A 179,230-nucleotide genomic window follows, 5' to 3' on the forward strand; every position below is an offset into this window, starting at 1 on the left:
GGGCGTGCCTGCCCCGTCGCGCCCCCCCCGGGGGTCGGGGTGGTGCCCCCCCCCCCGGGCCGCGGGCGCCGCACGCGGACGCGGGGCACCGGCAGTGCGCCGGACGCGATGCCGTGAGTCGTGTCACCGCCCCGTCGCACAGAACATGTCACCACCCCGCCGCACAAGAGGCGAACCGGGCCCCCTCCGGTAAGGATGAGGGAGTGACTGGCCCCGGATACGGGGCAGGCGAGCGATGACCGCGTAAACCCGAGAAGGGACGCACACCGTGGCACGACCCAGGATTCTTGTTGTCGGCGCCGGCTTCGCGGGGGTGGAGTGCGTGCGCCGGCTGGAGCGCAGTCTCGCGCCCGGCGAGGCGGACATCGCGCTCGTCACCCCGTTCTCGTACCAGCTCTACCTGCCGCTGCTCCCGCAGGTCGCCTCCGGGGTGCTCACCCCCCAGTCGGTCGCCGTCTCCCTGCGGCGCAGTCGACGCCACCGCACCCGGATCGTGCCGGGCGGGGCGATCGGAGTGGACACGAAGGCGAAGGTCTGCGTGGTCCGCAAGATCACGGACGAGATCGTGAACGAGCCGTACGACTACATCGTGCTGGCCGCGGGCAGCGTCACCAGGACCTTCGACATCCCTGGGCTCGTCGAGAACGCCCGGGGCATGAAGACCCTGGCCGAGGCCGCCTACATCCGGGACCACGTCATCTCCCAGCTCGATCTGGCCGACGCCAGTCACGACGAGGAGGAGCGGGCGTCGCGGCTGCAGTTCGTGGTGGTGGGCGGCGGGTACGCCGGTACGGAGACGGCCGCGTGTCTGCAGCTGCTCACCAGCAACGCCGTCAAGCACTACCCCAGGCTGGACCCCAAGCTGATCAAGTGGCACCTGATCGACATCGCGCCCAAGCTCATGCCCGAGCTCGGTGACAAGCTCGGTCTCAGCGCCCTCGAGATCCTGCGCAAGCGCGGCATCGAGGTCTCGCTGGGCGTCTCCGTGGCGGAGGCGGGCCCGGACAAGGTGACCTTCACGGACGGCCGGGTACTGCCCTGCCGCACGCTGATCTGGACCGCGGGTGTCGCGGCGAGTCCGCTCGTCGCCACCCTCGACGCGGAAACGGTGCGCGGCCGGCTCGCCGTGACACCGGAGATGAGCCTTCCGGGCAGCGACGGGGTGTTCGCGCTCGGCGACGCGGCGGCGGTTCCGGACCTGGCCAAGGGGGACGGGGCGATCTGCCCGCCCACCGCTCAGCACGCGATGCGCCAGGGCCGCAAGCTGGCGGACAACATCATCGCGTCGCTGCGCGGCCGTCCACTGCAGCCGTACGTCCACAAGGACCTCGGCCTGGTCGTGGACCTCGGCGGCCGGGACGCCGTCTCCAAGCCGCTCGGGATCGAGCTGAGGGGCATGCCCGCGCAGGCGGCGGCGCGCGGCTACCACTGGGCGGCGCTGCGGACGAATGTCGCCAAGACCCGGGTCATGACCAACTGGCTGCTCAACGCGGTCGCCGGTGACGATTTCGTGCGCACGGGCTTCCAGGCCCGTAAGCAGGCCACCCTGCGCGACTTCGAGTACACCGACGCCTACCTCACGCCGGAGGAGATCCGCGCGCACACCGCCGGTGCCTCGGCCGACGGCTGAGCCGGCCGTCCCGGCCCCCTCCCCCGGCCTCCGCCGTGCGGGCGGGGGGCCGGCGTCGTTTCCGGCGCAGGGCCGTGCCGGGTGTCAGGTCCGGTGCGAGAGGACCGTGTCGACCGTGTCGGCGTCCCGGGCCCGCTTGTCCTCCCGGTAGCGCAGGACACGGGCGAACCGCAGCGTGACACCCGCCGGGTAGCGGGTGGAGCTCTGGAGCCCGTCGTAGGCGATCTCGACGACGAGTTCCGGGCGCACCGTCACCACGTGTCCGTCGTCGGCGGTGGCCAGCTCCCGGAGGCGTTCGGTCTGCCACAGGAGCATGGTGTCCGTGAGTCCCTTGAAGGTCTTGCCCAGCATCGCGAAGGTGCCGTCCTCCCGGCGTGCCCCCAGGTGCAGGTTGGAGAGCTTCCCGGTGCGTCGGCCGTGTCCCCATTCGGCGGCCAGCACCACGAGGTCCAGGGTGTGCACGGGCTTCACCTTCAGCCAGGAGGCACCCCGGCGGCCCGCACCGTACGCCGCGGTGACGCCCTTGACCACGACGCCCTCGTGCCCTCGGGCCAGCGTTTCCTCGGAGAACGCCACCGCGGCTTCGCGCTGCGACTCGTCCGAGGGGTCGTCCACGGCGAGGCGCCGTACCCGCATCGCTTCGGGCACCAGCTCGGCAAGCTCCTGATGGCGTTCGGAGAAGGGGAGGTCGAGGAGGTCACGGCCGTCCACGGACAGCACGTCGAAGAACACGGGGACCACCGGGACGGCGTCCGCCGCGGTGGCGACGTCGCGCCGGGACCCGACCCGGCCGGCCGTCTCCTGGAACGGCCGGGGCCTCCCGTCGTCGCCGAGCGCGATCACCTCGCCGTCGAGGATGAACCGGCCGGCGGGAAAGCCGGCCACGGCCGTGGCGAGTTCGGGCAGCCGGTCGGTGATGTCGTCGAGGGTGCGGGTGTGGACGCGCACCTGCGGCCCGTCCCGGTGCACCTGGACGCGGATGCCGTCCAGCTTCTCCTCGACGACGCAGGGCCCGAGCCGGTCGATCGCCTCGGTGACCGAGCGGGCGGTGTGGGCCAGCATGGGCTGGACCGGCCGGCCGACGGTGAGCCGGAAGGCCGCGAGGGCCCCGGGGCCCTCCGCGAGCAGCGTACGGGCGACAGGGGCCGCCGATCCGGCGAGCATGACGGCGCGGCGTACCTCCGCGCGGGGCGCTCCGGCCGCGTCGGCCAGGGCGTCGACGGCGAGGGCGTCGAGTGCCCCCTGGCGCACCTCCCCCGTGAGCAGTCCACGCAGGAAGTACTGTTCGTCCGCCGTGGCGGCGCCGAGCAGCCGCATCAGGCGCTCCTTGCGGGCGGACTGCGAGCCTGGGCCGGTCAGCGCGCCGATCGCCGTCAGCTCCGCGTCCGTCTCCGCCACCGTCAGCGTGGGCGCCTCGGCGGGCGTCACCGCGTGGCGCAGAGCGCTCCAACCGATCCCGAGCCGCCCCTGGGGGAGGCGGCCGGCGAGGTAGGGGATGACGACCGGGACATCGGCGGGCGCCGCGTCCCGGAAGAGCCCGGCGAGCAGGGCGGTCTTCCGGGTCCGGGCCGACGTCGCGGCGACCTCCAGGGACACGTGGGCGAGCCGGGCGAGCAACATGCAGTCATGGTGCTACGGCCACGGGCCCGCCGCCCCCCGGAACGGCCCGGGACGGTCAGATGATGTTGAGGGCGGCGGCGCCGCCCACTCCGCCGAGGACCATGAAGGCGGGCATCAGCACCTTCATCTCGACCCAGCTGCCCGCCCGGAAGCGCATGAACTTCGGCGGGCCGAGCGGGTACCACCGCTTGCGGCCCAACGGTATGGGCCAAAGGATCGGACAGCCGGAGACCGTGAGGGCGTCGCCGATGTCGTGGACGAGGGCTCCGAGGACGATGGGCAGCCCGAGCCACATGTACTCCTGGCCGGGGGCGGTGAACAGCCAGTCGGACCCGTTCCCCGACTGGTCCAGGACGCCTGCCAGGATCCACGCGCTGGTCGCGCCGAGCAGCCAGACCAGGACGTCGCTGGAGACGCGGGCCGCACGCCACAGCAGTCCCTCGACGGCGAGGACGAGGTGGACGAAGAGGATGGCCAGCACCGCCCACCGGCCGCCGGTGATCGCCGCCACGGAGCAGCCCGCACCGATCAGTACGGCCCACAGCCATGTGTGGGTGAGAGTGCGGTGGCCTCCGGTCCTGCGCGGGTCCCCGGCTCCCTTGGTCGCCTTGTAGACGGCGTAGGAGAGCTTGTCGACTATTTCGCAGAGGCCTTTGGAGACGGGGCCGAAGGCACGCGAGATCGTGGCCGACTTGTGGTCGAGGTCCGGGGCGAGCGCGGCCCCCGCGGTAATCAGGGCCCCCACGACGAGGACGGGCCAGGGCATCGCGTGACCCGCCGCGGCGGCCGCGGCACCCACCCCCAGCCAGGCCGCTGCCCCTGACAGTGAGTGTGCCGGTCCCATCATGGCTGTTCCCGCCCCCATCGTGATTCGGCCGTGTGTCAGGCCGGGCCGCCATGACCTGTGTGCGGCGGCCGAGTTGAGTGGGCAGCGTATCGTCCGTGATCTTCGCCGGGTCCTCCGGTTCCCTCATACGGGCAGGAGAGAGGCAAGATGGGGGCGTGACCCTTATCGATCAGCTCCCCCCGACCGCCGACCCGGACGCCCTCTTCGAGTCCTTCTCGTCATGGACCGAATCCCAGGGCATCACCCTCTATCCGGCTCAGGAGGAGGCGCTGATCGAGGTGGTCTCCGGGGCGAACGTGATCCTTTCCACCCCCACGGGCTCCGGCAAGAGCCTGGTCGCGGCGGGTGCGCACTTCACCGCACTGGCCCAGGACAAGGTCACGTTCTACACCGCGCCGATCAAGGCGCTGGTCTCGGAGAAGTTCTTCGACCTGTGCAAGCTCTTCGGCACGGAGAACGTCGGCATGCTGACCGGCGACGCCTCGGTCAACGCCGACGCCCCGGTCATCTGCTGCACCGCCGAGGTGCTGGCCTCGATCGCGCTGCGTGACGGCAGGTACGCCGACATCGGCCAGGTCGTGATGGACGAGTTCCACTTCTACGCGGAGCAGGACCGCGGCTGGGCCTGGCAGATCCCGATCCTGGAACTGCCGCAGGCCCAGTTCGTGCTGATGTCGGCGACGCTCGGCGACGTCGCGATGTTCGAGAAGGACCTGACGCGCCGCACCGGCCGTCCCACGTCCGTGGTGCGCTCCGCGACCCGGCCGGTGCCGCTGAGTTACGAGTACCGGCTGACGCCGATCACGGAGACGCTCACCGAGCTCCTGGACACCCGGCAGTCGCCCGTCTACATCGTGCACTTCACGCAGGCCGCGGCGGTGGAACGCGCGCAGTCGCTGATGAGCATCAACATGTGCACGAAGGAGGAGAAGGAGAAGATCGCCGATCTGATCGGCAGCTTCCGCTTCACCACCAAGTTCGGCCAGAACCTCTCCCGCTACGTACGGCACGGGATCGGGGTGCATCACGCGGGCATGCTCCCCAAGTACCGCCGGCTCGTGGAGAAGCTCGCACAGGCGGGCCTGCTGAAGGTCATCTGCGGGACGGACACGCTGGGCGTCGGCGTCAACGTGCCCATCCGGACCGTGCTGTTCACCGCCCTCACCAAGTACGACGGCACCCGCGTGCGCACGCTGCGCGCCCGCGAGTTCCACCAGATCGCGGGCCGCGCGGGCCGCGCCGGGTTCGACACAGCGGGCTTCGTCGTCGCGCAGGCCCCCGAGCACGTCATCGAGAACGAGAAGGCCGTCAAGAAGGCGGGCGACGACCCCAAGAAGAAGCGCAAGGTGGTCCGCAAGAAGGCCCCCGAGGGTTTCGTCGCCTGGTCGGAGACCACCTTCGACAAGCTGATCCAGTCCGATCCCGAGCCGCTGACCTCCCGCTTCCGGGTCACGCACACGATGCTGCTCTCGGTGATCGCGCGCCCGGGCAACGCTTTCGAGGCGATGCGGCATCTGCTCGAGGACAACCACGAGCCGCGCCGTGCCCAGCTGCGGCACATCCGCCGGGCCATCGCGATCTACCGCTCGCTGCTCGACGGCGGTGTCGTGGAGCAGCTCGACACGCCCGACGCGGAGGGCCGGATCGTGCGGCTCACCGTCGACCTCCAGCAGAACTTCGCGCTCAACCAGCCGCTGTCCACCTTCGCGCTGGCCACCTTCGACCTGCTGGACGCCGAATCGCCGTCCTACGCCCTGGACATGGTCTCCGTCGTCGAGTCGACGCTCGACGACCCGCGGCAGATCCTGGCCGCCCAGCAGAACAAGGCGCGGGGGGAGGCCGTCGGGCAGATGAAGGCGGACGGCGTCGAGTACGAGGAGCGGATGGAACGGCTCCAGGAGGTCACGTACCCGAAGCCGCTGAGCGAACTGCTCTGGCATGCCTACGACGTGTACCGCACGAGCCATCCGTGGGTGGGCGACCACCCGGTGTCGCCGAAGTCCGTGATCCGGGACATGTACGAACGGGCCATGACCTTTACCGAGTTCACCTCGAACTACGAGCTGGCCCGCACCGAGGGCATCGTCCTGCGGTATCTGGCGAGCGCCTACAAGGCACTTGAGCACACCATTCCCGACGACCTGAAGTCCGAGGACCTGGAGGATCTGATCGCCTGGCTCGGCGAGATGGTGCGTCAGGTGGACTCCAGCCTCCTGGACGAGTGGGAGCAGCTGGCCAACCCGGATGTGGAGACGGCCGAGCAGGCCCAGGAGCGGGCCGACGAGGTCAAGCCGGTCACGGCCAATGCCCGCGCCTTCCGGGTGCTGGTACGCAACGCGATGTTCCGCCGGGTGGAGCTGGCCGCTCTGGACCGGGTCCGCGACCTGGGCGAGCTGGACGCCGACGCGGGCTGGGACGAGGACGCGTGGGGCGAGGCCATGGACGACTACTGGGACGCGCACGAGGAGCTGGGCACGGGCCCGGACGCGCGCGGCCCGAAGCTGCTGAAGATCGACGAGGACCCCGAGCACGGTCTCTGGCGGGTGTGGCAGGCCTTCGCCGACCCGGCCGGCGACCACGACTGGGGAATTCGTGCGGAGGTCGATCTCGCGGCCTCCGACGAGGAGGGCCGGGCAGTCGTCCGGGTCACGGCCGTGGGCCAGCTGTGACGGTGTGCCGGCTCGAGGAGTGGAGAAGAACCGCATGACGACGAACCCCGCCGAGCGCCTGGTCGACCTGCTCGACCTGGAGCGGATCGAGGTCAACATCTTCCGTGGCCGCAGCCCCGAGGAGTCCCTGCAACGGGTATTCGGCGGTCAGGTGGCGGGCCAGGCACTGGTAGCGGCCGGCCGCACCACGGACGGGGACCGTCCGGTGCACTCGCTGCACGCCTACTTCCTGCGTCCGGGACGCCCGGGAGTCCCGATCGTGTACGACGTGGAGCGGGTGCGGGACGGCCGGTCCTTCACCACGCGCCGGGTCACGGCCGTGCAGCAGGGCCGGACGATCTTCAATCTGACGGCGTCCTTCCACCGCCCGGAGGAGGCCGGATTCGAGCACCAGTTGCCGCCGGCCCGTGTCGTGCCCGATCCGGACGACCTGCCGACGGTGGCCGACGAGGTGCGCGAGCACCTGGGCGGCCTGCCGGAGGCGCTGGAGCGGATGGCGCGCCGCCAGCCCTTCGACATCCGCTACGTCGACCGGCTGCGCTGGACGCAGGAGGAGATCAAGGACGCGGACCCGCGCAGCGCGGTGTGGATGCGCGCGGTCGGCCCTCTGGGCGACGACCCGCTCGTGCACACCTGCGCGCTGACGTACGCGAGCGACATGACCCTGCTGGACGCGGTACGGATCCCCGTCGAGCCGCTGTGGGGGCCGCGGGGCTTCGACATGGCGTCCCTGGACCACGCCATGTGGTTCCACCGGCCGTTCCGGGCGGACGAGTGGTTCCTGTACGACCAGGAGTCGCCGATCGCCACGGGCGGCCGCGGGCTGGCCCGGGGGCGGATCTACGACCGCCAGGGGCAGTTGCTGGTGTCCGTGGTCCAGGAGGGACTCTTCCGGCGCCTCGGCGGGGCGTAGCGCGCCGCCGCTGATCAGATGCCGGGCAGCGGGTCCTGGTCCACGTCGTGCCGGCGGGTCCGGATGTCCGGGCCCGCCGGGTGCAGCTTGGCGTCACAGGCGGGACCGAGCCCGGTGCGGCGCGACTCCGCACCGGTCAGGGGCCGTCCGCACAGGGCGCACCGCACCGGGCGGCGTGCCTCGCTGCGGCCGGCTTCCGGCTGCGGTCCGGGGAAGAGTCCGGGAAGGGGCTCGGGAGATTCCACGTACCGATCCTCTCAAGCCCGTACGACACACCACGAGGGCGAGCGGTGAGGATGGTGCTCCGCTGGAGTTCAGGTCGAAGGGCGACGCGGTGCATCTGCACGTGCCCGGGTACGACCTGCGGCTGGGCATGGCCCTGGTGGCTCTCCTGCGGACCATCGACAGCCCGCTGCTCGGCACGGAGTGGGACGACAGCGAGCAGTGACGTTCGGTCCCGCTGCCGGTCGAGTGCCCCGTCGCGGACCCGGACGGCTGCGATGAGGGACAGGTGCGTGAACGCCTGGGAAGCGGTGCCCAGTTGCACGACGGATCCCAGCTCTCCTGCGAAGAACCCGGCGCTGTCGCGCAGGTGGGCGTCCTCACCCCGAAACGGGCGCGCCCGCCTGCAGGTCGCCCGCCGGACCGTGCGCCCCTGTGGGAGGGTATCGGTCCATGACCGTCCAATCTCCTCCATACCCTCGCGAAAGCCACTGTCCTGGTAGCGTCTCCCGTCCGCTCCCCCGGCATCGCGGGGGTGGCGCGTGGACTTGATCCATGTCCGCGCCGTCAGCCCGCCGGACCTGACCGAGCGGGTCGAGGAGTTCCTCGCCGACGACCCGTACGTCCTGAACCTGACCGTGCGGCGGGGCGACGCCCGTAACCCCGACGGCGACTCCGTCGCGTGCGACATGCCGGCGGGGGCCGCGAACGAGGTGCTGCGCGGCCTGCGGGATCTCCGGCTCGACCTCCGCGGGTCCCTCGTCGTCGAGCAGGTCGACATGGCGTTCCCGGGGCCTGCCTCGGAGGCCGCGACCCGACGGCTCGGGGCGCTCGCCGGCGCGCCGGTGTGGGAGCAGGTGGAGGCTCGCATCCGGTCAGGGGGGAGGTACCCCCCGAGCTTCTACCTGTACCTGGTCATCGCGGGCCTGATCGGCTCGGTAGGCATCGTCACCAACTCCCAGATCCTCATCGTCGGAGCGATGGTCGTCGGCCCTGAGTACGGGGCGATCGTGGCCGTGGCCCTCGGGCTCGACAGAGGGGACCGCGGCATGGTCCACACCGGACTGTCGGCCCTCTGGAGGGGCTTTCTGCTGACGGTCGCGGTCACCTTCCTCTTCAGTCTGCTCATCCGCGGCTTCGGTCTGCAGTCGGATGCGTTCGACCGGGGGCTGCGGCCCGTCTCCAACCTGATCAACACCCCCAACTTCTTCTCCTTCGCCGTCGCGGCCCTGGCCGGTGTCGTCGGCATCGTGTCCCTCACGGAGGCCCGCACCAGCGCCCTGCTCGGGGTCTTCATCTCGGTGACGACCATCCCGGCGGCCGCGGCCCTCAGCGTCTCGACGGCCTTCGGCAGCTGGTCCGAGGCATGGGGCTCGCTCATCCAGCTCCTGGTCAACATCGCCGTGCTGATCGTGGTGGGTGCTCTCGCGCTGAGGTCCCAGCGGGCGATCTGGCGGCGCGTGGGCCGCAGACAGGCGGTTCGGAGCCGCGGACAGACCTGAGGTCCATGGCCACACCCTCGCCCTCGCCGGGAGAGGGGTACGTGACCAGGCCGAGCGGCCGGAACGGGGCCGGGCCGGGATGATGGGAGGCAGGGGTCGCCCGCACGCCTCGCACGCAGTCAGGAGGGCCGCCATGCCCCAGGAACGCACCTCGCCGCTCCGCGCCGTACCGGGTGCGACGCCCCAGGAGCGGGCCGCTCTCGGCAAAGAGGCCCGCCGACGGACCCCCAGGTCCAGCCACGACGCCTACGAGCCCCGCGCCGGCCGCCCCGATCCGCTGGCCCTCCTGGAGGCCCAGTCCGCGACCAGGGTGCGGGAGCTCGTTCCGATCCGGTACGGGCGGATGACGGAGTCACCGTTCCGCTTCTACCGCGGCGCCGCGGCGATCATGGCGTCCGACCTGTCCGGGACGCCTGACTCCGGGATCAGGGCCCAGCTGTGCGGCGACGCCCACCTGTTGAACTTCAGACTGCTCGCCTCGCCCGAGCGCCACCTGCTCTTCGACATCAACGACTTCGACGAGACGCTGCCGGGGCCCTGGGAATGGGACGTCAAGCGGCTGGCGGCGAGCCTCGTGACAGCCGGCCGCGCGAACGGTTTCTCGGACAAGGAGCGGGCCCGCGTCGTCCGGGCCACCGTGCGGTCGTACCGCGAGTCGATGATCGGGTTCGCGGACATGCGCAATCTCGAAGTCTGGTACACGAAGGTTGACGAGGACCGTCTCAGGGCCATGGCCGCCGGCAAGCTGGCGGCCGTGGGCCGTAAGCGTGTCGCCAGTGCGACGGCGAAGGCCCGTACCCGGGACAGCCTGCAGGCGTTCGCCGAACTCACCGAGGTGACCGACGGGCGGCTCCGCATCGCCCCGGACCCGCCTCTGATCGTTCCGCTCTCGGACCTGCTGCCCGACGAGGAACAGCGCGCGACCGGGAAACAGTTCCGAAAGCTCATCCGGGGTTACGCCCGCAGCCTCCCGTCCGACCGGCGCTCCCTGCTCGCGGACTTCCGGCCCGTGGACATGGCGCGAAAGGTCGTGGGCGTGGGGAGCGTCGGAACCCGCTGCTGGATCCTCCTCCTCCTGGGCCGGGACGGTGAGGATCCGCTCTTCCTCCAGGCCAAGGAGGCGGACACCTCGGTCCTGGCGTCCTACGCGGGGGAAAGTGCGTACCGGAACCAGGGCGAGCGCGTGGTTGCGGGCCAGCGGCTGATGCAGGCCGCGAGCGACATCTTCCTGGGCTGGGAACGGGTGGACGGGTTCGACGGAAAGCGCCGGGACTTCTACGTGCGGCAGCTGCGCGACTGGAAGGGCATCGCCGAACCCGAGCTGATGGTGCCGCGCGGCATGACAGCGTTCGGGGAGCTGTGCGGGACGACGCTGGCCCGGGCGCACGCACGGTCCGGCGACCGCATCGCCATCGCGGCCTATCTCGGCCACGGCGACGTGTTCGACCGGGCTCTGGCGACGTTCGCCGAGCGGTACGCCGACCAGAACGAGAGGGACCACCGGGCGCTCGTGGACGCGGTCGCCGCGGGCCGGCTCCCGGCAGCCGGGGAGGGCGAAGGGCAGAAGGATCGGATTCGCCACTCGCACACAGCGGGTACTCATCGGACATAACTGGACATCGTGGTATCACCGTGTGGACCCCGGCGGCCGACAGGCGCCCCGGCGGGACCCGACACGAGGAGACCATGACCATGGCGGCCGAACCGGCCGGAGCACCCGGCGCCGGGACCCCCGATCCGCTCTCGGTCATCCGCACCCGCGGGTACGCGGTACTTCTGGTCATGGTGGCGGCCCTCGGTGTCCCCATTTCCGCCGTGGCGTTCGGTTTCCTGGCGCTCGTCCACGAACTGCAGGACCTGACCTACACGAATCTCCCGCACGCGCTGGGCTTCGGCAGGACGCCGTCGTGGTGGCCGTTGCCGCTGCTCGCCGTGGCGGGCCTGCTGACCGCCCTGGTGATCCGCCACCTCCCGGGAACCGCCGGACACAAGCCTGCCGAGGGCTTCGTGAACACGGGGGCGCCGACAGCCGCGCAGTTGCCCGGCGTCGCGCTCGCCGCCCTGGCATCCCTCGGGCTCGGCGCGGTCCTCGGCCCCGAAGCCCCCCTCATCGCCCTCGGCGGCGGCCTGGCGGTGTACGCGGCGCGTCTGCTCAAGCCGGGCATCGCCCCGGACGCGAGTGCCATGGTGGCGGCGGCGGGGAGCTTCGCCGCCGTCAGCACCCTGCTGGGCTCTCCGCTCTTGGGCGCCTTCCTGCTGATGGAGGCGTCCGGTCTCGCCGGGATGATGCTCGGTGTCGCACTGGTTCCCGGGCTGCTGGCCTCGGGTATCGGATCGCTCATCTTCATCGGCCTGGGGTCGTGGACAGGCCTGGGGACGTACTCCCTGGCCCTCCCTCACGTGCCGCACACGCCCCAGCCCACCGTCGCCGAGTTCGGCTGGGCCATCGCCCTGGGAGCCGCCGCGGCCCTCGCGGGCACCGGCGTCAAGAGGCTCGCCCTGGCTTTGCAGGAGCAGGTCGAGCAGCGGCGGGTGACCGCGACCGTGATGGTGGGCCTCACCGTCGGCGTCCTCGCACTGCTCTACGCCGAGAGCACGGGCAGGAACGCGTCCGAGGTGCTGTACTCCGGCCAGGACGCCCTCGGCGGTCTGCTCGCCGAGGACGCCACGTACACGGTCGCCACGCTCATCGTGCTGATCGCCTGCAAGGCACTCGCCTATGCGGCGTCGTTGAGCGCCTTCCGGGGTGGCCCCATCTTCCCGTCGATGTTCCTGGGAGCGGCGGGCGGGCTGGCGCTCTCGCACCTGCCCGGTCTGAACGCCACCTCCGGTTTCGCGATGGGTATCGGAGCCATGTGCGTCGCCATGCTCAGACTGCCGATGACCTCGGTGCTGCTGGCCACGCTGCTCCTGGGGTCCGAGGGCATCACCGTCATGCCGCTCGTGATCGTCTCCGTGGTGGTCTCCTACGTCCTGGTGCTCAGGCTCGAGCGTCCTTCTGCGGCGAGCACAGCGCCCAGATGACGAAGATGTTGATCGCGATCAGGACGATGGACCAGAACGGGTAGTACGGGAGCCACAGGAAGTTGGCCACGACCAGGAGCCCCGCCAGCAGGACACCGACGGCTCGTGCCCACAGAGCCCCGGTGAAGAGCGCGCAGCCCGCCAGAACGACGACGATCCCGAGGATGAGGTGCACCCAGCCCCAGCCCGTCAGGCTGAACTTGAAGACGTAGTCGCTCGTGGTGACGAACAGGTCGTCCTTGGCTATGGCGGCGATGCCCTCGAGAACGGCCATGGCACCACCGAAGATCATCATGACCGCCGCGAAGACGATCCAGCCGGACGGAGCGGCCCTGCGCCCTGGGGCGGCGTCGTGACCCGTTCGCGTCCCACTCACACTTCCAGCCATCTCGGCCTCCCTGATTTTGCAGCCGATGCGGCATACACATGCCGGCATTGCGGCTTATGCGCTCTTTATCAGACTGGCACGCCCTCCCCCGGTCGGCATTCGGACCGCCCCGGGCCGTCCGGCTACGGGCGTATGGTCCGCACATACCGTGCCGGGAGCCCGGCGGGCCGGGCCGCCCGACGCTCGACGCAGAGACGGCCGGGCTCCGCGCCCGGGCCGCCGATGGAGGGCGGAGGCCCGGACCGGGCCGCCGTTCCCGGTACGGCCGCGCGGCAGCGGGTGTGGCGGCGAGCTGTCCGGATTCGTGCGCCGGCCCCGACGCACCGATGAACGCCCTGCCCCGACTGTGAAAGGACCTGCTACATGACCGAGATCGTCCCGGTGTCCGGCCCCGAACTGGTCACGTACGCCGATGAGCTCGCCGCTCTGCTCGTCGAGAGCGTGGAGGGCGGGGCCTCGGTGGGATTCCTGGCCCCGCTGGACCGGACCTCGGCCGCCACCTGGTGGCGGGAGCGGGCGGCCGCCGTGGAGGCGGGCAGCCAGCAGGTCTGGATCGCGCGGGACGACGAGCGGGTGGCCGGCACGATCGGCCTGGTGAAGGCGGCCCTGCCCAACGCCCGGCACCGCGCGGAGGTGGCCAAGCTGGTCGTCAGGCCCTCGGCGCGCGGACGGGGGATCGGGCGGGCGCTGCTGACCGCGCTGGAACGGTCGGCGGCCGCCGAGGGGCTGACCCTCCTGGTCCTGGACACCGAGACGGGGAGCGACGCCGAGCACCTCTACCTCGCGGCGGGCTGGAACCCGTGCGGCTCCGTCCCGGACTACGCGGCGGACCCGTACGGCACGCTCAGGGCGACCACGTTCTACTACAAGGCGCTCGGCCGCCGGAACGCCTCCGCGCAGGGGGCGTCACAATGAAGGCGACGCCACGCCACCGAGGAGATATCCCATGACACTGCACGACATCCCGCTCCGCACTCTGACCGGCGAACCGACCACGCTGGGAGCCTACGAGGGCTCGGCGGTCCTACTGGTGAACGTCGCTTCCAAGTGCGGGCTCACCCCGCAGTACGCCGGCCTGGAGCGGCTGCAGAAGGAGTACGGGGAGCGCGGTTTCACCGTTCTCGGGGTGCCCTGCAACCAGTTCGCGGGTCAGGAGCCGGGTACGGCGGAGGAGATCCAAACGTTCTGCTCGACGACGTACGGGGTCAGCTTCCCGCTGCTCGAGAAGATCGACGTCAACGGCGAGGACCGGCACCCGCTGTACACGGAGCTGACGAAGCTCGGCGACGCGGAGGGCGCGGCCGGTGACGTCCAGTGGAACTTCGAGAAGTTCCTGATCTCCCCGGCCGGTGAGCCCGTCGCCCGGATCCGCCCCCGCACCGAACCGGAGGCGCCCGAGGTCCTGGCGGCCATCGAGGCGAACCTGCCGCAGAAGTAGGCGGACGGCAAGGCGGGGCGGGGCAGGGCCGTGTCCGGCCCCGCCCCGCCTTGCCGCGACCGGGTCGGGCACCGCCTAGCGGATCGGCATCCCCGACAGGGTCCGGGCGATCACCAGGCGCTGGATCTCGCTCGTACCCTCGAAGATGGTGTAGATCGCGGCGTCCCGGTGCATGCGCTCGACGGGGTACTCACGGGTGAAGCCGTTGCCACCGAGGATCTGCACCGCCTGCGCGGTGACCGTCTTGGCGGTCTCGCTCGCGTAGAGCTTCGACATCGAGCCCTCGGCCGCCGTGAACGGCTTGCCCGCGCTCGCCATCCAGGAGGCACGCCAGACGAGCAGCCGCGCCGCGTCGATCTGCGTACGCATGTCGGCCAGCTGGAAGGCGACGCCCTGGTTGTCGATGATCGGGCGGCCGAACTGGGTCCGGGTCTTCGCGTAGTCGAGCGCGACCTCGTAGGCGGCGCGGGCCGTACCGACCGCCATGGCGCCGACGGCGGGGCGGGACGCCTCGAAGGTCGCCATCGCCGCGTTCTTGACCCTCCCCCAGCCTCCGGCCGGGGGGACCCCCATCTCACTCCGTTCGCCATCCGTCCTGGCACGCTCACGGGCCCGGGCGAGGCGCTCGTCGAGCTTCTCCTTGCCGCCGAGCAGGCAGTGGCCGGGGATGCGGACGTCCTCGAGGACGACCTCGGCCGTGTGCGAGGCGCGGATGCCGTGCTTCTTGAACTTCTGCCCCTGCGAGAGGCCGGGGGTGGCAGGCGGGACGATGAAGGAGGCGTGCCCCTTCGAACCGAGCTCCGGGTCGACGACGGCGACGACGACGTGGACGTTGGCGATACCGCCGTTCGTCGCCCAGGTCTTGGTGCCGTTGAGCACCCATTCGTCCTTGGCCTCGTCGTACACCGCGCGGGTACGCATCGAGGCCACGTCCGAGCCCGCGTCCGGCTCCGAGGAGCAGAAGGCGGCGACCTTCACGTCGGCGGCGTCCCCGTACATCTGGGGGATCCAGGTACCGATCTGCTCCTCGGTGCCGTTGGCGAGGACGCCGACGGCGGCCAGACCCGTGCCGACGATCGAGAGGGCGATACCGGCGTCACCCCAGAAGAGCTCCTCCATGGCCATGGGGATGCCGAGGCCCGTAGGGTCGAAGAACTGCTGGGCATAGAAGTCGAGGGAGTAGATGCCCACCTTGGCCGCTTCCTGGATGACGGGCCAGGGCGTTTCCTCACGCTCGTCCCACTCCGAAGCGGCCGGCCGGATCACATCGGCGGCGAAACCGTGCAGCCAGTCACGGACCTGCTTCTGGTCGTCGTTGAGCTCGAGCGTGAACTCGGCCATGATTCCCTCCATGCACTTCCGGATCCATCTGTTACCAGCGGTAACACCAGTGTGTTACCAGCAAGTAGCTTCTGTCAACCGGTCAGCTGCGGATCCATGGGTGGCAGACCAGGGTGTTACGTTGCCCGGGCGTGACGAGATCGCTGGACAGCCGGGCGGGGCGGGAGAAACGACATGGAGACCACACGAGGGGCGGAACGGCAGCGCACGGCGGCCGAACGCCGTCGACGGGAGCTGCTCGAAGCCGCGGACCGAGTGGTGCTCAGGGACGGCCCGCAGGCGTCGATGAACGCCATCGCCGCGGAGGCCGGGATCACCAAACCCATCCTCTACCGGCACTTCGGCGACAAGGGTGGCCTCTACCGCGCGCTCGGCAAGCGCCACACCGACGCGCTGCTGAGCGCCCTGCGGGCCGCGCTCGACGCCCCGTCCGAGCGGCGCGAGCGGGTCGAGGCGACCCTGGACACCTACCTCGCGGCGATCGAGGCCCGCCCGCAGGTCTACCGCTTCCTGATGCACCCGTCCGACGACGCGGCCCCCTCCCCCGAGCAGGGCTTCGACGTCGGCCGGCATTCGGCCCCGCTGCTGCGCCGCCTGGGCGAGGAGCTGGGCAAGGTGATCGTCGAACGGGTCGATCTCGGACCGGAGAGCGAGCAGATGGCCCGCATCTGGGGCCACGGCATCGTCGGCATGATGCACGCGGCCGGGGACTGGTGGCTGGGCGACCGGCCGTGCTCGCGCGAACAGCTGGTACGCAGCCTCGCCGACCTGCTGTGGGGCAGGCTGGCGGAGGCCGGCGACCTGCCCGGCGGCAAGGGGTTCTGAGCGGCCGCCCGGGACTCGGTCCTCGGCGTCCGGGGGTTCCGGGGCCGTTGTCAGCCTGACACCGCCGTACGGCCCCACGGCGAGCGCCGCACGGCGCGCAGCGCCCTGGCGCGGCGCAGCCCCGTGAGCCGGTCGGTGTAGACCCTGCCGTCGAGATGGTCGCACTCGTGCTGCAGGCAGCGGGCGAACCAGCCGGTGCCGGTGATCCGCACCGGCTCGCCGGTGACCGTCCGGCCCTCCACCACGGCGTGGTCGAAACGCGGGGTGCCGGCTTCGAGCCCGGGAAGGGACAGACAGCCCTCCGGTCCGCGTACGGTGATCCCGTGCGCCTCGACGAGTACGGGATTGACGAGATGGCCCAGGTGCCGGACCTCGTCGTCGTCGGGACAGTCGTAGACGAACACCTTGAGCGGCACGCCGATCTGGTTCGCGGCGAGCCCCACACCGTTCGCGGCGTACATGGTGGCGAACATGTCCTCGACCAGCCGGGCGAGCGACGGCCCGAAGTCGGTGACGTCGTCGCACGGGCGGTGGAGCGCCGGGGCACCGAACAGGCTCATGGCACGAACGCGTCCGGAACTGCCGGGGATCGGGCGGTTTCGCATGGGGAGAAGCGTACGTTCCACGTGACCTCCACGTTCCCCGTGGTGCCGAGGTGCGGTCGTCGCGCCGGACATCGATAGGCTGGGCGCGGACTTACGCAAGGAGGATCTAGGACGATGGCAGGCAACACGGAGCCGTTGTCGCCGCGGGCCAAGCTCGCCGTGACGGCGGGCAAAGCCGCGGCGGCGGTGTCGCGCGCTGCGGGGCGCGGCAGCGGATCGGTGATCGGCGGCCGGGTGGCGCTCAAGCTCGACCCCGACCTGCTCGGGCGGCTGGCGCAGCACCTGGACGTGATCCTCGTGTCCGCGACGAACGGCAAGACGACGACCACCCGGCTGATCGCGGAGGCGCTGACGGCCGCGGGACCCGTCGTGTCGAACGCGCTCGGGGCCAACATGCCGGCGGGGATCACCTCCGCCCTGGCAGGCGGCTCGGACGCGCGGTACGGCGTGATCGAGGTCGACGAGAAGTACCTCGCGGGTGTGGCACGCGACACGACGCCGAAGGTGATCGCGCTGCTCAACCTCTCCCGCGACCAGTTGGACCGCGCGGCGGAGACCCGGATGCTGGCGGAGAAGTGGCGTGAGGGCCTCTCGGGCTCCAAGGCCGTGATCGTGGCCAACGCCGACGACCCGCTCATCGTCTGGGCCGCTTCCTCCTCGCCCAACGTGGTGTGGGTCGCGGCGGGGCAGGCGTGGAAGGACGACGCCTGGTCCTGCCCGTCCTGCGGCGGTGTGATGCAGCGCCCCGGTGACGACTGGTTCTGCGGCGAGTGCGGTTTCCGCCGCCCCGCCCCGAGCTGGGCGCTGAACGGTGACTACGTCCTGGACCCGCACGGTTCCGCGTGGCCGATCCACCTCCAGCTGCCGGGCCGGGCCAACAAGGCCAACGCCACGAGCTCGGCCGCCGTGGCGGCCGTCTTCGGTGTGCCGCCGCAGGTCGCCCTGGAGCGCATGTACCAGGTGCAGGCCGTGGCGGGCCGCTACGACGTCGTCACCTTCCTCGGCCGTGAACTCCGGCTCCTGCTGGCGAAGAACCCGGCGGGCTGGCTCGAGACGTTCTCCCTGATCGACCCGCCGCCCACCCCGGTCATCCTCTCGGTGAACGCGCGCGGCGCCGACGGCACGGACACCTCCTGGCTGTGGGACGTCGACTACACCCAGCTCTACGGCCACCCGATCTTCGTGCTCGGTGACCGCAAGCTGGACCTCGCGGTCCGTCTCGAAGTGGCCGGGCTGGACTTCCGCGTCTGCGAGACCCTGGACGAGGCCGTCCAGATGGCCCCGCCCGGGCGCATCGAGGTCATCGCCAACTACACCGCCTTCCAGGATCTGCGCCGTCGTGTCGGCAACTGACCCCCGCGCGGGCAACCCCCGGAGAGGACGAAGCATGAGCAACAACAGCCTGCGGCTGGTGTGGGTCTACCCCGACCTCCTCAGCACCTACGGCGACCAGGGCAACGCCCTGGTGGTGGAGCGCCGGGCGCGTCAGCGCGGTCTCGACGTGTCGCGCGTGGACGTGCGCAGTGACCAGCCCATCCCGACGTCGGGCGACATCTATCTGATCGGCGGCGGTGAGGACCGGCCGCAGCGGCTCGCCTCGGAGCGGCTGCGGCGGGACGGCGGACTGAACAGGGCCGCGTCGAACGGCGCGATCATCTTCTCCGTCTGCGCGGGTTACCAGATCCTCGGCCACGAGTTCATCAACGACCTCGGCGAGCGCGAGCCCGGTCTCGGGCTGCTCGACGTCGTCTCGACCCGGGGTGAGGGTGCCCGGTGCGTCGGCGACGTGCTCGGGGACATCGACCCGAATCTGGGTCTGCCCCCGCTGACGGGGTTCGAGAACCACCAGGGCATCACCCACCTCGGTCCGGCGGCGCGCCCCTTCGCCCGGGTACGGCTCGGCCGGGGCAACGGCACGGGTGACGGCACGGAGGGCGCGTACAACGACACCGTGTTCGGCACCTACATGCACGGGCCGGTCCTGGCACGGAACCCGCTGATCGCGGACCTCCTGCTGAAGCTGGCGCTCGACGTGAACGCGCTGCCGCCGAGCGACGACCGCTGGTACGAGGCGCTGCGCGCCGAGCGGATCGCCGCGGCGACCCAGCCGGCCTGACGCAGTTCCCACGTGGACCGGCCCCTCCCCGGAGGGGCCGGTCCACACGTGTGTGGCCGGGGTGTACATCCGGTGGACGTCCAGCAGTCGGACAGTGGGTTCGGTCCGGACACCCCGCGCCGGTAGGGTGGCGGGGATCCAACCGGACGACGTGGTCCGGCGTCGGCCCACGTTGCAAAGGTTTCCCGGGCAATGCGAATTGGTGTGCTCACCTCCGGCGGCGACTGCCCCGGCCTCAACGCCGTCATCCGTTCCGTCGTGCACCGCGCGGTGGTCGACCACGGCGACGAGGTCATCGGCTTCCACGACGGGTGGAAGGGCCTCCTCGAGTGCGACTACCGCAAGCTCGACCTCGACGCGGTCGGCGGCATCCTCGCCCGCGGCGGCACGATCCTCGGCTCCTCCCGCGTGCAGCCCGCGCATCTGCGTGACGGCGTGGAGCGGGCGAAGGGCCATGTCGCGGACCTGGGCCTGGACGCGATCATCCCGATCGGCGGCGAAGGCACGCTGAAGGCCGCCAATCTCCTCTCCGAGGCGGGCCTTCCCATCGTCGGTGTGCCCAAGACCATCGACAACGACATCGCGTCCACCGACGTGACCTTCGGTTTCGACACGGCCGTCGGAGTGGCCACCGAGGCTCTGGACCGGCTGAAGACGACGGCCGAGTCGCACCAGCGCGTGCTGATCGTCGAGGTCATGGGGCGGCACACCGGCTGGATCGCACTGCACTCGGGCATGGCGGCCGGCGCGCACGCCATCGTCGTACCGGAGCGGCCCTTCGACATCGACGAGCTGACGGAACTGGTCGGCCGGCGCTTCTCGGACGGCAAGAAGTTCGCGATCGTGGTCGTGGCGGAGGGCGCGAAGCCCCGGGAGGGCTCCATGGAGTTCAGCCAGGGCAAGAAGGACATCTACGGCCACGAGCGCTTCGCCGGCATGGCGACGCGGCTCTCCGGTGAGCTGGAGCAGCGCCTCGGCAAGGAGGCCCGCCCGGTGATCCTCGGCCACGTGCAGCGCGGCGGCACCCCCACCGCCTACGACCGTGTCCTCGCCACCCGCTTCGGCTGGCACGCGGTGGAGGCCGCTCACCGCGGTGAGTTCGGCATGATGACGGCGCTGCGCGGCACCGACATCACGATGGTCCCGCTGGCGGCGGCCGTGGAGACCCTGAAGACGGTCCCCGCCGAGCGTTACGCCGAGGCTCAGGTCGTGCTCTGACCGTCCCGACGCCCCGTGAACCGCCCCCGGCCGCATCCGCGGCCGGGGGCGGTTCTAGTCTGGACCGGACAACCGGCACGAAACGGGGACGTCCCCAGCGGGAGTGAACAGATGGATCACAGCGGGCACGGCACGAACATGGATCTGCCGCCGTTCACGCTGGGACGTGGGCTGGAGTTCTCCGCGGACCCCTTCTTCCTGATCGGCTGCCTCGTCGCACTCGCCCTGTACGGCTACGGGGTCGTGCGACTGCGTCGCCGGGGCGACGGCTGGCCGGTGAACCGGACGGTGTTCTTCGTCATCGGCGTGCTGTCCATCGCCCTGGTGATGTGCACGGGACTCAACGACTACGGCATGGTCATGTTCAGCGTGCACATGGTGCAGCACATGGTGATCAGCATGGTGTCGCCGATCCTGCTGCTGCTCGGCGCCCCGGTGACGCTGGCGCTGCGGGCGCTGCCGGTGGCGGGGCGGGGCCGCACGGGTCCGCGCGAGCTGCTGCTCAAGCTGCTGCACAGCCGCTACATGAAGATCATCACGCATCCCGTGTTCACGATCCCGCTCTTCATCGCGAGCCTGTACGGGCTCTACTTCACTCCGCTGTTCGACTTCCTGATGGGGTCGAAGACGGGGCACATCGCGATGATGGTGCACTTCCTGGCGGTCGGCCTGGTGTTCTTCTGGCCGATCATGGGCGTCGACCCCGGCCCGCACCGGCCCGGTTACGTGATGCGGATGCTGGAGCTCTTCGCGGGCATGCCGTTCCACGCGTTCTTCGGGATCGCGCTGATGATGGCGAGCCAGCCGATGGTGAAGGCGTACGAGAACCCTCCGGCCTCGCTCGGCCTCGACGCCCTGTCCGACCAGTCCGCGGCCGGCGGCATCGCCTGGGCGTTCAGCGAGATCCCGTCCGTGCTGGTACTGATCGCGCTGGTCTTCCAGTGGTACCGCTCCGAGCAGCGGACGGCCAAGCGCTCCGACCGTGCCGCCGACCGGGACGGTGACCAGGAACTGAAGGCGTACAACGCCTATCTCGCCTCATTGCAGGCGCGCGGACGGTAGCGGTGGGCACGTCTGAGGGGTGACCATGGCTTCAACGGCCGTGCGGCCGGGTGAGGAGCGTGTGCTCATGCCTGGATCCACGAAGACCATGGGAGTGCTCACCGTCGGCGCGCTGGTCGCGGTGACGGCGTACACGGTGGCCCTGGGGAGCAATGGCTGGCTCTGGTTCGGCTGGGTGGTCCTCGGCCTCGCCACTCTGGGGATGCTCGCCACCCGCGACACCTGAGGCACGAGCCCCGGCAGGACGTTCCGGACGGTTCCCCACCGCGGGCGGGGCCGTCCGTCCGCCGCGGTGCGGGGACGCCCCCTCGGTGGCACCCTGAGGGCATTGTGTGGCGGACCACGGGCCGCGGGCCGTGTCCGTCGCGCTCCATCGTCGGCGGAAGAGGGTGCTGCGCATGGACAGGTCAGGATTGGTCGAGGCGATCGGGCGGAAGACCGCGGACGGTGGCGAACTGCCGGCCGAGCAGATCGGCCGGGTCGTCGACGCCGTGTTCGGCACGGTCGCGGAGGCAGGCGCCATCGCCGAGGCGCTCAAGGCGGGCAGGACGGTCACGCTGGTGGGCTTCGGCAGCTTCCACACCGTCGGCGGCGAGGCCGCGCTGCGGCCGGGCAAGGCCCTCAACGAGTTCGTGCACGACCAGGCCGGCTGATCCGGGTACCGGGCCGATGGCTGTCATGACGCTTCGCGCCGAAGGGCGCGCGTCGGCCGAGGACGTGTGGCTGCGTTACGTCACCCCGGCGCGCTGGCCGTCGTGGTCGCCGCAGATCAGGGCGGTGCGCGTCGACGATGACCGGATCGTGCCGGGCACCCGGGGTGAGATCGTCTCCCTGTTCGGTGTCACGGCGGCCTTCGCCGTCGAGTCCGTGGACGAGGAACGGTGGCGGTGGACGTGGCGGGTTCGCGTCGGACCGGTGCGTATGCGCCTGTTCCACGAGGTCCTGCGCCGGCCGGGCGGATCGGCCACGACGCTCCGGATCGAGGGGCCCGCCGTCGCTCTCGCCGCCTACGCGGGACCGGCACGGTGGGCACTGGGGCGCCTGGTGCGGGGGTGACGGCCCGGGGACGACCGGGGACGGGGGCCACGTGAGAGCCGACGCGTCTGCTGTGCCGCGCCCGTCGACAGGTCACGCAGCTCCGCGTCCGCCCAGTAGTTCACGGGCGCGAGACCGCCGCGGCCGCTCCGGTCGGGGATACGGCCGACGTGCTTCACGGTGCGCACCGCGATCACCTGCCCGGTGATGCGCGGCTGATGGCCGCCGAGCCGGGCTCTCCAGGCGGGCCTCCCTGTTGTGGACGTCGACCGGATCGCGCTTGGCACAGGCCGAGGATGAGGTTGCCGTGGCCGGCCCGGCTGATCGCCCTGGGCGCCCTCTGCGGCTTCGACCTGCCCCTGGGCCCGGGTGCGGACATCCACCGGAACCGACCGCGAGAGGGAGAAGCGCGGGAGGGGCAGGATGCTGAAGGGGCTTCCGGGGCAGGGCTCTTCCATGGCCCGTTGCCGGGCCTCGGCGATCCCGGTTCCGTGCGACTTCCCGGTAGCAAGCGAATCAGGGCTACGATCGATCACCGCGGAGGGACGCCGGGGTTCGTACGGACCATCGACTGATGGCCCATCAGCTGAGGCGACGAGAAGCGGGTACCCGTTCCGGAGGGGCCGGGCCGCGGCGGGCGGCGCCATGGAGCCGGCCAAGAGCAACAACACCATGCGTGACCTGGCAGAACGCGGCGACCGGACCGGTCCGGAAGACTCACCGGCCCGGTCCGGAAGACGAGGAGAGAAGCTGTGTTCTATTACGTCCTGAAGCATGTCGTGCTGGGCCCCTTGCTGCGGCTGACGTTCCGGCCACGCATCGAGGGACTGGAGCACATTCCGGACGACGGCGCGGCCATCGTCGCCGGGAACCACCTCTCCTTCTCCGACCACTTCCTGATGCCCGCGATCCTCAAGCGCCGCATCACGTTTCTCGCCAAGGCCGAGTACTTCACCGGCCCCGGCATCAAGGGCAAGCTGACCGCCGCGTTCTTCCACAGCATCGGTCAGATTCCGGTGGACCGGTCCGGCAAGGAAGCAGGACAGGCGGCGATCCGTGAAGGGCTGGGGGTGCTGAGCAAGGGAGAACTGCTGGGCATCTATCCGGAAGGCACCCGCTCGCACGACGGGCGGCTGTACAAGGGCAAGGTCGGGGTCGCGGTGATGGCCATCAGGGCAGGGGTCCCGGTCATCCCCTGTGCGATGGTCGGCACCTTCGAGATCCAGCCGCCCGGGCAGAAGATGCCGAAGGTGAAGCGGGTCACGATCCGGTTCGGGGAGCCGCTCGACTTCTCCCGATACGCCGGCCTGGAGGACCAGAAGGCGGCGATCCGGGCGGTGACGGACGAGATCATGTACGCCATCCTGAACCTCTCCGGCCAGGAGTACGTCGACGAGTACGCGGTCAAGGCCAAGGCCGCGCAGGCCGAGGAGTCCAGGAAGTACCCGCGCCGCTCGCGCTGAGCGGGGAATTCGCTGCCGGCAGATCTCCCTGTTCCGGTGGCCGGGGCGGCCGTAGCGTTTCCCGCATGAGCAGAGGACGGGCTTTCGTGCTGGGCGCGACGGGACAGATCGGGCGGGCCGCGGTGAGGGCTCTGGCCGCGGACGGCTGGGAGGTGACCGCGGCCTCGCGCGAGGGCGGCCGGGATGCCACCTGGAGCGACGGCGTCCGTCCCCTCGCACTCGACCGCGAGGCGGAGGGCGCTCTGGCGGCCGCGCTGGGAGACGGCTGCGACGTGCTCGTCGACATGGTCGCCTTCGGCCGGGATCACGCCGCGCAGCTGACGGGGGCGGCGGGCCGGGCCGGGTCCGCGGTCGTCGTCTCCAGCGGCGCGGTGTACGAGGACGAGCGGGGCCGCGGTTTCGACACACAGGGCGAGCCGGACGGCTTCCCCCGGTATCCGGTGCCGATCCCGGAGACGCAGCGCACGGTGGCGCCCGGGGACTCGACGTACGGGACACGGAAGGTCGCTCTGGAACAGGAACTGCTCGCGGCAGGGGACGCCTTGCCGGTGACTCTGCTGCGGGCGGGCGCGGTGCACGGGGAACACTGCCGCACACCGCGCGAGCTGTACTTCGTCAAGCGCCTTCTGGACGGGCGCAGGCGACGGGTCCTCGCGTACGACGGGGCGAGCCGCTTCCATCCGGTTCATGTGTCCAACGTCGCCGAACTCATACGGCTCGCCGCTCTGCGACCGGGCTCCCGGGTGCTCAACGCGGGCGACCCACAGGCTCCGACCGTCGCGGAGATCGGCGCGGCGGTCGACGCCGTGTTCGGTCTGGAGACCGAGACGGTGCTGGTCTCCGGCGCACCGCCGGAACGCGGTGTGGGTGAGACTCCGTGGAGCGGCGCGCATCCTGTCGTCTACGACATGTCCGCTGCCGAACAGGAGTTGGGCTACCGGCCGGTGACGGACTATGAGCGGTCGTTGCCGCGGACCGTCGAATGGCTCGTCGCACAGCTCGACGGACGTGACTGGAGGGAGGTCTTCCCGAAGATGGTGCGCGGCTACGGCGAAAAGCTCTTCGACTACGCGGCGGAGGACGCCTGGCTGGATCGGTTCGACCGGAGGGCGTGAGCGCGCCGTCCCGCTCGGGAGGGGGTGAACGGGCGGCCGCCGTACGTCATCGGCCGCCCGCTCACGTCAGGGGGTCACGGCTTCGGCGTGGCGTGCGGGGTGCACGTCACATCGTGCCGGTCGGTCCTCCCCGTGAGCAGGTAGGTGTCCACCCGCTCGTTGACGCAGGGGTTGACCAGGCCGGTGACACCGTGCGAGCCGGCGCCCTTCTCGGTGATGAGACGGGAGCCCTTGAAGCGCTTGTGCAGTTCGACGGCGCCTTCGTACGGGGTGGCGGCGTCGCGCGTGGACTGAACGATGAGCACCGGAGGCAGACCCTTGCCGGTGCGGACGTCCAGCGGAGTCTGCTGCTTGGACGACCAAGTCGCACAGGGCAGGTTCATCCAGGCGTTGGCCCAGGTCATGAACGGGTACTCCTGGTGCAGCCGGGTGTTGTCGCGGTCCCACTTCTTCCAGCTGGTCGGCCACTTGGCGTCCGCGCACTCGACCGCTGTGTACACGGCGTTGCCGTTCTCCGAGCTGATGTTGCCCGCGGTGTCCGACAGGTCGGGTGCCGCGGCGTCGATCAGCGCCTGGGTGTCGCCGCCCAGATAGGCGCTCCAGATCCGGGCGGTGGGCGCCCATGCGGAGTCGTAGTACGGGGCGCTCTGGAAGAAGCCGATGAGCTCCGCGGGACCTACGACGCCGCCGATCGGGTCCTTCTTGGCAGCGGCCCGCAGCGTCAGCCACGCCTGCTCGACCTTCTCGGGCGTGTCACCGATGTGGTAGGCCGCGTCGTTCTCGGCCACCCATGCCTTCCAGTCGTTCCAGCGCGTCTGGAAGGCGATGTCCTGGTTGAGGTTGGCCTCGTACCAGATGTTGTCCTTCGCCGGGTCGACCACGCTGTCGACGACCATGCGGCGCACGTGCGACGGGAAGAGCGTGCCGTAGACCGCGCCCAGATAGGTGCCGTAGGAGACGCCCAGGAAGTTCAGCTTCTTCTCACCGAGCGCGGCACGGATGACGTCCAGGTCGCGGGCGGTGTTGGGCGTGGTCATGTGCGGCAGCATGGTGCCGCTGCGCTCGGCGCAGCCGTCGGCGTACTCGGCTGCGAGCTTGCGCTGGGCCCGCTTGTCGGCCTCGCTGTCCGGCACCGGATCGGCCTTCGGGGCCTTCACGAACTCCTGCGGATCGATGCAGGAGATCGGCGCCGAGTGGCCGACACCGCGGGGGTCGAAGCCGACGAAGTCGTATGCCTTCGCCGTCTTCGCCCAGATCGGGTTCTTCGTGACGATGCGCTTCGGGAACGCCATACCGGAGCCGCCGGGGCCTCCGGGGTTGTAGACGAGCGCGCCTTGGCGCTCGTCCTTGGTGCCCGTGCTGACGTGCCGGTCGACCGCGAGCTTGATCTGCTTGCCGTCCGGCTTGGCGTAGTCGAGCGGAACGCTCACCCAGCCGCACTGGATGGGTGCGGCGATCGCCCAGTCGGCGGGACAGTCCGTCCAGTCGATCCCGGCCTTCGCGGCACGGGCCGCGGCGATCTGGGCGCCGCGGGCCTCCTGGCCGTCGTGGTGCCGACTGTCGGCACCGGCGGCCGGTGCGGCTATCGCCCCCGCTATGAGCGTGCCCGCGATCAGAGTGCCGGCCGAACCGAGCATCGCTGTGCGTCTCAAGTGGAACCTCCCCCTGCGTGATGCGCCGCCGGTGGCGGCGCGTTCGTCTCTGTGTCCAGGAGGATCCTTTCGTCTGTGAGGTTGCTGAGAACAGGGCGTAGGCATGTTTCTTTACCGAACCAATAACCGGTGCTCACTGTCCCGCTCAGCGAACTCAGCCTCCGCTCGGGACCTTTGATCCCTTCTGAAGGTCCTCCAGCGCTTCGTCCAGCACCGCGCGCAGCAGGCGTGCGTCGGCGGCGACCGCGGTGACCAGGACCGCGGGGCCCACGAGCGGAGTGAGCGCGGCGGTGGGGCCGAGGAGCCGCGGCAGGGGAGGCCGGTCGTCGAATGCGGGGTCGACGACGAGCAGCTGCCCGACGGCCCGGTGACCGCCCAGGACGGCCGCGCCGTCCCATCCCCCGGGGGTACCCGGCCCGTACGCCAGGTGCTGGTCGAGCAGTGGCCGTCCGGATCTTCGGACCGTGAGGCGTGTCGAGAGCCGCCCGGTGCGTTCGCCGTGACGGCCCAGCACCTGTTCCTCGCGGAGTACGAGGCGCGCGCTTCCGGCGAGTTCGGCCCGGGTGGTCATGTCGAGCGCGCTGTCGCGGGCGGAGACGAGCTGTTCGGGGAGCCAGCGGAGTTCCGCCCGCTCCCCCACCCTCAGCCGCACGTCGTAGGAGGCCGGGCCGGCGTCCGGGCCCGCTCCGGGAAGCGCCACGGTGGCGGCTGCGGAGTCCACGGTCACCCGGGCGCCGTCCTCGGCGCGGACCTCGATGGCGAGTCGGTCGCCGCCGAGTGGCGCGCTCATGGCCCCGACCACGGTGACGCGCGCGTACGCGGGTTCCGGCGATCTGGTCCGGCGTACGGCGAGCGGTCCGTCGCTCTCCAGCACCGGAAGTGCCGTGCCGCCCCGTCCGTCGGCGACGGCCGTGATCCGGGCGGTGGCCGAGACGCTCACGCGGCCCAGTCCGCGAGCCGCTCCCGCACCCAGTCGGCGATGGGTGCGACACCGTCGGCACCGGTGAGGGAGGTGAACACCACGGGGAGCCGGCCGCGCTGCTCGGCGGCGTCGCGGGCCATCCGGTCCAGGTCGGAGCCGACGTACGGGGCGAGGTCGGTCTTGTTGATGACGAGCAGGTCGGCGGTGGTGACACCCGGGCCGCCCTTGCGCGGGATGTCGTCGCCGCCCGCGACGTCGATCACGAAGACCTGGGCGTCGACGAGCCCCTTGGAGAAGGTGGCGGTCAGGTTGTCGCCGCCCGATTCGACGAGGATCAGATCGAGGGGGCCCACCGAGTCCTCCAGGTCCTCGACCGCTTCGAGGTTGGCGGAGATGTCGTCGCGAATGGCGGTGTGCGGGCACGCGCCGGTCTCGACGGCCTGGATGCGCTCGGGCGGCAGGACCGCGTTGCGGAGCAGGAACGCGGCGTCCTCGCGGGTGTAGATGTCGTTGGTGACGACGGCGATGGAGACGCGGTCGCGCAGGGCGCGGCAGAGGGCGGCGACGGTGGCCGTCTTGCCGGAGCCGACCGGGCCGCCGAGGCCGATGCGCAGCGCGCGACGGGTGCCGTCGGGGCGTGCGGCGTCGGCGCTGACGGCGGCGGGGCCGTGGTGTGCGTGGTCGAGATGCATGGGTGCGGCTCCTGGTGATGACGGGCGGGGTGCGTTTCGGGGGTTCAGGACGCGAACAGGCGGACCGGCCAGGCCGCGTGGGCCTCGGCCGAGATGTCGAGCAGCGGTGCGGAGGCGGCGGGCAGGGCGTCGATGCCGTGCCGTGCGGCTTCGGCGGCCTGTTCGGCCACCTGGTCGAGGGCGGGGGCGAGCCGGGCGAGGACCGCGGTCGCCTCGAAGGGGTCCAGGGACAGCAGGCGGACCACCGCGGTGGCCGGGCCGCTGACCGTTTCGTAGGCGATGCAGTGGGCGGCGTCGGAGGGCCCCAGGCCCGCGGAGCGTGCTGTGAGTCCGAGGACCACGGGCTGGTGGGCGCCGCGTGGCCGGGCCTGGGCGAGGGCGGCGAGTTCGGGGCTCGGCCAGGTGGCTCGCGCCGCCCTCATCAGCTGTCGGCCCAGCTTGCGGGCGACGCTCCGCAGGGCGGGCGAGGGTGTCCGGGCGTCGGCTGCCTCGTCGAGGGCGAGAGGGTCCAGGCCGTGGGCCGCCGCGGCGGCGAGGGCCGCGGAGGTGAGCCCCGTGGTGTGGAGCCGTCCCAGGCAGAAGGCGGCCAGGTCCTCGGCGTTCTGGATGCGTCCCGCCTTGACGGCCGGCTCGGCGCCTCCGGAGTGGGCGTGGCCGCCGGCGGGAAACCGGCCGTCGGCGAGGACGAGCAGGGCTGCGCGTGTCGTCATGAAGTGCCGTCCTGCCCTCAGAAGAGGAAGTAGCGCTGGGCCATCGGCAGTTCGGTGGCGGGGGCGGGTTCGACCGGGTCACCGTCGATGGTGACGGCGAAGCTGTCGGGATCGACGGTGACCCGGGGCAGGGCGTCGTTCTCCCGCATGTCGGCCTTCGTGACGCCTCGGGTACTGGTGATCGCCACGAACTCCTTGCCGAGGCCCAGGCGCTCGGGAAGCCCGGCCTCGACGGCGGCCGAGGAGACGAAGTTGAAGGAGTTGGCCGCGGGGGCCCGGCCCACCGCACCGAACATCGGGCGGGGCAGGACCGGCTGCGGGGTGGGGATCGAGGCGTTGGCGTCGCCCATCTGCGCGTACGCGATCTGGCCGGCCTTGATCACCAGCTGCGGCTTGACGCCGAAGAACGCCGGATCCCAGAGCACGAGGTCGGCGAGCTTGCCGGGCTCCACGGAGCCGATCTCCCGGTCCAGGCCCTGGGCGACCGCGGGGTTGATGGTGTATTTGGCGACATAGCGACGCACCCGGTGATTGTCGGCGGAACCGTCACCCGGCAGGGTGCCGCGTCGCCGCTTCATCACGTGGGCGGTCTGCCAGGTGCGCAGGATCACCTCGCCGATGCGGCCCATCGCCTGGGAGTCCGAGGAGATGATCGAGATGGCTCCGAGGTCGTGGAGGATGTCCTCGGCAGCGATGGTCGAGGGCCGGATGCGGGACTCGGCGAAGGCCAGGTCCTCCGGCACCGTGGGATTGAGGTGGTGACACACCATCAGCATGTCGAGGTGCTCCTCGATCGTGTTGACGGTGTGCGGCCGGGTCGGATTGGTCGAGCTGGGAAGGACGTACGGCTCCGAGACGACGCTGATGATGTCGGGAGCGTGCCCGCCGCCCGCACCTTCGGTGTGGTAGGCGTGGATCGAGCGCCCCGCGACGGCCGCCAGCGTGTCGGCGACGAAGCCGGCCTCGTTGAGTGTGTCCGTGTGGATGGCCAGCTGGGCGCCTGTCTCCTCGCACACCCCGAGGCAGGCGTCGATGACGGCGGGGGTCGCGCCCCAGTCCTCATGGATCTTGAACCCGAGGGCCCCGGACCGCAGTTGGGAGTGCATGGCCTCGCGGGACATCGTGTTGCCCTTGCCGAGCAGACCGATGTTGACCGGGTAGCCCTCCAGCGCCGCGAACATCCGGGCCAGATGCCACGGGCCCGGGGTGATCGTCGTGGCTTTGGTGCCTTCGGCCGGGCCCGTACCACCGCCGACGAGTGTGGTGATCCCGGAGGAGAGGGCCTGGTCGACGAGGGTCGGTGAGATGAAGTGGACGTGCGCGTCGATGGCGCCTGCCGTGACGAACCTGCCGTTGCCCGCGATGATCTCGGTCTCGGGGCCGATGACCAGCTCCGGGTGGACGCCGTCCATCGTGTCCGGGTTCCCGGCCTTGCCGAGCCCGGTGATCCGGCCGTCGCGGATGCCAATGTCGGCCTTGACGATGCCCCAGTGGTCGATGACGACGGCGCCGGTGATGACGGTGTCGGGGGCACCTTCCGCACGAGTGGTCCGCGCCTGGCCCATCGATTCGCGGATCACCTTGCCGCCGCCGAACACGGCCTCGTCACCGGCCCGTCCGGGACCGCCGGAGCGGTCCTCCTCGATCTCCACGACGAGGTCGGTGTCGGCGAGCCGGATGCGGTCGCCGGTGGTGGGCCCGTACAGGTCGGCATACGCGGGGCGGCTGAGCTCAGGCATCGAGGGAACCTCCGGTGTCGCCGCGCAGCCCGGGGACGATGCGCAGGCCTGCGAGCGGGACGAGTTCGACGTCGACGGGGATGCCGGGCTCGAAGCGCACGGCGGTTCCGGCGGCGATGTTCAGCCTGAGCCCGTGGGCGGCGCGGCGGTCGAAGTCCAGGCCGGTGTTGGCCTCGGCGAAGTGGTAGTGCGAGCCGACCTGGACGGGTCGGTCCGCGGCGTTGAGGACGGTGAGACGGGTGACGGGGCGCCCCTCGTTGAGCGGCACCGGGTCCTGCGCGTACAAAATCTCTCCGGGGGTCATCGGCCGCTCCCCGTCAGACGATCGGTTCGTGGACGGTGACCAGCTTGGTGCCGTCCGGGAAGGTGGCCTCGACCTGGACGTCGTGGATCATCTCCGGAATGCCGTCCATGACGTCGTCGCGGGTGAGGACTTTCCTGCCGGAGGCCATCAGTTCGGCCACGGTCCGACCGTCGCGGGCGCCCTCGAGGAGGTGGGAGGTGATCAGCGCGATCGCCTCGGGGTGATTCAGCCGCAGTCCACGCGCCCTGCGCTTCTCTGCGACATCGGCAGCCACATGGATGAGCAGGCGTTCCTGTTCGTGCGGAGTCAGTTGCACGCTTCCACCCTCTTCGTCTTCCGCCCGGTACCTGCCCCGGGCGCAGCGGGACCCTATCCCGCCCTCAACACTCTGTTGAACGCCGACGAGGATTCCGCGACCAGGTATTGCACGTTAGGGCGGAAGTTTTTCCGGCGCGTTAACTGATCTTTTGCGTATCGATGGACATCAGTCCGCGCAGCCCGTTCTCCAGGACGTGGGGCTCGGCTCCGCCGAACAGCGCCTCCTGCGCGAGGAATCCCTGCGCGGTGGCGATCAGGGTGCGGGCGACATCGTCGGCCGGCACATCGGAGTGCATGAGCCCCGCCGTCCGGTAGGCCTCCACCAGCTTCGCCCAGGCCACCCGCATGCCGGCGTAACCGTCCTCGAGCGTCGCCGCCAGCCGGTCGTCACGCATCGTCTCGGCCCACACCTGGACGATGAGCGCGGCGCACGTGCGGCGCTCCATCCCGTACACCTGACCCTCGAAGACTCCGCGGAGCACTCTGCCCAGCAACACGTCGGGGGTGGGCGGCGGGGTGAGCTCGGCCGCCTCCGCGAACGCCCGGCGGATGCTGAGGAAGGCGTCGTCGGCGATGGCCGCGATCAGATCCTCCTTGCCCGCGAAGTAGCGGTAGACGGCGCCCGCGGACAGCCCCACCTCCTTCAGCACGTCCTGCATCGATGTGCCGTGGAAACCGTTGCGGGCGAAGCAGCGCGCGGCACCGGCGAGGATCTGCCGACGGCGGGCATCGAGGTGTTCCTGGGATACGCGTGCCATGACCGCAATCTAAAACGAACGTTCCTTCTTGACAAGTCACTACACCGGCGGGACAGTGACCGAGCACGTAAAACGAACGATCCTTCTCTTTGAATCGAGGCAGTCGTCATGCCTGCTGCGCCGAACCGCCGCGCGGTCGCGGTCATCCTCCTCGTCCCTCTGATCGTGACGATCAGCCTCTGGGCCTTCTCGTGGCCCGCTGCCCGGATCGCCCCGCGCGACCTGCCCGTGGGCATCGCGGGTACCGCACCCGCGGCCGATCAGCTGCAGAAGCGGTTCGAACAGCGCGAAGGCGCCTTCGAGATCCACCGCTACGACGACTCGGCCGCTGCGCGCGAGGCGATCGAGGACCGGGTCGTATACGGCGCCTTCGTGGTCACCGAGAGGGGGCCGCAGCTGCTCACCGCGTCGGCGGCGAGTCCTGTCGTCGCCCAGCTGCTGACCGAGGCGGCCAAGGGCGCGGCGCCCGCAGGGACCGTGCTGCCCGTCACCGACGTCGTCGCGGCACCGGCGTCGGATCCGCGTGGCGCCGCCCTCGGCGCGAGCATCCTGCCGCTGGCTCTCGCCGGTGTCGCTGCCGGAGCGATGGTGACTGTGATGAAGCTGCGGGGCACCAGGGCGGCCTTGACTCTCGTCGGCGCATCCGGGCTCGTGGGCGTCGCCGCCACAGCGGTCGCGCACAGCTGGCTGGGTGTGGTCACGGGTGACTGGTTGACCGACGCAGGCGTCATCGGCCTCACCGTGCTGGCCATAGCCTCCGCCGTAGGAGGACTCGCGGCGCTGCTCGGCACCAGGGGCATCGGCGTAGGCGCGCTGCTGATGGTCCTGCTCGGCAATTCCTTCTCGGGTGTCACGAGCGCACCCGAAATGCTCCCCGAACCGGTCGGCGCGATCGGCCAGTGGCTCCCGCCGGGCGCGGGCGGCTCGTTGCTGAGGTCGGTCGCCTTCTTCGACGGTGCCGCTGCGGGCACGGCCGCGCTGACCTTGACGGCGTGGGCGGCACTGGGCCTGGCCGCCGTGGTGATCGGCGGCCGCCGGAAGCCGGTCGCGGCTGACACCGCCGAGGCCCCTGGTCACCGTCGCGAACCAGCGCTCACGGGCTGAGCCGGCGGCCCAGCCCGGTGCGGGCGGGCCGGTTGCGGGGAAACCTCGCGGTCGGCACGTCCTGTCAGGGCCGCACCTCCTCCATCGACGTCCGCCGCGCACCCCCGCAGCGCAAGGGCCGCACGACGGCACGGGTGTCGGCACGCGTCGGCCTGGTCGCGGGTGAGCCGAGCAAACACTCACGGTCCGCCCGCCGGCCCGCGGCTGAACTCGCCCCCGCGGACCGGCGGGACGCGGACCTGTGGCCGGCGGCTACGCCGCTTCCCTCACCCGGACCGGCGGAGGCTGCACCGCACCCGAAGACAGCACGGATACGGGGTTGCGGCACCTTCCCTGCCGGAACTACCCACCGCCGGGCCGCGACTGCCTGATCGAGCCGACCGGATCGGCTCGCGGACGCAGAATGTCGGCTCCGCGCCGACGAGCGGGCGGGCGAAGTCAGGTCCCCACAGCCGAAACGCGTCGCTGATCAGGTTGCGCGACACGACCGCGGGACCGTCACGACGATCCCGCCTCAGGAACGGTGTCAGTGGTCCCGCTCCTCGTGACCGCGGTGCTCCGCGGCGATGCCGAAGCGGTGCCGTTCGCCCGGAGCGGACGACACCGAGCGGAACGAGGAAACCGATCTGATCACCTGCTCCTCGGCAGCCGCCTCTTTCGCCTCGGTCCCCTCGGCCGCTTCGGCCTCGAGTCGTTGCAGGTCAGCGGCGGAAACCAAAGCGACCAGTGGCTTTCCGTGCCGCGTCACCACCACACGTTCACCCCCGTAGACGACACGGTTGATCAGTTCGGCGAGCTCCGCCCGGGCTTGCGTCACCGGAATCTCGTAGGCCATGACCTCATTCTAACCTCCTGTACGTCCTGTACATTTTTGACGTACTCCGATTGCGCGCAGCCCGAGGTCCGAGGAGAGGCATCAACATGTTCCGTCCCGCCGCCCGCTACGTTCTGCCCGAGTTCACCGAGCGCACCGCCTACGGGTCGCGAAGCATGGATCCCTACTCGAAGTTGATGTCCGAGCGGATCGTCCTCCTCGGCACACCCGTCGACGACACCGCGGCCACCGACGTGATCGCGCAGTTCATGCACCTGGAGCACGCGGCCCCCGACCGGCCCATCTGCCTCTACATCAACTCGCCCGGTGGCTCCTTCAACGCCATGACGGCGATCTACGACACCATGTGCTACCTCGCCTGCGAGGTGGAGACCTTCTGTCTCGGTCAGGCGGGTTCCGGCGCGGCGGTACTGCTCGCGGCCGGCGCACCCGGGCGCCGACATGCCCTGCCGGGCGCGCGGGTAGTCATCCAGCAACCCGCTCTCGACGAGCCGGTGCAGGGCCGGCCTTCCGATCTCGAGATCCAGGCCCGTGAGTTGATGCGCGAGCGCGAGCTGCTCACGGCCATGCTGGCCCGCCACACGGGTCGTTCCGCGGGCCGGATCAGTGCCGACATCGAACGGGACACCATCCTCGACGCCCCGGCCGCGCTGGCGTTCGGGCTGGTGGACCACGTAGTGGAGAACCGCACGCAGTCCCAGCCGCCGCATCCCGCGAGGTGAACGCCCGATGCTCCCACCCCAGTTCCCGCCGCTTCCCGCGCTGACGCGCGCCGAGGCCGAGTTCATCGACTGCTACCTGGAAGTGATCGACCAGCTCGGCCGCATCAACCCGGCACGCGGCAGTGACACGTACGGAGCGCTCCGGGCCGCTCAGGCTCTCGCCTCCCGGGCCACCGCCCTTCGCGACTCACTCGCGTTGATGCACGAACGGGGTGAATCGCAGATCCACGCGGGCACTCTGGCCAGGGCGCTGCGGCTGCTGGACGGGGAGCGCCGAGCAGGGCGGGTCTCCGTACCTCCCCCGCCGTCGAGTTGAGCTCCTGCACGCCCGACCCGCCTGCGGTGTCGGCTTTGCGGCGCCGTCCTACGACACGCCCGACCGGCCGACGAGTTTCACTCGCTCGATCGGCGTAGGTGATCCCCCGCACGAGGGACCAGCCAACTTGCGCACCAAGCACGGACGCTGAGCGGAATGGTTCGTTCCGCCGCTGGTCCACGGCTGGTCCGGTGTGGCCGTGGCGGCTCCGGGCCGACCGCGTCCACCCGATCGGATCAGCCGTGACGACTCTCACATATCGCCACTTCAGCCAGGAAATCCGGCAGTGCGTGCGTAAAGATCCCTGGGACGACAAGCCCCCGCCACCGCGGCGGGGCGGTCCGGGCGGACGCCGAGTCCTGCCGCCGTCCGGATGCCTGGTCGACAGGAGTGGATCGGCAGGAGTGGAGGACCCGAGCACAACGGGCCGGCCGGAGTTCCGGACGGCCCTCGGGGTGAAGCCGCATCACGCGGCCGGGCAACTTCGCCAGCCCGAACCCGACAGGTCATCCTTCACAGGCGGCTGACGAAGGGTTGCGCATGACTGCGCAGGTTCATGTCCCGTCTCTGTTCGCCCGGGTCGGTACGGCCTCGGTCCTGACATTCGCCGTGGGCACCACCATGCTGGCCCCAGGTCTCGTGAACGACGCCGAGGCCGCCGCCCATTCGACGAAGGCACTCAAGATCGCCGCCTCGAAGAAGGGTGCGCCTTACAGATGGGGCGCCACGGGCCCCAACCGGTTCGACTGCTCCGGGCTCACGCTCTACTCGTTCAAGAAGGCCGGCAAGAAACTTCCTCGAACGGCGCAGCAGCAGTACAACAAGACCCGCCATATCTCCAGGTCGCAGCGGAAACGCGGCGACCTGGTCTTTTTCCATGCGGGCCGCGGTGTGTACCACGTCGGGATCTACGCAGGCAGCGGGAAGATCTGGCACTCGCCGAAGGCCGGCGCCGTGGTCCGGCTGGAGAAGATCTGGTCCGGCAACGTCTGGTACGGGAGGGTGCGCTGACACGCCTTTCGCCCTGGTTCAGTGCAGCAGGGGCCCCGTCACCAGTACGAGCCCCAACGCGGTGAGTGCCGTGCCGCTGCCGCCCTCGATCACCCGGGCGGTACGCGGCCGGCGCAGCCACCGGCCCAGCCGGTCCACCAGCAGGGCCACCGCCGGGAACCAGACGAGCGCGAGCAGGACGATCACCGAGGCGAGCAGCAACGTCCTGGGCAGCGGTGGCCGGCCGTCGGGGACGAACTGCGGCAGCAGGCTGAGGAAGAGCACGGGCGCTTTCGGGTTGAGCGCGTTCGTCAGGAAGCCCTGGCGCAACGAGCGCCCCGGCCCCGACGGCGTCGCCATTAGCTCGGCCCCCTCCCCGGCATCCGCTCCGGTGGCAGCCCGCCGCCTCATCGCACGCAGACCGCTGAGGCCGAGGTAGAGGACGTACGCGCCGCCGAGCAACTGGACGGTGCGGAAGAGGACGGGCATCGTCACGAGCACGGCGGCGAGTCCGGCGGCGGCCAGCGCGGTGTGCACCAGCAGGCCGCCGGCCACTCCCACCGCGGTGGCCAGCCCGGACGTCCGGGATGCGAGCGCGTTGCGTACGACCACCGTGAAGTCGGCGCCCGGCAGAGCGACCATTCCCGCCGCCACGGCGACGAAAGCGAGCAGTTGTGCGTCCATGGATCCACCATGGACGCTCCATGCCTTTAGCATGTACTTGCAATGTCCTGGGTCTGCCAAAAGGAACGCTTAATGTACGACCCTACGCGGCTGGCTGCCCTGGTGGCGGTGTCCGAGGCCGGCTCGATCACCCGGGCGGCAGCGCGGCTGGGTTACACCGCGCCCGCGCTCTCGCAACAGCTCGCGAAGCTCGAGCGGGAGGCGGGAGCCGCCCTCCTCGTCCGTCACCACCGCGGAGCGCGGCTGACGGCCGCAGGTGAGCTGCTGGCGGGGCGCGCCAGACGCGTGCTGGACGAGATGGACCAGGCACGGCACGAGCTGGCCCGGCTCACAGGGTTGTCGGGCGGCCGTCTGCGGGTCGGCACATTCGTGACGGCCGGGGTCCATCTGCTGCCGCCGGTGCTCACCGCGTTCCGTCGCGCGCACCCCGACGTGGAGCTGGCCGTCACGGACTACGAGCCGCCCGCCGGGGTCGCCGCGGTGGCGGCGGGCGACGTCGACCTGGCGCTCACCCACGCGTACGAACCCGCCGCCGCCGATCCCCTGCCTGCGGGACTCTCGGACGAACCGCTGCTGGTCGAGGAGCTGGTACTGGTCACCGCGCGCGGCCAGATGCTGTCCGACGGCAGCGGCCCCCTCCCCGTGGCCGAACTCGCGGGCCGTCCGCTGATCAGCAGTGCGCCCGAGCATCCGCCGCGGCGCGGGGTGGAGCGTGCGCTGGCCGAGGCCGGGGCCACCCCTGCCGTGGTGTGCGAGTCACCCGGCTACGCCCTGGTGTGCGCTCTGGTCAGTGCCGGCCTAGGGGTGGCAGTGGTACCGGAGATGGTCGCCGCGATGTCCCCCGCGCCCCTCGCCGTCCGGCGCCTGGAACCCGCCGCGTTCCGCAGGACGATCTCCGTGGTGCACCGGGGGGACGGGAACACCGCGGCGGCGACGACACTGATGGCGCTGTTGCGGAGTGGCTTCGGCCGGGTCTCCGGCGCTTAGGAGCTGCGCGCCCGGCCCCGCTCGCGCGGCTCGGCGTCAGGCCGGCGCGGGAACCTGCCAGGGCAGGGCGATCGACACGGTCTTGCCCCCGTCCGGGGTGGGGCTGACGCTCAGGCGGCCGCCGCGCTCCCTCGCCAGGGCCCGGATGATCACCAGCCCGCGGCCGTTGTCCTGCCGGACTGCGGCGGGAAGCCGTTGGGGCCGGCGGGGGTGACTGTCCGTCACCCCGAGGTAGAACTCCGCATCCCGGTCGAGCCGGAGGTCCACGGTGAAGGTGGGCGACTGCCCGAAGGTGTGCTGGACGGCGTTCGTGGCGAGTTCGGAGACGATCAGCCGGATGGCGTCGGCGGTGTCGCCGTCCTCGGCCAGGCCCCATTCCGTGAGCACCCGGGCCACGTATCTGCGGGCCGCGGAGACCGAGGCCGGATCGCTCGCCAGAGTGACGGTTGCTTCCTGCTGGTCTGCCATGGCGACGCGTCCCTTTCCCACCTGACCGGCCCGCGGCCGGCCTGGATCGTGCTTCGCGCCAGACTGCCACCGATGCCGCCCTCCGTGACGGCGATCCGCCAAGATATGCATATATCTGTCGCCCATTGCGGTGAACCGCGCCACCTGAGCCGTGTCCGGGCGCCCCACAGGCCCCTTTCCGGGCCGGACCCCCGCGCGGGTCCGAGCCGCAGCACGGGGATGAACAACTGCGTGGAAACCGCGCCACTCGGCCGTGACCGGCTCGCCGTACGCGACTCCAAGGACGCGGACCTTCCGCCTCTGCGCTTCTCGGCCACGGCCTGGACGTCCTTCGTCGCCGGACTGGGCGGCGGCCCCGTCAGCTGACGGGCCGGGGCGCCGTCGCGAGGACAGTGTCCACGGCCTTCTCGATCTGACTTTGCGTCAGGTCGGCCCGGGCGGTCAGCCTCAGCCTGGAGATCCCGTCAGGAACCGACGGCGGCCGGAAACACCCCACCACGAGACCCGCCGAGCGGCAGTCGGCCGCCCAGCGGACCGCCGACTCCGCCGAGGGGGCGCGGACCGACACGACGGCGGCGTCGGGGTACACGGCGGTGAGTCCGGCCGCCGACAGCCTGCGGTGCAGTTCGACAGCGACGGCCACGGCCCTCGACGCGCGTTCGGGTTCGCGGCGCAGCAGGCGAAGCGCCCCCAGAGCCGCCCCGACAGCCGCGGGCGCGAGGCCGGTGTCGAAGATGAACGTACGGGCCGTGTTGACCAGATGCCGGATGACCGGGGCGGGCCCGAGCACCGCTCCTCCCTGGCTCCCGAGCGACTTCGAAAGGGTGAGCGTGGCCACGACCCCTTCACCGCCGGCGAGTCCTGCGGCCGCGAGTGCGCCGCGCCCGCCTTCACCGAGGACGCCCAGTCCGTGCGCGTCGTCCACGACGAGGGCGGCGCCCGCGTCGCGGCAGACGTCGGCGAGCCCGGCCAGCGGGGCCGCGTCGCCGTCCACCGAGAAGACGGAGTCGGTCACGGCCAGTGCCCGTCCACGGTGCGCCTGGAGGGCCTTGCGAAAGGCGTCGGGATCAGCGTGCGGCACGACGGTGACATCGGCCCGGGAGAGCCGGCAGCCGTCGACGATCGAGGCGTGGTTGCCCGCGTCGGAGACGATCAGCGAGTCGCGCCCGGTGAGCGCCGTGAGTGCGGCGAGGTTGGCCGCGTAGCCGGAGGAGAACACCAGGGCGGCCTCGAATCCGCAGAAGGCGGCGAGTTCGCGCTCGAGCTCGGCGTGCAGCGCGGTGGATCCCGTGACGAGCCGCGATCCGGTGGCGCCCGCGCCCCACGTCCGTACCGCCTCGGCCGCGGCGGCGGTGACCTCGGGGTTACGGCTCAGACCCAGGTAGTCGTTGCTCGCGAGGTCCAGCAGTTCCGTCTCGGCGGCCCGGGGGCGCAGCGTCCGGACGAGTCCGGCGTCGGCACGGCGCCGGGCCTCGTCGTCGGTCCAGTCGAACGGGGCGTAGGACATGGGCGGGTCCCTTTTTGTAGGCAGCTCACAGACCCTAACCGGGTGCGCAACAGGCCAGGGTGTGGCAATGCACACAGCATCGGACGCCTCTATTGTCCGGTTCCTCCTTGGCCGATGGCGGTGCTGTGCGTCAGGATCAACGCCATGGACCTGCTGAACACGCTGGTGGAAAAGGGGCTGCGGCGCGAACTGCCGACCCGTGACGAAGCGCTCGCCGTGCTGGCGACCTCCGACGACGAACTGCTCGACGTGGTGGCCGCGGCCGGAAAGGTGCGCCGCCAGTGGTTCGGCCGGCGCGTCAAGCTGAACTATCTGGTGAATCTGAAGTCAGGGCTCTGCCCCGAGGACTGCTCGTACTGCTCGCAGCGGCTCGGCTCCAAGGCCGAGATCCTCAAGTACACGTGGCTGAAACCGGACGAGGCGAAGAAGGCCGCATCCGCGGGGGTGGCGGGCGGCGCCAAGCGGGTGTGTCTCGTGGCCAGCGGCCGGGGGCCCACCGACCGTGATGTCGACCGGGTGTCGCAGACGATCGAGGCGATCAAGGAGCAGCACGAGGACGTCGAGGTGTGTGCCTGTCTCGGTCTGCTCTCCGAGGGCCAGGCCGACCGTCTGCGGTCTGCGGGCGCGGACGCGTACAACCACAACCTGAACACCTCCGAAGGTACGTACGGGGACATCACGACCACCCACACGTACGCCGACAGGGTGGACACCGTGCAGCAGGCCCAGGCTGCCGGACTTTCGGCGTGCTCCGGTCTGATCGCCGGGATGGGCGAGACCGACGCCGATCTGGTGGACGTCGTCTTCTCGCTGCGTGAGCTCGATCCCGACTCCGTGCCGGTGAACTTCCTGATCCCCATGGAGGGGACCCCGCTGGCGAAGGACTGGCACCTCACTCCGCAGCGCTGCCTGCGCATCCTGGCGATGGTCAGGTTCGTGTGCCCGGACGTCGAGGTGCGGCTCGCGGGCGGCCGCGAGGTCCATCTGCGTTCGATGCAGCCGCTCGCCCTGAATCTGGTCAACTCCATCTTCCTGGGCGACTACCTGACGAGCGAGGGCCAGTCCGGACAGACCGACCTCGACATGATCGCGGACGCCGGCTTCGAGGTGGAGGGAGCGGCGACGACGACACTCCCCGAGCACCGGGCGCCTGCCGGAGACGGCTGCGGTTCGCACGAGGGCGGTTGCGCTCCGTGCGGCGGCTCGGCCGGGACCGATCCGGAGCCCTCCGAGGCCCTTGCGGCCCGCACGGACCTGGTGTCGGTCCGCCGTCGAGGCGCCGGGACGGACCTCGCTCCCAATGCCTGATCAGCTCAGCCCCGCGGAACTCCGCGCCCTGGACCGGGCCCACGTCTGGCACCCCTACGGCCCGATGCCGGGCAGGCAGGAGCCGCTGGTCGTGGAGTCCGCGTCCGGGGTGCGTATCCGGCTCGCCGAACCCGTCCACGGCCGAAGCGAGTTGGTGGACGGCATGTCGTCCTGGTGGTCGGCGGTGCACGGTTACAACCATCCGGTACTCAACGAGGCCGCCCGCGGCCAGCTGGACCGGATGAGCCATGTGATGTTCGGCGGGCTCACGCACGAGCCCGCCGTCCGGCTGGCGGCCCGGCTCGTGGAGATCACCCCGCAGCCTCTGCAGCACGTCTTCCTCGCCGACTCGGGGTCCGTCTCCGTCGAGGTCGCCGTGAAGATGTGCCTGCAGTACTGGCGTTCGGCCGGGCGGCCCGCCAAGCGCCGGCTGCTCACGTGGCGCGGTGGTTACCACGGGGACACCTGGCAGCCCATGTCGGTGTGCGACCCCGACGGCGGGATGCACGAGCTGTGGTCGGGTTCCCTCCCCCGCCAGATTTTCGCCGACGCCCCACCGGACGGCTTCGATGCCGATCCGGACGACGCCTATGTGCGGCACCTGCGTGAACTGGTGGCCGCTCACGCCGACGAACTGGCAGCGGTGATCGTGGAACCCGTGGTGCAGGGTGCGGGCGGGATGCGCTTCCACTCCCCCGCGTACCTGCGGGTGCTCCGCGAGGCGTGTGACGCGAACGACGTGCTGCTGGTGTTCGACGAGATCGCGACCGGGTTCGGCCGTACGGGACAGCTGTTCGCAGCCGGGCACGCCGGAGTGTCCCCGGATGTCATGTGTGTCGGCAAGGCGCTGACCGGCGGCTATCTGACGCTGGCGGCGACGTTGTGCACCTCCCGGGTGGCAGAGGGCATCTCGAGCGGCGACGTCCCCGTGCTGGCGCACGGGCCGACGTTCATGGGCAACCCGCTGGCGTCGGCTGTGGCCTGCGCATCCGTGGATCTGCTGCTGGGCCAGGACTGGGAACTCGAGGTGAAACGGATCGGCACGGGCCTGCGCCAGGGGCTGGCCGAGGCCGCCGAAGTCTCCGGCGTACGCGACGTCCGGGTGCTGGGCGCGATCGGGGTGGTACAGCTCGACCACGAGGTGGACATGGAGGCCGCGACACGGGCCGCGGTCCGCGAGGGCGTCTGGCTGCGCCCGTTCCGTGATCTGGTCTACACCATGCCGCCCTATGTGACCGGCGACGACGATGTGGCACGGATCTGCCGGGCTGTGTGCGCCGCGGCGAGGGAGGGCTGAGATGAAGATTCTCGTGATCACCGGTACGGGCACCGAGATCGGCAAGACGATCGTGACCGCGGCGGTGGCGGCCGCCGCCCAGGACCTGCGGGTCGCGGTCCTCAAGCCCGCGCAGACCGGCCTCGCCCCGGGCGAGCCGGGGGACGCCGCAGAGGTGGCGCGCCTTGCGGGGGCTCACGTCACCGCAGTGGAACTGGCGCGTTTCCCGGAGCCGTTGGCACCCGAGACGGCTGCTCGCCGAGCGGGCCTCCCGCCCGTCCGACCGCACGAGATCGCCGAGGCCGCCCAGAAACTGGCGACGGAGCACGACCTGGTACTGGTCGAGGGGGCGGGCGGGCTGCTCGTCCGCTACGACGGGCAGGGGTCCACGCTCGCGGACGCCGCGCGGCTGATGGCGGCACCCGTTCTCGTGGTGGCACCCGCGGGCCTGGGAACCCTCAACTCCACCGCGCTGACGACGGAGGCGCTGCGGACGCGTGGACTCACCTGCCCCGGGGTGGTGGTCGGCAGCATGCCGGCCGAGCCGGATCTGGCCTCACGGTGCAACATCGACGACCTCCCTGTCGCGGCGGGCGCCCCACTGCTCGGGGCGGTCCCGGCCGGGGCGGGAACGTTGGCGCCGGCCGACTTCCGGTCCCGGGCGGCGAGTTGGCTCTCAGCGGAACTCGGCGGGAAACGTCCCGCCGGATGAGCGGCTGAGCGGGCCCGTACGGGGGAGAATCGAAGGAGAGCCGTACCCACGTGCCCGTGCCCTCCGAGGAGGTCCGATCATGCGTCGGCGCAGCATACCCGTCCCCCGCGACGCGGTACACCATCCGGTATTCGCCCGGTTCTACGCCCGGCTGAGCGTGACCGCCGATATCAAGGGAGGCGTGGCGGACCGCCGCGACGAACTCCTCTCGGGCCTTTCCGGCCGTGTCATCGAGATCGGCGCGGGCAACGGTCTCAACTTCGCGCATTACCCGGGGGCCGTGTCCGAAGTGGTGGCCATCGAGCCCGAGCGCAGTCTGCGGCAGCTGGCGGCCGGTGCGGCGCTGCGCGCGGACGTGCCGGTCGACGTGGTGCCGGGCATGGCGGAGGCACTGCCGGTCAAGAGCGAGGCGTTCGACGCGGCCGTCGCCTCGCTGGTCCTGTGCACGGTGCGGGACCTGCCCCGGGCGCTGGCGGAGATCAAGCGTGTGCTGCGGCCGGGCGGTGAACTGCGCTTCCTCGAGCACACCCTGGCTCCGGGACGGGCGCTGGCGACGGCGCAGCGTGCGGCGGACCGCACACTCTGGCCGCTGCTGTTCGGGGGCTGTCACACGGCGCGGGACACGGTCGCGGCGATTGAGGAGGCCGGCTTCGAGCTGGGGGTGTACCGCAGGTTCCGCATCCCGGACCGGGGCGTGCAGCTGCCGACTTCCCCGTGTGTGCTCGGCGTGGCCCGCCGGTCCGGTGTGGTGGACCGCTCGGCGGAGGCCGGCTGAGGAGCTCCGATCACAGGCTCCACCGGCGCAGCTCGTCGGCGATGGCCCGGACGTCGGCCTTGCCCTCCTTCACGAGCCGGGCCAGATCGCGCACCTGCTCGGGAGAGGTGATGACCTTCAGCCCGGAGGCGACGAGGTAACCGTAGGCGACGGCGGACGCGAACATCGCGTTGGAGTGCTCGAGCGCGGGCACATGGAGCAGCAGTTGCAGCATGGCGGCTGCGCGGGAGTGCGGGTCGCTGTAGACGGGGCTGCCGAAGATCTCCGCCTCGTGCCGGCTCACAGCGGCTACGAGTGCACCCCAGTCGACGACCTGCGGGTCACCGGGTGTCTTGTGCTCGGCGACCATGAGCAGCCAGGAAAGGTCGATCTGCAGGTTCAACGGGTGCCTTTGCGCTCCGGGCCGAACTCCTCGGCGAACACCGACTCGTACTGCTTCATGAAGTCGGCCGCGGCCTCGACGAAGGTGTGTCCCACCTCGCCGGCATCCTGTTTGACGAGCTCCTCTATGTAGCGGTTCACGCTCATCCCGCGCTGCAGGGCGCGCTGCCGCGCCGCCTCGGCGGTGGCCTCGTCCACGCGGACGTTCAGCTGAGTCTTGGGCACGACATCACGCTAGCGCGAGTCCGCTAGCGCTCGCAAGGGGAACGGGCCGGCACCTGGGGGCACCGGGGTGGGCGGCGTTCCGGAGTGAGGCGCGGGTGCCCCCGAGCAGGGCAGGTCGACCTCGGTGCAACTGGGGCCCTCCCGAGCAGGAAGGGCCGGCCCTCGGCGGGGCGGCGGGGGCTCCCGAGCGGGACGGGACGAACGGTTCCGGCAGGGCCGGGTGGCGTACGCCGCGGCTCGCAGCGGTGGCGGCGTACCGCACCCCGCCACCACGTCCACCGCACGGCACCGGTAAGCGCTCGCTTTCCCCCCGGACCCTCTGGTTGGCTCGGATCATGACTGACCTCAGCATCCGCTGCGCGACCCTCGCCGATATCGATCCCGTCCTGCGGTTCTGGCGGGAGGCGGCGGAAGGCACGAGCATCACCGACGATCACGACGGGGTGACCCGGCTCATCGCACGGGATCCCGAGTCCCTCCTCCTCGCAGTGCGGGACGACGCGGTCGTCGGGACCGTCATAGCCGGTTTCGACGGTTGGCGATGCTCCGCGTACCGTCTCGCCGTACACCCCGACCATCGCCGACAGGGCGTCGCCGGTGCGCTGCTGGACGCCGCGGAGCGACGGTTCCTCGCCCTGGGCGGGCGGCGGATCGACGCCATGGTCCTGGAGTCCAACGAGCGGGCCCACCACGCATGGGGTGCGACTGGCTACCATCGCGAGGACCACTGGCGGCGCTGGGTCAAGTCCCTCTGACACGCGACCGGGACCGCCGGACACTTGCGACAAACTACAAATCGCACACCGGGCAGGCCTTTTTGCCGATCCTTTACTATGAATCCTCGACCGTCCGACCCATTCGAAAGGTGTGAGCGTCCGCCCATGGGCGAGCCCCCCAGTAGTCGATACCGCCGACATCGCGCGATCCCTCTGCCCCTGCCCGACCATGGGACGGAGGTGAACCGATGACCGAAGTGCTCCTGCTCCTCGTGGCGCTCCTGCTCTCCCTCGTCTGCGGCGTGTTCGTGGCGGCCGAGTTCTCTCTGACCACAGTGGAACGTGGCGAGCTCGAACGGAGCGTCGAGCGAGGGGACCGAGGTGCGGCGGGAGCGCTCAAGGCCGTACGCAGCCTCACCTACCAGCTCTCCGGCGCCCAGCTCGGTATCACCGTCACCAACCTGGTCGTGGGCATGCTCTCCGAGCCGTCCATCGCCGCACTGATCCGGGGACCGGTGGAGGCGACCGGACTGTCGCCCGGCGTGTCCTCATCGCTGGCGCTCGTGATCGGCACCGCACTGTCCACCGTGGTCCTGATGGTGGTGGGTGAGCTCGTCCCGAAGAACTGGGCGATCTCCTCCCCCCTGGCGGTCGCCCGCACGGTCGCAGCACCGCAGCGCGCGTTCACGGCGGTCTTCCGGCCCTTCATCAGCCATCTCAACAACACCGCGAACCGGATGGTGCGACGCTTCGGCCTCGAACCGGCCGAGGAGCTGGCCTCGGCGCGCAGCCCGCAGGAGCTGGTCGCCCTGGCACGCCACTCCGCGAAGGAGGGCGCGCTCGAGGCGGACACCGCGGAACTCTTCGTGCGCACCCTCAACCTGTCCGAACTGACCGCGGAGAACGTGATGACCCCCCGCGTCCAGGTCACGGCCCTGGAGGTACAGGCGACCGCCGAGGACGTCGCGAACGCGACCCGGGCGACCGGCCTCTCCCGGTTCCCCGTCTATCGGGGCAGCCTGGACACGGTGGTCGGTGTCGCGCACATCAAGGACGTACTGGCCATTCCTGCGGAGCAGCGGCCCCGCAAGCGGGTCTCGGACATGCTCCGCGAGCCCTTGCTCGTGCCGGAGACCCTGACCGTGGACCGCCTGCTGGACCGCCTCTCCGGAAAGCTGGCCATGGCTGTCGTCATCGACGAGTACGGCGGTACGGCGGGAGTCGTGACGCTGGAGGACATCGTGGAGGAAGTCGTCGGCGAGGTGAGGGACGAACACGACCCCCACGAGACCCCCGACCTGGCGGCTGCGGGCGAGGACGCCGACGGCCGCACACTGTGGTCCGCAGACGGAGCGGCCCGCACGGACCAGCTCCGCACCATCGGGCTGCGCGTGCCGGACGGACCGTACGAGACGCTGGCCGGGCTGATCGCCACGGAGGTCGGCCGGATTCCGGTGGTCGGCGACACCGTCGAACTCACGGGCTGGCGGATCGACGTGGTGGACGCTTCGGGACACCGTGCCGCGCGGGCGCTGCTCCACGCCCCGCTGCCCGGTGACGACGAGCCGGAGGTGGACGAACGATGATCGCCGTCCAGCTCTTCATCGGCTTGCTGACCCTGGTGGTCAACGCGTTCTTCGTCGGCGCGGAGTTCGCACTCATCTCCGTGCGCCGCAGTCAGATCGAGCCAGAGGCCGAGGCCGGGAACCGCAGGGCCCGCAGCGTCATCTGGGGCCTCGAACACGTGTCGGCGCTTCTGGCGGCGGCCCAGCTGGGCATCACGCTCTGCACGCTGGTGCTGGGTATCGTCGCCGAGCCGGCCATCGCCCATCTACTGGAACCCCTCTTCGACACGGTGGGAGTACCGCACGGGCTGGTCCACCCGATCTCGTTCGTGATCGCGCTGACGGTGGCGACGTATCTGCACATGCTGCTGGGCGAGATGGTGCCGAAGAACATCGCACTGGCCGAGCCCGCCCGCACCGCTCTGCTGCTCGGACCGCCCCTGGTGGCGCTGGCCAGGGCGCTGAAGCCGGTGATCTTCGCGATCAACGCCTTCGCCAACGCCCTGCTCAAGCTGCTGCGGGTGGAGACGAAGGACGAGGTCTCCGCGACCTTCTCCGACGACGAACTCGCCCGCCTCGTCAAGGACGCCGAGGATTCCGGGCTCGTCGACGACCGCTCGGCGGACCGTCTGCGCCACGCGCTGGAACTGGGCCGCCGCCCGGTCCGGGACGTGCTGCTCCCGGTCGACCGGGTGCTGTACACCAGGGTCGGCACGACCCCGGAGGAGCTGGAACGGCTCTCGCACGAGTCCGGCTTCTCGCGCTTCCCCGTGATGGACAGCGAGCGGCGCATCATCGGGTACCTCCATGTGAAGGACGCCCTGGACGCAGCTCCGCGCGACGTGCCGTTCCCGGTGACCGCTCTGCGGCCCATCGCCAGGGTGCGTGCGGCGACACCTCTGGATGACGTGCTGACCGCGCTCCGGCGGAGCCGGACGCACCTGGCGGCCGTGCTCGACGAGGACGACCGGCTGGCGGGCATGATCACCATGGAGGACGTGCTGCGCGAGCTCGTGGGCAGACCCCAGGCCCGCTGACGTCGAGGCCGCGGCGGCGTGACGACTCCGGCCGGGCCGGGGCCGTCCCGCTCGGGCTCGGGTTCGGGTTCGGGTTCGGGTTCGGGTGATCGTCGCGTGACGGCACGAGGAGGGGCGCGACCACGCGGTCGCGCCCCTTTTCCGCGTTTTCCCGGCCCCGGCTCCCGACCCTCTGCCCGGGGCTGGGGGCCGGCCCGGGCCTGGGGGCAGGCGCTCCACGAACCCGGCCCGGGAACCACCGGCGCGGTACGATCGGCATCGCCATGAAATTGAATGCCTCTTACACCAGTCTCGTCGCGGTCGGCGACTCGTTCACCGAGGGCATGTCGGATCTGCTGCCCGATGGTTCTTATCGCGGGTGGGCCGACGTTCTCGCCGCCCGTCTCGCGGCCCGTACGCCCGGGTTCCGGTACGCCAATCTCGCCGTACGGGGAAAGCTCATCGGCCAGATCGTCGACGAGCAGGTCGGGGTCGCCGCGGCGTTGCAGCCGGATGTGATCACGCTCGTCGGTGGGCTCAACGACACGTTGAGGCCGAAGTGCGACATGGGTATGGTCCGCGGCCGGCTGGAGGAGGCGGTGGAGCGTCTCGCACCCTCGTGCAAGACCTTGGTCCTCATGCGCAGCCCCGGCCGCAACGGTCCGGTGATGGAACGCTTCCGTCCGCGCATGGAGGAACTCTTCACCCTGATCGGCGACCTGGCCGAGCGGCACGGTGCGGTGGTCGCCGACCTGTACGGTGCGCCGTCACTGGGCGATCCGCGCATGTGGGACGTCGACAGGCTGCACCTGACGGCCGAGGGACATCGGAGGGTCGCGGAGGCGGTCTGGCAGGCGCTGGGACTGCCCGCCGAGAGTGACTGGCAGTCCCCGATGCCCGCGTCGGCGCCCGCACGGTGGGCGCAGCGGCGGATCGATGACGTCCGGTTCGCCCGCCAGCATCTGATGCCGTGGATCGGGCGGCGTCTGACAGGACGCTCGTCCGGCGACGGCCGGGCCGGCTCACAGTTCGACGCGGGGCTGGGGAAGGCGTTCTGGATCTCTCCCCAGGACGGGCCCACGCCCCCCGGACCGGTGACGGATTGGCGCCGGCTCGACGGCTGACCACATCGCGGCGGGCAGCAGGTGGGACGGTGGCCGGTACCACCTCGGTCGCTCGATCTCGGCTGCGTCCCGCCGGAGGCGGACGCACCCCCCCCGACGCCGGGGCCCTGTCTGCGGACTACGGGCCGGGAAGCCGCGCCGACACGACGAGGCGAGCGGCTTGTGGGAAAGCACGAACCGGCCCGCGGCGCGGACCTGCAGAAACCGCCAGTAGAATCGGGACACGTGACTGCTGTGTCTGCGAAGCCTCGCATCCCCAATGTCCTGGCCGGCCGCTATGCCTCTACGGAGCTGGCCGTCCTCTGGTCCCCCGAGCAGAAGGTGAAGCTGGAACGTCAGCTGTGGCTGGCGGTGCTGCGCGCTCAGAAGGACCTCGGGATCGATGTACCCGACGCCGCTCTGGCCGACTACGAACGGGTGATCGACCAGGTCGACCTCGTCTCGATCGCCGAGCGCGAGAAGATCACCCGGCACGACGTGAAGGCCCGCATCGAGGAGTTCAACGCTCTCGCCGGCCATGAGCAGGTCCACAAGGGGATGACCTCCCGTGACCTCACCGAGAACGTCGAACAGCTGCAGATCCGGCTCTCGCTGGAGCTGATGCGCGACCGTGCTGTGTCGGTCCTGGCGCGGCTCGGCAAGCTCGCGGCGGAGTACAGCGAGCTGGTCTTGGCGGGTCGTTCACACAACGTCGCCGCACAGGCGACGACGCTCGGCAAGCGCTTCGCCACCGCCGCGGACGAGCTGCTCGTGGCCTACGGCCGGCTGGAGGACCTGCTGGGCCGATACCCCCTGCGCGGCATCAAGGGGCCTGTCGGCACGGCGCAGGACATGCTCGACCTGCTCGGCGGCGACGCGGACAAGCTCGCCGATCTGGAGCAGCGCATCGCCGGACACCTCGGCTTCGCGCACGCCTTCACCTCCGTCGGCCAGGTGTACCCCCGCTCCCTCGACTACGACGTCGTGACGGCACTGGTTCAGTTGGCCGCCGCTCCCTCGTCGGTCGCCAAGACCATCCGCCTCATGGCCGGGCACGAGCTGGTGACCGAGGGCTTCAAGCCTGGCCAGGTCGGCTCGTCGGCGATGCCGCACAAGATGAACACCCGCTCCTGTGAGCGCGTCAACGGCTTGATGGTGATCCTGCGCGGCTACGCGTCGATGACGGGCGAGCTCGCGGGCGACCAGTGGAACGAGGGCGACGTGTCCTGCTCGGTGGTCCGCCGGGTCGCGCTGCCGGACGCCTTCTTCGCCTTCGACGGTCTGCTGGAGACCTTCCTCACGGTGCTCGACGAGTTCGGTGCGTTCCCCGCGGTCGTGGCGCGTGAGCTGGACCGCTATCTTCCCTTCCTCGCCACGACCAAGGTGCTTATGGGCGCGGTGCGGGCCGGAGTCGGCCGCGAGGTCGCCCACGAGGCCATCAAGGAGAACGCGGTCGCCTCTGCGCTCGCCATGCGGGAGCAGGGCGCGGAGCGCAACGAGCTGCTGGACAAGCTGGCCGCCGACGAGCGGATCCCGCTCGACCGCGGCGAGCTCGACGCCCTGATGGCTGACAAGCTGTCGTTCACCGGTGCGGCGGGCGGCCAGGTCGCCTCGGTGGTCCGCAGGATCGAGCAGATCGCCAAGCAGCACCCGGAGGCTGCCGCGTACACCCCCGGCTCCATCCTCTGACGGCTGCCATCATTACCGGATGACACCCGAGGAGCTCCAGGCCGCCCGCGATCGCGTCGTACCGGACGTCGTCGCGGGCGGTCTGCGTGTGCTGTTCTGCGGAATCAACCCCAGCCTCATGTCTGCCGCCACGGGGCACCACTTCGCCCATCCGGGCAATCGGTTCTGGCCGGTACTGCATCGGTCGGGCTTCACACCGAGGCAGCTGAAGGCATCGGAGCAGAACCAACTTCCGGGCTTCGGACTGGGGATCACCAATGTGGTGGCCAGGGCCACGGCACGGGCGGACGAGCTCGGGCCGGAGGAGTTCCGTGAAGGCGGAAGAGTGCTCTCGGCGAAGGTGGAAGAACTTCGCCCGCTGTGGCTCGCGGTCGTCGGTGTCACCGCTTATCGCACGGCCTTCGGCGATCGCCGCGCGCGGATCGGCCCGCAGGAACGGACCGTGGGCGGCGCCCGTGTCTGGGCGCTGCCCAATCCGAGCGGGCTGAACGCGCACTGGACCGTGCACACCATGACGGACGAGTTCGCCCGCCTGTTGGCGGTGGTCGGCCGGGACGCCTCCGGCTAGGAGCACACCTCCCGGCTCGGGCAGGAAGTGCCGCAGGACCTCTCCGGAACCGCCATGGAAGTGCTGCGGCCGGATGCCCCAGGGAGGGCAACTCGCCGTTCAGGGTGGGTCGACCACGGTGACCAGAACCCCCAACTCGCAGCCTGGCCCGTCATCCTCCTGGTAGAGCACAACGGCCACCCACCTGCCTTCCGTCCGCCACAACTGGAGGTACTCGCAACTCGCGACCGGTTCGGCCCAGGGCTCGGCTATCACCTCCCCCGCCGTCATCCGTTCCTGTGCGCTCCACAAGCTGACGACCTGTGGCTCGCCCCAGCGCAGCGTCAGCAGTGTGAGCAGCGCATCGTGTTCCGCCAGGCACTGCACCCGGTGATCTGCGCGATCTGCCCCCTCTCCCTCATCGTGGCCGTCCTCGCCGATGAGGAGCACCGTGTGGTAGCCAGGTCCGCTGACGCCCGAGCCTGACCGAACGCGCTCCGGAGGGAAGTCCGTGGTGCGCATCCCGTCGATGAGGCGGAGGTGATGTGCGGTGGTCATACCGTCAGTAAAGCGCCCCGCACTGACACATGGCCCTCAGCAGGTAGTCCCTGGCGCCCGCAAGGTCCCGGAAGCCTCCCGCACACGCGTCTCGGAAGCCGGCAACACGACCTGCGAGCACGTGGGCCACGCCCACTCCGCCGTCGCGGCTCAGGCGTCCCGCTTCCATAGGGCCCACCAGCCTGCGACCAGGGCGGCACCCGCCCACCCTGCGGTCACGGCCAGCCCCGTCCACGGTCCGAGACTTCCCTCAGGATGCGCCTGGAGCACCAACTGCCCGGCTCGGTCGGGGAGATACTGGGCGACGCCTCCCGCGAGGTCTCCGACCACGAAGGAGACGATCAGAATGAAGGGGATGAGCAGGCTGAGCACCGCGATCGCGCTGCGCAGGACCGCCGTGAGGCCCGCTGCGAACAGAGCCATCAGAGCCAGGTAGACGCCACCGCCGATCGCGGCGCGCAGGACATCTGGTTCCTCGAGGCGGATCGCGTACTCGCCCATGAAGAGCTGTCCAACCAGAAATGTGGAGAAGCTGGTGATCAACCCTACGACCAGAGCGAGCCCGCCGACCATCGCCATCTTCGCGACGTAGAAGCGGCTGCGGCTGGGTACGGCCGTGAGTGATATCCGCAGGGCTCCGTTCAGGAACTCGGACGACAGAGCGGTCGCACCGAAGCTGATGGCCGCGATCTGGCCGAAGTTCAGCGCGTAGAAGGCGGAGAAGAGGAGATCGCCACCCGTGTTGTCCGCCTCCGCCTGCCCGATGGTGGAGGCGACGAACACCGTCACGAAGAGCGTGGCGGCGAAAACCGCTATGAGGGAACCTGCGACGGCCCGCACCGAGTTGATCTTGATCCACTCGGAGTGCAGTACCGCGGTCATCGACGTGGTCATGCTGGTCAGGCCTCCTGGTCTGCGAGGGGGTGCTCGGTTGCGGTGAATTCCGTCTCGGTCCCAGTGAGATCGAGGTATGCCTCTTCCAACGTGACCTGCTCGGTTCTGAGTTCGAGAAGTGGGATGCCTTCGGATGCGGCCAGGACACCGATCTCCTCCGCAGAAGCTCCGGCGACCGTCCAGCACCCGTCGTCGCCCTGTGACGGCTCGTGCCCCTTGTGGATCAGCGCATCGCGCAGCCGCGTGGGCTCCGTGGCGCGGAACCGCACTCCGGGCCGGCTCCGGGAGGCGAGGAATTCCCGCATCGGCATGTCGACAAGGAGTCTTCCCCTGCCGAGGACGACAAGGTGATCGGCGAACGAGGAGGTCTCGCTCATCAGGTGGCTGGAGACCAGCACCGTACGGCCCTCACCTGCCAGCTTCCGCACCAGCTCCCGGATCCATATGACGCCCTCCGGATCCAGTCCGTTCGACGGTTCGTCCAGCATCACCACCTCGGGATCACCGAGAAGCGCCGCGGCGATCCCGAGTCGCTGTCGCATTCCGAGCGAGAACGTCTTGATCCGCCGGCCTCCGACCGAGCCCAGACCGGCCTCAACGAGCGTCTCTTCGACCCTGCCGGCCACTATGCCGTTACTGGCGGCGAGTGCAAGCAAGTGGTTGCGGGCGGTGCGCGAGCCATGGGCCGCCTGAGCATCGAGCAGTGCGCCGACCCGGCGCAGCGGATTGGCCAGCGAGGCGTAGGGCCGACCACCGATGGTGGCAGAACCACCGGTCGCCCGGTCCAGACCGAGGACGTGGCGCATGGTGGTGGACTTGCCCGCACCGTTGGGCCCGAGGAAGCCGGTCACCCGGCCAGGCCGCACGCTGAACGTGAGGTGGTCCACGGCGCGGATCTTTCCGTAGTCCTTGGTGAGCTCATGAACGTCGATGCTGGTCATGACCTCAGCCTGACCCTCGGCCCCCGGTCGCGGCCTCCCCCGCCAGGGTAGGTCGCCTCCCTCTCCCGGGGGAGCCGTCCCCCGGCCTGCCCTGGCACGATTGCAGGATGCGCAGCTTCTTCGCAATGCTGGCCCGACCGGCCACCTACAGTCGATGGCTGCACCTGCTCATTCCGGCCGCGGTGGGCAGTGTGTGGCTGTTCATCTCCCCGACCAGGCCGTGGATGCTGTTCCTCTTCGCGGTACCTGTCGGGCTGCTTCCTGCGGTGCGACTTGCCGAAGGACTCCAGGCCCAATTGCTCCTCCAGCCCGCTCAGAGGGGGCCCGGGGCCCCCATCTCGGCCGGGCCCGCCACGACTTGGACCGACCGATGCCGCACCGTTGTCTGGCTGGAGCTGCGGCTGGTCCTCGGGGCGGTGGCGTGCTTCGCGACGGTCTGGCTGTCGGCGACAGCGGTCGATCTGGTGCGAGGTTCGTTCGGGACGGGCCCGAGCGACGAGTGGCTGGCCCGCGGTGTCCAGCCCGGCTGGTGGTGCGCCCTGCTCGCTCCCCTGCCGATCCTGTTCCTTCTCGGGCTGGTCGTCCTGGGCGGTGAGGTGGTCACGGCAGCAGCCCGGGGACTACTGGGGCCATCGCCTACCGAGCGGATGACGGCGCTGGAGGAGCGCACCGAACAGCTTCTGGAGCGCAATCGGATAGCGCGCGAGCTTCATGATTCGATCGGACATGCGCTGACGGTCGCGGTGGTACAGGCAGGTGCCGCCAGGACAGCGGGCAGCCCGGAGTTCACCGCGCGGGCACTCGCCGCCATCGAGGAGACGGGCCGCAACGCACTGGACGATCTGGAGCGTGTCCTTGGGGTGTTGCGCGAGACCGACGTGCCCGTGAGCGGGCGTCCCACCCTGGTCGAGGCCGACCGGCTGCTGGAGTCCGCACGTGGCTCCGGGGCGAGGATCGACGTGGAGGTGACCGGCGCGCTGGAGCTCGTGCCGGGCCCGGTGTCCCGCGAGGGTTACCGGATTCTGCAGGAATCGCTCACCAATGTGCTGCGTCACGCCGGCGCCGTTCCCGTACGGGTGAGAATCTCCGCGGCGGAGGAAAGGCTGGAGCTGGAGGTGGCCAACCCCCTCGCAGGGGAACCGCGTGGCCCGGGGAGTGGGAACGGACTCAGAGGCATACGGGAGCGGGCCGCCCTGTTGGGTGGCAAGGCCAGCACCGGCCCGTGCGAGGGGGAATGGAGGGTGCACGCGACCCTCCCGCTGGACCGCATACGCTGACCGGATGCCCGTTACCGTTCTTCTGGTCGACGACGAACCTCTGGTACGCGCCGGACTGCGCGTGGTTCTGGAAGCGCAGCCCGACATCGAAGTGGTGGGTGAGGCCGCCGACGGTGCAGCGGTGATTCCCCTGGTGAGCCGGCTCCGGCCGGACGTCGTGGCCATGGATGTACGCATGCCGCTGATGGACGGCATCGAGGCGACGCGGGCGGTGCTGCGAACCGTCGCCGCTCCGCCGAAGATCCTGGTGGTGACCACGTTCGAGAACGACGAGTACGTCTACGAGGCACTGCGCGCGGGCGCCAACGGGTTTCTGCTGAAGCGCGCCCGGCCCGCGGAGGTCGTGCATGCCGTACGGCTGGTCGCGGAAGGCGAGTCTCTGCTCTTCCCCGCTGCTGTCCGGCAGCTCGCCGCCGAGTACGGCTCCGCCAGGGCGCGGGTCGCGATGGACCGGGCGGCACTCACGGACCGCGAGGCGACGGTGCTCCGTCTGATGGCACAAGGTCTGTCCAACGCGGAGATCGCCGGCAAGCTCGTCGTGGGCGTGGAGACGGTCAAGACACATGTCAGCGCCGTGCTCGCGAAGTTGGGAGCCAGGGACCGCACCCAGGCGGTGATCGCCGCCTACGAGTCAGGCTTCGTGACTCCGCGCTGACCGAGGACGGCCTCGGGGCCGCGAACCGGCTCCCAACGCCTCTCTCCGGGTGCTGGTCGCCGAGGTCGGGGGCAGCGAGTACGATCCGGCAGACATGGGCACGACCTGGGAGGACACACGGTGGGCAGGCTGACCGGTGGGGACCCGTCTCTGCTGCGGAGGATCAATTCCGCAGTGGTGCTGCACGCCCTGCGAGGGGCGGATTCGCCCACGCTCACGGACCTCACCCGGATCACTGGCCTGTCGCGTCCCACGGTCGAGGGTGTCGTGGAAGGGCTCATCGGTGCGGGCCTCGTGGTAGAGGCGCTTCCCGACGAGAACGAAACCCGCCGTCAGGGCCGCCCCGCCAGACGGTTCAGGTTCCGTGCAGAGGCGGGGTACCTGCTGGGCATCGAGATCGGCCCGCACCGGATCTCCGCCCTGCTGTCCGGCCTGGACGGCAGGATCGTCTGCGCGGGTTCACGTGACGTCTCCGAGGCCGCGTCCGCGGATGACAGACTCGACCAGGTCAGAGGCATGATCGCCGATGTGCTGCGTCGTGCCGGCGTGCAGCGGAGCAGCCTGCGCGCGGTCGGCGTGGGCAGCCCGGGCATCGTCGAGGCCGACGGGACCGTACGGCTGGGGACGGCGCTGCCGGACTGGACCGGACTCGCGCTCGGCGAGAGGCTGCGGCGCTCGTTCAAGTGCCACGTCCTGGTGGAGAACGACGCCAACGCCGCCGCGGTGGCGGAACACTGGAAGGGAGCGGCGACCGAGTCGGACGACATCGTCTTCGTCCTGGCAGGCTTGAGCCCCGGCGCGGGTGCACTGATCGGCGGTCGTCTGCACCGTGGCTTCGGCGGCGCGGCCGGCGAGATCGGCGCACTGCATCTTCTGGGCCGCGATGTCACACCGGAACACCTGCTGTCCACGACGGACACGCCACTCGTGCCCCTGGACGAGCAGGCCGTCGCCGCCGTTTTCGCCAAGGCCAGGGATGGTGACGCCGGGGCACAGGCCGCGGTCGCTCGCTTCATTCAACGGCTGGTGCATGACGTGGCGGCCCTGGTGCTGGCGCTCGATCCGGAGGTGGTGGTCATCGGCGGGTGGGCCGCGGGCCTGGACGGTGTCCTCGACCCGCTCCGTGACGAGCTCGCCCGCTACTGTCTGCGGCCGCCGAGGGTGGCACTGTCACTCCTTGGAGAGGCGGCTGTCGCCACCGGTGCTCTTCGGCTGGCGCTCGACCACGTGGAGGAACAGCTCTTCGCCGTGGAGGGAACGGTGACGGCCCGCCGCTGAGAGCGACGGGCCGTACGGCCGACACCACGGACGACACTGCAGGACGACATCGCCACGGGCGACCGCGGGCCGACAGGGCCGAGCATCAGGAGGCCTTGCGCTCCTGTTCGGCGTGGCTGATCTCCAGCGCGCCCGAATCCCCGAAGGTGAGCCGGCAGGTGTCGGCCCGGTAGGTGGCGACAGAGACAGCCGCCGTCCCGGCTGCGGCGAGGTACCGGGTGGTGACCACGAGAACGGGGGCACCCGGGAGTCGGTCGAGCTCCTTGGCGTCGTCCGCGCGCGCCGACCCCAGTTCGACCGAGCGGTCCTGGCCGTCGAGGTCAAGGCGGTGCAGTTCCCTCAGGACGCTTCGGGCCCGGACGGGCCCGGACGGCGCTTCGATGGCGGAGAGTTCGGGCACCGACGACGTCGGCACGTACAGAAGCTCTGCCGCCACGGCCTGCCCTTGGGCGACACGGATGCGGCGCACCACGTGCACGAGCCCTCCGGGGTCCGTGTCGAGCATGAGGGCGACGGCGGCCGGAGCCGTCGTGGTCGTGCACTCGGTGGGCTGCCATGCCTCGTCCGTGTCGCCGCCCGCCCAGCCGTGCTGTGCGGTGGCGACGGCCACTCCGACGCGGGGCGGAGCGACGGTGGTGCCGACGCCGCGGCGTCGCTGCAGCCTGCCTTCGAGCTCCAGCTGCTCGAGCGCCTGACGGAGCGTCGCCCTGGCGACACCGAAGCGCGCCGCGAGGTCCCGCTCGTTGGGCAGGACCTCTCCCACCGCGAAGTCCGAGTCGAGTGCCTCACTGAGCACGGTCTTGAGGTGCCAGTACTTCGGCTCCTGCACCGATTCCAGCTGCGTGGTCCCCACCCTGTCCTCCGCATCCGCCCGGTGGCTTGTTTTCCGCGACGTTCTTTATTAAAGGTTCCTGCCTTATCGCTCAGACCTTAGGACGGCGAACCACCTTGGTCAAGACCAATCCTCGCCCCGTAACACAGTGAAACGGTCCACTGCCGCAGAGCGTTCACGGGACGTTCGTACGGCGGCGGTGAGCCCATGCCGCGCGAAGGCCCCCGGGAAGCTCCGCGCAAGCCTCCCGGGGGCAGGGCGGGGCTTTCCGCTCGCACCGCTATTCCGCGGGCACCCCTGCCAGTTTGTCCGGGTTACGAATGAGGTACACGCATCGGATGACCCCGTCTCCGACGTCGGCCTGGGCCACGGTGTCCACCTCGCCGTCGACGCTGAACACCAGAGCGGGACCGCCGTTGAGCTCCAGGATCCGCACCTTCGTGGCGGCTGACCGTTCATGCCCCACAGCGAGGAGGAACCGGCCGACCTTGTCCGCGGTCTCGATGATTCTGCGCGGCGCCTTCGCCTTGCCCCCGCTGTCACTGACCATGCGCACGTCGGGCGCCAGCAGGGCGAGCATCTGCTCCAGGTCCCCACCCGAAGCGGCGACGAGGAAGCGCTCCGTGAGATCGCGCCGCACGGCCGGATCTACGTCGTAGCGCGGTTTGCGCTCCTCCACGTGACGCTTGGCGCGGCCCGCGAGCTGCCTGACCGCCACCTCCGACCGGTCGAGGGTGGTCCCGATCTCCGCGTACGGGAAGCCGAAGGCCTCACGCAGGACGAAAACCGCACGCTCCAACGGGGAGAGGGATTCGAGGACGACGAGTACGGCGAGGGAAACGGAGTCGGCGAGTACCGCGCGTTCCTCGGAATCCGGGACGGCCGGGCCGAATGCGGTGACCACCGGTTCGGGCAGCCAGGGCCCCACGTACGCCTCGCGCCGGGACCGCAGATGCCGCAGACGGTCGATGGCCAGACGGGTGGTGATCCGCACGAGGAAGGCCCGCGGCTCCCGCACGCCTTCATGCTCCGCAGACGACCAGCGCAGCCACGCCTCCTGCACCACGTCCTCGGCATCGGCGACGCGGCCGAGCATGCGGTAGGCGACCCCGGTGAGGAAGGGCCGGTGTTCTTCGAAGAGCTCGGTCACGGTGTCGGCAGTCACTCATCCATCCCAGCCGACGCACCTGAGGGTGTCCAGCGGGAATCGGCACCCGCCCATTGAACTGGAAGCTACCGGACGGTAATCATTGTTGACGAGTCGTCTCGTTCCTTCCTCCCAGCCCAGCAGGTCCGTTCCGAGGAGCAGTATGACCACCACTGTCTCGTTCGCAGTCGACTCTCCTTTCGGTGGTCGCACGGCCGAAGTCGCGTACGAACGAACGGGCGCGGGTGCGCCGTTGGTGCTGCTGCACGGAATCGGTCATCACCGCCAGGCGTGGGATCCGGTCCTTCGCATCCTGGCGGCCGGGCGGGACGTCATAGCTTTGGACCTGCCCGGATTCGGCGCCTCACCTGCGCTGCCTCAGGGGCTTTCCTACGACCTGCGGACGATGGTCCCCCTGCTCGGCTCGCTCTTCGACGCACTCGGCGTGGAACGTCCCCACGTCGCGGGGAACTCACTGGGGGGTCTCCTGGCACTGGAGTTGGGCCGCGAGAAGCTGGCGCGTTCGGTGACGGCCTTCTCCCCCGCGGGTTTCTGGACGCTGAGCGAGCGTCGTTATGCCTTCGGAGTGCTGCGGGCGATGCGCGGGGCGGCTCTCTCGATGCCGATGCCACTGATCGAGCGGCTCTCGAGGAGCTCGCCCGGTCGTACAGCGCTGACCAGCACCATCTACGCCCGGCCCGGGCGCCGTTCACCCGACGCGGTGGTGTCGGAGACCGTGGCCCTGCGCGAAGCGACCGGATTCCGGCAGACCCTCGAGGCCGGCCTGACCGTCGCCTTCACCGATGACGTGCCGGACCTCCCCGTCAGCATCGCCTGGGGCAGCAAGGACCGCCTGCTCCCGCGTCGCCAGGGAGTGAGGGCCAAGCATGTGGTTCCGGGGGCACGGCTCGTCCGGCTCCCGGGTTGCGGCCACGTCCCGATGAACGACGACCCCGCCGCCGTCGCCCGGGTCATCCTCGACACGAGCCGCTGACACACCGTCGCCCGGGTCGTCCCCGACACGAGCCGCTGACACAAGCACTCCGGCCGAACACGTCGCGGCGACCGGTCAGCGGGATCGCCGCGCGTCCGCACGTCATCGCCCGACGGCCCGAACGGTACGTTCCACAGGACGGGTCACCGCGGCGGGCGGCGCCGCCGGTAGGGCCCTGCGCCCGCTGAGCCACCACCCGGCGGGCGGCTCCGAGAACGGCTCGGTCCGTCCGGTGCCCGGTCACGCACGGCCGGCACTCCCCCGCGCGCACGGGTCCGCCTCTTGGCCGAGGCGGTCCGCGGGAGACCTGCCGACCGCGGCCCGGCGGTCCGGTTCGCGTGTCGGGGGTGGGTCGGGGTGGTGAGTGACGGCGGTCGTGGCCACCCCTCACAAGCTGTGCCGAGGACGGGCGCCTTTCGTGACCTGGGGGCGAACCGACCGGTTGTTCATCTGCGGTTGGCGTGCCCGCCTCCGCCGGGGGCTAGGTATGGGTGCGCACCCAGCTCCGTGGAACCCCGCTGTCCCGGCAGCCCTCTCGCCTCTGGAGGCGCATCGATGTCGAACCGCCCGCTCGTCCCTGCCCCGGGCCGCCGCACCGTTCTGCGCGGTTCGCTCCTGGCTTCGGTCGCGGTCGCGGTGCCCGGGGCGGTCAGCAGCGCCCCCGCCTTCGCGCTGTCGGGCCGGCCGAGCGCGTCCTGGGGCGTACAGGTCGGTGATGTGACGGCGTCGTCGGCCCTGGTGTGGGTGCGTTCGGACCGCCCTGCCCGGATGGTGGTGGAGACGTCCGCGACGGAGTCGTTCCGCCGCTCCCGCATGTGGCACGGCCCGCTGATCGGCGCCCGTACGGACTTCACCGGCACGGTCCCGCTGCACGGGCTGCCGGCCGGGGAGCAGATTCACTACCGCGTCACGCCGGCGGACCCGGACGATCCGCGGCGTACGGGCAGGCCCGTGTACGGAACCTTCCGCACCGCTCCGGCAGGCCGCCGTTACGGGGTGCGGTTCCTCTGGTCCGGCGACATCGCAGGGCAGGGCTGGGGCATCAACCCCGATATCGGCGGCTACCGGGTGTACGACGAGATGCGTCGCCTGGACCCGGACTTCTTCCTGTGCAGCGGCGACAACATCTACGCCGACGGGGTGCTCGAGCCCAGCGTGACGCTGCCCGACGGGCGGATCTGGCGCAACGTCACGACCTCCGAGAAGTCGAAGGTCGCCGAGACCCTGGACGAGTACCGCGGGAACTTCCGGTACAACCTGCTCGACGACAACTTGCGGGCGTTCAACGCGCAGGTTCCCTCCGTCGTCCAGTGGGACGACCACGAAGTACGCAACAACTGGTATCCGGGGCAGATCCTCGACGACGCCCGCTACACCGAGAAGAACGTGGATCTGCTCGCGGCGCGGTCGATGCGGGCCTTCCGCGAGTACTTCCCGGTGCCCACTCTGCAGGGGTCTTCGAACCAGAGGCGCATGCACCGCGTGGTGCGGCACGGTCCCCTGCTCGATGTGTTCGTGCTGGACATGAGGTCCTTCCGCAACGCCAACTCCCCCGGCCGGCAGCCCGACGACACCATCGGCATCCTCGGCGCCGAGCAGTTGGGCCGGCTCAAGCGGGAGCTCTCGCAGTCACGTGCGGTGTGGAAGGTGATCGCCGCCGACATGCCGCTTGGGCTGGTGGTCCCGGACGGGGCCACGGACTTCGAGGCTGTCGCGCAGGGCGATCCGGGCGCACCGCTGGGTCGGGAGCTGCAGATCGCCGAACTGCTGCGGCACATCAAGCACCGGCGCATCACCGGCACCGTCTGGCTGACGGCGGACGTGCACTACACCTCCGCCCAGCACTACGCCCCCGAGCGCGCGGCGTTCAAGGACTTCGCGCCCTTCTGGGAGTTCGTCTCGGGCCCGCTGGCCGCGGGCGGCTTCCCCGCCAACGCGCTGGACGGAACGTTCGGCCCGGAGCGGGTCTTCGTCAGGGCTCCGGACCGGGCGAACGTGTCCCCCATGGAGTCGCCTCAGTTCTTCGGAGAGGTCGGCATCGACGGCGGAAGCGGGGAGCTGACCGTGCGCCTGCGGGCGCAGGGCGGCACGGTCCTGTTCAGCAAGGTGCTGCAGCCGGGACGCACCGGGCAGTGACACACGAAAACGCATGGAAGGCGACCGGATCCACACGTAACCCATCAGTCACAACGCGTTCGTGATCAGGCAACACCGTTCGGTCACAGTGAAGACATGACTGATGTGACATCCGCGAAGAGTGCCCGCCGTCCGCATCACTGGCGGCGGGACCTGATCGAGCTGGCCGCGCTCTTCACTGCGGTCGCCGTGGCCGACGCGATCGCCAATCTGATCGGACACCAGCCCGACGGCCCCTATCTGCTCATCGCCTCGGCCGTGGCCCTTGTCGCCACGGCCGCGTTCCACACCTGGTGGGCACGACGGCACAGTCACGCACCACCCCCGGATACCGGCGCCGCGCCGGAGATCATCTCCGCCGGTGCCGGTGCCGCCCCGGAGGAGGCCGTCGAAACGGTGCTGTGGCGGATGCGGACGACCGTGAAGGATGCCCCCGGCGCTCTCGCCGCCCTCTGCATCGCCCTTGCCCGTCACCGGATCGACATCCTCACCCTGCAGACCCACCCGCTGGCCGACGGCACCGTCGACGAGTTCCTCCTGCGTGCGCCCGCGGCGCTTCCCGCCCAGCAGCTCACCCGGGAGATCGCCGCCGCCGGCGGTTCCGCCACCTGGATCGAGCGCGCGGACGCCCACGACCTGGTGGACACCCCCACCCGGGTACTCGGCCTCGCCACCCACACGGCACTGGACGCGGCCGAGCTGCCTCTGGCCCTGCGGCAACTCCTGGGCCGGTGCACCATCCACTCGCTGCCCGCCCGGTCGATCACCGGCCGGCCCACGGGGGAGACCGCCCCCGTGGAAGGTGTCCTGGAGGACACCGTGATGCGGCTGCGCGACCCCTCGGGGGGTGTCATCACCGTCGAGCGCCCCTACCTCCCCTTCACCCCGACGGAGTTCGCCCGGGCCCGTGCCCTGGTCGAACTCGACGCACGGCTCGGCCCGCGCGTGCCGAGCAGTGAGGACGTCCTCACCCTGCCCGAGGGCAACGAGATCACCGTGCGCCGTGCCGACGGCGGTGACCTCGACGCCGCCCTCGCCATGCACGGCCGCTGCTCCGAACGCACCCTCGGCCTGCGTTACCACGGCCCGGTCCGTGACGCCGACCGCTATCTGGACCACCTGCTGAGTCCCCGTTTCGGCCGTACGCTCGCCGTGCAGACGGCCTCCGGCCGGCTGGTGGCACTCGGCCATCTGCTCTGGGACGGGGACGAGACCGAAGTCGCCCTCCTCGTGGAGGACGACTGGCAGCGCCGCGGTGTCGGCGCCGAACTCCTCGGCCGTCTGGTGGGTCTGGCCGTGGAAGCCGGCTGCGAGAGCGTGTACGCGGTGACGCAGGCCCACAACACGGGCATGGTCGCCGCCATGCGGGCGCTCTCGCTGCCTCTCGACTACCAGATCGAGGAAGGCACCCTGGTCGTCACCGCACGGCTGGCCGCGGCTCCTGCCCAGCGGTTCGACCGGTCGTCGACGGAGCGGGGGACGGGACCGACGACGGAGCCGGTGAGCCGCTCCGAAGCACCCCCGACGCCCCGGCCGCTTCCCCGGACCGAGCCGGCGGATCAGCGCTGAGCGCCTGACACAGGTCCGCCCAGATGTCCTCGACGTCCTCCAGGCCGACCGACATGCGCAGCAGCCGGTCGCCGACACCCGCGGCTCTCCGGTCTCCCTCACCCACGATGCGGTGGCTGATGGAGGCCGGATGCTGGATGAGCGTGTCCACACTGCCGAGGCTCACGGCGGGCGTGATCAGCCGGACTCCCGCGATGATCCTGTGGGGGTCCCCGAACACCTCGAAGGACACCATCGCGCCGCCCACCTCCGGGTAGTGCACCCGCGCGACGCGGGGGTCCGCCGAGAGTCTGCGGGCCAGTTCCGCAGCCGCGGCCGACGCCGCCCGCACCCGTACCGGCAGCGTGGAGAGGCCGCGGAGCAGCAGGTAGCCGGCCAGGGGATGCAGCACGCCCCCGGTGGCGAACCGCACCTGCCGCAGGGTGCCGGCGAACTCCTCGTCACAGGCGACGACGCCGCCCATCACGTCACCGTGGCCGCCGAGGTATTTGGTGGCGCTGTGCAGCACGATCCGGGCGCCGAGCTCCAGGGGCCGCTGCAGCACGGGCGTGGCGAACGTGTTGTCCACCAGGAGGGGCACAGAGCCGCAGGAGTGAGCCACGGCCCGGATGTCGATCTCGGTGAGCGTCGGGTTGGCGGGCGTCTCGACCATCACCAGACCGGTGTCCGGCCGGATCGCCTCGGCGATGCCGGCAGGATCCGTCCAGGTCACCTCCGTGCCCAGCAGCCCGGCGCCCAGGAGATGGTCGCTGCAGCCGTACAGCGGCCGCACGGCGACCACATGACGCAGCCCGATGCTCGCGCGGGCCAGCAGGACGGCGGTGAGCGCCGCCATGCCGCTGGCGAAGGCGACCGCGCTCCCCGCGCCTTCCAGCCGGGCCAGCGCGGTCTCGAAGCGTGCGGTCGTCGGGTTGTCCAGCCGCGCGTACACGGGCGGCCCGTCGGGCCTGGCTCCCGTGGCGGCGAAGGCGTCGATACGCGCGGCCTCGCCCAAGGAGTCGTACGAGGGATAGGTGGTGGACAGATCGATCGGTGCGGCGTGCAGGCCGAGAGGGGCGAGATCGTCGCGTCCGGCGTGCACGGCTTCGGTGGCAAGCGCCCTGGACCGGAGGGGTGGCCGGGTCGTGAGCGAGGAGGCTTCGGTGTCCATGTCACCAGACTGAACAGACGCCGGACGATGACGGGCTCAGGCCGTGCTACGTTCGCCGGATGCCCGAATCCGTCGCTCTAGATCCGGTTGATCTCCACATTCTGCGTCTCCTGCAGAACGATGCTCGGACCACGTACCGGGAGCTAGCCGCGGAAGTCGGAGTGGCCCCGTCCACATGCCTGGACCGGGTGGCACGGCTACGCCGGTCCGGTGTGATCCTCGGGCATCGGCTGCAGCTCGACCCCGCGAGGCTCGGCCGCGGTCTGGAGGCGCTCCTTCTGGTCCAGGTCCGGCCGCACCGCAGGGAGCTCATCGGCCCGTTCGTCGAACGGATCCGGGCGTTGGCCGAGTCCCGGGCCCTCTTCCACCTCACCGGGCCCGACGACTATCTGGTGCATGTGGCCGTCGCCGACCCGACGGATCTGCAGCGCCTCGTGCTGGACGAGTTCACCTCGCGCCGCGAGGTGGCACGGGTGGAGACCCGGCTGATCTTCCAGCAGTGGGAGTGCGGCCCACTGATGCCGCCCACGTCCGGCAGGCGCAACCCTGCCGAGACGCCGGAGACACGCCCGGGGCCCACGGCACCCTGAAGGATCTTCCTCCGGCCGAAGTCCTCTTCCCCGTGACGCGAAGGCCCTCGTCGTACGAGGATGTCGGCATGCCAGACACATCGAGCAGCCCACTGCCGCGCCAGGTCGCCGACGCCTACGTCGACGCGTACATCGAACTCGACCCGATCACCGGTACCTATCTCGGTGTAGCGGAAAGCTCCCGCAGGCTGCCCGATTTCTCGCCGGCGGGTCAGGCCGCCATGGCCGCGCTCATCCGGAGCACCCTCGTGGAGCTCGACTCCGCGGAGGGGGTGCCGGGCGCGGACTCCGACGAGGAGCGGCGTTGCGCGCGACTGCTGCGCGAACGCCTGACGGCCGAACTCGCCGTGCACGAGGCCGAGGAGGGCCTGCGGGCCGTCTCGAACATCCGCTCCCCGGCGCACAGTCTCCGTGACGTGTTCTCGGCGACACCGACGGCGACGGACGAGGACTGGGCCGCGATCGTGGACCGCCTGCGTGCGGTTCCCGCCGCGCTGGAGGGCTATCGTGCCTCGCTCGCGCTCGGTCTGGAGCGCAAGCTGTACGGCGGACCGCGCCCGGCTGCGACGTTCATCGGTCAGCTGGGGACCTGGGCGGGGGAGGAAGGTCCGGGCTTCTTCCAGGAGTTCGTGGCCGAGGGACCCGGATCACTGCGCGGGGAACTGGACGAGGCAGCAGGTCTGGCCGCCGGGTCCCTGGTCTCGTTGCGGGACTGGATGCGGGACGTGTACGCCCCGGCGATCCAGGGCGCGCCCGACACCGTCGGGCGCGAGCGCTACGCGCGCTGGTCACGCCGGTTCAACGGCACGGATCTGGATCTCGACGAGGCGTACGCGTACGGCTGGTCCGAGTACCGCCGGCTGCTGGCCGAGATGCGGACCGAGGCGGACAAGGTCCTCCCGGGCGCGGGCCCTTGGGAGGCACTCGCCCACCTCGATGTGCACGGCAAGCACATCGAGGGCGTGGACGAGGTCCGCGTCTGGCTCCAGAGGCTGATGGACGAGGCCATCGAGGCGCTCGACGGCACGCATTTCGAACTCGCCGAGCGGGTGCGGAAGGTGGAGTCCCGGATCGCTCCGGCGGGGGGCGCGGCAGCGCCGTACTACACCGGGCCGTCGGAGGACTTCTCGCGGCCCGGCCGCACCTGGCTCCCCACCATGGGAGAGACCCGCTTCCCCGTCTACGACCTGGTGTCGACCTGGTACCACGAGGGCGTACCCGGCCATCACCTGCAGATCGCCCAGTGGAAGCACGTCTCCGACAGCCTCTCGCGCTACCAGGCGTCACTCGGTCAGGTCAGCGCCAACGCCGAGGGCTGGGCGCTGTACGCGGAACGGCTCATGGACGAACTGGGCTTCCTGCCGGACGCGGAGCGGCGTCTCGGCTATCTGGACGCGCAGATGATGCGCGCCTGTCGGGTCATCGTCGACATCGGCATGCACCTGGAACTGGAGATCCCCGCGGACTCTCCGTTCCATCCGGGCGAACGGTGGACACCGGCTCTGGCCGAGGAGTTCTTCGGTAGTCACAGCGGCCGTCCCGCCGACTTCGTGGAGAGCGAGCTGACCCGCTACCTGTCGATGCCGGGGCAGGCCATCGGCTACAAGCTGGGCGAGCGTGCCTGGCTGCTGGGCAGGGAGAACGCGCGGAAGGCCCACGGCGACGCGTTCGATCTCAAGGCCTGGCACATGGCCGCCCTGTCCCAGGGGTCACTGGGCCTGGACGACCTGGTCGACGAACTGTCCAGGCTCTGACCCGTGCGGCGCCGGGGCCGGTGCGCACCGCCCCGGCCCGGCCTCGCCCCCTGTCCCCCTGCCCCCTGTCCCCGCCGACGGCCCGAAGGACGGCTTCCGTATGTCTGTGCAGGGCTTGCTTTTCTGCTGCGATCCGCTGCGTACGCGGCACCCCGACCCCGGCTTCGCGCATGAGGCCGCTGCGGCCCGGCGGGTCGGGGCACAGGTCGCCCTGGTCGATCATGATGCGTTGCTCGCCGGGGACCCGGAGGCGGCCGTCGGCCGGGTGCGCCGGGACTCGGGGCCGTACTGGTACCGGGGCTGGATGATCCCCTCCGCCCGCTACGCGGAACTGGAGCGCGCTCTCGCCGCACGCGGCTGTTCGCTGCTCACCGACGCGTCCGCGTACCGCACCGCTCATGAACTCCCCGGCTGGTACGAGGCGTTCGCCGGACTCACCCCGCGCAGCGTATGGCGCGCCCTGTCCGCGGGAGAGGTGCTGCCGGATGCCTCGGTCTGGTCGGACCTCGCCGGGCCGCTCGGTTCCGGCCCCGGGATCGTCAAGGACTTCGTGAAGTCCCGCAAGCACGAATGGCATGAGGCGTGCTTCGTACCGGACCTGGGAGACAGGGTCCGGCTCGCCACCGTCGTGGGCCGGCTCGTCGAGCTGCAGGGAGACTTCCTGGCCGGCGGAGTGGTGCTGCGCGCGTTCGAGCCGTTCGTGCCCGGCGGTGAGGCGCGGGTGTGGTGGGTCGACGGCGAGGCCGTGCGGGTGACAGCTCATCCGGACACGCCGGGCCGGCCGGAAACTCCCTGCCTCGACGCCGTCGGCGAGGCCGTGCGCACGCTCGGCTGCCGGTGGGTGAGCACCGACATGGCGCTGCGTGAGGACGGGGTGTGGCGGGTGGTGGAGGTCGGGGACGGTCAGGTCACCGGCCTGCCCGCCGGTGACGACGGCGAAAGCCTGTTCAGCGCGCTCCTGGGGACCTGAGCCCGCCGGGGTCTCGCACGGCCCCGGGCGTCCGTGGGCCGCCGGGTCAGCCACGGACACGACGCCGGAGGTCGTGGAGGACCACCATGTGCCCCGGGACGGCTTCTTGGTCCTGAAGGTGCACGCGAGGTCGACGCGCCACCTGGAGGAGGTGACGGGCAGGACCGGCACTCTCGGCTCCGTGACCAGCGGGGTCGTCCACTCCTCGTCCCTCCCCCCGTCGGGCGGTCAGCCGCTGAGCGTCCCGGCAGCCCGGTGGACGACCGCCGAACCGTGCCGTTCCTTCACGACCTCCAGCTGAGCCGGGATACGACGGCGCAGGTCGGCCACGTGGCTGACGATCCCGACGCTCCGGTCGCGCTCGCGCAGCGAGTCCAGGACGTCGAGCACCTCGTCCAGGGTCTGGTCGTCCAGGCTGCCGAAGCCCTCGTCGATGAAGAGCGTGTCCAGACGTACGCCGCCCGCCTCGTCCGTCACCACGTCGGCCAGGCCCAGCGCCAGTGCGAGCGACGCGAAGAACGTCTCCCCTCCGGACAGCGTGGCCGTGTCGCGCTCCCGGCCCGTCCAGGAGTCGACGACGTGCAGGCCGAGACCGGCCCTGCGCCCGCCACTGCGTTCGTCGGAGTGGACCAGGGTGTAACGGCCGGACGACATCCGCTGGAGGCGGGCCGTCGCCGCGGCTGCCACCTGTTCGAGGCGGGCCGCCAGCACGTACGCCTCCAGACGCATCTTCCGCTCGTTGTCCGCGGAGGTGCCCGCTGTCAGCCCGGCGAGACGGGCCACTCTCTCGTACTCCTGGCGCAGTGGCCCCAGGGCGCGCACCTCGTCCTCGGCGAGGCGCGAGAGCCGGCCGAGCTCCGCGCAGCGCTCCTGCGCGGCGGCGTGTACGGCGGCGCCGTCGCGCAACGCCTCGACGGAAAGGTCGTACGCCGCCTGTGCCGCATCCGGCTCCGCGGCCGGCCGCTCGGACGCGGCCCGCGCGTCCTCCTCGGCGAGCCGGTCGGCGACGGTGGCGGCCTCCGTCTGCCAGCCGTCGATACGGTGCTGCAACTCCCGCTGCGCGGTGTCGTCCAGGAGCTTCGCGGCGGCGGCCTGCGGCGTGTCGAATCCGGCCCGGAAGGCAGCGTCGGCAAGCCTCCCGTCGGCCTCCTTGAGGCGCTCGGCCGCGTGCTGCTCGGCGCGGAGCGCCTCGGCGGCGTCGGCCAGCAGGAAGACACGGCGCTCCAGCAGCGCGGCATGCTCGGCCACGGAGGCACTGGCACCACGGGCCTTCAGCAACTCGGCCTCCAGCGCCGACTGTTCGCGGTCGAGCGCTTCGCGCTGCGAGGTGCGCCCAGCAGCGCGCCGCTCCGCCTGCTGCCGGTCCTCGAGCCGGCCGGCGTGCTCGCGCTCGGCGGCGGCGAGTGCCTCCCTGGCCGCATGCGTTCCCGCGGCCACCCGGTGCGCCTCGGTGTGCTCCCGGGTCAGGCGGTCGACGACCGAGCGCAGTTCGGCGACACCGGCTGCGGTCCGGTCCGTCGGTCCGGGCGCGCCTGCGCCGTCCTGTGGATCCGCCGCCTCGGCCCGCGCCCCCGCGAGGCGTTCGCGCAGGACGCCGAGCTCGCTCTCCGCCTGTGCCCGGGCCCGGTCGGCCCGCTGGTGGGCGGCGAGCGCCGCCTCCTCCGTGGCCCGGTCCACATGGCCGTCCTCCGCACGGGCCGGCGCCGGGTGCTCAGCCGAGCCGCACACCGCACAGGCGACCCCGTCGACGAGCTGACCGGCCAGTTCCGCGGCGACGCCGCGCAGCCGCTGCTCCCTGAGCGTCAGCCACTTCTCGTGCGCGTCCACCGCACGCTCGCGTGCGGTGGTGAGGACCGCAGCCGCCGTCTCCTCCTGCGCGCCGAGGGCGTCGCGCCGGCGTGCCGCCTCCAGCCTCCTGCGGGCCGGGTCGAGCCGGCCGGCCAACTGCTCCGCGCGGGTCGCGGCGTCCTGTGCCGTCTCGATGCGGTCCCTGAGGCTCCGGCGGGTGGCGTCCCATCCGGCCAGCCATTGCGCCGCCTCGTGGATCGTGTCGTCGTCGGAGCGGGACTGCCTCTCCAGACCGGCCCGTTCGGCGTCGATCTCCCCGCTGCGCCGCTCGGCACGGCGTGCGGCGTCGAGAGCGCCCAGCTCCGCCCGGAGCCCTCGCTCCAAGCCGGCCAGCTGTTCGGAGCCCGCTTCGGCCAGTTCGGGAGGCAGGCCGGCTCGTGACCGCTCACGCTCCGTGACAGCCGTGCGGTGGGCGCGCTCGGTTTCCTCCCGCAGCTCGAGCGCCGGGGCGACCAGGTCCGCCTTGCGCGCACGGGACAGCTGGTCGTGGCAGCGGTCGCGTTCCGCACGTCGGGCCTCCAGCCCGGCGGCTCGGCGGCGGGTCTCCTCGTACCGCTGCTGGAGCCGGGCCAGTTCGCGTTCGGCCTCGAACGCGTGGCGTGCGGACGCGTTCCGGCCTTCGGCCGCAGCGAGGACGCACCGGGCGATGTCCAGCCGTTCGCGGGCTCCGCCGCGTGCGAGGGCGGCCCATTCCAGGACCCCCTCGGCGAGACCGGGTTCACCGGGCCGATCCTCGGGCGGTGCCGCCTCGTCCGCCGCCGGACCGGCCGCCTGCGCGATGCGCTGGGCCAGGGCGAGGATCTGCTCGTCCGCCGTCCTGACCCGGGCTTCGGCCGCCCGCCGCAGGTCGGCCAGGCGCTCCTCCACGGCCGCGAAGCGACGGGTGTCGAAGAGCCGGCCGAGCAGCTTGCCGCGCGCCTCCGCGTCGGCGCGCAGGAACCGCGCGAAGTCGCCCTGCGGCAGCAGCACCACCTGGCAGAACTGATCCCGGCTCATCCCGATGAGCCCGCCGATCTCCTCACCGATCTCCTGGTGGGAGCGGCTGAGCGCCTTCCAGCCGTGCTCGGGGTCGTGTTCACGCAGCCAGCTCTGCGCCTTCTCGGTCGTGAAACCACCGCCCCTCTTCTTGGGGCGGGGCTGGGCGGGACGCCTGGTGACTTCGAGGCGGCGCCCTCCGACGGTCAGCTCCAGACACACCTCGGTCGGGCGGTCCACCGGGGCGTGGTCGCTGCGCAGTGAGGTGCCGGGGCTCTGCCGGGCACCGGGCACCGCCCCGTACAGGCCGTAGCAGACGGCGTCGAGGACGGATGTCTTGCCTGCGCCGGTGGGGCCGTGCAGCAGGAATATCCCCGCGGAGGACAGTGCGTCGAAGTCGACTTCCTGAGAGGCCCCGAAGGGTCCGAAGGCGGTCAGAGTGAGTTTGTGCAGCCTCATCGGGACACCTCGTTCACTCCGTCGCCGACCCGTACGTCGTCGAAGGCGGCGCGCAGCACCGTCCGCTCCTGCGCGCTGGGTCCGCTTCCGCCGCGCACGTGGGCCACGAAGTCCTCCGCCACCTGCTGGTCGTCACGCCCCTTGAGCCGCTGGGCGTACGACGCGAGGGGATCCCCGGGGGCACGCTCGGGGTCGAAGACCAGGCTGAGGGTGTGCGGGAAACGCTCCAGCAGTCGGGCCATCGGTTCGTCCGGCCTCGCCGGGTCGGTGAGGGTCGCCTCGACCCACGAGTCCCGGTGACGGACGAGGGCCGGGTCCTCCAGCAGCGTGTCCAGGCGTCCGCGGAGCCGTGCCAGCGGGCGCGGCACCGGGCAGTCGACGCGCTCGGCGACGATGCCTCCGCCAGGGCCGAGGTCGATCAGCCACATCGTCTTGCGGTGCGTGTGCTCCGAGAACGAGTACGCGAGCGGGGAGCCCGAGTAACGCACCCGGTCCGTGACCTTCTGGCAGCCGTGCAGATGGCCGAGGGCCACGTAGTCGACGCAGTCGAAGACGCCCGCGGGGACGGCGGCGACACCGCCGACCGTGATGTCGCGTTCGCTGTCGCTGGGTTCACCGCCCGCCACGAACGCATGGGCGAGCACGACGGAGCGGGTGCCGTCCGGCCGGGAGGCGAGATCGGCCCGTACGCGGCCCATGGCCGCCGTGAGGACGGCTTCGTGCCCTGCTCCCGACGCACCGAGGGTCTCCCTGACGAGGGCCGGCTCCAGGTAGGGGAGCCCGTAGAAGGCCACCTCCCCGTGCGTGTCGTGCAGAAGGACCGGAGTGGCGCACTCGCCGGGGTCGGTACGCAGGTGGATCCCGGCCCGTGCGATCAACCCGGCGCCGACTCCGAGCCTGCGGGCCGAGTCGTGGTTTCCCGAGATCATGACGGTCGGTACTCCGGCGGCGGCGAGCCGGTGCAGTGCGTCGTCGAACAGTTGGACGGCAGACAGCGGCGGCACGGCCCGGTCGTAGACGTCCCCCGCCACGACGACCACGTCGACGGCGTGCTCCCGCACCGTCTCGACGAGGTGGTCGAGGTAGGCGGCCTGGGCGTCGAGCATCGAAACGCGGTGGAGCGAGCGCCCCAGGTGCCAGTCCGAGGTGTGCAGAATCCTCACGACATCACTCCGACGGCTGCGACCTGCATGTTCCACTACCTCCGCCCCCGGGACCGGACCGGCCCGGCACCCCACCCGCCACGGTTCTCCGCAGCCGGCTCGACCACGCTAATGCCGCGCGCTCCCGGATCCCTCATCCGCCTCTGACTTCGCCGTACGCCTCGCCGCCCAGTTCGAGCGTCGCGGAGCCCGCGGTGGCATCGGCGAGCCAGGAGCTGAACCCGTCGACGTCGGCTTCCGGCAGCCCGACAGCGATGGTCACCGCCTCCGCGTAGGTCACGTCGTGAACAGCACGGCCCGTGGCCCGCAGGTCGTTCTCCAGCTTGCCCGCCCGCTGGTGGTCCACGGTGACCGTGGCGAGGCGGTACCGGTGGCGGGTGCTCGTGCCCAGCGCGTCGAGGGCTTCACCCACGGCTCCTCCGTACGCCCGGATCAGTCCGCCCGCGCCGAGCTTGACGCCGCCGAAGTAGCGGGTGACGACGGCCACGGCGTACCGCACCTCCCGGCGCATGAGCATCTGCAGCATGGGGAGGCCCGCCGTCCCGCCGGGCTCCCCGTCGTCGCCGGCCTTCTGCACGGAGGCGTCGGCGCCGATGACGTAGGCGAAGCAGTTGTGGTTGGCGGAGGGGTGTTCCTTGCGGACGCGCGCGATGAACTCCTGCGCCTCCTGTTCGGTGGCGGCTGGGGCGAGCGCGCAGAGGAAACGCGACCGGTTGATCTCGGTCTCGTGCACGCCCGCGCGGGCGACTGTCCGGTACTGCTCCTGCATCGGTCCACCCTATGCGCCGGTCCGTCCCGCGCTCTTCACTCCTTCGTGGGGAATGGCCGGGCGGGGCCGTCCGTTGTCAGGGCATGTACGCAGACGATGAGACGGTTCGCAGGATCCTTCAGGACACGGGCGACACCTGGGCGGTGGTGGGCCTGTCCGGCAACCGCTCCCGCGCGGCCTACGGGGTGGCCGAGGTCCTCCAGCGCTTCGGCAAGAAGGTGGTGCCCGTCCACCCCAAGGCGGAGCCGGTCCACGGCGAGCAGGGATACGCGTCGCTCGCGGACATACCCTTCCCGGTCGATGTGGTGGACGTCTTCGTCAACAGCGACCTGGCGGGTGGTGTCGCGGACGACGCGGTGGCGGTCGGCGCCAGGGCGGTCTGGTTCCAGCTCGGCGTGATCGACGAGGACGCGTACGAGCGCACGCGCGCGGCGGGTCTCGCCATGGTGATGGACCGCTGCCCGGCGATCGAGATACCCCGCCTCGCGCCGCAACGGTGACCGGCGGCGCCTTCGGTCCTGCCTCATTCGCCGAAGACCTCTGCGCGCGGTCCCGCCTTCCGCGCAGGCCGGAAGACGTGGTGTCGCACGGAGGCTCCGGCGGGGAGAATGTCCGCTGTGACTCAGCATCTCCTCCTCGCCGGTGAGCGCACCGCCACGCAGCTGTGCGAGCTCGGCGTGCGTCGGGGCGGCGTCCTGCTGGTGCACGCCTCGATGCGCTCCGTGGGCGAGGACGCCGGGCGCGTGGCCGACGCGCTCTGCCGGGTGCTGGGACCGGAGGGAACGCTGGCGGTCCCCACCTTCACCCCGGAGAATTCCGACACCTCGCGCTCCCACCAGGACCATGTCCGCGGCCTGAGCGACGAGGCCCGCGAGGCGGTGCGTGCGGCGATGCCCGCGTTCGACCCGGCGGTCACTCCCGCGCCCTCGATGGGCGCACTCTCCGAGACGGTGCGGCTGACCCCGGGTGCGCGGCGCAGCGCACACCCGCAGACCTCGTTCGCCGCGCTCGGACCGGGAGCCCAGAAGCTGCTCGCGGACCACCGCCAGGACTGCCATCTGGGCGAGGACTCCCCCCTGGCCCGGCTGTACGAGGCCGACGCCCAGATCCTGCTGCTGGGTACGGGCTTCGACAGCTGCACCGCCTTCCACCTCGCGGAGTACCGCCTGCCTTCGCCGCCCCGCCGCGTTTACCGCTGCGTGGTGTCGTCGGAAGGCGGACGGCGCTGGTGGGAGTACGAGGACATCGCTCTGGACGACAGCGACTTCGCCGCGCTCGGGAACGACTTCGTCCGTACGCGTACCGGAGCGACCGGCAATGTCGCGGTCGGCACCGGAACGGTCGGTATCGGCCGGGTGGGCGCCGCGCGAAGCCACCTGTTCCCCCTCCGCGCCGCTGTGGACTTCGCCGCGGGATGGCTCGCGAAGCATCGGGCCGGAGGCTGCTGAGCGGTCCGCGCCGGGCCGTTCCTCAGGTCCCGAGGCGTTCCGGCGCACCCCTCCCGGCAGGATGCCGGAGCCCTGTCGGGGATGATCAGGCCACTTCCTGACCCACCGCGGCGGGATCCATCATCAGGGGGGACCCTGAACGCACGTCGATCACGCCGACAGCCCGAGCGGACCGCTCACCTGCCTTCCCGGCGGACCGGCGGGATCGACACGGCCATGGTCAGATCAGCGGGCTCGGGGCCGTCGTTGCGGTAGCCGTGCGGCACATGGGCTTCGAACGTCGCAGAGGTTCCGGCGGGCACCGCGTGGACTTCGCCGTCGACGACCAGGGACAGGACACCCGCTGTGACGTGGAGGAGCTCCACGGTTCCCTCGGGGTGCGGGTCGGAGGCGCTGCTGTCGCCCGGCATCAGATGCCAGGACCAGAGCTCGATGGGCCCCCTGGCCTCCGTACCCACCAGGAGCGTGTTCGAGCTGCCCGCCTCCGTCGACCACATGCGCACCGCCTGACTCTCGGGAACGAGCCGCACCTGGGATCCCTGCTCGTAGTCGAGCAGCGTGGTGATGCTGACGCCCAGTGCGTCGGCGAGCTTGACGGTGGTGCCGACGCTCGGGTTCGTACGCGCCTGCTCGATCTGGATGATCATGCCGCGGCTGACGCCCGCTCGGGCCGCCAGAGCGTCCAGGGTGAAGCCGCGCTCACCTCGCCACCGCTTGAGGTTCCGCGCGAGCGACTGGGTGAGCTGATCGAGGTCAGACACGTTCCGTCCAGGATGAGGGATGGCAGAGTCACGGATGTCGCACTACGCCATGGCGTACCCGACCGACACCGCACTGTACTGCGAGCCGTCCGACGACCGCACCGTTCGCCCTGGCCACGACCCTGCTGCGGGTTTGGGCCGATCCCGGCGGCGGACCGATGACCCGGCGCACGCCCCACCCACACCGCGGTGGGCCGTGCCGCATCGCGTATCCGCGGCCCCCGATGTGGTCATGATCGCGACCGGAGCAGCGAGTGAGGACGGCACGGCCCCGTCACCGTGCCGAGCCGCAGGCCGGGGGGTACCGCAGGGGGCCGGCCCCGGAAGCGGTCAGCTCCCGTCGGCCGGGTCCTCCAGCAGCCGGGCCACCGCGGCCAGCTGCTCGGGCGTGACGCCTTCGGGGATCGGCACCGGTGCGGGCGTGCGCAGCGGTGGCTGCCAGCCCGCCTCAGGATCCCAGCTCCGCACCACCCGGGCAGGCGCCCCTGCCACCACGGCGTGGTCGGGGACCTCTCCCCGCACGACGGCACCCGCCGCGACCACCACGTTGCGGCCGAGCCTGGCCCCCGGGAGGATCACCGCTCCGGTGCCGATCCAGCATCCGGGCCCGATCACGACCGGCTCCATGCGCGGCCACTGCTTGCCGACCGGCTCGTCGGGATCGTCGTAACTGTGGTTGGTCGAGGTGATGTAGACGTACGGACCGCAGTACGTGTCCGGGCCGATCGACACCGAGGTGTCGGCGATGACGTGGCTTCCCCTGCCCAGCACCACACCGTTGCCCAGGGTCAGGATGGGTTCCGGTCCCAGATCGAGGTCGGGCATCAGACCGGCCGTGAGCGTCACCTGCTCGCCGATGACGCAGTGGTCGCCCAGCTCGATCCAGGGCTCCCCGAACACGGTGCCCTGGGGGAACGCCAGCCGGGTCCCCGCGCCGATGCGTCCGAACCTGAGCCGTCCGGGGTGCTGCGCGGTGACGGACCCGGTCTCCTGCACCCAGGCCCAGACGTGATGGACGGCGCGCGACATCAGCCCACGCCGCCGGAGGGCCAGGGAGGGGAACACGTTCCGGATCTTCGGCACCCGCTCACGGTAGTCGGCCCACCCGGAGGGGGCCGTGCGACGTGCTGTGATGTTCACCCCACCTGCCCGGGGCTCGGGGACCGTCCATTACGGTTCGTGCGGAGCAAGGGGCGCCGAGCGCACCACACCCCACCCGAGGAGCATGCGATGGCAGAGCGGGCATTGGTCACCGGTATCGGCGGCAAGGAGCCGGACGTCGACCCGGACGCCTTCCTCGCACCGACCTCGGTCGTCGTCGGCGAGGTGTCGATGGCCGCGGGCTCCAGCGTCTGGTACCACGCCGTCCTGCGCGGCGACGGCGGCCCGATCTCCCTCGGACCCGACAGCAACATCCAGGACAACTGCAGTGTCCACACCGATCCCGGCTTTCGAATGACGGTGGGCGCCCGGGTGTCGGTCGGTCACAACGCCGTACTGCACGGCTGCGTCATCGAGGACGACGTGCTGGTCGGAATGGGAGCGACCGTGCTCAACGGCGCACACGTCGGAGCGGGTTCGCTGATCGCCGCGCAGGCCCTCGTGCCACAGGGGATGCGGATCCCGCCGGGCTCCCTCGTCGCCGGCGTACCCGCCAAGGTCAAGCGGGAGCTGACGGCGGAGGAGCGTGAGGGCATCGCCTTCAACGCGGCCGGTTACGTCGAGCTGGCGAAGGCCCACCGTGAGGCGCACCGGGAGAGCTGACGGTCACCTGGCCGGCAGGCCCGGAGCCAGGCCACCCGCCCACGCCCTGCCGGGACCGGCCCGGCGTGTCACGCCAGGCCGACGGGGCCGTGCCGGATCAGTCGACGGCGGGCACCGCGTCCGGCTCGGGCGCGGACACCGGGCGGTCGGCCTGCTCCGCGGCCTTCTTCGCCCGGTTCTTGAGCACCAGCATCGAGGTCACACCGATCAGCACGGCGGCCAGCAGCCCCAGCCACGAGAAGCGCTTGAGCCATGCCTCGGCGACGACTCCGACGGAGTAGATGACGGCGGTGGTACCGCCCGCCCAGACGATTCCGCCGAGCACGTTGGCGATCAGGAACTTCCAGTACGGCATGCGCAGCACACCGGCCAGCGGCCCCGCGAAGATCCGCAGCAGTGCGACGAAACGGCCGAAGAAGACCGCCCACACACCCCACTTGGTGAAGGACCTCTCCGCCAGCGCGATCTGCGGCTCCCCGAAGTGCTTGGGGAACTTCCCGCCGAGCCAGGCGAGGAGCGGTCGGCCTCCCCTGCGGCCGATGGCGTAACCGATCGAGTCCCCGATGATCGCCCCGGCCGACGCGCAGGCGCCGAGGACCACGGGGTCGATGTCGCCGTGCTGGGAGGCGAGGAGCGCCGAACTCACGAGGATGATCTCGCCGGGCAGCGGGATGCCCAGACTCTCGAGTCCGATGACGACCCCCACCAGGAGGTAGATGCTGACCGCGGGGATCGTCTCGAGCCACTCCTGGACGTGCAACGCGGGTCCTTTCCCGTAAGAGATCTGCAGCCGTGCACCACGGGTGGTGCACGGCGGGCAGCCTACCGGGCCGGAGGACGGGACCGGCGGGCGCGGCTCCCGGCAAGGGGCGCGCGGGGCCGGGTGCGGGTCAGCGGTTCGGACGCAGCGTCCAGACCACGGTCATCTCGCTGGTGACGGCACCGTCCTCGCGCCGGATCTCGACGCTCACGGGGAACTCCGGGCGCTTCCCCTCGTCCAGTTCGGCGACGACCTCGGCCACCGGGCGGCCGAGCACCGCGGTCGCCGTGAGATCCCCCATGGCCACCTTCTTGAAGGCCATCTCCGTGGTGACGGGCAGCGGGACGGCCCGGGACATCTGGTCGCCGAACGCGGCGACGACGATCGCGCCGCTCGCCGACTCCGCGAGGGTGAACATCGCTCCGGCGTGGGGTCCGCCGAGGTGGTTGTGATATTCGGCGCGGTCGGGGAGCGACAGGACGGCACGCTCCGTGGTCGTCTCCAGGTAGTTGATGCCGAGGGTCCGGACCATGGGGACGCTCGCGGACAGGATGTCGCCGACTGTCATCTCTTCAGTGCTCATCCGATGATGTTACTAGCGAGTAGCACTCTTTGACCATCCCCTCACAGGGGCGCCCGTAGCAGCGGCCACCCGACCCCTCTATGGTTACTGGCCATGTGGCCAGGACAGCAGCCGCCCGGGGGCGAGCAGAACCCGCAGGACCAGAATCCCTACCAGCAGCCGGGGTACCAACAGCCGAATCCCTATCAGCAGCCGGGATATCAGCAGCCTGGGCAGCAGCCGGGTTACCCGCAGCCCAACCCGTACCAGCAGCCCACGATGCCGCAGTACGCCGTACCGGGCGGGCCGCGGCCGGACGACAAGAAGAAGACGACGATCATCGCCGTCCTCGCAGCCACCGCGGTCGTGATCGCGGCCGTCGTCACCGGTGTCGTCGTCATGAACAAGGACGACGACAAGGGCGGCTCGGACGTGGCCGACGGCAAGACGTCTCCGTCGGCGAAGCAGTCCGACACCGCCTCCTCGCCCGCGGCGAACCCCAGGGGTGGTGAGGATGCCGCGCCCACGGTTCCGGGCTGGAAGGTCGTGACCAATCCCAAGTGGGGCACCCAGTTCGACGTGCCCGGTGACTGGGAGGTCTCGGGCACCGGCGTGTTCTCGGGCTTCGAGGACGTGAAGGACCCGACGGGCCCGCCGGCGGTCGGCTTCTCCGCGCCCGCGCACTACAAGACCAAGTGGTGCAGCGACGACACGGACAAGGACGGCTCCGCGGAGGACACCGGCCTGGCCGGCGTGGGCACCAAGGGCGGCCAGGGCGCCAAGAACACCGATGAGGCGGCCACGAACGAGGCCGCCAACTGGGTCTGGGCCGCTTATGCGCAGGAGGACCCGAAGGAGAAGGTCAAGACCGCCGAGCCCAAGCCCTACACGACCAAGTCGGGCCTCTCGGGCAGCGTCGTCACGGCCACCGCGAGCGGGCTGGCCAAGAAGAACAAGTGCGACACGGACGGCAAGTCGATCGCGTTCAGCTTCAAGAACGCCGAGGACCAGTACTCGACCTGGATCCTCTACGCGAACGCCGGCGTGGACGACGAACTCCCTGACGCCACCATCCAGAAGATCCTCAGCACGGTGCGCCTGGTGGAGGTCGCCGAGACCACGTCCTGAGCTCCGGCGCACACGGCCGGGACCGCCCATTTGGCGGGAGGGCGTCCGGGCGGGGATAGTCCCTTGGTGACTTCCGCCGCCCCCTCCCCCTCGCCCGCCCTCCGGTCCCTGCCGGCAGGCCGCAACTTCGGCCTGCTGACCGCCGCCGCGATCATCACGAGCCTCGGCACCAACGGCGCTCTGATCGCGGCGGCGTTCGCCGTTCTGGAGTCGGGTGGCGACAGCGGCGACGTCGGCCTGGTCGCCGCGGCGCGCACCGCCCCGCTGGTGCTCTTCCTGCTCATCGGCGGCGCGGTGGCGGACCGGCTGCCACGTCACCGGGTGATGGTGGCGGCGAACGCCCTCAACTTCGTCTCGCAGGCGGTGTTCGCCTGGCTGGTCCTGACCGGGGGCGCGGAGCTGTGGCACATGATGGTGCTGACCGCGCTCTGCGGTACCGGCCAGGCCTTCTTCGGTCCGGCGGCCGAGGGCATGCTGATGTCCAGCGTCAGCGGGGAACAGGCGGCCCGTGCCTTCGCCTTCTTCCGGATGTCGATGCACGGAGCGGCCATCGGCGGCGCGGCGCTCGGCGGCGCCATGATCGCGGCCATGGACCCGGGCTGGGTGCTGGCAGTCGACGCGGTGGCGTTCGCCGTCGCGGGGGCGCTGCGGGCCTTCCTGGACGTGAGCCACATCCCGGCGCGCGCACCGGGCGGCGGCCTGCTCGCCGACCTTCGGGAGGGTTGGCGCGAGGTCGTCGCACGCCCCTGGCTGTGGGCCGTCGTGCTGCAGTTCTCCGTGGTGGTGGCGGTGGTCGGAGCCGCCGAGGCGGTGTACGGCCCCCTCGTGGCGCGGGACGAGCTCGGAGGCGCGCGCCCCTGGGGCTTCGCTCTCGCGGCGTTCGGGGTCGGCACCCTGGGCGGAGCGCTGCTGATGATGCGGTGGAAGCCCCGGCGACTGCTGCTGGCGGGGACGCTCTGTGTCTTTCCGCTGGCTCTTCCCTCGGCGGGGCTCGCGATCCCGCTGCCGGTGACCGGTCTCTGCGCGGTGATGTTCGTGACCGGGGTCGCCATCGAGGTGTTCGGGGTCTCCTGGATGACGGCACTGCACCAGGAGATCCCGGAGGACAAGCTTTCCCGGGTCGCGGCGTACGACTGGTTCGGCTCGGTCGCGATGGTTCCGCTGGCCACGGCGGCGGCCGGTCCGGTGGAGACGCTCGTCGGCCGCAGCGAGGCCCTGTGGGGATGCGCCGCGCTGATCGTGCTGGTGACGGCGGGCGTGCTGCTCGTACCCGACGTGCGGAACCTGACGCGCCGCAGCTCGGTGGCGAAGATCAGCGTGCCGGAGCAGTCCCCGAAGTCAGCCGATGCCGAAGGCTCGGTCGGGGGGCTCCGGTGAGGCCACGGCCTCACTGTCCCGCACCGGCTTCGCCCCACCGATGAGCCGGGCGAGCGCCGGACCGTGTGCGACCCGTGCGGGGAACACGTCCGCGGCACAGAGCCTGGCGAGCGGGGCGATCTCGAGAGGCGCGCGGGAGGCGAGCAGCACGGCGTTGCCGAAGCGCCTGCCGCGCAGCACGGCCGGCTCGGCGATGACGGCGAGCTCGTCGAACACCTCGGCGAAGTTGGCCAGTTGTGACCGCAGGAAGGTGAAGGGCGCGCTGTCGGCGAGGTTCGCCGCGTAGACGCCGTCCGCGCGCAGGGCTCGTGCGGCGGCCCGCGCGTACTCGACGGAGGTGAGGTGCGCCGGTACCCGTGCCCCGCCGAACACATCGGCGATCAGGAGGTCGGCGGAGCCTTCGGCCGCCGCTTCGAGCCAGCCCCGGGCGTCGGTGCCGTGCACGGTGATCCCGGCCTCCGCCGGCCACGGCAGGTGTTCGCCGACCAGTTCGACGAGCCGCCGGTCCACCTCCGCCACGTCCTGCCGCGACCCGGGGCGGGTCGCGGCGACGTAGCGCGGCAGCGTGAGCGCGCCGCCACCGAGGTGCACCACGTCCAGCGGTGCTCCCGGGGCGTCGGCGCGGTCCACGACGTGGCCGAGCCGTCGTACGTACTCGAATTCGAGGTGCTCCGGCAGGTCGAGATCGACGTAGGACTGCGGGGCGCCGTCGACCGTGAGCAGCCAGGCACGGTCCCGGTCGACGTCGGGCAGCAGCCTGGCGGTGCCGCAGTCGGTGTCGCGGATGACGGGTATCGGCTCGTTCACTTCCCCATTGTGACGGGCGCCGGGCCCTCCTCCGGCCTGGTCAGCCGTTCCACACCGCCGCGACCGACTCGGTGTGGGCCGCGGACTGGGCGAGTCCCGCCCTGGCCGCCGCCGCCCGGCGTGCGGGGTCCAGGGAATTGCGGCCGATGGCCTTGCGGGTGGCCGCGTCCGGGGTGATGACCTCGACGCGGGCGCCCGCCGCCTCCAGTTCGGCGGCCTGGGCGCGGGGCGAGACGATCACCTTGTTGCCGGTGGCGGTGGGTGCGATCACGACGACGCGTTCGTAGCCGGAGGCGAGATGGGCGTTGGCCGGGGAGTGCACGCCCCCGTCGATCCAGCTGCCGCCGCCGGCGTCGACGACGGGCCAGACCACGGGGACCGCGCAACTGGCGGTGACGGCGTCGGCGAGCGCGACCGTGCCCGTCCCGTCGAACGTGTGCAGCGCGCCGGTGGACGCGTCCACGGCGGTGACCAGCAGACGCCGTTCGGGCCATTCGGTCGAGGGAAGCAGGTTCGCGATCAGTTCCCGCCGCTCGGCCGCGGACGCTCCGGGCCGGCTGTCGCGGGCCAGGGCGCCCAGCCTGCGGCCGTAGTCCTCGGGCGTACGGGAGGAGAGCGCCGCTCTCGCGTACCGCAGGATGGCGACGGGGCCGAGCCGGGCCGCCGCCCCCTTGTCGTCCTCCGGGGCGGCGAGCTGCCGCTCGTAGAGGTCGCCGACGCCGGCGGGTCCGAAGGCCAGCTGCGCCCCGACGATGGCACCGGCCGAGCTCCCGATGATCAGATCGGCGGTGGAGAGGTCGACGCCCGCCTTGGCGAGCCCGTGCAGGATGCCGGTTTCCCATGCGGTGCCGGTGACGCCTCCGGCGCCCAGTACGAGAGCTGTGTCTGCCATGTCCCCCAGTCTGCCGGAGCCCGCGCGGCCCGCCTTCCCGGGGGTCGGGAGGGCGGGCCGCGCAGGTCGTCAGAGCAGGCCGGTGACCGTGCCGGCGCCGACCGTGCGGCCGCCCTCGCGGATCGCGAAGCCGAGGCCGGACTCGAGCGGGACGTCACGACCCAGCTCGACGGTCATGGTGACCGTGTCGCCGGGCCGCGCCACCGCGGCCTCGCCGAGGTCGACGTCACCGACCACGTCAGCCGTACGGATGTAGAACTGCGGCCGGTAGCCCGTGGTGACCGGCGTGGTGCGGCCTCCTTCCTTGGCCGACAGGACGTACACCTGTGCGGTGAAGCGCCGGCTCGGAGTGACGCTGCCGGGCGCCGCGACCACGTGGCCGCGGCGGACGCGGTCACGCTCGACCCCACGCAGCAGCAGCGCGACGTTGTCACCGGCCTCCGCGGACTCCATCGGCTTCCCGAAGGTCTCCAGGCCGGTGACCACGGTCTCGAGGTCCGCGCCGAGCACCGAGACACGGTCCCCGACGCGCACCGTGCCGCGCTCCACGGCGCCGGTGACGACGGTGCCGCGGCCCGTGATGGTCAGCACGTTCTCCACGGACAGGAGGAACGGCGCGTCGGTGTAACGCACCGGCATCGGTACGTACGTGTCGACGGCGTCCAGCAGCCCCTCGACGGACGCGGTCCAGCGCGGGTCGCCCTGGAGCGCGCCGAGCCCCGACACCCGCACGACGGGCACGGTGTCACCGCCGTAACCGTGCGCGGAGAGCAGCTCGCGGACCTCCAGCTCGACCAGGTCGGTGAGCTCGGGGTCGCCGGCGTCGGCCTTGTTGAGGGCGACGACGATGTGGTCGACGCCGACCTGACGGGCCAGCAGGACGTGCTCCGCGGTCTGCGGCATGATGCCGTCGAGCGCGGAGACGACGAGGATCGCCCCGTCCAGCTGCGCCGCCCCGGTGACCATGTTCTTGATGTAGTCGGCGTGTCCGGGCATGTCGACGTGCGCGTAGTGGCGGGTGTCGGTCTCGTACTCGACGTGCGCGATGTTGATGGTGATACCGCGCTGCGCCTCCTCGGCCGCCCGGTCGATGCGGTCGAACGGCACGAAGGTGCCGGTGCCGCGGTCGCTGAGCACCTTGGTGATGGCGGCGGTCAGGGTGGTCTTTCCGTGGTCGACGTGACCCATGGTGCCGATGTTGAGGTGCGGCTTGGTGCGCACGTATGCCGTCTTGGGCATGGCTCGTCCTTGCGATTCGAAGCTGGGAGAAGAAGACCCCGGGGCCCCGCCGACCCTCCCCTTGCGGGGTCCGCCGGACTGTCGGGGGAGGGTCAGCTTCGGGCGCCGCCGAAGGGCGCTGCGGCAGCGGTGAAGGCTGCTGCCGCGAGTGCTGCTGCGGTTGCGGCCGCAGGGTTCACGGCAGCCTTCGGCGCGTCCGCGACTGCGGACTGCGCTGCGAGGAAGGCGTACCGGAACATGCCCCTGAGAATGCCGGAGTGGCGCCGCGCCGTCGAACGGTTTTCTCGCGGACCGAACCCGCCGTCGAATCCCTCCGCCGAGGCGGGGCGGCGGGCTGTGGTCGAGGGCGGGACCGGCGGGCGGGCGACACGCCGTTCTGCCGGTTCGGCGCGGGCACCACCGATGGGCTATGCCGTCGCTCACACCGCCGGAGGCCGCCTGTCGGCGGGCCAACCCGTCGGTAATGTGGCCGTGTTGTGGTCCACCACTACTACCCACGGAGGACATCGTGTCCGGATCCGTCATCCTGGCTGGGGCCCGTACACCCACCGGTCGCCTGCTCGGCGCTCTGAAGGACCTCTCCGGAGCTCAGCTCGGGGGCATCGCGATCAAGGCGGCTCTGGAGAAGGCGGGGGTGACGCCCGAGCAGGTGGAGTACACGATCATGGGGCAGGTCCTCACCGCAGGCGCCGGCCAGATCCCGGCCCGCCAGGCCGCGGTGGCCGCGGGCATCCCGATGAGCGTCCCGGCGCTCACCGTCAACAAGGTGTGCCTCTCGGGGATCAACTCGATCGCGTTGGCGGACCAGCTGATCAGGGCCGGTGAGTTCGACCTGGTCGTGGCGGGCGGCCAGGAGTCCATGTCGCAGGCACCGCATGTGCTTCCCAAGTCGCGTGCGGGTTTCAAGGCCGGTGACGTGCCGCTGATCGACCACATGGTCCACGACGGGTTGTTCTGTCCCTTCGACCAGCTGGGCATGGGCGTCTCGACCGAGAAGTACAACAGCCGCTACCCCGGCGTGACCCGGGAGAAGCAGGACGCCTTCGCCGCGGCCTCGCACCAGCGGGCCGCCGCCGCGGCGGCAGCCGGCCGGTTCGCCGAGGAGCTGGCGCCGGTGACGGTCCCGCAGCGCAAGGGCGACCCGGTGGTGTGCGACACCGACGAAGGCGTACGTCCCGACACCACGGCGGAGGTTCTGGCGAAGCTGCGCCCCGTGTACAGCGCCGACGGCACCATCACGGCGGGGACGGCTTCGCAGATCTCCGACGGCGCCGCGGCCGTGGTGGTGGCGAGCAAGGCCAAGGCCGAGGAGCTGGGCCTGTCCTGGATCGCGGAGATCGGCGCCCACGGTGTGGTGGCGGGGCCGGACGGGAGCCTGCACGAGCAGCCGTCGAACGCGATCGGGGCCGCGCTGGGCAAGGCCGGACTGAAGCCGTCCGATCTGGACCTGGTCGAGATCAACGAGGCGTTCTCCGCCGTCGGCATCGTCTCCACCGAGCAGCTGCGCATCAGCCCGGACATCGTCAACGTCGACGGCGGAGCCATCGCGCTCGGTCACCCGATCGGCGCCTCCGGCGCACGGCTCATCGTCCACCTGGCCTATGAGCTGCGCCGCCGCGGCGGCGGACTCGGTGCGGCCGCTCTGTGCGGCGGCGGCGGGCAGGGCGATGCCCTGCTCATCCGCGTACCGTCCGCCTGACGATCGGTCGGAGCGGCCCGGCCGGGAGCCGCAGGTACGACACGGCCCCCTGGTGGGCGGCCCACTTCGGTGGCCGCGCCCCAGGGGGCCTTCCGCGATCCCGCGGCCGGGCCGTCCAGCCCCTGAAGCCGAAGCCGACCGGAGGCGCGACCTGATCCTCAGGCGGCGGCGACGGCCGGCGCGGGCTTCTGCCGCAGCATGATGAGCATCGCGCACACCACGGCCGCGCAGAGGATGTTGACGGCCATCGCGGCGACGTAGACGTGGTGGAAGGAGGCGATGTCGCCGGAAGTCGGACCCAAAGCCATGATCGAGGCGAATCCGGCGATGCCGATCGCACCGCCGACCTGACGCACCGTCAGCGTCATACCGAGGCCTCCTGCGAACTTCTGCGGGGGCACCGTCCCCGCGGCCAGCGACGACAGGCAGGTGATGGCGAGGCCGAGACCGCCGCCGCCGAGGATCGAGGCCGGCAGCCAGCCGCCCAGGAAGTTGGGTGTGGCACCGAAGAGGCCGGACGCCCAGATGGCGTTGCTGGCCGTGAAGGACAGCGCGCCTAGGACCGTCACCTTCACCTGGGTCGTCGGCCGCGTGAGCCGTCCCGCGGTCAGTGAACCGGCCATCGAGGAGACGGCTCCGATGCTCAGCGCACCGGCCGTCTGCAGGACGGACCAGTGCCAGATGTCGGCGGCGAACAGCGGTGCGGCCAGCATCCACGCGAACATCGTCATGTTGAGCAGGCCGAGGCCGAGGTTGGCGGTCCGGAACACGGGGCTGCGCCACACCGCCATGTCCAGGGCCGGCGCCGGGTGCGTGCGCGAGCGGAGCACGGTCACGGCGACGAGCGCCAGACCGGCCAGCCCGAGTCCGATGGTGCGGGCGTCCCCCCAGCCCCAGGTGTCCCCCTCCGTGAGCGCGCTCACCACCCCGCCGATGCCCAGGGCGAGCGCGATGCTGCCCACCGCGTCCGGCAACCGGTCCCCGGTACCGCGCAGGCGTTGCCTCGGCAGCAGCACCAAGGCGGCGACCAGCATCGCGCCGCAGAGCGGGAGATTGATGTAGAACACCGAACGCCAGCCGAAGCCACGCAGCAGCAGCCCGCCCGCGGCCGGTCCGATGACGGCGGAGAAGCCCGCCACCGCGGACCAGGTGCCGACGGCTCTGGCGATGCGATCCCGTGGTGTCGTGGCGAGGATCAGGCCGAGCGCGGCGGGGATCATGCCACCTGCCGCCGCGCCCTGGACGATCCGTGCCGCGATGAGCCACCAGATGGACGGCGCCACGGCGCAGACGAGCGAGGCGGCGGCGAAGGCGGCCAGGGACCAGAGGAAGACCGTGCGTCGGCCGATGCTGTCGGCGATCCTCCCGGCGGGGGTGAGCACCGCTGCCAGCAGGATCGTGTAGCCACTGAGGACCCACGTCACGGTGCTGAGCGACGTGCCCGGGAAGTCGTCCATGATGTCGGGAAACGCGATGCTGACGATCGACAGGTCGAGGAAGGCCATGAAGCTCGCGCCACTGCACAGCGCGAGCACGCGGGCCTGGTTGACATCCCGTGTGGTGCGTGTGCGCTCAGCCGGCTCGTCGGACATGCCCGTCCCCTCGGCTCGTGCTCCTCGTCGGACTCGCCCTGCGGTCCAACTAGGTGCTTGAAAAGGTTGGTTGAAGCGGTACAGCCGGAGCAAGTGTGCTGCCCTGCCCCGTCGACGGCGGGGTGAATTGCATTATCCGTACCTGTGATGACCATCACCCGGGCATCACTCGAAGATCTTCGCGGTCATGCCTTGCGGTCGCTCCCGAGGCAGGCCAGTGTGGGGGCCGAACGCCGGGGGAACAGGCGCGGCGTCGGGGCCGCTGCAGCGCCGTCACGCGACAGAAGATCTCTGCGGCCCGGTATCTCAGCACCTCTGCACGACAGTGTCACCGCACAACAGCACGTGCGCATCGAGGTAGTTCAGCACTTGGCATACTCGCAATTCTGACAGCGCGGACGGCTCACGACGCAGCCTCTCGTACGACTGCTCGTGGGGGGACGCCGCTCGATCTCGGGGGGATCGGCACGGGCGCACGGGGGACCAGACCCTGTGCGCACGCTTGGAACCGGTACATGCAGGGCCTTACAAGGCTGCCTCGTGCCGTTCCGTCGCCCTGCCCTGGACCGGTGGCGCCCGCAGGACGCGCCGCGGGTCTTCACGGGGAGGTACGGCAATGACGTCTTTGAGTTCCGTCCTGATCGGCAGCGGGAGCGTACTCGCTCGCTGCGGCGAAGTACTCGTGGCGAAAGGGCACCGCATCACAGCCGTGGTGACGGGTGACGCCACCGCCCGGTCCTGGGCGGTCAAGGCCGGCATCCCGCACCACGAACTCGCCGAGGCCGTGGAGCTCGCACCGCGGTTGTCCTGCGACCTCCTCCTGAGCGCCGGCAACTACGCGGTGGTGCCCGAGACGTTGCTGGGCTGCGCGACGCGAGCCGCCGTCAACTACCACTACGGCCCGCTGCCCGAGTATTCGGGCCTCCACACGCCGTCCTGGGCCATCGCGGACGGGGCGCGGGAGTACGGCATCACCTGGCACCGCATGGCCGAGGTGGTCGACGGCGGTGAGGTGCTGGCGCGGGTGCCGGTGGCGATCGGCCCCGAGGACACCGCTCTGTCGCTGGGCCTGAAGTGCGACGAGGCTGCCGTCGCCGGCCTGGCCGGCCTGCTCGACGAGATCGCGGAGGGCCGCGAGACCCCGACCCCCCAGGACCCGGCGAAGCGCCGGTATTTCTCGCGGCACACCCAGTTCGCCGCCGAGGGACTGATCGACTGGCGTCTCCCGGCCGAGCGCATCGCCGCCATGGTCAGGGCCACCGACTACGGCCCCTTCGCCAGCCCTTTGGTATGGCCCAAGGTCAACCTCGACGGGCACTTCTACGCCGTCCGGGCAGCGGACTTCCGGACCGGTGCCGCTTCCGCCGCCGATGACAGCGCCGATGGCACCGCGGGCGTACCCGGTACGGTCCTCTCCTGCGACGAAGCGGCCGGCCTGCGGGTCGCCACGGACGCCGGAAGCATCACCCTGACCCGGCTGTCCACGCTGGAGGGCGAGGAACGGCCCGCCGGCGCCGTCGCGGCGGCCCATGGGATCCGGCCCGGCACGGTCCTGGACGTCCCCGGCGAGGACGCGGGCACGCGTCTGACCGAGGCGGGCATCGGAGCCTCCAAGGCCGCCGGCCGCTGGCGTGAGCACCTGCTCGGGGGCGGCGACGACCTCTACCGCCTCCCCTACCCGCGGCCCCGCGCGGGGACCGGAAGCGGCCGGCAGGCGGAACCCGTACAGGTGCGATGCCACGTCCCGCTCCAGGCCGATGACGGCCCGGAAGCCTCCGCCGCGGCCGCCTCCTACCTGGCCGGTGCGCTGGGCATCTTCCTGAGCCGGGCGAGCGGCAGGCGGGAGGTCCACCTCGCGGTGGCGGCCCCTCGTGAGGGCGTCGACGCCGCGCACCGGGACCTGTTCGCCGCCTGGCTGCCCCTGCTGTGCCGTGTCGACGCCGGCACGTCGATCGCGGAGAATCTGCGCTCGGTGGGGCGGGAGTTCATCCGCGGCCAGCAGCGGGGATGGATCCGCCGCGACGCCGTCGGCCGGGACGAAGCGCTTCGGGCCCGCTGGAACAGCGGCGCACTGACACCGGACGTGCTGATCTCATGGGGCACGCGCGACGCCGCCGGCCACGGCTCCGGCGCCCAGGACGACCACCGTCCGAAACTGGAACTGCACATCCGGCAGGACGGTGCCGAGGAAGGCGCGCTCGTCACCTTCCACCACGACGCCACGCTCCTGGCTGCCGGGGACGTCGCCGGGCTGGCCGGCCAGTTCGCCGCATGGTGCGGCCGCCTCTCCTCCGCCGCTGAGCGGCTCCCGGCCGAGGCGGACCTCCTCACCGCGGACGAACGCACGTTCCTCGTGGAGGAGTTCAACGACACGGCCGGTGCCACCACGGACCTCCCCGAGCAGGGCCTGCACCAGCTGTTCGAACAGTCGGCACGCGACCACGCCCAGGACACCGCACTGGTCTGCGCCGACACCAGCCTGACCTACGCCGAGCTCAACGCCCGCGCCAACCGGCTCGCCCACGCGCTGGCCGGCCGGGGAGTGGGGCGTGGCGACCTGGTCGGCGTGGCCCTGGACCGGTCGATCGACCTCGTCGTGGCCCTGCTGGCGGTCGTGAAGACGGGCGCCGCGTACGTGCCCGTCGATCCCAGGTTTCCCTCGGAACGCATCCGCCAGATGGTCGAGGACGCCGATCCGGCGCTCATCGTCACCCCCGCCGAGACGCCCGCCGGCCTCGCCGCCTGGCAGAACCGCTGCGTGAGCGTCGACCTGGGTGCCGAACTGAGCCATGACGGGGACCTCGCGGTCGAGGTGGGCGCCGCCGACCTGGCCTACGTCATCTACACCTCGGGCTCGACCGGCCGCCCCAAGGGGGTCGAGATCACCCACGGGGCACTGTGCAACTTCCTGACCGCCATGCGGGAACGGCCGGGGTGCGATGCCACGGACCGGTTGCTGGCCGTCACCACCGTGTCCTTCGACATCTCCGCGCTGGAGTTGTTCCTGCCGCTGCTCTGCGGCGCGACCACCGTCGTGGCCCAGGCCCGGGAAACCCTGGACGCGAAGGCGCTCAGCGGGCTGATGGAGCGACACGCGATCACCATGGTGCAGGGCACACCCGCCACCTGGCAGTTGCTGCTGGAGGGAGGCTGGCAGGGCACCCCCACGCTGAGGAAGATCCTCTGCGGCGGCGAGAGGCTGCCCCGCGACCTGGCGGACCGGTTGCTCGCCACCGGAGCCCAGGTCTCGGTGTGGAACATGTACGGCCCCACCGAGACCACCGTGTGGTCCACCGTCTGGGAGGTGACGGCCCGGGCCGCGGAGGACGGCATCCTCATCGGCAGCCCGATCGACCGCACCCAGGTCTACGTACTCGACGAGAACCTGTCGCCGGTACCGCTCGGTTTCCCGGGAGAACTGTGCATCGGCGGGGCCGGAGTGGCCCGTGGCTACCGCAACGACCCCGGGCAGACCGGGCTCCGCTTCGCGGACAACCCCTTCCACCCCGGCACCCTCTACCGGACAGGCGACCTGGCCCGTTTCGTCGAGCCGGGCAGGCTGACACTGCTGGGACGGAACGACCGCCAGGTCAAACTGCGCGGCCACCGGATCGAGTTGCCCGATGTGGAGGCGGCCGTCAGCCGCCATGAGTCGGTCCGCCGCGCCGTGGTGGTCGGCCATGACGAGCAACTCGTCGCCTACTGCGTCCGCGACACGGCTCCGGCCGCTGCCCCGGCCGACCAGGGCATCGCCCTCGCCGAGTGGGCCGCCGCCTGGGACCGCGCGTACGAGACCGGCAGCGACACCACTCCCTCCGCCACCGGCACCGGTGCCGATCCCGCCGACGCCACGTTCAATCTGGCGGGCTGGCGCAACGGTTACGACGGGCTCCCCTTCTCCGACGGGGAGATGCGCGACTGGCAGCGGAGTTCCGTCCGGCGCATCCTCTCCCACGCACCGGAGAACGTCTTCGAGATCGGCTCCGGCAGCGGCCTGATGCTGTTCGGCCTGGCACCGCAGTGCCGTACCTACCACGCCGTGGACGCGTCCGCCACAGCCGTCGCGATGACCCGGCGCAACCTGGCCTCCCTGCCGCACGTGACCTGTGAGCAGCGCGCCGCCCACGAACTCCCCGAGGTGGCGGAGGGCGCCTTCGACACGGTGGTCCTGAACTCGGTGGCCCAGTACTTCCCCGGCGTCGACTATCTGACCTCGGTGCTGGAGTGGGCGACCAAGGCGGTCACCAGAGGGCGGATCTTCCTCGGTGACGTACGCGACCTTTCGCTGCTGGACGCCTTCCACGCCGACGTGGCGCACTTCCGGGCCGACAGGGAGGCCGCCGGGATCTCCGCCGAGGAACTGGCCCGCCGTACCGAACGGGGAATGCGGGCGGAGCGCGAACTGGTCCTCGGTCAGGACTACTTCGCCAATCTTCCGCACCTGTTCCCGCAGATCACACGCGTCGACATCACCCTGCGCGACGGCCGCTGCGTCAACGAGATGACGCGCTACCGCTACGACGTCACCCTGCACATCGGCGAGGACGCCCGACCCGCCACCCCGGCGGCGGAGAAGGACTGGCAGGCCGACGGCCTCGACCTGGCCGCGCTCCGCGCCGAGCTGGGTTCCGTCACCGACCGTCCGCTCCGGCTGAACGGCGTCCCCAACGGCCGGCTGGGCGAGGTGTGCCGCCGGGTCGCCCCGGCCCTGGAGATCATGGGCGCGCGCGCCTCGGTGCCGCCCACGTCCTGGATCGACCCCACCGACCTCGCCGACCTCGCCCATGCGGCGGGACTCGAACTCGCCCTGCTGCCCAGCCCCTCAGGCGGTGCCTGGCGGTGTGACGCCGTGTTCTGGCGGCCCGGCCGGACCCCCGACCTCAGCCCGCGCCCCGTCGAGGCGCTGGCCCGCGAGGCTCTAGGCGCGTACGCCAACACGCCCGCGGTCGGCGAACCGGCCAGGACCCCGCTGCACCGCGTGCTGCGCCCCTGGCTGGCCGAGCACCTGCCGGAGTACATGGTTCCGGCGTTCATCGTGGAGGTGGACGAGCTTCCGCTGACCCCGAGCGGCAAGATCGACGAGAGCGCCCTGCCGGACCCCGTGGTGGAGGTCGACGCCACCGCCAGGCCGGCCACGGAGCTGGAGCGGGACATCATGGCCATCTGGGCGGAGGTGCTCGGCCACGACCGGATCGGCGTCAACGAGAACTTCTTCGAGATCGGCGGCAACTCGCTGCGGGTCGTCCGGGTGCAGACGCAGCTGGAGGAACTGCTGGGACGTCCCCTCTTCGGAGCCAAGCTCTTCGAGCACTTCACCGTCAAGTCCCTGGCCGCCTACCTGGCCGGCGGCACCAGGACCAGCCGGGAGGTCGTGCCCGACCGGCGCCGCGCCGTCCAGGACGAGCCCATCGCCATCATCGGCATGGCCTGCCGCCTCCCGGGCGACGCCAACACCCCGGAGGAGTACTGGGAGCTGCTGGAGCGCGGTGGCGACGGGATCGTCGAGGTCCCCAAGGACCGCTGGGACGCCGAGGCGCTGTACGACCCCGACCCGGAGGTTCCCGGCACCTCGTACTGCAGCCGGGGTGGGTTCATCACCCCCATCGATCTCTTCGACGCCCCCTTCTTCGGCATCTCGCCGCGCGAGGCCCGATCACTCGAACCCATGCAGCGCACGGTGCTGGAGACCACGTGGGAGGCTTTCGAGCGCGCCGGCTACACCATGGACCGGCTGCGCGGCAGCCAGACCGGCGCGTTCATCGGCGTCGGAAAGAGCTCGGCGTACCACGAGTACGGCCTCACCATGGCCGGCGGGCTGACCGACCTCGACGGCTACGTGGGCCCGGGTTCCGCGGGCGGCACCATGTCCGGCCGGGTGTCCTACGTGTTCGGTCTGGAGGGGCCGACCCTCACTCTCGACACGGCGTGCTCCTCCTCCCTGGTCACCACCCACCTGGCCTGCAACGCGCTGCGCAACAACGAATGCGATCTCGCGGTGTCGGCCGGTGTCAGCCTGATGCTCACCCCCGAACTGCACGTCGAGTTCAGCCGCCTGCGCGGCATGTCGGCGGACGGCCGCTGCCGGTCGTTCTCCTCGGACACCGACGGAACCGGCTGGAGCGAGGGCTCCGCCGCGGTCGTGCTCAAGCGGCTGTCCGACGCCCAGCGCGACGGCGACACCGTCCTGGCCGTTCTGCGCGGCACCGCCGTCAACCACGACGGACACAGCGCCAGCCTGACCACGCCCAGCGGACCCGCCCAGCAGCGTGTCATCCGGGCCGCCCTGGGCACGTCCGGGCTCCAGCCGGACGACATCGACTATCTGGAGGCGCACGGCACCGGCACCAAGCTGGGCGACCCCATCGAGGGCACCGCACTCGCGGAGGTCTTCGGAGGCAGCCACTCGGAGGAGGTGCCGCTGTGGGTCGGTTCCGCCAAGTCGAACCTCGGGCACACCCAGGCCGCGGCCGGTCTGGCCGGCGTGATGAAGGTCGTACTGGCCATGCACCACGACACGCTCCCCCAGACCCTGCACGTCGCCGAGCCCACACCCGCCGTGGACTGGAAGGGCGCGGGCATGGCGCTCGTCCGGGAGCAGCGCCCGTGGCCGGCGAGGGAGGTGCCGCGCCGCGCGGGCGTCAGTTCGTTCGGTATCGGCGGTACCAACGCCCATGTGGTCGTCGAGGAACCGCCGCGGCCTGCCGCGAAGGACGCCGGGCAGGAGGCATCTGCGCCGCTGCCGTCCACGGTGCCGTTCGTGGTGTCCGGCCACACCGACGCCGCCCTGCGCCAGCAGGTGGACAACCTGCACCTGCACATGGGCATGAACATCCAGGACAGCCTCGGTGACGTGGCCCGCTCGCTGGCGACCACCCGTAGCCACTTCCGCCGCCGGCTGGTGCTCCTCGTCAAGGACAAGGCCGAACTCCTCGACAAGCTGGCCTCCTTCGCCCGCATCGGGGACCTGCCTGCGGAGGCGGTGCGCACCGGGACCCACACCGAGGAACCCCGGCTGGCCCTGCTCTTCACCGGCCAGGGCAGCCAGCTTCCGGGCATGGGCAGAGACCTCCACGACGTCTACCCCGTCTTCCGCGCGGCGCTCGACGCGGCCGCCGCCCGGTTCGACGGGCTGGAAAGGCCCCTGCTCGAGGTGATGTGGGCCGCTCCGGACAGCGAGGACGCGGCTCTGCTGCACCGTACCGACTTCACCCAGCCCGCCCTGTTCGCCCTGGAAGTGGCGCTCTGGCGGCTGTGGGAGAGCTGGGGTGTGCGGCCGGAGCTGCTGCTCGGCCACAGCATCGGCGAACTCGCCGCCGCGCACGTGGCGGGGATGTTCAGCCTGGACGACGCCTGCCGGCTCGTCGCGGCGCGCGGCCGCCTGATGCAGGCGCTGCCCGCCCGCGGCGCCATGGTGTCGCTGGAGGCAGGCGGCGAGGAGGCGGAGGCAGCCATCGACGCCCTCGGGCTGCGCGGCGAGCTGGCGGTCGCCGGGCTCAACACGCCCACGCAGACCGTGCTGTCCGGTGACACGGACGCCGTCGAGGGGATCACCGCCCACTTCACGGAGCAGGGCCGTAAGGCCAAGCGGCTGACGGTGTCCCACGCCTTCCACTCGCACCACATGGACGGCATGCTCGCCGAGTTCCGGGCCGTGGCGGAGACCGTCCGCTTCCACCCTGCGGAGATCCCCCTCGTCAGCAGCCTCACCGGCGAACCCGCCGCGCCGGGCGAACTGGAGCAGCCCGGCTACTGGGTCCGCCAGGTTCGCCACGCGGTCCGCTTCAGCGACGGCATGAGCAGCCTGCGCCGGGCGGGCGCGAACACCTTCCTGGAGCTCGGCCCGCAGCCCGTGCTGTCCGGCATGGGGGCGTCCTGTCTGGCCGACGAGGGGCCGGTGTCCTGGGTGCCGTCCTGCACCCCGGACAGGAACGGCGCCTCGGTCATCCAGCGGGGCCTGGCCGAACTGCACGTGCGGGGCGTCCAGGTCGACTGGGACGGCTACTTCGCACCCTTCGGCGGCGGCCGGGTGGCCCTGCCGACGTACGCCTTCCAGCGGGAGCGGTTCTGGTTCGAGCCGCCGCTGTCGCGGGAGGTCGGCGCCGGTCTGAACCCCACCGGCCACGCGCTCCTCGGCGGCGGTGTGGAGATCGCCGGCACCGAGCTGTCCCTGTTCACCAACGTGGTGTCGGCCGACCAGCCGGCGTGGGTGACGGAGCACCGGGTGATGGACGCCGTCCTCATGCCCGGCACCGCGTTCTTCGAGGCCATGCGGGCGGCGGGCGACGCCGCACACGAGGGCGAGTGGGACCTGTCGGACGTGGTCATCGCCTCGCCGCTGGTACTCGCCTCCGGTGTGCCTGTGCGGATGCAGGTCACCGTGGGTCCGGCGATCGGTGAGGCCCGCCCCGTCCAGGTCTACAGCGCGCCCGAGGGTGAGGACGGCGCCTGGCAACTGCACGCCGAGGGCCGGATCACGCCCGTGGAGGCTGCGGGTGCCGGCGTCGCGGTGACGGTCCCGCCCCCGGGCGCCGAGCCCCTCGACGCGTCCGCCCTCTACCGCGACCTGGACGCCCTGGGCTACGGCTACGGCCCGACCTTCCAGGGCATCAAGGAGGCCTGGCACGTGGGTGGGGAGGTGTGGGCCAGGGCCGCGTTGCCGGAGAGCGCGGAGCAGTCCGCCACCGGCTACGTCCTGCACCCGGCCCTGCTGGACTCGGCCATGCACTCGCTCCTGCTGACACAGCGGCTGCAGAACCGGACCGGCGACGACCTCTTCGTGCCGTTCGAGGCCGAGCGTCTGTCGCTGCGGGTCAAGGGCCTGGCGGAGATCTGGGTCCGGGTGGCCGACTTCGAGCTGGGTGACGGCGAGTTCTGGGCCTCGCTCGACATCCATGACAGCGACGGCGTCCACGTCGGACGGCTGCACCGCCTCCACGCACGGCGGGTGGACCGCGCGGTACTGCGCCGCCTGGCAGCGGCGGGTGTGGACCGTTTCCAGTTCGACGTCAACTGGCGCCATGTCGAGACCGAGAACGTCGAACTGGGCGGATCCTGGGGCATGATGACCCCGGCCGGGGACGTGCCGTGGGCGCGTGAGGTCAAGACCCGTCTGGCTCGTGCCGGTATCCAGGTGATCAAGATCCGGGAACTGGAGGACGCCGAGGACCTGGACGGCCTGGTCTGCCTGTGGGACTCGGACGCGGAGGTGCCGTCCCAGGCCCACACGTTCGCGGCCAGGGCGTTGGAGCAGCTCCAGGAAGCAGTGGGCGCGGAGTTCCGCACGCCGCTGGTCTGGGTCACACGGCACGCGGTGGGCACCGGCGCCGATGACATGGTCTCCGGGCTGGGCGCGGGCCCGCTGTGGGGGCTGATGCGTACGGCTCGCAACGAGCACCCCGAACTGGGCCTGCGCCTGATCGACCTCGGGGAGGAGGAGGCGGACCTCAGGTCCCTCCCCGCCGCGTTGATGCTGGAAGCCGAACCGGAGTGCGCCCTGCGGCGCGGTGAGGTACTGGTTCCGCAGCTGTTGCGCGTGGGCTCGGCTCAGGATCTGGAGATCCCGGCCGAGGGCCGTTGGCAGCTGGAGATCGCCGCCAAGGGCCGTCTGGACGAGCCGCTGACGGTGAAGTCCCTGCCCGAACAGGCCCTCGCGCCGGGCGAGATCCGCGCCGAGGTGAGGGCCGCCGGGGTGAACTTCCTCGACGTGCTCAATGCCCTGGGAATGGTCGAGATCCCCGCGTTCGGCCTGGAGTTCGCCGGCGTGGTCACCGAGGTCGGCGGCAGCGTCGACCAGGTGAAGGTGGGCGACGCCGTGCTGGGTCTGGCCCGGGGCTCCTTCGCCTCCGAGGTCGTCACGGACGCGCGCCGGGTGGTGCGCATGCCGGAGCACCTCAGCTTCGAGGAGGCCGCCACGATTCCGATGACCTTCCTCACCGCCTGGTACGGCCTGCACGAACTGGGCGCGTTGCGACCGGGCGAGCGGGTGCTGATCCACGCCGCGGCCGGCGGCGTGGGCATGGCGGCGGTGCAGTTGGCGCGGCTCCACGGCGCCGAGGTCTACGGCACGGCCAGCGAGCCCAAGTGGCCGGCGCTGCGGGAGCTCGGCCTGGACGACGCCCATCTGGCGTCCTCACGTGATCTGGGCTTCGTCGAGCGCTTCGGCAGGAACGGCGGCGGGTCGGGCGGAAGTTTCGACGTGGTGCTGAACTCCCTGGCCACCGAGTTCATCGACGCCGGTCTGGGCATGCTGGGCAGCGGCGGGCGGTTCCTGGAGATGGGCAAGATCGACGTGCGGGAGCAAGCCGCCATCGACCAGAGCCATCCGGGCGTCACCTACACCGTCTACAACCTGCCCGAGGCGGGGCCGGACCTCATCCAGCGGATGCTGGTCGCCGTCGCCGAGTTGTTCACGCAGGGCAAGCTGGCACCGCTGCCGCTGCGGGCCTTCCCCATGACCCACACCTCCGACGGCCTGCGCTTCATCGCCCAGGCACGGCACGTGGGCAAGGTGGTGCTGGTCCCCGCCCAGCAGCGGCAGTTCGTCCGGCCGGACGGCGCGGTGCTCGTCTCGGGTGGCGCCGGGGACCTCGGCCGGCGCGTGGCCGGGTGGCTGGCCGGCACCCATGGCGTACGCGACCTGGTGCTGACCTCCCGCCGCGGGATGGAGACCCCCGGAGCGCAGTCCCTGGTGGAGGAACTGTCCGAGCTGGGCGCGACCGCCACCGTGCTGGCCTGCGACGCGGCCGACCGCGACGACGTCGCCGCGGTGCTGGCCCTGTTCGGTGACGAACGCCCGCTGCGCGGGGTGGTCCACGCGGCGGGTGTGCTGGACGACGGCGCGCTGACGGACCTGACACCGGAACGGTTCGACTCGGTGTTCCTGCCCAAGGTGGACGGTCTGTGGCATCTCCACGAGCTCACCCAGGACACGGAGTTGGACTTCTTCGTGATGTTCTCCTCCATCGCGAGCGTCATGGGAGCGCCAGGCCAGGGAAACTACGCCGCCGCCAACGCCTTCCTGGACGCGCTCGCCCACCTGCGCCGGGCCAAGGGCCTGCCGGCCACCTCGGTGGCCTTCGGCCCCTGGGACGGTGCGGGGATGGCCGCCGGGCTCAGCGAGTTCGACCGCGCCCGCTTCGCCCAGCTCGGCCTGGACCGGCTGGCACCGGACGAGGGCCTGGAGCTCCTCGAGCTCGCCGCCCGGAGCAACCGCGCGCTGACCATGGCCGCCGCGCTGGACCTGAACCGCGTGCAGCACTACTACGAGAATCGTGGCGGCATACCGCCGCTGTTCCGCGCGCTGCTCAGCGGCAACGCAGGCAAGCGCTCCCGGGCCGGCGGTGGAACGGACCTGCGCAAGCTGCTGGGCGAGGCCACGCCTGAGGAGTACCCGGCCGTGGTGCTGAGCGTGGTCCGCGAGGAGGTGGCCAAGACCCTGGGCTTCGCCTCGCCGGAGGCCGTGGACATCGCCGTGCCGCTCCAGGACATCGGCATCGACTCACTGACCGCGGTGCTGATGCGCAACCAGCTCGCGGACCTGACCGGACTCGCCCTGCCGGCGAAGATCGCCTTCGATCACCCGAACCTCACCTCGCTGAGCGAGTTCCTGCTGGCGAAGCTGCTGGAGGCGGGGCTGGACGAGGCGCCCGGGACGGTCGCCGGCCCGGCAAAGACCGAGGCGGCCGAGGCCGCCGAGGCCACGGGCCCGGACCTGTCCGCGGCCCGGAAGGGCTGCCTGCACCCCGACCTCTTCTTCGGCAACGCCACCGCGGCGCCGGAACGCCCGGAGGCGGTCTTCGTCACCGGCGCCACCGGCTTCGTCGGCGCCTATCTGCTGCACGAACTGCTCGCCTCCGAGGTGGTCGCCTACTGCCTGGTGCGGGCGGACGACACCCGCCGGGCCATGGAACGCCTGGTCGGCACACTCGACGGCTACGGCCTGTGGAGGGAGGAGTTCGCGCCGCTGCTGAACCCGGTGGTGGGCGATCTCACCCAGCCGCTGTTCGGCCTGGACGCGGAGGCCTTCGACGAACTGGCCGACCAGGTGGACGCCATCTGTCACTCCGGCGCCCTGGTGGACTGGATGCGGCCGCTGGAGGACTACACCGGCCCCAACGTGGTCGGTACGCACGAGGCGCTGCGCCTGGCCTCACGCGGCCGTGGCAAGGCGTTCCACTTCGTCTCCACCTTCGCCACGCTGCCCAAGCACCTGGGGTACGAGGTCACCGAGGAGAACCGGGAGTACGGCTACCTGACCTCCAAGTGGCAGGCGGAGCAGATGGTGGCCGCCGCACGCTGGCGCGGCGCGAAGGCGTCGACGTACCGGCTGCCGTTCGTGGGCGCTTCGACGCGCACCGGACACTTCCGGCTCGACCGCGGCGACTTCCTGCACAACCTGATCACCGGCTCTCTCGAGATGGGGAGCTTCCCGTCCCTGGCCGCCGACCTCTCGGCGGTGCTGCCGGTCGACTACCTGTGCCGGACGATCGCCGAGGCGATGACCAGCGACCTGGGGCGCATCGGCAGGGACTACGACTTCGTCAACTCCGGGGCCCCCGCCTTCGACCGCTTCTTCGAGATGGTCGGTGCCGCCGGCGGCGGGGCGGAGATCCTGCCCTTCGACGAATGGCGGCAGCGAGCACTGGTCTTCGCCGCCGGACATCCGACCAGCCCCATGGCCCGGATCGCCGCCCTGGTGGACGACCTGACGGCGGACGGACTGGCGGACATGTTCGCCGCGCTCCCCACGGGAGGCGCCGTCTTCGGCGCGGAGGACTACCCGTCCCCGCCCGTGGACGAGGAATTCGTCCGCACCTATGTGGACCGCATCAACACTTCGGATCGAGGGGAGAACACGACGTCATGAGCGACGCTACCCAGAGGTCGGACGCGACGGTGGACGACGCCACGGTCACCGGCACCTACCGGAAGACCGGCACCTTCCTGCACTCGTCGGCGGCGGTGCACGCCGAACAGCTGTCGCCGGTGCTGGACAAGTACCAGGTGGACAAGGGGGAGATGGAGTCCAGGCTGCCTCCTCACCGGGCGCTCAACACGAGCTGTTTCGAGCCCGAAGGGATCCCCACCCAGGTCGTCCCGATGAACCTGGACGACGACCTGGCGGACAACCTGGCACGCCAGCTGCGCTGCCAGGCGGTGATCCAGGAGAGCTTCGCCGCCGCCTCGATCGGCAGCTACTTCCCGGTCTCCACCATGTTCGAGAACTGCGTGCTGTTCGTGCCCTCGGCGAAGCGCTTCTACGACCTCAACCAGGGCATCGTCCAGGAGCACTTCCCCGAGGTCGAGACCGCGGTGGTGAACGCCTTCATCGTGCCGGCCGAGAAACGGCCGTACGGAACCCACGCGGCCAGCTCGATCGCCCTTCAGATCCCCTCGCTGGTGAAGAAGCAGCTCGGTTTCCCCACCGAGTACCGCAGCTTCCACACCGCGCTGACCCCGACCCCGCTGAGCCGGCAACCCTTCGTGATCTTCGAGGAGGCCGAGCTGGAGGCCCCCAACCTCCCGTACGTCTACGAGAAGATGCTGGAGTACGGCCTGGAGGGCGAGGAGAAGGACGCCGTCGACAAGGCGCTGTACCTCTTCCTGGAAGGGAAGCTGTCCGAGTTGGACCTGCCGTCGGTGCGCGACTTCCTCATGGCGATGTACTGGGCGAAGACGTACGCGGACCGGCCGTCTCCGGGGTACTACTGCGACAGCCGGGTGGGTGACGCGCTGGTGTTCGACAACTACCGGGCGCACGCCGACAGCACCCTGCCCCGGACGGCCAAGGACCGCCTCACCATCGACCTGCGCTGCTTCAACAAGGTGCACTACCCGAAGGGCATGACCAGCGGTCTGGACTTCATCGTCGATCCGGACGAGCGCGCCTACCAGACCAGGCGCAAGTGGGCGTCGATCGAGTTCCTCCTCGCCACGCTCGGATACGAGAGCGTCGACGAGTTCCTGCGTCTGGTGTTCGGCGGGACGCGGCGCGCGGCGGACATCGATCCGTTCGGCCTGATGACCGACCTCCAGTTCGGCATCTACAACAAGTCCGAGTACCACCTGCTGGACCAGAACCTCGACGATCACTACGAGCGGGTCGAGGCCCTGTACGACCGCATCGCGAAGGAAGGGGAGTACGTCCTGCCGGAGCGGGCCAGGCAGTGTCTCGCGGCGCTGAGCGAGCAGCCCGGCAGCTAGGGATGTCCGCGAGGTCCCGCTCCGCCCGCTACGTCTTCCGGGCGTACGGCGGGACGTCGCGAACCTCTCCTGGGGCCTCTGCGCATCATGCCGGGTTCGGGCCCCGGCAGCGCACCCGACCGACGCGGCGAACGTTTCCGGCCTGCGCGACGGGCTGAGCTCGCCGGAGAAGAGGCGGCCGAAATGAGCCACCGACACCGATTGAGGAATGCACTGTGAGCCGAACCGAATCCGTGGACGACCTCGTGGAGCGCTTCTACACGGTCGTGAAGCTGCCGCACGATCCGTTCACGAAGGCGTTCCTCAATCGGTGCCGTTCGCACACCCTCAAGGTGAACGGCCGCTTCTACAAGTACTTCCAGAGCGGCAGTGGCCCGACCGTACTTCTCGTCCACGGCCTGAACACCAATCTGGGCAGCATGGTGGCCATCGCCGAAGAACTCCTCGCCCAGGGCTACCGGGTGGTCCTGTTCGACGTGCCGCCGCACGGGGAGGCACTGGGCACCACGTGCGATCCCTCCGAGATCCGCGCCCTGCTGCGCGCCCTGTACGACAGGCTCACAGGCCTCCGCGCCGTGGTCTGCCACTCCATGGGCGGCCTGTGGGCCCTGACCGCGTGGCACGCCGGGGTGTCCGCGCGGACCCTGGTGTCGATCTCCTCACCGCCCGGCAAGAAGTTTCTCGTCGAGAGGTTCGCCGAGGCGAACTCCCTCGACGACGACCGGGTGCGGGGGCTCGTCGCGGAAATCGAGAGAAGGTTCGGCGCGACGGTGTGGGACGAGTATTCGGCGCTTTCCGCAGCCCGTGCCAACGACGTGGCGGGGCTGGTCGTCCACGGCACGGCCGACACATACGTACCGCCGGCGCATGCCGGGGAACTGCATGCGAACTGGCGGAATTCCACCGTGGAACTCGTCGAGGGCGCCGACCACTTCGACATCGTGGAATCATCCGAAATCCGGAAGATCGTCTCCGCGCACCTGCGGAGCGTGGAAGAAACAAGGTAAGGGGCGATCGAATTGAGCACGGACATCACGGAGAAGCTGCACCGGCTGGCCTTCACGCCGATGCGGACGCAGCCTCCGAACGCCACCCGGCCGATCCTGGAGCAGGCCGCCAAGGAGGTCGAGGTCGTCGACGGCGGCAAGGTGGTCCACTACCTGTGGGGCGAGGGTGAGCGGCGGATCCTGCTGGTCCACGGCTGGGCCGGCAACGCCGGGCACCTGACCGTCCTGGCGGACGCGCTCGTCCGGGCGGGCTGCGCGGTGGTCGTCGCCGACCTCCCCGGCCACGGCGAGTCCGAGGGGGAACGGTCCTCCGTCATCCACTTCGCCAGGGCGGTGGAGGCGGCCGACAAGCGGTACGGCCCCTTCCATGCCGTCGTCGCCCACTCGATGGGCGCCGCGGCGACGACCTACGCCATGTCGCGCGGGGTCACGCTGGAGCGCGCCGTCTTCATCAACCCCATCAGCAGCTACACCAGCCTCTGGCGCCGGTCCGGTGAGGTCATGCAGGTGTCGCCCGAGGCCATTGCGCTGGTCCGCTCCCGTGCGGAGGAATGGCTCGACATCTCCTTCGACGCCATCGAACCGGCCGTCGTGGCACGGGACTTCACCAGCCGGCTGCTCGTCGTCCACGACGAGAACGACCCGGAGTCGCCGATCACCGACAGCGAGACACTGGTGGCGGCCTGGGAGCGGGGTGAGCTCATGCGGGTGCGGGACCTGGGCCACACCAGGGTGCTGCGCGACGACGCCGTGGTCCGCCGTGCCGTCGACTTCCTGACGGCCGGCGGCACGGGCGACGGCGCGGCGGGTGATGGACCGGCGGGCCGGTGACGCTTCCGCTAGCCGCACACGCGATCGCCGCACTCGCCGCCTTCCTGGCCGTCGGGCTTCTGGGACGCCGGCTCGCCCGCCGGATCGGGCAGCCCGGCGTCGTCGGCGAGATCGCCTTCGGCATGCTGCTCGGGCCCGCGGTCCTCGGCTGGGCGTGGCCCGGTGCGCAGTCCGTCCTGTTACCGGCCGACGTGCTGGAGCCGCTGCGCGACCTGGGGCACGCCGGACTGGTGCTGTTCCTCGTGGGCGTCGCGCACGAACTGCGCCTGGACGCCTCCCGCCTGCGGGACAGGGCCATCGGCTGGACGACGCTGGGCACCCTGGTGCCCTCCCTGATGGCCGGCGCGGCGTTCGGCGGCTGGCTCGTCCTCCACGATCGGCCCTCCCTGCGGGGGACCGCGCCCACCCTGGCCTTCGTGCTGCTGCTGGCGATCACCATGGCAGTGTCGGCGGTGCCCGTCCTCGCGAGGATCCTCGCCGACCGGGGCCTGACCACCACCCACGCCGGACGGCTCTCACTGACCTCGGCGGCGCTCGTCGACGCCGTCGCCTGGCTGCTGCTGGCCGTGGTGATCGCAGTCGCCCGACCCGGCTCGGGCGGCGTCTCGACCGCCGCTGTCGTACTGGTGGCCGGAGCCCCGGTGGCCGTCCTGGGCCGCCGCCTGCTGAAGACCTCTCGAGCCGAGCGCCTCTGCGCCAGGTGGCCCTGGCCGGTGGCCGTCGTCCTGGGCTTTTGCGTGCTCCAGGCGGCGGATGTGGCGGAGTCTCTCGGACTCACCGCGATCTTCGGCGCGTTCATGGTGGGCCTGATGATCCCGCCCGGCTCCCCGCACTGGGACGCACCGGTCCGCCGGGTTTCCACCCTGGGCCTGTGGCTGGTTCCGGTCTTCTTCGTCGCCACCGGGCTGTCGGTATGGACGGGCTCGGGCGGCATCCCCTGGCTGGTGACGATCCTCGCGACGATCGTGGCCGTGCTCTCCAAGATCGGAGGCGGCTACGCGGTCTCCCGCCTGGGCGGGGAGGGGCACACCGAGGCACTCCGCATCGGCGTCATGCTCAACACCCGCGGGCTCACCGAGATCGTCCTGCTCCAGGCCGGGTACAGCGCCGGAGTGCTCACCTCCGGCCTGTATCTTGCGTTGCTGGTGATGGCGGTGGCCACCACCTCGTTGACGGGCCCGCTCCTGTCTTTGATCGACCGCCGCCACGGAGCGGCCGCGCCGCCGCCGCCCAGGAAGGGCGAGCAGGTCGCGACGGGGTGACTCCCCCGCCGGGGCGGCGGAGGCCCTGCGGCGGCGCCGGTGGAACAGGTGCCGGTGGAACAGGTCGAGAAAACCCTTGGAAAAAGGACTGTGAGGTCAGGCTTCCCCATGGTGGAACACCACGACGAGACCAGGTCGGCCTACGACGGGATCGTCGAACTCTACGCGTCGATGTTCGCCGACCGGCTGGAGACACAGCCGTTCGCGCGGTCCATGATCGGCACCTTCGCCGAGTTGGTACGCGGGACGGGCAACCTGCGGACAGCCGACGTCGGGTGCGGGCCCGGGCATCTGACGGCCATGCTGGACGGCCTGGGGCTGGACGCCTTCGGGCTCGACCTCTCCCCCGCCATGATCGACCACGCCCGGCGGACCCATCCGAAGCTGCGGTTCGACGAGGCGCGGATGGAGGCCATGCCGGTCGAGGCCGGCTCGCTCGGTGGTGTGATGGCCCACTACTCGATGATCCACACTCCGCCCGGAGAACTGGGCGCGCTGCTCGCCGAGCAGGTGCGCGTCCTGGCACCGGGCGGCCTGCTGCTGGTCTCGTTCTTCGGGACCGACGGACCCGAACCGGTCCGCTTCGACCACAAGGTGGCGCCCGCCTACAGCTGGCCGGTGGACCGGATGACCGAGTTGCTCGCAGGGGCCGGGCTCACGCCGTTCGCCCGGTTGCTCCACGATCCCGCCTCCGAGCGGGGTTTCCTCGACGCGCACGTGCTGTCCCGCCTGTCGTGAAGCGCGCGGCGCCTCGGGGAGCGGGCGGTCCTGGTATCCGGCAGGGAGAACGCCGCACCCGGCTGGGGTGCCCGGTTCGGTGGCCCGCCGCCGGACGCCCGCCCATTACGGCGATCACACACACGTTTCGGTTACGCTCCCCAAATGTTCGACCCCGTCCCCGCAACACGGCCCTCCGGTGGCCTCGCAGTGCGCTGTACGAGGGCGCTGCTCTCCCCCTGGTCCCGGTTCTCCCTGCTCGTGGCGGTCCTGCTGGCCGCCGCCACCACGATGCTGCTGTTCGAACCACAGCGTCTGCTCGCCTCCGGCTGGCCGCCCCAACTCACGGGCTCCGCCGCGGCGATGCTGTTCGGACTCGCGTACGGCGTGTGCACGGTCGCCTTCGTGCCGCGCCCGTTGCTCAACCTGGCCGCCGGTGCGCTGTTCGGGGCCCAGGCCGGTCTCGCGGCGGCGCTGGCCGGGACCGTCCTCGGTGCCGGGGTGTCCTTCCTGCTCGGCAGGGTGCTGGGGCAGGACGCGCTCCGGACGCTGTTGCGCGGCAAGTACCTGAAGGCGGCGGACGGGCTGCTGAGCCGGCACGGGTTCAGGTCCATGCTCGCGCTGCGACTCTTCCCCGGGGTGCCGTTCGCCGCGGCCAACTACTGTGCGGCGACCTCGCGCATGGGCTACCCGCCGTTCCTGCTCGCCACGGGGATCGGCTCGATCCCGAACACGGCGGCCTACGTCATCGCCGGCAGCACGGCCTCCTCGCCGACGTCGCCGGTCTTCCTGGCGGCGATGGGCTTCATCGTGCTGTCCGGTGCGGGTGCCGCGCTGGTGGCGTGGCGCAAGCGGCACAGGCTGGGCGGCACCGACGGCGCGGTTCCCCCGGGGCAGGCGGCGCGGTCCGGGCAGGAGGCCGGCAGCGCGGCGTAGCCAGGGGCAGGCGGGAGTCTGTTCACCTCCAGGCGATACGCTGCCCGCAACCGACAGAGGATGTCCGGGGCCGTGGCGTCCCGTCCCCCTTTCTGACCGCATCCGCACGGTGCCGACGGCTTTCACGCCCGTCGGCCGTTGCATGAGTACCTCCGGGATGGCCTAAGCCCCATGAGCTGGTTCGAATCATTCGTCCTGGGCCTCGTTCAGGGACTGACCGAGTTCCTGCCGATCTCCTCCAGCGCGCATCTGCGGCTGACCGCCGCCTTCGCGGGCTGGCACGACCCGGGGGCCGCGTTCACCGCGATCACCCAGATCGGCACGGAGGCCGCGGTCCTCATCTACTTCCGCAAGGACATCGCACGGATCATCTCGGCCTGGTCCCGGTCCCTGACGAACTCCTCGATGCGCGGCGACCACGACGCCCAGATGGGCTGGCTGGTCATCATCGGCTCGATTCCCATCGGCGTCCTCGGTGTCACCTTCAAGGACCACATCGAGGGTCCCTTCCGCGACCTCCGCCTGATCGCGACGACACTGATCGTCATGGGCGTCGTCCTCGGCATCGCGGACCGCCTCGCGGCGCGCGACGAGACCGGCGGCAAGCACCGGGCGATCAAGGAGCGCAAGTCGCTCAAGGAACTGGGTGTCAGGGACGGCCTGATTTTCGGCTTCTGCCAGGCGATGGCCCTGATCCCCGGCGTCTCCCGCTCGGGCGCGACGATCAGCGGTGGCCTGCTCATGGGCTACACCCGTGAGGCGGCGGCCCGCTACTCGTTCCTGCTGGCGATCCCGGCGGTGCTGGCCTCGGGCGTGTTCGAGTTGAAGGACGCCGGTGAGGGACACGTCTCCTGGGGTCCGACCATCTTCGCGACGATCATCGCGTTCGTGGTCGGCTACGCGGTCATCGCGTGGTTCATGAAGTTCATCACGACGAAGAGCTTCATGCCGTTCGTCATCTACCGCGTGATCCTGGGCATCGTGCTCTTCATCCTGGTCGGCGCGGGTGTGCTGAGCCCCCACGCGGGCGATTCGGCGGGCTGACCCACCCCACCAGGGGATTCGTCCCCCGGCCGCGCGGTTCGGGGCGGCCGCACGGGGGCGGGCGGGCGGCCGGGCTTCGCAGGTGCAGGACGTGCTCCCGCGCACTGACACACCGCCCGCGGACAGGCCGGCCCGTCCCCGTCGTGGACCCTCGTCCCCGACACGGTCGACGCCATTGTCAGCCCCCGCCCGTAGACTGGGCGCATGCCCCTACCACCTGCTGAGCAGAATCCTGTCCGCTCACTCACCGAGCTGAACGCGGAGATTCGCGCGCTCGTGGAGGGCGGTCTGGGCTCGCTGGAGGCCCGCCAGGAGTATGAGCGACTGCTGGTCGAGTGGGGTTCCGCGGTGCAGGAAGGTGTCGTCGAGGCGGCGTAGGGGGAAGTGAGCTGTGCTCAGTACACGTCCCGCACGTACCGCTTGTCGGCGGCGAGCTGCTTGACGTACGCGGCGGAGGCGCCCTCCTGAAGTCCGCCGTGGGCGACGGCGATGTCCCGCAGTGCCCGGTCCACGTCCTTCGCCATCCGGGAGGCGTCGCCGCAGACGTAGACGTGGGCCCCCTCCTGGAGCCAGGACCACAGCTGGGCGCCGTGCTCACGCATCCGGTCCTGGACGTAGACCTTCGCGCGCTGGTCACGGGAGAAAGCGGTGTCCAGCCGGGTCAGGGTGCCGTCGCGGCGCAGGGAGTCGAGCTCCTCGCGGTAGTAGAAATCGGTGGCGCTGCGCTGCTCGCCGAAGAACAGCCAGTTGGGGGCTGCGTGACCGAGGACCCGCCGCTCGTCGAGGAATCCGACGAACGGGGCGACGCCGGTGCCGGGGCCGACCATGACCATGGGGGTGGCCGGGTCGGCCGGTGGCCGGAAGTGCGGGGCGCTCCGGACGAAGACGGGGACGGGGCTGCCCGGCTCCGCGTCGGCGAGGAAGGTGGAGGCCACTCCTTTGCGGACGGCGCCGTGCCGGTTCTCGTAGCGGACGACGGAGACGGTGAGACGCACGAGGCCTGGGTCGCTGAGTGGGCTGGAGGATATGGAGTAGAGCCTCGGCCGGAGCCGCGTGAGGGCCCCGGTCCACTCGGCCGCGGTGGCGCGGGCGGAGTGTTCCGCGATGACGTCGACGGCCTGCCTCCCCCAGGCCCACTGGGCGAGTTCACCCTTGTTGTCGGGGCGCAGGAGCTTTTTGAGGGTGCGGTCGTGTGTGCGCTCGGCGACCAGCCGCAGCAGAGCCGGACTGATCCGGGCGACGTCCAGGTGTCGGTGGAGCGCCTCGCCCAGGGGTACGGGGCCGACGCCTGCCAGGTCGACCGGTACCGCGGCATCCAGTCCGGTGACGGCCAGCCATTCCGCCACGAGATCGGGGCAGTTGCGTGCCTCCACCCCGAGGGCGTCACCCGCTTCGTACGTGAGCGGTACGGGGCTGTCCTGCGTGTCGAAAGTGAACTGCCGAACTTCTTTGGTGGCCCCGGGGAGGCTGAGCAGCTTGTTGCCCACGAGGCGCCCGGTCGTTCTGCGTTTCGAGTGGGCCGGGGTCACGGAAGCGGCGTCGAGGGTGGGCGGCGCGGGAGGGCCGGACGGGGCGCCCAGTGCCGCGAACACCTCGTCGAGCCACCGCCCGGCCGGCTCCTCGTAGTCCGGTTCGCAGTCCGTACGGGGGACGAGCCGCACGGCGCCGAGTTCGCCGAAGCGTTCGTCCAGCCGCCTGCCGTGCCCGCAGAAGTCGTCGTACGAGGAGTCCCCCAGGGCGAGTACGGCATAGCGCACGCCGTCCAGCCGGGGTGTGTCGGCCGCGCTGAGCGACTGCCAGAAACCGGAGCCGTTGTCCGGAGCGTCGCCGTCTCCGAACGTGCTGGTGACGACCAGCAGATCGGCTGTGCGCGGGAGGCTCTCCAGGGGCCGGTCGTCCATCCCGAGGAGGGTCGCCGTCCGCCCTTCGGCAGTCAGCCGCCGGGCCGCTGCCTCGGCCACCACCTCGGCGTTCCCGGTCTGCGACGCCCACAGCACGACGATCTGCCTTCCTGACACCGCGTCGGGTACCTGCGCCGTCGTCCCGTCGGGTCGAGCATCTCGCGAGTCGGTGCCGGGAGTTCGGGAGAACATGCCGGCCAGGACCCCGTTGGCCCAGAGGGCGTGGTCCGGCTCGAACGGTGCGTGCACCGGGAGCACGGGTGTGCCCTCGGTCTGTGTGCCGAGTCCCGCGAGGAACCCGGACAGGTAGCGCCGCTCGTGTTCGGCAAGTACGGGTGGGGCCACGTCCGCGATCCCGAACACCCCGGCGAGGACCGCGGCGGGGGTCGCGGCGGGGGTCGCGGCGGCGGCTTCCGCCGGCACGGGGACAGAGGGCTGCGCGGCGGCGGCGACCTTCACCAGTGTCACGGCACAGATCTTGAACTCGGGCTGGAAGGACACCGGGTCGACGGCGTCGTTCGTGACCGCGTTGACGCTGAGGTACTCGCCGAAGAGATCGTTCCAGTGGAACGGTGCGAAGCAGTCCCCGGGCCGCACCCGGTCGGTCACGACGGCCGGCAGCACGGCGCGGCCGCGCCGAGAGGCGACCTCGACGGAGTCGCCCTCGGCGATCGAGAGGGCTGCCGCGTCCTGCGGGCTGATCTCCACGAAGGGTCCGGGGTTCAGCCGGTTGAGCTTGGTGACCTTCCCGGTCTTCGTCAGGGTGTGCCACTGGTGCTGCAGGCGGCCCGTGTTGAGCACGAAGGGGAAACCGTCGCCGGGCATCTCGGCCGCAGGCATGTGCGGGCGGGCGAAGAACACCGCCCGGCCGCTCGCGGTGGGGAAGGCAAGCCGGGGCACACTCCCGTCCGGGCGTACGGCCAGGGTCTGGCTGACGCCGTCGTTCAGGTAGCGGACCGGATTGCGGTCGGGCCCGTCCAGGGCGGCGCTGGGCCACTGGACGGGGGTGCGGCGCAGCCGTTCGTAGGTGACTCCGCGCAGGTCGTATCCGGTCTTCGGGTTGTGGGCCCGCTTGATCTCGTCGAAGATCTCCTCGGCGCTTGTGTAGCCGAAGGCCTCTTCGTAGCCCATCTCGCACGCGATGCGAGCGATGATCCGCCAGTCCGGCCATGCCTCCCCCGGCGGATCGGCTGCCTGCCGGGCGAGCGTGAGGTTCCGCTCCGAGTTGACCATGACGCCCTCGGCTTCGCCCCAGAGCGCGGCGGGCAGGGCGACGTCGGCGTAGGCGTTGGTCTCGGTGTCGGCGAACACGTCCTGGGTGACGACGAACTCCGCCGCCTCGAGCCCCTCGATGACGGTCCGGCGGTTGGCCACGGATGCCACCGGGTTGGTGCAGATGATCCAGCACGCCTTTATTTCGCCGTCCGACATGCGCCGGAACATGTCGACGGTCCCGATACCCGCCGCGTCCGTACTCAGGGTCCCCGGCTCGACGTCCCACAGTTCCTCGACGTAGGCCCGGTCCTCGTCCGAGTGCAGTGCGCGCTGGCCGGGCAGGCCGGGGCCCATGTAACCCATCTCGCGGCCGCCCATGGCGTTGGGCTGGCCTGTGAGCGAGAACGGGCCGCTGCCGGGGCGGCAGATGGCCCCGGTGGCGAGATGCAGATTGACGAGGGCGTTGGTGTTCCAGGTCCCGTGGGTGCTCTGGTTGAGGCCCATGGTCCAGCAGCTCATCCACTCGCCCGCCTCACCGATCCAGCGGGCGGCCAGGCGGATGTCGGCCTCCGGGATGCCGGTGATCTCCGCGACCGCGGCAGGCGGGTAGTCCTTCAGGAAGCCGGGCATGGCCTCCCAGCCCTCGGTGTGCTCGGCGATGAACTCCGGGTCGGTGTGGCCGTTCTCGACGAGCAGGTGCATCACGCCGTTGAGCAGGGCCAGGTCCGTGCCCGGGCGTATCTGCAGGAAGAGATCGGCCTTGTCGGCGGTGGCGTTGCGCCGGGGGTCGACCACGATGAGCTTCGCGCCGGCCTTCACCCGTTCCATGAGGCGGAGGAAAAGGACGGGGTGGCAGTCCGCCATGTTCGAGCCGATGACGAGGAACGTGTCGGCGTGCCCGAAGTCCTCGTACGAGCCGGGCGGGCCGTCGGCGCCCAGCGAGAGCTTGTAGCCACTGCCCGCGCCGGCCATGCAGAGCCGGGAGTTGGATTCGATCCAGCTCGTGCGGACGAAGCCCTTGGCCAGTTTGTTGGCGAGGTACTGCGCCTCCAGCGTCATCTGCCCGGAGACGTAGAGGGCGAGCGCGTCGGGCCCGTGCTCGTCGACGATCGCGCGGAGCCGTCGCGCGGTCTCCCTGACCGCCGCTTCCATGGGCGCGGGTGCGGGCTCCTCGCTGCGGTCCGCCCGCACCAGGGGCGTCGTCAGCCGGCCGGGAGCGGCCAGCATCTCGGCGCTCGTCGCCCCCTTCGTACAGAGCCGACCGCCGTTCGCGGGGTGCGCCTTGTCCCCCGCAACCTTCAGGACCGTACGCCGTCCGTCGGGGCCCATGCCGATGTCGAGGACCATCCCGCAGCCGACACCGCAGTACGAGCAGACCGTCCGCACCTGGGTGGGGGTGTCCGGCTGCGGGTTCGGCACGGTCATGGACGGCCTTTCATGGGGGACGCTGACATCGCGAGGGTACGGAACCGCCGTTTCCCCGGTGTCACGCAGGGCGATCAAGCGTGGTTACGTCCATTGCACAGTCACCGGCGCGCACCGGTGAGGGCCACCGGGCCCGGGGCGCTCGACGGGTCGTGCTCGCGGTTCGGGGCTGTTTCGGCACGGGCCCGGGGCGGGCGGAGACGTTGCGGACACCCCCTAGGCGTGCCGCTCCCGACCGACGAGACTTGGGCGATGACACAGCGCGTGGCTCTCGCGACGGTGATGGACCGGCTCTCCATCGATGCAGTGATCACCGACTACGCGGTGGCGGTGGGCGACGGTGCCTGGGAGGAGTACGGCGCACTGTTCACGCCGGACGGGCAGGCCGACTACCGCGGCGCGGGCGGGTCCCTGGGACCGGCCGCCGAGGCCGGGAGGTGGCTCGCGGAGGACTTCCGGTCCTTCCCTGCCCGCCAGCATCTGATCGTCAACCGGCGTCTGGACCTTCAGGATCTGGGCGGCTATCCGGGCGACCAGGCGCAGGTGCGGGCCGACTACCTCAGTCCGGCGGGCCCGGAAGCCTGGGACGGGGAGTCGGCTCCGGCCCTGTTCACCGGCGGCCGGTACGTCTTCGAACTGCGGCGTACGGAAGAGGGCTGGCGGATACGGACCGCCACGGCGCACCGGAAGTGGCGGTACGCCCCCGGAGCGGACGCGGGCTGATCCGCTGCCGGTGACGGCCGTCGCACACCTCGGTACCGCGGCACGCCCCCTGTGCGCTGCTGATCTTCTGCACCACACTGGGATCAAGCGCAGGACGGGCGAGGAGGAGACGCATGCCGATGCGGGGCGAGCGGCCTCCGGCCGTGCGGGCGGGCGAGGGCGGCGCACGGCCGTACGAGCGGCTGCTGCGGTCCCGAACCGGGCGGGGCGTCGCGGCCCTGTGCGCGGGAGCCCTGCCCGCCCTCACGTTTCCGACGCCCTCGCTCTGGTGGCTCGCCTACGTCGCTCTGGTGCCCTGGCTGCTGCTGATCCGGTCGGCGGGGACGGGGCGCCGTGCGGCGGCCGACGGCTGGCTCGGCGGCGTGGGCTTCATGCTCGCCGTGCACCACTGGCTGATGCCGAGCCTTCATGTGTTCATCGTGGTGCTCGCCGCACTGCTCGGTCTGCTGTGGGTCCCCTGGGGCCTGCTCGTGGCCCGGATGCTCGGGGGCCCGCCGTCCGTACTCCGCTCCGCGGCCGCAGTGGCCGTGGTGCCCTCCGGATGGCTGATGATCGAACTGGTCCGCTCCTGGGAGGGGCTCGGCGGCCCGTGGGGGTTGCTCGGCGCGAGCCAGTGGGACGTCCCGCCCGCGCTGCGCGTCGCCTCGGTGGGCGGAGTGTGGCTGGTCAGTCTGGGCGTGGTGGCCGTGAACACGGCGCTCACGCTGCTGCTCGCCGTACCGGCGGCCCGCACGTCCGCGGCCGCGTGTCTGGTGGCCGGGGCGATCGGCGTCGGGGCGACCGTGGCCTGGGCGCCGCAGCCCCGGGTTTCGGGTACGGCCCGGATCGCGGTGGTACAGCCGGGTCTGGTCGAGGGTCCCCGCAGCGTCGAGCGCCGCTTCGCGCGCGGCGAGGAGCTGACCCGCGGTCTGGACGGGCGGGGCGTGGACCTGGTGGTGTGGGGCGAGAGCAGTGTCGGTGTCGATCTGTCCCGGAGTCCGGGCACGGCGGACCGCGTCGCCGCGCTGTCGCGTCTGGTCGGCGCCGACGTGCTGGTCAACATGGACGCGCGTCGCACGGACGGCCCGGGCCGCACCGGCATCTTCAAGTCAGCGGTGCTGGTGGGCCCCGAGGGCCCGACCGGGGACCGCTACGACAAGATGCGCCTGGTGCCGTTCGGTGAGTACGTCCCGGCCCGCGGGCTGCTCGGATGGGCCACCTCGGTGGGCAAGGCGGCGGGCGAGGACCGGCTGCGCGGCAGCGGCCCCGTGGTGATGGACCTGCCGGACGGGCTGCGCGTGGGCCCTCTGGTGTGCTTCGAGTCGGCGTTCCCCGACATGAGCCGGCAGCTGGCGAAGGACGGGGCGCAACTGCTGCTCGCCCAGTCGTCCACCTCGACGTTCCAGCACAGCTGGGCCCCCGCGCAGCACGCCTCGCTCGGGGCGCTGCGGGCGGCCGAGACGGGGCGCCCGATGGTGCACGCGACGCTCACGGGTGTGAGCGCCGTGTACGGGCCTCGGGGTGAACGGGTGGGAGCGCCGCTCGGTACGGACGCGAGCGAGGCCGCCGTGTACGACGTACCGCTCGCCCGGGGCACCACTCTCTACGTCCGGCTGGGCGCCTGGCCGGTGTACGGCGCGCTTGCGGTCCTGGCCGTCTTCCTGGGTGCGGCGGGGCTGAGGCGTCTCAGGACGCCTGCTCCACCGCGTCCAGGACGACCCGCTCGCACAGCCGGTGGGTCTCCAGAGCGTCCTGGGCGCTGAGAACCCGCCCGGCCCGGACCGCGTCGAGGAAGGACAGCACGCTTTGTTCGATGCCTCGCTGGCGGGCGACCGGCACCCAGTCACCGCGTCGCCGCATGGTCGGCTGCCCCTTGTGGTCGATGACGTCCGCGAGGTTGAGGACCTGGCGCTTGGCGTCCTGCCCCGAGACCTCGAGGATCTCCTCCGTCGATCCGTTGAGCCGGTTCATCATGCCGATGGCGGTGAATCCGTCACCGGACAGCTGGAGCACCACGTGGTGCATCAGCCCGTCGGCGACGCGTGCCCGCACGACGACGTTCGACACGGGGCCGGGGACCAGGAAGCGCAGGGTGTCGACGACGTGGACGAAGTCGTCGAGGACCATGGTGCGCGGGTCCTCGGGGAGGCCCACCCGGTTCTTCTGCATGAGGATCAGCTCGCGCGGGTGCTCGGCACACTGCGCGTACGACGGGGCGAGCCTGCGGTTGAACCCGACCGCGAGCGAGACGCCGCGGTCCTCGGCGAGGGCCACCAGGCGCTCGGAATCGGCGAGTTCGTACGAGAGGGGCTTGTCGACGTAGGTGGGGACGCCCGCTTCGAGCAGCCGGCCGGCGATCTCCGCGTGAGCTGAGGTCGGGGCGTGCACGAAGGCGGCGTCCAGCCCCTGGGCCAGGAGCGGGCCGAGGTCCTCGTGACACTGCGCCGGGGGGATCCGGTGGGACGCCGCCACGGCTGCCAGCGTGGCCGGGGTGCGGGTCTGCAGATGCAGTTCGACGCCGGGCAGGGTCGTCAGTACCGGCAGATACGCCTTCTGCGCGATGTCGCCGAGCCCGATGCAGCCGACCTTCACGAGGTTCTCCCTGTCGCCTTGACCAGGGTGTCGTCACGGTCGCGTGCTCTGCCCTTCCCTGGTCACGGCAGCATACGTGCGCTGCGGCGGATGCCAGTCGCAGATGCCGTCGAACGTCCGGAGGACGAGCCCGGGGCCGAGCCGGGAGACCGCGGACATGAGCCCGTTGCGCAGGGCGACGGCCGGCGCCCCCGACAGCCTCGTCATCCGGGAGACCTGCGCAGCCTTGCGGACCATGGCGGTCGTGCGAGGCACCCTGGCCGCGCTGTAGGAAGCCAGGCCCTCGCCCAGGTTCCCGTCCGGCGTGACGTGGTGGGCGAGCACGACGGCGTCCTCGATGGCCTGGTTGCCGCCCTGCCCGAGGAAGGGCACCATGGCGTGCGCGGAGTCACCGACGAGCACCGTGCGCCCCCGGTGGAACGACGGCAGCGGGTCGTCCAGGTGGTACACGTCGTGGCGGAGCACCTGGTCGGGCGCCACCGAGGCGATGATCCCGGGGATCGGGTCGTGCCAGTCGCCGTACCTGCGCAGCAGTTCCGCCTTCTCGTCGTCCGCGGCCCGGGCTCCCGCCGGCACGGCCGCCGCAGCGTAGGCGTAGATCCCGCCGTCCTTCAGGGGGTGACTGCCCCACAGTGCGCCGCGGCCCCAGGTCTCGTGCGGACTGAACGTGCGGCCGGGTCCCGGGGAGATGAGGCGCCAGGTGGTGAAGCCGCTGTACGAGGGGCCGGGATGACGCGGGAAGAGCGTGGTGCGTACCGCCGACCCGATTCCGTCGGCTCCGATCACCAGGTCGGCCTCGATGTCTTCCGAGGGAGTCCTGACCACGGCCCGGCGCCCGTCCGCGCTGCCGGGTGCGAGGAGCTGTGCCGGTGTGCCGGTGTGCACGGCGGACGCGGGGAGCCGGGCGCGGAGCAGGCCGATGAGCACGGAGCGGCGCAGCAGCACGAGGGGCCCGCCGAACCGCTCGGCCGCGGCGGAGCTGTCCGTCCGGGCGAGCCGGCGCCCGGACGGCGTGCACATGCCCCCGTCGCCCTGCCAGGCGGCGCGTGACCTGACCTCGTCGCCGAGCCCGATGACGTCGAGGGCACGCTGGGAGTTGGGGGCGAGGCTGATGCCCGCGCCGATGGGTTCGAGCGAGGAGGCGCGCTCCAGCACGGTGACCTGCCAGCCGCTCCGGAACAGTGCCGCGGCGGCGGTGAGTCCGCCGATGCCGCTGCCGATGACCACCGCTCGGGACGTCGCCACGCCTGAGCCCCCTTTTCACTACACCTGTAGTAACGACCTCACCTTACTACAGGTGTAGTGGGAGCGGTAGATTGGCTCCGTGCCCACACACCCGACACCCGCAGACAGCGTTGCGCAGGCAGGCCCCTTCCGTGCCGACCTGATCGCCGACGCCGCGCTCACCCTCCTCGCGGAACGCGGCATGAGGGGCCTCACACACCGGGCGGTGGACGAGCGGGCCGGACTCCCCCAGGGCTCGACGTCGAACCACGCCCGCACCAGGGAGGCACTGCTGGAAGCCGCCGTTCGCCGGCTGGCCGAGCTCGAAGGGCAGGTGCTCGCGCCCGGGGAGCTACAGGCGGGTGGCGGTCCGGAAGGGATGGCCGCAGGGCTCGCGCACGCACTGCACCGGTATCTGTCCGGCAGCGCCGAGCTCCTGGTGTGCCGCTACGAGTTGGCGCTGGAGGCCACGCGACGCCCCGCGCTCAGGACGTTCTACGACGAGGCGGGCAGGCGGTTCCGCGAACCGCTGGTGGCGCTGATGGCCACGGCTGGGTCGGCCGAACCGGAACGCCATGCGCTCTCGGTCGTGGCGTGGGCCGAGGGAATGATGTTCGCGTGCGCCGTGGGGTCCTACCACCGGGCCGTGCCGACGGAGGCACAGCTGCGGACGGGCTGCACCGAGTTGCTACGGGGAATGCTCGGTCCGGGCACGTCGGGGGCGTCGGGCACGTGAAGGAGAGGGCCCTCGGGGCGGCCGGGCGGTTTCCAGGGTCCGCCGACGCCGCGCGGTGCTCCGGGCCGGGTCACTCCCCTGCCGTACTCCCCCGCATGCGCCGCTCCAGACGTCCGATGGCTGCGCGGACACCTCCGCCGTATCCGTCGTCCTCCAGTACACCGACGGCGTCCCAGGCCCGGTCCAGGTGGACCCGGGCGGCCTTGAATCGCTGCAGTTTCACGTAGTCCGCAGCCAGATTGAGGTGCAGCGACGGTACGAGGGCCCGCACCGCTGTGGCGTCCCGGTGCTCCGCGTCCGCTTCCGCGCACACCGCCCCGGCCAGGCCCTCGGCGGCCGTCAGTGCCCGGAGGTCCCAGGCCAGCTCGTCCCCGGGGTCGTCCTGGGAATCGGCCATGTAGTGGGCGAGGGTGCAGCGGTGCAGGGCCTCACCGCTCTCACCGATCTCCGACCAGATGGTCCCGAACCGGTTGCGTGCCTCTTCCCTGTCCCCCGCGTGGAGCAGCATGACCGCCTGGCCGATCCTGGTCATGACGGCGTCGCCCGGCACTTGCTGCTGCTCCACCACAGGGGCCTCTCTGATCAGCGCCCGGCATGTCCGGTCACTCAGACGCTAGTCGCAGCCATCGGCAATCCCGCTCAGGCGCGGGCCCTCGCGGCCGGCCGGGTCGGCTGCAGGCCCAGATCCGGGATCCGCCAGTCGATGGGCTCGTGCCCCTGTGCGGCGACGGCCTCGTTGATCTGGGTGAAGGGACGGGAACCGAACCACTTCTTGGCGGAGAGCGGCGAGGGGTGCGCACCCTTGACCACCACGTGGCGGTCCTGGTCGATCAGCGGGATCTTCTTCTGCGCGTAGTTGCCCCAGAGGACGAACACGGCCGGGTCGGGCCGCTCGGCCACCGCGCGGATGACCGCGTCGGTGACCTTCTCCCAGCCCCTGGCCTTGTGTGAATTCGCCTCGCCGCCGCGGACCGTCAGCACCGCGTTGAGCAGCAGGACGCCCTGCTCGGCCCACGGCATCAGGTATCCGTTGTCCGGAACCGGCAGGCCGAGCTCCTCGTTCATCTCCTTGTAGATGTTGCGCAGCGAGGGGGGCGTTCTGACGCCCGGCCGCACCGAGAAGCACAGGCCGTGGCCCTGGCCCTCACCGTGGTAGGGGTCCTGGCCGAGGACGAGCACTTTCACCCGGTCGTACGGCGTGGCCTCCAGCGCGGCGAAGACCTGTTCGCGCGGCGGGTACACCGGCCCCCTGGCCCGCTCCTCCTCGACGAAGGCCATCAGCTCCTCGAAGTAGGGCTTCTGCAGCTCATCGCCGAGGACGCCGCGCCAGGACTCGGGCAGCAGGTCGGTGTCGGTCACGTCCACAACCTCCGGAAAGCAATCGGTTCTTGACCAAGAACCTACCGGGGGCCACTGACAACGGGACCGCCGAGCCCGCTACCAGCTCGTCTTGCGGTACAGCTCCCACATCTGCATGACCGTCTGCGGGTCGAGCGCCCGCTCGCCGCCACCGATGTCCTCGCCCGCCGCAACGTAGAGCTTGCCCTGCCACAGGGGCAGCAGCCGCACGTCCTTGACGAGGATCTCCTGGGCCCGCTTGAACTGGTCGGCCACGGCTCCGCGGTCGCTCTCCTTGCGGGAGGTCGGCAGCAGCTGCTGGGTGATCTCGCGGCTCAGGTACGGGGTGCCCGTGACGCTGTCCTGGCCCACGAAAGGAGCGATGAAGTTGTCCGGGTCCGGGAAGTCGGGGAACCAGCCACGCCCGAAGACGGGGTAGTCGCCCTTGGTGAATCCTTCCTGGAAGGTCTTCCACGGGGCGCTCTTCAACGTGATGCGGAACAGGCCGGACGCCTCGAGCTGGCGCTTCAGCTCGGCGAACTCGCGAGCGGTGGAGGAGCCGTAGCGGTCCGTGGTGTACCAGAAGGTCAAGTCCACCGGCTCGGTGATACCCGCCCTGGAGAGCAGCGCCCTGGCCTCGGCCACATCCGGGTCGCCGAAGGAGTCGAAGAAGCTGGTGGCGTGCCCGGCGATGCCCTTCGGGACCATGGAGTACAGCGGTTCGGCGGTGCCCTGGTAGACCTTGGCGACCAGGGCGTCACGGTCCACCACCTGCGCGACGGCCCGCCGGACGGCGGCCTTCCCCGCGGCCGGGTCGTCGGGGTTGAAGACGAGGAAGCGGATGTCGGCGCCGACCGACTCCACGATCTGCAGACCGTTGTTGTCCTTCTTGTCGTCCTCGAGCCCGATGACCTCCTCGGCGGTCAGACCACGGTAGGTGGCGTCGATCTCCTTGTTCTTCAGCGCCTCCACCATGGGGGTGGAGTCCTCGAAGTAACGGATCGTGACCGCGTCGTTCTTCCGGTCCGCGAAGCCCTTGTAGCCGGGGTTCCTGGTCAGCTCGGCCCGCTTGCCCGGCTCGTACGAATCGAGGACGTACGGTCCCGAACCGGTGACCTTGCCGTCGTCGCGGATGCTGTCCGCCGGGTAGTCACCGGGGGCGACGATCGACATCGCGGGAGTGGCCAGGATGAACGGGAAGGTCGCGTCCGCCTTGGCCAGGTGGAAGATCACCGTGTCCTCGCCCTTGGTCTCCACCCGGTCGAGGGATCCGAGAAGGCCTGCCGGACCGCCCTTGACCTTGATCTTCATGATCCGGTCGATGGAGTACTTCACGGCCTCGGCGTCGATCTTCTCCCCGTCGGAGAACTTCAGGCCGGCGCGCAGGGTGCACCGGTAGGCCATGCTCGTGGAGTCGGTGAAGAGACATTCCTTCGCCGCGTCGGGCTCGGGGCTGGTACTGCCGGTCGGGAAGCTCACCAGAGTCTGGAAGACGTTCCTCATCAGTTCCCAGGAACCGTCCCACGCCGCCGCCGGGTCAAGCGTCGAGGGCGAGCTCGTCGTACCGACCGATATCCGCTGGTCCGTCTCCGAACCACTGTCGGACAGCAGACCGCAACCGGCGAGCAGAGAAAGGGATGCAAGGGCTGCAGCGGCCTGCAGACTGGCCCGGTAGAACACGCGCACGCTCCTCGATCGGCCTTTGGGTCGGCAGACCATACCGCAGTGCCCCGCCGGGGCAACCCGCTGGCCCGGCAGGGCAATCCATCGGTCCGGCGGGGCACTTGAGTCAATCGGGGCCAAACCCGCTCAGGCCTCTCTCAGGCCACGCCGGCGTTCAGGAAGATGCCGCCGTCGACCACGAGCGTCTGCCCCGTGACCCAGTCGGACTGGTCCGACGTGAGGAAAGCCGCCGCACCGCCGATGTCCTGCGGGACACCGAGCCTGCCCAGCGGGTAGGCGGCCGCCGCCTCGGCCTCACGGCCCTCGTACAGAGCCTCCGCGAACTTGGTCTTCACCACGGCCGGGGCGATCGCGTTGACCCGTACGACCGGCGCGAACTCGTGTGCCAGCTGAAGGGTCAGGTTGACCATGGCCGCCTTGCTCATGCCGTAGGCACCGATGAACGGCGACGCCGAGACGCCCGCCACCGAGGCGATGTTGACGATCGCCCCGCCGTTCTCCCTCTGCCATGCCTTCCACGTCTGCTGGGCGAACCCGAGCGCCGAGATCACATTGGTCTCGTAGACCTTGCGTGCGACGTTGAGATCGAGCTCGGCCATCGGCCCGAACACGGGGTTCGTCCCCGCGTTGTTGACCAGGTAGTCGACCCGGCCGAACGCCTCCATGGCACGTTCGACGGCCGCGGCCTGGTGCGCCTCGTCGTGCGCCTTGCCCGCGATGGCGACCGCCCGGTCGGCTCCGAGCTTCTCGACGGCCTCCTTCAGGGCGTCCTCGCCACGGCCCGTGATGACCACCCGGTCACCCCGCGCGACGAACGCCTCGGCGATGCCGTAGCCGATGCCCCGGCTCGCGCCCGTGATGAGCGCGACCTTGCCACTGTCCTGCACAGTCATGTTGTCCGTTGCCCTTCCGGGGTCAGTTGAGCGGTCCGCCGGCGACGTACATGACCTGTCCGGACACGAAGCCCGCGTCCTCGCCCGTGAAGAAGGCGATGGCGTTGGCGATGTCCTCGGGGCGGCCCACGCGCTGCACCGGGATCTGCGTCGCGGCGGCGGCCTGGAACTCCTCGAAGCCCATGCCGACGCGCTCCGCCGTCTGGGCCGTCATCTCGGTGACGATGAAGCCGGGGGCGACGGCGTTCGCGGTCACACCGAACTTGCCGAGTTCCTTGGCGAGCGTCTTGGTGAAGCCCTGGAGACCGGCCTTGACGGCGGAGTAGTTGGCCTGGCCCCGGTTGCCCAGCGCCGAGGAGGACGAGAGCGAGACGATGCGGCCGAACTTGGCCTCCACCATGTGTGACTGGACGGCCTTCGCCATCAGGAACGCGCCCTTGAGGTGCACGTTCACCACGAGGTCCCAGTCGGACTCGCTCATCTTGAAGAGCAGGTTGTCGCGGAGCACACCCGCGTTGTTGACGAGGATCGTCGGGGCGCCGAGCTCGGCGGCCACACGCGCGACGGCGGCTTCCACCTGGGCGCTGTCCGACACATCGCAGCCGACGGCGAGGGCTTTGCCCCCGGCGCCGGTGATCTTCTCGACCGTGTCCTTGCACGCCGCCTCGTCGAGGTCGAGTACGGCGACGGCGCGGCCCTCGGCCGCCAGGCGTACGGCGGTGGCGGCGCCGATGCCCCGTGCGGCTCCCGTCACGATGGCGACGCGCTGCTCGGTGGTGGACATGCTTGGTTCTCCTCGCCCTTGGATCGCGGCTCAGCGGACGTCAGGAAGTTCCCGATAACTGAGCAACCGCTTAGTACCTTCAGCAGTCGAGACGCTAGAAGCCCTGGCACCCGGTGTCAACGGCACACGGGGGCACGGGCGCATGTCACACCGGACGGCGCTGCCGCCCCGCACCTCCCGGGCCGGGGCGACGGCCTCTGGATCAGCGGACCAGCAGGTCGAGCAGCCGCTCCACCTCGGCGGCCGGATCCGCGGTCAGACCGCTGTGGACCGCACCGGGCTGGACGACCGTGGAGCGTGGCGCGATCAGCCAGCGGAAGCGCCGCCCCGCGTCGTCGCCCGCCGCCTGCCCCGCCCCGTCACCGCCGCCGCAGAGGCCCTCGACCGCCCGCAGGGCGGCCTGCACACCGAGTACGTCGGCCTGGGGGTCGAGCGCCTCGAGCTTGCGCTCGTCCAGGTGCGTGCGCGCGGCGACGAAGGACTTGGCCCGGCAGTAGACCAGTACGCCCGCGTTGAAGCACTCCCCGCGCTCCACACGCGGAACCACGCGCAGGACCGCGTACTCGAAAACATCGCGCTCGCTCATCGGCCGCCGCCCTTGCTCTCGCGTACGGCGCCCGCCTGCGCGTCGTGGTCCGTGCCGGTGGGCTTCGGCCGGGGGCTCAGGCGCCCGGTGAGCCAGCCGGGGGCCTGGGAGGGCCGGGTCTTCGTGGGCGCTTCCAGGACGATGCGCTCGTGAATGCCGGCGGCGCGCGCCAGCAACGGCTCCACATACGCCCGGCGCAGCTGATCCGGCGTATCGAAACCCGGCTCACCGGCCAGCCACTCGTCCGGCACCTCCGCCGTCACCTCGGTGAGCAGTTCCTCCGTGACGAGCGGTGCGAGCTCGGCGGCCGCGGCGGCGATGTCGGGCCCGAACGGCGCGAGGACGTGATCGGAGGCGTTGTACGGCTTGGCCGCGGAGGCCTGCGCGCCGGGCCAGTTGTGGTGCCAGATCATGGTGGCCCCGTGGTCGATCAGCCACGGATCGCCGTGCCACACGAGCATGTTGGGGTTCCGCCACGAACGGTCCACGTTGTTGATCAGCGCGTCGAACCAGACGACCCTTCCGGCTTCCGCCGCGCCGACCTCGTAGGCGAGCGGGTCGAATCCGAGGGAGCCCGGCAGGTAGTCCATCCCCAGGTTCAGTCCGGCACTGGCCTTGAGGAGCTCCTGCACCTCCTGGTCCGGCTCGGCGAGACCGATGACGGGGTTGAGCTGAATGGTCACCAGTTCCGGCACCCGCAGCCCCAGCCTCCGGCCGATCTCCCCGCAGACCACCTCCGCGACCAGGGTCTTGCGGCCCTGTCCGGCGCCGGTGAACTTCATGACGTACGTACCCAGGTCATCGGCCTCGACGATCCCGGGCAGTGATCCGCCCTCCCGCAGGGGCGTGACATAGCGAGTCGCTACAACCTCTTGCAACACTTTCCCAGGCCACCAATCTCTTTAGCCTTGCAATCCATGAAGAGCCCCTTCGTGGGATTTCGGCCGGCCCCCCGCGCTCCCCGCGCATACCGTCGATGGTGCCGCCCTCGCTGCCGGCCTCAGGCCCGAAGTGAGCATAGTAACCGAGAGTGATCGCGGGCGAGGAGTGCCCAAGCCACCGAGCCAAGGTCACGACAGTCTCTCCGGCTCCCGGCGTGATCGAGGCGTAGGTGGCCGCGAAGGACATCGCCGAGCGAGCCGGGCCGTCGTGGTCGAGGGCTGCGCCGACGTGATGGCCGCGTGACGCACAGCGGAAGACCACCCGATGTGCACGGGACTTCCTGAGAGGTCCGGCGGGTGAAGTCGCCCGGGCCCCTGCGAGCGAACCGGTGGGTGACGGCCGTCCGGCGCATCCCTGCGGGCCTCAGGACATGCTGCCCCGGCACACCGTCCCCGGGGCCGGGATGCGGCCCGTGCGGAGGTATCGGTCGACCGCCTCCGTGACACAGCGGTTCTGCGGGTATGTGCCGTGGCCCTCCTCCTCGGCCGTCAGGAGCACACCGACACCGTCGCCCAGGGCGAGGGCCATGTGGCGGGCGCCGAGGTACGGGGTGTTCGGGTCTCCGGTACCGCCGACCACCAGGACGGGGGCCGCACCGTCGGCGTTCACCTGGGGCGTGGTGCGCTCGCCGTCGAACGGCCAGTCGTAACAGAGGTAGACGCCGATGGACCAGGCCGCACCGAACACGGGTGAGGCGGCTTTTATGCGGGCCTCGTCCCTGTCGAGGCGTTCGAAGCCGGGGCGCAGGCTGGAGTCCGCGCAGGTGATCGCGATCTGGGCGCCGCGGCTGCTGTCGCGCGGGGTCACCGCGTGGTCGGCGGAGCCGATGTCGTCCGCTTCCTTGCTCAGCGGACGGCCGTCGTTGTGCTCGATCAGCGCGGTGAGGGCCTCGGCGAGCGGCGACCAGCCGTCCGTGCCGAGGTCGAGATGGTCGCTGACGGCGTACGCGAGGTCGTCGGCGTCGAGGTTCCTTCCGCCGCCGGCCGGGGCCGGCTTCTTCTCCAGGCGGTCGGCCAAGCGCGCCATGCGTCGCGCGGCCTCCTCGGGCCCGTCGCCGGTCGGGCAGTGACGAATACGGGCCGCGCAGTGCGCGGCGAACCGGTCGAACGCCGCCTGAACCGCCTTGACCTGCGACACCTGCTGCTCGTCGAGGTCCTCGGTCGGATCGACGGACGCTTCGAGCACGAGCCGTCCGACGTGCGACGGGTACAGGTGGGCGTAGGCCGCGCCGAGCGCCGTTCCGTACGAGACGCCGAAGTAGTGCAGCCGCTCGTCGCCGAGGAGGTAGCGCATCAGGTCGAGGTCACGCGCGGTGTGCGAGGTACCGATGTACGGGAGGAGCGCCCCGGAGTGCTCGGCGCAGGCGTCGGCCCCGTCGTAGCCGGTGTCGTCCGCGGTCTTTCCGCAGCGCACCGGTAGGGTCGCGCCGACGCCGCGCGGGTCGAAGGAGACCAGGTCGTAGCGGTCGAGGAGCGGCTGGTACTGGTTGAGGTGTTCGGGCAGTCCGCTCACTCCGGACACGCCGGGGCCGCCGAAGTTGAGGACGAGCGAGCCCACGCGCCGGGCGTTCGGGCCGGTGGCCTTGCGGCGGATCAGGGCGACGTCGATCGTCCTGCCGTCCGGTTTCCGGTAGTCGAGGGGGACCTTCATGGCGGCGCAGTCGTAGCCCGTGCGCGCGGTGGGCGGCGAGGTGCAGCGGGACCAGCGGAGGTGCTGGCCGGTGGTGAGCGCGGTGGGCAGACCGGCGGGCGGGTTGTTCGCGGTGAGCTCCGTACGCGGCTCCGCGCTCCGGCCGGGAGCGTCGTGCTGGAGCCAGGCGCCGACGGCCCCGGTCGCGGCGAGGACGACGCCGGCGATGATGCACGCACCGGCCGAGAGGCCCGGTCTGCGGCTTCGTATCGGATGTGTGTCACTCATTGGAATCCCCGCGCTCCCGCCCCTGGACGCCCGCCCCGTGCCCGCATGCCCGTGCCCGTGATCGTCCGACAGTCGAATGAGCGCAGGGTACAAGCCGAACCCGGCCTGCGCCCGCCGGTACTGAGCGCCTATGCCATGGCCCGCCCTGGCCCCTGGTCCGGTACGGGTGACGCATCGGCCGGGTCCTCCCGCATCGGTTCCCAGGCTGCCTCGGACAGGGACTCGGCCATGGCGGCGGTGTAACGGGCGGCGGTCAGCCAGTAGGTGGCGAAGCCGTCGGTGTCGGCAGGGACGAGGCGGCCGAAGAGGTCGCGATCTCGGCGGGCCGCCGAGGCGCACAGGGCGGCGAGAAGGCCGGCGGCTGTGGGCAGGCCGGCCCGGCGGAGGCGGCGGGTCTCGGCGGAGACGTCACCGAGCATGCCGAGGGCGGCGCGGCCCGCCGGGACCGACTGTTCGACGCGCCGCTCCAGGAGGTACAGGGGCGAGTGGGCGCCCGTTCCTCCGGGCTGGGGAGGGGCGGGGCGCACGGGGGCAGCCGGGTCCGGGAGGTCGGCGCGGTGCAGGCGGTCGAGGCCGAGGTCGATCGTGCCCTCGCCGGTGGGGTGCGAACAGGCGAGGAGGGTGAGCCGGGGCTGGAGGGCGGGCACCATGCGGCCGATGATCCTCAGCCGTGTCCCCGGGGCCGCGGCCAACAGCATCAGGTTGTCGCGGTGGGCCAGCGCGGGGTCGTCGTCGGCGGCGGTGAGCCGGACGGAAATACCCCCGTCGCACAGCGCGAGCAGGCAGGTGCCGCCCGACTCCCTTACGGCGCCGAGGAGTTCGACGTCCAGGAAGAGCAGGTCGCTGCCGCCACCGTCCGGGTCCGCGTAGCGGGAGGTGGACCGCAGGGCGCGGGCGGCCTGTTCGGACGGCGGCGTCTCCCACAGGGCGGCGAGCGGCGGCTCCGTCCACGCCGCGCCCCGGGCGGTCACGGCCTTGACGCCCTTGCCGGCGCCCAGTCTGCCGTCCGGCGAGACCGTCGCCCCCGAGACCGCCAGGCCGGCCCGGCCCAGTTCCCGGTGGGTGAGCGCGCTGTCCCCCAGGCGCACGGCCCGATCGGCCACTCCCAGGGCGCGCCCGACGCCTCCGGGTGCCACGTCACCGACGGTGCAGAGGCGGCCGTCGGATCCGGCGACCCAGGTCCGGGCACCGCCGTACCCCGAGTCGGTGACCACGGGCTCGGTGAACAGGCCGTAGAGACGCAGTGAGCCGTCAGGGCTGTACGGCCGGCGTGCGCGGCCTCTGACGGCAGCCAGCTCCGCCCCGGACGTCGTCCCCACTCGGCGCGCGGTGCCCAGGAGTTCGGCCAGGGCCGTGACGAGGTCGGCGGTGCGGTAGGAGGGGTCCCCGGCGCGGGCCGCGCGCAGCAGCGTGACGACGGACAGTGCGGCGCCCGCGGGACGCGGCAGGTGCCGGAGCCGGGCAGTGTGCGCGGCGCGCAGGAGCGCCGACTGGGTGACGGCGCCGGCCCCGCCGACGCCGGCCTCCAGTACGGCGGCCCCCGCCGACCACAGTGCGTCGGCCGCGGCACACTGGGCTGGGCTCGCCGCCTCGGGCGAGGAGGCGGAGTCGGGGTCGGGGGTGGGGTCCGTTCCGGAGGCGGGCTCGGGGACCACCCGGGTGGGCTGCTCGGGGAGCTCCGGCACGGCGTCCGCCATGGGGGCGGCGCAGGCGGCGGCCGCGCGGTGGACGCATGCCGGGGCGAGGAGGCAACCACAGGTGATGCCGTCCGCCGTCGCCACCACGCCGCCCGGGGCGTGCAGGCGCAACTCGGTCTCCTCGTCGACCGCGATCGTCACCGTGTCCCCGTCGCGGTGCGTCGGGCGGGTGCCGAGCTTGGTGACTGCCGCGTCCAGCCGCTTGCGCAGCCGGGGCGAGAGGTCCTCCACCAGCGTGGCCGTGACCTCCGGCGCGACGGGTGGCAACCGGTCGGCGTTCATGCGGTCTTCTCTCCTATCCAGCGGGCCAGTTCGAGTGGGCTGAGGGCCGCCACGGGCATACCGGCGGCCACGAGCTGTCCGGCGACGCCCGTCGAGTAGCGGGGCCGGCCGGCGTCGTCGAGACTCGCGCACCCGAGGACGTGGCAGCCGGTGGTCACCAGAGCCCGCACCTCGGCCAGCAGTCCGCCGAGCGGCGCGCCCTCCTCGAAGTCGCTGATCACGACGACGAGGGTGCGGCTGGGCACCGCGATCAGGCTGCGGGCCCGCCGCAGCCCGGCGGCGATGTGCGTGCCACCGCCCACGCTCACCTCCAGCAGGAGGGAGAGAGGATCGTGCACATGGCCGGTGAGGTCGACGACCTCCGTGGAGAAGGCCAGGAAATGGGTGCTCAGGGTCGGGACCCCGGCGAGCACGGAAGCGGTCAGCGCGGACCAGATCGTGGACGCCTCCATGGATCCGGAGACGTCGGTGACCAGGATCAGGCGCCAGTCGGCCGACCGCCGGGCGCGACTGCGGAACACCGGTCTCTCAGGGATCACCTGGACCCTTCCGTCGGCCGTCCGGCGGGCGGTGGCCAGGTTGGCCCGCAGCGTGCGCGGCAGGTCCAGCCGGCCGCCGGGGCGGCGGGTGGGCCGGGCCAGCATCGTGCCGGTGAGGGCGGGTCGCAGCCGGGTGGCGAGCTGCCGGGTCAGTTCGTCGACCAGGTGGCGGACCAGGGGCCGGAGCGCCGCCAGACGGGCTTCGGGGAGACCTCCGGCGTACCGCAGGATCGTCCGGAGCAGTTCCACGGAGGGGGTTGCGGCCGCCGGGTCGAGTTCGGCGAGGACGTCCTGCCGTCCTGTCCCGGCTGCGGCGGCGAGGACCTCCTCGCGGACGCCGGGGCCGAACAGCGCGGCCAGTTCCTCGGACCACTCACGGACGCCGGGGAACGAAGGCTCCCGGCCGCCGCGCGGTCCGGACCCGGGCAGGCCGCCGCGGGATCCCTCGCCGTGTCCCGCGCCGTAGAGCTCGTCCAGAGCGGTCGCCAGGCGGGCGGCGCCGGGCGGCAGCTGGTCGGGACGCCGGCCGAGCACGAGCCTCCACCGGTCGGCCGGTGCGAGGGTCCGCACGGGGACGGCCCCGGTGGAGGGTGCGCCGGCGGGTGTGCCGGTGGGGCACGTGGTGACGGGCCGGCCGGACGGCGGTGCGCTCCGGTCGTCGTGCGGGGGCGGCGGGACGGGCAGGCCGAGGCCGGTCAGGAGCTCGCGGACCGCGAGGTCGGCGGCCGTTCGCCGGGCCAGCTCGGCCGGATCGTCCGCGTCGAGGGTGTCCACCCGTTCGCCCAGCCGCTCCCCGACGGTGTCCAGCAGCCTGTCCCGGGCCGCCGGGCTCAGGGTGTCGAAGCCACCGCGCAGGGCGGGCAGCCGGGCCAGGAACGCGGTGTCGTCCAGCTCGACGACCCTGTTCAGCAACGGGTCCAGGGCGTCGACACCGACGGTCAGGAGCGGGCCCGCCACCGTCAGGACGCCGGTGAGGCGGGCGGTGAGCGCGGCCCGGGAGGTGCCGTCCACGGCTCCGTCCACCCAGGAGGCGACGCGCCCCCCGAAGGCCTCGGCCTCTTCGTGGCCCGTGAGCACTCTGACCGCCCCGGCGGCCGCGGCGATCAACGGGGTGCCGTCGGCGGCCAGCCGGGCGAGGGCGTCGGTGAGCCGGATGCCGCCCACCCGGGCGGCCCGCTGGGCCAGCTCGAGCAGCGCGCGGGCGTCCCCGGGCTCCTCGGAGCCGGTGAGGCCGTCGACCTGGCGGACCGCGGCCGACGTCAGGAGTTCGGCCGCTCGCGCGGTGCCGGCGGCACGGGCGGAGGCGGTGGCGTCCGGCTCCGAGGGGTTCTCGGGCGCGGCCAGACCCGGCAGGTGGCCGGCGGCGATGCGATCCAGCAGGTCCAGCCCGGCGAGGAGTTCGGGAAGAGTTCCGCTCGCGGGGAGTACGGCCGCCAGTTCCGTCAGCCGTTCGTCGGCCAGGGCGGGGAGCCCGCACTCGGCGGCCTCCGTGAGGCCGCCGACGACCTGGGCGGCCGTCGGGCCGCCCTCCGCGTGCTCGGCCGCGTGCCGCTGCCGCAGTACGCCCTCGGCCGCCTGGGCGGGGGTGACGCCGCGAGCCCCGGCCGCGGTGAGCATCGCGGCCGTCGCCGGGGTCCACCGCACCTGCCAGCGCGTCGTGAGTCCTTCCGTGCCCGCCGCACCGGTCACCCCCTGCTCCTGCGCATAGGGGATGCCGCACACAGTCATCCTGCGCAGCAGCAGCTCACGGCGCCGGTCCAGGGTGGAGCGGGCCGGGTCGAGCCGGAGGTCACGTGGTGTCTTCTCGTGCGCGTCCTCCGGCCCGGGGAGGGAGAGCGCCTCGGCCTCGGCCTCGACGGCGGGGCCCAGTCCGCTGCGCGGAGCGTCGGGCGCGGGCCGTCCGGTGCGGGCTCCGACGAGTACGCGTTCGAGGGCCCGGGCGACGGCGCGGCCCGTTCCGTAGGTCTCGCCGCGCCCCAGCACCGTCTGCACGGCTTCCAGGAGTTCACCGCGGCCGGGGGCGGGCAGGTCGCGCAGGCGGGCCAGGTCACCGGCCACCCGGACGATCTCCCGCCCGTCCGCCGGGCCGTAGGGATGGCCCTGTTCGCGCAGGGCGGCGCAGACGCGGACCGCGGTGCGGACCAGCGCCTCGTACAGCGCGGCCGGATCCCCGGCGGCGTCCAGGACGGTGTGCTGCCACTCCGGGTCCCGGATGCCGGCCGGGTAGCCGGACCGTGAGTCGAGCAGCGGGTACGTGTACGGGACCAGGGAGACCGTGCACGACGCCGTCCCGGCAGCGCCGTTCACGTTGCGGTCCGCAGCCGGCCCTGACCCGGCCGGCGCGTCCGGCGCGGGTTCCCCGACGGCGGACGGCAGCAGCGCCGGGGTGTGGAAGGCTCCCACGACCACGGCGGGCCGCCGCCCGCTCGCCAGGGCCTCGGCGACGTGTCCGCGCATACATGCCTCGCGCATGAGGTCCGTGCCGTGCACCCCGCCCCGCGCCTCGGCCTCGCGGCGCAGCGCCCAGCCGGTGAGCAGGGCGGCACGGCGGAGCGCCTCGGGTGTCGATCCGGGCGCGAGGGCCTCCACAAGCCGGTCCCACAGGTCGTCGCCCTCTCGGCCGGTGAGCCGGGAGCGGAGCGCGGCGGACAGCCCTTGGCCCTCCCCCGGCACGGGTGCGGATTCGGCGCCCGGAACAGGGGCGGTGGTGTCGGGACCGCCCCCCGCCCACGCCCGGTCGGCCAGCGGCAGGTCGCAGGCCACAGCCGGGACCCCGTTTCTTGCCGCCCAGCGCAGAGCCACCAGTTCGGGCGAGAAGTCCGCGAACGGGTAGAAGGCCGGGCCCCGTTCGCCTGCCGAGCCGGCCCCTGGACCGTCGGCGGGCACGGCCGCCAGCGCTACCGGGGCCTCGGTCTCGTCGTGGGCGAGCCAGCCCAGCCAGGGCTGGAACTCGGCAGGCAGTTCGACGAGGAGGACGTCGGGGGCCGCCGCGTCCAGCAGCGCCGGGAGGGCGGCAGCCAGTGAGGGCGCGTGGTGGCGCACCCCGATCAGGAACGGCAACCCGGGTCCGGTGGCCGCGAGGGCCGCCACCGCGGCTTCCGGGGTGGCGGGCCCGGCCGCCGGTTCCCGCGCCGGGGAAGCGGCCGGCGCACCGGCGGTGGGCGACACCTCGGTGGTGAACCGCACACCGGGTGTGGTCGACTCACTCATCCGTCAGTTCTCCAGCACCGCGCGCAGGTCCCACAGGGCACGCCAGGTGGCCGACCCCTGCTCCGCGCGCCTGCGCACCGGCCCGTCCCAGTACCCCAGCAGCCGTGCCGCGTCGGCGGGGTCGTCCTTTCGGACGACGCCGAGCAGATGGCCGGGCAGGAGGGAGAGCACGTCCCGGTCGCCGGGAAAGTAGGCGGCGGCCAGGCTCAGGGAGCCCGCGACGGAGACCGCCTCCGCCGTGCTCATCACCGTGGAGGGGCGCTCGACCTCCCAGCCCTCCACGGAGCGACCCTCACGCAGGTCCCGGAAGGCGGTGACCAGGGCTTCGAGGACCGCGTCGTCCACCTGGTAGGCGGCGCCCACGCGTTCGACGGCTGCCCGCGACTGACGCCGGACGAGCGCTGTCTCGGCGTCCACGTCCCCGATGGGCCCCACGGTCTCGAAGTTGAAGCGGCGCTTCAGCGCGGCCGACATCTCCGAGACTCCCTTGTCCCGCAGGTTGGCGGTGGCGATGAGGGTGAACCCGGGAGCCGCGTGCACCTGTGCCCCCTCGCCGCCTGTGAGTTCGGGGACCGCGATCCGCCGCTCGGAGAGCAGTGACACGAGGGCGTCCTGGACCTCCGGCAGGCAGCGGGTGACCTCCTCGACGCGGGCGACGGCCCCCCGGGTCATGGCGGCGAGTACCGGAGAGGGCACCAGGGCCTGCTCGGTGGGGCCCTGGGCGAGCAGCAGCGCGTAGTTCCAGCCGTACTTGAGCTGGTCCTCGGTGGTGCCCGCGGTGCCCTGCACGGTGAGCGCGCTGGTCCCGCACACGGCCACGGACAGCAGCTCGGAGAGCATGGACTTCGCGGTGCCGGGTTCCCCCACGAGGAGGAGCCCGCGCTCTCCGGCAAGAGTGACCACGCACCGTTCGACCAGGGCGCGTTCGCCGACGAACTTCTGCTCGATCACCAGGCGGCGCGGCACCCCGGTTGCGGGCCGGGCGCCCTTCGGTAGGCTCAGTGCCTCGCCCGCACTGCCCATCACGAAGGTGACGACGGCGCGCGGGGTGAGCCGCCAGCCGGGTGGGCGGGGCCCGGAGTCGTGTGCGGCGAGGAAGGCCAGCTCGGTGGCGTACCGGTCCTCGGGCGGCACGACCTGGCGGTGCTCCCGGCCTGGCGCCGTCGCCGGGGCCGGGACACCGCCCGTCGGGGTGGTGTCCATCGTGGTCGTGGTGTCGTTCGTCATCGACGGCGGCCCTTCCGGGTTGCGCGGGTGTCCAGTTCTTCGAAGGCGGGGGCGTCGCCGCCGCGTACCCGCGCCCAGGCGGCTGCGAACAGCTCGGGCACGGGGAGGTGGGGCAGGGTCCGGGCGGACCCCGCCACCGGGTACAGGTGTTCCTTCCAGGTCTCCAGGGGCAGTCCGGGGGCGCCGCGTTCGAGCCAGCCGCAGGGGAGGAACAGGGTGCGGCCGGCACGGGAGCGCTTCGCCTCCACGACGAGGTCGGTGGCGGCGAGTTCCTCCCGGGCCCTCTTGACGCGCGCAGGCTTCCACCCGGTCCAGCGGACGCAGTTGCGGTCCGTCGGGTCGGGCAGGGCGAGCAGCATCAGGTAGAGGGCGGCGCTGTCCGCGCGCAGCCCGAGGGTGTCGGCCGCCTCTGCCACCAGGTCCGGCACCGCACGCGTCGGGTCCTGGGCCGGGTGTTGCGGGGAGCCGTCGGGGGCGCCCGCCGAGACCAGCACGTCGGTCTCCTGGCCCAGCAGTGCGCGCAGGGCGAGCAGATCGCTGGGGCTGCGAGGGCCGACGGTGCCCTCGACGAGGCCGAACGCCGGGTCGTCGGGGCCCGACAGGCCGGCCGGGCGGACCAGCAGCTTCTCGTTGCCGCCGTAACCGGGGGCGAGGAGCAGCGCCGTGCCGGCCCGGACCAGACCGTCGGCATCGGCGCCGCCGGACTCGGGGAGCCCGTGGGCGGCGCGGACCACGGGGCCGATCGAGCTCCCCGACTCCGTCCAGTCGAGACCGAGGTCCAGCACCAGGTCGGGGTCGGCGAGGCGGGCGCGCAGGGCCGCGAGCCCCACGGGCAGGTGCGCCCGCAGGGGGTGCCCGTACGGCAGCGTGTAGACGAGGGTGCGCAGGGCGGTCACGGCCCCGGAGACCGCACCGCGTGCACTCACCCGGCGCAGGCCCGGGCGACCGGTGCCGTCCTGGACGTCGGTGCCGTGTGTGAGCCAGCTCCGCCGGGCGGCGTTGAGGATAAGGTCGACGGAGCCCGGGGTGGTGCCCGACAGGTCGAGGTCCAGTTCCTCGGGGACGCGGACGAGGGAGGCCAGGCGCTCCTTCCAGACCTCGGCGGCGGCCTGGACGTCCGGGCCCGTCGACCACAGCTCGGCCGGGTCCGCGGGCAGCAGCGCTCGGAGGAGGGCGTGCCGGTCGTCGCGGGGCAGGGCGTCCAGCCTGGCGCGGGTCGCCTCGAAGGCACGTGTCTTCGTCCCGAGCAGCGCGAGCGCCTCGGCGCCGGGCTCCTCGACGGCTGCCGACAGCAGGGCGGCGGACTGGAGGGGACCGATTCCGGTGGCCGAGTCGAACGCCTCGGCGGCCTCCGGACGCCAGGGTGCCGGGCCCTGCTCCCGTACCAGGGCGGTGAGCCGGGTGAGCCGGTCGCGGGCGATGCCCTGCCGGTGGACGTGCTCGTGGTCCAGGGTGAAGCCGGGGACGGGGCCGAAGACACCGGTCGGGTCGTGGTCCAGGGCGAGCCAGCGTGCCGCGTCGTTCCGGGAGTTCCGGCCGCGGTTGGCGATGATCACGACGGTGCGGGCGCCCTTGCGCAGCACCTGGCCGAGGCGGTGTACGGCCTCGGGGCGTCCGGGCCCGGACGCCGGTGCCCCTCCGGCGAACGGCTCGACGAGCTCCACCTGCCGGACCGTGCCCGCCGGGTCGGCCAGCGGGCCCGCCGCCAGGGTTTCCAGCAGCACGAGGAGCCCCGTGCGGTGCTCGGGCGAGGTGGTCGCCGAGGCGGCCCGGTAGGCCAGTTCGGGCAGCTTGTCGAGAAGGGAGGTCCAGACCGAGGCGTCGCCGGGCACGGTGTACTCGTCCCGCCGCCAGCCGTCCGCAGGGGTGAACGGAACCTTGGGCGGCGTGGGCGGGCCGAACGCGGGTCCACCGCCGAGGACATGGTTGACGGCGAGGATCTGCCGGATCACCGTCCACCGGAGCCCGCCTCCCCACCAGCTGCCGTGCATCCGCTCGGAGCCCCAGGCCGAGGCGTTCCGCAGAGTCATGTCGTCGCCGTGCTCGGGCTCGCTCTCGAAGAACATGCCCTGGGTGTGCGCGGTGTTCCGGGGGGTGGCCGGCTGCACGGGCTTGGGCGGTTCCAGATACCGGAGGACTGCGGCAGCCCGGTCCACGGCGTTCCGGACGATCGCGGTGACGCCCGCGAGGAGCCGTACGTCGGACACCTCGGGCAGCGCCCGGGCGACGGCCTCCTGGCTCAGCTCGCGCGACGAGGGCCCGGTGTACTCCTCGACGGCCCGGAATGCCTCCGTGTGCTGGACGACCGCGTCGACGACCTCCTTGAACAGCTCGTCCGCGCGGGAGTCCGTCATGTCGCGCAGGGCGGCGGAGCCCCGCTCGTCCCTCGGGCGCAGGGCGTGCCAGTACGCGACGGGAGGCAGGTAGGGGGTACCCGCCGCGTTGTTCCCGCCGGAGGAGCCGGGAGTGACGGACCACAGGCTGCCACCGATGCCGTCCGTGTCCGCCGGGTGCGCCTCGACGGAGCGGTGGCGCAGGGCCACGACAGGCCGTGACCCGCCAGGCATGGTGAGGGCGCCGAGCGGCACCGGGGAGCCGCCGTCGGGCAGCGGGTGCGGCAGCGTGACCGTGTGGCCGTCGGGGGTGCCGACGGCGATCCGGTGCCCGTCGGCGGGGGCGGCCGTGCCGGGCTCGGTCACGGTGCGGCGGACCCAACGGCCGAGGACCGCGCCGTCCGTGCCGAACGGGGTGGTCTCCAGACCGGGCTGGAGGGGCAGCACCTGGCAGTGCTCCCCGAGCAGCCGGGTGCCGTCCCGCACCCCGGAGCGGAGGAACGCGGGGAGGGAGGCGCGGCCCTGTGTGCCGCCGGCCGGGTCGTACTCCAGCCACACCCGCTGCGTGCCCTGGTGGCCTTCCCGCCAGTGACCGGTGCCGTCGGAGATGACGGCGCGCTGGGGCGGGACGGAGGTGTCGCCCGCGTGCAGGGCCTTGCCGCCGGTGGCCCGGCCGCCACCGGGCAGCGGCAGGCAGACCTCGTCCGAGGGACCGGAACCGCCCCAGCGGGGGATCTGCTCGCCGCCGACCGTGAACACCTCGGCGGGGCGGTGCGACCAGTAGCCGCGCTGCTTGCCGTCCTCCCACCAGATGACCAGCAACTCGCCGTCGACGTACCGGAAGGCGAGCGTCCGCCATGGGTCGACGGTGGCGGGCAGCCGCAGGGTGTGCCGCAGCAGGACGCCGTCCGGGCCGATGACGACGGCCCGCTCGAGCGTGTTCAGGATCAGCGCCGGCCAGGCGCCGGTGACGCCCACGCCCTCCGAACGCCGGTGTCGCGGACCCGCGGCGGCCGCCTCGGATGCCTCGGCGGCCAGTTCGGCGTAGGCCTCGTCCAGTGCGGACCAGCCCAGTTCGTCGAGGACGCCGGTGCGCAGCGTGGAAGCGAGCAGCGGCACGACGTCGTGGCCCTCGAGGAGCCGCACGGCCTCCGGAGCGACGTCCGCGACCACGGCGCGGAACGCCGAGAGTGTGTTGAGAGCGGTGTGCAGCCCGGGGAGCCCTCGCGCGGCCGTGTACTCCTCGGCGCGGGCCGTCAGCCACTCCCGCAGGATTACGGAGAGCACCGGGTGCGCGGCCAGCTTCGCCATGCCGGCGTCGCCGGGCCCCTGACCGTGTCGTTCGCCGAGACCGCCGACGTTCCGGCTCAGCAGGGCGCGGAAGACCGGCCGTTCGGCGACGGCGGTCAGGTCTCGCGCGCCGGGCGCGGTGTCGGTGAGCCACGAGCTCAGGGACACGCTGAGGGGATGTGCGCCCGCGTCCTGGTCGGCCGGCTCGGCGACGGGGACGCCGGAGGCCAGGCAGAGATCGAGGAGGTCCAGATCGGCCGTGCGCTGCCAGCGCCCCTGGAACAGCTCGACGGAACGCCCGTCGGCGCGCAGCCGGTCCGTCATCCGGGCAGCGAGGTCGAGGGTCTGCGGGCTGCGGCCAGAGGTGACCCGGCTGCGCCGGCGGTGGGCCTCCCAGCGTGCGAGCCAGTCCGCCGGGGACACAGAGGCCTCAAAAGGGGCGGCGGAGCGGGAGGTGTCCGGGAGGGCGGTCAGCAGGTCCTCGGCGCCCGATTCGGCCAGCAGCCCGAGCCAGCCGTGTTCGCCGTCGGTGTCCCGGCCGCTCTCGCTGAAGGTCTCGGGGAAGAAGCCGAGGAGCCGGGTGCGCACGGTCGCCTCCCCCCGGGCGAGGGTGACGAGCGCGGAGCGGTAGGCCGTCCAGAACGAGGCGGGGGCGCGGACGATGCCCGGGGAACCGATCAGATCGGCCACCAGCTCGCGTTCGGCGGCCTCGCGGTCCAGCCCGGCGGCCTTGACCAGCGCGCGTACGTCCTGCGGCAGCGCCGCGTACGGAGGCATGCCGGCGGCGCAGCGCTCGACCAGCAGGCGGCGGAACTGTGCCCAGGCGTCCGCCGGTGCGAGCCGGGCCACCAGGTCGCGCACGTACTGCCGCAACGCCTTGACGGTCAGCGCGCCGGCGAAGGCGAACTCCAGGAAGACGGCCCGCTGCCTGTCCTCGTCCACGACCAGCCCGTGCACCCGTTCGGCCTCGCGGGCCTTGCCGAAGAAGGAGGCGGCGTAGCTGGTGTTCTCCGCCTGGAGGAAGAGGCGCGCCACCTGCTCGTAGTAGGTGGGGAGGAAGTGGGGCACGGCCCGGCCGAGCCGGATGCCGAGTGCGTCGAAGCCCTCCTTGGCCGCTCCGGCTCGGCTCCTGGCCTGCCGGCCCAGCCGCTCGATGTCCTTGACCAGGGCCAGGGCGTGGTGCCCGTTGGCCGGGTCGTTGACCAGGGCCCAGGCCGGGAAGCCCAGCGTCTCGCGGCGCACCTGGCCCACGACGGGGGTCTCGGCGGTCCGGGCCAGCCCGAGGAACTCCAGGGCCAGGTCCTCGGCTTCGCCGAGAGTGCCGGGCACGAGCCGGACCACGGCGCGGTCGCCGAGGGCGGTGTGCGTGTAGGTGCGGGCGGTCAGCGCGTCGGCGTCGTCCCGGTCGGTGGTACCGGCGGGGAGGACCGCGCCCGCGTCCAACAGGGCTGTCACGCGGGCCTCGGCGGCGGGGGCGGTCGTGCTCCCGCTCCGGGCCTGGGCGGGGAGGGACACCGTGCCCTCTGCCGTCGTGTTCGCGTCGGTGCTCGTCGTCGTGGTGCTCATGCCGCCTGCTCCTCGTCCGCCACGTCGCGGCCGGCGTAGAGCGCCGCCGCCATGCGCATGCCCTCGGACCACGCGACGGAGCCGACCTCGGCGGCCGTCAGCGCGCGCCCCGCAGGGTCGGTCCAGCCCAGGGGGCCCGTCTCGGTGCCGTATTCGTCGTATCCGTCGTGCTCGCCGATCCATATGCGCGCCTCGGCGGTGACACCGTCCTCGACCACCGGGCACACCGCGTATCCACCGCGTGACCGGTAACCGAGTTGGGTGACGCGGCCGTGCAGGAAGCGCAGTTCCTTGAACACGCCGCCGGCATAGGTGTCCACGGAGGTGGTGTCCGGGGCGAGGCCCGGCGGGCGGCGCCACACCTCGCGGAAGAGCTGCTCCACGTTCTGTCGCACCCCCAGTTCGACCGCGAACTCCCGCAGTTCGTCGAGGTCGTCGAGGAGGACGGGGTGGGGCACTCTGACGACGTCCGGGGTGATCCGGACCGTGTCGCCGTCCAGGTCGACGAGGCCGAGACCGCGGTCGGGGTCGACGTCGCGCAGGAATCCGGCGACCCCGCCGTCCGCACCGGTGACGACCACGTCCCGCAGGGCCTCCTGCCACGCCGGGTCGGGCCAGACCCGGGCGAGCACGGCCGTGGGGACGGGCAACGAACGCACCATCCACTGCTCGACGTCGGTCAGGCACCGGTGCTCGTGCCGCTCCAGCCACTCGGTCAACTGCCGGAGTCCGACGACCGCCGGGTCGTCCTTCAATCTGGCCGGGACGGACTTCAGCCGCCGGCCCTTCCCGTTGCGGCAGACCACCTTGCCCGCCTCCAGGGCGACTTCGTAGTCGCCCGCCGTAACCCACCCCATGCGCTGTTCTCCCCGTTGTCCCGGACGGCCGCCGAACCGGCGGCACGCTGATGAAACCCGTCGGCGGCAACGCACCGTGACGAGTGGGAGAGACTCTAGGCGCCCCCTGTGACAACGAGTTCGGTCCCCTCCGCTTCGCCGTACGGGGACGCCCGTGAAGGACCGCCCCGCCGGCCCCTCACGGAGGCCCGCGGTGTCATGGAGACCGCCGACGCGACCGGCGGAACGTGGGGCTACCCGGGTCTCGCGCGGGTCGTCATGGTTACGGTCAGACGCCGGTCCCGGCATCAGGGGCCTGAGCCTCGGCCCCGTAGGTCCCGAACTCCGGACGCCCGACCGGCTCGAAGACGTGCACCGACAAGCCGCCCCGTGTCACCCGATGGCTGACGAGGCGCAGACCGGCCGGTGCCCCTCCGTCCGGGAACAGACGTCGGCCCTGGCCCACCACGACCGGGGCGGTCACCAGCCGCAGCGTGTCGACCAGCCCGGCGGCCAGCAGGGACTGTGCCAGCCGGGCGCTGCCGTGAATCTGCAGTTCGCGGCCCGGCCGACGTTTCAGTTCGGCGACCTGGGCGAGGACGTCGCCGGACAGGATCGTGGTCGGATTCCACTCGCCCTCGGCCAGGCTGTGGGAGGCCACGTACTTCGGCAGACCGTTCAGGATGCCGGCGAAGGGATGGTCGGTCATGGTCGGCCAGTCCCGCGCGAAGTTCTGGTACGTACGGCGGCCGAACAGGAATGCGTCGGCCTCACCGAGCCAGTCACCGGCCACTCGCTCGAAATCCTCGTCCAGGTACGGCACGAACCAGCCACCCCGCTCGAACGCGCCGCTGGTGTCCTCGTCGGGGGATCCGGGTCCCTGGGAGACACCGTCGAGCGTCAGGAACTCCTGCACAACCAGCTTCATCGCGCACCACTCTCTCTTCGGCCCCGATGGCCGATGCAACCTGTTCGGCGGGAGACGCGACCGCGTCCGTCCTTCGGACCCGGCGGAATGCGGAAAACATCTGCCGCCCGGAAAGGACACTCAAGCAGCCGCCGGTGGCCGACACCCCGCATGCCGGATTCGCCTCGGGCCCGACGTGTCCCCATTGCCTCGGACGCCGTACCGGCTGCGGCTGCCGGAGCGAGCGCGCGTGCCGGGGGCCTCTCCGGCCACCACGCGGGCCTCGGCGCCGTGGCCCGAGGCTCCCGTCCCGGGTGGCCCGGGAGCCGCCGATCCGGATTCCGCACGGCGCCTACACTGGGACCCTTCGGGTCCGACAGCGCGGCCCAGGCCGGACGGGAGAGCGATGGTGGCTGCAGGGCACTCCGACGATCCGCCCGCCGAGGTACTGGCGGACGCGGCTGCGGCGTTCGGGCTGCTGGCTTCGCCACCGCGCCTGCACATCGTGTGGGCCCTGGCCGAGGGCGAGAGCGACGTGAGCGGGCTCGCCCAGCGGGTGGGCGGAGCCCTGCCCGCGGTGAGCCAGCATCTGACGAAGCTGAAGCTCGCCGGCCTCGTACGCTCCCGGCGTGAGGGACGACGCCAGGTGTACTTCGTCGATGACCCCGACGTGGTGACGGTGGTGCGGCTGATGATCGGCCAGCTGACCGACCGTGCCGCGCACGCTTCGGTCCCCCGTCTCCGTGACCTCGGTGCCTGAGACCGCAGCGACCGGCAGTACCGATCCTGCGGGTCCTGAGGAACAGTGGGCGCCCCGGCCGTCGGAGACGGATCTCCGGCCTGGCGACGGATCGCCGCCCTGGCCCGGACTCACCTCCCTCCAGATCCTGCGGCAGCTGGAGAGCGGGCCCCGCGGGCTCGTCGAGACGGAGGCCGCGGAGCGGCTCACCCGGTTCGGCGAGAACACGGTGCCGTCATGGCGTACGGCGTCCTGGCCCCGCCGTCTCATGGGAAGCCTGCGCGATCCCTTCACCGTGGTGCTGCTGTGTCTGGGACTGGTGTCGGCCACCGTGGCGGCCTGGGGCACCGCGAGCGTGATCCTGTCCCTGGTGGTGGTCAGCTGCGTCCTGCGCTCGGGCGGGGAGCGCCGGGCCGACCGGTCCGTGGCCGCCCTGCGGCAGCTGGTGGCGACCACAGCGACCGTGCTGCGGCGCCCGGCCGAGGACGGGACGACCCGGTCACGGGAGATCCCGGTCGACGAACTGGTGCCCGGCGATGTGATCCGCCTCGGCCCCGGTGACCTCGTCCCCGCCGACGTACGGCTGCTGCGCGCGAGCGGCCTCACGGTGCACCAGGCAGCGCTGACGGGCGAGTCGGCGCCGGTGTCCAAGTACCCCGTCGACGCGCCGGAGCCGGGGGGCGGACTGTTCGACCGGCCACAGCTGTGCTTCCAGGGCAGCAGTGTGGCATCGGGCAGCGGAACGGCGGTCGTCGTCTCGACCGGGGCCCACACTCTCTTCGCCGCCACCCGGAGCGGGCCGGGGCCGCGCGTGGCCAGTGCGTTCGACCGGTCGGTGCACGGAATCTCCTGGGTCCTCATCCGCTTCATGCTGCTGACCCCGCCGCTGGTGCTCATGGCCAACGCGGCACTGCGCGGCCGGGGCTTCGAGACGCTGCCGTTCGCGGTGGCGGTCGCCGTCGGGCTCACCCCGGAGATGCTGCCGGTCATCGTCACCACCGCCCTGGCCCGGGGGGCATCCCTTCTCGCCCGTGATCACAGGGTGATCGTCAAGCGCCTCCCCGCGCTCCACGATCTCGGTGCGGTCGACGTGCTGTGCCTCGACAAGACGGGCACCCTCACCCAGGACAGGCCGGTCCTGCACCACGCCCTGGACACGGAGGGCCTTCCGGCTCCCCAGGTACTGCACTGGGCCGGGGTCAACGCCTGGTGGACGCTCCAGCTCGCCGACCTGCCCACCCCGGACGCCCTGGACGAGGCGATCCTGGACGCCGTCGAGGAGGACGAGCTGCTGGGGTACGAAGGTGTGGCCGCGCTGCCCTTCGATCCGGTACGGCGCCTCTCCACAGCGGTGGTGCGCCGGCCGGGACGCCTCGGTCTGCACACGTTGGTCGTCAAGGGCGGCGCGGAGGACGTGATCGAGCGGTGCGCGCTGACCGATGACGAGCGTGCCCGGCTGCTCGCGCTCGCAGCGAGGGAGGCGCGGAGCGGCCTGAGAGTCCTCGCGGTCGCCACTACGGAGCGGCACACCCGGAACCGCGACTACACCCCGGCCGACGAGCGCGGGCTCACCCTGCTCGGATTCGTCGCCCTGAGTGACGCACTCGCGCCCACCGCCGCGGACGCGCTGAAGGTCTTCTCGGACCGCGGCGTCACCGTCAAGGTCCTCACGGGTGACCACCCGGGCACGGCGGCCCGCGCGTGCACGGATCTCGGGCTCGACCCCGGCGTCGTCCTCGCCGCCGACACCGTCGAGGGCCTGACGGACGGCGAGCTGGCGGATCTCGCCCGCCGCACCACCGTCTTCGCGCGCTGCGCCCCCGAGCACAAGGCCCGGATCATCTCCGTGCTGCGTGCCGACGGGCACACCACGGGTTTCCTCGGCGACGGCGTCAACGACCTGCCCGCGCTCCACGCGGCCGATGTCGGCATCTGTCCGCGCGACGCCGTGGACGTGGCCCGCGAGAGCGCCGACGTGGTCCTGGCCGACAAGGACCTCACGGCCATCGCCCACGCGATCACCTCGGGCCGGCACAGCAGCGTGAACATCGCCACCTACCTGCGCATCACGCTCTCGTCCAACCTCGGCAACGTGATCGCGATGCTCGCGACCGGCCTGATGCTGCCCTTCCTGCCGATGCTCCCGGCGCAGATCCTCGTCCAGAACCTGTGTTTCGACGCAGCCCAGCTCGCCTTCGCCTTCGACCGGCTCCACCCCGCCGCGCTCCGCGCGCCGACAGTGCTGCAGCCCCGTAACTTCCTCCGCTTCATCACCGGCTTCGGGCTGCTGGGAGCCGCCGCCGACCTGGCGACCTTCGGCGTCCTCGCACTCGCCCTGCACGACGCGGCCGAGTCCGGGGAAGCCGCCTTCCACTCCGGGTGGTTCACCGAGAACCTCCTCACCCAGGCGCTGGTGATGCTGCTGCTGCGCACCGGCTGCCGCACCGCCGGGGGCGGCACCGCGAGCCCGGTCCGCTGGGCCGCCGCCGGCCTGGCCGTCATCGGCATCCTGCTGCCGCCCTCCCCGCTCGGACCGCTGCTGGGCATGACCGCGCTGCCACCCCTGTACTACCCGCTGCTCGCCGCGGTCCTGGCCGCGTACACGGTGGCGCTGACGGCCGCCCGGTCCCGTTACGACAGGCCCGGCACCGGGCGGTAGGCGCATCCGCGAACGCCCCGAGCGGGCCCACGGCACCGCGGGGCCCGCCGACGCCGCCGAGGACGCGGGCCCACCGCGTTCGGATCAGCCGTAGGAGAGTCCGGCGCAGAGGTCCTCGTCCGCGGTGCGGGCGCCCTCGGTGACCTCGGCCGGCACGCCGGAGGGGGCCGAGGAGGGGGTTCTGGAGGCCTGGTCGGCGTAGGACTGCCCGAGTACCACGTTCAGGCCGCCGGTGCCGGAGCGGAGTTCCCCGGTGCCGAGCAGCGCCGCGAGTGTCTCGGCCTCCTCCTCGTGGCCAGGGCCGTACTCGATCACCGTGAGGCGGTGGTCCTGGCTGCTCGCCGTAGCCGTACCGGTGACGGTGACGCCGGCCTCCGCCAGGACGTCGGCCGCTCGGGCGGCGAGCCCGGTGACGCGGGTGCCGTTGTGGACGGTGACGGAGATGCTCTCGGCCGGGACCCGTACCTCCGCGTCCGCGGAGGGGGTGGAGTCCGTCTCCTGTCCTTCGCCCCCGCCGCCGGCGTCGTCGCCGTCGAGGGTGCGGTCGGCCTTCAGAGCCGCCCACAGTGCCCCGGCGTCCGGCTCGACGATCGCGACGCGCGCGCCCTCGTACCGCCAGGGGACGGTGACGAACCTGGTGTCGTTCAGCTCGATGTCCTTCAGCGACATCACGAAGGAGACCAGTTTGTCGGCAGACCCGAGGCCGGGGTCGACCGTCATGGACGTGGTCGCCGCGTCCGCGAGCGGCAGCAGTTTCGCGGGCGTGAGACCGTCGGTCCTCACCTTCTTGAGCAGACTGCCGACGAAGGCCTGCTGCCGTTTGATGCGGCCTATGTCGGAACCGTCGCCGATGCCGTGCCGGATGCGTACGTAGTCCAGGGCCTTCTGGCCGGACACGGTCTGCACCCCTTCGGTGAAGAGGCGCTTTCCGCGAGTGGCGCGGCCCGGGTTCAGGTCCTTCTGGTAGATGTCCTGCGGCACACAGACCTCCACGCCGCCGACCACCTCCGTCAGCTCCGAGAAGCCCTTGAAGTCGACGACCACGGTGTGGTCGACACGCAGGCCCGTGAGGTTCTCGACGGTGTTCTGGGTGCAGGCGGGATTGCCCTCGGCCGTACGGCCCACGGTGTACGCCTCGTTGAACATGGCCTGGTGCCTGGTCTCGGTCCAGCTGCCGTCGGGCAGCTTGCACGGCGGGATGTCGAGCAGCGTGTCACGGGGGATGGAGACGGCGACCGCGTTCCGGTGGTCCGCGTAGACGTGCAGCAGGAACGCGGTGTCGGAGCGGCCGATGTCGTTCCTGTCGCCACCGCCCAGTTCGCTGTTCCCCCCGGTCCTGGCGTCCGAACCGATCACCAGGACGTTCTGCCCGTCCGATGCGGCGGCGGGCCGGTCGTCGGAAACCCCGTCCGCACCGAAGGTGTCGATGTTGCCGTTGAGCCTGAGGTACGCCCAGCCCGCGCCGGCTGTCACCAGCACGAGGAGCGACACCGCCGTGACGAGGACGATCCGTATCCGGGTGCGCCCGGACCGACGGCCCGGGGCCGCGGTCCTGGTGTCTCGGCGGGTGGTCGTCGCCGCCCGGTGACTGCCTGTCATCTGTGCGCCCTCGTTCGTCCGGCTCCGGCGAAGGGGACGACTGAAACCGCCCCATGCTTGTACAGTTGCGCAATCTAGCAATCTTTGAGGTGTGCGTCGCACCCACCGCGACGCACACCCGCACCGGCAAGAGAGAGGACGGGGTGGCAATGCTCCGCAACGGACTGGAACCCTGGCACCTGCTGATCCTGGCGATCGTGGTCATCGTGCTGTTCGGATCGAAGAAGCTGCCGGACTCGGCGCGCGCACTGGGACAGTCCCTGCGCATCCTCAAGAGCGAGACGAAGGCCATGAAGGAGGACGGCACCTCCCCCGGCACCGAACCGGGCACACCCGCCCCACCTCCGGCCGCACAGACCGAACCCGTCGCACGCCGAACCACAGGGGCCGCCCCCGACGGCACACCCCCGCTCCAGACACCCACCAGGCAGGGCGGCACCCCGGCGCGCTGAACGCGCGCCCGGGCGCGCACATCAGGGGCTGGCCGCGTCGAACCCGTAACGCAGCAGACCCCCTCGCGGCCGCGACTCGCGCCGGTAGACGTACAGCGCGTCCACCCGCACCCCGGGCTGCGGTCCGTCCAGCTCGCAGGGGCTGGTCACCTGGACCACCCCGGGCCGGTCGGCCACCCTCATCCGCAGCCCGTCGGCGGGCCCTCCGGCGAGCACCGCGACTTCCCACACCGTCGTACCGTCTCCACTCATGCGCACCACTTTAATAGTTGCGCAAGTTTTAAACTGTCGTGAAGTCCGTCACACGGTGTCGCGACGGCCCGGCACCGCCCGCTCGGGCCAGGTGGCGTCGGGGTCGACCGGAGGACGTCCGGCCGCCACCCCGCTCTTGCGCAGTAGAGACTCGATCCCGCTCCGATCGGGGCTGGGCGGAGGCCCCGGCGGGGAGTCGCGGACCGACTCGGCACCGGACGCCTCCCGCACCGCCCTCACCGACCTCTTCCAGCTCGGGGCGCGGGTCCAGGGCGTCGCGAACGGCACCGAGCCCCGGACCGCCGGGCCGTCGCACCGCCAGGGCCGCCAACGCCGTCATCCATAGTTTCAAAGTTGCGCAATCGATGGAACCATAGTGACCGCTCCGGCGTTGGACCGGATGACGACACAGACCAGAGCAATGGAGGAACACTCGTGGGAGTCAGCCTGTCCAAGGGCGGCAACGTATCGCTCAGCAAGGAGGCCCCCGGCCTCACCGCCGTGACGGTCGGGCTCGGCTGGGACGTGCGCACCACCACCGGGGCCGATCACGACCTCGACGCCAGTGCCCTGCTGTGCACCGAAGCGGGCAAGGTCGTATCCGACCGGCACTTCGTCTTCTACAACAACCTGACCAGCCCCGACGGTTCGGTTCAGCACACCGGCGACAACCTCACCGGCGAGGGCGAGGGCGACGACGAGTCGATCAACGTGGAGCTGGCATCCGTGCCGGCCGAGGTCACGAAGATCGTCTTCCCGGTGTCCATCCATGACGCGGCCACGCGCGGGCAGAGTTTCGGCCAGGTCCGCAACGCCTTCATCCGGGTGATCAACCGGTCGGACAGCGTCGAGCTGGCCCGCTACGACCTGAGCGAGGACGCCTCGACCGAGACCGCCATGGTCTTCGGCGAGCTCTACCGCCACGGCAGCGAGTGGAAGTTCCGCGCGGTGGGCCAGGGCTACGCCTCCGGCCTGGCCGGCATCGCCGCCGACTTCGGCGTCAACATCTGACGCCACGTACGGGCGACCGCGCGAGGCGCGGACGAAGGCGGACCCGGGGCGGGCTCACCCTCCCGGGCCCGCCTTCCGCCGTCGTGGGGAGCAAGCGGACGACCACGCCACCCTGCGGCGAGCCTGCTCGCCGAGCCGTCCCGACGTGTCACGAGCACGAAGAGGCAGGCACTCCCCTGAAGAGGTGCCCCCGGGTGACAGACCTTTCCCGCCCCGGCGCTCACGCGCACAGCGCGCAGCCGGAGGAAAGCCGGTGTCGGACAGGGGCCCTTGGTCTACGCTTCCCATGTCCTCCGCGTCTCAGGCCGGTTCGACGCGTCCCGGGGCTCCGGCTCGCATGACCGCGGGTCGCGACGCCGCCGGGGCGAGGCCGGGTCGGCAGCCGAGCACGGAACGGTGGTGTGGCCGCGGCGCGTCGGACGAACGACGGATCGAAACGTGCCCGCACCTCCGTCCGCCCTTCGACTGGAGCCCTGTTGACCACCTCACCGGCGAACTCCTCACCCGGCACCTCACACCCGATGGACCCGTCCGGAGGCTGCCCGCACGCCGCCAACGCCCGCCTGCTCGGCCGGGGAGCGGTGACCGAGGTGCTCCTGCCCGGCGGGGTGGAGGGCATGGCGGTACTGGGTCACGCCGCCCTCAAGGAGTTCCTGGCACACCCTGATGTCGCCAAGGACGCCCAGCACTTCGCGGCGCTCCAGGCAGGCGGGATCCCGGATGGCTGGCCGCTGAAGACGTTCGCGACGGTACAGGGGATGACCACCGCCGACGGCGCCGACCACCGACGGCTGCGGGCCCTCGTCAGCAAGGCGTTCACCACGCGACGGGTGGAGGAACTGCGGCCGCGTGTCGAGGCGTTGACCACCTCGCTCCTGGACGGGCTCGACCGGGCCGCCACCGCCGGTGACGGTGTCGCCGACCTGCGTACGCACTTCGCGTTGCCGCTGCCCATGAGCGTGATCTGTGAGCTGTTGGGAGTGGACGCCGGACATCACGACCGGCTGCACCAGCTCTCCAACCGTATCGTCGCCACCGACATCGGCCCCGAGGAGGCGGTGGCGGCAAACCGGGAGATGGTGGAGGTGCTCGGCGGCGTCGCGGCCGACAGGACCGAGAATCCGGGGGACGACCTGACCAGCGCGCTGATCGCGGCCCGTGAGGAGGACGGCGACCGGCTCGGCCCGCACGAGCTGATCGGCACCCTGATGCTCACGATCATCGCCGGACACGAGACCACGCTCAATCTGATCACCAACGCCGTACGCGCCCTGTGCACCCACCGGGATCAGCTCGCCCTCGTCCGGTCTGGCCGGGCGAGCTGGGCGGACGTGGTCGAGGAGACGCTGCGCTGGGACAGCCCGGTCAGCTACTTCCCCTTCCGCTATCCGACCCGGGACCTGACAATCGACGGCACCGTGATCCCCAAGGGGACGCCGGTGCTGGCCGGTTACTCCGCGGCGGGCCGCGACGAGAAGGCGCACGGACCCGATGCCGACCGCTTCGACGTCACCCGTGCCACCGGGACCCGGCACCTCTCACTCGGCCACGGCGCGCACTTCTGCATGGGAGCGCCACTGGCCAGGATGGAGAGCACCGTGGCGCTCGCCGGGCTGTTCGCACGCTTCCCCCACCTGGACCTCGCCGTCCCTGAGGCCGAACTGCCGCGGCACGCCTCCTTCGTGGGCAACAGCGTGCGAACGCTGCCGGTACGCCTGCACGGCTGAGGGCGACGGGACCGCCCCTGACCGCACCGCGCCCGCCGTGGCTCCCTGCTCGGCGTCGACACTCCGGCCGGGCGCGGCTGAACGCGTGGGACCAACGGTCCGTATCCACTTGCGAGGTCCTGTCACTTTGATGAAGGGAATGCCGGCATGAACGCATCGCAGGAGAGCCAGGCCCGCCTCGGGCGGCGCTCGGTAGTGGCGGCGGTCGGCGCCGTGGGCGTGACCGCCGCTCTCACCGCGTGCGGCGGCTCGCAGGACGCCGGAGGTTCGGACACGGTCCGGCCGGCCGGGAGTGGAGACGGAGCGAACGGCGACGGAGCGGTCCTCGCGAAGACCTCCGACATCCCCGAGGGCGGCGGCAGGGTCTTCGCCGACGAGGGGGTCGTGGTGACCCAGCCCACCGCCGGCACGTTCAAGGCGTTCTCCTCGAAGTGCACCCATCAGGGCTGCGCGGTGAAGGGGATCGCCGACGGAGTCATCAAGTGCCCTTGTCACAACAGCACGTTCGATGCCACGACCGGTGAGGCGACGGGCGGGCCCGCGACCGTACCGCTCCCGGAGAAGCAGATCCGGGTGGAGAACGGCTCGATCACTCTGGCCTGAGCAACCGGACCGGTCGGGGGCGTTGCGCGAACACGGATGAGCCTCCATGATGCCCGGAACCTGCCGGAACCCAGGAAGGGCGTCCCGTGACCGTTGCCCAGCGCCGTGGCCGTCGGATCATGATGACCGACGCGGAGCGGGACGCCTACCTCGCGGGGCAGCGCACCTGCCGGGTCGCCACGGTCTCACAGGACGGCATGCCGCACGTCGGGGCGCTGTGGTTCGTGTGGGACGGCAGCTCCGTCCGGCTCTACGCCCTCATCCGGAGTCTGCGCCGGGCGCAGCTGCGGCGCGATCCCAGGATCGCCGTGGTGGTGGACGACGGGGCCGAGTACGGCGAGCTGCGCGGTGTGGAGCTCACCGGCGAGGTCTCCTTCGTCGGCGAGACCCCCGCAGGGGCGAGGGCTGCGTGGAGCTGGAGTCCCCGGAGCGGATGTTCGCCTCGAAGTACTTCGGTCTCCAGTCCATGCCGCACGATGAACGGCACGGCTGGCTCCGGCTGACACCACGGACCGTCAGGTCCTGGGACTTCAGGAAGATGTCCGGGCCGGCCTAAGCACTGTGCGATGCCCGGCCGGCGGAGCGCAGGGCCTCGACTGCAGCCCTGATCGAAGGCCGCCGGTCCGCGTCCGAGCGCCACACCGCGTGGACATGACGTCGCATCGGCTGGCGCACGGGTACCAGGCGAACGCCGTCCGGCACCGGCCCCCGCCCCAGCCGGGGGGCCACACAGACGCCGAATCCGGCCGCGATCAGAGCGAGTTGCGTATGGTGCTCGCCTGCGAGGTGCGCGATGCGTGGCTCGATGCCCTTGGACCGCAGCGTGAACATCAGCCAGTCGTAACAGAACTCGCCCTCCGGCCAGGACACCCAGTCGTCCTCGGCGAAGTCCTCCATGTCCACCTCCGCGCGGTCCGCGAGGGGGTGGTCCGAGGGCATGGCGATGTCCGGTGCGTCGTCGAGCAGTTCGGTCTTGCCCAGACCGGCGGGGACCGGCAGGCGCTTGTTGCTCCAGTCGAGCACCACGGCGAGATCGACATCCCCGCGGAGCACCGAACGGATGCCGCTCTCCGGCTCCTGCTCGGTCGTACGCAGCCCGAGTTCGGGGTGCTTCGCGCGGAGTGCGGTGAGGGCGGCGGGGAAGAGCCCGCGGGCGGCGGTCGGGAAGGCGGCGATCCGGACCTCCCCCACCACCTGGCCCCGCTGGGCCTCGATGTCGGACTGAGCGGTCTCCACCTGCGAGAGGATCTTCGCGGCGTGGTCCGCGAGCAGTCGGCCGGCGTCGGTGAGACGGACTCCCCGCCCGTTCTTGGCCAGGAGCTGCTGTCCCACCTCGCGTTCCAGCTTGGCCATCTGCTGGGAGACGGCCGAGGTGGTGACGTGGAGGCCGCCGGCCGCCCCGCTCACCGAGCCGTGCCGGGCGAGGGCATCCAGGGTACGCAGGCGCTCCAGATTCAACATGTAAGCGATGCTACGTCGGCCACGCGATGAAGCATCAGTTGTTCTACGCCTTCTCGCGCGGCAGGCCGCGGTCGTCCCGGACACCGCGCCCCGCCCCGGGCGCGTGGTCCGCCGGATCGCGCGCACCGTGCACACCCTGCCGTTCAGCCGTAGCTGACCGGCCGGGCGGGGCGCGCCGCTGCCGCGACCGCGTCCGCGAGGGGTTCGATGTCGGCGGCACACAGCGACGAGACGGTCAGACGCATCCCCTGAGGCGAGGTGAGCCGGAACCGTGCCCCCGGGGCCACCGCCCAACCCGAGTGCAGCATCCTGGCCACGGCCCCGGTCTCATCACTCACCGGCACCCAGACGTTCATCCCGGTCCGCCCGTAAGCCGCGATCCCCCGCTCACCCAGCGCACCCACCAGCGCGTCCCGGCGACGCCCGTACGAGCGGGCGACCGCCGCCGTGTCCACGGCATCCGTCGCCCACAGGTGTGCCACGGTCCGCTGCAGCAGCGCACTGACCCAGCCGGGCCCGAGGTGCTGACGACCTGTCACTCGGTCGACGGTCAGCGCGTCCCCGGTGAGAACGGCAAGCCGCAGGTCGGGGCCGTACGCCTTGGAGACGGACCGGACGAACGCCCAGCGCTCCGTGACGCCGGCGAGGGGGTGAACCGGCAGGTCGACGATCGCGTGGCCGTGATCATCCTCGATCAGGAGCACGCCGGGATGCTCCGCGAGGACGGACCGCAACTCGTCCGCCCGCAGACGCCCCACGGCGGCACCGGTCGGATTCTGCGCCCGGTCGGTGACCACCAGGGCCTTGGCTCCCGCCCCCAGCGCACGCTCCACATCCCCCGGCAGCGGACCCTCGTCGTCCAGCGCCACCGGGACGGCGTTCATGCCGAGCGCGGGGATCAGGTCCAGCAGGGCACCCCACCCGGGGTCCTCCACGGCGACGGCGTCACCGGGCCTGAGATGCGCCGACAGCACCCGCTCGATCGCGTCGAGCGACCCCGACGCGAGTGCCACCGGCCCCGCCGGAAGCCCGTCGGAGTCCAGACCGGCCCGCACCAGCTCGGCCAGTCGGGGAACCACCGGGTCGTCGCCGTACATACCGGGCCGGCGGGCGTACGCGTCCGAGGCGACGGCCAGCGCCGGTCCGAGCGGGGGCAGGAGCGCGGGGTCGGGATTGCCGTCGCCGAGGTCGCGCACCCCCGGCGGGGCCTCCACACGGAGCGATCCGCGCGCCGTGGTCGCGGGCCTCGGCCTCACCCGACTCCCCCGCCGCCCCGCCGTCTCGATCACTCCACGCTCGCGCAGCGTCCGGTACGCGGCGGCGACCGTGTTCGCATTGACACCGAGCAGGGTCGCCAACTCCCGCATGGGCGGCAGCACATGGCCGGGCCCGAGGTCACCTGCGGACACACCGCGCTCCACGCTCGCGGCAATTTCGGATGCACGCCGCCCACTGATCCGATACTCTCCTAGCACAAACTACAGTATGCACTAGTGCAATGGAGTACGCAATGCCGGACACCGTTACGCCCGACAGCACCGGCCTTCCCGGGGCCACGGCCTACGAAGCGACGGAGCGCACGGTCCCGACCCGCGCCAAGGAACGGGCCTCGTACGACAGGGAGACGGTCCACGCGATACTCGACCAGGCGTACCTCTGCCACCTGGGCTTCGTCCGCGACGGCGCGCCCGTCGTCCTCCCCACGCTCTTCGGCCGGGTGGGCGAGCGGCTGTATGTACACGGCTCGACCGGATCGCGCCCTCTGCGCGCGACGGGCGCGGCGGATCCCGGGCTCGCCGTCTGCCTGACCGTGACGCACGTGGACGGCCTCGTACTGGCCCGTTCCGCTTTCCACCACTCGATGAACTACCGCTCCGTGGTGGTCCACGGAACCGCCCGTACGGTGACGGACCCGGAGGAACGACGCATCGCGCTCGACGCCATCGTCGACCAGGTGGTGCCGGGCAGGTCGAAGGACTCGCGACCGGCGGACGCGAAGGAACTGGCCGCGACCGCGGTGATCCGCCTCGACCTCGACGAGGTCTCCGCCAAGATCCGCACGGGCGGCCCGAACGACGAGCCGGAGGACCTCTCCCTGCCGCACTGGGCGGGCGTGGTTCCGGTGGCCCCGGCATACGCGGCACCGGTGCCCTCCGGCGACCTCGACCCCGCCGTCCGGGTGCCGGACTACCTCACCGCGCCGAGGCCCGACAGTGGCCTGCCTTCCGCGCGGTGACGGGGCGGGTCAGGCCTCCACGGCTGCCCGGCGGCGGGCCGCGGCGGCACCGCGCGTCTCGGCGAGGGCCAGTCCCGCCACGGCGGTGAGCAGGATCAGGGTGCCGACGACCGTGGCCGCGGTGAGCCGTTCCCGCAGCACGGTCACCGCGATGACCGCGGCGCTCACCGGCTCGAGCAGCATGATCACGGACACGGTCGCCGAGCGGACCGCCGCGGCACCCGCGAAGTAGAGCGCGTACGCGAGTGCGGTCGGCACCGCCGCCACATAGACGAGCAGCAGCAGCACCTGACCCGTCTCGGCGGTGTGCGGCACGAGGCCTTCGGCAGCCGCCATGGGCAGCAGCCCCACAGCTCCGATACCGAAGGCCCACGCGCTGGTGGCGAGGGAGTCGCCCGCCTCGCCGTCCCTGCCGAGATACCGGGTCAGCAGCGTGATCGCCGCATAACCCGCAGCGGACAGAACCGCCAGCAGCAGCCCCACGGGCCGGACTTCGGCAGGTTCGCCACCGAGCACCAGCACGGCGAGACCGGTGAGCGCTCCGGCCACCGCGGCGAGCCCGCCCCCGCCGAGCCGCTCCCCCATGGTCAGCCGCGCGCCGACCGCGATGAGGACGGGCCCCGCGCCCAGCGTCACCACGGTCCCCACCGCGAGCCCGGTTGCCTCGACCGCCGCGAAGTACGCGCTCTGGAAGACGGTGAGACCGATGCCGGTCCCCAGGATGCGCAGCAGCCGTCTGCGGCGCGGCTCGTGGGAGGTGCGCGGGCGGCCGGGACGCAGCGCCAGCGCACCTGCCAGCAGGACGAGACCGCCGGCACAGCGCCAGAACGACAGGGCCAGAGGCCCGAGATCGCTGATCCGGAACAGCAGGGATGCGGCAGCGCCCGCCGTACCCCAGGCAATGCCGGCAACGACGAGATAAACCAGGCTCCGCCCGACGGGCAGACCGGTGACAGGGTGGGACACGTGACTCTCCGGAAGAAGGGGGTGGTCGCTCGCTCGGCTCCGCGCGGGCAGCGACGAACCGCTCGGGGCGTACCCGAGCCCGGTCTTCGTCCGGAGTGGCCGCCTCGCGCTAGGCGACAGGAGGCGGCAGTACGGTCTGCGGCATGGCCGACACCCTACGGCGGGGGCTGAGGCCGGGACAACTCGCTCCCGGCAGCGGCCGCGTGCGCCTCCGCAGCCACCGCGGCCGTCACACCCGGCCCCGATGCCACCGGACCCGACGGTGGCCTGGGCGCGGACGACTGCGCGATGAAGGCGCCGATCAGCACCACCCCGCCGCCCACGAGCTGCGGCGCGGAGAGGTGCTCGCCGAGCAGGACCCAGGCGAGCACGGTCGCGATGACCGCTTCGAGGCAGGCGACGACGCCCGCGACCTGGGGCGAGAGCAGCCGTACCGACACGACACCGGTGACGTACGCGAGCACGGTCGCGAGCAGCACGATCCAGCCGAGCAGCAGCCACGCGGAGACGCCGTGCCCTCCCATGTCCACCCTGCCGCCGAGCACCGACCAGTCCATACCCCAGGGCCGGGCCACGACCGTGAGCACGACCGTGCCGACGAGCAGTCCGTACGCGATCACACCTACGGGGTGCGGGGGTTCGGTGTCCGCCGTGTCCCCGTGTCCGGCGCCCTGGTCCGACAGGACGAAGTAGCCCACCTGGCAGCACGCGGCGCCGAGGGCGAGCAGCAGCCCGATCGCGTCGAAGCCAAGACCGGCCCATACCTCGACGACACAGGCGAGTCCGCCGACCGCCAGCACCACACCGGCCGCGGCGGCGCGGGTGACGGGCCGACGCTGCACGAAGCGCACCCAGCCGAGGACGAGTGCGGGTGCCAGGTACTCGACGAGGAGTGCGACGCCGACCGGGATGCGCGAGAGCGAGGCGAAGTAGAAGGCCTGCACCCCGGCCACGGCGAACAGGCCGAAGCCGGCCAGCAGAACGGGCCGCTCCCGCACGAGACGCCGGTGCCGCCAGGCGACCGGCAGCATGACGAGGGCGGCGCCGGCCACCCTCAGCCACACCACGTGCAGCGGGTCGAGCCCCGCCTCGATCAGCGGCTTGGCCGCGACTCCTGAACCACCGAATGCGAAGGCCGAGGCAAGGGCCAGGCCCAGACCGGCGCTTCTCGCCTGAGACGCGTGCATCGGCACATCATGGCAGCAGGCGTCATCAGCGTCACCCCTGTCGCACCTGTCCATGCCGTGTTCATGATCACCTCTGCGGAGACTCCCGGGCCGCCCTGTCCGACGCACGGGCACCGAGCGACTCCACCGCGACCCCGGCCCGCTCCAGGACCTCGACCGCACGGCTGCGCGGATCCGCGACCAGCGCCGCCAGGAGATCGAGTCCATCGGCGTGGAGCTCCCCGCGCAGCAGCGCGCCGCGGCCGGCACGGTCCAGTGCGGCCGCCGCCGTGGCGGACCACCCGTCACCCGAGGGCACCCTTACGGCGGGGAACCCGCCCGAGTCCTCCCGCGTCCCCTGCCAGCGGAGGCCGTACCCGATGCTGCGCTGCACGAGGTATCCGAGCACCCTGGCGAGCTGCGGCCCGCCGTCGAAGACCTCCCGGACAGCGGGATCGGACTCGACCAGGGAGTGCAGGAGATGAGCCGTGTCGATGTGGCGGTCACCGTCGCGCACGGCCCGCCTGCGCGCACCGGTCACCACGGCGGCCATGGCGTCGCTCAGCCCGTCACCGGCCCACGGGTGGGTCGGCGGGGCTTGTTCGGGGATCCCCGGCGTCCGGATATGCACGTCTCCACCCCATCAGTCCCGGGGAGCGGACACATCCCCGGCTCGGCCCATCCGCCATCCCGCGAAAGGCTGGGACAGCGGCGAGGCTCCTCATCCCTGCGGATGAGGTCGCGATCCTCGCGGATGAGGACTCGCGGTCACGGGCAGCGTGGCGCAACGGGGAAGGGCCCCACGAGAGGGCCCTTCCCCACCTGCGCGTCTCGCACGACTCAGTGCTCGTCGGCGAGGATCAGGTACAGCTTCTTGCGGGCGTCGTTGATCACCGTGAGGGCCTTCTTCCGCTGGTCGGCCGAGCCGGTCTTCCAGACCTGGCCGAACGCCTCCATCAGACCGAAGCCGGCCTGCCGGATCTCGTTCACGCCCTCCCAGTCGACACCGCGCCCCGCCTCCTCCCAGGGGGCGTCGGGGCCGGACTCGGCCTCACTGCGGCCCAGGTCCGTGAGGGTGAACAGCTTCTTCCCGCCCTCGCTGGCGTTGGTGATCAGTCCCTCGTCCTCCAGCATCTGGAGAGTGGGGTACACGGAGCCGGGGCTGGGCTTCCAGGCCCCTCCGCTGCGCTCGCCGATCTCCTGGATCATCTCGTAACCGTGCATCGAGCGGTCCTTGAGCAGCGCGAGGATCGAGGCGCGTACGTCACCGCGCCTGGCCCTCCCCCGGCCGCCGCCCCGGCCGCGTCCGCCACCGAAGGGCCCGCCGCCGAAGGGCGGTCCGAACGGGCCGAACGCGGCGCGGCCGCCTTCGAAGTCCCCCCTGCCGGGGCCTCGGCGCCCGGGGCCGCATCCGTGGTCGTCTCCATGTGAACGCATGACCGCGCTCCTCTCGTCCTCGTCCTTACGCGACCCTTCTTCGTACTGTCGCGACACTTCGACGATATATCGGAACGTATCGCCTGACAAGCCTCCCGCCGACTGAGGACGCGGCCGGCGGCCTGTGACAGCGATCGTTGATCGATTGCCAGGGAGGGTTGATCAAAGCTGGTTTGTGTCAAAAACGAGTGACCACACGGTTGTCCATGCCAGTGCACGCTGACCGTTTTACTGATCGTTTCAGAATGAGACGCTTGGCCAGAGAATTGCGCGCTGCGATGACGCAGACTCGGCCCTGTTCTCGCAATAGCTGCGGCGAACGGACATGAGCGCTGTGTGATTGCCTTGGTGCTTGTTACGGCCAGGGCGGTGCCCCGGCCCGCGCAGCCCGCAGGGCGATGCGGCATCGGCCAGAAGGTGACGCCGCGGTTCTCGGTGTGGGCAGTCGGAGCGTTTCGCTCCAGGCGCGCGCCTTCGGTCTGCGGCGGTGGAGGAGCGCAGGGCGTGGCCCTGTCGAGGCCCGTGTCGTCAGGCGGCGGAGCCGGCCGTGAGCTGGTCCTTGATGTCGGCCAGGTTGTAGTGGGCCCGCTTCTCGATGATCTTCCCGTCCTTGAACGTGAACAGGTTGAACATGGAAAAGCGTACGTGTGCTCCGCGTGGGGGGATGTCGTAGTAGTCGCCGCCCTGGTCTCCTTCGACCACGACGTAGGCGCCGACCTTGTCGGCTTCGGCGACGGTGTCGAGAACCGTCAGGCGGATGTCGGAAAAGGCGTCGACGTGCTTCTTCTCCGCATCGATGAACCCTGTGGCGCCGGGCCGGAACATGCCGGTGAGGGTGTCGCAGTCGCCCTGCTGAAGGACCTGGTAGAAGCGGTGCACGAGGCCGGCGTCGGTTCCGGTGGACATGTGATCGGGTCCTTCTCTGTCGTTCTGGCGCGGCGCAGGGACGCCGCGAGGGGGTGTTCCCAGGGCCGGGGCTCGGCGTGTGGGAAGCCCCGGCCCCTGGGACGAGGCCTCGGTTCCTGAGTGGCGGTCCGGGCTCAGGCGCGCTGCGCCCAGTCCTGGTCCAGGCGGTCGGTCAGGCCCGCGGCGGCGAAGGCTGCCTCCAGCTCGTCGCGGCCCTCGGTGAAGTGGGCCCAGCTGTCGTGGTGGACCGGGACGACACGGCGGGCGTCAAGAATCCGGGTGGCTTCGGCCGCCTGGGCGCTGTCCAGGACGACCGGTCGGCCGTCGAAGAGCATGGGGAAGCGGGGCGCTCCGGCGAACAGGAGGGCGGTGTCGATCGGGGCGAAGCGGTCGGCGATCTCTCTGACCGCGTCGAGCGAGGCGTTGTCGCCGCTGACGTAGACCGTCGGCAGGCCCTCGCCCGTCAGGACGAAGCCGACGACCTGGCCGGTGAAGGGTTCGATCTCCTCACGCGCGCCGGGGCCGTGGATGGCGGGAACTCCGGTCACGGTGACGGTGCCGCCGCCCGGGCGCTCCAACGCGGTCGACTCCCAGTCGGCCAGGCCCTTGGCCTTCGCCCCGAGGCGCTTGCCGCCGCCGGGGGTGGTGAGGGTGAGGGGGACGTCGGCGAGCAGGGCCCGGCCGGAGGTGTCGAGGTTGTCGGCGTGCTCGTCGTGGGAGAGCAGGACCACGTCGACGGGGCCGACATCGGCGGGCGTAGCGGTGGAGGGCGCTGTCTTGGTCAGGGTCGGGCCACCGGGCGCGGGGTAGTCGCCGGGGCCGTCGAAGGTCGGGTCGGTCAGGAAGCGCAGGCCGCCGTACTCGAACAGGGCGGTCGGACCGCCGAACGTGCGGACCGGGAACTGGTTGGCGCTGAGCTGGGACATCACTTCTCCGTTTCTCACGAAAAAAACCTGCGGTTAACGTGATACCAGGCTAGGCGGGCATCACGGAAAAATGCAAGCGCTACCATGAGAGTTATGGACGACACCCTGGCCGCCGACGTGGCACCGACCGCTCTGCCCCCGGCACCGGGTGCCGACCGGTACCGCTCCCTCGACTTCGCCGACACCGCCGCCACCCTGCCCGCCGGCCAGAGCTACGACCTGCTCGCCGCCCCGGGATCCGCCATGCGCTGGCTCGCCGCCCACGACCTGACCACCCCAAACGTGCAGCTGTACGAGGTGTGCGCACAGCGGATGCGCACGCTGCGCGACCACATCCGCGCCCTGTTCGCCGCCCGCGTCGACACCACCACCCCGCCCGAGGAGTCCCTGCGCGCGGTGAACGAGGCCCTCACGGCCGTGCCCACCGCACCCCTCCTCGCCTGGGACGGGGCCCAGGGGATGCGCCGCGTCCAGGCGCACCCCACCGACCAGGCCGTCAACCACGCACTGGCGACCCTCGCCGCCGACGCCGCCGACCTGCTCACCGGTCCCGACGCCGATATCCTCGCCGCCTGCGGATCGACCCCCTGCGACCGGTTCCTCCTGCGCACCCACGGACGGCGCCACTGGTGCTCCACTCGCTGCGGCGACCGTGTCCGTGCCGCCCGCGCCTACGCCCGGCGCAGCGGCGCCTCGGGCTGACACACCCGCAGGGCCCACTTGCGGACCGCCCGTTGGCCACGCGAAACACCTTCAGCAGGCTGCTCACCGCCATGAACAACGGAGCGGTCCCCGAGCCGCGTACTCAACCAGAAGCCCTCAGATCACACTGAACTACTTGTCCCCTCGCCGTAGCTATGCGAGAACAGGGCCGACTCATCTGGACAGTGAGGGATGGGGGCACCAGATGACCCGGTGGCAGCTCTTGCATGAAGACGTCCTGGTCGGTGAAGTCAGCGAGTACGACTGTGATCAGCCGTTCACGCATCTGGACACCCTGCCGACCAAGATCGACCAGCACAAGACCAGCGGCTCAACTCATTCTGAAACGATCAGTTTGTCGTTGCCTGGCTGCGCGTCTGCCCGATCAGGGGCTGTCCGTCGATCACGGCCGTCATACCTGCGACTGCCCGGCCGAGCTGTAGGGAATTGGCGCAGGGCCGGGCGGTTCTGCTCGGCGGTCAGGCGGGAACGCCGGCCCGGTTCAGGACGGCGGCCATCTCGTCTTCGGGGAGCGCCGGGTTGGCGCCCGCGCTGGAGGCCAGTTCGGGTATGTGGAGGGCCTCGCGGAGCCGGTGGAGCGGGAGGCGCGGGTCACCGGCCGCCGCCTGACGCGTCCATACGGCAGGGTCATGGCTGAGCCGTTCGATCAGCGTGGGCGTGGCGGCCGGATCCCGAACGGCCAGTCGGCGGTAGTTCCCGTCCGGATGGTCCGCGTAGCGGGCGGCGAGGCCCTCGCGGGGAAAGCGAGGGTGCGTCTCCGCCATCCAGGCGGAGAACGTCCCGCCGAGCCTCGCGTACACGCGCATCAGGACCTCCTCCGGGGTGTCGGGGTGGTGAATGCCCAGGCGGTTCTCCACTATCGGGTCCTCGAAGCGCGCGAGCAGGCACAGCAGGTCGGACGGCAGGTGAGGGCTCCGGGCAGCGGCGCGCCGGAGCAGCGGGTGGGCGGAGACCGCGGCTCGACGCAGCACCTCGGGGTCGGTCAGCCCGTCTCGTACCCACTGCACGCCATCGCCCCTGTCGAGGTCCCCGACCGTGAAGTCGATCGCCATGCGCCGTGCCTCGTCCAGCTCGGGCCTGAGGGAGACCGCGAGCCGTACGGTCTCGTCGGGGTCGACGGCGAGACGCTCCACGAGGTCGGCGGGCAACGACGGGTTCTCAGCGAGAGCCGCCAGGTGCGTCTGCTCGGCGACGCATCGCTCGGCGTCGGCGCGGAGGAGGAGCCCTCGGCGCAGCGCCTCGGCGGCGGACTTCGGATCGCGGAGGAGTTCGGCGGTGACGCGTGCGTCCCGTCGGCACTCCCGGAGTGCGGCGGCCCGCCGCACTCCGGGATCAGGGTCGGCCAGCAGTGCCGACCGCTCGCCCGGCGGCAGGATCTCCCATGCGCGCACCGCTTCCCGGCGCGCTGCCGAGCTGTGGTGAGCAGCCATCGAAGCCACGAACGACGGTGCCAAATGGGGCGAGTCCAGCAGGGCCGTCCGGACGGAAGGGGCGGGGTCGTCGAGCAGCCGGACACACACGGCGTCCGAGAGCGGTGCGACCTCTGTGCGCGGGTCGTACACCTCGGGTCCGTACGCGAGAGCGGCCCGCACCTTGAGAGAGGGATCGCCCGCGAGCCGGGCCCGCTGTGCAGGCTCCGCCCTGGCGCTCATGGCGAAGTCGGTCCGGGCGCCCGGATTCGGGTGGGCCAGGATCATCACGACGGCCGACTCGGGAAGTCCGGCCCGCTGAAGGGCATGACGGGGCGGACCGTCACCGCCCCCGTCGAAGGCGAGCAGGCGCAGCAGCAGCGGTGTCGGCAGCGACGGATTGCGAGCGACTCCGTCCAGCGCAGACGCGTGGAACGCGACCATGATTCCCCTACCCCTGTGTCTCCGCCAGCTGGTTCACGACCATGGTCCCCGCCTGTCAGACCGTCCTGCGGGCAGGCTGGCCGTCATGATCGGCTGGACTGTACCTGGTCGCTCGGCTGCTCAGTCCAGCTGCGGGACAACCGGCAACACTTGCGCGAGCACCGACGTCGGGTCCAGCCGTCCTCATGGCCGCCGCCCTCACTGTCGATGCCGGCATAGGCAGACGTCGCGGGGATGCGCTCGGAGAAGTACTTCAGCGTGTCGGACGCCTCGGCTCCCGTGCGGGTATGCAGGGAGATGTTGTGGATCTCATCGACCAGGACGAGACCGGTGCGGGCCTTGGTGCAGACACCGACCACGGCTTCGGTGAGGTCGGTGATGTTGGAGCTTCTCAGGACCGGGAGTCCGAGGAAACGGGCGAACTCCGCGGCGATCATGCGGGGTGTCGCGGCAGGCGGGTGACGGGCACCATCGGGCCGAACCTCAAGAGCAACAACTGGCGGCTTGTACGTACCTCGGCGCTGCCCACGCAGGAGTCGCACGGCGAGGGGCCGCACATCCGTGATTGGCCTTGGACCGCTCGGGGCGGTCCCGCCTACGGTCGGCTCCATGAAGATCCGCATCGTCGACGCGTTCACCGACCGCCCCTTCTCCGGCAACCCCGCCGGGGTCGTCGTCCTGGACTCCGCGACCTTCCCCGAGACGGACCGCCTCCAGCTCGTCGCGTCCGAGGTCAACCTCTCCGAGACGGCGTTCGCCCATCCGCTGCCTCCGGGCGGTGACGCCGACTGGGCGCTGCGCTGGTTCACCCCGGCCACCGAGGTCGATCTGTGCGGCCACGCGACACTCGCCACCGCCCATGTGCTGCACACCACCGGGATCGCGAGCGGCACGGTGCGATTCGCCACCCGTTCCGGCGTCCTGTGCACCACCGCCAACTCCGACGGCACTCTGACGATGGACTTCCCGACAGCGCCGCTGACACCCGTGTCCGCCCCACCCGGACTGGCGGAGGCGCTGGGCGCATCGCCCCTCTCCGTCCACGACACGGGGGAGCACGTCGGTGACCTCCTGGTGGAGCTGGCCGACGAGGCTGCCGTGCGCGCCCTGCGGCCGGAGTTCGCATCACTCGCCTCGTGCTCCCGCCGGGGAGTCATCGCCACCGCGGCGGCCGAGGACCCCACGGGCGCCTACGAATTCGTCTCCCGCGGCTTCTTCCCCCGGGTCGGTATCGACGAGGACCCGGTGACCGGAAGCGCCCACACCGCCCTGGCGCCGTTCTGGTCGGCGAGATCGGGCCGCGACGACCTCGTCGGGCTCCAGGCCTCGGCCCGGTCGGGCCTGGTCCGCATCTCGCTGCGCGGCGGACGCACACTGCTGACGGGCAGCGCCGTCACGGTGATCGACGGGGAGCTCCTGGCCGGGTTCTGAGACCGGCGGGAGCGGGCCGCGCGCTCACGGGTTGGGCAGCCCCGCTCACAATATGGGCAGCCCCGTTCACGGGGTGGGCAGCCAGCCCACCTTCCCCGCGAGCAGCGCGTATCCGACGAACGCTCCGATGTCGAGCAGGGCGTGCGCGACGATCAGCGGCCCGATCCGCCCCCAGCGCCTGTACAGCAGCACGAAGACGACGCCCATGACCATGTTCCCGATGAACCCGCCGATCCCCTGGTACAGGTGGTACGAGCCACGCAGCACGGAACTCGCCGTCAGTGCGGCGACCGGCGTCCACCCGAGCTGCCCCAGCCGCCGCAGCAGATAGCCGACGACGATGACTTCTTCCACGAGGGAGTTCTGCACCGCGGAGAGGATCAGTACGGGGAACTTCCACCACACATCGGGGAGCGACTCCGGAACCACCGTCAGGTTGAACCCCGCGGCCCGCGCGGCCAGGTAGAACGCCAGCCCCGCGCTGCCGATCCCCGCCGCGACCATGGTGCCCCGGCCCAGGTCCGGCCAGGGCCTGGTGCGGTCGAGTCCGAGGGTCCGCAGGCCGGCACCTTCCCGAAGGAGCAGGTGGGCCACCAGCGCCACCGGCACCAGGGCCGAGGCGATACCGAACAGCTGCCAGGCCAGGTCCAGCCACGGCCGACCGGGCGCGTACGAGCCGTTCAGCGTCGCCGCCTGGTCCTTGAGCCCGCCCGGTTTGGTCAGGGACCCGACGAAGCTGATGAGGGCGGACACCCCGCTGGCCCCGAGCGAGAGAGCCAGCACGAGGAGCGTCTCCGACCGGAGGATCCGCCGGGACACCCCCTCGTGAGGAATGGATTCAGCCACGCGCCCCGCCTCCACCTGTACACCTGCCGTCAGCCATGCGTGGTCATAGCTTGCCCGACGGGGCCGTGGCGGCGGGACACCGGGCGGCCGTCTCCTCAGGGGGCGGGAAAGCCGACGGGCCAGGTGTGCACCGGCTCACCCACCTGCATCAGCTCTCCGTAGCGGCGGGTGGTCGCCGCCAGCGCACCCTCCCGTTCGAGGCCGGCCTCCAAGGCGCGGTGGTACGTGTCGACCTGCCAGGAGGCGCCGTTGACGCGGAGCCGGCAGCGCTCCTCGATGACGCCGAGGTAGCGGTCACGGTCGGCGGGTTCGATGTTCCAGGCGTCGAGCCCGGCGGCCGCCAGCGGCAGCAGTTCGTCGCGTACGAGGTCGACGGCTCGGACCTTCGCCACGCCGCCGGATCGGCCGGGGCGCGGCCAGAGCAGCTCGGCGTCGATCCCGTGGCGGCAGGCGGCGTCGAAGTTCTCCGCTGCCGCCTCGAAGGGCAGCCTGGTCCACACCGGCCGGGACTCGTCGGCGAGCGCGCGCACCAGTCCGTAGTAGAAGGCGGCGTTGGCGATGACGTCGACGACCGTGGGTCCGGCGGGCAGGACCCTGTTCTCCACCCTCAGATGGGGAACGCCGTCGGCCAGTCCGTAGACCGGCCGGTTCCACCGGTAGACCGTGCCGTTGTGCAGGACGAGTTCGGCCAGTGACGGCACACCGCCCTCGTCGAGGACCCTCAACGGATCCTCCTCGTCGCAGATCGGCAGCAGGGGCGGGTAGAAACGCACGTTCTCCTCGAAGAGCTCGTACGCGGAACCGATCCAGCGCTCCCCGAACCAGGTCCTCGGGCGGACGCCCTGATTCCGGAGTTCGGGCGGCCGTACGTCCGTGGCCTGCTGGAAGAGCGGCGGCCTCGACTCCCGCCACAGCTCCTTGCCGAACAGGAAGGGGGAGTTGGCTCCGAGGGCGATCTGCACGGACGCGACGGCCTGGGCCGCGTTCCATACGTCCGCGAAGCGGTCCGGCGTCACCTGCAGGTGCAGCTGGACCGATGTGCAGGCGGATTCCGGGGCGATCGACGCGGAGGTCGAGACCAGGTGCTCGACGCCTTCGATATCGAGGACGAATTCCTCGCCGCGCTCGGCCGCCATTTGATCGTTGAGGAGCGTGTAACGGTCGACGTCCGACAGGTTCGCCGACACCACGTCGTCCCGTCCCAGCGTCGGAAGGATGCCGATCATCACGATCCCGGCGTCGACCTCGGCCGCCTTCCTGTGGGCATATGCGAGCCCCGTGCGCAACTCCTCGGCCAGCTGATCGAATACCCGGCCGCTCAGCCGGTGGGGAAGAATATTCACTTCCAGGTTGAACATCCCCAGTTCCGTCTGGAAATCCCGGCTGGCGATGCGTTGGAGCACCTCCGCATTACGCATCCTCGGCATGCCGTCCGAACCCGCGAGATTCAGCTCGATCTCCAGCCCCATCAGATTCCTGGGGCGTTCGAACCTCCGCTCCGACAGGAGCCTCTCCAGCCCCGTCAGGCACTGGGTGAGCTTCTCGCGGTACGCCTGCCGATCGGACGGGGCGAACGCGCCCGCCACGACCTTCTCACCCATCGAAGGGTCCCTCCTCGAGTGGGCGGCCCGCGGCCCAGGCCGCTCGCATCACGTTCGATAATGCCCCGCCGAGATGATCCGTAACGTCCCCGCGGTCCACGGACACCCAGTAGTCTGGGAGCTGAAGCCGGAGGCACATTCCGAAGGCATGAGGCATATGCAGTTCGCACGGTCGAGGTGCACGGCTGATACACCGATGGGTTTCAGCCTACCGCCGCATCGGGAAAGTACCTGGCGACGGGGGCCGGGCAGGACCCGAATCCACAGGAACCGTGCAATTCAAAGGCTCGAATCCTCCTTGCGCGCAATACGCGGGACGGGTAGCCGAAACATAGTGTGAACATTTGTCGTATAAACTCTGCGAACGAGGCAGAGAGTTGACGCATCGGCCCGTCCGCCCCGTCACCGGCCTTCCTCTGGCCCCGCACGCCGACAGCGCCGTCTGCACCCGCCCACGCATCACCGTGTCTCCAAGTGAGAGGCAACCCACTATGCCGCTGCATGTTTCCCCGGCCCCAGCGCCCGCACTGCGCAGCGTTCTCGCGGCCCTCGGTTCTCCTACCGCAGTCCGCGAGGCCCACACGCCCGCCCTCCGCTCCGTCCAGGGAGCACTGAGTCCCGAACTCCCGCTGCCCGTCCATGTACTGGACCGGATCGTGCCGGACGCGACCGAGCCGCGCACCCGCCTCGCCGGCTGGCGTTTCCTGATCCGCAGTGGTGAGCGCGTCGTCGCCGCCGCGGACACGATGCTCACCGCCGACGGCTGGACCTTCTCGCACTTCTTCGAGGGCCCGTACATCGTCTCCACCGAACTGGCCGTACGGCAGGCGGAGTCGACGACGACTCGGTACCAGCCGCGCCTGCTGTCGGTACCTGAGCTGTACATGTTCACGCTGTGGCTGCATCACGACGTCGACGCCGACGCCGGCAGCGGCGCACTCGCCCCGAGCGATGTGCTCGTGCCCCTGGCACCCGCGCCTCCGGGCATCACGGCCCACCGTCCGCACCGGGTCGCGGACCTGCTTCCGGTCATGACACTCCGTGTCGCCCCGGCACCGCTTCCGGACCTTCCCGAAGTCCCCGGCCTCCTCGGGTCGCCCGCCTGACCGTTCTTCCTCACGCGCCCCCGCCGAGCTGCTGCCCGGCGGGGGCGCGCCGTTGCCCGTCCGGACTAGTCCGGTCAGGTCACCCCGAACCATCCGAACGGACAGTGCAGTTGGATTGAACCGTCCGGCCGGGTGATGCGTCATGGGAGGAGAACAGCAGCTGCCGCGAAATCCCTGCGGAGAGACGTCCGTAGGGCAACACTGGGACCGGACCGACCTGATACGGGGGCGGCCACGACCACACCGTCCAACCGCAGGACATTCGACTCGACGCAGCGAAAGAACCCAGCCATGTGCCAGCACCAGCCCCCCTGCCCGACCGCCGACTCCAACGACCGGGAAGCCGCACGCCTGACGGCGCACCACCCGGAGCAGGGCTGGAGCCTGCTGTGCAACGGCGTCCTGCTCTTCGAGGACACCGGTGAGCTGCTCCCGGACGGGCAGATCATCGCCCCGCACCGCCCGCTGAAGGGCGGCCGGGTGATGAAGGCCGCCTGACCGCGACCGGTGCGGGCACGGGGGCCGGCCCGGAGGAGTCTCCGCACCGGCCCCGACGCGTGTACGCCCGGCCTACTGGTCGTACTCGTCCAGCGGCGGGCAGGAGCAGACCAGGTTGCGGTCACCGAACGCGCCGTCGATCCGGCGCACCGGCGGCCAGTACTTGTCCGAGGGCGTGACGCCGGACGGGAAGACCGCCTCTTCGCGGGTGTAGCCGTGGGTCCACTCGCCACCGAGCGCCGCGGCCGTGTGCGGGGCGTTGCGCAGCGGGTTGTCGTCCGCGCTCCACACGCCGGAGGCGACCTTGTCGATCTCGCCGCGAATGGCGATCATCGTGTCGCAGAACCGGTCGATCTCGGCGAGGTCCTCGCTCTCGGTCGGCTCGATCATCAGGGTCCCGGCCACCGGGAACGACATGGTCGGTGAGTGGAAGCCGTAGTCGATCAGCCGCTTGGCGATGTCGTCGATGCTGACGCCGGTCGCCTTGGAGACCGGCCGCAGGTCCACGATGCACTCGTGCGCGACCAGGCCGGCCGGGCCGTTGTACAGGACCGGGAAGTGCGGTTCGAGCCGCTTGGCGATGTAATTGGCCGCGAGTACGGCGACCTGCGTCGCGCGCTTCAGCCCCTCACCCCCCATGAGGCGTACGTACGCCCACGAGATCGGCAGGATGCCCGCCGAGCCCCACGGAGCGGCCGAGATCGGGCCGACGCCGGTCTCCGGGCCCGCCGCGGGCTGGAGGGGGTGGTTCGGGAGGTACGGCGCCAGGTGGGCGCGCACCCCGACCGGACCGACGCCCGGGCCGCCGCCGCCGTGCGGGATGCAGAAGGTCTTGTGCAGGTTGAGGTGGGAGACGTCGCCACCGAAGTGGCCCGGCTTGGCGAGACCGACCAGCGCGTTGAGGTTGGCGCCGTCCACGTACACCTGGCCGCCGGCGTCGTGCACCTCGCCGCAGATGTCTGCGACGTGTTCCTCGAAGACACCGTGCGTGGAGGGGTAAGTGATCATGAGGACGGCGAGCTCGTCACGGTGCTTCGCGATCTTGGCCCGAAGATCCTCTATGTCGACCTCGCCGTCGTCGGCGGTCTTCACCACGACGACCTTCATACCGGCCATGACGGCGCTCGCGGCGTTGGTGCCGTGCGCGGAGGACGGGATCAGGCAGACGGTGCGCCCGTGGTCCCCGTTGGCCCTGTGGTACGCACGGACGGCGAGCAGCCCGGCGAACTCGCCCTGCGAGCCCGCGTTGGGCTGGATGGAGACGGCGTCGTAACCGGTGACCTCCGCGAGACGCTCCTCCAGCTCACGGATGAGGGTGAGGAAGCCCTGTGCCTGCTCGGCCGGCGCGAAGGGGTGCAGCGCACCGAACTCGGGCCAGGTGATCGACTCCATCTCGGCCGTCGCGTTGAGCTTCATGGTGCAGGAACCCAGCGGGATCATGCCGCGGTCCAGCGCGTAGTCGCGGTCGGCGAGCTTACGGAGGTAGCGCAGCATCGCCGTCTCGGAGCGGTACTGGTGGAACACCGGGTGCGTGAGGACGGCGTCGGTGCGCAGCAGTCCGTCGGGCAGCGCCTCGGCCGCCTCGGCGTCCAGGGCCTCGATGTCGCCACCGGCGCCGAAGGCCGCCCAGACGGCGGCGATCCGGGCACGGGTGGTCGTCTCGTCGCAGGCGACGGAGACGTGGTCGGCGTCGACGAGGCGCAGGTTCACGCCGCGCTCACGGGCGCCGGCGACCACGTCCGCCGCCCCACCGGGCACCCGGACGGTGAGCGTGTCGAAGTAGGCGTCGTGCACGACCTCGGCCCCGGCGGCCCGCAGCCCCTCGGCGAGGATCACGGCGAAGCGGTGGGTGCGCCGCGCGATCGTCCGCAGGCCCTCGGGCCCGTGGTAGACCGCGTACATGCCGGCCATGACGGCGAGCAGCACCTGGGCGGTACAGATGTTGCTGGTGGCCTTCTCCCGGCGGATGTGCTGTTCACGGGTCTGCAGCGCCAGCCGGTAGGCCTTGTCGCCGTCCGCGTCGACGGAGACACCGACGAGGCGGCCGGGCAGGCTGCGGGCGAACTTCTCGCGCACGGCCATGAAGCCGGCGTGCGGTCCGCCGAAGCCCATCGGGACACCGAAGCGCTGTGTGGTGCCCACGGCGATGTCCGCGCCCAGCTCGCCGGGCGAGGTGAGCAGCGTCAGGGCCAGCAGGTCGGCGGCGACGGAGACGATCGCGCCCAGTCCGTGCGCCTGCTCGATGACGGGCTTGATGTCCCGTACGGCACCGGAGGCACCCGGGTACTGGAGCAGCACGCCGAAGACGCCGCGTTCGGCGACCTCCGCCGGGATGCCCTCGCTGAGGTCGGCGACGACGACCTCGACACCGGTCGGCTCGGCGCGGGTTCCGATCACGGCGATGGTCTGCGGCAGCGTGTCGGCGTCGACCAGGAAGACGCCGCCCTTGACCTTGCCGACCCGTCGTGCCAGCGCCATCGCCTCGGCCGCGGCCGTGCCCTCGTCGAGCAGCGAGGCACCCGAGGTCGGCAGTCCGGTGAGGTCGGCGACCATCGTCTGGAAGTTGAGAAGGGCCTCGAGCCGCCCCTGGGAGATCTCCGGCTGGTACGGCGTGTAGGCGGTGTACCAGGCGGGGTTCTCCATGACGTTGCGCAGGATCACCGGCGGGGTGAACGTCCCGTAGTAGCCGAGCCCGATCATCGGTGCGAGCACCTGGTTGCGGTCGGCGAGGCTGCGCAGCTCGGCCAGGACCTCTGCCTCGGTGCGGGCCTCGGGGAGGTTCAGCGCCTCGGCGCTCCTGATCACGTCGGGCACGGCGGCCGCGGTGAGCTCGTCGAGGGAGCCGTAGCCGACCTGGGCGAGCATCTTCGCCTGAGCCCCGGCATCGGGCCCGATGTGGCGGTGCTCGAACGGAATGCCCTGCTCCAGCTGGGAGAGCGGAGTGCGACGGGGGGTCATGTTGGAGGCCTCCTGGTCTGTCACGACCTGCGAGGGGCACCACGGCGTGGCTGCCCGGACGGCCTCCCCCTCTGTCATCTGACCTGAGAGCTTCACCGGCACGCCGAGGGCATACCGGTTTTCACCGTCGGTGAGGGCGGTGCCCGTCGCGGCACGCTGCCGTACGGATCCCGCCCTGCTTTCCAGAGTGACCTCGTCCGTGCGGTACAGGGGCCTGAGAGATTCCGGGGAGGAGTTGCTCCTTCGGCGCCTCCGGACCACTCCGGAGAACTCTCCCGCACAGGGTCAGCAGCCGTGTTCCAGCCTACCAGCGGGGTGGGCGCCGGCCGTCTCGAGTGGCCGACGGCCCGGATCTGGCCTTTCGTAGTGCCTGTGGAGCAGCCGCGACCACTTCATGGAGTCGTGACCAGTGGGAGGCGCCGTGCAGACCGACATCGATCCGCGCAGCCTGATCGGCCGCAAGGCCTTCGACCGTCAAGGTGCCAAGATCGGAACGGTGGACGAGGTCTATCTCGACGATGCCACCGGGGTGCCCGAGTGGGCCGCCGTACGCACCGGCCTGTTCACCAGGGACGCGTTCGTCCCTCTGGAGCCGAGCGAGTTCGTCGACGGTGCCCTGCTGATCCCCTTCGACAGGTCGCTGATCAAGGACGCGCCCGACTTCGGCGTGGGCCGCCACCTGTCTCCCGAGCAGGAACTGCAGCTCTACCGCCACTACGGGCTCGACTCGTCCTCCTCCTCCGCCGGCACAGGCCCCGACAGGGACTTCGGCAAGCTGGCCGGCCACGAGGAGTAGTCCGCCGGGTCCCGGACCAGTGGCAGGGGGTCGGCGGGCCTCAGCGCCGGATCGCCGACGAGGAACGTGCGCACCCGGCCGGGGGGCGTCCACGGTTCCTCGAAGCGCACGGTGACACGGCCGACGCCGCTGCCCTGCACCCAGCCGTGGCCGTGGACGTCGTGCCGTACGTCGTGTCCGGCCTGCCATCGCCGCAGGGCAGGCTGTTCCCCGCTCCCCCGGGCCTCCGCTCCCGCCGCTTCGTCCGGCGCCCCGCCCCGCCCGTCGGTGGCGGCGTCGGCGGCCGCGGACTCCTCGGCCGCGTGCTCCGCGTCGGCAGCCTGCGCGAAGAGATCCTCCTGCGTGAAGTCCGCCAGCCCGGTGACACCGACTCCGAGCAGCCGCACCCCGCCGGTCGTGTCCACCGCCTCCAGGAGCCGCGCTGCCGCCTCCCTGACCACCGTGGGGTCATCTGTGGGGCCACGCAGCGTCTCGGACCTGGTGAGGGTCGAGAAGTCGTAGCGGCGCACCTTGAGGACGACCGTGCGCCCGGACCGCCCCGCGTTCCGCAGCCGCTGCACACAGCGGTCCGCCAGGCGCTCCACCTCCGTCCTGACGCGCACCCGGTCGTGCAGGTCGACGTCGAAGGTGTCCTCGACCGACACCGACTTGGCGTCCCGCTCGGCGACGACGGGACGATCGTCGTAGCCACGCGCCATACGGTGGAGCGCCACTCCGTGCGCCTTGCCCAGCAGCCTCACGAGCTCCGCCTCTCCGGCCTCCGCCAGGTGGCTGACGACGGTCATCCCGGCACGCCGGAGATGGTCGCCCGTGGCGGGCCCCACACCCGGGAGGGTGCGCACGGACATGGGTGCCAGGAGCTCACGCTCGGTGCCGGGCTCGATCAGCAGCAGCCCGTCGGGCTTCGCCTCCTCGGAGGCGATCTTGGCCAGCATCTTGGAGCCGGCCAGACCCACCGAACCGCTCAGCCCGGTGACACCCCGGATCACGGTGCGCAGTTGCTCACCGACCAGACGGGCGGACGCCGAGTCGTCGGCGACCCCGCCCGCCTCCAGATCGACGAAGGCCTCGTCCAGGCTGAGTGGCTCGACGAGCGGAGACAGCCGCCCGAGCAGCTCCATCACCTGGTCGCTCACCGTCCGGTAGAGCGCGAAACGCGGGACCAGATACGCAGCGTTGGGCGCGAGCCGCCTCGCCTGCGCCATGGGCATCGCCGAGTGCACGCCGAGACGCCTCGCCTCGTACGAAGCGGTGGCGACCACGCCGCGCATCCCGAGACCACCGACGACCACCGGCTTGCCGCGCAGGCTGGGCTTCGCCGCCTGCTCCGCAGAGGCGTAGAAGGCATCCATGTCCAGATGCAGGATGGTCGGTGCGGCTCTCACACCGACCGATGCTGCCCTACGCCACTGACAACCGCGCTGCCCGGCACCCGCGCCGCACCGCCCGGGGGCTCAGACCGCGCGGTTGCGCCGGCGCGCCAGTTCGTCGGCGGGGTTGTTGCCGATCAGGGTCTCCCCGGTGTCGACGCGCTCTCCGTGGAGCTGGGACAGCGCCGCGTCGACGTCCCGCCACACGACGCCCACAGCGATGCCGAAGACTCCCTGACCCCCCTGGAGCAGCTTCACGACCTCGTCGGGCGAGGAGCACTCGTAGACCGTCGCTCCGTCGCTCATCAGGGTCATCCGCTCGAGATCCGTGAATCCGCGGGCCCTGAGGTGCTGGACGGTGGTGCGGATGTTCTGGAGAGCGACCCCCGTGTCCAGGAACCGCTTGACGATCTTGAGGAGGACCACGTCCCGAAAACTGTAGAGACGCTGGGTCCCCGACCCGTAGGCCGGGCGTACGCTCGGCTCCACCAGCCCCGTACGGGCCCAGTAGTCGAGCTGTCGGTAGGTGATCCCGGCCGCCGCACACGCCGTCGGCCCTCGATAGCCGATGTCCCCTGCCCCTGCTGCCACACCGTCCGCTGCCACCACCGCCGGCTGAACCGGCTGTCTGATGGAGTGGTCGGCTGCACTCCCGTGCTGCCGGTACGGCCCACCCTCAGCCGTACCGTCGCCGCTGCTTCTCACGCCGACCTCCGTCCTAGACCTGCCACCTCGAAGGTAGGCAGTCACCAGGGGTGCGTCAACGATCGCCACACTCGGCACGCCGAGTGATAATCACCCTGAGGGTGGTTTCCCGTGACTGATTTCCGGGAAAGGCTTGCCGGATGCGCTGACGCCCCCGTTGTCAGGACGGTCACTGGCTGTTGGTACCGAAGTCCTCCGGCGAGATCTGGTCGAGGAACTCGCGGAACTTCTCCACCTCGTCCTCCTGCTCGTCCGGGATGGCGATACCGGCGTCGTCCAGTACACCGTCACTGCCGTAGATCGGCGTACCGGTGCGCAGGGCGAGCGCTATGGCGTCGGACGGCCTGGCGCTCACCTCGACCCCACTGGCAAAGACCAGCTCCGCGTAGAAGACCCCTTCCTTGAGGTCCGTGATCCGGACCTCGGTGAGCTCCTGGCCCACGGCCTCGAGCACATCCTTGAAGAGATCATGGGTCAGCGGCCTGGCCGGAGCCATGCCCTGCTGGGCGAAGGCGATCGCGGTCGCTTCCCCAGGGCCGATCCAGATAGGGAGATACCGGTCGCCTCCCACTTCACGCAGGAGCACGATCGGTTGGTTGGAGGGCATTTCCACCCGGACACCCACAACGTCGAGCTCGTTCACACAGCAACCCTAGGACGTGCCCGCCATGTTTGGATAGTCGGGCTCCTCCGTGCTCAGTGGGATCCGGTCTTCAGCGCGGTCATCACGAGCGCCGCGTGAAGCCTGACCGAGAGCTCCGCCAGCTCCTTCGCCGTGGCCTCGGCATGGGCCCTGGTCTGCGGATTCCGGTGCCGACGCAGGGGCGCGACGACCTGTTCGACCAAGCCGGCCTCGCGCTCCGCGGCCGCTTTGACGGCCCGCAGATGCCGAGTTTCCAAACCGAATCGGCCCAGGTCCGCCACCAGACGCGCCACGTTCACCGCCTCGGCGTCGTAGCTGCCACCGGAGGCGGCCACGATCAGCCCGTACGCCTCCCACTCGTCCAGCTGCTCCTCCGTGGCCTCAGCGGCTGCCAGGAGCTCCGGGCGTCCGATGCGGGCAGCGGTGGCCCGCCCCGGGTCCTGGTGGTCCCTGAGCGGGTCCACGGGCTCGCCCGGGCCGCCGGGCGACGGCAGGGCCGCCTGCTCACCGCGCGCCAGGGCTTCCAGGTGCTCACGGATGACCTTGAGCGGGAGGTAGTGGTCCCGCTGCATGCGCAGCACCTGCGCCAGCCGCTCGACGTCGCCGGGGCTGAACTTCCGGTAGCCCGACGGCGTCCGCTGGGGGTCGATCAGGCCTTCCGCCTCCAGGAAGCGGATCTTGGAGATGGTGACTTCAGGAAACTCGTCGCGCAGCTGCAGGAGCACCGTGCCGATGCTCATCGCGCGCTCGCCTGCGGCGGCGGTGCCGTGACCGGCACCGCCTGTCGGTGTTCGCAGCATGGACCTTCCTGGGGGTCCCCCCGGACGGAGTCCGGGGGAGGGTCACACGCCCCGCTGGCTGGCGTAGAAGACCAGCCGGTACTTCCCGATCTGGACTTCGTCGCCGTTGGTCAGCGCGACGGAATCGATGCGCTCGCGATTGACGTAGGTGCCGTTCAGGCTGCCGACGTCGCCCACGGTGAAACTACCGTCCGGGCTCCTGTTGAACTCCACATGACGCCGCGACACGGTCACGTCGTCGAGAAAGATGTCGCTCTGCGGGTGACGGCCCGCCGTCGTCAGGTCGCCGTCCAGCAGGAAGCGGCTGCCGGAGTTCGGGCCGCGACGGACCACCAGCAGTGCGGACCCCGCCGGCAGGGCGTCGACGGCGGCCTGGGCCTCCGGGGAGAGCGAGGGAACGGCCGTCTGGCCCGTCGCCTCGGCCTCGTACGCCTCGATACCTGAGATGGAGATGGTCGAGGTCGTCTCCGAGGCGCGCTCGGGCACCCCGCCCCGCAGCGGCGCGCCGCAGTTGGAACAGAAACGGCTGGCCTGGGCGTTCCGATGCCCGCACCTCGTACAAACCGGCATGGACGAGCCCTCCGGAGCAGAGCCGAAGCCTCCACCCGTGTTCGAGGTCGATGATTCACCGAAACCTATGCGCCCTGCACCTCCAGGGTCAACGGACGGCGCGCCGGACCCGCCGGCGGCTCCCTGGACCTCGTCGCGGAAGAGCGGGCGCTCCGAGCCCTGCTCCTCGGCACCCTGACGCGGCGCGCGGTGGCGGGCAGCGCTGTTGCTGTCCTCGCGGGCACTCTTTCCGAACAACTTCGCAAACAACTTCACGGGCGTTTCCCCTTGACCGAAATAGACCCGCCCGTGGGGCAGGACGAACCCTGAATGAACACACCTGCCGACCCGGACATCTTCACAACGTCCGTATCCACCCGACAGTTTCCACCACGCGTCACCGATCCGTTGCGCCGACCCCCCGCAACCTGACGCCCGTCTCCTTCGAACACCGCGCGCCGCCCTCTCACCGGGACGACGATCGAGCGTAATCAGGCTGCTTCGCCGGCCGCAAGGCGTCCACGACGATGTCCTCGGCGCGTGTCACCTCCGCCGTGGCCTGCTCCTTCTCGAGCGTCTGCACCACACCACCGGGAATGTTCAGAGCGGGCTCCAGGTCCTGCGGCTTGCCGATGACCTTGAACGCGTAGGGGGCCTCGACCTTCCGGCCGTCGACCTTCAGCTCTCCCCCGTCACCGGAGAAGTACGTATCGGCCACCACGCGCACGCCGTTGATCTGGATCGCCTCGGCGCCCGCCGCCCTCAGCTCCTGGATGGTGTCGAGGAGCATGTCCGCCTCCACCGCACCGCCCGGGTCACTGATGGTCAGCGTGATGCCGGGGCCGTGCGCCGCGACCGTACCCGCCAGGATACCGAGTTGGCGCTCCTTCTCGAGCGTCTGCTTACGCGCTTCCTCCGCCTGGTCGGAGCTGTTCTCCAGCTCCGTTCGCTGGTCGTCGAGACGCTGCTTCTCGTCCTCCAGGCGCTGGGTGCGGTTGTCGAGCTCGTCAAGGATGCGGACCAGGTCCTCCTGACGGGCACCGCGCAGTGCGCTGTTGTCGCTGTTCGACCTCACCTGGATGGCCAGCCCGAGACCGAGGACGAACAACAGGAGCGCCACGATCAGTTGGGCTCTGCTCACCCTGGGCGGCCAGAGACCCGACCGCAGCCGCTGGCGGCCGGAGGCCTCATCGGGCCTGGCCTCGGGGGACGGCGCGGGTGCGGGCGCTTCGGGCGGGAGCGCACCGTCGGGACGCTCGCGGCGGTGGTGGTGGTGTCCGCCGCCCGGGTTCTGTTCGCTGTTCATCGGCCTCAGGCCCGGAAGACGTGCCGGCGGATGGCCGCGGCGTTGGAGAAGATCCGGATGCCGAGCACGACCACCACACCGGTGGAGAGCTGGGCCCCGACGCCCAGTTTGTCACCGAGGAAGACGATCAGGGCGGCCACCACGACGTTCGAAAGGAACGACACCACGAAGACCTTGTCCACGAAGATCCCGTCGAGCATGGCCCGCAGACCGCCGAAGACGGCGTCGAGCGCGGCCACCACGGCGATCGGCAGATAGGGCTCGACCACCGCCGGCACTTCGGGCCGGACCAACAGTCCGACCACGACTCCCACGACGAGGCCCAGTACGGCGATCACGATGTGCCTTTCCCTGTGTCTGCCGCACCACTGCCCGTGTCTGCGGCCTGAGGCTCTGCTGTACGTACGATCAGGCTGGGCGCGGCAGGAAGACGCACCTTCTCCTGCTCGGAGATGTTGGTGCGGATGTCGAAACTCTCGTGCAGCGCCTGAAGATACTGGCCATCGGCACTGTCCTGGAAGGCGGTGGCGAGCTTTTTCCCGTCCCCCACCGCCAGCACCGTGTACGGCGGCACGAGCGGCCTGTTGTCGACCAGTATGGCGTCGCCCGCCGCCCTGATCGCGGAGAGGGCCGTGAGCCGCTGCCCGTTGATGGCGACCGCCTCGGCGCCGGACTGCCACAGTCCGTTGACCACGCGCTGCATGTCCCGGTCACGTACGCGCCCGGTGTCGGCGAAGCCGGTGGACTCACGGGGCCCGCCACCACCCTGGTCGGTGTCCTCGGCGTCGTCCACGACCAGTTTGATCCCGGTGCCCTCGACAGGGGTGGCGCCCGACAGCAGCGCCACCAGGCTTCCCTGGTCCCCGCCGTGCTCCTGCAGCGCCTTGCGCTGACGCTCGACGACGTCCTTGCGCAGGCCGTCGACGTCCGCTTCCAGTGCGTCGGCCGTGGACGTCTCGGCGTTCACCCGGTCGATGAGCTCCTCGCGCTCCTTCGCCACGACCGGCGCCGCGACCTGGGCCTCGGCGGCACCGAGTGTCACCACGAGGGCGGCCAGCACCAGACCTGCGGCGAGGCCCAGCTTCGCCTTCAGAGTGCGAGGCAGGCCCTCCGTGCCGTCGGCGCGGCGACGTGCCGAAGCCTCGGCGTATCCCTCGTCGAGGCTGTGTTCCATCACGGTGGTCAGCAGCGACATGGACGCGTCGGGGCGAGCACGCGGCGGAGCGCTACTCCGATCGGGGGGCGGCTGCGACATGCCGCACATCGTCGCACGTCATGCCTGCTGCCGCCGAATGGCCCCACCGTCCGTCCGGAAGCCGCCGTACACGGCTTCCGGACCGGGGCGTAGGCCATGGTCCTTCGTTCGGCGGATCAGGCCGCAGCCCGGCCTGATCCGAACGGGAACTCTAGTCGCCCGCGCTGTCCACGACGGCTGCCCACTCGTCGAGCAGCGCCTGGGCCGAGGCGTCGTCGGGACCCTCCGCCCACAGGTGGGTGACGGCCTCGGACGGGTCGGGCAGGACCATCACCCATCGGCCGTCGGTCTCGACGACGCGAACACCGTCGGTGGTGTCCACGCTCCGTTCTCCGGCGGCCTCCACCACCCGGCGCATGACAAGTCCCTTGACCGCCCACGGTGTGGCGAGGTCGCGACGCAGCACATGGGCGCGCGGGATGCGGGCGTCGATCTGGCTGAGGGTGAGCTGTGTCCTGGCCACCAGTCCGATCAGCCTGACGAAGGCCGCCGCACCGTCGAAGACGCTGCTGAACTCGGGGACGATGAATCCGCCGCGGCCGTCACCGCCGAAGATGGTGGTGTCTTCCCGGCCCACGCGGGTCAGATCGTCGGGTGACGTGGTCGTCCACTCCACCTGCGTCCCGTGGTAGGCCGCGACCTGCTCGGCGACGCGGGTGGTCGTCACCGGCAGGGCCACCCGACCGCTCCTCCGCTCCGCCGCCACGAGGTCGAGCATGACCAGGAGCGCCCGGTCGTCCTCGATGATGCGGCCCCGCTCGTCCACGAGGGACAGCCGTTCGCCCACGGGGTCGAAACGCACACCGAAGGCGGCCCGCGCGGACGACACGATCTCGCCGAGTCGCACCAGTCCCGCACGCCTCGATTCGGCCGACTCGGTCGGGCGGGACTCGTCGAGCCCCGGGTTGATCGTCAGCGCGTCCACGCCGAGGCGCCCCAGGAGGCTGGGCAGCACGAGCCCCGCACTGCCGTTGGACGCGTCCACGACGACCTTGAGCCCCGCGTCGGCGATGCCGGCCGTGTCGACGTTGCGCAGGAGCGAGCCCGTGTAGGAGTCGAAGACGCTGGACGGGAAGTGCAGGTCGCCGATCTCTCCGGGGAAGGCCCTTCGGTACTCCTGGCGTGCGTAGACCCGGTCCAGCTTGCGCTGGCGGGCCTGGGAGAGGTCGGCTCCCCGCTCGTCGAAGAACATGATGTCGACCGAGTCGGGCACACCGGGGGACGTCCGGATCATGATGCCGCCGGCGCTGCCCCGAGCCGTCTGCTGCCGGGCCACCGGCAGCGGCACGTTCTCCAGGTCCCGGACGTCGATGGCGCTCGCCTGCAACGCCGAGATGACCGCCCTCTTCAGCGCACGGGCACCACGGGAGTGGTCACGGGCGGTGGTTACCGTCGCACCCTTCTTCAGGGTCGTCGCGTACGCCCCGGCGAGCCGCACGGCGAGTTCCGGGGTGATCTCGACGTTCAGGATGCCGGAGACACCGCGGGCGCCGAAGAGATGCGCCTGACCGCGCGACTCCCAGATCACGGAGGTGTTGACGAACGCGCCGGCTTCGATGGTCTTGAAGGGGTAGACCCGGACGTTGCCCTGAATGATCGACTCCTCGCCGACCAGACACTCGTCACCGATGACGGCGCCGTCCTCGATGCGCGCCGCCCGCATGACGTCGGTGTTCTTGCCGATCACACAGCCGCGCAGATTGCTGTGCTGACCGACGTAGACGTTGTCGTGAACGACCGCCCGGTGAAGGAACGCGCCGGATTTCACCACGACGTTCGAGCCCACCACGGTGTGTTCACGGATCTCGGCGCCGGCTTCGATCTTGGCGTAGTCACCGATGTAGAGCGGCCCCCGCAGGACGGCGTCGGGGTGGACTTCGGCCCCTTCAGCGACCCAGACCCCGGGGGAGATCTCGAAGCCGTCGAGTTCGACGTCGACCTTGCGCTCCAGTACGTCGGCCTGGGCCTTCACGTAGCTCTCGTGCGTGCCCACGTCTTCCCAGTAGCCCTCTGCGATGTAGCCGCAGATCAGCTTGCCGTCCTTCATCAGCTGCGGGAAGACGTCACCGGACCAGTCCACCGAGGTGTCGGCCTGGACGTAGTCGAAGACCTCGGGCTCCATGACGTAGATGCCCGTGTTCACGGTGTCCGAGAAGACCTGGCCCCAGGTGGGCTTCTCCAGGAACCTTTCGACCTTTCCCTCTTCGTCCACGATCGTGATCCCGAATTCCAGAGGGTTCGGGACCCGGGTCAGGCACACCGTGACGAGGGCGCCCTTTTCCTTGTGGAACGCGATGAGGTCGGTGAGATCGAAGTCGGTGAGGGCGTCGCCGGAAATGACCAGGAAGGTGTCGTCCTTCAGTGCCTCCTCGGCGTTCTTCACGCTCCCCGCGGTGCCGAGTGGCTTCTCCTCGTTGGCATAACTGAGCTCCATCCCGAGCTCTTCACCGTCGCCGAAGTAATTCTTGACGAGAGAGGCGAGGAACTGGACGGTGACCACGGTCTCGTTGAGCCCGTGCCTCTTGAGCAGGCGCAGCACATGCTCCATGATCGGCCGGTTGGCCACGGGCAGGAGCGGCTTGGGCATGCTTGAGGTCATAGGGCGAAGGCGGGTGCCTTCACCGCCTGCCATCACGACGGCCTTCATGTCGGAAACGTCCTCCTCGAAGAGACGACGGTCTGGCCGACTTCGCCCGTCGGGGCAACACCACGACTATCGGGTGTGGGCCGGCGACGCTGCACGGCACCACGTCAACGAGCTAATCGGCTACTTGATCCGCCTTGACGAGACGGCGGACCTGGACCACGTAAAGGACTCCTGCCCACCAATACAGGGTTGTACCCCATCCGGCGAACGCCCATCCGAAAATGGTCCCCAGCGAAGCAAGCCAACCACTTCCGTCGCTGAGCAGCAACAAGGGGAAGGCGTACATCAGGTTGAATGTTGCAGCTTTGCCGAGGAAGTTCACCTGCGGCGGCGGATAGCCGTGACGGCGCAGGATTCCCACCATGACGAGGAGCATCAGTTCGCGGGCGAGGAGCGCGGCCGTGAGCCACAGGGGCAGGATCTCGCGCCAGGTCAGCCCGAAGAGGGTCGACAGGATGTAGAGGCGGTCGGCTGCCGGGTCCAGGAGCCGGCCGAGGCTGCTGATCTGGTTCCAGCGCCGGGCGAGCTTGCCGTCCAGGTAGTCGCTGATCCCGCTCAGCATCAGGACCAGCAGGGCCCAGCCATCACTGTTGGGTCCGCCGAACACGGGGCGAAGAATCAGCCACAGGAAGAGCGGGACGCCGAGGAGACGAGCCGTGCTGAGGATGTTGGGGATGGTGAGTACTCGGTCCGTCTGAACTCGAGTCTCCTGGACCTCCACCCGGGGGCCTCCTGTGAGGAACGTGCCAATGATGCCCCCTGACCCTACCCTCAGCCGCCGGCGAACGGTGCACAGGGGTGCGGGAGAACGGGCGTGAACGCAGAAAAGCCCCGTGCCACAAGGGCACGGGGCTTTCCCGGAATAATTGTTCGGCGGCGTCCTACTCTCCCACAGGGTCCCCCCTGCAGTACCATCGGCGCTGAAAGGCTTAGCTTCCGGGTTCGGAATGTAACCGGGCGTTTCCCTAACGCAATGACCACCGAAACACTATGAAATTAACCAACACCGGATATAAACACGGCCGTTCGTTATTTCAGAACTAACACAGTGGACGCGAGCAACTGAGGACAAGCCCTCGGCCTATTAGTACCAGTCAGCTCCACCCGTTACCGGGCTTCCACATCTGGCCTATCAAC

At 71.3% G+C, this 179,230-nt stretch carries 150 protein-coding genes, 2 rRNA genes, 5 pseudogenes and 2 riboswitches; of the genes and pseudogenes, 75 read left to right on the top strand and 82 right to left on the bottom strand.

Annotated features, from left to right (window positions below):
* Positions 1-268: 268 nt before the first annotated feature.
* A complete protein-coding gene (locus ABZ441_RS13195) occupies positions 269-1,630 on the top strand; it encodes an NAD(P)/FAD-dependent oxidoreductase (protein WP_358972053.1) in 1,362 nt (453 codons plus the stop codon).
* A gap of 84 nt (positions 1,631-1,714) precedes the next feature.
* Here the strand turns inward: ABZ441_RS13195 and ABZ441_RS13200 are convergent, their stop codons facing one another.
* Both ABZ441_RS13200 and ABZ441_RS13205 read right to left on the bottom strand, forming a co-directional pair.
* Positions 1,715-3,250, bottom strand: coding sequence for an ATP-dependent DNA ligase (locus ABZ441_RS13200; protein ID WP_358972055.1), 1,536 nt, complete (start codon positions 3,248-3,250; stop codon positions 1,715-1,717).
* A 55-nt stretch (positions 3,251-3,305) separates the two neighbouring features.
* Positions 3,306-4,097 carry a metal-dependent hydrolase gene (locus ABZ441_RS13205; RefSeq protein WP_358972058.1) on the bottom strand — a complete coding sequence of 264 codons (792 nt, stop codon included), beginning with the start codon at positions 4,095-4,097 and terminating at the stop codon, positions 3,306-3,308.
* Positions 4,098-4,252: 155 nt separating this feature from the next.
* On the opposite strand from ABZ441_RS13205, the gene ABZ441_RS13210 reads away from it, so the two are divergent.
* Together ABZ441_RS13210 and ABZ441_RS13215 are read left to right on the top strand one after the other, a co-directional pair.
* Complete coding sequence (locus ABZ441_RS13210) at positions 4,253-6,766, top strand: DUF3516 domain-containing protein (protein ID WP_358972061.1); 2,514 nt, start codon at positions 4,253-4,255, stop codon at positions 6,764-6,766.
* 34 nt (positions 6,767-6,800) lie between these two features.
* Positions 6,801-7,679, top strand: a complete 879-nt coding sequence (locus ABZ441_RS13215) for an acyl-CoA thioesterase II (protein WP_358972064.1) — start codon at positions 6,801-6,803, stop codon at positions 7,677-7,679.
* A 14-nt stretch (positions 7,680-7,693) separates the two neighbouring features.
* Here ABZ441_RS13215 and ABZ441_RS13220 read toward each other — a convergent pair whose 3' ends face one another.
* Positions 7,694-7,924 carry a DUF6011 domain-containing protein gene (locus tag ABZ441_RS13220; RefSeq protein ID WP_358972067.1) on the bottom strand — a complete coding sequence of 77 codons (231 nt, stop codon included), beginning with the start codon at positions 7,922-7,924 and terminating at the stop codon, positions 7,694-7,696.
* 519 nt (positions 7,925-8,443) lie between these two features.
* On the opposite strand from ABZ441_RS13220, the gene ABZ441_RS13225 reads away from it, so the two are divergent.
* The 3 genes from ABZ441_RS13225 to ABZ441_RS13235 all read left to right on the top strand — a co-directional run bounded on the left by ABZ441_RS13225 (position 8,444) and on the right by ABZ441_RS13235 (position 12,427).
* Entirely contained in the window at positions 8,444-9,403 is a 960-nt protein-coding gene (locus tag ABZ441_RS13225) for a DUF389 domain-containing protein (RefSeq protein WP_358972070.1), read from the top strand.
* 133 nt (positions 9,404-9,536) lie between these two features.
* Positions 9,537-11,015 (top strand): DUF2252 domain-containing protein, encoded by a 1,479-nt coding sequence (locus tag ABZ441_RS13230; protein WP_358972073.1) that lies wholly within the window; start codon positions 9,537-9,539, stop codon positions 11,013-11,015.
* Between the two features lie 80 nt (positions 11,016-11,095).
* A complete protein-coding gene (locus tag ABZ441_RS13235) occupies positions 11,096-12,427 on the top strand; it encodes a chloride channel protein (RefSeq protein WP_358972076.1) in 1,332 nt (443 codons plus the stop codon).
* On the opposite strand, the gene ABZ441_RS13240 is transcribed toward ABZ441_RS13235, so the two are convergent.
* Positions 12,384-12,815, bottom strand: a complete 432-nt coding sequence (locus tag ABZ441_RS13240) for a hypothetical protein (RefSeq protein WP_358972079.1) — start codon at positions 12,813-12,815, stop codon at positions 12,384-12,386. The two genes, ABZ441_RS13235 and ABZ441_RS13240, sit on opposite strands and share 44 nt — an antisense overlap.
* 363 nt (positions 12,816-13,178) lie before the next feature.
* Between ABZ441_RS13240 and ABZ441_RS13245 the strand changes: the two genes are divergently transcribed.
* Positions 13,179-13,730: a GNAT family N-acetyltransferase gene (locus tag ABZ441_RS13245; protein ID WP_358972082.1), complete on the top strand. Its 552-nt coding sequence runs from the start codon at positions 13,179-13,181 to the stop codon at positions 13,728-13,730.
* A gap of 31 nt (positions 13,731-13,761) precedes the next feature.
* Positions 13,762-14,253 (top strand): glutathione peroxidase, encoded by a 492-nt coding sequence (locus ABZ441_RS13250; protein ID WP_358972086.1) that lies wholly within the window; start codon positions 13,762-13,764, stop codon positions 14,251-14,253.
* A 75-nt stretch (positions 14,254-14,328) separates the two neighbouring features.
* Here ABZ441_RS13250 and ABZ441_RS13255 read toward each other — a convergent pair whose 3' ends face one another.
* The gene (locus tag ABZ441_RS13255; RefSeq protein WP_358972089.1) at positions 14,329-15,594 is read right to left on the bottom strand and encodes an acyl-CoA dehydrogenase family protein; all 1,266 of its coding nucleotides are present in this window, start codon (positions 15,592-15,594) and stop codon (positions 14,329-14,331) included.
* A 174-nt stretch (positions 15,595-15,768) separates the two neighbouring features.
* Here ABZ441_RS13255 and ABZ441_RS13260 point away from each other — a divergent pair, with 174 nt between their 5' ends.
* Complete coding sequence (locus tag ABZ441_RS13260; RefSeq protein ID WP_358972092.1) at positions 15,769-16,419, top strand: TetR family transcriptional regulator; 651 nt, start codon at positions 15,769-15,771, stop codon at positions 16,417-16,419.
* A 50-nt stretch (positions 16,420-16,469) separates the two neighbouring features.
* Here ABZ441_RS13260 and def read toward each other — a convergent pair whose 3' ends face one another.
* Positions 16,470-17,024, bottom strand: coding sequence for a peptide deformylase (gene def, locus ABZ441_RS13265; RefSeq protein WP_205023280.1), 555 nt, complete (start codon positions 17,022-17,024; stop codon positions 16,470-16,472).
* A 114-nt stretch (positions 17,025-17,138) separates the two neighbouring features.
* On the opposite strand from def, the gene ABZ441_RS13270 reads away from it, so the two are divergent.
* From ABZ441_RS13270 to ABZ441_RS13310, 9 genes are all read left to right on the top strand, one after another.
* On the top strand, positions 17,139-18,377 hold the full coding sequence (locus ABZ441_RS13270; RefSeq protein WP_031094061.1) for a MurT ligase domain-containing protein: 1,239 nt from the start codon (positions 17,139-17,141) through the stop codon (positions 18,375-18,377).
* A 34-nt stretch (positions 18,378-18,411) separates the two neighbouring features.
* Entirely contained in the window at positions 18,412-19,140 is a 729-nt protein-coding gene (locus ABZ441_RS13275) for a glutamine amidotransferase (RefSeq protein WP_358972097.1), read from the top strand.
* Positions 19,141-19,332: 192 nt separating this feature from the next.
* Positions 19,333-20,358 (top strand): 6-phosphofructokinase, encoded by a 1,026-nt coding sequence (locus tag ABZ441_RS13280; RefSeq protein ID WP_358972101.1) that lies wholly within the window; start codon positions 19,333-19,335, stop codon positions 20,356-20,358.
* 111 nt (positions 20,359-20,469) lie between these two features.
* Positions 20,470-21,420 carry a cytochrome c oxidase assembly protein gene (locus ABZ441_RS13285; RefSeq protein ID WP_358972103.1) on the top strand — a complete coding sequence of 317 codons (951 nt, stop codon included), beginning with the start codon at positions 20,470-20,472 and terminating at the stop codon, positions 21,418-21,420.
* A gap of 67 nt (positions 21,421-21,487) precedes the next feature.
* Positions 21,488-21,646 carry a hypothetical protein gene (locus ABZ441_RS13290; RefSeq protein WP_107103313.1) on the top strand — a complete coding sequence of 53 codons (159 nt, stop codon included), beginning with the start codon at positions 21,488-21,490 and terminating at the stop codon, positions 21,644-21,646.
* Positions 21,647-21,818: 172 nt separating this feature from the next.
* A complete protein-coding gene (locus ABZ441_RS13295) occupies positions 21,819-22,073 on the top strand; it encodes an HU family DNA-binding protein (protein WP_358972107.1) in 255 nt (84 codons plus the stop codon).
* Positions 22,074-22,098: 25 nt separating this feature from the next.
* Positions 22,099-22,476, top strand: coding sequence for a polyketide cyclase/dehydrase (locus tag ABZ441_RS13300; protein WP_358972110.1), 378 nt, complete (start codon positions 22,099-22,101; stop codon positions 22,474-22,476).
* Positions 22,477-23,207: 731 nt separating this feature from the next.
* Positions 23,208-23,918 carry a lysophospholipid acyltransferase family protein gene (locus ABZ441_RS13305; RefSeq protein ID WP_358972113.1) on the top strand — a complete coding sequence of 237 codons (711 nt, stop codon included), beginning with the start codon at positions 23,208-23,210 and terminating at the stop codon, positions 23,916-23,918.
* Positions 23,919-24,004: 86 nt separating this feature from the next.
* Positions 24,005-25,033, top strand: a complete 1,029-nt coding sequence (locus ABZ441_RS13310) for an NAD-dependent epimerase/dehydratase family protein (RefSeq protein WP_358972438.1) — start codon at positions 24,005-24,007, stop codon at positions 25,031-25,033.
* Between the two features lie 74 nt (positions 25,034-25,107).
* On the opposite strand, the gene ABZ441_RS13315 is transcribed toward ABZ441_RS13310, so the two are convergent.
* The 8 genes from ABZ441_RS13315 to ABZ441_RS13350 form a co-directional block, all read right to left on the bottom strand.
* Positions 25,108-26,670: an alpha/beta hydrolase gene (locus ABZ441_RS13315; RefSeq protein WP_358972441.1), complete on the bottom strand. Its 1,563-nt coding sequence runs from the start codon at positions 26,668-26,670 to the stop codon at positions 25,108-25,110.
* A 169-nt stretch (positions 26,671-26,839) separates the two neighbouring features.
* On the bottom strand, positions 26,840-27,625 hold the full coding sequence (locus ABZ441_RS13320; RefSeq protein WP_358972116.1) for an urease accessory protein UreD: 786 nt from the start codon (positions 27,623-27,625) through the stop codon (positions 26,840-26,842).
* Complete coding sequence (ureG, locus tag ABZ441_RS13325; RefSeq protein WP_358972119.1) at positions 27,622-28,299, bottom strand: urease accessory protein UreG; 678 nt, start codon at positions 28,297-28,299, stop codon at positions 27,622-27,624. The genes ABZ441_RS13320 and ureG overlap by 4 nt, the downstream gene beginning before the upstream one ends.
* A 44-nt stretch (positions 28,300-28,343) precedes the next feature.
* The gene (locus ABZ441_RS13330) at positions 28,344-29,009 is read right to left on the bottom strand and encodes an urease accessory UreF family protein (RefSeq protein ID WP_358972121.1); all 666 of its coding nucleotides are present in this window, start codon (positions 29,007-29,009) and stop codon (positions 28,344-28,346) included.
* Positions 29,010-29,026: 17 nt separating this feature from the next.
* Complete coding sequence (locus tag ABZ441_RS13335) at positions 29,027-30,748, bottom strand: urease subunit alpha (RefSeq protein ID WP_358972124.1); 1,722 nt, start codon at positions 30,746-30,748, stop codon at positions 29,027-29,029.
* Positions 30,741-31,052, bottom strand: coding sequence for an urease subunit beta (locus tag ABZ441_RS13340; RefSeq protein ID WP_358972127.1), 312 nt, complete (start codon positions 31,050-31,052; stop codon positions 30,741-30,743). Before ABZ441_RS13340 ends, ABZ441_RS13335 begins: the two co-directional genes overlap by 8 nt.
* A gap of 13 nt (positions 31,053-31,065) precedes the next feature.
* Positions 31,066-31,368 (bottom strand): urease subunit gamma, encoded by a 303-nt coding sequence (locus tag ABZ441_RS13345; protein ID WP_104790628.1) that lies wholly within the window; start codon positions 31,366-31,368, stop codon positions 31,066-31,068.
* 139 nt (positions 31,369-31,507) lie between these two features.
* Positions 31,508-32,128 carry a TetR/AcrR family transcriptional regulator gene (locus tag ABZ441_RS13350; protein ID WP_358972130.1) on the bottom strand — a complete coding sequence of 207 codons (621 nt, stop codon included), beginning with the start codon at positions 32,126-32,128 and terminating at the stop codon, positions 31,508-31,510.
* Between the two features lie 108 nt (positions 32,129-32,236).
* Here ABZ441_RS13350 and ABZ441_RS13355 point away from each other — a divergent pair, with 108 nt between their 5' ends.
* Positions 32,237-33,232 (top strand): ABC transporter permease, encoded by a 996-nt coding sequence (locus ABZ441_RS13355; RefSeq protein WP_358972133.1) that lies wholly within the window; start codon positions 32,237-32,239, stop codon positions 33,230-33,232.
* A gap of 526 nt (positions 33,233-33,758) precedes the next feature.
* Here ABZ441_RS13355 and ABZ441_RS13360 read toward each other — a convergent pair.
* On the bottom strand, positions 33,759-34,067 hold the full coding sequence (locus ABZ441_RS13360; RefSeq protein ID WP_358972136.1) for a type II toxin-antitoxin system Phd/YefM family antitoxin: 309 nt from the start codon (positions 34,065-34,067) through the stop codon (positions 33,759-33,761).
* 86 nt (positions 34,068-34,153) lie between these two features.
* On the opposite strand from ABZ441_RS13360, the gene ABZ441_RS13365 reads away from it, so the two are divergent.
* From ABZ441_RS13365 to ABZ441_RS13375, 3 genes are all read left to right on the top strand, one after another.
* Positions 34,154-34,789 (top strand): ATP-dependent Clp protease proteolytic subunit, encoded by a 636-nt coding sequence (locus ABZ441_RS13365; RefSeq protein WP_358972139.1) that lies wholly within the window; start codon positions 34,154-34,156, stop codon positions 34,787-34,789.
* Between the two features lie 7 nt (positions 34,790-34,796).
* Entirely contained in the window at positions 34,797-35,105 is a 309-nt protein-coding gene (locus tag ABZ441_RS13370) for a hypothetical protein (RefSeq protein WP_358972142.1), read from the top strand.
* 340 nt (positions 35,106-35,445) lie between these two features.
* A riboswitch (cyclic di-AMP (ydaO/yuaA leader) is annotated at positions 35,446-35,642 on the top strand.
* Positions 35,643-35,645: 3 nt separating this feature from the next.
* Positions 35,646-36,116 carry a C40 family peptidase gene (locus tag ABZ441_RS13375; RefSeq protein WP_358972145.1) on the top strand — a complete coding sequence of 157 codons (471 nt, stop codon included), beginning with the start codon at positions 35,646-35,648 and terminating at the stop codon, positions 36,114-36,116.
* 18 nt (positions 36,117-36,134) lie between these two features.
* Here ABZ441_RS13375 and ABZ441_RS13380 read toward each other — a convergent pair whose 3' ends face one another.
* Positions 36,135-36,779, bottom strand: a complete 645-nt coding sequence (locus ABZ441_RS13380) for a LysE family translocator (RefSeq protein WP_358972148.1) — start codon at positions 36,777-36,779, stop codon at positions 36,135-36,137.
* 72 nt (positions 36,780-36,851) lie between these two features.
* On the opposite strand from ABZ441_RS13380, the gene ABZ441_RS13385 reads away from it, so the two are divergent.
* Positions 36,852-37,766, top strand: a complete 915-nt coding sequence (locus ABZ441_RS13385) for a LysR family transcriptional regulator (protein ID WP_358972151.1) — start codon at positions 36,852-36,854, stop codon at positions 37,764-37,766.
* Between the two features lie 36 nt (positions 37,767-37,802).
* On the opposite strand, the gene ABZ441_RS13390 is transcribed toward ABZ441_RS13385, so the two are convergent.
* Positions 37,803-38,234, bottom strand: coding sequence for an ATP-binding protein (locus ABZ441_RS13390; protein WP_358972154.1), 432 nt, complete (start codon positions 38,232-38,234; stop codon positions 37,803-37,805).
* Positions 38,235-38,339: 105 nt separating this feature from the next.
* Here ABZ441_RS13390 and ABZ441_RS13395 point away from each other — a divergent pair, with 105 nt between their 5' ends.
* On the top strand, positions 38,340-38,600 hold the full coding sequence (locus ABZ441_RS13395; protein WP_358972156.1) for a DUF397 domain-containing protein: 261 nt from the start codon (positions 38,340-38,342) through the stop codon (positions 38,598-38,600).
* Here ABZ441_RS13395 and ABZ441_RS13400 read toward each other — a convergent pair.
* Positions 38,593-39,741 carry an 8-amino-7-oxononanoate synthase gene (locus ABZ441_RS13400; protein WP_358972158.1) on the bottom strand — a complete coding sequence of 383 codons (1,149 nt, stop codon included), beginning with the start codon at positions 39,739-39,741 and terminating at the stop codon, positions 38,593-38,595. The two genes, ABZ441_RS13395 and ABZ441_RS13400, sit on opposite strands and share 8 nt — an antisense overlap.
* Before the next feature lie 144 nt (positions 39,742-39,885).
* On the opposite strand from ABZ441_RS13400, the gene bioB reads away from it, so the two are divergent.
* The 4 genes from bioB to ABZ441_RS13420 all read left to right on the top strand — a co-directional run bounded on the left by bioB (position 39,886) and on the right by ABZ441_RS13420 (position 43,812).
* Positions 39,886-41,049 (top strand): biotin synthase BioB, encoded by a 1,164-nt coding sequence (gene bioB / locus ABZ441_RS13405; protein ID WP_358972160.1) that lies wholly within the window; start codon positions 39,886-39,888, stop codon positions 41,047-41,049.
* The gene (locus ABZ441_RS13410; RefSeq protein WP_358972163.1) at positions 41,042-42,346 is read left to right on the top strand and encodes an adenosylmethionine--8-amino-7-oxononanoate transaminase; all 1,305 of its coding nucleotides are present in this window, start codon (positions 41,042-41,044) and stop codon (positions 42,344-42,346) included. Before bioB ends, ABZ441_RS13410 begins: the two co-directional genes overlap by 8 nt.
* A gap of 1 nt (position 42,347) precedes the next feature.
* Positions 42,348-43,037: a dethiobiotin synthase gene (gene bioD, locus ABZ441_RS13415; RefSeq protein ID WP_358972167.1), complete on the top strand. Its 690-nt coding sequence runs from the start codon at positions 42,348-42,350 to the stop codon at positions 43,035-43,037.
* A 79-nt stretch (positions 43,038-43,116) separates the two neighbouring features.
* On the top strand, positions 43,117-43,812 hold the full coding sequence (locus tag ABZ441_RS13420) for a class I SAM-dependent methyltransferase (protein ID WP_358972169.1): 696 nt from the start codon (positions 43,117-43,119) through the stop codon (positions 43,810-43,812).
* A gap of 10 nt (positions 43,813-43,822) precedes the next feature.
* Here the strand turns inward: ABZ441_RS13420 and ABZ441_RS13425 are convergent, their stop codons facing one another.
* The gene (locus tag ABZ441_RS13425) at positions 43,823-44,194 is read right to left on the bottom strand and encodes a hypothetical protein (protein WP_031094113.1); all 372 of its coding nucleotides are present in this window, start codon (positions 44,192-44,194) and stop codon (positions 43,823-43,825) included.
* The gene (locus ABZ441_RS13430) at positions 44,191-44,418 is read right to left on the bottom strand and encodes a hypothetical protein (protein ID WP_030921856.1); all 228 of its coding nucleotides are present in this window, start codon (positions 44,416-44,418) and stop codon (positions 44,191-44,193) included. The genes ABZ441_RS13425 and ABZ441_RS13430 overlap by 4 nt, the downstream gene beginning before the upstream one ends.
* 335 nt (positions 44,419-44,753) lie before the next feature.
* Between ABZ441_RS13430 and ABZ441_RS13435 the strand changes: the two genes are divergently transcribed.
* The 6 genes from ABZ441_RS13435 (at position 44,754) to mug (ending at position 51,075) form a co-directional block, all read left to right on the top strand.
* Entirely contained in the window at positions 44,754-45,173 is a 420-nt protein-coding gene (locus ABZ441_RS13435) for a GNAT family N-acetyltransferase (RefSeq protein ID WP_358972173.1), read from the top strand.
* 209 nt (positions 45,174-45,382) lie between these two features.
* Complete coding sequence (locus ABZ441_RS13440; RefSeq protein ID WP_205023249.1) at positions 45,383-46,720, top strand: hemolysin family protein; 1,338 nt, start codon at positions 45,383-45,385, stop codon at positions 46,718-46,720.
* Complete coding sequence (locus tag ABZ441_RS13445) at positions 46,717-47,736, top strand: hemolysin family protein (protein WP_358972176.1); 1,020 nt, start codon at positions 46,717-46,719, stop codon at positions 47,734-47,736. The genes ABZ441_RS13440 and ABZ441_RS13445 overlap by 4 nt, the downstream gene beginning before the upstream one ends.
* A gap of 263 nt (positions 47,737-47,999) precedes the next feature.
* On the top strand, positions 48,000-48,839 hold the full coding sequence (locus ABZ441_RS13450) for an SGNH/GDSL hydrolase family protein (protein WP_358972179.1): 840 nt from the start codon (positions 48,000-48,002) through the stop codon (positions 48,837-48,839).
* 225 nt (positions 48,840-49,064) lie between these two features.
* Positions 49,065-50,507 (top strand): adenylosuccinate lyase, encoded by a 1,443-nt coding sequence (gene purB, locus ABZ441_RS13455; protein ID WP_358972182.1) that lies wholly within the window; start codon positions 49,065-49,067, stop codon positions 50,505-50,507.
* A gap of 19 nt (positions 50,508-50,526) precedes the next feature.
* Positions 50,527-51,075 carry a G/U mismatch-specific DNA glycosylase gene (gene mug / locus ABZ441_RS13460; RefSeq protein WP_358972185.1) on the top strand — a complete coding sequence of 183 codons (549 nt, stop codon included), beginning with the start codon at positions 50,527-50,529 and terminating at the stop codon, positions 51,073-51,075.
* Positions 51,076-51,174: 99 nt separating this feature from the next.
* Here the strand turns inward: mug and ABZ441_RS13465 are convergent, their stop codons facing one another.
* The 3 genes from ABZ441_RS13465 to ABZ441_RS13475 all read right to left on the bottom strand — a co-directional run bounded on the left by ABZ441_RS13465 (position 51,175) and on the right by ABZ441_RS13475 (position 53,447).
* On the bottom strand, positions 51,175-51,612 hold the full coding sequence (locus tag ABZ441_RS13465; RefSeq protein WP_358972188.1) for a hypothetical protein: 438 nt from the start codon (positions 51,610-51,612) through the stop codon (positions 51,175-51,177).
* Positions 51,613-51,762: 150 nt separating this feature from the next.
* On the bottom strand, positions 51,763-52,506 hold the full coding sequence (locus ABZ441_RS13470) for an ABC transporter permease (RefSeq protein WP_358972191.1): 744 nt from the start codon (positions 52,504-52,506) through the stop codon (positions 51,763-51,765).
* 5 nt (positions 52,507-52,511) lie between these two features.
* On the bottom strand, positions 52,512-53,447 hold the full coding sequence (locus ABZ441_RS13475; RefSeq protein WP_358972195.1) for an ATP-binding cassette domain-containing protein: 936 nt from the start codon (positions 53,445-53,447) through the stop codon (positions 52,512-52,514).
* Positions 53,448-53,554: 107 nt separating this feature from the next.
* On the opposite strand from ABZ441_RS13475, the gene ABZ441_RS13480 reads away from it, so the two are divergent.
* The 3 genes from ABZ441_RS13480 (at position 53,555) to ABZ441_RS13490 (ending at position 56,657) form a co-directional block, all read left to right on the top strand.
* Entirely contained in the window at positions 53,555-54,724 is a 1,170-nt protein-coding gene (locus ABZ441_RS13480) for a histidine kinase (RefSeq protein ID WP_358972198.1), read from the top strand.
* A gap of 4 nt (positions 54,725-54,728) precedes the next feature.
* On the top strand, positions 54,729-55,379 hold the full coding sequence (locus tag ABZ441_RS13485; protein ID WP_358972201.1) for a response regulator transcription factor: 651 nt from the start codon (positions 54,729-54,731) through the stop codon (positions 55,377-55,379).
* Positions 55,380-55,499: 120 nt separating this feature from the next.
* Positions 55,500-56,657, top strand: a complete 1,158-nt coding sequence (locus ABZ441_RS13490; protein WP_358972204.1) for an ROK family transcriptional regulator — start codon at positions 55,500-55,502, stop codon at positions 56,655-56,657.
* Between the two features lie 85 nt (positions 56,658-56,742).
* Here the strand turns inward: ABZ441_RS13490 and ABZ441_RS13495 are convergent, their stop codons facing one another.
* On the bottom strand, positions 56,743-57,510 hold the full coding sequence (locus ABZ441_RS13495; RefSeq protein WP_358972207.1) for a GntR family transcriptional regulator: 768 nt from the start codon (positions 57,508-57,510) through the stop codon (positions 56,743-56,745).
* 259 nt (positions 57,511-57,769) lie between these two features.
* Entirely contained in the window at positions 57,770-58,654 is an 885-nt protein-coding gene (gene sigJ, locus ABZ441_RS13500) for an RNA polymerase sigma factor SigJ (RefSeq protein ID WP_358972210.1), read from the bottom strand.
* Positions 58,655-58,799: 145 nt separating this feature from the next.
* Between sigJ and ABZ441_RS13505 the strand changes: the two genes are divergently transcribed.
* The 3 genes and pseudogenes from ABZ441_RS13505 to ABZ441_RS13515 all read left to right on the top strand — a co-directional run.
* Positions 58,800-59,630, top strand: coding sequence for an alpha/beta fold hydrolase (locus ABZ441_RS13505; RefSeq protein WP_358972213.1), 831 nt, complete (start codon positions 58,800-58,802; stop codon positions 59,628-59,630).
* A 555-nt stretch (positions 59,631-60,185) separates the two neighbouring features.
* Positions 60,186-61,766 carry an alkaline phosphatase D family protein gene (locus tag ABZ441_RS13510; protein ID WP_358972216.1) on the top strand — a complete coding sequence of 527 codons (1,581 nt, stop codon included), beginning with the start codon at positions 60,186-60,188 and terminating at the stop codon, positions 61,764-61,766.
* A gap of 96 nt (positions 61,767-61,862) precedes the next feature.
* Positions 61,863-63,209: pseudogene (locus ABZ441_RS13515) on the top strand (GNAT family N-acetyltransferase); the annotation flags it as partial.
* On the opposite strand, the gene ABZ441_RS13520 reads toward ABZ441_RS13515, so the two are convergent.
* Complete coding sequence (locus ABZ441_RS13520; RefSeq protein WP_358972219.1) at positions 63,184-64,485, bottom strand: PLP-dependent transferase; 1,302 nt, start codon at positions 64,483-64,485, stop codon at positions 63,184-63,186. The pseudogene ABZ441_RS13515 and the gene ABZ441_RS13520 overlap by 26 nt on opposite strands.
* A gap of 59 nt (positions 64,486-64,544) precedes the next feature.
* Here ABZ441_RS13520 and ABZ441_RS13525 point away from each other — a divergent pair, with 59 nt between their 5' ends.
* The 4 genes and pseudogenes from ABZ441_RS13525 to ABZ441_RS13540 form a co-directional block, all read left to right on the top strand.
* Positions 64,545-65,075 (top strand): Lrp/AsnC family transcriptional regulator, encoded by a 531-nt coding sequence (locus tag ABZ441_RS13525; RefSeq protein ID WP_358972222.1) that lies wholly within the window; start codon positions 64,545-64,547, stop codon positions 65,073-65,075.
* Positions 65,076-65,143: 68 nt separating this feature from the next.
* Entirely contained in the window at positions 65,144-66,829 is a 1,686-nt protein-coding gene (locus ABZ441_RS13530; RefSeq protein ID WP_358972225.1) for a DUF885 domain-containing protein, read from the top strand.
* 100 nt (positions 66,830-66,929) lie between these two features.
* A complete protein-coding gene (locus ABZ441_RS13535) occupies positions 66,930-67,799 on the top strand; it encodes an ATP-grasp domain-containing protein (RefSeq protein ID WP_358972228.1) in 870 nt (289 codons plus the stop codon).
* 55 nt (positions 67,800-67,854) lie between these two features.
* Positions 67,855-68,038, top strand: a pseudogene (locus ABZ441_RS13540) (Lrp/AsnC family transcriptional regulator); the annotation flags it as partial.
* On the opposite strand, the gene ABZ441_RS13545 reads toward ABZ441_RS13540, so the two are convergent.
* From ABZ441_RS13545 to ABZ441_RS13555, 3 genes are all read right to left on the bottom strand, one after another.
* A complete protein-coding gene (locus tag ABZ441_RS13545; RefSeq protein ID WP_358972231.1) occupies positions 68,028-71,081 on the bottom strand; it encodes an SMC family ATPase in 3,054 nt (1,017 codons plus the stop codon). The pseudogene ABZ441_RS13540 and the gene ABZ441_RS13545 sit on opposite strands and share 11 nt — an antisense overlap.
* Positions 71,078-72,244 (bottom strand): exonuclease SbcCD subunit D, encoded by a 1,167-nt coding sequence (locus ABZ441_RS13550; protein ID WP_358972234.1) that lies wholly within the window; start codon positions 72,242-72,244, stop codon positions 71,078-71,080. The genes ABZ441_RS13545 and ABZ441_RS13550 overlap by 4 nt, the downstream gene beginning before the upstream one ends.
* Positions 72,245-72,377: 133 nt before the next feature.
* Positions 72,378-73,013 (bottom strand): YigZ family protein, encoded by a 636-nt coding sequence (locus ABZ441_RS13555; RefSeq protein ID WP_358972237.1) that lies wholly within the window; start codon positions 73,011-73,013, stop codon positions 72,378-72,380.
* Between the two features lie 83 nt (positions 73,014-73,096).
* Between ABZ441_RS13555 and ABZ441_RS13560 the strand changes: the two genes are divergently transcribed.
* Both ABZ441_RS13560 and ABZ441_RS13565 read left to right on the top strand, forming a co-directional pair.
* Positions 73,097-73,513, top strand: a complete 417-nt coding sequence (locus ABZ441_RS13560; protein WP_358972238.1) for a CoA-binding protein — start codon at positions 73,097-73,099, stop codon at positions 73,511-73,513.
* A 108-nt stretch (positions 73,514-73,621) separates the two neighbouring features.
* On the top strand, positions 73,622-74,461 hold the full coding sequence (locus ABZ441_RS13565) for an AAC(3) family N-acetyltransferase (RefSeq protein ID WP_358972241.1): 840 nt from the start codon (positions 73,622-73,624) through the stop codon (positions 74,459-74,461).
* A 176-nt stretch (positions 74,462-74,637) separates the two neighbouring features.
* Here the strand turns inward: ABZ441_RS13565 and ABZ441_RS13570 are convergent, their stop codons facing one another.
* Both ABZ441_RS13570 and ABZ441_RS13575 read right to left on the bottom strand, forming a co-directional pair.
* A complete protein-coding gene (locus ABZ441_RS13570; RefSeq protein WP_358972243.1) occupies positions 74,638-75,222 on the bottom strand; it encodes an XRE family transcriptional regulator in 585 nt (194 codons plus the stop codon).
* A 330-nt stretch (positions 75,223-75,552) separates the two neighbouring features.
* Positions 75,553-76,251, bottom strand: a complete 699-nt coding sequence (locus ABZ441_RS13575; RefSeq protein ID WP_358972443.1) for a DapH/DapD/GlmU-related protein — start codon at positions 76,249-76,251, stop codon at positions 75,553-75,555.
* Between the two features lie 201 nt (positions 76,252-76,452).
* On the opposite strand from ABZ441_RS13575, the gene ABZ441_RS13580 reads away from it, so the two are divergent.
* Complete coding sequence (locus ABZ441_RS13580) at positions 76,453-76,986, top strand: gamma carbonic anhydrase family protein (protein ID WP_358972246.1); 534 nt, start codon at positions 76,453-76,455, stop codon at positions 76,984-76,986.
* A gap of 97 nt (positions 76,987-77,083) precedes the next feature.
* Here ABZ441_RS13580 and ABZ441_RS13585 read toward each other — a convergent pair whose 3' ends face one another.
* Together ABZ441_RS13585 and ABZ441_RS13590 are read right to left on the bottom strand one after the other, a co-directional pair.
* Positions 77,084-77,746, bottom strand: coding sequence for a DedA family protein (locus ABZ441_RS13585; RefSeq protein WP_358972249.1), 663 nt, complete (start codon positions 77,744-77,746; stop codon positions 77,084-77,086).
* Positions 77,747-77,876: 130 nt separating this feature from the next.
* On the bottom strand, positions 77,877-78,314 hold the full coding sequence (locus ABZ441_RS13590) for a DUF4442 domain-containing protein (RefSeq protein WP_358972446.1): 438 nt from the start codon (positions 78,312-78,314) through the stop codon (positions 77,877-77,879).
* A gap of 108 nt (positions 78,315-78,422) precedes the next feature.
* Here ABZ441_RS13590 and ABZ441_RS13595 point away from each other — a divergent pair, with 108 nt between their 5' ends.
* Both ABZ441_RS13595 and ABZ441_RS13600 read left to right on the top strand, forming a co-directional pair.
* Positions 78,423-79,436 carry a hypothetical protein gene (locus tag ABZ441_RS13595; RefSeq protein ID WP_358972252.1) on the top strand — a complete coding sequence of 338 codons (1,014 nt, stop codon included), beginning with the start codon at positions 78,423-78,425 and terminating at the stop codon, positions 79,434-79,436.
* A 66-nt stretch (positions 79,437-79,502) separates the two neighbouring features.
* A complete protein-coding gene (locus ABZ441_RS13600) occupies positions 79,503-80,813 on the top strand; it encodes an MFS transporter (RefSeq protein ID WP_358972254.1) in 1,311 nt (436 codons plus the stop codon).
* On the opposite strand, the gene ABZ441_RS13605 is transcribed toward ABZ441_RS13600, so the two are convergent.
* From ABZ441_RS13605 to tuf, 3 genes are all read right to left on the bottom strand, one after another.
* On the bottom strand, positions 80,775-81,620 hold the full coding sequence (locus tag ABZ441_RS13605; RefSeq protein WP_358972257.1) for a fused MFS/spermidine synthase: 846 nt from the start codon (positions 81,618-81,620) through the stop codon (positions 80,775-80,777). The genes ABZ441_RS13600 and ABZ441_RS13605 overlap by 39 nt on opposite strands.
* 40 nt (positions 81,621-81,660) lie before the next feature.
* Complete coding sequence (locus ABZ441_RS13610) at positions 81,661-82,512, bottom strand: patatin-like phospholipase family protein (RefSeq protein WP_358972259.1); 852 nt, start codon at positions 82,510-82,512, stop codon at positions 81,661-81,663.
* Between the two features lie 69 nt (positions 82,513-82,581).
* Entirely contained in the window at positions 82,582-83,751 is a 1,170-nt protein-coding gene (tuf, locus tag ABZ441_RS13615) for an elongation factor Tu (protein WP_358972261.1), read from the bottom strand.
* Positions 83,752-84,259: 508 nt separating this feature from the next.
* Between tuf and ABZ441_RS13620 the strand changes: the two genes are divergently transcribed.
* A complete protein-coding gene (locus ABZ441_RS13620; RefSeq protein WP_358972264.1) occupies positions 84,260-85,450 on the top strand; it encodes an acetyl-CoA C-acetyltransferase in 1,191 nt (396 codons plus the stop codon).
* A gap of 158 nt (positions 85,451-85,608) precedes the next feature.
* Here ABZ441_RS13620 and ABZ441_RS13625 read toward each other — a convergent pair whose 3' ends face one another.
* Complete coding sequence (locus ABZ441_RS13625; protein ID WP_358972266.1) at positions 85,609-87,042, bottom strand: MFS transporter; 1,434 nt, start codon at positions 87,040-87,042, stop codon at positions 85,609-85,611.
* Positions 87,043-87,658: 616 nt separating this feature from the next.
* On the opposite strand from ABZ441_RS13625, the gene ABZ441_RS13630 reads away from it, so the two are divergent.
* The 9 genes from ABZ441_RS13630 (at position 87,659) to ABZ441_RS13670 (ending at position 107,419) form a co-directional block, all read left to right on the top strand.
* Positions 87,659-99,907: an amino acid adenylation domain-containing protein gene (locus ABZ441_RS13630; RefSeq protein ID WP_358972269.1), complete on the top strand. Its 12,249-nt coding sequence runs from the start codon at positions 87,659-87,661 to the stop codon at positions 99,905-99,907.
* Positions 99,904-101,244, top strand: a complete 1,341-nt coding sequence (locus ABZ441_RS13635; RefSeq protein WP_358972271.1) for a hypothetical protein — start codon at positions 99,904-99,906, stop codon at positions 101,242-101,244. The genes ABZ441_RS13630 and ABZ441_RS13635 overlap by 4 nt, the downstream gene beginning before the upstream one ends.
* A gap of 215 nt (positions 101,245-101,459) precedes the next feature.
* On the top strand, positions 101,460-102,251 hold the full coding sequence (locus ABZ441_RS13640) for an alpha/beta hydrolase (protein WP_358972274.1): 792 nt from the start codon (positions 101,460-101,462) through the stop codon (positions 102,249-102,251).
* 12 nt (positions 102,252-102,263) lie between these two features.
* Entirely contained in the window at positions 102,264-103,082 is an 819-nt protein-coding gene (locus ABZ441_RS13645; protein ID WP_358972277.1) for an alpha/beta fold hydrolase, read from the top strand.
* Entirely contained in the window at positions 103,079-104,344 is a 1,266-nt protein-coding gene (locus ABZ441_RS13650; protein WP_358972281.1) for a cation:proton antiporter, read from the top strand. The genes ABZ441_RS13645 and ABZ441_RS13650 overlap by 4 nt, the downstream gene beginning before the upstream one ends.
* 108 nt (positions 104,345-104,452) lie before the next feature.
* On the top strand, positions 104,453-105,082 hold the full coding sequence (locus tag ABZ441_RS13655; RefSeq protein ID WP_358972283.1) for a class I SAM-dependent methyltransferase: 630 nt from the start codon (positions 104,453-104,455) through the stop codon (positions 105,080-105,082).
* Positions 105,083-105,226: 144 nt separating this feature from the next.
* Positions 105,227-105,997 (top strand): TVP38/TMEM64 family protein, encoded by a 771-nt coding sequence (locus ABZ441_RS13660; RefSeq protein WP_358972286.1) that lies wholly within the window; start codon positions 105,227-105,229, stop codon positions 105,995-105,997.
* A 171-nt stretch (positions 105,998-106,168) separates the two neighbouring features.
* A complete protein-coding gene (locus tag ABZ441_RS13665; RefSeq protein WP_358972289.1) occupies positions 106,169-107,041 on the top strand; it encodes an undecaprenyl-diphosphate phosphatase in 873 nt (290 codons plus the stop codon).
* Positions 107,042-107,245: 204 nt separating this feature from the next.
* Positions 107,246-107,419 carry a hypothetical protein gene (locus ABZ441_RS13670; RefSeq protein WP_358972292.1) on the top strand — a complete coding sequence of 58 codons (174 nt, stop codon included), beginning with the start codon at positions 107,246-107,248 and terminating at the stop codon, positions 107,417-107,419.
* A 17-nt stretch (positions 107,420-107,436) separates the two neighbouring features.
* Here the strand turns inward: ABZ441_RS13670 and ABZ441_RS13675 are convergent, their stop codons facing one another.
* On the bottom strand, positions 107,437-111,582 hold the full coding sequence (locus ABZ441_RS13675; RefSeq protein ID WP_358972295.1) for a molybdopterin-dependent oxidoreductase: 4,146 nt from the start codon (positions 111,580-111,582) through the stop codon (positions 107,437-107,439).
* Positions 111,583-111,834: 252 nt separating this feature from the next.
* On the opposite strand from ABZ441_RS13675, the gene ABZ441_RS13680 reads away from it, so the two are divergent.
* Positions 111,835-112,305, top strand: coding sequence for a nuclear transport factor 2 family protein (locus ABZ441_RS13680; protein ID WP_358972298.1), 471 nt, complete (start codon positions 111,835-111,837; stop codon positions 112,303-112,305).
* 113 nt (positions 112,306-112,418) lie between these two features.
* Positions 112,419-114,047 carry an apolipoprotein N-acyltransferase gene (lnt, locus tag ABZ441_RS13685; protein ID WP_358972301.1) on the top strand — a complete coding sequence of 543 codons (1,629 nt, stop codon included), beginning with the start codon at positions 112,419-112,421 and terminating at the stop codon, positions 114,045-114,047.
* Here lnt and ABZ441_RS13690 read toward each other — a convergent pair.
* Together ABZ441_RS13690 and ABZ441_RS13695 are read right to left on the bottom strand one after the other, a co-directional pair.
* A complete protein-coding gene (locus ABZ441_RS13690; RefSeq protein ID WP_358972304.1) occupies positions 113,971-114,876 on the bottom strand; it encodes a Gfo/Idh/MocA family oxidoreductase in 906 nt (301 codons plus the stop codon). The two genes, lnt and ABZ441_RS13690, sit on opposite strands and share 77 nt — an antisense overlap.
* Positions 114,877-114,909: 33 nt before the next feature.
* Positions 114,910-116,121 (bottom strand): FAD-dependent monooxygenase, encoded by a 1,212-nt coding sequence (locus tag ABZ441_RS13695; protein ID WP_358972307.1) that lies wholly within the window; start codon positions 116,119-116,121, stop codon positions 114,910-114,912.
* Positions 116,122-116,200: 79 nt separating this feature from the next.
* Between ABZ441_RS13695 and ABZ441_RS13700 the strand changes: the two genes are divergently transcribed.
* Positions 116,201-116,836: a TetR family transcriptional regulator gene (locus tag ABZ441_RS13700; RefSeq protein WP_358972310.1), complete on the top strand. Its 636-nt coding sequence runs from the start codon at positions 116,201-116,203 to the stop codon at positions 116,834-116,836.
* A gap of 70 nt (positions 116,837-116,906) precedes the next feature.
* Here the strand turns inward: ABZ441_RS13700 and ABZ441_RS13705 are convergent, their stop codons facing one another.
* The 15 genes and pseudogenes from ABZ441_RS13705 to ABZ441_RS13775 form a co-directional block, all read right to left on the bottom strand.
* Positions 116,907-117,401, bottom strand: a complete 495-nt coding sequence (locus tag ABZ441_RS13705) for a hypothetical protein (RefSeq protein ID WP_358972312.1) — start codon at positions 117,399-117,401, stop codon at positions 116,907-116,909.
* Positions 117,402-117,475: 74 nt separating this feature from the next.
* Positions 117,476-118,195 (bottom strand): uracil-DNA glycosylase, encoded by a 720-nt coding sequence (locus tag ABZ441_RS13710; protein ID WP_358972314.1) that lies wholly within the window; start codon positions 118,193-118,195, stop codon positions 117,476-117,478.
* Between the two features lie 78 nt (positions 118,196-118,273).
* Complete coding sequence (locus ABZ441_RS13715) at positions 118,274-119,854, bottom strand: ABC transporter substrate-binding protein (protein ID WP_358972449.1); 1,581 nt, start codon at positions 119,852-119,854, stop codon at positions 118,274-118,276.
* Between the two features lie 140 nt (positions 119,855-119,994).
* Complete coding sequence (locus ABZ441_RS13720) at positions 119,995-120,750, bottom strand: SDR family oxidoreductase (protein WP_358972317.1); 756 nt, start codon at positions 120,748-120,750, stop codon at positions 119,995-119,997.
* A 22-nt stretch (positions 120,751-120,772) separates the two neighbouring features.
* Positions 120,773-121,534 (bottom strand): 3-oxoacyl-ACP reductase FabG, encoded by a 762-nt coding sequence (gene fabG / locus ABZ441_RS13725; protein WP_358972320.1) that lies wholly within the window; start codon positions 121,532-121,534, stop codon positions 120,773-120,775.
* A 202-nt stretch (positions 121,535-121,736) separates the two neighbouring features.
* On the bottom strand, positions 121,737-122,120 hold the full coding sequence (locus tag ABZ441_RS13730) for a DUF3037 domain-containing protein (protein ID WP_358972323.1): 384 nt from the start codon (positions 122,118-122,120) through the stop codon (positions 121,737-121,739).
* The gene (locus tag ABZ441_RS13735; protein WP_358972326.1) at positions 122,117-123,001 is read right to left on the bottom strand and encodes a HipA family kinase; all 885 of its coding nucleotides are present in this window, start codon (positions 122,999-123,001) and stop codon (positions 122,117-122,119) included. Before ABZ441_RS13735 ends, ABZ441_RS13730 begins: the two co-directional genes overlap by 4 nt.
* A pseudogene (locus ABZ441_RS13740) lies at positions 122,919-123,233 on the bottom strand (hypothetical protein); the annotation flags it as partial. The pseudogene ABZ441_RS13740 and the gene ABZ441_RS13735, both read right to left, overlap by 83 nt.
* A 192-nt stretch (positions 123,234-123,425) precedes the next feature.
* Entirely contained in the window at positions 123,426-124,979 is a 1,554-nt protein-coding gene (locus ABZ441_RS13745; protein WP_358972329.1) for an alpha/beta hydrolase, read from the bottom strand.
* A gap of 128 nt (positions 124,980-125,107) precedes the next feature.
* A complete protein-coding gene (locus tag ABZ441_RS13750) occupies positions 125,108-126,958 on the bottom strand; it encodes a hypothetical protein (protein ID WP_358972332.1) in 1,851 nt (616 codons plus the stop codon).
* Entirely contained in the window at positions 126,955-130,707 is a 3,753-nt protein-coding gene (locus ABZ441_RS13755) for a DUF5682 family protein (RefSeq protein ID WP_358972335.1), read from the bottom strand. Before ABZ441_RS13755 ends, ABZ441_RS13750 begins: the two co-directional genes overlap by 4 nt.
* Positions 130,708-130,710: 3 nt before the next feature.
* Entirely contained in the window at positions 130,711-131,934 is a 1,224-nt protein-coding gene (locus ABZ441_RS13760) for an AAA family ATPase (RefSeq protein WP_358972338.1), read from the bottom strand.
* The gene (locus ABZ441_RS13765) at positions 131,931-137,123 is read right to left on the bottom strand and encodes a hypothetical protein (protein ID WP_358972341.1); all 5,193 of its coding nucleotides are present in this window, start codon (positions 137,121-137,123) and stop codon (positions 131,931-131,933) included. Before ABZ441_RS13765 ends, ABZ441_RS13760 begins: the two co-directional genes overlap by 4 nt.
* Positions 137,120-137,980 (bottom strand): DUF4132 domain-containing protein, encoded by an 861-nt coding sequence (locus ABZ441_RS13770; protein WP_358972344.1) that lies wholly within the window; start codon positions 137,978-137,980, stop codon positions 137,120-137,122. The genes ABZ441_RS13765 and ABZ441_RS13770 overlap by 4 nt, the downstream gene beginning before the upstream one ends.
* Positions 137,981-138,248: 268 nt before the next feature.
* A complete protein-coding gene (locus tag ABZ441_RS13775) occupies positions 138,249-138,887 on the bottom strand; it encodes a dihydrofolate reductase family protein (RefSeq protein WP_358972348.1) in 639 nt (212 codons plus the stop codon).
* A 385-nt stretch (positions 138,888-139,272) separates the two neighbouring features.
* Between ABZ441_RS13775 and ABZ441_RS13780 the strand changes: the two genes are divergently transcribed.
* Positions 139,273-139,626: a metalloregulator ArsR/SmtB family transcription factor gene (locus tag ABZ441_RS13780; RefSeq protein WP_205023193.1), complete on the top strand. Its 354-nt coding sequence runs from the start codon at positions 139,273-139,275 to the stop codon at positions 139,624-139,626.
* Positions 139,619-142,264, top strand: a complete 2,646-nt coding sequence (mgtA, locus tag ABZ441_RS13785; RefSeq protein WP_358972352.1) for a magnesium-translocating P-type ATPase — start codon at positions 139,619-139,621, stop codon at positions 142,262-142,264. Before ABZ441_RS13780 ends, mgtA begins: the two co-directional genes overlap by 8 nt.
* Before the next feature lie 84 nt (positions 142,265-142,348).
* Here the strand turns inward: mgtA and ABZ441_RS13790 are convergent, their stop codons facing one another.
* Positions 142,349-143,863 (bottom strand): LCP family protein, encoded by a 1,515-nt coding sequence (locus ABZ441_RS13790; protein WP_358972354.1) that lies wholly within the window; start codon positions 143,861-143,863, stop codon positions 142,349-142,351.
* Between the two features lie 149 nt (positions 143,864-144,012).
* On the opposite strand from ABZ441_RS13790, the gene tatA reads away from it, so the two are divergent.
* Positions 144,013-144,315 (top strand): Sec-independent protein translocase subunit TatA, encoded by a 303-nt coding sequence (gene tatA, locus ABZ441_RS13795; RefSeq protein ID WP_358972357.1) that lies wholly within the window; start codon positions 144,013-144,015, stop codon positions 144,313-144,315.
* 21 nt (positions 144,316-144,336) lie between these two features.
* Here the strand turns inward: tatA and ABZ441_RS13800 are convergent, their stop codons facing one another.
* Entirely contained in the window at positions 144,337-144,567 is a 231-nt protein-coding gene (locus tag ABZ441_RS13800; RefSeq protein WP_358972360.1) for a hypothetical protein, read from the bottom strand.
* Positions 144,568-145,002: 435 nt separating this feature from the next.
* Between ABZ441_RS13800 and ABZ441_RS13805 the strand changes: the two genes are divergently transcribed.
* From ABZ441_RS13805 to ABZ441_RS13820, 4 genes and pseudogenes are all read left to right on the top strand, one after another.
* Positions 145,003-145,578: a TerD family protein gene (locus ABZ441_RS13805; protein ID WP_358972362.1), complete on the top strand. Its 576-nt coding sequence runs from the start codon at positions 145,003-145,005 to the stop codon at positions 145,576-145,578.
* Positions 145,579-146,099: 521 nt separating this feature from the next.
* Entirely contained in the window at positions 146,100-147,305 is a 1,206-nt protein-coding gene (locus ABZ441_RS13810) for a cytochrome P450 (protein WP_358972452.1), read from the top strand.
* A 147-nt stretch (positions 147,306-147,452) separates the two neighbouring features.
* Positions 147,453-147,908 carry a Rieske (2Fe-2S) protein gene (locus ABZ441_RS13815; protein ID WP_358972365.1) on the top strand — a complete coding sequence of 152 codons (456 nt, stop codon included), beginning with the start codon at positions 147,453-147,455 and terminating at the stop codon, positions 147,906-147,908.
* An 86-nt stretch (positions 147,909-147,994) separates the two neighbouring features.
* A pseudogene (locus tag ABZ441_RS13820) lies at positions 147,995-148,464 on the top strand (pyridoxamine 5'-phosphate oxidase family protein).
* On the opposite strand, the gene ABZ441_RS13825 reads toward ABZ441_RS13820, so the two are convergent.
* Together ABZ441_RS13825 and ABZ441_RS13830 are read right to left on the bottom strand one after the other, a co-directional pair.
* On the bottom strand, positions 148,461-149,369 hold the full coding sequence (locus ABZ441_RS13825; RefSeq protein ID WP_358972368.1) for a LysR family transcriptional regulator: 909 nt from the start codon (positions 149,367-149,369) through the stop codon (positions 148,461-148,463). The pseudogene ABZ441_RS13820 and the gene ABZ441_RS13825 overlap by 4 nt on opposite strands.
* 143 nt (positions 149,370-149,512) lie before the next feature.
* Positions 149,513-150,844, bottom strand: a complete 1,332-nt coding sequence (locus ABZ441_RS13830) for an aminotransferase class I/II-fold pyridoxal phosphate-dependent enzyme (RefSeq protein ID WP_358972371.1) — start codon at positions 150,842-150,844, stop codon at positions 149,513-149,515.
* Between the two features lie 35 nt (positions 150,845-150,879).
* Here ABZ441_RS13830 and ABZ441_RS13835 point away from each other — a divergent pair, with 35 nt between their 5' ends.
* On the top strand, positions 150,880-151,605 hold the full coding sequence (locus ABZ441_RS13835; RefSeq protein ID WP_358972375.1) for a pyridoxamine 5'-phosphate oxidase family protein: 726 nt from the start codon (positions 150,880-150,882) through the stop codon (positions 151,603-151,605).
* Between the two features lie 9 nt (positions 151,606-151,614).
* Here the strand turns inward: ABZ441_RS13835 and ABZ441_RS13840 are convergent, their stop codons facing one another.
* The 6 genes from ABZ441_RS13840 to ABZ441_RS13865 all read right to left on the bottom strand — a co-directional run bounded on the left by ABZ441_RS13840 (position 151,615) and on the right by ABZ441_RS13865 (position 157,006).
* Positions 151,615-152,571, bottom strand: a complete 957-nt coding sequence (locus ABZ441_RS13840) for a DMT family transporter (protein WP_358972378.1) — start codon at positions 152,569-152,571, stop codon at positions 151,615-151,617.
* Between the two features lie 155 nt (positions 152,572-152,726).
* Entirely contained in the window at positions 152,727-153,758 is a 1,032-nt protein-coding gene (locus tag ABZ441_RS13845; RefSeq protein WP_358972381.1) for a DMT family transporter, read from the bottom strand.
* A gap of 67 nt (positions 153,759-153,825) precedes the next feature.
* Entirely contained in the window at positions 153,826-154,347 is a 522-nt protein-coding gene (locus tag ABZ441_RS13850) for a Clp protease N-terminal domain-containing protein (RefSeq protein WP_358972455.1), read from the bottom strand.
* 230 nt (positions 154,348-154,577) lie between these two features.
* The gene (locus ABZ441_RS13855; protein WP_358972384.1) at positions 154,578-155,174 is read right to left on the bottom strand and encodes a PadR family transcriptional regulator; all 597 of its coding nucleotides are present in this window, start codon (positions 155,172-155,174) and stop codon (positions 154,578-154,580) included.
* A gap of 528 nt (positions 155,175-155,702) precedes the next feature.
* Positions 155,703-156,080 (bottom strand): ester cyclase, encoded by a 378-nt coding sequence (locus tag ABZ441_RS13860; RefSeq protein WP_358972387.1) that lies wholly within the window; start codon positions 156,078-156,080, stop codon positions 155,703-155,705.
* Between the two features lie 134 nt (positions 156,081-156,214).
* Complete coding sequence (locus ABZ441_RS13865) at positions 156,215-157,006, bottom strand: MBL fold metallo-hydrolase (protein ID WP_358972390.1); 792 nt, start codon at positions 157,004-157,006, stop codon at positions 156,215-156,217.
* Between the two features lie 93 nt (positions 157,007-157,099).
* Here ABZ441_RS13865 and ABZ441_RS13870 point away from each other — a divergent pair, with 93 nt between their 5' ends.
* Complete coding sequence (locus ABZ441_RS13870; RefSeq protein ID WP_358972392.1) at positions 157,100-157,708, top strand: ABATE domain-containing protein; 609 nt, start codon at positions 157,100-157,102, stop codon at positions 157,706-157,708.
* Between the two features lie 479 nt (positions 157,709-158,187).
* Here ABZ441_RS13870 and ABZ441_RS13875 read toward each other — a convergent pair whose 3' ends face one another.
* Both ABZ441_RS13875 and ABZ441_RS13880 read right to left on the bottom strand, forming a co-directional pair.
* Complete coding sequence (locus tag ABZ441_RS13875) at positions 158,188-159,582, bottom strand: Mucin-2 (RefSeq protein ID WP_358972395.1); 1,395 nt, start codon at positions 159,580-159,582, stop codon at positions 158,188-158,190.
* A 203-nt stretch (positions 159,583-159,785) separates the two neighbouring features.
* Positions 159,786-160,040, bottom strand: a pseudogene (locus tag ABZ441_RS13880) (ATP/GTP-binding protein); the annotation flags it as partial.
* Between the two features lie 151 nt (positions 160,041-160,191).
* Between ABZ441_RS13880 and ABZ441_RS13885 the strand changes: the two are divergent.
* Complete coding sequence (locus ABZ441_RS13885; RefSeq protein ID WP_358972398.1) at positions 160,192-161,013, top strand: PhzF family phenazine biosynthesis protein; 822 nt, start codon at positions 160,192-160,194, stop codon at positions 161,011-161,013.
* Between the two features lie 66 nt (positions 161,014-161,079).
* Here the strand turns inward: ABZ441_RS13885 and ABZ441_RS13890 are convergent, their stop codons facing one another.
* Positions 161,080-161,859 (bottom strand): type II CAAX endopeptidase family protein, encoded by a 780-nt coding sequence (locus ABZ441_RS13890; protein ID WP_358972401.1) that lies wholly within the window; start codon positions 161,857-161,859, stop codon positions 161,080-161,082.
* A gap of 95 nt (positions 161,860-161,954) precedes the next feature.
* Positions 161,955-163,460 carry a glutamate-cysteine ligase family protein gene (locus ABZ441_RS13895; protein ID WP_358972404.1) on the bottom strand — a complete coding sequence of 502 codons (1,506 nt, stop codon included), beginning with the start codon at positions 163,458-163,460 and terminating at the stop codon, positions 161,955-161,957.
* A 491-nt stretch (positions 163,461-163,951) separates the two neighbouring features.
* On the opposite strand from ABZ441_RS13895, the gene ABZ441_RS13900 reads away from it, so the two are divergent.
* Both ABZ441_RS13900 and ABZ441_RS13905 read left to right on the top strand, forming a co-directional pair.
* Complete coding sequence (locus ABZ441_RS13900) at positions 163,952-164,566, top strand: hypothetical protein (protein WP_358972407.1); 615 nt, start codon at positions 163,952-163,954, stop codon at positions 164,564-164,566.
* A 291-nt stretch (positions 164,567-164,857) separates the two neighbouring features.
* The gene (locus ABZ441_RS13905; RefSeq protein WP_205023174.1) at positions 164,858-165,064 is read left to right on the top strand and encodes a DUF5999 family protein; all 207 of its coding nucleotides are present in this window, start codon (positions 164,858-164,860) and stop codon (positions 165,062-165,064) included.
* Between the two features lie 72 nt (positions 165,065-165,136).
* On the opposite strand, the gene gcvP is transcribed toward ABZ441_RS13905, so the two are convergent.
* Positions 165,137-168,022 carry an aminomethyl-transferring glycine dehydrogenase gene (gene gcvP / locus ABZ441_RS13910; protein ID WP_358972411.1) on the bottom strand — a complete coding sequence of 962 codons (2,886 nt, stop codon included), beginning with the start codon at positions 168,020-168,022 and terminating at the stop codon, positions 165,137-165,139.
* A 192-nt stretch (positions 168,023-168,214) separates the two neighbouring features.
* Positions 168,215-168,310, bottom strand: a riboswitch (glycine riboswitch).
* A 133-nt stretch (positions 168,311-168,443) separates the two neighbouring features.
* On the opposite strand from gcvP, the gene ABZ441_RS13915 reads away from it, so the two are divergent.
* Positions 168,444-168,818, top strand: coding sequence for a PRC-barrel domain-containing protein (locus ABZ441_RS13915; RefSeq protein WP_358972414.1), 375 nt, complete (start codon positions 168,444-168,446; stop codon positions 168,816-168,818).
* On the opposite strand, the gene ABZ441_RS13920 is transcribed toward ABZ441_RS13915, so the two are convergent.
* The 12 genes from ABZ441_RS13920 to ABZ441_RS13975 all read right to left on the bottom strand — a co-directional run.
* Positions 168,737-170,203, bottom strand: a complete 1,467-nt coding sequence (locus ABZ441_RS13920) for a DNA polymerase IV (RefSeq protein WP_358972417.1) — start codon at positions 170,201-170,203, stop codon at positions 168,737-168,739. The two genes, ABZ441_RS13915 and ABZ441_RS13920, sit on opposite strands and share 82 nt — an antisense overlap.
* Positions 170,204-170,272: 69 nt before the next feature.
* Complete coding sequence (locus tag ABZ441_RS13925) at positions 170,273-170,893, bottom strand: MerR family transcriptional regulator (protein ID WP_205023170.1); 621 nt, start codon at positions 170,891-170,893, stop codon at positions 170,273-170,275.
* Between the two features lie 169 nt (positions 170,894-171,062).
* Positions 171,063-171,536, bottom strand: a complete 474-nt coding sequence (locus ABZ441_RS13930; protein ID WP_358676454.1) for a bifunctional nuclease family protein — start codon at positions 171,534-171,536, stop codon at positions 171,063-171,065.
* 53 nt (positions 171,537-171,589) lie between these two features.
* Positions 171,590-172,336: a MerR family transcriptional regulator gene (locus tag ABZ441_RS13935; RefSeq protein ID WP_358972421.1), complete on the bottom strand. Its 747-nt coding sequence runs from the start codon at positions 172,334-172,336 to the stop codon at positions 171,590-171,592.
* A 42-nt stretch (positions 172,337-172,378) separates the two neighbouring features.
* On the bottom strand, positions 172,379-173,161 hold the full coding sequence (locus ABZ441_RS13940; RefSeq protein WP_358972424.1) for an FHA domain-containing protein: 783 nt from the start codon (positions 173,159-173,161) through the stop codon (positions 172,379-172,381).
* Positions 173,162-173,351: 190 nt separating this feature from the next.
* On the bottom strand, positions 173,352-174,191 hold the full coding sequence (locus ABZ441_RS13945) for a DUF881 domain-containing protein (protein WP_358972427.1): 840 nt from the start codon (positions 174,189-174,191) through the stop codon (positions 173,352-173,354).
* Positions 174,192-174,196: 5 nt separating this feature from the next.
* The gene (locus ABZ441_RS13950; protein WP_003970459.1) at positions 174,197-174,529 is read right to left on the bottom strand and encodes a small basic family protein; all 333 of its coding nucleotides are present in this window, start codon (positions 174,527-174,529) and stop codon (positions 174,197-174,199) included.
* Positions 174,526-175,446: a DUF881 domain-containing protein gene (locus ABZ441_RS13955; RefSeq protein ID WP_358972430.1), complete on the bottom strand. Its 921-nt coding sequence runs from the start codon at positions 175,444-175,446 to the stop codon at positions 174,526-174,528. Before ABZ441_RS13955 ends, ABZ441_RS13950 begins: the two co-directional genes overlap by 4 nt.
* A gap of 151 nt (positions 175,447-175,597) precedes the next feature.
* Positions 175,598-178,093 carry a mannose-1-phosphate guanyltransferase gene (locus ABZ441_RS13960; protein ID WP_358972433.1) on the bottom strand — a complete coding sequence of 832 codons (2,496 nt, stop codon included), beginning with the start codon at positions 178,091-178,093 and terminating at the stop codon, positions 175,598-175,600.
* 112 nt (positions 178,094-178,205) lie between these two features.
* Positions 178,206-178,814, bottom strand: coding sequence for a CDP-alcohol phosphatidyltransferase family protein (locus tag ABZ441_RS13965; protein WP_358972436.1), 609 nt, complete (start codon positions 178,812-178,814; stop codon positions 178,206-178,208).
* A gap of 147 nt (positions 178,815-178,961) precedes the next feature.
* Positions 178,962-179,078 (bottom strand): 5S ribosomal RNA (rrf, locus tag ABZ441_RS13970).
* Positions 179,079-179,157: 79 nt separating this feature from the next.
* A 23S ribosomal RNA gene (locus ABZ441_RS13975) occupies positions 179,158-179,230 on the bottom strand; the annotation flags it as partial.

It is taken from the genome of Streptomyces sp. NPDC005752 (assembly GCF_040630715.1).
GTDB lineage: Bacteria > Actinomycetota > Actinomycetes > Streptomycetales > Streptomycetaceae > Streptomyces.

Coding starts and splice junctions, on each gene's coding strand:
- ABZ441_RS13200 (WP_358972055.1), bottom strand. CDS start 3,250: ATGTTGCTCGCCCGGCTCGCCCACGTGTCCCTGGAGGTCGCCGCGACG.
- ABZ441_RS13205 (WP_358972058.1), bottom strand. CDS start 4,097: ATGATGGGACCGGCACACTCACTGTCAGGGGCAGCGGCCTGGCTGGGG.
- ABZ441_RS13215 (WP_358972064.1), top strand. CDS start 6,801: ATGACGACGAACCCCGCCGAGCGCCTGGTCGACCTGCTCGACCTGGAG.
- ABZ441_RS13230 (WP_358972073.1), top strand. CDS start 9,537: ATGCCCCAGGAACGCACCTCGCCGCTCCGCGCCGTACCGGGTGCGACG.
- ABZ441_RS13235 (WP_358972076.1), top strand. CDS start 11,096: ATGGCGGCCGAACCGGCCGGAGCACCCGGCGCCGGGACCCCCGATCCG.
- ABZ441_RS13240 (WP_358972079.1), bottom strand. CDS start 12,815: ATGGCTGGAAGTGTGAGTGGGACGCGAACGGGTCACGACGCCGCCCCA.
- ABZ441_RS13245 (WP_358972082.1), top strand. CDS start 13,179: ATGACCGAGATCGTCCCGGTGTCCGGCCCCGAACTGGTCACGTACGCC.
- ABZ441_RS13250 (WP_358972086.1), top strand. CDS start 13,762: ATGACACTGCACGACATCCCGCTCCGCACTCTGACCGGCGAACCGACC.
- ABZ441_RS13255 (WP_358972089.1), bottom strand. CDS start 15,594: ATGGCCGAGTTCACGCTCGAGCTCAACGACGACCAGAAGCAGGTCCGT.
- ABZ441_RS13260 (WP_358972092.1), top strand. CDS start 15,769: ATGGAGACCACACGAGGGGCGGAACGGCAGCGCACGGCGGCCGAACGC.
- def (WP_205023280.1), bottom strand. CDS start 17,024: ATGCGAAACCGCCCGATCCCCGGCAGTTCCGGACGCGTTCGTGCCATG.
- ABZ441_RS13270 (WP_031094061.1), top strand. CDS start 17,139: ATGGCAGGCAACACGGAGCCGTTGTCGCCGCGGGCCAAGCTCGCCGTG.
- ABZ441_RS13275 (WP_358972097.1), top strand. CDS start 18,412: ATGAGCAACAACAGCCTGCGGCTGGTGTGGGTCTACCCCGACCTCCTC.
- ABZ441_RS13280 (WP_358972101.1), top strand. CDS start 19,333: ATGCGAATTGGTGTGCTCACCTCCGGCGGCGACTGCCCCGGCCTCAAC.
- ABZ441_RS13285 (WP_358972103.1), top strand. CDS start 20,470: ATGGATCACAGCGGGCACGGCACGAACATGGATCTGCCGCCGTTCACG.
- ABZ441_RS13290 (WP_107103313.1), top strand. CDS start 21,488: ATGCCTGGATCCACGAAGACCATGGGAGTGCTCACCGTCGGCGCGCTG.
- ABZ441_RS13295 (WP_358972107.1), top strand. CDS start 21,819: ATGGACAGGTCAGGATTGGTCGAGGCGATCGGGCGGAAGACCGCGGAC.
- ABZ441_RS13300 (WP_358972110.1), top strand. CDS start 22,099: ATGACGCTTCGCGCCGAAGGGCGCGCGTCGGCCGAGGACGTGTGGCTG.
- ABZ441_RS13315 (WP_358972441.1), bottom strand. CDS start 26,670: ATGCTCGGTTCGGCCGGCACTCTGATCGCGGGCACGCTCATAGCGGGG.
- ureG (WP_358972119.1), bottom strand. CDS start 28,299: ATGCATCTCGACCACGCACACCACGGCCCCGCCGCCGTCAGCGCCGAC.
- ABZ441_RS13330 (WP_358972121.1), bottom strand. CDS start 29,009: ATGACGACACGCGCAGCCCTGCTCGTCCTCGCCGACGGCCGGTTTCCC.
- ABZ441_RS13335 (WP_358972124.1), bottom strand. CDS start 30,748: ATGCCTGAGCTCAGCCGCCCCGCGTATGCCGACCTGTACGGGCCCACC.
- ABZ441_RS13340 (WP_358972127.1), bottom strand. CDS start 31,052: ATGACCCCCGGAGAGATTTTGTACGCGCAGGACCCGGTGCCGCTCAAC.
- ABZ441_RS13350 (WP_358972130.1), bottom strand. CDS start 32,128: ATGGCACGCGTATCCCAGGAACACCTCGATGCCCGCCGTCGGCAGATC.
- ABZ441_RS13355 (WP_358972133.1), top strand. CDS start 32,237: ATGCCTGCTGCGCCGAACCGCCGCGCGGTCGCGGTCATCCTCCTCGTC.
- ABZ441_RS13360 (WP_358972136.1), bottom strand. CDS start 34,067: ATGGCCTACGAGATTCCGGTGACGCAAGCCCGGGCGGAGCTCGCCGAA.
- ABZ441_RS13365 (WP_358972139.1), top strand. CDS start 34,154: ATGTTCCGTCCCGCCGCCCGCTACGTTCTGCCCGAGTTCACCGAGCGC.
- ABZ441_RS13370 (WP_358972142.1), top strand. CDS start 34,797: ATGCTCCCACCCCAGTTCCCGCCGCTTCCCGCGCTGACGCGCGCCGAG.
- ABZ441_RS13375 (WP_358972145.1), top strand. CDS start 35,646: ATGACTGCGCAGGTTCATGTCCCGTCTCTGTTCGCCCGGGTCGGTACG.
- ABZ441_RS13380 (WP_358972148.1), bottom strand. CDS start 36,779: ATGGACGCACAACTGCTCGCTTTCGTCGCCGTGGCGGCGGGAATGGTC.
- ABZ441_RS13385 (WP_358972151.1), top strand. CDS start 36,852: ATGTACGACCCTACGCGGCTGGCTGCCCTGGTGGCGGTGTCCGAGGCC.
- ABZ441_RS13390 (WP_358972154.1), bottom strand. CDS start 38,234: ATGGCAGACCAGCAGGAAGCAACCGTCACTCTGGCGAGCGATCCGGCC.
- ABZ441_RS13395 (WP_358972156.1), top strand. CDS start 38,340: ATGCATATATCTGTCGCCCATTGCGGTGAACCGCGCCACCTGAGCCGT.
- ABZ441_RS13400 (WP_358972158.1), bottom strand. CDS start 39,741: ATGTCCTACGCCCCGTTCGACTGGACCGACGACGAGGCCCGGCGCCGT.
- bioB (WP_358972160.1), top strand. CDS start 39,886: ATGGACCTGCTGAACACGCTGGTGGAAAAGGGGCTGCGGCGCGAACTG.
- ABZ441_RS13410 (WP_358972163.1), top strand. CDS start 41,042: ATGCCTGATCAGCTCAGCCCCGCGGAACTCCGCGCCCTGGACCGGGCC.
- bioD (WP_358972167.1), top strand. CDS start 42,348: ATGAAGATTCTCGTGATCACCGGTACGGGCACCGAGATCGGCAAGACG.
- ABZ441_RS13420 (WP_358972169.1), top strand. CDS start 43,117: ATGCGTCGGCGCAGCATACCCGTCCCCCGCGACGCGGTACACCATCCG.
- ABZ441_RS13435 (WP_358972173.1), top strand. CDS start 44,754: ATGACTGACCTCAGCATCCGCTGCGCGACCCTCGCCGATATCGATCCC.
- ABZ441_RS13440 (WP_205023249.1), top strand. CDS start 45,383: ATGACCGAAGTGCTCCTGCTCCTCGTGGCGCTCCTGCTCTCCCTCGTC.
- ABZ441_RS13445 (WP_358972176.1), top strand. CDS start 46,717: ATGATCGCCGTCCAGCTCTTCATCGGCTTGCTGACCCTGGTGGTCAAC.
- ABZ441_RS13450 (WP_358972179.1), top strand. CDS start 48,000: ATGAAATTGAATGCCTCTTACACCAGTCTCGTCGCGGTCGGCGACTCG.
- mug (WP_358972185.1), top strand. CDS start 50,527: ATGACACCCGAGGAGCTCCAGGCCGCCCGCGATCGCGTCGTACCGGAC.
- ABZ441_RS13465 (WP_358972188.1), bottom strand. CDS start 51,612: ATGACCACCGCACATCACCTCCGCCTCATCGACGGGATGCGCACCACG.
- ABZ441_RS13470 (WP_358972191.1), bottom strand. CDS start 52,506: ATGACCACGTCGATGACCGCGGTACTGCACTCCGAGTGGATCAAGATC.
- ABZ441_RS13475 (WP_358972195.1), bottom strand. CDS start 53,447: ATGACCAGCATCGACGTTCATGAGCTCACCAAGGACTACGGAAAGATC.
- ABZ441_RS13480 (WP_358972198.1), top strand. CDS start 53,555: ATGCGCAGCTTCTTCGCAATGCTGGCCCGACCGGCCACCTACAGTCGA.
- ABZ441_RS13485 (WP_358972201.1), top strand. CDS start 54,729: ATGCCCGTTACCGTTCTTCTGGTCGACGACGAACCTCTGGTACGCGCC.
- ABZ441_RS13505 (WP_358972213.1), top strand. CDS start 58,800: ATGACCACCACTGTCTCGTTCGCAGTCGACTCTCCTTTCGGTGGTCGC.
- ABZ441_RS13510 (WP_358972216.1), top strand. CDS start 60,186: ATGTCGAACCGCCCGCTCGTCCCTGCCCCGGGCCGCCGCACCGTTCTG.
- ABZ441_RS13520 (WP_358972219.1), bottom strand. CDS start 64,485: ATGGACACCGAAGCCTCCTCGCTCACGACCCGGCCACCCCTCCGGTCC.
- ABZ441_RS13525 (WP_358972222.1), top strand. CDS start 64,545: ATGCCCGAATCCGTCGCTCTAGATCCGGTTGATCTCCACATTCTGCGT.
- ABZ441_RS13530 (WP_358972225.1), top strand. CDS start 65,144: ATGCCAGACACATCGAGCAGCCCACTGCCGCGCCAGGTCGCCGACGCC.
- ABZ441_RS13535 (WP_358972228.1), top strand. CDS start 66,930: ATGTCTGTGCAGGGCTTGCTTTTCTGCTGCGATCCGCTGCGTACGCGG.
- ABZ441_RS13545 (WP_358972231.1), bottom strand. CDS start 71,081: ATGAGGCTGCACAAACTCACTCTGACCGCCTTCGGACCCTTCGGGGCC.
- ABZ441_RS13555 (WP_358972237.1), bottom strand. CDS start 73,013: ATGCAGGAGCAGTACCGGACAGTCGCCCGCGCGGGCGTGCACGAGACC.
- ABZ441_RS13560 (WP_358972238.1), top strand. CDS start 73,097: ATGTACGCAGACGATGAGACGGTTCGCAGGATCCTTCAGGACACGGGC.
- ABZ441_RS13565 (WP_358972241.1), top strand. CDS start 73,622: ATGTCCGCTGTGACTCAGCATCTCCTCCTCGCCGGTGAGCGCACCGCC.
- ABZ441_RS13575 (WP_358972443.1), bottom strand. CDS start 76,251: ATGTCGCGCGCCGTCCATCACGTCTGGGCCTGGGTGCAGGAGACCGGG.
- ABZ441_RS13580 (WP_358972246.1), top strand. CDS start 76,453: ATGGCAGAGCGGGCATTGGTCACCGGTATCGGCGGCAAGGAGCCGGAC.
- ABZ441_RS13590 (WP_358972446.1), bottom strand. CDS start 78,314: ATGACAGTCGGCGACATCCTGTCCGCGAGCGTCCCCATGGTCCGGACC.
- ABZ441_RS13595 (WP_358972252.1), top strand. CDS start 78,423: ATGTGGCCAGGACAGCAGCCGCCCGGGGGCGAGCAGAACCCGCAGGAC.
- ABZ441_RS13610 (WP_358972259.1), bottom strand. CDS start 82,512: ATGGCAGACACAGCTCTCGTACTGGGCGCCGGAGGCGTCACCGGCACC.
- tuf (WP_358972261.1), bottom strand. CDS start 83,751: ATGCCCAAGACGGCATACGTGCGCACCAAGCCGCACCTCAACATCGGC.
- ABZ441_RS13625 (WP_358972266.1), bottom strand. CDS start 87,042: ATGTCCGACGAGCCGGCTGAGCGCACACGCACCACACGGGATGTCAAC.
- ABZ441_RS13630 (WP_358972269.1), top strand. CDS start 87,659: ATGACGTCTTTGAGTTCCGTCCTGATCGGCAGCGGGAGCGTACTCGCT.
- ABZ441_RS13635 (WP_358972271.1), top strand. CDS start 99,904: ATGAGCGACGCTACCCAGAGGTCGGACGCGACGGTGGACGACGCCACG.
- ABZ441_RS13655 (WP_358972283.1), top strand. CDS start 104,453: ATGGTGGAACACCACGACGAGACCAGGTCGGCCTACGACGGGATCGTC.
- ABZ441_RS13660 (WP_358972286.1), top strand. CDS start 105,227: ATGTTCGACCCCGTCCCCGCAACACGGCCCTCCGGTGGCCTCGCAGTG.
- ABZ441_RS13665 (WP_358972289.1), top strand. CDS start 106,169: ATGAGCTGGTTCGAATCATTCGTCCTGGGCCTCGTTCAGGGACTGACC.
- ABZ441_RS13670 (WP_358972292.1), top strand. CDS start 107,246: ATGCCCCTACCACCTGCTGAGCAGAATCCTGTCCGCTCACTCACCGAG.
- ABZ441_RS13675 (WP_358972295.1), bottom strand. CDS start 111,582: ATGACCGTGCCGAACCCGCAGCCGGACACCCCCACCCAGGTGCGGACG.
- ABZ441_RS13680 (WP_358972298.1), top strand. CDS start 111,835: ATGACACAGCGCGTGGCTCTCGCGACGGTGATGGACCGGCTCTCCATC.
- lnt (WP_358972301.1), top strand. CDS start 112,419: ATGCCGATGCGGGGCGAGCGGCCTCCGGCCGTGCGGGCGGGCGAGGGC.
- ABZ441_RS13720 (WP_358972317.1), bottom strand. CDS start 120,750: ATGACTGTGCAGGACAGTGGCAAGGTCGCGCTCATCACGGGCGCGAGC.
- fabG (WP_358972320.1), bottom strand. CDS start 121,534: ATGTCCACCACCGAGCAGCGCGTCGCCATCGTGACGGGAGCCGCACGG.
- ABZ441_RS13730 (WP_358972323.1), bottom strand. CDS start 122,120: ATGAGCGAGCGCGATGTTTTCGAGTACGCGGTCCTGCGCGTGGTTCCG.
- ABZ441_RS13745 (WP_358972329.1), bottom strand. CDS start 124,979: ATGAGTGACACACATCCGATACGAAGCCGCAGACCGGGCCTCTCGGCC.
- ABZ441_RS13750 (WP_358972332.1), bottom strand. CDS start 126,958: ATGAACGCCGACCGGTTGCCACCCGTCGCGCCGGAGGTCACGGCCACG.
- ABZ441_RS13755 (WP_358972335.1), bottom strand. CDS start 130,707: ATGAGTGAGTCGACCACACCCGGTGTGCGGTTCACCACCGAGGTGTCG.
- ABZ441_RS13760 (WP_358972338.1), bottom strand. CDS start 131,934: ATGACGAACGACACCACGACCACGATGGACACCACCCCGACGGGCGGT.
- ABZ441_RS13765 (WP_358972341.1), bottom strand. CDS start 137,123: ATGAGCACCACGACGACGAGCACCGACGCGAACACGACGGCAGAGGGC.
- ABZ441_RS13770 (WP_358972344.1), bottom strand. CDS start 137,980: ATGGGGTGGGTTACGGCGGGCGACTACGAAGTCGCCCTGGAGGCGGGC.
- ABZ441_RS13775 (WP_358972348.1), bottom strand. CDS start 138,887: ATGAAGCTGGTTGTGCAGGAGTTCCTGACGCTCGACGGTGTCTCCCAG.
- ABZ441_RS13780 (WP_205023193.1), top strand. CDS start 139,273: ATGGTGGCTGCAGGGCACTCCGACGATCCGCCCGCCGAGGTACTGGCG.
- ABZ441_RS13790 (WP_358972354.1), bottom strand. CDS start 143,863: ATGACAGGCAGTCACCGGGCGGCGACGACCACCCGCCGAGACACCAGG.
- tatA (WP_358972357.1), top strand. CDS start 144,013: ATGCTCCGCAACGGACTGGAACCCTGGCACCTGCTGATCCTGGCGATC.
- ABZ441_RS13800 (WP_358972360.1), bottom strand. CDS start 144,567: ATGAGTGGAGACGGTACGACGGTGTGGGAAGTCGCGGTGCTCGCCGGA.
- ABZ441_RS13810 (WP_358972452.1), top strand. CDS start 146,100: ATGGACCCGTCCGGAGGCTGCCCGCACGCCGCCAACGCCCGCCTGCTC.
- ABZ441_RS13815 (WP_358972365.1), top strand. CDS start 147,453: ATGAACGCATCGCAGGAGAGCCAGGCCCGCCTCGGGCGGCGCTCGGTA.
- ABZ441_RS13825 (WP_358972368.1), bottom strand. CDS start 149,369: ATGTTGAATCTGGAGCGCCTGCGTACCCTGGATGCCCTCGCCCGGCAC.
- ABZ441_RS13835 (WP_358972375.1), top strand. CDS start 150,880: ATGCCGGACACCGTTACGCCCGACAGCACCGGCCTTCCCGGGGCCACG.
- ABZ441_RS13845 (WP_358972381.1), bottom strand. CDS start 153,758: ATGCACGCGTCTCAGGCGAGAAGCGCCGGTCTGGGCCTGGCCCTTGCC.
- ABZ441_RS13855 (WP_358972384.1), bottom strand. CDS start 155,174: ATGCGTTCACATGGAGACGACCACGGATGCGGCCCCGGGCGCCGAGGC.
- ABZ441_RS13860 (WP_358972387.1), bottom strand. CDS start 156,080: ATGTCCACCGGAACCGACGCCGGCCTCGTGCACCGCTTCTACCAGGTC.
- ABZ441_RS13865 (WP_358972390.1), bottom strand. CDS start 157,006: ATGTCCCAGCTCAGCGCCAACCAGTTCCCGGTCCGCACGTTCGGCGGT.
- ABZ441_RS13870 (WP_358972392.1), top strand. CDS start 157,100: ATGGACGACACCCTGGCCGCCGACGTGGCACCGACCGCTCTGCCCCCG.
- ABZ441_RS13875 (WP_358972395.1), bottom strand. CDS start 159,582: ATGGTCGCGTTCCACGCGTCTGCGCTGGACGGAGTCGCTCGCAATCCG.
- ABZ441_RS13885 (WP_358972398.1), top strand. CDS start 160,192: ATGAAGATCCGCATCGTCGACGCGTTCACCGACCGCCCCTTCTCCGGC.
- ABZ441_RS13895 (WP_358972404.1), bottom strand. CDS start 163,460: ATGGGTGAGAAGGTCGTGGCGGGCGCGTTCGCCCCGTCCGATCGGCAG.
- ABZ441_RS13900 (WP_358972407.1), top strand. CDS start 163,952: ATGCCGCTGCATGTTTCCCCGGCCCCAGCGCCCGCACTGCGCAGCGTT.
- ABZ441_RS13905 (WP_205023174.1), top strand. CDS start 164,858: ATGTGCCAGCACCAGCCCCCCTGCCCGACCGCCGACTCCAACGACCGG.
- gcvP (WP_358972411.1), bottom strand. CDS start 168,022: ATGACCCCCCGTCGCACTCCGCTCTCCCAGCTGGAGCAGGGCATTCCG.
- ABZ441_RS13935 (WP_358972421.1), bottom strand. CDS start 172,336: ATGCTGCGAACACCGACAGGCGGTGCCGGTCACGGCACCGCCGCCGCA.
- ABZ441_RS13945 (WP_358972427.1), bottom strand. CDS start 174,191: ATGAACAGCGAACAGAACCCGGGCGGCGGACACCACCACCACCGCCGC.
- ABZ441_RS13955 (WP_358972430.1), bottom strand. CDS start 175,446: ATGTCGCAGCCGCCCCCCGATCGGAGTAGCGCTCCGCCGCGTGCTCGC.
- ABZ441_RS13960 (WP_358972433.1), bottom strand. CDS start 178,093: ATGAAGGCCGTCGTGATGGCAGGCGGTGAAGGCACCCGCCTTCGCCCT.